A 218,255-nucleotide genomic window follows, 5' to 3' on the forward strand; every position below is an offset into this window, starting at 1 on the left:
CCTCCGGCCCCCGGCCGTCAGGCCTCCGGCCCCCGGCTTCCGGCCCCCGGCTTCCGGCCCCCGGCCGTGAGGCTCCCGGGTCCCCGGCCGTCAGGCCTCCGGCCTCTGGCTCCCGGCCGTCAGGCTTCCGGCCCCCGGCCGTCAGGCTCCCGGGTCTCCGGGTCTCCGGCCGTCCGGCCTCCAGCTTCCGGCCCCCGGCCCCCGGCCGTCAGGCTCCCGGGTCTCCGGGTCTCCGGCTTCCGGCCCCCGGCCGTCCGGCCTCCGGGTCTCCGGGCCCCCGGGATGCCTGGCCTCGCCCCGACCCGTCGCTCACCGGACCGGCAGGGTCAGGCTCAGGCCCTCCTCCCGGACCGTCCAGGTCCGGCGGCGTACCGGGCCGGCGACGGTTGCGTCGGCTCGGTAGCGGAAGTCCGTGCCCGAGACGGTCACCAGGCGTCCGCGGGCCAGCAGCGGGGCCACCTCCGCGCCCACCGACGCCGGGTGCACCTCCACCGCGGCGAACCCGGCGCCTCCCGGTGTCACCGACACCGCCTCCACCGGCTGGTCCAGGTCGATCAGCGTCACCCCGTCGACCTCCACCCGCAGCCGGGACGGCCCGGTCCGGGGCGCGGTGACCGGGGACGGGGTCCTCGGCGGGCGGGACGGCACCAGCGTGCGGACCAGGGACTGGTACGTCCGCAGCCACGGGTGCGCCGGGTCGTCGACGGGCTCCTGCGGCACCTGGAACACCGGGACCGGCGGGATGTGCAGCGCCCCCAGCACCACGCCGTCGCTGTCGTCGACCAGCAGATCCAGCCGCCGCTCGGCCCCGTACAGCACGGCGCGCGCGGCCGCCACGGTCCCCGTCGGCACCCCGAGCGAACGGGCCACCGAGAGCGCCGTGCCCACCGGCACCACCGACAGCACGCATCCGGCCAGCTCCCGCTGACGGTGCAGCAGGGACACCGCCCGTACGAGCGCCCGGTCGTCGCCGACCACCACCGGCCGGCGGGACCCCCGCCGGGCCAGGGCGCGGGCGAACTCCTCGGGCCCCTCCGGCAGACACACCTTCGTCGTCGCACCCGCACTGAGCACGTCTTTCGCGATCCGTACGGCCTCGCCGTCCGTCTGCCGGGCGACCGGGTCGATGACCACCAGCAACTGGTCGGAAGTCGCCACCTCGGTCATGCCTCGCTTCCTCGGGTAGCATCTTTGTGCAAGAGCCCCTTGCGCTATTGCGCCAGGGGCTTCGTCTATTCCGGGGCATCCGGGTCCGACGGGTTCACGGCCGACTACGGCCGTAGGTGGCCGACGTAGGCCGCCGGTGTACACAGCACAAAGCCGTGCCGCGTACGCCCCGACTCTGGACATGCCCCGCCCGGAAGGGGTGTACGCGCGTGCCCGCACTTGTGCTGCTCGGTGCTCAGTGGGGTGACGAAGGCAAGGGAAAGGCGACGGACCTGCTGGGCGGATCCGTTGATTATGTGGTGCGCTACCAGGGCGGCAACAACGCCGGCCACACGGTGGTCGTGGGCGACCAGAAGTATGCCCTTCACCTCCTCCCTTCCGGAATCCTGTCCCCGGGGTGCATCCCCGTCATCGGTAACGGTGTCGTGGTCGACCCGTCGGTCCTGCTCTCCGAGCTGAGCGGTCTGAACGAGCGCGGCGTCGACACGTCCAAGCTTCTGATCAGCGGAAACGCTCATGTCATCACTCCGTACAACGTCACCGTCGACAAGGTGACGGAACGCTTCCTCGGGAAGCGGAAGATCGGCACGACCGGCCGGGGCATCGGACCCACCTACGCGGACAAGATCAACCGCGTGGGCATCAGGGTGCAGGACCTCTACGACGAGTCGATCCTGACCCAGAAGGTCGAGGCGGCTCTCGACGTCAAGAACCAGGTCCTCACCAAGCTCTACAACCGCCGCGCGATCGCGGTGGACCAGGTGGTCGAGGAACTGCTGGGCTACGCGGACAAGCTCCTGCCGTACGTCGCCGACACCGTCCTCGTCCTCAACCAGGCGCTCGAGGACGACAAGGTGGTCCTCTTCGAGGGCGGTCAGGGCACGCTGCTGGACATCGACCACGGCACGTACCCCTTCGTCACCTCGTCGAACCCGACCGCGGGCGGCGCCTGCACCGGTGCCGGCGTGGGCCCGACGAAGATCAGCCGGGTCATCGGCATCCTCAAGGCCTACACCACCCGGGTCGGCGCAGGACCCTTCCCGACCGAGCTGTTCGACGCGGACGGTGAGGCGCTGCGGCGGATCGGCGGCGAACGCGGTGTCACCACCGGCCGCGACCGCCGCTGCGGGTGGTTCGACGCGGTCATCGCCCGCTACGCGACCCGCGTGAACGGCCTGACCGACTTCTTCCTCACCAAGCTCGACGTCCTCACCGGCTGGGAGGAGATCCCGGTCTGCGTGGCGTACGAGATCGACGGCAAGCGCGTCGAGGAACTCCCGTACTCGCAGAGCGACTTCCACCACGCGAAGCCGATCTACGAGACCCTCCCCGGCTGGTCCGAGGACATCACCAAGGCGAAGTCGTTCTCCGACCTCCCGAAGAACGCGCAGGCGTACGTGAGGGCCCTGGAGGAGATGTCGGGCGCCCCGATCTCCGCGATCGGCGTGGGTCCGGGCCGGGACGAGACGATCGAGATCAACTCGTTCGTCTAGGCCGCCGCCGCGGGGACGAACCGCCTCCGCCGGCTGCTCAGGCCGCCCGCCGAACCGCCCGTCGGTCCGCCCTTCCGGGTGTGATCGGCGGGCGGTTCCGCGTGCCGCGGGGTGCAATCGGGGTATGAGAGCGCACCGCAGGACGCTGTGCCGGGGACCGTACGGCGGCGAGGGCGAGCGGCCGGACGAGACGGACTGCGCCGACCCGGCCGTCTTCGAGATCGCCCGGTACGACAGGCCGCCGCTGCGGGTGTGCCCGGTGCATCTGGGGCCGTCCCTGCTGATGGCGGGCGCGGTGCTGTGGCCGCCGGAGATCACGCTCATCGGCCGTCCCTGACGTGCGGGACCGGCCCGCGCGGCCCGGGCCGGACACCGCCGCGCACGGTCCTCAGCTGAAGACGATCATCGATCCCTGTGCCAGGCTCCGCGTCGCCGCCGCGTGCAGTCCCAGCCAGACGTGCCGCTCACGGGCGAAGGGGCTGGGATCGTACGGCGCCGGCGCGGCCGGCTGCTCCAGTTCCGTCGGCGTGGGCGGGGGGCCCGGGGCCAGCGGCGGGTGCGCCGCGTCGATGCCGATCACCGGGGCGACCTGCTCCAGCTCCCGCAGCAGGGCCTGGGAGGAGCCCAGCGGGCCGCCGCCCGCGAGCAGGTCGTCGTCGGACAGCGGGTGCGGGAAGTCCACCGGCACATAGGCGCCCGCGTGGTCGTAGTGCCAGACCAGGTGCGACTGCTGGGCCGTCGCCTCGAACATCTCCAGGAGCTGCTCGTAGTCGCCGCCCAGGTCGTCCACCGGCGTCACCGGCAGCCCGCACACCTGGAGGAGGTAGGCGCGGCGCAGGAAGTGCAGCGCGTCGTAGTCGAAGCCGGCCACCGGGGCGACCTCGCCGGACAGGCCCGGCATGTACTGGTACACCGGCACCGGTGGCAGCCCGGCCTCGGTGAGCACCTTGTTGTACTGGGCGAGTTCCTCGGCGAACGGGTTGTCGGGCGTGTGGCACAAGACGTCGACGAGCGGTACCAGCCACAGGTCACAGGCCAAAGAGAGCTCCTCGCTCAGCGTGTAGCACGGCGGTCAGGGAAGGGAAGAGTAGTCGCTGCGGCACGGGTTCAGCTCCCCTCGTGCAGGTCCCATACCCACACCCCGCCGGTCCACCTACCGGGTCGGCCGACCAGCTTCTCCAGGGCCTGGCGCAGCTCGGTGTCGTGGGGCTGCGGGGCGAGCACGAGCACGCCCGCCTTCCAGAAGGCGAAGTCCCGGGCGGCCTGCGCTTTCCAGTTCGTGCCGATCTCCGGGACCTTGCCCGAGTAGCGGATGTCCCGCAGCAGGTTGGAGGTGTGGCGCGGGGAGGCGCCGTAGATGCCGACGCGGTCGTCGCCGTAGGGCCCGTTGAAGTAGCCGCCCGGGAGTCTGAAGCCGAGGTGCGCGGCCGTCTGCCAGTGCAGCCCCTCCGCGTTGCCCGGGTCGGGCAGCGGGACCGGGACCAGGCTCTCGCCGGGCTGGACGTACGGCTTCCACATACCGTCGGCGATGAAGGCGGGGACATCCACGCGGGGCGTCGACTTCAGCGGCGCGGGGACCAGGGGGAGCAGGGCCAGGGAGACGGCCAGCAGACCGGCGTAGACCGTGCCGACGCGGCGGATCGCCGCCAGCCGTTCGATCGCGAGGGCGAGGAGCACGCCCAGCGCGGGGGCGCAGATCATCGCGACCCGGCCCTCGATGACCGACTCGAACAGCGGCTTGTCGGAGAGGAAGGCCCAGGGGCCGGGGAAGACCGTGTCGGTCAGCGGGACGCGGACCTTCGGGCCCAGCGACAGCACGGCCGCGGCCAGGGCCGTGAACGCCAGCGCCTTGACGACGGTCCGCTCCCACAGCCGTACGACGATCGCGAAGGCGAGCAGGGCCAGCGGCCAGCCGTAGAAGGCGTTCTGCTCGGTCGGGTTGAGGGAGAGGGCGTTCGCGCGATCCGCGTCGCCCGCGAGCAGTGAGCGTTCGGCGAACGAGAGCAGGGCGAGGGGGCTGTTGCCCGCGTTGTCGCCGTGCAGGACGCTGTGGTAGCTCTGCGGGCCCGCGAACTGCCAGACCAGCGGGTAGCAGACGAGCGGCAGACAGACCGCGGCGGCGATCAGCAGGCCGCGCAGCAGCGGGCGCCAGGCCGCCTTCGCCACGTCCCGGCGCAGCACCCCGTAGGCGCAGGCGAACAGCAGCATCCCGATCGACGCGAGCAGCAGCGGCTCCTCGCCGAGGAAGATCTGGTAGGCCGCCATCAGTCCGAGGATCACCGCGTTGCGTACGACCCGGGTGCCCGCGCACAGGCGCAGGGCACGGTCGATGATCAGCGGGATCATGAACAGGATCACGAAGTTGGGGTGGGCGTTGGCGTGGCTGACCATCGGCGGGGCGAAGGCGGCCAGGGAGGCGCCGACGAAGGCCGCCGCCCGCTGCCGTACGACCCGTTTCACGATCAGCCAGTACCAGGCGGTGGCGGTGGCGGCCAGGCCCAGGGCCATGCACAGGCTGAGCGCGGCCGCGGGCCCGAGGAGCAGCGTGACCGGGGCGAAGGGCACCGACAGGCCCAGCATGACCGTGTTGGCCATGAGGTTCACGCCGTCGGGGAAGCCCTGGAGGTCGGTGAAGAGCGGATTGCGCAGATGGGAGACGTTGTCGGCGGTCACCGCGAAGAACCACTCCCACTGGTTCTGGTCCTGGAGGGAGTCCTGGAGATAGCGGTGGGCCGGGTCGAAGAAGCGGCCCGAGTACAGGGCCACGGACATGAGGAGGAAGAGGACGGCCGCGAAGGCGTCGGCGGGGCGCAGGGCGCGGGCCTTGAGGCGGCCGAGTTCGCCGAGGACCCGGGCGTAGTCCAGGGGCCGCACCTTCGAGCCGGACTGATGGGACCAGGTCACCGGGACCTCGGCGACCGGCCAGTCGGCGCGGCGGAAGTGCTGGAGGACCTCGACGTCGATGCCCCAGCCGTTGAGCCGGGAGCCGGCGAAGGCGGCTCGCCCGCTGTCGCCGTCGAACAGCTTGAAGCCGCACTGGGTGTCGCGTATCCCCGGGACCGCGACGCTGCGTATCAGGAAGTTCCCCGCCCGGCCGAGCAGTTCGCGCAGCCGGTGCTGGCGGTAGCCGATCTCCGCGCCCGGGACCGAGCGGGAGCCGACGGCCGCCGCGTTCCCCTCGCTCAGCGCCTTGTCGAGCTTCTCCAGCTCCTCGATCGGCGCCGCCAGGTCGGCGTCCGTGACCAGCACGCGCCGGCCGCGCGTGGCGGCGACACCGAGCCGCAGGGCGTGGCCCTTGCCCCGGTTGCGGGGGCTGGCGACCAGCTGGATCCGGGGGTCCCGGCGGGCGGTGACGATCTCCCGGGTGGCGTCGGTGGAGCCGTCGTCGGCGACCACGATCTCCCACTCGCCCCACCTGCCCTCGGGCTCGCCGAGATAGCGGGTGATCGCGTCGAGGGTGGGGCCGAGCCGCTGCTCCTCGTTGTAGGCGGGGACGACGACGGACAGGTCCACGACGGACAGGCCGACGGCGCTCCTCCCGGTGTTCCTCATCCGCCGGCCAGCCGTTCCATGAGGGTCAGGGAGTGCGTGTTGTACTCCTCGACCATCAGCCGGGCGGCGGGCAGATCACGCCGGGCCAGGGCGTCGACCAGTTCCGTGTGCCCGGCCCACAGCAGGCCGCGCAGGTCGGTCACGCGGCGCAGGTGCTGCACCGCGCACACCCAGGACTGCACGCGCAGCCGGTGCAGGAAGTCGACGAGGTAGGGGTTGCCGAACAAGGCGCTGAGCTCGCGCCAGAACCGCAGGTCGTATCCGATCAGCACGGTCAGGTCACCGGCGTCGGCGGCGCGCTGGGCCTCCTCGCCGCGCCGGCGCACCCCCGCGACGGCGGCGGCGACCCGTGGGTCGCCGAGGTCCTGGAAGCGTTTGTGGCCGGATTCGAGTGCGTGGAACATGCCCTCGGTGACCAGCCCGCGGGCCTCGACGATGCCCCGGAAGTCGTCGGCCGAGTACTCGTGCACCCGGAAACCGCGGTGCTGGTCGGCCTCCAGAAGGCCCTGTGCGGAGAGATCGACGAGCGCCTCGCGCACCGGGGTCGCGGAGACCCCGTACTGTTCGGCGATCTCCTTGACCGTGAACTCCTGTCCCGGCTGCAACCGCCCGGCCAGCACCTCGTCACGAAGCGCGTCCGCGATCTGCTGCCGCAGGGTGCTGCGGGTCACGGCGCCGTTGCCGCTGGGGCCGGGCATCGTCGGGGGGTCTCCCTCGTCACGTGGCAGGGGCGTGCTCGTCCGAGTCGCTCATGTACATCTACGAGCACGCCACCTTACGCGTTCGGGTTCCCGGGACGCCCGGGCGAGGCGCCTACTCCGTGTGTTCGTCGGCCACGCAGAGCGCGGCGTCCAGAGCGGCCAGTCCTTCCTTCAACTCCGCCTCGCCGGCGTTGCACGGCGGCACGAAGTGGGTGCGGTTCATGTTGATGAAGGGCCACACGCCGTGCTTCTTCGCGGCGGCGCCGAACGCGGCCATCGGCGCGTTCTGCGCACCGGCCGCGTTGTACGGCACCAGCGGCTCCCGGGTCTCCCGGTTCCTGACCAGGTCGAGCGCCCAGAACATGCCGACGCCGCGCACCTCGCCGACGCTCGGGTGGCGCCGCGCGAGCTCCCGCAGCCCCGGCTCGACGACGGACGCGCCCAGCCGCGCCGCGTTCTCGACGACGCCCTCCTCGGCCATCACGTTGATCGTCGCGACGGCGGCCGCGCAGGCCAGCGGGTGACCGGAGTACGTCAGGCCGCCGGGGTACGCCCGCTTCGCGAACGTCTCCGCGATCGCGCCGGAGATCGCGACCCCGCCGAGGGGCACGTATCCCGAGTTCACGCCCTTGGCGAAGGTCATCAGATCCGGCACCACGTCGAACAGGTCGGCCGCGAACCACTCACCGGTGCGCCCGAACCCGGCCATCACCTCGTCGAGGACGAAGACGATCCCGTACTTGTCGCAGAGCTCACGCACCCCGGCCAGGTAGCCCGGCGGCGGGACCATGATCCCGGCGGTGCCCGGAATGGTCTCCAGGATGATCGCGGCGATCGTCGACGGCCCCTCGAAGGTGATCGTCGTCTCCAGGTGCTCCAGCGCCCGGGCGCACTCCTGCTCCTCGGTCTCGGCGTAGAAGCGGGAGCGGTACAGGAACGGCGCCCAGAAGTGCACGACCCCGGCCGCGGCACCGTCGGAGGCCCAACGGCGTGGGTCGCCGGTGAGGTTGATGGCCTGCTGGGTCCCGCCGTGGTACGAGCGGTACGCCGAGAGCACCTTGGGGCGGCCGGTGTGCAGTCGCGCCATGCGCACGGCGTGTTCCACCGCGTCGGCGCCACCGTTGGTGAAGAAGATCTTGTCCAGGTCGCCGGGGGTGCGCTCGGCGATCAGCCGGGCCGCCTCCGAGCGCGCCTCGACGGCGAAGGCGGGCGCGAACGTGGACAGGGTCGCGGCCTGTTCCTGGATCGCGGCGACGACCTTCGGGTGCTGGTAGCCGATGTTGGTGAAGACGAGCCCGCTGGTCAGGTCGAGGTAGCGGTTGCCGTCGTAGTCCCAGAAGTACGACCCCTCCGCGCCGGCGACGGCGAGCGGGTCGATGAGCTCCTGCGCGGACCAGGAGTGGAAGACATGCGCGCGGTCCGCGGCCTTCACGGCGGCGCCGGCCTGGGGGTCGGTCTGAGGGGTCATGCGGGCGAGCGTAAATGTCCGCGATACGGAAGCGGTATCGGCGTCCTGTCTGCGGTCGGGGGCTTTCCGCGACAGGTTGTCCACACCGCAGGCCCGCACCGCGGGCGGGACGGCTGTTACGCAACCGTGGAGACCGCTCCGGCCGGCTCCTCCCGGGGCCGCACTATTCTCGGTGCGTTGCACACCTATGGGGGGAAGGCGGCGCAGCCATGGAGATGCTCGGACCGGGAGATCCGCCGCGGATCGGCGGGTACCGGCTGCTGGCGCGGCTCGGGTCCGGCGGCATGGGGCACGTGTATCTGGCGCGGTCCGACCGCGGGCGGACGGTCGCCGTGAAGCTGGTGCGCCGGGAGCTGGCCGAGCGGGAGGAGTTCCGGGCGCGGTTCCGGCAGGAGGTGCGGGCCGCGCGACGGGTCGGCGGGTACTGGACCGCGCCGGTGCTGGACGCGGACACCGAGGCGCCGGTGCCGTGGGTCGCCACCGGGTACGTCGCCGGGCCCAGCCTCCAGCAGGTCGTCGGGCACGACCACGGAGCCCTGCCGGAGCGGTCGGTACGGATCCTCGCCGCCGGGCTCGCCCACGCGCTCGTGGACATCCACTCCGCCGGGATCGTCCACCGCGACCTCAAGCCGTCCAACGTGCTGGTGACCCTCGACGGTCCCCGGGTCATCGACTTCGGGATCGCGCGGGCCATGGAGACGATGGCCGAGAGCGGTCTGACGAGCACCGGCTCGCTCGTCGGTTCGCCCGGTTTCATGGCGCCCGAGCAGGTGCGCGGTGACCGGGTGACGCCCGCGTGCGACGTGTTCTGCCTCGGTTCGGTGCTCGCCTACGCCGCGACCGGCACCCTGCCCTTCGGCTCCGCCGACAGCGGGGTGCACGCCCTGATGTTCCGTATCGCGCAGGAGGAGCCCGATCTGACGGGCGTGCCCGAGGGCATCGCCGACCTGGTCCGCGACTGTCTGCGCAAGGACCCGGCGGCCCGCCCGTCGCTCGGCGCGCTCCTGGCGCGGACCGGAGCGCAGGACACGGTCTCCGGCGGACGCTCCCGCGATCCCTGGCTGCCCGGCGTGCTGGTGGCCCAGCTCGGCCGGCACGCGGTACGGCTGCTGGACACGGAGAATCCGACGGGGCCGACGGGGCCGGTGGACCGGGCGGGTTCGGCGGGGCCGGAGGGTCCGGCGGATCGGGTCCGCCCGGAGGGCCGGGTGGACCGGGCAGGCCCGGCAGGGCGGGTGGGTTCAGCAGATCCCACAGGTCCGGCAGGTCCGGCAGGTCCGGTGGACCGGTCGAAGCCCGTGGAGCCGGTCGACGCGGAGGGCCCGCGGCGGGCGGTCCACGCCCAGGAGGCCGTGCCCGAGCACGCCTCCGCCGCGGACGACGTCTCCCCGTCGGACGCGGGCCCCGGACAACTGCCGACGTCCGCGGTGACACCGGCGAACCCGTCGGCACCGGCACCCGCCCACCCCTCCTACGGCCACCCCCAGCAGCACCCGCACCCGCACCCTGCCTACGGCTACCCCGGGCACGGCACGCCCACCGGTGTCCCGGCTCCGTACAACCCCTACGGCGACCCCGGTGGCACCCCGCCCTACGGCCCGCCGCCCGGCGGCTCCACCCTGCTCCACCCGTCCGGCCTCCCCGAGGAGCCGCGGCGCCCGAACGGCCGGTCCACGGTCTTCCTCGTCCTGATCGCCCTGGTCGTCGCACTGGCCGCGGGCGGCTCGGTGTACGCCCTGATGAGCGGGGCCGGCCGCCCCGGCGCGAGCCCCACCGCCCCGTCGACGGGCGGCGCGCAGACCTCGCCGGACGCCACGACCCCCGAGCCGTCCCGGCCGGAACCCTCGGGCTCCGGATCGAGCACCGCCGTGCCCGGCGACGGTGCCGTTCCGGAGGGGTACGTCGGCACCTGGGCCGCGACGATCGACGGCGCGAACACCCGCCGGCTCACCATCCGGCAGGGCGAGGTGGGCGAGGCGCTCCTCACCCTGATCGCCGACGGCCCCGCCGGGACCGGCGTCTACCACTGCGAGTTCACGGCCCGGCTCACCCGGAAGCCCGCCGCGCAGGGCCCGTTGGAGATCGGCCCGTCCACCGTGACGTCCGGTGAGCCGAGATCCTCCTGTTCCCCGGGCGGAGCCACCCGGGTGACCCTGCTGCCCGGTGGCGGTCTGGAGCGGGTGAACACGAGCACCGGAGAGCAGCTCACGTACGTCAGGCAGTGACGAAGTGGACGTCACGGCAGGACAGTTGAACGTACGGCGAACTTCGCAGGTACGGCCTGGAAGGCCCTCTCCGGCAGCCGTACGGTGACCCCACGATTCGGCTCCGGGGAGTTGCGGGGGCACCCAGGTGGAGTGGCTGAGCGCAGAGAACGTCGTCGCCTTGGGGACCGCGGTCCTCGGTATCGTCGCGTCCGGCGTCATGGTCTGGTACGAGCGCCGGGTGCCGCGCCGCAAACGGATCGGCTACCGCGTACAGATGGACAACCCGATCGGCGACGACGTCAGATCGGGGCGGGCCAGCAGACGGCTGGGACTCTTCGACGAGGCCCCCGGCATGACCGACGCCACGCTCGTCCTGCTGCGGATAGAGAACGACGGCTCGCAGAGCATCGTCGACAACGACTACACCGGACGTGAACTCCACGGCCTGACGGCGGTGTTCACCGACCGCACCATCCGGGGTGTCTCGGTCACCCAGCCGCCCGAGACCGACCACCTCATGGACCACTTCACCCCGGCGGCCGGCCTCGGCTACGAGGGCAACACCCTGCGCATCCCGCGCGTCCCGCTCAACCGCGGCGACCACTTCAAGCTGCTCGTGCTGCTCTCCGGCGGTGACGTGGGCCGTGAGATCCGGCTGAGCGGCGGCATCCGGGACGGCGAGGTGCACCCCAACCGCAGCGCGACCCCGGACGAGAAGCCGCCCCTGTTCAGCCGCGCGGCCCGGATGATCACCATCATGCTCACGCTCAGCGTGCTCACCCTCGCCGCCCTCGTCGTCACCCGCGACGACACCCCGCCGCCCATCGGCTGCGCCCACGGCACCCTGACGATCACCGGGTCGACGGCGTTCGCGCCCGTGCTGAAGGAGGTCGCGCAGAAGTACCGGCGGGACTGCGAGGGATCGACCGTAGTGGTCGACGCGCACGGCTCGACCGCGGGTGTACGGGAGCTGGCGGCGGCCGGCGCGCAGAGCAAGGGCGCGCCGCCCGTCGTGGCCCTCTCCGACGGCCCCAAGCCCAGCGACATGCCCGAGCTGCGGGAGAACCGGATCGCGGTGTCGGTCTTCGCGCTCGTCGTCAACGACAGGATCCCGCTGCGGAACCTGTCGACGCGGGACGTACGGCGCCTGTACCGCGGCCAGATCACCAACTGGCGGCAGCTCGGCGGCCCGGACCTGCCGGTGCACCTGGTCAGCCGGGACGCCAACTCGGGGACCCGGCAGGTCTTCCAGCGCCGGGTGCTGGGCCGCGGCGAGATCGCCAACTCCTCCGTCGACTGCGTCCACAAGGACGACCCGACGGCCCCGGTGATCCGCTGTGAACTGGACTCGACGGACCAGGTGCTGACGACGGTCGCCGAACTGCCGGGCGCGGTCGGCTACAGCGAGCTCACCGCGGCCGACCGCGCGCCGGGCCTGCACCATCTGGACCTGGACGCCGACCCGCCGTCCGTCGACGCGATCGAACACGGCACGAGCGCCTACCCCTACCGGGAGATCGAGTACGCCTACACCTACGGCCGGCCCCCGGCCGACTCCCTGGCGTCGAGCTTCCTGACCTATCTGTCGCGGGGCAACGGCCAGGACGTGATCCGCACCCACGGACACATCCCGTGCTGGACGCCGGAGGGGATGAAGCTCTGCGCGTAGCGCCCGTCCGGGGGCCGGGGGCGCGTACACCCGACAGGGGTCCCGGGGCCGCGGTTCACCGCGGCTCGGGCGGGCGCTGCCTCGGCATGTTCGGCCGGGAGGGGCCCGGCGGCAGCGGGAAGCGCCCGTGGCCGCCCCCGGCGTCCTGCCGGGGCACGGAGGCCACCGACGACTGGATCCCCAGTGGTGCCGACCCGGTCCGGAACTCCACCATCCAGTCGGCGGTCTCGGTGCGCACCAGCTCGGTCATGTCCTCCGAGAACCGCCGCAGCACGCCGAGGCACCGGTCGGCGGCCTCGCTCGCGGTGCCCTCGGCCGGCCCCAGCACCTCGCGCACGCTCTCCGATGCCCAGTCGAACTGGAGCAGCTGAAGCCGCCGCTGGATCGCCTGCGCCGTCGCCACGTCCCTTATCCACCCCGACGTCACCCCGAAGAACCGGTCGACGCCCACGCACGCGCCCGCCAGCAGCAGCGCCAGATATCCCCAGGGCGCCACCCCGCCGACGACCCTGGTGAAGTCCAGGAACGGCAGCGTGGCCCCCGAGACCGCCCCGACCGCCGCGCCCGTGCGCAGGGTCCACGCGCCCCGCCGCTTGCCCACCCGGTCGGCCAGGTACCAGGAGGCGGTCTCCAGCGCCCCGCGCTCCACCCACCGGTACAGCTCGTCCAGCCGCTCGGCCGGCTCCCCCCAGTCCCCGAGCGGAAACGCCCGCCCGGTCAGATCGCCCGGCCGCAGCCCGGCCGAGCCCTCGTCCCGCCCGTCCTGAGGCGGACCCTCGGGCTGCATCTCCGGCTGACCCACCCGGCACTCCCTACTGATCCCGACCGATCACGTTGCGTGACACCGTGGCACGGCGAACCGTGACATCCGATGCTGATGCGCCGCACCCCTTCCTACCGCCCAATGGGTGGCGAAGAGACAGGTTTCATCGCTTTTCCGCCCGTAAGAGGGCCTTGATCAGGTATAGGACGGACAAACGAGTCACTCGAAAGAGTGCTGGAGCGATGCCTGCCTGGACCACGTAGGCTCGTGCCAGGTGGGGAGAACCCCGCCCCGACACCGTACGAAACCAGGAGCTGATCGTGATTCCCGGTGGTGGCCAGCCCAATATGCAGCAGCTGCTCCAGCAGGCCCAGAAGATGCAGCAGGACCTGGCGCGGGCACAGGAGGAACTGGCGCAGACGGAGGTCGACGGCCAGGCGGGCGGCGGCCTGGTGCGGGCGACCGTGACGGGCTCCGGTGAACTCCGCGCCCTGAAGATCGACCCGAAGGCGGTGGACCCGGAGGACACCGAGACCCTCGCCGACCTCGTCGTCGCGGCCGTCCAGGCGGCCAACGAGAACGCGCAGACCCTCCAGCAGCAGAAGCTCGGCCCGCTGGCCCAGGGACTGGGCGGCGGCAGCGGCATCCCCGGCCTGCCGTTCTGACGTTCGTACCGGGAGAGGCGCCCACCGCCTTCCTCGAACGGGCGGCCTCCAACTACGGTACGTACTGAAAGACCCTGAAGACCCAGGAAGGGCAGTCCGTTGTACGAAGGCGTGGTCCAGGACCTCATCGACGAGCTGGGGCGGCTTCCCGGCGTCGGTCCCAAGAGCGCGCAGCGGATCGCCTTCCACATCCTCCAGGCGGAGCCGACGGACGTACGGCGGCTCGCGCACGCCCTCCTCGAAGTGAAGGCGAAGGTCCGCTTCTGCGCGACCTGCGGCAACGTGGCGCAGGAGGAGCTGTGCGGGATCTGCCGCGACCCCCGCCGGGACCCGACGGTCATCTGTGTCGTGGAGGAGCCGAAGGACGTCGTGGCCGTCGAGCGCACCCGTGAGTTCCGCGGCCGCTACCACGTCCTCGGCGGCGCGATCAGCCCGATCGACGGGGTCGGCCCGGACGACCTGCGGATACGGGAACTCCTGGCCCGCCTGGCCGACGGCACGGTCACCGAGCTGATCCTGGCCACGGACCCGAATCTCGAAGGCGAGGCGACAGCGACGTACCTCGCCCGCATGATCAAGCCCATGGGCCTGAAGGTCACCCGCCTGGCCAGCGGCCTCCCGGTGGGCGGCGACCTGGAATACGCGGACGAGGTCACGCTCGGCCGCGCCTTCGAGGGGAGACGACTCCTAGATGTCTGACGCCACGCTGCACGCGACCGAGCGGAACCCGGACGACTTCGCGGTTCAGATCGCGGACCAGATCGAGAGCTTCCTGGTGGCCGTCGGCGAGGTCGCGAAGGGCGACGAGCCCGACTCGGCCGTCCCCTTCCTTCTCCTGGAGGTCTCCCAGCTCCTGCTGGCCGGCGGTCGGCTCGGCGCGCACGAGGACATCGTCCCCGACGAGCGCTACGAGCCCGACCCGGGCCCGGAGCCGGACGTGGATGACCTCCGCGAGAACCTGGCCCGCCTCCTGGAGCCGATCGACGTCTACTCCGAGGTCTTCGACCCCTACGAGCCCCGCAAGGCGCCCGTTCCCGCCCGGATCTCCGACGACCTCGCTGACGTCATCGCCGACCTGCGCCACGGCATGGTCCACTACCGCGCCGGCCGCACCACGGAAGCCCTGTGGTGGTGGCAGTTCTCCTACTTCTCCAACTGGGGCACCACGGCCTCGGCCACCCTCAGGGCCCTGCACTCCGTCCTGGCCCACATCCGGCTGAACCAGCCCTTGGAGGAACTGGACGGCCTGGACACCGACCAGGACGTGGGCGACGAGACGCTGGAGTTCGAGGCCGGCCGGGTGATGGCGGAGGAGATCGCGGGACCCCTGGGGCTCGGCCAGACCCAGTGACGTGACGTCCGTGCGGGCCGCCTCGGGGGCGGACCGCACGGTTCCTGTTCTTCTGCGGCCCGATTCCGCGGCCCGGTACTCCCCATCCCCGGTCCTCCTGACGCCCGAGCCGGGGAGTCTGAAACCCACGTCACAGCGATCACCTGTGTGCCCCTGGTGCCAGTGGGCAGGGAGTGTTCTGGAACGGCGACCGGACATCTCACCATGCGGGACCGCAGGGGTGGAATTCGGACGCTCGATAGACTGAGCCGACCCGCAGTACACCGGCGTATGTGCGGGCAAGAAGACAAACTGAGCGAGGAGCGCACGTGGGCCTTGTCGTGCAGAAGTACGGAGGCTCCTCCGTAGCCGATGCCGAGGGCATCAAGCGCGTCGCCAAGCGAATCGTGGAAGCGAAGAAGAACGGCCACCAGGTGGTCGTCGTCGTTTCCGCGATGGGCGACACGACGGACGAGCTGATCGATCTCGCCGAACAGGTATCCCCGATGCCTGCCGGGCGTGAGTTCGACATGCTGCTGACCGCCGGAGAGCGGATCTCCATGGCACTGCTGGCCATGGCGATCAAAAACCTGGGCCACGAGGCCCAGTCGTTCACCGGCAGCCAGGCAGGCGTCATCACCGACTCGGTTCACAACAAAGCCCGGATCATCGATGTCACGCCCGGCCGGATCCGCACCGCGCTGGACGAGGGCAACATCGCCATCGTGGCCGGGTTCCAGGGCGTCAGCCAGGACAAGAAGGACATCACCACGCTGGGGCGCGGCGGGTCCGACACCACGGCCGTGGCCCTCGCCGCCGCCCTCGACGCCGAGGTCTGCGAGATCTACACCGACGTCGACGGCGTGTTCACCGCCGACCCGCGCGTGGTGAAGAAGGCGAAGAAGATCGACTGGATCTCCTTCGAGGACATGCTGGAGCTCGCCGCGTCCGGCTCCAAGGTGCTGCTCCACCGCTGCGTGGAGTACGCCCGCCGCTACAACATCCCGATCCATGTGCGCTCGTCCTTCTCGGGGCTCCAGGGCACCTGGGTCAGCAACGAGCCGAAGCAAGGGGACCAGAAGGTGGAGCAGGCCATCATCTCCGGTGTCGCGCACGACACCTCCGAGGCCAAGATCACGGTCGTCGGCGTGCCGGACAAGCCGGGCGAGGCCGCCGCGATCTTCCGGACCATCGCCGACGCCCAGGTCAACATCGACATGGTCGTGCAGAACGTGTCCGCCGCCGCCACCGGTCTGACGGACATCTCCTTCACGCTGCCGAAGACCGAGGGTCGCAAGGCCATCGACGCCCTGGAGCGCAACCGGGCGGGCATCGGCTTCGACTCGCTGCGCTACGACGACCAGATCGGCAAGATCTCCCTGGTCGGCGCGGGTATGAAGACCAACCCCGGTGTCACGGCGACCTTCTTCGAGGCGCTGTCGGACGCGGGCGTGAACATCGAGCTGATCTCGACCTCCGAGATCCGCATCTCGGTCGTCACGCGCGCCGACGACGTGCCGGAGGCCGTCCGGGCCGTGCACTCCGCCTTCGGACTGGACTCCGAGAGCGACGAGGCCGTGGTCTACGGAGGCACCGGGCGCTGATGGCCGGAACCGGACGCCCCGGACGACCGGCGCTGGCGGTCGTGGGAGCGACCGGTGCCGTCGGCACCGTCATGCTCCAGATCCTGTCCCAGCACGCGGACGTCTGGGGCGAGATCCGTCTGATCGCCTCTCCGCGCTCGGTCGGCCGCAAGCTGGCCGTGCGCGGGGAGGAGGTCGAGGTGGTGGCCCTGACGGAGGAGGCCTTCGACGGGATCGACGTCGCCATGTTCGACGTGCCCGACGAGGTCGCCGCGCACTGGGCGCCGGTCGCCGCCGCCAAGGGCGTGGTGGTCGTGGACAACTCGGCCGCCTTCCGGATGGACCCGGAGGTGCCCCTCGTCGTGCCCGAGGTCAACGCGCACCGGGCGCGGGTGCGTCCGCGCGGGATCATCGCCAACCCGAACTGCACCACCCTGTCCATGATCGTGGCGCTGGGCGCGCTGCACGCCGAGTTCGGGCTGCGCGCACTGGTCGTCTCGTCCTACCAGGCGGTGAGCGGGGCCGGGCGGGCGGGCGTCGAGACCCTGCGGCAGCAGCTGTCCCTGGTCGCCGGCACCGAACTGGGGTCCCATCCCGGTGACGTACGGCGGGCCGTCGGGGACAACACCGGGCCGTTCCCGGAGCCGGTGGCGCTGAACGTCGTGCCGTGGGTCGGGTCGCTGCGCGAGGACGGCTGGTCGTCGGAGGAGATGAAGGTGCGGGACGAGTCCCGCAAGATCCTCGGGCTGCCGGAGCTGCCCGTCGCGGTGACGTGTGTTCGGGTGCCGGTCGTCACCACGCACTCCCTCACCGTCCACGCCCGCTTCGAGGGCGAGGTCACCGTCGACCGGGCCCGCGAGATCCTCGCCACGGCGCCCGGTGTCGTCCTGTACGACAACCCGGACGCCGGTGAGTTCCCGACCCCCGCCGACGTGGTGGGCACGGACCCGACCTGGGTGGGGCGGGTGCGGCGGTCGCTGGACGACCCCACCGCGCTGGAGCTCTTCGTCTGCGGGGACAATCTGCGCAAGGGGGCCGCGCTCAACACCGCCCAGATCGCGGAGCTGGTGGCGGCCGAGTTCGCCTGAGGCCCGTGCCCGGGGCGGCCGGACGGAAAAGCGCCGGCAGTGCGCGCGCTGATTTGTAGAATCCGAAACAAAATGTGAGTCGGTCGATGGTCCGGACCACTTGAATCATCGGTCCTCCGCGGCTGAAGATTTTCTCCCCGCCCTCCGCAACCGCGCCGAGGGCGGGGAGCGTCTTTGCGGTCGCCCTTCCGGAGCGTGGGGACGCGTGTGATCCAGGCGTGGGGACGCCGTGGTGTGGGCGTGGGGACGCCCACCGTATGGGACATAGGGGAAGAGCGGGACGCATGAGGGCATTTGAGGCAACGTCAGTTGTGCTGCCTGACGCGAGAACGTCGCCGGTCGCGTCGGCCGTCACGTCCGACGCAAAAGAGACGCCCGGCACGTACAACCCTCACCGGGGGGAGCGTGTCCAACTGGCGTGGCAGAGGTACTCGATTTCACAGCGGCGACCCGTGGCACCGTGCTGCGGCCGCCCCGACGGACCCGCATGCCGGGTGGCATGCCGGTGATCGCGCCCATGCCCGCAGCGCGGCCCACCCGCATTCCGAACCAGCGTGACGCCGAGGACGCGGCGGCGGGCACCACCGTCGACCACCTCACCGAGACCTACCGGGCTCACTACCGCTCGCTGCTGGGTCTCGCGGCGCTCCTCCTCGACGACACGGCCTCCTGCGAGGACGTCGTCCAGGAGGCCTTCATCCGCGTCCACTCCGCCCGCAAGCGGGTCCGCGACCCGGAGAAGACCCTCGCCTACCTGCGTCAGACGGTCGTCAACCTCTCCCGTTCCGCGCTGCGCCGCCGCATCCTCGGCCTGAAGCTGCTCTCCAAGCCGATGCCGGACATGGCGAGCGCCGAGGAGGGGGCCTACGACCAGCTGGAGCGCGACTCCCTGATCAAGGCGATGAAGGGCCTCCAGCGCCGCCAGCGCGAGGTCCTGGTGCTGCGCTACTTCGCGGACATGACCGAGGCCCAGGTCGCCGAGTCGCTCGGGATATCGCTGGGCTCGGTGAAGGCGTACGGGTCCCGCGGCATCGCGGCCCTGCGCATCGCCATGGAGGCGACGGCGTGAGGGAAGAGTCCGCGGGTAGGGAGTCGCAGGAGCGGCACGAGCCGTTCGTCCGGCACGAGCCGACGAAGTCGCCGCACGAGCAGGAACCGAAGCAATCGCACGCTGGGAACGGAACCGTGAACCACAGCCCTGACGAAAAGAGCCCCGCCGGGCTCGACTCGGACGAGCTGGCACTGCGCAGCCTGCTGCACGAAGTCGTCCAGGAGATCGAGCCGCGCGACGGCACACTGGACCACCTGCGGCGGGCGGTACCCGCCAGGCGCGCCCGCAAGCGGCAGGCCGCCGTCGGCATGGCGGCCGCGGCCCTCTTCATCGGCACCGCCGTCCCCGCCCTGCTGCACGTCTCGCACTCCGTCGGCTCCGACGCCGACCCGTCGATCGCGGGCAACAGCTCCCAGGCGCAGGGCGGCTCCGGTTCGGGCAAGGGCCCGGACGGTGGGTCGAGCATCTCCGGCGGGGCAGGCGGCAACTCCACCGGCCCGGGCCAGGACGATCCCGAGGGTCCCGGGCGGAGCAACGACACCGGCACCGCCACCGGCGCGTCCGGCACCGCCGACCCCTCGGCCAGCATCGAGGCGACCGCCCCCACGTGCACGGCCGGCCAGCTAGGCTCCGCCACCGCGAGCGCCGACGTCCCCGACTCCGCCGGCATCGTCTACGGCACGTTCCGGGTCACCAACGTCTCCACCGTCGGCTGTGCCGTCGGCGGCGGCGGCAGCGTCACGCCCCTCGCCCAGGGCGCCGCGGACGCCACCAGGATCACGGTCGTGGAGCACGCCGCGGGCGACGCCGCGGCCGGCCTGCCCGACCCTTCCCTCTACGTCCCCCAGCTGACCATCGCACCCGGCTCCGCCTACGAGGTGAAGTTCGCCTGGGTGCCCTCCGCGACCTGTCCGACCACCGGCGGCAACGGCGGCACCGACACCGGCAGCCCCAGCCCCGACCCGAGTCCGACCGGGGCCGTGGGCTCCACCTCCTCGGGCAGCTCCACCGGCAGCGACGGCACCTCCACCCAGATGCTCGCCGAGGACGGCACGGCCGACGGCAGCGTGGTCGTCTCGCACACGCCGGAGGCGGGCTCGCCGTCGGCCGCGGTCACGGTGTCGAACGCGTGCGCGGGGACGGTCTACCGGACGGGCGTGCTGGCCGCGTCGTAGGGACGCCCACGTCCGCCGGACCGGCGTACCGGGCCGCGTCCTGAGGGCGGCGAGCCGGGCGTACCGGCCCGGGTGTCGGGCAGGGGGAGCCCGGGTTGCCGGGCGAGCCCCGGAGGGCCAGGCGGGCGGCGGTCAGACCGTCGCGTGCCGCTGCTCCTCGGTCACCAGCCCCAGCCGCGCGTCCCGCGTGAACTCCACCTCGCGGCGCAGCAGCCGGAACCACATGAAGACCACGAAGCCGGCGAACACGAACCACTCACCGGTGTAGCCGAGGTTCTGGAACGCCTTCAGGTCCAGTCCCGTGTCCGGCGCGGCGGCCGCGGGGACCGCCGTCAGCCCCGGGTCGCCGTGGTTCAGCGTGACCCACGCGTCGTACACGTCGTACGGCACGAGGTTCACCAGGGACGCCGAGCTGATCGCCGCGGTCTGTCCGGCGGGCAGGCCGCCGCGCGCGCTGACCCCGTTGTCCCCCGGGGTCTCGGACGCCTGGAGCGCGCCGGTGACGGTGACCTCGCCGGCCGGCGGCGCCGGGGCCGCCGCCGGGTCGGCGTCACCGGGCAGCCAGCCGCGTACGACGGGCAGCGCCCGGCCGCCGTCGGTGCGCAGCAGCGTCAGTACGTAGTAGCCCTCGCGGCCGTCCAGCTCGCGGCCGGGGACGAGCAGCTGCTTGCCGTACCGTCCGGTCGCGGAGACCTGGTCGCCGGACGTCGCCTTGTCCACGGGCAGCAGCTCGGCCAGCGGCCGGGCCGTCTGCGTCCGCTCGGACGCCGCCTGCCGGCCCGCGTCCTGGTGGTCGGCCATCCGGGACTCGAACCGGCTCAGCTGCCAGGACCCCATGAAGACGCAGAAGGGGATGGCCAGCAGCACGAAGACGTTGATCCCCCACCAGCGGGGCGTCAGCAGGAACCGGTACACGCCCTCAAAGGTACGGGGCGGGAACGCGGCGCCGGGCGGCGGGGCAGGACACCGGAAAAGTAAGGAAATCGGAAGTAGATCGGAAAGGGACTGCTCGAAGTCATCCACAGGGTGGGGGCCTCACCGGCGGATTGCCGTCCGGGACAGGCAGTATGGGGCCATGACTGAGAGCAACGGGTCCGCCTCGCCGGATCAGCAGGTACAGCGCGAGGAGATGCCGGACTGGGAGAAGCGCTTCCGGGCGCCACGGGTGTCGCTGCCCGACTGGGCGGAGGACGCACCGCACCGGGCCTTGTTCGTGTCCAACGCCACGGGGACGTACGAGCTGTACGCCTGGGACCGGGCGACCGGCGAGCAGCGCCAGGTCACAGATCGGCCGAACGGCACCACGGACGGCGTGCTCTCCCCGGACGGCACGTGGATCTGGTGGTTCGACGACAAGGACGGCGACGAGTTCGGCGTCTGGCGCCGCCAGCCCTTCGACGGCGGCGAGAACGAGACGGCCACGCCCGGCCTGGAGCCTTCCTACCCGGCGGGCCTGGCCCTCGGCAGAGACGGCCGTACGGCGGTCGTCGGCCGCTCCACCGACGACGAAGGTACGACGCTGCACCTCGCGCGCCTGGGCGAGGCCCCCACGGAGATCTACCGCCACCGCGAGTCGGCGGGCGTCGGCGACCTCTCGCACGACGGCTCCCTGATCGCGATCGAGCACACCGAGCACGGCGACGCCATGCACTCGGCGCTGCGCGTGCTGCGCCCCGACGGCACGGCGGTCGCGGAACTGGACGACACCGAGGGCGGCACCCGGGAGCTGGGCCTGGAGGTGCTCGGATTCGCCCCGGTCGACGGCGACACCCGCCTCCTCATCGGCCACCAGCGGCGCGGCCGCTGGGAGCCCCTGGTGTGGGACATCGCGACGGGCGAGCAGACGGACCTGGTGCTGGACCTGCCGGGCGACGTGAACGCCGAGTGGTACCCGGACGGCAGCGGGCTGCTGATCGTGCACGGCTTCGAGGCCCGCAGCGAACTGTTCCGCTACGACCTCACGACGAGCGAACTGGCGAGGATCCCCACGCCGCCCGGCACGGTGTCCGGGGCGACGGCCCGCCCGGACGGCAGCGTCGAGTACCTGTGGTCGTCGTCCGCCGAGCCGTCCGCCGTGCGTTCGACGACGGGCGGGGTGGTCCTGGACCCGCCCGGTCTGAAGTCCCCGGGCTCCGTCCCGGTGCAGGACGTGTGGGTGGAGGGCCCGGGCGGCCGTATCCACGCCCTGATCCAGAAGCCCGCGGGCGCCACCGGCCCCCTTCCCACGGTCTTCGACATCCACGGCGGCCCGACCTGGCACGACAGCGACTCCTTCGCGGCCGCCCCGGCGGCCTGGGTGGACCACGGGTACGCGGTGGTCCGGGTCAACTACCGGGGCTCGACGGGCTACGGCCGGGCGTGGACGGACGCCCTGAAGCACCGCGTCGGGCTGATCGAGCTGGAGGACATCGGCGCGGTCCGCGACTGGGCGATCGAGTCCGGGCTCGCCGACCCCGCCCGTCTGATCCTCACCGGCGGCTCCTGGGGCGGCTACCTCACCCTGCTGGGCCTCGGCGTCCAGCCGGACGCCTGGACCCTGGGCATCGCCGCGGTCCCCGTCGCCGACTACGTCACGGCCTACCACGACGAGATGGAGGCCCTGAAGGCGATGGACCGCACCCTGCTCGGCGGCACCCCGGAGGAGGTCCCGGACCGCTTCGAGGCGTCCTCCCCGCTCACCTACGTCGACCAGGTCAAGGCCCCGGTCTACATCTCGGCGGGCGTCAACGACCCGCGCTGCCCCATCCGCCAGATCGAGAACTACGTCAAGCGCCTCGAAACCCGCGCCGCGGTCCACGAGGTGTACCGCTACGACGCGGGCCACGGGTCGCTGGTCGTGGACGAACGGATCAAGCAGGTGCGACTGGAGCTGGAGTTCGCGGAGAGACACCTCGGCGGCTGACCGCTTTCGTCCCGCCGGCGCTCGCAGCCCGTCCGGCGTTCGAGGACGAGGCGGTTCGGTCCGACGGGTTCCGGGGTGAAGCCCCGGGGGACGGGAACGGGTGGGGGCGACGGGGGCGCCCCTGCCTACACCCCGCCCTGCCGGCGCGGTCGCCTTCCCAGCAGCTCCGCCATCCCGCGCCGGGTGGCCGCCAGCACCACCCGGTCCGCACCCCGCAGCACATAGGTGTCGGGCAGGTTCCACACCAGCCCCGACTCGCCCTGCCGCCCCTCGCCCGGCCCGGAACCCGAGGCTCCCGACCCCGACCCCGACCCCGAGCCCGCCCCGGACCCCGCCGCCCGCGAACCGGTCGCGTCCAGCGCGAGCACCCGCCAGGCCCCCGCCCGGAACGCCTCCGCGACCGTCCTCCCCTCCAGCTGCGGATGCGCGGCCACTTCCACCGCCGCGAACAGCAGCACCCGGCGTTCCACCGGAATCGCCCCCAGGATCTGCCGCCCCAGCATCGCCCCGGCGAACGCGGGAGCAGCCAGATGGGAGACGCTCCGGCTGCGGGTGAGGGCCTGCGGGTGCGCGGCCCGCAGGGTGCGGTACACGGCGGTCGCGAAGTCGTCGTCGTACAGCCGCAGCACCACCCGCAGATCGGGCCGCACCGCCCGCGCGTACAGGACCGCTTCGAGGTTCGTCGTGTCCGAACTCGTCACCGCGAGCAACGCGTGCGCCCGATGGATCTTGGCGGCCTCCAGGACGCCTTCCTGTGTCACGTCACCCAGCACCACCGGCACCCGCAACCGCCGGGCCGTGGCCAGTCCCCGAGCCTCCGGCCCGGCCTCCACGCACACCACGGGGATGTTCAGTTCCCGCAGCCGCGTCAGCACCCGCGTACCGATCTTGCCGAGCCCGAGGAGCACCACATGCCCGCTCATCCCGCGCGGCGGCTTCCGCAGCGACGAGGCGCTGCGGAACGTTCCCAGCGCCTCCAGCACCGCCGCCAGCAGTACCGGAAGCAGCAGCAATCCGACCAGTCCGGACAGGAGTTGGAGGACCTGCCGCTCGCTGGACGCCCCGATCGCCGGGTCGTTGATGGCGAAGAGATCCAGCAGCGTGAGGTACAGCGCGCCCAGTGGATGGATCCCGGTCGCCACCCACAGCGCCACCGCCAGCGCGAGCACACACCCCACGATCCCCGCGAGCGACCACCGCAGCCGCCGCGAGAACAGCGAGGCGAACGGCGGGACGACCCCCACCCCGCGCCCGGCCGACGCGGACGTGCCCGGCCCGGTGTACGACACCTGTTCCAGTACGACGGTCCCGCGCCCGGTGGCGGCCCGTACCGCCGCGGCGTCCGGCAGCAGCCGCGGTCCGTGCTCCCCGCTGCTCTCGGAACCGTCGGCGCCGGCCGGGTCGTTGCTCGTCGTGGACAGCAGCGCGAGGGTGGCCAGCCCCGGGTCGGCCACCTGGCCGGGTTCCGGCGGCGGCCGGTCCACCGCGTGCAGCAGCAGTCCGTCCGTCTGGACGACCTTGCTGGTGCCGACGACCGCGGAGGCGGCCAGGGCGGGCGCCGCGGTGTCGGCATCGGAGAGCACGGTCGTGGAGGCGTCGCCCGCGGCCGCCGTGACGTCGTCGGCCGTGGTCGCCAACGCAGCCGCCTGGTCGAGGAGTTCCTCGATGTGCTGGCCCAACCGCCGGTTGTACAGGCGCAGGACGAGCTTCAGACGGGGGTTGAGCCGGCGGGCGGTGAGGGCCGCGCGGATGTTGGTCTCGTCGTCGTCGTACACGAGCGCCAGCGCGGCCGCTCGTTCCACGCCCGCCTCGGCGAGCACGTGCTCGGAGGGCTCGGTGGCCTCCAACGTCCGCTCGTGTCCGGCGGGATCAGCCCCGGCCGTATGACCGCCGGCGCTCCCGCCGCCGCTCCCACTGCTGCCGCTTCCACCGCTTCCGGTGCCGTTGCCGCCGCCGTTGCCCGCGGCCTGGTTGACGGCCGCGCTCACCACCCGGTCGAGCAGCGCCGCCGACACCGCCCGGGCCCGCCCGACCACGGGCGGCCGGACCGTGCGCTCCGAGGGCGGGACGACCAGCGTGACCTGCTCGCCGTAGACTCCGCGCAGCTCGGCGGCGAGGCGGTGCGCGAGCCCGTCGTCGCCGCAGACCACCATGTGCGCGCCGACGTCCGTCGGCAGACCCTGATTCGGAACGCTTCCCACGAGGGAGAAGACTGCCTCACCGGGACACGTGGTTCCAGGGAACCGCTGAACACCGCTCCCGGCGGCCGCGTACTGAAGGGGAGGGAGAACACGGAAAGCGGAGGTGCCCGACCCGTGGCGATCACCAACACGGCCCCGGCCGGAGCCGATCACCGTGCCGACGCCGACGCCGACGCCGACGCCGACGCCGACCTCGACCCCGCGCAGCGAGAGCACGGGCGGGAGCGGGAGGGGAAGCGGGAGGACCAGCCGGGCCGCCGGTTCGACTCCCCTCTCGCCCTGACCATGCTCCTGGTCCTGCTGGTGCTGCTCCAGGGGCCGCTGCGCCGTGCGCTGTCCGCGCCGGTGATGCAGAGCTGGACCACGGTGTTCGTGGCGGTGGTCGTCCAGGCCCTGCCCTTCCTGGTCCTCGGGGTCCTGCTGTCCGCGGCCATCGCCGTCTTCGTGCCGCCCTCCTTCTTCGCCCGCGCCCTGCCGAGCCGCCCCGCGCTGGCGGTCCCGGTCGCGGGCATCGCGGGTGCGGTGCTGCCGGGCTGCGAGTGCGCGTCGGTGCCGGTGGCCGGCGCTCTGGTGCGCCGGGGCGTCACCCCGGCCGCGGCCCTGGCCTTCCTGCTGTCCGCCCCGGCCATCAACCCGATCGTGCTGACGGCGACCGCCGTGGCCTTTCCCCGCGATCCGGAGATGGTCCTGGCCCGCTTCGTCGCGAGTCTGCTGGTGGCGTGTGTGATGGGCTGGCTGTGGCAACGCCTGGGCCGAGCGGACTGGTTGCGCCTGCCGACGCACGCGCCGCACGACGGCGAGAGCAAGGGCGCGGCGTTCTGGGGCTCGGTCCGGCACGACGTGATGCACGCGGGCGGCTTCCTGGTGCTGGGCGCGATGGCGGCGGCGACCCTGAAGGCCGTGGCGCCCGCGAGCTGGCTGCGCACGGCGGCCGACAACCCGGTGCTGGCGGTCCTCGCCCTGTCGGTCCTCGCGGTCCTGCTGTCGATCTGCTCGGAGGCGGACGCGTTCGTGGCCGCGTCGCTCTCCCAGTTCTCACTGACGGCCCGCCTGGCGTTCCTGGTCGTCGGCCCGATGATCGACCTGAAGCTGTTCGCCATGCAGGCGGGCACCTTCGGCCGCGGCTTCGCCTTCCGGTTCGCCCCCGCCACGTTCGCCCTCGCGGTCACCGTGGCGGTCCTGACCGGGACGGTGCTGCTGTGAGCCGCCTCGCCCAGGCGGCGGTCCTGTTCCTGCTCGGCGCGGCCCTGCTGCACGCGGGCGTGACCGACCTCTATCTGCGGTACGTCAAGGCCGGACTCCAGCCGCTGCTGCTGGCGTCGGGAGTGGTGCTGATCGCGGCGGCGGTGGCGACGGTCTGGTACGAACGCCGGGCGGTGAGGACGGCTGGACCGGAGGATCCCGGTCACGTCCACCGCGAACCCCGCGTCTCCTGGCTCCTGGTCCTGCCCCTGCTGGCCCTCATCCTGGTCGCCCCGCCCGCCCTCGGCTCCTACAGCGCGACCCGCACCGGCACGGCCCTGCAACAGCCCCTCGCCTACCCGCCCCTGCCGGCCGCCGACCCGCTTCGGCTGAGCGTGGTCGACTACGCGGGCCGGGCGGTCTACGGTCACGGCCGTACCCTCGCCGACCGCAGGATCCAGCTCACCGGCTTCCTGGCCCTCGACCGTGACGGCACCCCCTACCTGGTCCGGATGGCTCTCAACTGCTGTGCCGCCGACGCTCAGCCGGTAAAGATCGGCCTGACCGGCCACATCCCGCCGGTCCTCCAGCCGGACACCTGGCTCCAGATCACCGGCACCTACACGCCCCGGCAGGTGAAGGACCCCGTCAACAACGGCCCGATCCCGTTCATCGAGGTCACCGCGGCGAGACCGGTCCCGGTGCCGCACGACCCGTACGACGAGTCGTGGAACACCTGACGGCCCCTCGCCCGGGAGCCGTGGGTGCGGCGCTGGCCGTGGGAGTAGTGCGATCGGCCGGAGCCGTGGGAGTGGTGCGCGGGGCCGGAGCCGTCAGCCGTCTCCGGCCGGGCGGCGGGACTCCGGCAGCAGCAGCTCGCGCTCCGGGTGCTTCTCGCCGGTGACGCTTCCCCGGATCCCGAGGTCCGCACGGGCGGCCTGGTGGAATTCGTTGATGGCCCGGAACGCGGCCCGGTGCCGCTCCCGCCACTCCGCCAGGGTCCCCGTGATCCGTCCCGTGGCCTGCCACTCGATCTCGGAGAGCACCAGGTTCAGCTCATGGCCGGCCTCGATCGCGTCGTCACCGCCCAGGAGCATGACCCGCTCGAAGGCCGACCCCCAGCGCAGCCCGGTGTCCGACAGGTCCTCGCGGAGTTCCTGCTCCGGTCGGTGCTCCTCGCGCCGGCCCTCCCTGGCCTCGTACAGCCGTACGGCCATGCGGATCCGTGCCTTCACCGAGTCCACGTACTCCCCGTACGCGTCGATCTTCTTGTCGTCCCAGCGCGTCAGCAGCTGGTGGCGGTTCCTGCCGCGCTCCATCAGGTAGTTCGTCGCGTGCGTGGACAGCGCGCCCAGCAACACGGCGCCGATGGTCAGCAGTTGCTCGCCGGTTCCCAACCCGTCCCCCGAGGCAAGTTCTGAAGATGACCTGGCGATCTTACGAGTGGCCGATGTTCAGGATGAAGGGTGACCCGCCGGCGCCCCGTACCCGGCTGCCCCTTGCGGTCGAGGTGAGCACCACCTAACTTGAACTGACGGACCGTCAGATTTCATTTGCCGGATGGGGCAGTGAGGGGTTTGGACATGGTCGGCAAGGACGGTGACACCAAGGAACTGCCCAGGGTCATCAGCGTGGACGATCACGTGATCGAGCCCGCGCACCTCTTCGAGACGTGGCTTCCGAGCCGGTACCGGGACAAGGGCCCGAAGCCCTTCACCGCCGGCATCGGCGAACTCGCCTACGTGGGCGGGAAGTACCGCTTCACCACCGATCCGGACGGCCAGCTGACCGACTGGTGGGAGTACGAGGGCGAGCTCTTCCCGTACAAGCGCATCATCGCGGCCGTGGGCTTCTCCCGGGACGAGATGACGCTCGACGGCATCACCCGGGAGCAGATGCGCCGGGGCTGCTGGGATCCGAAGGCCCGGCTGGCGGACATGGACCTCAACCACGTCGAGGCCTCGCTCTGCTTCCCGACCTTCCCGCGCTTCTGCGGCCAGACCTTCGCGGAGGCCCACGACAAGGAGGTCGGGCTGGCCTGCGTCCGCGCCTACAACGACTGGATGGTCGAGGAGTGGTGCGGTGACAGCGGCGGACGGCTGATCCCGCTGTGCCTGATCCCGCTGTGGGACGTCGATTTGGCCGTCACGGAGATCCGGCGCAACGCCGCCCGTGGCGTGCGGGCGGTGACCTTCAGCGAGATCCCGACATACCTGGGGCTCCCGTCGATCCACTCCGGCTACTGGGACCCGTTCTTCGCGGCGTGCGAGGAGACCGGGACCGTCGTCAACATGCACATCGGCTCGTCGTCGCAGATGCCGGCCGCCTCCCCGGACGCGCCCCCGGCCGTCCAGGCCTCGCTGAGCTTCAACAACGCCATGGCGTCGATGATGGACTTCCTCTTCTCCGGGGTGCTGGTGAAGTTCCCCCGGCTGAAACTCGCCTACAGCGAGGGGCAGATGGGGTGGATCCCGTACGCCCTGGAGCGGGCCGACGACGTGTGGGAGGAGCACCGGGCGTGGGGCGGGGTCAAGGACCTGATCCCGGACCCGCCCTCGACGTACTACTACCGGCAGATGTTCTGCTGCTTCTTCCGCGACAAGCACGGCATCGAGGCGATCGAGACCGTCGGCGTGGACAACGCGACCTTCGAGACGGACTACCCGCACGTCGACTCGACCTGGCCGCACACCAAGCAGGTGGCGGCGGAACACGTGGCCGGCCTGTCCGACGACGTCACCTACAAGCTGCTGCGCGGCAACGCCATCCGCATGCTGGGACTGGCCTTCGACCAGGACCGGCGCTGACCCTGCCCGTCGGTCGGTTCGGTGGGTTCCCGGGTGGGCAGGCACCAGGGGAAGTGCCACCGGTTCCCGACCGACCCGACGGGAGTGCGTATGACCGTGTCTGTCGACCCCGACCTCTGCTACGGCTCCGGCGAGTGCGCCCACCGAGCCCCGTCCGTCTTCACCTTCGAGGGCGGGTACGGCGTCGTCCGGCCGGGCCGTGAGGACACCGGGGACGACTCCCTCGTCCAGGAGGCGGCCGAGCGCTGTCCGTCCCAGGCCATCGGGATCACCCGACAGGGGCCTGGACCGCGGGCGTTACCGTAGGGCCCGAGGCGGTGGAGAGGCGGCGCGGATGAGCAGTCACATGTCAGAGGTCATGGTCACGCTCGGCCGCCGGTACGTACGGGATTTCCCCGGCTCGTTCGGCAAGGGGCAGCTCGCCGCGCGCTGGCTCAACCCGCACCTGCGGGACCATCCCCGGCGGCGCGTCGTCGAGTCGCTCTCCGGCGCGCGCTTCGCGGTCGACACCCGGGATCTGATCCAGCGCTATCTGTATCTCTTCGGGGTGTGGGAGCCGCACATGACGAGCTGGCTCCAGCGTCGGCTGAAGCCGGGGGACGGCTTCGTCGACGTCGGGGCCAACGTGGGGGTCTTCAGCGTGCTGGCCTCGCGGCTCGTCGGTGACACGGGCCGGGTGGTGGCGATCGAGGCCTCCCCGGTGTTCCATCGCATGCTGTCTCGGCAGAGCCGGCTCAACAACTGCCGCAACGTCCGCGCGGTCAACGCGGCGGTGTCGGACGGCCACAAGACCCTGACCTTCGTACTCGCCAGCTCCGCCAACATGGGCGCGAACAGCATCGTCCCCTACGACGGTCCGGCGGAGTCCACCTTCGAGATCGAGGCGCGCCCGCTGCCGGAACTGCTCGAACCGGCCGAGGTCGAGACCGCCCGGGTCATCAAGATCGACGTCGAGGGCGCGGAGGGCGGCGTCGTCCGGGGCCTGGTGCCGCTGCTGGACAGACTGCGGGCCGACGCGGAGATCACCGTCGAGGTGACTCCCGACCGCATGGCGCAGCTCGGCGACTGCGCGCAGGAACTGCTGCGGACGATGACCGACGCCGGCTTCCACGTCTACCGGCTGGCCAACGACTACGCCCCCGAGAGCTACCCCCTGGCACTGGGCGGAACGCCCGGCGTACCGGTGCGCCTGCGCGGGCCGGTCACCGTCGAGAGCGACCTGATCTTCTCGCGGGTGGACGCGGAGACGCTTCCCTGACGTCCAGTTCGGCCGACGGCAACGGGTCGGTGGGCGATGTCCAGGTCGGCCGACGGCAACGGGTCGGTGGGCGATGCCCAGTTCGGTCGGCGGCAACCGGGTCGGTCGGCGATCATCCAGGTCGGTCCGCGACCGGATACCGCCACTGGAACCGCGCCAACGCCCTGGCCCTCTCCGCCACCACGGCCATCCGGGCGTCCCGTTCGGCCGCGTCCACATGCGCCGCCTGCCCGGTCGCCTGACCCTCCCACTTCCGGTACAGCAGCCCCACCTCGGAGGAGAACCAGCCCCGGCTCACGGAGTTGAGCGCGAGCAGCAGGCCCGTGTCCTCGGACGCCGGCAGCGCCATCCAGCCGCCGAGGGCGACCAGCAGATCCCGCCGTACGCAGAGCGTCGCCGGATGGACCTGGGCGCGGAAGCCGTTCGCCTGCCAGAAGTCGAGCACCGCTCCGCGCTCGACGGGCCCGTTCTCGGGGTCGCCGGGGAAGCCGGCCGTCGAGCCGTCGGGCAGGAGGTCCAGCACGCGGGACGTCGTCCAGCCCACGGCGGGATCGGCTTCGAGGACCGCCAGGTCGCGGGCCAGGGCCCCCGCCGGGAGCCGGTCGTCGGCGTCCAGGACCTTCACGTACGCGCCGTCCGCGCGGGCCAGCGCGATCGTGCGGGCGACGCCCGGACCGCCGGGGCGGCCCTGCCCGAAGGTCACCCGCTCGTCGTCGGGGACGTACGGGCGGACCTCCTCGGTCCTGCCGTCCTCCTGGATCAGCCAGTGCCACTCCCAGCCCGCCGGCAGCCGCTGCTCGCGGAGCGACTCGTACGCCTCCGGCAGGAACCGGGCCGAGGGCGCGTGGACGGCGGTGACGATGATGACGCGCCGGTTCACGGCGGCACTCACCACCTTTCCAGGAGAGTGGTGAAGACCAGTTCCGTGCGGTCGCCGGGCAGGGTGACGTCGGAGATGTCCACGACGCGGTCGGTGATGTCGTACGACGTCTTCCGCAGCACGATCACCGATGTCCCGGGCGGCAGTTCGAGCTCGGCCGCCTCCTCGGGGGTCGGCGGCCGGGCGGTGACGCGTTCCTCGACGCGGTCCAGCTCGATGCCCACCGTGTGGAGCTGGTTCTGGGTGCCGCCCGGCCAGGGTTCCTTCGACTCGTCCAGGAGGTCGGGGTTCGCGGCGATCAGGTCGCGGACGAGGTGGGAGGTCACCAGGCTGAACGGAGCGGTCTCGGCCGCGTGCCGGGTCCGGTAGGTCCGTTCCAGGAGTTCGGTGCCCTCGGGGACGCCGAGCGCGTCCGCGAGAGCGGCCGTCGCCCCGGTCACCCGGTACCGGGCGAAGAAGACGAGGTCCTGGATCACGAGGCCGGTGTCGTGCTCCGTGGCGCCGGTCCCGGCCCGGGTGGGTTCGGGCTTGCGGGCCCGGTCCTTCTCCCACTGGTGCCGGGTGTTCTCGCGGACCGCCAGGGTGCGGGGGCGCCGGACGAAGGTGCCTCGGCCGTGCCGCCGGTCGATCAGGCCTTCCTCGTTCAGCAGCCGCAGCGCGTTCTGGATCGTCGGCACGCTGCGCCGGTACCGCTCGGCCAGCTCGCTCTCCGACGGCAGCCGGTCACCGGGCCGGCGCTCGCCCGCACGGATCGACCGGCGGATGTCGTCCGCGATCACTTCGTACGCCTTGGGCACTGGCGCTCACCGATCCGTGGTCCGTTGTCCGGCGCCGGCGTTCGTCGTCCGGCGTTCGCCATCTGGTGTCTGGTGTCTGGTGTCTGGTGTCTGGTGTCTGGTGTCTGGTGTCTCGTGTCCGGATCGCCGGGCCGGGGGCTGATGTCCGGGCTCTGGCGACCGAGCCGGGCCGATCACTCCGGCCCGGTCCCAGCCTACGACTCCTCAAGAGGTCTTGACGACTGGGCGGGGTCCACGATGACGGGTACGAAAGCGCCCGACCGCTGGCGACGGGGGATGCACCAGCGGTCGGGCTATGGCCAAGACTAACAAGGCCGTTTCTCCGGCGGGGGGCGACTGCTCAGCCGTGGCAAGGAGTTGTGAGCGGGATCACGACGGTCTCACCGGCCGCACGGAGGGTCGTAGGAGAGCCGGGGCAGGTACTCGTGCCATTTCCCCGGCGTCAGCACCCCCCGCGTGGTGGAGCAGATACGGCGGATCGCCTCGTCGGCGTCCAGGTTCCACAGCCGGACGGTGTCGGCGCCGCTCGACACCCCCAGCAGGTGGCTCCCCGGGCTGAACGACAGGAAGTTGCCCGTCTTGGCGTTGGGGCTCAGCGACTGGCCGATGGGATCGGCGTCGGACGGGTCGGTGATGTTCCACAGCCGGACCGTGTTGTCGTTGCCACCGCTCGCCAGGGTGCGGCCGTCCTCGCTGAACGTCAGCGACACGACCGCCTCGGTGTGGCCGGTGAGCGGTGAGCCCAGCCGGGTCGCGCGGCGGGAGCCGGTGATGTTCCAGAGCCGGACCGTGTTGTCGTCGCTGCCGCTGGCCAGCGTACGGCCGTCCGGGCTGTAGGCGAGCGCGTTGATGGGGCCGAGGTGTCCGCTCAGGGGCGCACCCAGCAGCGCGGCACGACGGGGTTCGGTCACGTCCCACAGCCGGATGGTGTCGTCCGCGCTGCCGCTGGCGAGCGTACGGCCGTCCGGGCTGAAGACCAGGGAGTTGACGTATCCCCTGTGGCCGGTGAGCGGCGCGCCGAGCGGGCGGGGGCGGGACGGGTCGGCGACGTTCCACAACTGGATGGTGCGGTCGTCGTAGGCGGTCGCCAGCGTGTGCCCGTCCGGGCTGAAGGCCAGCGCGGCCGCGAACCGGGTCCGCAGCGCGACGGGCGGCCCGTACGCGACGGGGCGTTTCGGATCGCCGACGTTCCACAGCTGCACCGAGCGGTCCCCGACCAGCAGCGCGAAGGTGCGGCCGTCGGGGGAGAAGGACGGTTCACGCACCTCGCCCTTCCCGGGCACGAACGGTTCGCCCAGGGGCACCGGCCGGTCGGGGTCCTTCACGTTCCACAACCGGACCCGGCCGTCGCGCGCCGCCGTGGCCAGCACCCGGCCGTCCCGGCGGAACGCGCCGAGGCGGCCGATCATGTCGGACGTCGGTATGGACCACAGCCGGACGGTGTTGTCGCCGCTTCCGGTGGCGAGGGTCCGGCCGTCGGGGCTGAAGCCCAGGGCGTACATCTCGCCGGTGCTCCCCGCGAGCTGCTCGCCGACCTGGGACGGATACGCCGGATCACTGACGTTCCACAGGCTCGCCGTGCTGTCCTGGCTGGCGGCGGCGAGCATGTTCCCGTCGGGGCTGAAGGCCACGGACCAGATGGGACCGGTGTGGCCGGTGAGCGGTGCGCCGAGGGGGGCCGCGTGGCGCGGGTCGGCCAGGTTCCACAGCCGGACGGTGTCGTCCCCGCTGCCGCTGGCGAGCGTACGGCCGTCGGGGCTGAAGGCGACGGAGTGCACCGTCGCCGTATGACCGGTCAGCGGCGAGCCGATCGGCTCGGGGTGACGCGGGTCGGCCGTGTTCCACAGCTCGATCGCGTTGTCGTCGCCACCGGCCGCCAGCGTCCGTCCGTCGGGGCTGAACGCCACGGAGCGTACGGCCGCGGTGTGGCCGCTCAACGTGCCGAGCTTCGTGGGCCGGCCGAGGTCGGAGACGTCCCACAGCCGGACCGTCCGGTCCTCGTCGGCGGCGGCCAGCGTGTGCCCGTCCGGGCTGAAGGCCAGCAGGTAGATCGTGCCGTCATGACCGTTCAGCGGCGTACCGAGCGGGCGCGGCCGAGCGGGGTCCCGTACGTCCCACAGCCGGACCGTGCCGTCGTCCCCGGCGCTGGCGAGGGTGCGGCCGTCCGGGCTGAAGACCGCGCTGCTCACCCAACTCGTATGGCCGGTCAGCGGCTTGCCCAGCTGCCGCGGTCGGGTGGGGTCCGCCACGTTCCAGAGGCGTACGGTCCGGTCGTAGCTGGCCGTGGCCAGGAGCTTGCCGTTCGGGCTGAACGAGGTGAGGTAGACGGCACCGGTGTGGCCGCGGAGCGGTGTGGCCAGCGGCGCGTTCACGATCGAGACCAGCCGGTTGGCGGTCCCCTCGTCGTCCGGTCTCAGCTGATGTGCCACCAGGTCGAGTTGGGCGGACAACGACGGGTCCGTGTACTGGACGCGGTCGGCCTCGGCGAGCACCTGCTCGAACACGGCGTCGTCCCGCTGCTGCCACGCGATCACCGCCGATCCGACGGCCAGAATCGCCAGGACGACCAGAGCCGCCACCGCGCCGCGGCTGATCAGGACCGTCCGCCTGCGCAGCCTGGCCGAAGCGGCCAGGAACTCCACCGCGTTGCGGGTGAGAAAGGTGTCGCCGGCGGATTTCGCCCAGCTGCGGGCATGCTCCAGACGGGAACCCCGGTAGAGCAGCGACGCGTCCCGGCCCGCGCCCTCCCAGGACCGGCCGTCCTCCTCCAACTGCTGACGCAGCAGATGGTCGTTGCGGTCCTCGTCGATCCAGTCGCGCAGCCGGGGCCAGGCGTGCAGCAGCGCCTCGTGGGTGATCTCCACGGTCTCCGAGTCGAGCGTCACCAGCCGGGCGCGCACCAGCGCCTCCAGCGACTCCTCCGTCTTGTCGGGGTCCGTCGACTCCTCCGCCAACTGCCGCCGCGTCCCCCGCCTGCGGGTGGCCTGGGTGTCCTCGCCCAGCCGGACCAGCCTGAGCAGGAGCAGCCGCGCGGCCGTCCGCGCCGCCGGGTCCAGCCCGGACCAGGCCCGCTCGGCGGTCGCCGCCACCGCTCCCTGGATCCCGCCCGCCGCGCGGAAACCGGCCAGCGTCAGCCGGCCCCCCTTCCGGCGCTGCCAGGTCGCGAGCAACGCGTGGGAGAGCAGCGGCAGCACTCCCGCGTCGTGCGTGCCCCGGGGGCCGTCGGCGCTCACCTCTCGGACGATCAACTCCGCGAGCCCCGGCTCGAGTTCCAGACCGACGGCCTTGGCAGGGCCGGTCACCGCCTCGCGCAGCTCCGTGGTGGTCAGCGGGCCGAGCACCATGTGCCGGTGCTGCAACGCGTCGGCCAGTTCCGGATACCTGAGGCACTGGTCGTAGAAGTCGGCGCGGATGCCCAGGACCACGAGGACGGGGGCGGCGCCACCCGACCCGGGAGGCGTGCACGCGGCGTGCAGGAGCTGGATGAAGGCGCGCCGGTCCGCCTCGTCGGAGCAGAGGGTGAAGGCTTCCTCGAACTGGTCCACGATGAGGACGGGACGGGCGGCGGAGTCCGTCTCGCGCCGCGCCCAGGCCGTGACGCTCTCCCGCACGGCGTGCGCGAAGCGGGCGGTACCGGGGGTCGCGAACCGGGCGGTACCGGGGATGTGCGCCGTGGGTGGTGCTGTGGCGGATCCCGGGGCGGTGGGTGCCGCTACGGCCGCCTGCGCGGTGGTCGGTGAGATGGCCGCTCCCGCGGCGGTGGGCGAGCCGGCCGATCCTGCGGTGGTGGCTGAGATGGCCGCTCCCGCTGCGGCGGGGACGGCGGAGACAGCGGGGACGACCTGTTCCAGCTCGGGTATCCGCCGGGTCAGCTCCGCGAGGGGATCGGCTCCCGGCACCAGCTGGAGCACCTCCCGCGGCCGGCCGCCCTCGTCGCCCAGGGCGCCCTCGCGCAGGGTGGGCACCAGACCGGCGTTCAGCAGCGAGGACTTCCCCGCACCCGAGGCGCCCACCAGCACGACCAGGCCACCCGTCCGCTCCACCGCGCGGAGCTGGGCGACCAGGGCGTGCGTACTGCGCTCCCGGCCGAAGAACCACCGGGTGTCCTGCTGTCGGTACGGCGCCAGCCCCCGGTACGGGCACACCCCACCGGGGACGGTCCCGGCCTCGGCCGCGGAACCCCCCTTGTCCTCCGCCGTGGCCGCCGGGGGATGCTCGCCGACCGGGCCGGCCACCGCGCGCTCCCACAGCCGCTGCCACTGCGCGAGGTCGTACAGTCCCGTGGACACGGGGGCGGGTCGCGCACGCCGTGCCTCGGGGATCAGGATGTGCAGCACCGCCGCGAGGGCGGCGAACTGGGCGGGTACGTTCTTGGCCCGTCGCCAGTCGCTGATCCGCTGCACGGACACCCGTACGGGCCGCCCGCGTTCGTCGATCCGCTGGAGCCGGACGACCGCGTCGGACACACTTTTCAGGGGAGGGTTACCGGCCTCCTTGTACAGCAGCGCGAGACGTTCCGCGAAGGCTGTGCGTGCCCCCGAGTCGGAACTCAAGGTCTCCACCCCTTACTTCTCCCGCACCTGGACATCCGGACCGGAAAACCCACTTTATATCTCTGACCTGCGACAAAGGCTTCGGCCCGATGCCGGAACCTCCTCGGCTCGTGCCTCGGCTGGCAGGATCATGCCGTAGCAGCGCGGTAACGGGGCGTCGCCCGGACAGCCCATCAGTTCAGCGCTCGGAGAGGCAACTCATGCACCGCTCGTTCTCGGCCAGCTTCCACCGAAGCTCCGGGACGACGGTGGCGGTACCGCCGTACGAGTCCAGCAGGATCCGCGGAGCCGGCCCCAACCGGAGTGCTCACCCCTGATCACGGATCCAGCCTCTCCCCGGTCCGCGCCGGCACGCCGAAACGGCGCGGGTCGAGGCCGCTCGCACCGCTCGGCACCGGTCCCCACGAGGGGAGGGACCGGTGCCGGACGAAGCGGTTCCGGGCGGACGAAGGAAAGTGAAGAAGGGGTCGACCTCCCGCGCGAGGCCGGCCTCTTCGGCGTGCCCGCGGGCGGCCGCGTGGGGCGCCGAGAAGGACCGGAAACAGATCAGCCACTCCACGCTGCCGCTCACAACCACCGGGAGTGGCCGGCTGATGGTCCCGGCTCGGTACCGTACCGCGCAGCGAGTGCCCTCAGGCCGTTCGCGACCATGACCTGAGGGAGACTCAGCCGGTCGGTCCGACAGCTCGGGCAGGCCGCCGTGGACGGGTCCGCACACTCCGCGACGCAGCACCGAGTCCACCGGTCCACGCTGCCGCCCACGGCGGCCCTGGGGCAAGGCCGCGCACGGACACGGTCGGCGACCGGCTGACCGGCCGGCCTCAGGCTCCCGGTCCGCTCGGCCTCTCGGTGGCGGCAGGGGCGAAATCCTCGGTGCAGTAGCGCCGTAGGAGTTCCCGCTCGGCTTCCCGGTGCGGGAACATGAAGAAGATCAGCAGCGCACCCAGGGCGATCGCGGCCAGGCCGACGGTGTACGCCCAGTCGTCGCCGTGGAGGAACGACTGGCGTGCTGCCGCGACGATCTGGTCGGCGTAGCGGGGGTGCTGCTGGGCGACCTGCCCGGCGGAGGCGAACGACTTCGTCAGCTCGCTCTGGACCTGGTCCGACACGTCCTTGCTCCTGGCGGAAGCGGCGATCGCCGCGCTGAAGGCCGAGGCATAGCCGGCGGTGAGGAGCGCGCCCATGATGGACTGCATGATGGCCCCGCCGAGGTCTCGTTGCAGGTCGGCGGTGCCTGAGGCCATGCCGGCCCGTCGTACGGGCACCGATGCGGTCAGCGAGTGGGATGAGGGCGTCCCGGCGAAGCCGGCGCCGATACCGATGAGCACGTAGGCGAAGCCGATCTGCCAGTAGCGGCTGTCCTCGCCCCAGAACATCAGCATCCAGGCGAAGGCGAGGAAGAGGAACGCGTAGCCGATCAGCAGGGTCGTGCGGGCGCCGCGTGTTTCGACCAGCTTCGCGGACCGTGGGGCCACGAGCACCATCATCACGACGAGGGGGAGGATGGCGGCGCCGGCTTCGACGGGGTTGTACTCGAGCACGTTCTGCAGGTACTGCTGGCTGATGAACGCCGATCCCATCATGGAGCCGAACACGATGACCCCGGCGCATGCGGCGACCCAGAAGGTGCGCCGGCCGGCGATGTGGAGGTCGTACAACGGGTTGGGAGCCCGGCGCTGACGCCAGAGGAAGGCTGCTCCGGCGGCCAGGGCGATCACGACGAGGCCGACGACCTGCGCGCCCTGGCCGGGGACGACGGCGAAATTGATCGCCAGCACCAGTCCCACGACCAGCAGGACGGACAGGATGCCGCCGAGGTTGTCCACCGGTTCGGCCGACTCGTTGGCGTGCGCGGGGACGAACAGCAGGGCCATGACCAGCGCGACCACGGCGAGGGGCAGGGTGACCAGGAACACCGACCCCCAGTAGAAGCGTTCGAGCAGGGCGCCCGCGATCACCGGCCCGAGCATGGAGATGCCGCCGCCCAGGGCCGACCACAGCGCGATCGACTTCGTCCGCCCCGGCCCCGCCCACAGGGCGGTGATCAGCGCCAGGGTGGTCGGGTAGGCCATGCCGGCCGAGAGTCCGCCGAGGATCCGGGCCGCCACAAGGACGTTGTCGTTCGGCGCGTACGCGGCGAGCAGGCAGGCGGGGACGGACAGAGCGATGCCGAGGAGCAGCAGCAGCTTGCGGCCGTGACGGTCGCCGATCGCGCCCAGATAGAGCACCGATGCGGCCAGGCCGAGGGAGTACCCCACGGCGATCAGGTTCAGCGTGGTCTGGGAGGAGTCGAAGGCCTTCCCGATCGCGGGCAGTGCCACGTTGGCCACCGACAGGTTCAAGTTGGCCACGGCGGCAACGATGATCAGGGACGTCAGGACGAGCGACGCCCGCGCCGGGGCCTCGGGCGGAACGTCGATGCGAGGCGCGCCGCATTTCGACATGAAACCTCCGGGGCGAAGTTGGGCTTCGCGAGAGTCTTGCCTGATCCGCCGTGCCGCACATCGCCCCATTGGGATGACACGCCCACCGGCGGGCAACATCTCCCGGACGAAACCGCGGCCCTGCGAGTGCCACGGACTGACCTGCGCCTTCCGCGGGCACGGCACCGCCAACGGTGCTGCGAGGCGTCCGGGAGCGAAGCCGGTCGACGTAGCGCGCCGCGTCGGCGTCTCAACCGGAACCGTCTCCAAGGTTCTCAACCTCTCGGACGTTGTGGCGGAGCCGACTCGGCTGATGGTGCTGCGGGCCATCACCGATCTCGGGTACGCCCGTGACGCAGCATCGGGGGATTGGCGCACGCTGGCGCCGCTCCGGCTTCGCCACCTGGCTGTTTCAACCCGCCGCCACGGGGCGGTATCCAAGGCGTGGCGGTCAGGAGGAGCGCCCGGTGCCAGTGGTCGGAGCCTGAAGCGCAAATCAGGCCCGGTGCTGATCTCTCAGCACCGGGCCTGACCTGGTGTCTGGCTGTCGGGGTGGCGGGATTTGAACCCACGACCTTTTTGACCCGTCTTGATCCGGGGCCGTCCGCCAGTGTCTGACGGCTGACTTGGAGGCCTGGTCAGCGGGCCTGTCCGACCTCGACGGATGCAAGCGGACGGCCCCGGACTGAGCGGCGATTGAGACCACCAATGAGACCAGGACCTCTCCGTCCCGAACGCGATCTGTACCTTTGTGACCTTGGCTCGGGGTTACTGACCTGCTCGTGCGCCTCCGGCGCAGTCCAGCGCGAAGCCCCAGCCTCCGACGTGTGTGCTGGGGCTTCCGCAGGTGTGGCAGAGCGAGGCGTCACAGGCTCAAGGCGCGTTGACCCCGAAGTCCTGAGTGGTGGTGTTGCTGGCACCAGGGCTCTTGATGTTGTTGTTGATGCTGATGTTGTTGAACATCGGGATGACGCCGTTGAGATTGACCGGCAAGATCGAGCCCCCGCCGCCGTTGCCACCGTTGCAGGTACCGCCGGTGACTGTCGTCGGGTCGTTGTCGGAGGCCGAGGGGCTTCCGCCGCCCGAGACGCTGGCCGTGTTCGTGAACGTGCATGCTGCGGCTGTGGTGACGTTGGTCGCAACGGTGATCGTGGGGTAGCTGGCGCCTGCCGCAAGCGCGTCGGTGCGCGTACAGGTGACGGTCTGCCCTGAAACACTGCAGTCCCAGCCGGTCCCGGACGCTCCCGTGGGCGTGACGCCGGCAGGCAGGGTGTCCGTCACGGTGACGGTGCCGGTGGTCGGCCCGGCGGTGGCGGCGTTGGACACATCGATCGTGTAGGCGCCAGTCCCGCCCTGGGTGAAGCTGCCCGTGTGGGACTTGTTGATGGAAAGGGCCGGGTCCCCAGCGGGGTTGCAGCCCTCGCCGGTGATGGTGGTCGGATCGTCCGCCTCGTCGCTGGCGCCCAAAAGGTCAAAAGTGACGGCCGTGTTCGTGACGCTGCAGGGAGCAGTGGCGGAGACGTCGACGGTCACCTCGACCGTGAAACTCCCGCTGACAGGAAGGCCGTTGTCAGCGGTGCACCTGAGATTCTGGCGGCCATCCGGGACTTGTTCAAGCACACAGCGAACATCGGTGTCCCCGGAGACCTCCCACTGCCCTTCAGCTGTTGTTAGCCCCGCCGGCAACGTGTCGCCCATGATCACCGAACCACTGGACTCGTTGCCGGTATTGGTGACCGTGATCGTGTAGACCCCCTGCCCGCCTCGGGGAAAGTCGCCCTCGTGGAACTTGGCGATGCTCAGCACCGCCTGAGCGAAAGCGGGCGTCACCCCTGCGGTGAACGGCAGCGCGACGCCTAGCCCCAGCACCATCGCGATGGCGGCCAAGCGCCGCCGCAACCCGTGCATTGTCATATCCGGCACTCCTGTCCACGACGTTCCGTCGCAAGCGGGCCCCCGGGCGAGCGCGGAAGCCGATCGTGGGCAATGTACTGACCGAAAATTCCTCATCTATCGACAAATAGGGGGTGAAATGCCAACTTCACTCGATCGCCTGCGGAGTCTCAATGCCTGCCCACGGCCAAGGATTGATTCGGGAGAGCAAGCACGTCTGACGCCCTCTGCACAAGCCATCCGGATCGACGGTGCGACGGCGCCTCTGCGCAGATACGTCCCGCGGGAATTCGGTGACGAGACTCCGAGCTTGACCTGTGGTGCGGCGTTCCAAAGGTGACGGCTGTGCGGCCGAAGGGCGACGCCGAAGGCGTCCTTTCAGCTCTTCCTTCACCGTCCTCACCGAGGACGAAGCCAGCACCGCACCCGGCTACGGCCCGATCGCCAGGCTGACCGTGCAGACCGCCGCCCACCGCCTGCCGCCCGCGACATCGACCTGCGCCTGCGGCCGGAACCTGAGCGCCCGAGGCCGAGCCGACGTGCTCGACCTCATCGCCGCCCACGAATACCACCGCACCGCGTGCCCGCGGCGCACCTCACAGGAAGGGAGGATGCCGCGTGACCAGCACTAACACGCCCGCCGGGCCCATCGACGGCGCCGCACTGCTCGACGAGGTCGAAGCGTTCCACCGCCGCTTCAACGTCTTCCCCACCGAACACGCCTACGTCGCGGTCGCTCTGTGGGACGCGCACGCCCACCTGATCGATGCGTTCGTCGGTCACTCCCCAGAGGTCCCACGAAACAAGTCAGGGCCGTTCTCCGATGAAGGAGGAACGGCCCTGACCTGGTGTTTCGGCTGTCGGGGTGGCGGGATTTGAACCCACGACCTCTTCGTCCCGAGTAAGGTCCGGGCTAGATCCGTACCTGACCTCGCTCGCGTTTGTGCAGTTCGGGCAGTTGGTATGGCTTGGTCTCAGTTAGTGCCGGGGAGGCGCCGGGAGAAGATCATCTCCCAGGTTTCTCCCAGCACCCTCGGAGCGGTCACGGGCCGGGAGCCAGCACCGGCGGGGAGGGCCGGTCACTGTCCCCGAGTCCTCACGGACGAACGCGGATGATTGTCTTCCCCTTGCGTCGCTCGGTCGGGTTGAGGGCGGCGACGGCATCGTCGAGGGTCGAGACGTCACCGATGTTCGTCCGCAGCCGTCCGTCCCGCACCCGCTGCACGATCTCACCCAGTTCGGCACGATCGGCCTCGACAACGAAGTCCACCGCCAGGCCCTCAGCGGGTCGCGCCTCGACCGGGCCGACGATGGATACCAGCGTTCCTCCAGCCTTGATCAGGGCAGCGGACCGCTTCTGAACGTCGCCACCGATGACATCGAAGACCAGATCGACGTCGCCGACGTCTTTCAGCGCGTCATTCTCAAGGTCGACGAACTCATGCGCGCCGAAGTCGAGTGCCTTCTCACGGTCGGCGGCGCGTCCGGTGCCGATGACGTAAGCGCCGGCCTCACGTGCGAGCTGGGACACCATCGTCCCGACTGCCCCGGCCGCACCATGGGCGAGGACGGTCTGGCCAGATTGAAGGCGGCCGTGCTGGAACAGCCCCTGCCACGCGGTCAGACCTGAGATTGGCAGGGACGCGCCTACTGTGAAGTCGACGTCGCCGGGTAGCGGTGCGAGGTTGCGTGCTTCGATCGCCACGTACTCCGCGAGGGTGCCGTCACGGTGCCAGTCGGCGAGGCCGAACACCCGCTGCCCGACCGACAGCCCCGTCGTGCCGTAGCCGAAGGCGGTGACCACTCCGGCCAGCTCGTGGCCGGGGATCGACGGTGTCTTGTCACGGCCGGCGCGATCGGCCCAGGTCGACGGCCACTCCATCTCGGTCGGTACGAAGCCCGACGCATGAATCTGAACGATGACGTCGTTGATCGATGCCTGCGGCTCGGGCCGCTCCACCAGCGTCATCCCGGCCGTTCCCGCAGCCTGATCCGTCACCACGATCGCTTTCATGAGAATGCCTCCTTGGTCATTTGTCTCTTTGGTGGAAACGTTGCAGGGATGGAATGCCCGTTCGACATCCCCTCGGCGGGGCTGATAGGACGCGGCCGGCCGATCTGGACAGCGTCGGCCGGACTGCTATTCGCTCGTCGTCATGTCTCCGACCTTAGGAGCAGAGCGGCCCAGGGGTATGGTCCATTTTCATGGTGAAACCTTGGGCCACTCTGGGATTCGATCTGCATGTCGAGCCGACCGGGCCGGGCCTGCGCAAGCCTGAGAAGGCGCGTACCGCCACCCCAGGGCCTCATCCTGATCAGGTCGATCTTCGCGGCCCAGGGCGCAGGACACAGATGGATGCCCTGCTCGTGTTCGCCGGCGCCAGCCCCTACTCGTCAGCGCTCGCCATGGTCGAGGATTTTTGACCTGGAGGTCCAATTGCATGTTAGGGTCGCCCGCATGACAAGGCCCAAGCAGTTCGACCCGGACGTCGCCGTGGAGCAGGCCATGGAGGTGTTCTGGCGGAAGGGTTATGCGTCCACCACACCCCAAGACCTGGTGGACGCCCTCGGGATCGGAAAAGGCAGCCTCTACAACGCCTTCGGCAGCAAACGCGGCCTATTCGAGCAGGCGCTCCGGCGCTATCGCGATCGGCAGACGAGCGTGCTGCTGCAGGCGCTCGAGGAACCCGGACCGGCGAAGGCGCGCCTGCGCAGGGCACTTGAGACCCTCGTGCGGACGGATCTGGCTGACCCCGACCGCCGCGGCTGCATGGCAGTGAACACGGCGGCGGTAGTGGCGCGGACCGATGAGGTGGCGACCGATCTCGTCCGCCGCGCCTTCGAGCGTAACGAGAGCGCCTTCCGTGCCGTGATCGAGGAGGGGCAGCGCTCGGGGGAGATCTCGCCCGAACGTGACCCCGCCGGCCTGGCCGCCATGCTGCAGAACACGGTGGTGGGGCTGCGGCTCGCGGTGCGCGTCGCCAATGATGCGGACCGGCCGGCTCGCATCATCGACGCGGTGATCGATTCCCTGTGACCGCCGGCCCCCCACTTTCGGGCTCTGACCCCTGACGTCAACCCACTGACCCCTGGCGTGCCCGCACCTGGGTTCCGTCTGCCCTTGTTTTGTACCTTGAGTTCAAGAACGGTGTTTCCGGTGCAACCTTTCCTTAATACCCGTGCCGCCTTCTGGACCGCGGGCGCCGTCGTCGCCCTCGCACTCTGGACCAGCGCGTGCCCCACCATGACCTATCCGCTCTACCAGGCCGACTGGCACGTCTCGACGACCACGGTGACCTGGATCTTCGCCGCGTATCCAATCGCGCTGATCCCCGTTCTGATCGTCTTCAGCGACCTGTCCGACCACATCGGGCGGCGGTCCGCCATGCTGCTCGGCCTGCTGGCCGAACTCGTCGGGGTGCTCCTCTTCGCATGCGCCGACGGCGTCCCCTGGCTCCTGGCCGGGCGGGCGTTCATGGGCCTCGGCGTCGGCCTGTCCCTGAGCCCCGCAAGCGTGGCCATGGTGGAGTTCAGCGCCCGGGGCAAGGAAGGACGCGCCGGATCGGTCGGCACGGCCGTCTCCTCGTCCGGTATCGCCCTGGCCATGCTGGTCGGCGGCGCCCTGACCCAGTACGCCCCCTTCCCACTGCACCTGAACTTCTTCGTCCTCGCCGCCGTGATCGCGGTCGTCGTCTGCTTCGTCGCAGGCATGCCGCACCACACCGCGAACGAGACGAGCACCCGGTGGCGTATGCGCGCGATCATCATCCCCCGGGGCAACCGCGGGGTCTTCGCCGCCGGCGCGTTCGCGTTCGCGTCGTCCTTCCTCCTCGGCGCCATCGTGCTGCCGCTCGGCGCGAAGATCGCCCACCAGCTGGCGGGTTCGACCAACGCCCTGGTCACCGGCGCGCTGCTGTCCGTGTTCGCGGCGTTCATCGCGGTCAGCGCCCTGCTGGCCCGGCGCCTGAGGCCGTGGACCCTGGTGACCGTCGGCGCAGCCGGGTCGGTTGCCGCGGTGTGGCTCTTCGTCGTCACCAGCGCCACCCACTCGATGGCGGTCTTCCTCCTCGCCTCGGCGTGCGCGGGCGCGGCCTACGCCTTCGACTTTGCCGGCGGACTGACCGTCCTCAACACCTACGCGGCGCCGCACCACCGCGCGAGCATGGTGTCCGGCGGCTACCTCGCCGGCTATCTCGCCCAAGGTGTCGGGGCGCCCGTACTCGGCTGGGTCGTCACCGCGCACGGACTGCCGACGGGTCTGCTCACCGGCGCCGCGTCCTTCAGCATCTTCTTCGGCGCGGCGCTCCTCATGGGTCTGGTAATGCTGTCGCGCACGCGGCGTCCCGGATTCCGGGTGGCTGACGGCGTCGCGGCCCGTTCAGCCCCCGCCGCGCAGCGTGCCGCGGACGGCGTCCACGAAACCGTTGACCGTAAGTGAGCATTCAGCGCTGTCGGAATCGCTCCAGGCTGGCGCCCACGACCCCGGAAAAGTCGACCTTGATGGGTTTGGCTATTTGTCCGTGGAGAGAGGCGGCATGTTGCCAGGCGGAGCCGAACGGTACCCGTGTTGCTCAACCCACCACCTTCCCCAGCTCCCATCCCGTCTGCCGTCGGTCCACACACCGTGGAGCGGGCGTGGTTCATCGCGTCCGGGTGGAGCGCGCCACTGTACGAACGACTGTGAGGATTGGTCGTGGCATCGCTCGGCGGTCTGACCCACCGAACGATTGACGCTTCGGGCTGGAGGAGCACGGGCTCGTCTTCTCCTCGGCCGTCGGCAGGCCGCTCGACGCGGCCAACGTCCGCCGTGCCTTCCGCCAGGCGCTCAAGGACGTCGACGGCATCGATGCCGGCGAGTGGACACCGCGGGAGCTCCGGCACAGCTTCGTCTCACTGCTGTCGGACCGGGGCGTCCCACTGGAGGAGATCTCCCGGCTCGTCGGGCACTCAGGGACGGCTGTGACCGAGGAGGTCTACCAGAAGCAGATCCGGCCCGTGATCCAGACCGGTGCCGTGGTCATGGACGGGATCTTTGGAGCCCAGGAACGGCGGCCGTAGACACGCGGAAAGCGATAGTCACGCAGATAGACACGCAGCCAAAAACAGGTGAGGCACCTAGGAACATTCCTAGGTGCCTCACCTGGTGTTTCGGCTGTCGGGGTGGCGGGATTTGAACCCACGACCTCTTCGTCCCGAACGCGATTAAGAGGGGACGAACCTCCGGGTGCATGTCACTGACCGGCACCTTCGGCTCTGGGTCTGTCCGTTACCGTCCAAGAGCGTCTGACGCCGGCCGTGACGTTTGGCCCCCTGTTTGGCCCCCCATGGAAGCTACGTCTTCGCTGGTCAGCCCCCGACATGGTCAGAGGAACGTCATCGGTCCCTCAACAGCTCCTCGTACGCAGCCTGTGCCCTGGCGTCAAGCTCGTCCTCGATTGACTTCACGACCTTGAGGGCTTCCTTGTCCAGCTGATGCGGATCTAGGATCTCGAAGAGCGTCCTGCCGCCAAGTGACAGGCTCAGCATCTTGTCGGGGAAGTCGCGGAGCGCCCTTCCCTGGGGTCCCTTGGCGGAGGGAGGCGTGGCGGCATCCTCATCCAGGCGAGCTTCGTTGAGGTGCTCCAGTGCGTCACGGGCGAGTTTGAGATTCTGGTTCTCCGAGGGCGCTGGTTCTCCCCGCTCCTCCGCAAGACGCCTACGCCATTGCTGCAGTTGATAGGCGGACCACACGAGCGTGTGCTCCTCAGCCCACCAGACACGGTAGTTGGCTGCGAGTTGGTGCTCGTTAGGGCTCCAGTCTTCATTGCGGTCGTAGTTGCGAGAGTCCAACACGGCCTTCTTGCGGATGGCTCGCGTGCGCTCAGCTTGCCGCATGACAGCCTCGGCCCAGACCTGCACGAAGTGCTTGGCGATCTCTTCTGCCTCGCTCGGCTCGAACGGGTTCGCATCCATGGTGGCGAGGCTAGTTGCTCAGGCCCGCTGCCCTGACGCGGTCGCTTTGATCGTCGGAGCAGCAATGACACGACCTCGGCCCCTTCAAGGTTCGACGAGAGCGCTCAACCTTCAGTGCGGTAGGACACTGGCGTCGTGTGGCATCGGACGGTAGGTTTCCTACGTAATAGCTCATGTGTTCGGTTTGTTAGCGAGCATGCATGCGCGCCCCTGGTTTACTTTCACGCACGGATTACTGGAATGAGGTACAGTCATGCGTCATGAGCGAGCAGCAGGATGCGCTTGAGGACCTTGGGTCCAGTGGTGTGCTCTCCGGCCTTACTTGGGCTGGTGTGTCGGCTTACCGGCGCACGATGGAGGACTACGACCCCGATACGGGGCATGATCAGGCGTGGATCGGAGGGACTGCTCACCGACTCCTCTGTGATCGCCTGAACCGGGTGTTCTCCACCGGCAAGCACGCCGTGGACTCGCCTCAGTCTGCTTCCGCAGGCATGGATGCCGTGGCGGCTGGCTTGCTCCCTGGCGAGCACCGCAAGATGCCAATCATTGCTCCAGGGGTGGTCACGCGGTCGGACCTCAACAAGTCGCCGGGTTGGCAGCATGGAAGGTGGCGCTTCCTCCTGACCTCGTTCGTCTATGGAGAGAGCAATCGCATCCCATGGTGGCGAAAGAGCCCCACCAAGCAGAGTGTTGCAGCCCAGCTCAAGCCCGAGGGGTTCGTTGAGTGCCGGCAGGCCACGCTCGACGAGGCGCTTGAGCCGTCACTTGCGGCCGCCGTTCAGTCGGTGCGCAAGTACGACGAGTCTGAGGTGATAACGCTCATCGTCGCCCACAGCGTTGAGCGCGAGCTTAGTATCCGAGAACTTTACCTGGGGCGCTCTCGTTTGAACCGTGGGGGAGGAGAAGCTTGGTACTGGAAGCATGATCTACTTGCTACCGACTTCGGAACTCCCGGTACGAGGCCAATTCCTGCCTCTCCCGGCCCCCGCCCCGGATCCTCCAGCGTGCAGGACGCTCCTGTTCGTCTCCGTCGCGAGGCGGGGGAGGGGAACAACAAGCAATGAAACGAGTGGATGGTCATGGAGTACTTGCGCCGCACCGAAGTGCAGGTGGGTGACGCCTCTCGCCTCTTTGACGGACGACGTTTGACGTTGGCGCGGCAGTTGGTCGGTCTTCGAAAGAACGCTCTTGCGACGAAAATCGACAAAAGCCCAACTGCCGTCGCAGCGTACGAAAACAACACGAAGCGGCCAGCTCCGGGGACGGTTGCTCAGTTGTGCCTCACACTTGGCGTAGATCCGGGTTTCTTCCTCCCTGGGCCTAATCAGCCTGCGGTCAACAATTCTGTTCCGCATTTTAGATCTCTGCGTTCTACGACACAGCTAGCGCGTGACCAGGCTTTTGCCTACGGAATGATTGCTGGGGACGTCGGTGCTGCTCTTGAGCGGCATGTCGAGTTTCCTGAACCGAACGTTCCCAGGCTGAGTGTAGATGTCGATGACGAAATGAGCGCCGTTCCCGAAGAGGCTGCCGGACTCCTGCGCAAGCACTGGGACATCGCGGATGGCCCACTTGGTCACCTGGTCCGTCTCGCGGAGAACAACGGTGTCGTGGTGGTGTTCAGCCCAGCGCAGACCGCCGATGTTGACGCTTACTCATTCGATGGCGGGTACAGGCCGACGATAGTGCTGAATCCCGCCAAGGAAGATTACTATCGTCAACGGTTTGATGTCGCTCATGAACTTGGCCACCTGGTAATGCACCTAGATGCAGAACCGGGAAGCAAAGTCGTGGAGAATCAAGCACATCGGTTCGCGGCTGAACTCCTCCTTCCAGAGGGTGAATTGCGAGACCTGCTACCCAGCAAGGCGGACTGGAGGGTTCTCGCGACCTTGAAGGAGGCCTATGGTGTGAGTCTTCAAGCTCTGCTTTATCGATCTAGAGCGCTCGGCGTCATGAGTGATGTGACTTACCGCAATGCGATCGCCTATCTGTCCTCCAAAGGATGGCGGAGGCGCGAACCTGGTGAGATGCCAGCCGTGGAACAACCGTCGCTCTATCCGAGGGCTGTCGAGATCCTATCTGACGTTGGAGTGGATGAAGTTTCCTTGGCTAAGGAAGCTAGGGTGACGCCAGGACTTTTTCGTACTGTCACGGCGAGAGTGCCGGTACGCGAGGATCTTTTCTTTGATCCTCAAGCCGTTGAGAGTCAGCCATACCTAGAGGAAGATGTAATCCCATTGTTCCGTGGAAAGGAACAGCCCGGGGTCTAAAACCCCGGGCTGACGCTTGTTCGGTCTGAACCTCACCGGGGCATAAAGCCAGGCTTTTCCTTTGCCAACGAGTGGAGGCGGTTGAGGTAGTCCTGTGCCGACGGTTCTGCGGCGTAGCGGCGCCGCATCTCGGCAGCAAGTTCCCGGCTGGTCATGATGAGCGACGGGACCGATTGCCGGTCACCTTCGAGGGCCCGCTCCCCCATGATGAGAGCTTGCTCCAAGTCGCCCTCACGCGCCGCAGTGACTCCGAGCGTGACCCGCGCTTCCGCGTTCCGCATCGGTGAGCGCTCGGTGCCGTCGAAATCCGTTCCCGCCCTCAGCACTTCGTCGGCGAGCGTGCGCGCAAGCTTGTCTTCGCCGACGAGGCGGTAGCAGTCCATCGCGTAGAAGTCGAACTTGGCGGGGTCCACCACAAAGTGGTTGTCGAGGTTCTCGGGGTACGGCATCCCTTCGAGCAACCGCCGCCCCTTGTCCAAGGCCACCTCGACTTGCCGGCGGTCCCCGATCCGAGCCCATGCCTTGGCCTCCTGTGCGGCAAGCTGCACGGCCACGCCGTGGTGCTGTGCCGCCTCGGCTCCGGCCTGCGCCGCCGCGATGACGCCGCGGTAGTCGCCGGTCGTGAGGGCGAACCATGCTCGCATCTCGTGTGCCCACCCGGCGACCTCCGCATGGTCAGCCTCGGTCGCGATTGAGAGCGCGGCCTGTCGCGTCGACTCGGCCGCGTGGCGGGCGCCCGTGTCGTACTCGACACAGCCGACCAGGAGCGCGAGCCAGCCGGACAGTGCGAGAACCTCGCGGTGCTGCGCGAGCGTGAGGCTCTTCGTGTGGAGTTCGACGACACGGCGCAGCCACTGCCGCCCCTCGATGAGAAGCTGCTCGCTCGGCATGAACGGGTACTCCGAGGCGAGTCGGTCCGCCGTAATTCGCAAGGCATCAAGCGTGGCGTTGTCGACGTCGGACCGGTTGAGACGGCTCACGATCTCCAGCGTTTCCATGCCGGACGCGGCCAAAATCTCCGTGTCCCCGTCTCGCCGGGCAGGCGCCGGGAAGAGCGCGTGCGTCACGGTGCCGAAGACGGCCGCGATGATCGGTTGGTAGAAGTCGTTCGGCATCTGGCCTGACTCCCAGCGCTTCCACTGGCGAATCATGCTTTCTTCCGCGGGCAGCTCTGTCGGAGCGTGCCCCCGCAGTGCCCTCACGGCGTCACGCTGCGACCAATCGCGGGCCGCTCGTTCGGCAGCGATGCGCTGCGCCCATGCGGGCCTGTCGTCGTTCATGCGCCCTCCTCCGAGTGCCTGCTCCGAGTCTCGCGCGTGAGGCGGGGTGACAGGGAAGGTGACAGGCGGGTGTCACCTGACATGTCCCCTCCTCCGATCTTCTGTCCCCTGGCTGTCACTTACCTCTCAACTCCCGTTCCGCGCATGCTGGTTGCAGATCAAGCACCACCCGGCACGGAGCGGCTTTCGAGCGCTTCGAGCCTGCCGCGAAGTTCCGAGACTTGGGAGGTGAGATGTTCGAGCTGACGCAGGACTTCGGGAAGGTCGACACCCGCGTTCGCTCCGCTGTCTTCGGTGGCCTCCTGCGGATCGCGGGCGTAGCTGCCGCGCGACGTGGTCAGGATGAGCCCGTCCTCGCGGAGGATCGCAAGGGCGCGCTGCACCGTCATTCCCGAGATCTTGAACCGTGTGGCCAAGTCTCGCACGGAGCCCACATGAGCCCCCGGCTTGATGTCGCCACGCAAGATCTCCTGCCGCAGGATGTCGGCCGCCTGCTCGGACTCCGGTCTGGGGTCGTCTTTCGAAATTTCAGCGCTCATCACGCCATCGAGCGTACCCACCCCTAGTACGACCTAGCACGAATCTTCGCGGCTCTCTTGCGCCGTCGTGCGTGCTAGTACATGCTGTCACGTATCAGCACGGCAAGCCCGAAAGGGCTTCGCCGGCTGTGTCTGCAAGTGCTTGACCTGCAAGACCGCACGACCAGGAGCCCCGCATCGGACGGGGGGAGGCGACCCGGCGCCTTGTCATTAACCGGAGGGCTTAGACCGAAAGGTCACGTCTCCATACGCCTACTTCGAGGCCGGACAGCTCTACCTGACACGGGAGCGCGGTCGCGATGAAGGAGACATTCCTCGACTTCCGTCGCACCTGGTGCGACGGCCGGTTGCCTCCCCTGCTCGTCTCGTACGAGCGGGGCTGAGGGGAGCCGGAACACCCATCCACTACCTCCTTGGAGGAGCCATGCGCCGGATTACGAACCCCAAGCACCCCAACGTCCACCAGGTCGGAACGGACGTCCTGTACGAGGGCGAACTGCACCGAATCACGGACGTTGGCGGCAGCTACTTCCAGCTCGTCCGCCTCCGTGACGGATACGGCAAGAACGTCAGGATCCGCGAGGTCAACGGCAAGTAGTCACTGCCCCGGTATCCCGCCGCGAGGGCGTCGGATCGAATCCGGCCCGGGGCGCTTTCCCCCGTCGCATCGCGGCGCGGGTTCTTCCGGAGCTGTCGCCGTCTCACCAAACGCCTGTGGCGCTCCGGCTTCCTGTCCCTCCCACTTCAGGAGCTGTCATGCGTACGTACATCGGTCGCCAACAGGCCATCTCTGCTGCGGACTTCGCGGAGCTGGCGCTCGGCACCCCGGTTGAGCTGTGGCTCGGGGTCGAGGGCGAGACGGACGAAGAGCGCGCGGCCCGCGAGGACGCGGCGCGCGACATCCTCGCCGACGACCCTGGCCTTCCCGATGACCTGATCCGCATCGCCGCGCAGGTCATCGAGGAGAACCCGGACCTGTTCGACGTCACGCCCCTTATTCGCCCCGCCCGGCGCCGCCGCGCGACACGCAAGGCGGTGGCGGCATGACCACCACCCCCGAGACGCCCATGTCTGGGGTGCCGCCGCTGACGAAGCCGGAGATGGGGCTTGCCGGAGTCGGTGCGCTCGCCGCGGCCGGAGTCGGCGCGCTCGGCCTCATCTCCTCCTTTGACGCCGTGTCCGCAGCCGCGCTGCGATGGGGCTTCGGCGAGCCGTGGATGCTGCCGGTCGGTATCGACGTGGCCATCCCGGTGTTCACCGTCGCCAACCTGCTGTTGATCCGGATGGACATGGCGCTGGCGTGGGTGCGGTTCGTGCCGTGGGCGCTCACCCTCATCACCTGCGGGCTGAACATCGCCGCCGGACAGGGCATGTGGGCCAAGGTCGCCCACGGCACGATGCCGCTGCTATGGGTGGTGTTCTCCGAGATCGGAGCGCACATCTACGCCGTGCGGATCGGCGCGGCCACTGGTCGGCGCATGGAGAAGATCCGGTTCTCTCGCTGGCTGCTTGCCTTCCCCTCCACCTTCGCCCTGTGGCGCCGCATGACGCTGTGGGAGGTCACCTCCTACTCCGAGGCACTGAAGCGGGAGAAGGAACGGCAGTTGGCCCGCGCGGACCTGCGCGAGCGCTACGGCCGCAAGTGGCGCTCGAAGACCCCGCGGCGCGAGCGCGTGATGCTGCGCATGGGCGAACTCGCCCCCACTACCGAGCAGGAGACACCCGCGCCGCCCCCGGTGGAAAATCCGCCGGCACGCCCGGCTGAGCCCAAGCCGCGTCCGCGTCGCCGGACGACCGCCAAAGCCAAGGGCAAGGCTCAGCGCACCTTCGAGGAGGCGCTGACCGAAGCGCGCACGGTCACCGCTGAGTGGACCGAGGCGGAACTGACCGCGGACCGTCTGCGCACCACGCTGCATGTCTCGCAGGCCAACGCCCGCAAGTTGCGGGAGCAGTTGAAGGGCGAGCGCGCCGACGGCCGTCCGCTGCACGCGGTCAACGAAAACGCCGTTACCGATTCGCGTCAGGATGACGCATCGGCTGAGGCTGCCTGATGTTCGCCAAGTGCTTCGACCCGACCGGCGCGAGGCACGGACTGCCCACCTACCCGTGGCGCTGTGCCCCCGACGGACTCGCCACCAAACGGCAGTTACGGGCCCGCGGCTTACGGCCCGGTGGGCAGTCCATCGCGGCGCAGATGATGCGCCCGCGCTACCGGCGCGGCCCACTGGTCGCCTACCTCTACCGCGTCGACCGCGCCAAGCCCGTCCGGCCGATGACGCCGGGCAAGTGGGCCGCGCTCGCCAAGGCGAACCGTGCCCGCCGCACGTGTCCCGCCTGCCGACAGGACGCCGGATACGTCATCCCCACGTCGCTCGGCATGTGCGTGCCCTGCGCCTACCCCGAGGAACAGCGCGCCGCCTGACCTGCTCATCACGATCCGGCGGGGTCCGTCCGCCCACCTCCTACAGCGACGGCCGGACCCCGCCTTTCCTCCTTGGAAGGGACTCTCAGTGAAGCACCCCGACGACGACAACGAACTGTTCAACCGACTCGAAGCGGAGATGAGCGCCGACTCCGGGGGCGAGGTAGTCGACCTCGACAAGGCGCGGTCGGCCCGTACCGAGTCGGCCGACCCGACCGCCCGACCCGACTCCGACCCGTCGGCCGACTCCGAGACCGGTCGGTCGGGTGCCGAGTCGGGCGACCCGACCGCGCGCGTGATGGTCGACCTGCCGACCCCGACGGCCACCGGTCCGGGCTACCTCGGTCGGCTGCTCGGTGCCCAGCGCCGTGCGGTCGTTCCCGTGTGGATGCGGTCGGTGGCGGAACTGCGGACTGCCACGGCGTGGGTGGCCCGTCACTACGCCCACGCCGCCGGGTATCACGCGCTGCGTGCCCCGGTCTACGCCGCCCGGCTCGCCCTGCAAGCCCCGACCGGCGCCGCCCGATTCGTGGGCGGCACGATGCGATGGGTGGCCGACCGTGAGGGCGAACCGGTCCGACTCGCCGCGGTCCGGCGTGAGGACGCCGCGGAGTACCTGAAGCTGTCGCGGCAGCGTGATGGACGGGTCCGACTGCGCACCCTCGTTGCCGTACTCGCCATGTTCGTCGGGCTCGGCTCCGCGCTCGCCATCTACGTGCTCGCCCCCGACTGGCTTCAGGCGGTGTCGGTGAGCGCGGTCGTGATGGCGCTCGGGTTCGCCGGACGCCGCGCGGATGCCCCGGTCATCCACCGCGCGGTGGAACTGCCCAAGGCGGTCAAGCTCACCAGTGACATCGTGCTGCGGGCGCTGGGTGCTCTCGGCATCCCCGCCATCAACCAGGCGCAGGCCAAGGGGCGCGACGGGTTCGAGTTCACCGCCCCGATCACCCGTGACGGCCCCGGATGGCGCGCGGAGGGCAACCTCCCGTACGGCGTCACGGTGACCGACGTCATCGAGCGTCGCGACCGGCTCGCCTCCGGCCTGCGGCGCCCGCTCGGGTGCGTGTGGCCCGAGGCGGTGCCGGATGAGCACACGGGCCACCTCGTGCTGTGGGTGGGGGATCAGGACATGTCCCGCGCCAAACAGCCCAAGTGGCCGCTTCTGAAGTCGGGTTCAGTGGACCTCTTCAAGCCGGTCGCCTACGGCACCGACCAGCGCGGACGCTGGGTCGAAGCGACGCTCATGTACATCGCGGGCGTCATCGGCGCCATCCCGCGCATGGGCAAGACCTTCCTGCTGCGCCTGCTGCTGCTCATCGCCGCGCTGGATCTACGGGCGGAGCTGCACACCTACGACATGAAGGGCACGGGCGACCTTGACCCGGTCGGCGACGCCGTCTCCCACCGCCACGCCGCGGGTGACGACGACGAGTCCATCGAGTACTGCCTGAACGACTTCCGGGCGCTGCGCGAGGAACTGCGCCGCCGCACCAAGGTGATCCGCTCGCTGCCGCGGGATGTCTGCCCGGAGTCGAAGGTGACCAGCGCTCTCGCCGACAAGCGCTCCCTGGGTCTGCACCCGATCGTGATCGGGGTGGATGAGTGCCAAGTGCTGTTCGAGCACCCCGAGCACGCCAAGGAGTTCGAGGAGATCGCAACCGATCTGGTCAAGCGCGGCCCGGCCACCGGCATCGTGCTACTGCTCGCCACCCAGCGCCCGGACGCCAAGGCGCTGCCCACTGGCATCAGCGCGAACGCGTCGGCCCGCTGGTGCCTGAAGGTCATGGGCCAGCTCGAAAACGACATGGTGCTCGGCACGTCCGCGTACAAGCGCGGGGTGCGGGCGACCATGTTCGCCTGGGGTGACAAGGGCATTCACTACTTCGTCGGTGAAGGCTCGGACGCCCGGATCGTGCGCTCCGTCTACGTCGACGGTCAGGGCGCCGACGCCATCGGCGCCCGCGCTCGCCGTCTGCGCGAGGAGGCGGGCACGCTGTCCGGTCACGCGCTCGGGGAGGCACCCGAGCCGGTCACCAGCGCGTATGACCTGCTGCGCGACATCCTCGCGGTTGTGCCGGCCGATGAGCCCAAGGTGTGGTCCGAGACCGTCGTTGCCCGGCTCGCAGAGTTGCGCGAGGAGGTCTACGACGGCTGGGACCCGGAGGGACTGGCCGCGGCCCTGAAGCCGCATGGCGTCTCCACGATCCAGGTGGGCCGCCGCGTGAAGGGCAAGGTCGTCAACCGGCGCGGCATCGACCGCTCCCACATCGTCGCTGCGATTGCGGAGCGTGACGGAAAGCGGGATGCGGGCTGAGGTTCCGGAGCCGCTAGCGCTAGCGGCATACCCCGCTAACGTTAGCGGCTCCGCTAGCGCCCCAAACCACCTCTGATCAGGCCGCTAGCGTATAGCGGCCCACCTGCGGAAACCCCTGAAACCCGCCTGGAAGGGCCCGTCATGACCCCTGTCCTGCTCGCTATCACCCTGATTCTCGACGTAACGCTGTGTTACGTCGCCGTGTGTGCTGCCTCGCCGTTCGGTAACTGCCGCAAGTGCAACGGCTGGGGCTTCGCGATGAAGACCGACCGCAAGGGCCGCATGAAGCGCGGCAAGGACTGCCGCCGCTGCAAGGCCACCGGCAAGCGCATACGCGTCGGCCGCTGGCTCTACAACCGCTGGGCCCGCATCTACCGCGCGGGCACCGACACCCCCTGACCGGAAGGCTCCCGATGATCCTGAACATCTCCGCCGTGCTGCTGTTCGGCGCCGCCTCCGCCCTTGCCGTCAAGACGAAGTCCGCCGGAGGGGGTTCGGCCATCGTGCTGTTCCTCTTCGGGTTCTTCGTCGCCGGGACCGGTGCGTACGAGCCCATCCACAACCTTGTGCAGGCGTCCGCCGACGCCCTGTCCGCCCTCGGGAACTGAAGGAGGCACGCCTGTGTCCGAGCACACCAACCTCGTACCCGGCCGTCGTGAGGCGACCGTGGAAGTCCACCGGTCCACCCCGCTCGCCCCGCTCCCGTCGGCGCCGGTCGTACCGGTGCAGCCGGGCACCATCCCGGCGGTGACGAGCATCGTCCTGCCGGACGGCCGCGTCGTCACCGGCTACTCCCGCGAACCCGCCAAGCCCGAACCGGTCGCGGCCAAGCCGCCCGTCTCACGCGCGGCATTGAACATCGCACTCGGGGGAATCGGGTTCGGCGCCGTCTGTGGCGGACTGTTCCTGCTGACCGCGTTCATCACTGCACTGACCGCGCTCATCACTCAGCTCATCACCCTCGCCGCCGTCATCTTCGGCGGCTGGGTCGCCGTGCAGGTCTTCAGCGCGAGCGGCCACAGCGGCGGCAACACCTTCAACATCCGCAAGGCCGTCTTCAAGCGCAACCACTTCCACGGCTAGCTACGCCCGAGGCGGGCGCCGTCTCACCACAAGCCTGCGCCCGCCCCGGTTCTCCTGTCCCTCCAACAGAACAAGGAGACCTTCAGCATGACCCAACGTCGTGCATTCGGCGAGGGCCATCCGGCCCATGCCACCCCATCGAGCGTGATGGGGGTGACGGCATGAACCGTCACCTCCTGTTTGCCGCCCTGGACGCCGCGGAGCGGGGATGGGCCGTCCTCCCGCTCCGTCCCGGCGACAAGCGTCCGGCCCTGCACGGTGAGGACGTGTGCCCCGGCATCGGGGACTGTGCGGGCGGTCACCGCAAGTGGGAAGAGCGCGCCACCATCGACCCCGACCGCATCCGTCGCGGGTGGGGCGACCTGCCGTTCAACGTTGGCATCGCGACCGGCCCGTCCGGGCTGGTCGTCGTTGACCTCGACATGCCCAAGCGGAAGAGTAGTGCGGACACGCCTAACGGCGTGACGACCTTCACGGCGCTCTGCGAGCGCGCCGGGCAGGCCGTGCCCACCACCCGCACGGTGCGGACCGCGAGCGGCGGGGTCCACCTGTACTTCACAGCCCCGTCTGGCGTCCGGCTCGGCAACACGGCCGGACGGCTCGGTAAGCGCATCGACACCCGCGCTTGGGGTGGCTACGTCGTCGCCTCTGGCAGCCTCACCCCCACGGGCGCCTATGCGGTCGTCAACGACATGCCGCTCGCACCCTTGCCGGAATGGCTGTGCGCCCGTCTGACGGTCCGTCAGCCTTCGCGGGCACTAACGGCTGCACCGTCGTCCGTGCGGGCGTCCAGCTATGCCGCAGCGGGCTTGAACGCGGAAATCGCGTCTGTGCGGCAGGCTCCGGAGGGCGAGCGCAACGGCACCTTGCTGCGGGCGGCGCGAGCCTTTGGGGCGGTTCATCGCGTGGGGCGACCTCCCCAGGGAGCAGGTTGAGGAGGCTCTTCAGTGGGCGGGGGAGCAGGCCGGTTTGTCGCCGCGGTCGTGTGAAGCGACCATTCGCAGCGGTCTGAACTGGTCGATTGCCCGCAACGGCCAGGGGAGGGCGGCATGAGCACCCCGCCCCGCCCTCCCCTGAAGAGCCTTCCCGCCACCCCGACGGATCCGTGCGTCGCCGCACAAGCCGCGCCCGGTCCGGCCGTGGGCGAGCCGAAAGGCGCCGCCCGCAAGGGCGTCCGAACTGCTCTTCGTCCTGACCCGCAGCAGGGCGACGGCCGGTACCCGCTCGCGTGGCTGTGCATCTGCGCACTGCGCGGCGCCGTGCCTACCGCCACCTCGAAGTGCCTGTGCGGCAGGGACCGCAGCGCCGTCGGCCACACGAAGGTGCTCGCCCTGATCGAAGACCACACGGCCCACCGCGACGCATGCCCGCTCCGCACCAACCAGGAAGGGAGGCAGGCGGCATGAGCACCAATCCGCCGGCACCCGCCATGGACGGCTCCGCACTGCTCGATGAGGTGGAAGCCTTCCACCGCCGCTTCAACATCTTCCCTCTCGAAGCCGCATACGTCGCCGTGACGCTGTGGGACGCGCACGCGCACCTGCTCGACTGCTTCGACTCCACACCGCGGCTTGCGTTCCTGTCGCCGGAGCCGGGGTCGGGCAAGTCCCGTGCGCTGGAGATCGTGGAAACCCTCGTGCCGCAACCGATGGTCGCGGTCAACGCCTCCGCCTCCGCGCTTTTCCGCGCGGTGTCCGGGATGGAGGGACGGCCCACGATCCTTTTCGATGAGATCGATACCGTCTTCGGTCCCAAGGCCGGAGAGAACGAACAGCTCCGTGGCTTCCTGAACGCTGGTCACCGCCGCTCCGGCGTCATGTGGCGCTGCGTCGGCGACGGTTCAAACCAGCAGGTACAGGAGTTCCCGTCGTTCTGCGGAGTTGCGGTCGCCGGTCTCGGCTCGCTGCCGGACACGATCCTCACGCGCTCGGTCATCGTCCGCATGCGCCGCCGCGCGCCGAACGAGCAGGTAGAGCCGTTCCGACAGCGCATCCACGAGAAGGAAGGCCACGCGCTGCGCGACCGGCTCGCCACCTGGGCACAATCCGTCCGTCACCTGGTCGACGGGGTGTTCCCGGAACTCCCTGAGGGCATCAGCGACCGGCCCGCGGACGTGTGGGAACCCCTGCTCGCCGTGGCCGACGCCGCGGGCGGCGCGTGGCCGGAGCGGGCCCGCACCGCGTGCATCGAGCTGGTGAACGCGGCCAAGACCAGCGACAAGGGCAGCATCGGTATCCGCCTGCTCACGGACCTGCGCGACTACGTGTTCAACGGCATCGACCGCCTGCCCACCGTCGCCATCCTCGACAGGCTGCACAGCCTCGAAGAGGCGCCGTGGGCGGACATGAGCGGCAAGCCGCTCGATGCCCGCGGGCTGTCGCGGATGCTGCGGGAGTACATGACCGCGGACAACACCCCCATCGCGGCCCGCAACATCAAGGCGGGCGGCAGCGTCATGAAGGGCTACTACGCGAGCGATTTGCACGACGCGTGGCAGCGCTACTGCCCACCCCCCGCTGAAAGTGCGCTACTTCCGCTACCTCCGCTACCGGGCAGCTCAGAGGCGGTTTCCGGGTAGCGGCAAGACGCTCCGCATCCGCTACCGGGAAACCCCATCCGCTACCCGCCCCGCGGCTACGAACCCGGGGCCGGTAGCGGCTCCATCCGCTACCGCTACCCCTATCCGCTACCTGGATCATGCCCCTGACCAGGGAGGTAGCGGAGGTAGCGGAAGTAGCGGACCTGACAGGAAGGGGGACCACCGCCCCCGGAACCCTGCCGAGGAGGCACCGCCGCATGACCACGGTTGTTGAACCCGCCGAACAGCTCCTCTACCGCCCCGAAGAGGTGGCCAAGGCTCTCAGGATCGGACGCTCGATGGTCTACGAGGAGATCCGCCTCGGACGCCTTCAGACCGTCCGCATCGGCCGTCGCCGACTCGTGCCGCCGGAGTACATCGCGCAGTACGTCGAACTCCTCAAGCGCGAGGCAGAGGCCACCGCCTGAACTCCCCACCACCCCAGTTCCACAGGGCCGCGCCCTTCAGGCGCGGCCCTGTCTTATGGAGGCACAACAGAAGATGAGCGAGACCCCGAAGCGCGCCCAAAGGGCTGGCCACGGCGCGGACACCATCTATTGGGACCCCGTCAAGAAGAGCTACGTCGGAGCCGTCTCCCTGGGATACGCCCCGAACGGCAAGCGCCGTCGGCCGAAGGTGTACGGCAAGACGAAGACCGAAGTCCGCAACAAGATCCGGGACCTGAAGAAGGAGGTGCAGACGGGCGTCAAAGCGCCGGCCAACTACACCGTGGCCGACGCGGTGAACGACTGGTTGGAGCGCGGGCTGAAGGGGCGCGACGAGAAGGGCACCATCGGCAAGAACCGCTCGATGGCGAACAAGCACCTGATCCCGTTCATCGGCAAGGCCAAGCTGAAGGAACTCAGCGCGGACGACGTCGACGACTGGTTGGACGACAGGGCTGAATTCCTCGCGACGCGAAGCCTGCGCGACCTTCTCGCCATCCTGCGCCGCTCCATCGCGCACGCTCAGCGCCGGGACAAGGCCGCGCGGAACGTCGCCCTACTCGTCACCGCACCAGAGGGGCGCCCCGGCCGTCCCAGCAAGGCACTCAACTTGGAACAGGCGAAAGCCGTGCTCACCGCAGCGCGCCCATCACGGCTGTACGCCTACCTCGTGCTCTCGCTCCTCAGCGGTGTGCGCACGGAAGAGGCGCGGCCCCTCACCTGGGATCACGTCTTCCTGGAGACGACGGACGGCATCCCGCCCCACGTCGCGGTGTGGCGTTCGGTGCGCAAGCACGGTGAGACCAAGACCAGGAAGAGCCGCCGGACAATCGCACTGCCGAAGCAGGTGGTCGAAGTCCTCGAAGAGCACATGCGATGGCAGAAGCAGGAGCGGGCGTCGAGAGGGATGGAGTGGAGCCCGACCGGCCGTGTCTTCACGACTCGGAGCGGCGAGCCGCTTGACGCGGCCAACGTCCGGCGCGACTTCAAGGCCATCGTGAAGAAGGCTGGGCTGAAGCCGGAGTGGACGCCGCGGGAGCTCCGGCACAGCTTCGTATCTCTGCTCTCCGATCACGGCATCCCCTTGGAGCGGATCGCGCTCTTGGTCGGTCACAGCAGCCAGGCGACCACAGAGGCGGTCTACCGCAAGCAACTCCGGCCCGTGATCACGCAGGGCGCCGAAGCGATGGATGACATCTTCGCCGAAGATCAGGAAGGGGAGGGCGCGGAGGGTCAGGAAGAGGGCGACGCGGTGGCCTGATCAAATTCGTTTGGCCCCCTGTTTGGCCCCCCGAGCATGAAAGAGGGCCATTCGCGATCATGCGAATGGCCCTCTGACCAGCGTCGGGGTGGCGGGATTTGAACCCACGACCTCTTCGTCCCGAACGAAGCGCGCTGCCAAGCTGCGCTACACCCCGATGTCGCTGCTTGTCGCGGCGACGTCGTTTACTTTAGCCCACCGGTGGCCGGAGACGAAATCCGGTTTTGCCGGGGTGGCGCCGAGGGTTGGGGCGGACGTGGTCGAGGATCACGAGGAGGACGGCCAGGGCGTAGAAGGACAGGCCCAGCAGGAGCGCGTTGGCGAGGGTGCTCTTGTAGCCGTGGTGGTCCACGTCGAGGAACGGGTAGAGGTAGCGGCCGGGCGTGCCGGGGGTGATCAGTTCGCCGCGGCCCAGGGAGAAGACCAGGTAGGCCACGGGGTAGAGGAGCCAGGCGCTGGTCTGGCGCAGGTGCAGCCGGCCGGGGGTGGTCAGGAGCAGCCAGTCCAGGAGGGCGGCGGCCGGGGTGACCGTGTGCAGGATGTGGCTCGCCAGGGCCTGCCATCGGGTGTGGACGTCGGGCGCGCTCGTCAGGGAGAACGGGGTCGCCGTGTCGGTCAGGAGCAGGTGGTGGACCAGCGCGGCGATGGTGACGTAGAGAAGGGTGGCGCCCGTCAGCGTGGCGGGGAGGGGGCGGCGGGCCAGCCAGGCCCTGCGGGCCGACAGGGTCAGGACCACGGCCAGCAGGATGTTGCTCTGGATCGCGAAGTGGCTCAGGACCCGGACCGGGGTGCCGATGATCAGGTCGATCGTCACGCCCAGGGCGGCCGTGGCGGCGATCAGCAGACGGTAGACGGCGGCCAGCGGACGGTGGGCGGGGCTCGTCACCGCTGTAGCGGGCACGTGCGACGGGAGCAGCGTGGACATGCCCGGGATCGCGGGGAGATCGGGGATGTCCCTGGGTATCGGCGCGGTCATGCCCTCACGGTAGGGAAAAGCCGCATATCAGGCGATGTGGGTGCGCCATGTGGGTGACCCGTCTCCCCGGGGGCCGTGGGCGGTCCCTGAACGGTCCGTGAGCGGCACCCATTCAGGGGTGCCGCCCGCCGGCGCCGCCCAGGCCGTTCCTGCCTAGTCCCGGCTCACCAGGGTCAGCAGGGTCGACTCCGGCGGGCACGCGAACCGTACCGGCGTGTAGCGGTTGGTACCGCAGCCCGCCGAGACGTGCAGGTAGGACGTGCGGCCCTCCGCCGTGTGCGCGGACAGGCCCTTGACCCGGTCGGTGTCCAGGTCGCAGTTGGTGACGAGGGCACCGTAGAAGGGGATGCACAGCTGGCCGCCGTGGGTGTGGCCGGCCAGGACCAGCGGGTAGCCGTCGGCCGTGTAGGAGTCCAGCACCCGCAGGTACGGGGCGTGCACCACGCCCATCGAGAAGTCCGCGGAGGCCGAGGGGCCGCCGGCCACCTGCGCGTAGCGGTCCCGCTTGATGTGCGGGTCGTCCAGGCCCGTCAGCTCGATCGAGACGCCCTCGACCTTCAGGGTGCCGCGGGTGTTCGTCAGGTTGAGCCAGCCCGCCCCGTCGAAGCCGTCGCGCAGGTCCTCCCACGGGTTGTGGATCACTCCCACGGCGGGCGCGTTGCCGTTGAGACCGTGTCGGCCGTTGGTCTTCTCCAGCAGGTAGCGGGCGGGGTTGCGCAGCTTGGGGCCGTAGTAGTCGTTCGAGCCGAAGACGTACGCGCCCGGGAGATCCAGCAGCGGACCCAGCGCGTCCAGGACCTCCGGGACGCCCTCCGGGTCGGAGAGGTTGTCGCCCGTGTTGATCACGAAGTCGGGGCGAAGGCCCGCCAGCGAGCGCAGCCAGCGCTGCTTCTTGCGCTGCCCGCTCACCATGTGGATGTCGGAGACCTGGAGCACGCGCAGGGGACGCATCCCGGCGGGGAGGACGGGGACCGTCACCCGTCGCAGACGGAAGGAACGGGCCTCGAAGCCCGCAGAGTAGACGAGTCCGGCGGCCGCGACCGCCGTGATGCCCAGGGGTACTCCGTATCGCGCGCGCATACGACCATCGTGTCAGACCGCGTCCGCGCGCCGTACCCGGCCGCCCCTTCCGGACCCCCCTTTAAATCAGCGGGCGTTCCGGCTTGCACACCTGCGACAATCGGACGCATGACCACGCTCAAGTCGAAGTTGCAGGAAGACCTCAACGCCGCGATCAGGGAGCGCGATGAGCTCCGCTCCTCGACTCTCCGGCTGACGCTCACCGCGATCACCAAGGAGGAGGTCGCGGGCAAGGAGAAGCGCGAGCTCTCCGACGACGAGGTACTCAAGGTGATCACCAAGGAGGCGAAGAAGCGCCGCGAGGCCGCGGACGCCTTCGAGCAGGGTGGTCGCGCCGAGTCGGCCGAGCGGGAGAAGGCGGAGGGCGAACTGCTCGCCACGTACCTGCCCAAGCAGCTGTCCGACGCGGAGCTGAACGAGATCGTCGCCCAGGCGGTCCAGGAGGCCAGGGCCGCCGGTGCCGAGGGGCCGCGGGCCATGGGTGCCGTCATGAAGATCGTGAACCCGAAGGTGGCCGGCCTCGCCGAGGGCGGCCGGGTGGCCGCCGTGGTCAAGCAGCTCCTGGCCGGCTGAGCGAACCGGACGCGGCTGTCCGACGGCGGCCTGACGGCGGCCCGGCTCCGGCCGCCGCGCGGACGAACGGCGCCGCGCGGACGAACGGCGCCGCGCGGACGAACGGCGCCGCGCGGACGAACGGCGCCGCGCGGACGAACGGCGCCGCGCGGACGAACGGCCCCCTCCTCCCCGTAGGGAGAAGGGGGCCGACGTTCTTCCGGGGGCCCGGACCGGGACCAGGCAAAGGCCCGGGTCAGTGCCGCCCGGGCCGCCGGCTCAGCCGCGGCCCCCGGTCCCGTTGCGGCCGCCGTTGTTCTGCCCCTGGATGAACCCGTCGGGGAGCGAGATCGACGGGTTCGGGGTGGTGCCGCCGTTCGCGCCGTTGTTCGCGCCGCCGTTCGCGCCGCCGTTCGCGCCGCCGATCGTCAGGCCGGCGATCAGACCGCCGTTGGCGTTGCCGTTGTTCCCGCCGGGGTTGCCGTTGTGGTCGCCGTCGCCGTCGCCCTTGTCCTTCTCGGGGTCCGGGATGTCGACGAGGTTGAAGGACTCGACGTTCTGGCCCGACAGGGCGCCCGTCATGGCGTCCTTCCAGATCGGGCCCGGGACCTCACCGCCGTAGACGAGCGGGCGGTAGACGCCGCCGATCGTGATGTTCTTCATCTGGACCTTCTGGGAGGCGCTGCCCACCCAGACCGCGCCCGACAGGTTCGGCGTGTAGCCGACGAACCAGGCGTTCTTGCGCTCGTCCGTCGTACCCGTCTTACCGGCGCTCTCGCGGTCGGTGAGGCCGGCCTGCTGGCCCGTACCGGAGTCGACCACGCCACGCAGCAGCGTGTTCACCGTGTCGGCCGTCTTCTCGCTCATCGCGCGCGAGCACGTCGACTTCGGGATCTCCAGCGACTTCTGCTGGTTGCCGACCTTCTGGGAGATCGACTCGATGGCGATCGGCGAGCAGTAGATGCCCCGGGAGGCGAAGGCGGCGTACGCGCTCGCCATCGTCAGCGGGGAGAGGCCCACCGCGCCGAGGGCGATGGAGGGGCTCTCGGGGAGCTTGGTGCCGTTGCCCTGCGTCACGTGCAGCGCGTCGGTCATCTTGACCACGGGGCACAGACCGATGTCGGAGATCATCTGGACGAAGTACGTGTTGACCGACTTCGCCATCGCCTCCTTCAGCTGGTACGGGCCCTTCTCCGACTCGCTCTCGTTCTCGACCTTCTCGCCCTCGCGGTTGGTCCACGGGTTGCTGCCGCAGGTCTGCACCGGGCTCGGGTAGTTCATGTCGTACGGCGACGAGTACTCCTGTGTCGCGGGCTTGCCGCCCTCCAGGGCGGCCGCCGCCACGAACGGCTTGAACGTCGAACCGGTCGGGAAGCCGTAGTTCGAACCGCCCATCACGGAGTTGACCGAGAAGTTGTACTCGGTCTCGTTCTTGCCGTAGCCGTACGGCTTCGACTGGCCCATCGCGACGATCTTGCCGCTGCCGGGCTCGATCAGGGTGGACGCCGCGGCGACCTTGTCCGACTTGTTGACGTGCTCCTTGAGCGAGGCCTGGACCGACTCCTGGGCCTGCGGCCGGAGCGTGGTGCGGATCGTCAGACCGCCCTGGTTCCAGAGCTTCGCCCGCTTCTCCTGCGTCTTGCCGAAGACCGGGTCGTTGAGGAAGACCTTCTCGACGTACTTGCAGAAGAAACTGGCGCCCCGGGCCGCGGTGATGCAGCCGTTCTTGGGCTGGCTGACCGCCAGCTTCAGCGGGGTCTCCTTGGCCTTGTCGGCCTCGGCCTGGGAGACGTCGCCGACCTCGGCCATGCGCTGGAGCACGATGTTGCGGCGCTTGGTGGCCTCGGCCTCGTCGTTCACGGGGTCGTAGCGGCTCGGGGACTGCACGATGCCGGCCAGCATCGCCGACTCCGGGAGGGTCAGGTCCTTGGCGTGCTTGGAGAAGTAGCGCTGGGCGGCCGCCTCGACGCCGTAGGCCTGCTCGCCGAAGAACGTGATGTTCAGGTAGTTCTCGAGGATCTTCTTCTTGCCGAGCTCCTCTTCCACCTGGATCGCGTACTTCAGCTCCTTGATCTTGCGGCCGAGGGTCTGCTGGGTGGCCTGCGCGACCTTCGTCGGGTCGTCGCCCGCCTCCTCGACGAAGACGTTCTTCACGTACTGCTGCGTGAGCGTGGAGGCACCCTGGGCGACACCGCTGCTCTGCACGTTCTGGTTCAGGGCGCGCAGGACGCCCTTCAGGTCGACCGCGCCGTGCTGGTAGAAGCGCGAGTCCTCGATCGCGACGATCGCCTTCTGCATGTACGGCGAGATGTTCTTGAGCTCCACCACCGTGCGGTCACGGGAGTACACCGTGGCGATCTGGCCGCCCTCGGCGTCGAGAATCGTGGTGCGCTGGCTCAGCGGCGGCGTCTTCAGGTTGGCCGGGAGCTCGTCGAAGCTCTCCACCGACCCCTTGGCGGCCAGACCCAGCGCGCCGAAGGCGGGCAGTGCGATACCGGCCAGGACGGCTCCCGCGAGCACGCTGACACCTAGGAACTTGGCGGCCTGCTGTGTTGCCGACAGGCCACCGCCCGAGCGCTTCTTTGGCATGAGGGCAGCCTACGTTCTCATTCGCCGGACACGCGTATATGCCTTGGCCTAAGCTGCTCTCAACTGTCACAGCAGTAGGGCTACGTATCAATACGTCCGGCGACCCCGAATCGTTCCGGAGGTTCCCCAACTTTTTTGGTGGGGGCGTGTCCGAATCCGCCTCCCGTGTCACCTGGCGCCCGTTGTGACTCGATAGAACTGTCCTATTTTGCCGGGATAGTCATGTATGTCGCCAGCTCACTCCCCCGGGTGATCTGCCGCTTACCCATAGTCCGTTCGGGCCATTCAAGATTGGGCCCGAAGGGGGTGTTGCGCTGTCCCCACCTTCCGTAACGTCCTCAACTGGCGGCGGTGAATATGCCGCTGCCGCCGTGGGGGAGCCTCGATTCGGGAGAGGACGGCGCCGGTATGGGCTGGGTAACCGACTGGAGTGCGCAGGCCGCCTGCCGCACTACCGATCCGGATGAACTGTTCGTGCAGGGAGCAGCGCAGAACAGGGCCAAGGCGGTGTGCACCGGATGTCCGGTACGCACTGAATGCCTGGCCGATGCGCTCGACAACCGCGTCGAGTTCGGCGTGTGGGGAGGCATGACGGAGCGGGAGCGCCGCGCACTGCTGCGCAGGCGACCCACCGTGACCTCCTGGCGCAGGCTGCTGGAGACGGCTCGTACGGAGTACGAGCGCGGTGCCGGCATCGTGTCGCTCGACGACGACGAGGTGTACGAGAACTACGCGGCGGTGGGCTGAGGTCCCCGGCGCTGAGCTGAGGGCTGCCTCGACCCAGCCGTCGGTGGGGGCCGGGTTCGACTCGGCTGTCGGCGGGCTTGCGCTCGACTCAGCCGTCGGTGGGCCCGGGCAGCTCCGGTCGGTGTGCCGCGAGCCGGTTTCCGATGTTCCGCAGTCCCGCGAGGTCGTGCACGTCGCCGGGCAGTGCGCCCACTTCGGCGACCGCCACCTCGGGGTGGAGCGCGGTGAAGCGGTCACGTGTGCGCCGCTCGCGGGAGAGCAGTTGCATACGTTCGGCGTGCAGGCGCAGCAGGCCTGCGGTGAGCTCCTCGACGCTGTGGTCGGCGGTGTGGTCAGCGCTGTGGTCGCCCCTGGGGTCGGCGCCGGTGGGCGGGTCGGTGGCCGGGGGCCCGGGCCGGGATGCGGGAGATTCTGAACTGCCGTACGTGTCGGGAGAGTTACGAAGTCCAGCTTTCCCGCCGTCCTGATCCACAATGCGGGGCTCGTCAAGATTTTCCGCGGCGGCCTCGGTGGGCTCGGCGGCGAGGTCGAGATTCTCCGCGGCGGCGAGTGCCCGTTCGGCCGACAGCCGGGCGGCTCCGCTGCCGTGGACCCGGTTGAGCACCAGGCCCGCCAGCGGCATCTTCTCGGCGGCCAGCCGCTCCACGAAGTACGCGGCCTCGCGCAGTGCGTCCCGTTCCGGGGCCGCGACCACCAGGAAGGCCGTCCCGGGCGCCTGGAGCAGCTTGTACGTCGCGTCCGCGCGCGTGCGGAAGCCGCCGAAGGTCGTGTCCATCGCGGCCACGAACGTCTGTACGTCCTTCAGCAGCTGACCGCCCAGCAGCTTGCCGAGGGTGCCGGTCATCATCGACATCCCGACGTTCAGGAACTTCATGCCCGCACGGCCGCCCAGCTTCGCCGGCGCGGTCAGCAGCCGGATCAGCCGCCCGTCCAGGAAGGACCCCAGCCGCTTCGGCGCGTCGAGGAAGTCGAGCGCCGAGCGGGACGGCGGCGTGTCGACGACGATCAGGTCCCATTCGTCCCGGGCCCGCAGCTGCCCGAGCTTCTCCATCGCCATGTACTCCTGCGTGCCCGCGAAGCCCGCCGAGAGCGACTGGTAGAAGGGGTTGTTCAGGATCGTGGCCGCCCGCTCCCGGTCCGCGTGCGCCTCGACGACCTCGTCGAAGGTGCGCTTCATGTCGAGCATCATGGCGTGCAGCTCGCCGCTCCCCTCGACGCCCTTGACCCGCCGCGGGGTGTTGTCGAGCGAGTCGATGCCCATCGACTGGGCCAGCCGACGGGCCGGGTCGATGGTGAGGACGACCACCTTGCGGCCCCGCTCGGCCGCCCGCAGGCCCAGCGCCGCCGCGGTGGTGGTCTTCCCGACCCCGCCCGAGCCGCAGCAGACGACGATGCGGGTCCCCGGGTCGTCGAGCAGCGGATCGACGTCGAGCAGGCGCGCCGGGGAGAGGCGACGCGCGGTGTCCTGCGCGGGCGTCGGGTCCGGGCTCATGACATCCCCTGCTTCCGCAGCTCGGTGGCCAGTTCGTACAGTCCCGCCAGGTCCATGCCCTCGGCGTGCAGCGGCAATTCGTGCAGCGGCAGGTCCAGCTCGCCCAGGACGGCGCGCTGCTCGTGTTCCAGGGCGTGCCGCTCGGCGTACTCCTCGGCCTGCGCGAGCAGCGGGTCCACCAGCCGTTCGGCGTTCCCGCCGCGCCGGGCGCCGCCGAGCCCGGCGCCGGACAGCGTGCGCGCCAGGGCGGTGCGCGGCACCGTCCGTACGAGTTCCAGGTCGGCCGCGTCCAACACCTCGGGCCGCACCATGTTCACGATGATCCGCCCCACCGGCAGCCTGGCGGCCCGCAGCTCCGCGATGCCGTCGGCGGTCTCCTGGACGGGCATCTCCTCCAGCAGCGTCACCAGGTGCACGGCAGTCTCCGCCGACTTCAGCACCCGCATCACGGCCTGCGCCTGATTGTGTATCGGCCCGATCCTCGCCAGGCCCGCCACCTCGTCGTTGACGTTGAGGAAGCGGGTGATGCGGCCCGTCGGGGGCGCGTCCATGACGACGTAGTCGTAGATGAACCGTCCGCTGCGGTCCTTCCTGCGCACCGCCTCGCACGCCTTACCGGTCAAAAGTACGTCTCTGAGGCCGGGCGCGATGGTGGTGGCGAAGTCGATCGCGCCGAGTTTCTTCAGCGCCCGCCCCGCGCCCCCGAGTTTGTAGAACATCTGGAGGTAGTCCAGAAGGGCCAGCTCGGGGTCGATGGCGAGGGCGAACACCTCCCCGCCCCCCGGAGCGACGGCGATCTTCCGCTCCTCGTAGGGCAGCGCCTCCGTCTCGAAGAGCTGCGCGATGCCCTGCCGGCCCTCGACCTCGACGAGAAGCGTCCGCTTCCCCTCGGTCGCGAGGGCCAGCGCGAGTGCGGCGGCGACCGTCGTCTTTCCGGTCCCGCCCTTGCCGCTGACGACCTGGAGCCTGCTCACGTCTTCGAGCGTAACCAGTCCGCGCCCGAGCCAACCGGCAGGCTGTGGACAAGAGGGGCGAGACTCGGCCACATGGCCCGGGCCCGGCGGGACGCCGGTCGGCCACTCGGCGACTGGTCGGCAGGTGGGGGGACGGCGTGACGCGCGGCGTCCCGGCCGGGCGCGGGCGGCCCTTGCCGCCGGTGGGGACGGGGTGCCGGTCGGTCCCTCGGCCCAGGTGCGGCGCGGGTCGTGGTCGGCCGTCCGTCCCACCGACCACAGCGGATACAGTCGCCCACATGACCAAGTGGGAATACGCAACCGTGCCGCTGCTCGTCCATGCCACGAAGCAGATTCTGGACACCTGGGGCGAGGACGGCTGGGAGCTCGTCCAGGTCGTGCCCGGGCCGAACAACCCCGAGCAGCTCGTGGCCTACCTGAAGCGGGAGCGGCAGGCGTGAGCGCGGTCGAGGCGAGGCTCGCCGAACTGGGCCTGACCCTGCCGGAGGTAGTGCCGCCGCTGGCCGCGTACCAGCCGGCCGTGCAGTCCGGCGTGTACGTGTACACCGCCGGCCAGCTCCCGATGGTGGAGGGCAAGCTTCCGGTCACCGGCAAGGTGGGCGCGGAGGTCACCGCGGAGGAGGCCAAGGGACTGGCCCGAACCTGCGCGCTGAACGCGCTGGCCGCCGTGAAGTCCGTCACCGGCGACCTGGACCGCATCGCGCGCGTGGTGAAGGTCGTCGGCTTCGTGGCCTCGGCGTCCGACTTCACCGGCCAGCCCGGTGTCGTCAACGGCGCCAGTGAGCTGCTGGCCGAGGTGCTCGGCGAGAAGGGCGTGCACGCGCGCAGCGCGGTCGGCGTGGCGGTGCTGCCGCTGGACGCGCCGGTGGAGGTCGAGATCCAGGTGGAGCTGACGCACGCGTAACCGCTCCCGGGAGCCCCGCCGGACGACTGCGGGACTCCGTGGGAGGCGGCTGTGGGGCATCCGCGGGAGGTCGGCGGAGGCTGGACATCCGCGGGAGATCCGTGCGAGGTCCGTGGGGCCTCCGTGGGAAGTCCGCGGCAGGTCCGCGGCAGGTCCGCGGGCTTTGCCCGGGCGTTCCCAGGGCCTACCGAGGCTCCTCGGCGGCCTTCCCCCGGGGCCCGTGATCGTGCCTCTCGAACATCCGCGCGCTACGGGATAGCCTCCGCCCATGGCGAATGGGCAGGCGAATGGGCAGTGGTTTCCCGCGGACTGGCCGGAGCGCATCCGTGCGCTCACGGAGGGCACGATCACGCCGGTGACCCCCCGGCGCGCGGCCACCGTCATGCTCCTGAAGGACACCGCCGACGGCCCCGCCGTGCACATGCTGCGCAGACGCGCCTCCATGGCCTTCGCCGGAGGCGCGTACGCGTACCCGGGCGGTGGCGTCGACGCCCGTGACGACGACCACCTCGTCCGCTGGGCGGGCCCCACGCGCGTGTGGTGGGCCGACCGGCTCGGCGTCGACGAGAAGGCGGCCCAGGCGATCGTCTGCGCGGCCGTACGGGAGACGTACGAGGAGGCAGGCGTCCTGCTCGCCGGACCGAGCCCCGAGACGGTGGTCGGCGACACCACGGGCGACGACTGGGAGACCGACCGTGCGGCCCTCGTCGCCCGCGACCTGTCCTTCGCCGAGTTCCTCGACCGCCGTGGCCTGGTCCTGCGCTCCGATCTCCTCGGCGCCTGGACCCGCTGGATCACCCCGGAGTTCGAGTCCCGCCGTTACGACACCTGGTTCTTCGTCGCCGCTCTTCCCGAGGGCCAGCGCACCCGCAACGCCTCCACGGAGGCCGACCGCACGGTGTGGATCCGGCCGCGGGAGGCGGCGGACGCGTACGACAAGGGTGAGCTGCTGATGATGCCGCCCACCGTGGCGACCCTGCGTCAGTTGCTCCCGTACCCGACCGCCGCCGCGACACTCGCTGCCGCGCCGGGTCGCGACCTGACGCCGGTGCTGGCCCGCGCGAGTCTGGAGAACGGCGACATCGTGCTCTCCTGGCCCGGCCACGACGAGTTCACCAAGCACATCCCGACCGGTGGAGCCCCCGAATGACGGACGCAGCAGCCCTTCCCGGCCAGCCGCGCGGCGGGGTCCTCTCCGGGCCGGCCACCGCGCGGTCCTTCAACGTCCTGGCGCCCAACGCCTCCGCGATGACCCTGGACGGCACGAACACCTGGATCCTCGCCGAGCCCGACTCCGAACTGGCCGTCGTGGTCGACCCGGGCCCGCTCGACGACGGTCACCTGCGCTCGGTCGTGGACACGGCCGAGAAGGCCGGCAGACGCGTCGCGCTGACCCTGCTGACGCACGGCCACCCCGACCACGCCGAGGGCGCCGCCCGCTTCGCCGAGCTGACGGGCACGAAGGTACGGGCCCTGGACCCGGCGCTGCGGCTGGGCGACGAGGGGCTGGGGTCCGGAGCCGTGATCGAGGTCGGCGGCCTGGAACTGAGGGTCGTACAGACCCCCGGCCACACCGCGGACTCCCTCTGCTTCCATCTCCCGGCCGACCGGGCCGTCCTGACCGGCGACACGATCCTGGGTCGCGGTACGACGGTGGTGGCGCACCCCGACGGCCGGCTGGGTGACTACCTGGACTCCCTGCGGCGGCTCAGGTCGCTCACGGTCGACGACGGCGTCCACACGGTGCTGCCGGGCCACGGGCCCGTCCTGGAGGACGCCCAGGGCGCCGTCGAGTTCTATCTCGCGCACCGTGCCCACCGGCTCGCCCAGGTGGAGACGGCCGTCGAGAACGGCCACCGCCGGCCGGCCGAGGTCGTCGCGCAGGTGTACGCGGACGTCGACCGGTCGCTGTGGCCGGCGGCGGAGTTGTCGGTGCGGGCGCAGCTGGAGTACCTGGAGGAGCACGGGCTCATCTAGCCGGCCGGTGCACGAGCCCACCAGTGGGGTCCGGGCCTCAGTCGGGCCTGGGCGCCTTGATGCCGTGCACGCGCGCGTACTCCTCGGCGAGCCACGGGCCGAGGTCGTCGACGTACGACCGCAGGACGTCCGGGGCGCCGGTCGGCTCGTACCCGCGCACCGCCGCGGCCCGCAGCTGCTCGGCCCGCCCGGGGTAGTAGCCGCCGAACGCCTCGGCCATCTCGCGCAGGTCGCTGGTCCAGCCGTTCCAGCGGGGCATGACGAGGGTGAAGCCGGTGCGGACCAGGTGTCGGGACATGAAGCGGACGAGGGGCCGCCGGGCCGCCTCGGTGTCCTCGGCGGTGGCGATCCGCTCCCGCCAGCGAGGCAGGAAGAGGGCCAGGTCCCCGTTCGTCTCGCGGGCGAGCAGCGGGTCGGGGCGGTAGCGCGGCAGGCGGGCGGCGAGGTCCTCGCCCAGGAGCGGGGTGCACAGGCACGCGAGGAACCAGCCGAGGTCGTGGCGCTCCAGTTCGCTCAGCACCCGCTCCCGGCCGACGAGCAGCGTGCCGCCCCCGTCGATCTGCGGAAACTCCTGGTCGAGCGTCTCGTCGAATGCTCGCGCCCGCGCCCGGTCCGCGTCGGTCGGCTCCTCGTGCAGCACGACGAGCAGATCCAGGTCGCTGCGTCCCATGCGCGCGGTGCCCCGCGGAATCGACCCGTAGAGGTACGCGCTGTGCAGCCGCGCCCCGAACACCTTCGGCAGCCGGTCCCGGGCCGCGGCGACGACGGGCCGGTAGCCGTGCGGCACGCGCGCGAGGGAGCCTTCGCGCGCGATGTAGCCCTGCGCGTCCAGCCCCGGGCGGTGAACGGTTTCGGTCATGCGTTCACTGTGCCCGGGGGATGCGGGTAGGCGCGGCTGGTTTTCGACGGGTGGGGCGACCGTCCGCCGGTGGCTGACGGTCGCCGTGCGTCAGCAGGGTCAGCGCGAACGCTTCGCCAGTCGCTCCACGTCCAGCAGGATCACCGCGCGTGCCTCCAGCCGGAGCCAGCCGCGCTGGGCGAAGTCGGCGAGCGCCTTGTTGACCGTCTCGCGCGAGGCGCCGACGAGCTGGGCCAGTTCCTCCTGCGTCAGGTCGTGGACGACGTGGATGCCTTCCTCGGACTGCACGCCGAAGCGCCGGGAGAGGTCCAGCAGGGCGCGGGCCACACGGCCCGGGACGTCCGAGAAGACCAGGTCGGACATGGCGTCGTTGGTCTTGCGCAGCCGGCGGGCGACGGCGCGCAGCAGCGCGGTGGCCACCTCGGGGCGGGCGTTCAGCCAGGGCTGGAGGTCGCCGTGGCCGAGGCCGAGCATCTTGACCTCGGTCAGCGCGGTGGCCGTCGCCGTGCGAGGGCCCGGGTCGAAGAGCGACAGCTCACCGATGAGCTCGCTGGGGCCGACCACCGCGAGCATGTTCTCGCGGCCGTCGGGGGAGGTGCGATGCAGCTTGACCTTGCCCTCGGTGACCACGTAGAGCCGGTCGCCCGGGTCGCCCTCGTGGAAGAGGGAGTCGCCGCGTGCCAGGGTCACCTCACTCATGGAGGCGCGCAGCTCCGCGGCCTGCTCGTCGTCGAGTGCCGCGAAGAGCGGGTTGCGCCGCAGAACGTCGTCCACGAGTTCTCTCCTTGTCGACCTGCTCAGGGGATCTTGCTCCCCGGTGTACCAGGGGACCGTGTTCCCCGTTTTGCCGGACGGTCCAAACAGTGTGATCTGTCACAAGGATGCCGCACACGTGTCCCGAGGTAAGCGGCAGGGGGCCAATTGGGGGCCGATCTTCGAGGTCCGAGGCGGATGTCGGTGCCGGGCTTTAGGCTGGCCGGGTGTCCAAATCGCCGGTGAGAGCACAGGCCAAGGGGGCTGGACGGGTGGTTGTACGGCGTGATTCCGCTGTGGGCGAACAGGAGTCCAGCGGCGGTGAGAAAACGGCGAAGGCGGCAAAGGCGACGAAAGCAACAAAGGCGGTAAAGACCAAAAAGGCAGTGACAGCGGATCCGGTGAAGAAGGCCGCCGTCAAGCCCGCGAAGGCCGAGTCCCACACCTCGCTCGTCCGCCGCGCCCGCCGGATCAACCGCGAGCTCGCCGAGGTCTATCCCTACGCCCACCCCGAGCTGGACTTCGAGAACCCCTTCCAACTGCTGGTCGCCACGGTCCTGTCCGCCCAGACCACGGACCTCCGGGTCAACCAGACCACGCCCGCCCTGTTCGCCAAGTACCCCACCCCCGAGGACCTGGCGGTCGCCAACCCCGAGGAGGTCGAGGAGATCCTCCGTCCCACGGGCTTCTTCCGGGCCAAGACCCGGTCGGTGATAGGCCTCTCGAAGGCACTGGCCGAGCAGTTCGGCGGCGAGGTCCCGGGCCGGCTCGAGGATCTCGTCAAGCTGCCCGGCGTTGGCCGCAAGACCGCCTTCGTCGTGCTGGGCAACGCTTTCGGGCGCCCCGGCATCACCGTGGACACGCATTTCCAGCGCCTGGTGAAGCGCTGGCAGTGGACCGACGAGAGCGAGCCGGACAAGATCGAGGCCGCCGTCGGCGCGCTCTTCCCCAAGAGCGAGTGGACGATGCTCTCGCACCACGTGATCTTCCACGGCCGCCGGATCTGCCACGCCCGCAAGCCCGCCTGCGGTGCCTGCCCCATCGCCCCGCTCTGCCCGGCGTACGGCGAGGGTGAGACGGACCCGGAGAAGGCGAAGAAGCTCCTCAAGTACGAGAAGGGCGGCTACCCGGGCCAGCGCCTGAAGCCCCCGCAGTCCTACCTGGACGCGGGCGGCAGGCCGGCCCCGCCGCTGGGGGCCGGATGAGGAGACGACGAACGGGACGGCAGGAGCGGCGAGCGGTACGGCGGGAGCGCCGGTCGGGACGGCGTGAGTGTCGGCCGGGACGCCGGGAGTGCCGAACGGGGCTGCCGACTGACGGGGAGCCGGCGTTCGGCGGGGGCGGGCGGGCGACCGCCGCCGAGCTCGTCACCCGGGGCTGCGGGCGGCCGGCGAGAGGGCGACGGGCCGACCGTGCGGGCCGGAGCGCCCGCACGGCGCGGACCGTCCGCACGGCCCGGAGCATCCGATGTATCGGAAATATCCCGAATGTTCAGAACTGTCGCAGCTGTCGGAGCGCCCGGAACGATTCGCGGGTCGTGGTGCGTTGGAGCAGGCAGGACGACGGGGGTGGCGATGACGCGGGCGAGTGATACGCAGGATGGGCCGGTGGCGCTCAGCAAGAGCGGGCTGCCGGGGTGGCTCGACCCGGTGGTGCACGCCGTCGAGACGGTCGAGCCGCTTCAGCTGAGCCGCTTCCTGCCGCCGGAGAACGGCGCGGGCCGGCAGTCCGCCGTTCTCATCCTCTTCGGCGACGGGGAGCGTGGTCCCGAACTGCTGCTGATGGAGCGGTCCAGCTCGCTGCGCTCCCATGCCGGGCAACCCTCCTTCCCCGGCGGTGCCCTGGACCCGGAGGACGGCGACCCGAAGGCCGACGGGCCGCTGCGCGCCGCCCTGCGCGAGGCCGAGGAGGAGACCGGCCTCGACCCCGGCGGTGTCCAGCTCTTCGGCGTGCTGCCCAAGCTGTACATCCCGGTCAGCGGCTTCGTCGTCACCCCGGTGCTGGGCTGGTGGCGTGAGCCGAGCCCGGTCGGGGTCGTCGACCCGAACGAGACGGCCCGGGTCTTCACGGTCCCCGTGGCGGATCTCACGGACCCCGGAAACCGCGCCACCACCGTCCACCCCAGCGGTCACCGAGGTCCGGCATTCCTGGTCGAATCGGCCCTGGTGTGGGGCTTCACGGCGGGCGTGATCGACCGCCTGCTCCACTACGCGGGCTGGGAGCGCCCCTGGGACCGCGAGAAGACAGTGCCACTCGACTGGCGGTCATGACAGGGTGTCCACCGTGCTGTGTCCATCCGGGGGACGACCCCCGGACCTACCGCGGCCGTCTGGAGTGACCCGAAAGTGTTGAGGCGAGGCCTGAAGCGGTGAACGTGCTGGACATCCTGCTGCTGGTCGCGGCCGTGTGGTTCGCGATCGTCGGCTATCGCCAGGGATTCGTCGTCGGCATCCTGTCGGTGATCGGCTTCCTGGGCGGCGGTCTCGTCGCCGTCTACGTATTGCCCGTCATCTGGGACTGGTTGACCGACAACTCGGAGGTCAGCACCACGGCCGCCGTCGTCGCGGTGGTCGTCGTCATCGTCTGCGCCTCCGTCGGGCAGGCCCTGACCACCCACCTCGGCAACAAGCTGCGGCGGTACATCACCTGGTCCCCGGCCCGCGCGCTGGACGCGACGGGCGGCGCCCTCGTCAACGTCGTCGCCATGCTGCTGGTCGCCTGGCTGATCGGCTCGGCGCTGGCCGGCACCACCCTGCCGACGCTCGGCAAGGAGGTCCGCAGCTCCAAGGTGCTCCTCGGTGTCTCCCGGGCATTGCCCGCCCAGGCCGACACCTGGTTCGCCGACTTCTCCTCGGTCCTCGCGCAGAACGGCTTCCCGCAGGTCTTCAGCCCGTTCGCGAACGAGCCGATCACCGACGTGCAGCCCCCGGATCCGGCCCTCGCGAACAGCGCGGTCGCCCTGCGCGCCCAGCGTTCCATCGTCAAGGTCACCGGCACCGCCGAGAGCTGCGGCAAGGTACTGGAGGGCACCGGCTTCGTCTTCGGCGACCGCCGTGTGATGACCAACGCCCACGTCGTCGGCGGCGTCGACGAGCCCACCGTCCAGATCGGCGGCGAGGGCAGGCGGTACGACGCCACGGTCGTCCTGTACGACTGGCAGCGCGACATCGCCGTACTCGACGTACCGGATCTCGAAGCGCCCGCCCTGAAGTTCTCGTCCGCGGACGCGGCGAGCGGGGACAGCGCGATCGTCGCGGGCTTCCCGGAGAACGGCTCGTACGACGTGCGTGCCGCGCGCGTGCGGGGGCGCATCTCGGCCAACGGGCCGGACATCTACCACCACGGCACCGTGCGCCGCGACGTCTACTCGCTCTACGCGACCGTCCGCCAGGGCAACTCCGGCGGCCCGCTGCTCACGCCCGACGGCAAGGTGTACGGCGTGGTGTTCGCGAAGTCGCTGGACGACGCCGACACGGGGTACGCGCTGACCGTCGACGAGATCCGGCAGGACATCGCCAAGGGACGGAGTGCGAACCAGCAGGTGGGCACCGACAGCTGCGCGCTGTAGGCCGGCCTGGCCCGCGCCGCGTCAGCCGCGCGGATGGCGCAGACGCACCGAGACCCAGCGGGCCCTACGGCGCAGGATGCGCGGGATCCCCACCCTGGGGTCCGCCCCCGCGAGTTGCGGGGTGCCCCTCTGGTGGGAGCTCAGACCACCGGCCGAGCGGCGGTCGCGTGCTGCGTCACTGTAGTCGTGCGTCCAGCCCATACCCCGACGTCTGCCCCTGCCCCAAGGTCGATAACCGCCTCGGAGGCGCCCAATTGGCCTATGCGCCAGGCAATTGGCTGTTCGTAGGACAGGTGTTCAGATTCCGGTACCGGGCGTGGTGGCGCGGTCACCGATCGGGTTCCGGATCCTTCAGCCAGTTGACCAGTTCGGTCGAGAAAGCGACCGGATCCTCCTCGTGCGGGAAGTGTCCGAGACCGTCGAACAGCCGCCACCGGTAGGGCGCTTCGACGTACTCACCGGAGCCCGCGGCGCTACGGGTGCGCATCACCGGGTCGAGCGAGCCGTGCAGGTGCAGGGTCGGCACGCGCACCGGCCGCTTCATACGGCGGTTGAACTGGATGCCGTCCGGCCGGGCGAGGGAGCGCACCATCCACCGGTACGGCTCGATGGCGCAGTGTGCCGTGGAGGGGATGCAGAGGGCGCGGCGGTACGTCTCCACCGCCTCGTCGTCCGGCAGGCGCGGCCCGGACCAGTCCCGGATCAGCCGGCCGACCAGGGCGCCGTCGTCGGCGGTGAGCTGCCGCTCCGGGATCCAGGGCCGCTGGAACCCCCAGACGTAGGAACTCGCCGCCGTCTGCCTGACGTCGGAGAGCATCGCGGAGCGCCAGCGCCGGGGGTGCGGCATCGAGGCGACCGCGAGGCGCCGTACGAGCTTCGGGCGCATCACGGCCGCCGTCCACGACAGATAGCCGCCGAGGCCGTGGCCGACCAGCGCGGCGTCCGGCTCGCCGAGCGAGCGGATCACACCGGTGATGTCCAGAGCGAGGTTGGCGGGGTCGTAGCCGCGCGGCGTGCGGTCGCTGCCGCCGACGCCGCGCAGGTCCATCGCGACGGCCCGGAAACCCGCGTCGGCCAGCGCGACCAGCTGGTGCCGCCAGGTCCACCAGAACTGCGGGAAGCCGTGCACGAGCATGACCAGGGGGCCGTCGCCCAGCTCCGCGATGTGGAAGCGGGCGCCGTTGGCGGCGACGTCCCGGTGCGTCACCTCGCGACCACCGGGCAGGGGCGAGCGTACGACCGAGCTGGGCTGCGCCGAGGGTGTCGCGGGGTCCGTCATGAGGTCGAGCGTGCCACAGCCTCGATGGCGGCGGGCGTCCGGTCCTCCAGCGCCGGGGTCGCCGGGCGCGGGTGCGGCTTGGCCTTCTGCAGGACGCCAGCCGTCTCCTTCATGGAGGCGGCGACCTTCTGCGGGCCCTTGCTCCGCTGCGTCTTCTTCGCGAAGACGATGCCGATCAGGGCCAGCGCGGCCGCCACGAGGACGTTCGCGGCGAAGGACAGCACGAAGCAGATCGCGAGGTTCCAGCCGCTCCAGGTCCGGATGCCGTACGCGAGGGCGAAGTTCAGCATCGGCAGCGAGAACAGCAGGAGCACGGCGGCCAGGGAGAACGCGCCACCGCTCGTCAGGCCCTTCTTGACGTCCTGCTTCAGCTGGGCCTTCGCCAGCGCGATCTCGTCGTGCACCAGCGCCGACATGTCGGTCGTCGCCGAGGCGAACAGCTGGCCGATGCTGCGTTCGGCGCCGACCGGGCTGCCGTCGGGTGCGCTCATCGCGGTCTCCCTGTGTCTGCGTGTGTCTGCGTGTTCCTGCGTGCGGTCCGCCGCTCGTACGAACGACGTCTGTGCAGAGTCTGTCCGACGTCTGTCCGACCGCGTACGGTCCCGCTCTTTTGTACCGTCCCGTCAGATCATGCCGGACCCTCGTCATCCTCGCCTGCCCCGCCCGCCACTTCGGCAAGCCCGTGCCGTGCCGCCGCCATCTCCTGGGCCATCCGGCGGTGGTCGGCGGCCTTGCGCTCGTGGATCCGGGCCATGCGCAGGTGGTACGCGGGGTCGTCCTCCTCGTAGATGTCCGGGACACCGTCGAGGTCGTCGTCGCGCTCCTCGTTCTCGCACAGCCTGCGGTACTTGGCGTTGCGCAGCTTCAGCAGCACGGTCGCCAGGGTCGCCGCGATCAGTGAGCCGGTGAGGACGGCGGCCTTGACCTCGTCCGTCAGGACGGCGTCGCCGTCGAAGGCGAGCTCGCCGATGAGCAGCGAGACGGTGAAGCCGATACCGGCGAGCGTGGCGACGGCGAACACGTCGGGCCAGGCCAGGTCGTCGCTGAGGGAGGCCCGGGTGAAGCGGGCGGTCAGCCAGGTGCCGCCGAAGATGCCGACCGCCTTGCCGACGACGAGCCCCAGGACGACACCCAGGGTCTCCGGCTTGGTGAAGACGTCCCCGAGCGCGCTTCCGGAGACCACCACACCGGCGCTGAACAGCGCGAACAGCGGCACGGCCAGTCCCGCCGACAGAGGACGCACGAAGTGCTCGACCTGCTCGCCGGGGGAGCGTGGCTCGTCCTCCCGGGTGGTGCAGCGCAGCATCAGGCCCATCGCCACGCCGGCGATGGTGGCGTGCACGCCGCTGTTGTACATCAGCCCCCAGATCACCACGGCGAGCGGGACGTACACGTACCAGCCGCGTACGCCCTTGCGCAGCAGCAGCCAGAAGACGGCGAGGCCGACGACGGCACCGCCGAGTGCGGCGAAGTCGATCCGCTCGGTGAAGAAGACCGCGATGATCAGGATCGCGAACAGGTCGTCGACGACGGCGAGGGTGAGCAGGAAGGCGCGCAGGGCGCTGGGCAGCGACGTACCGATGACCGCCAGCACGGCCAGCGCGAACGCGATGTCGGTGGCGGTGGGGACCGCCCAGCCGTCCGTGGAGCCGCCGCCGACGAGGTTCGTCAGGGTGTAGACGAGGGCGGGCACCACCATCCCGCAGAGCGCGGCGGCCACGGGCAGGGCGGCCGCCCTGGGGTCGCGCAGGTCACCGGCGACGAGCTCGCGTTTGAGCTCGATGCCGGCGACGAAGAAGAAGATCGCGAGGAGTCCGTCGGCGGCCCAGTGCGCGACGGACAGGTGCAGGCCGAGGGCCTCGGGGCCGAAGTGGAAGTGGCTGACGCTGAGGTAACTGTCGTGCAGCGCCGGGATGTTCGCCCAGATCAGCGCGGCGATCGCGGCGACGAGCAGCAGCACACCGCCGACCGTCTCGGTACGCAGGGCGTTCGCGACGAAGTTCCGCTCGGAGAGGGAAAGCCGCCCGAGGACCTTGCGGGTGTTGGTGCTGGGCGCGGCCACGGCGCGGACCTCCGGGTCGGTACGGCTTGCTGACAGCCGTCGCACGGGGTCGCCGACGGCGTTGCCGACCAGACTTCCCGGCACGCCCTTATGGCGCCAGTTTACCCGACCATTACATCGGCAAATGCCACTCTACGGACATAGGGGGCGCCCGGTGTGCTGCCGGGCGCCCCGGGAACGTCCTCAGTCCTCGCTCGGCGCCGCCGGAAGCTTCGACTGGATCAGGTCCATGACCGTGGAGTCCGTGAGCGTGGTGACATCACCCAGCTGGCGGTTCTCCGCGACGTCCCGCAGCAGCCGGCGCATGATCTTGCCCGAGCGGGTCTTCGGCAGCTCCGCCACCGGCAGGACCCGCTTCGGCTTGGCGATCGGGCCGAGGGTGGCGCCGACGTGGTTGCGCAACTCGGCGACCAGGCCCTCGTCCTCGGCGTTCGCCGTGCCGCGCAGGATGACGAAGGCGACGATGGCCTGACCGGTCGTCTCGTCCGCCGCGCCGACCACGGCCGCCTCGGCGACCGCCGGATGCGAGACGAGCGCCGACTCGACCTCGGTGGTGGAGATGTTGTGGCCGGACACGAGCATCACGTCGTCGACGCGGCCCAGCAGCCAGATGTCCCCGTCGTCGTCCTTCTTCGCACCGTCACCGGCGAAGTACTTGCCCTCGAAGCGCGACCAGTACGTGTCGAGGAACCGCTGGTCGTCACCCCAGATGGTGCGCAGCATCGACGGCCACGGCTCGGTGAGGACGAGGTAGCCGCCGCCGCCGTTCGGCACCTCCTTGGCCTCGTCGTCGACGACGGTCGCCGAGATGCCGGGCAGCGCGCGCTGCGCGGACCCCGGCTTGGTCTCCGTCACGCCCGGCAGCGGGGAGATCATCATCGCGCCGGTCTCCGTCTGCCACCAGGTGTCGACGATGGGCGTCCGGTCCGCGCCGATGTGCTTGCGGTACCAGATCCAGGCCTCGGGGTTGATGGGCTCGCCGACGGATCCGAGCACGCGCAGGCTGCTCAGGTCGAACTTCGCGGGGATGTCGTCGCCCCACTTCATGAACGTACGGATGGCGGTCGGCGCCGTGTACAGGATCGTCACCCCGTACTTCTGCACGATCTCCCAGAAGCGGCCCTGGTGCGGAGTGTCGGGCGTGCCCTCGTACATGACCTGGGTCGCGCCGTTCGCCAGCGGGCCGTAGACGATGTACGAGTGTCCGGTGACCCAGCCGACGTCGGCGGTGCACCAGTACACGTCCGTCTCCGGCTTCAGGTCGAAGACGGCGTGGTGGGTGTAGGCGGCCTGCGTGAGGTAGCCGCCGGAGGTGTGCAGGATGCCCTTCGGCTTACCCGTCGTGCCGGACGTGTAGAGGATGAACAGCGGCTGCTCGGCCTCGAACGCCTCCGGCGTGTGCTCGGCGGACTGCCGCTCGACGATCTCGTGCCACCACACGTCCAGCTCGTCGTTCCAGGCGACCTCCTGGCCGGTGCGCCGTACGACGAGCACGTGCTCCACGTTGTCCACGCGCGCGACGGCGTCGTCCACGGCCGGCTTCAGTGCGGACGGCTTGCCGCGCCGCCAGCCGCCGTCGGAGGTGATCACGACCTTGGCGTCGGCGTCCTGGATACGGGTGGCCAGCGCGTCCGCCGAGAAGCCGCCGAAGACGACCGAGTGCGCGGCGCCGATACGGGCGCAGGCCAGCATCGCGATCGCGGTCTCGGGGATCATCGGCATGTAGACGGCGACCCGGTCGCCCTTGCGGACGCCCAGCTCCAGCAGGGCGTTCGCCGCCTTGGAGACCTCGTCCTTGAGCTCGGCGTAGGTGAGGGCGCGGCTGTCGCCCGGCTCGCCCTCGAAGTGGATGGCGACCCGGTCGCCGTGTCCGGCCTCGACATGGCGGTCGACGCAGTTGTACGCGACGTTGAGCTCGCCGTCCTTGAACCACTTGGCGAACGGCGGGTTCGACCAGTCCAGCGTCTCCGTCGGCTCCTTGGCCCAGGCCAGCCGCCGGGCCTGCTCGGCCCAGAAGCCGAGCCGGTCAGCCTTGGCCTGTTCGTACGCCTCCGCGGTGACATTGGCGTGCGCGGCCAGGTCGGCGGGTGGCGCGAACCTGCGCTCTTCCTTGAGCAGGTTGGCCAGGCTTTCGTTGCTCACGACATCTCCCTTTCGAAGGGTGTCCGTTGTGTCCCAGACCACACCTCATCAGACGTGGGGGTCCGATGACAAGGGCCGCCCGGAAATTGGTTTAGACCTGTGTGGAGAGGTGCTGCGGCCGAGGTCACCCGTACCCACGGACACCGACACGGCGGAGTTCAGTCGCCGCAACGTCTTTCGGGCTTCGGGCCGGGCGGAAGGGCGCATGGGGGCGGGGTGCGAGCGGGGCGAGGACGGGAACGATGACGAAACCGATGACGGGAGCGATGACGGGAGGGAGGAGGGGAGAGGACGGGAGCGGGGACGGGAGCGGGGAGGGGGGCGAGGACGGGAGCGGGGACGGGAGCGGGGAGGGGGGCGAGGACGGACCGTGGACGGGAGCGGGGAGGGGGCGAGGACGGACCGTGGACGGGAGCGAGGAGGGGGCGAGGCTGGGCGTCGCCCGCGAGGTGCTCCGGCTCGGGCGTGGCCGCGCCCGCGGGGGTGTGCGGCCCCATGCCGACCGGGGCCGCACACCTCTTTTGGTTCACGTGCCGGGGTCAGGCGGACAGGTCCGCCGTCCCCACGTGGTCGAACACGCCGTCTCCGCCGGTCTCCGTGAGCAGATACGCCTGCGCCTCGCCCACGTGGAAGTACATCCCGTGCAGCTCCAGCGCTCCCTCCCGCAGGGCCCGGGTCACCGACTCGTGCGCGCGCAGGTGCTCCAGCTGCTGGACGACGTTGGTCAGACAGAGCTGCTCGACCGCGTCGGCGGGCCGGCGCCCGGACAGCCGGGCCGCGGGCCGGATGCCTTCGGCCATGCGCTCCAGGCTCGGCCGACCGTGTCGCAGCCAGCGCTTCAGCGGTGTTCGGGCTTCGCCCGGCTCGGCGTCGAGCAGCGCCTGCATGGCCCCGCAGCCGGAGTGCCCGCACACCGTGATGGAGCGCACCTTCAGCACGTCCACCGCGTACTCGATAGCGGCCGCCACCGAGTCGTCCCCGCCCTCCTCGCCGGGCAGCGGCACGAGGTTGCCCACGTTGCGCACCACGAAGAGGTCGCCCGGACCACTGGAGGTGATCATCGAGGTGACGAGGCGCGAGTCGGCACAGGTGAGGAAGAGCTGGGCGGGGCGCTGACCCTCGCGGGCCAGCCGGGCCAGCTCGCCCCGCACCCGGGGCGCGGTGTTGCGCTGGAACGCGCTGATGCCTCGCATCAGTTGGTGCTCGCTCGGGTCGGGCGCGGAGGAACTCGCGGGGGGTCCGTCCTGGGGGCCGTCCGAGTGTGCGTCCGGGGGTGCGTCCCGGCGTCTGTCTGGGCGTCGTTCGAGGTGTGCGCCCGGGGTTCCGTGCGGGCGCTGGTCCGGGGTTCCGTCCGGGTGTCCGCCCGGAGCTCCGTCCTGGTGTGTGCTCGGTGCTCTGTTTTGGTGTGTGCCCCGAGTTTCGTGCGCGTCTCCGCCCGGCTCCCCGGAGGGGGGTTCGCCCGGCAGGCGGCCCGATGCCCCGCCTGGATCTTCGCCGAGTGCTCCGGACGTGTGTCCGTCGGGTGACCGGGGGGACTGCGGGCTCTCGCACTGGTGGTTGCGCCAAGGGGTCCATGGGCGGCAGCGGCAGAAGGCCGACCCCTCGGTCCTGTCGGTCCTGTCGGTCCCGTCGATGTCGTCGATCCCGTCCGGCTCGTCGGTCCCGTCGAGCCCCGGGCCGGTGCGGCGGCCCGCCGGACCGGTGGGCTCGGCGATCCGGACCCCGGCGCGGCGGCCGGTCACCTCGGCGGAGCCGCCCTGCGCGGTGTGTGTCTTCTGCCAGTCCTGGAGGGACTCGAACGCCGCGTGGTCCATGAACGAACCGCTCAACTTCACGACGGCGTGGGCGCCCTGGGGTACGAGATGCAGGGCTCGGCTGAGCCGCGGCACCGCGAGGAACGTCAGCTGTCCTCGTACGTGTACGTGATGGACTCCTTCCTTCTCGTCGTGCGTGATGCGGGTGTGGGTGAGGCGGTGCAGGGCGACGGCGACGGCCACGGCGATGCCCATAGCCACGCCCTCCAGGACGCCGAGGAACACCACGCCGAGTGTGGTGACGACGTACACCAGCACTTCTCGGTGGCGGGTCACCGTGCGGATGTGGTGCAGGGACACCATCTGGATGCCGACGGCCATCACCAGGGCGGCGAGCGAGGCGAGCGGGATGAACTCCAGCACCGGGACCATCAGCAGCGCGGCGATCACTACGAGAACGCCGTGCACCATCGTGGAGTTCCGGCTCACCGCACCGGCTTGCACATTCGCCGAACTGCGCACGGCCACACCGGCGACGGGCAGCCCGCCGAGTGTGCCGGAGACGACGTTGGCGGCGCCCTGACCGAGCAGTTCCCGGTCCAGGCGGGAGCGGCCGACCTGAGCGCTCAGGCCCGGGGTCCCGGCCACCAGCTTGTCCACGGCGACCGCGCCGAGCAGCGACTGCACGCTGCACACCAGGGTGGTGGTGAGCACCGCGGCGGCCAGACCGAGGACCGGTCCCTCGGGCAGTCCGGCCAGGGCATGACTGCGCCAGGACGGCAGGTCGACCCTGGGCAGGGTCAGTTCGGTCACGGTCGCGATGGCGGTGGCCCCGGCGACGGCGACGAGCGCCGCCGGGATGCGGTGCAGCAGGCGTCCGGCCCGCCCCGGGATCCGCGGCCAGAGCAGCAGCAGGGTGAGGGTCAGCGCGCTCACGGACACGGCGGCGGGGTGCAGTCCGGCCAACTGGGCGGGCAACGCGCGCAGGTTGTCGAGGACGGAGCTCTGCGGATTGCCGCCGAGGACGATGTGCAGCTGCGCGACGGCGATGGTGAGGCCGATGCCGGCGAGCATGCCGTGCACGACGGCGGGGCTGACCGCCAGCGCGGTGCGGGCCACGCGCAGACAGCCCAGGCCGAGTTGGGCGAGCCCGGCGAGCACGGTGATGGCGCAGGTCGTACGCCATCCGTAGCGGTGGATGAGGTCGGCGGTGACGACCGTGAGTCCGGCGGCCGGGCCGCTGACCTGGAGCGGGCTGCCGCCGAGTCGGCCCGCGACCAGGCCGCCCACGGCGGCGGCGACCAGGCCGGCCTGGAGCGGTGCGCCGGTGGCGAGCGCGATTCCCAGGGACAGCGGCAGGGCGATCAGGAAGACCGCTACCGAGGCGGACAGGTCGGCGCTCGCGACGGGGAAGCGGCGGGGCCGCAACGGTGGGGGGCTGTGGGGTGGGTGGTGGCGCTTCGTCGGGGTCGAGTCGGCGGTGAGTGCCGTCGTCTCCCGGGCGAGGCCGAGGACTTGGGTGCGGGTGGGGACGCTGGCTGACATGTTCCCGTCTCCTCCGGGGCAGCGCGGTCGCGGAACGGTTGGTCCCCGTCGATGGCGGGGATCTGGTCGCGGCCGTGGGGTCACGGCGTACAGCGGCGGGATAAATCAAAGTTCGGTAAATAGACAGTAATGCAGAGTAAAGGGCTTAGGTGGACTTTACGGGCAAATGGGTTAATAAATCACCCCGGCGAGTGATGTGAGCATTTCATCGGCTTGTCGTATTAATTCTCGTTCGGCCCCGTGCGACCTTGACGGCGCTGTCGGCTCGACCCGGCACATTCCCAGAAAACGCCCTCATCGGAGTTGGACTGAGAGAAGGAAGAAGGTGGGCGGAACATGGCCGCCACCCAGAGGATCGCCGCGGGCACCGTGGTCGCCGCGGCCGTAGCCGCGTCGCTGGCAGGTTGTGGGACAGGAACCGGTTCCTCCGGCGCGAACGAAGGGGCGCCCGGCCCACAGCAGGCCCAGGGTGCCCCGGCACCGGGAAGCGTGCTCCGCCTGATCGGCGACGGCTCCACCTCGTACACCGGGGCGCAGCCGCACCTGTCGCGACCGGAGCGGCTCAAGCCCGGCCAGAAGCCCCCGCAGTTCGTGGTGTTCTCCTGGGACGGGTCCGGCGAGGACAGCCAGAAGCTGTTCTCCCACTTCCGCAAGGTCGCCAAGGAGAACCACGCGACGATGACGTACTTCCTCAGCGGCGTGTACATGCTGCCGGAGGAGAAGCGCGACCTCTACAAGCCACCGCAGCACTCGCCGGGCCGCTCCGACATCGGCTTCAACGACGAGCGGGGCATCTCCGACACCGTGAAGCAGCTGCGCCTGGCGTGGCTGGAGGGCAACGAGATCGGCACTCACTTCAACGGCCACTTCTGCGGGCCGGACGGTGGCGTCGGCGAGTGGTCCGTCGACGAGTGGAAGGACGAGATCACCCAGGCCAAACAGTTCGTCAAGAGCTGGAGGACCAACGCCGGCCTGACGAAGACGGCCCCGCTGCCCTTCGACTACGACAAGGAGCTCATCGGCGCCCGCACTCCCTGCCTGGAGGGTCAGAAGAACTTCATGCGGGCCGCCCGCGAGCTGGGCTTCCGCTACGACACCAGCGGCGTCAACAACCAGGTCTGGCCCAAGAAGAAGGAAGACCTGTGGGACCTGTCCATGCAGCTCGTGCCGTTCCCCGGCCACACCTACGAGCAGCTCACCATGGACTACAACTTCATGGTCAACCAGTCCGGCACCTCGACCCAGGGTGACCCGGACATGTACGCGTACTGGGGCGACCAGATGCGGGACGGGCTGCTCAAGGGCTTCGACCGTGCCTACAACGGCAACCGTGCGCCCCTGGTCGTCGGCAACCACTTCGAGTCCTGGAACGGCGGCACCTATATGCGGGCCCTCGACCAGGTGATCGAGAACGTCTGCAACAAGCCCGAGGTGCGCTGCGTCTCCTTCCGGCAGCTCGCCGACTGGCTGGACGCCCAGGACCCGCAGACCCTGGCCAGACTGCGCACCCTGGAGGTCGGCGAGACCCCCAAGCAGGGCTGGGCGTCCTTCCTGTCGGCCCGCCCGGCACCCGCTCCCAAGGGCGTGCCCGGGGCGCCGGCGGTCAAGCAGTAGTCCTCGCCGCCTCGTGGTCCTCGCGATACGGCGGCCGTGACGCCTACGCCGCTACGCGTGGGCGGTGACGCCTTCGCCGAGCACGAACCCGGGGTCGATCTGCGCCGCCAGGTCGACCCCGGTGCGCTCGTTGCCCCACGACTGGGCGTTCTTCAGGTGGAAGTGCACCATCTGCCGTGTGTAGCGCTCCCAGTCGCGCAGCTCGTACGTCGCGTCGGCGGCCGCGTGCAACAGGCGCAGGGCACGGCGGTTGGCGTCCTCCAGGAGGTCGAACCGGGGCGGCCGGCCCTTCTCCATCGAGCGCACCCAGTCCGAGTGCCCGACCGTCACGAGCAGGTCGTCACCGACCTCGGCGCGCAGGAAGTCGACGTCGTCCTGGTTGTGCACCTTGTTGCCGACGACCTGGAGGACGACCCCGTAGTCGCGGGCGTACTCCTTGTACTGGCGATAGACGGAGACCCCCTTCCGGGTCGGCTCGGCGACGAGGAACGTGATGTCGAAGCGGGTGAACAGGCCGGAGGCGAAGGAGTCGGAGCCCGCTGTCATGTCGACCACGACGTACTCGTCGCGGCCGTCCACCAGGTGGTTCAGGCAGAGTTCCACCGCTCCCGTCTTGGAGTGGTAGCAGGTGACCCCCAGGTCGGCGTCCGTGAAGGGGCCGGTGACCATCAAACGGACGGCGCCGCCGTCGAGTTCCACCGGCCGCGCGCAGGCGTCGTAGACCGGATTGGGGTCGCGCACCCGCAGCAGCCGTGAGCCCTCGCCGGGCGGGGTCGTCTTGATCATCGTGTCCGCGGAGGCGATGCGCGGGTTGGAGCCGCGCAGATAGTCCTTGATCAGGGACAGTTGTTCGCCCATCGCGGGCAGTTTCCCCGCTTCCGACTCGGCGAGGCCGAGCGCGGGGCCCAGGTGCTGGTTGATGTCGGCGTCGACGGCGACGACCGGCGCGCCGGCGGCCGTGAGGTGGCGGATGAGCAGGGAGGACAGTGTGGTTTTGCCACTGCCGCCCTTCCCGACGAAACCAATTTTCATGTTCACCAAGAGTAGTGGCGCCGTGGCTTTGTGTGGCATGCGGGAGTGAAGAAGACCACTCCTTCGTGGGGCGTGTGCCCGGGGTGCGTAGGGTCGTACTCATGAGTACGACAGGCGCGAACGCCGATCCGCTCGCGGCCCTGGGCTCGCTGCCCGGCGTGGCCGAGTCCGTGGAGTCCGTGCGCAAGGCCGTGGACCGGGTCTACGGGCACCGGGTCATGCGGCGCCGCAGCACCGAGATCACCTCCGAGGCGGCGCTGCGCGGTGCCCGCGGTTCCGCTGCGCTGTCCGGTGCGGACTGGGGCCTCGAGGAGGTGCGCCGGCGCACCGACTTCGGTGGCGACGGTGAGTCGCACGTCATGGGCGCGGCGCTCAGGCTGACCGCCGAGGCGGGCCAGCTGCTCTCCATCTGGCGGCAGTCACCCCTCAGGGTGCTGGCCCGGCTGCACCTGGTCGCCGCCGCGAGCCAGGGTGACGAGGTCGGGCGGCCGCGGCAGGCGGGGGAGAAGGTCGACGAGCCGCTGATCGAGCTGCCGCTGCCGAGTGCGGCGGAGGTCTCGGGCCGGCTGGAAGGGCTGTCCGAGCTGATCATCGCGGGTGGTTCCGCGCCCGCTCTGGTGACGGCCGCCGTGGTCCACGGCGAGCTCCTCGCGCTGCGCCCGTTCACCTCTCACAACGGCCTGGTCGCGCGCACCGCCGAACGCATCGTCCTGGTCGGCAGCGGCCTCGACCCCAAGTCCGTCTGCCCGGCCGAGGTCGGTCACGCGGAGCTGGGGCGGGCGACCTATCTCGCGGCCCTGGACGGCTATGCCTCGGGTACTCCGGAGGGCATGGCGGCCTGGATCGCCCACTGCGGCCGGGCCGTCGGGCTCGGGGCCCGGGAGTCGACGGCGGTGTGCGAGGCGCTTCAGCGGGGCGCCGCGTGACCTGCACGCGCGCGTGATGCGTGACCACGGGACGAGGCGTGGACGCGGGCGCGGGGCATGAAAAAAGCCCCCCCAAGGGGCTGAACAACGGGTTGAACAGGGTTGCGGCGGTACGAGTACTCGTACCGCCGCTGGCATGTCCACCGGGTTACCAAGCGTCCTCGATATATGCCCATCAGGCCGGGAACTTCGCCCGTCACCTGGTGCGGCTGGCCCGTAATCGACGGGTCGACGTCGCGTGGGTGCTCAGTGTTCATGCTGGGTCCGTGGGGCCAAATGCGTTAAAAAAGGTGATCCTCTCGGATGTCCTTGGTCTCGCGGGCCGCTAAATCCTTTGTACTGCACCCCCAGGGGAAGCGGAAGCCCTGGCTGTACTTCTTTACTTTTAGTATCAATGATGTACGAAACGGTCACCGGTGTGCCGACGAAGAGCGGGCGGCGGTGAAGGTGCAGGTCGGGCGAAGGGCGGACGCTCAGGTCAGGCGACTGCCGGGCGGCGTCAGACGACGGTCGCTCGGCGCCGGCTCGCGTACCAGACCAGTCCCGCCGTGGCCGCCGCCGCTCCTATCGCCGCGGCCGCGACGAGAACGGGGCGGGGTGGCACGGAGAGCCCGGGAATCCGCTGCTTGAGCCGTACCGGCCGGTGGAAGTCGAGGATCGGCCAGCCCTGCGCGACCGCCTCGCGACGCAGGGCGCGGTCCGGGTTCACGGCGTGCGGGTGGCCGACGGAGCGGAGCATCGGCAGGTCGGTCGCCGAGTCGCTGTAGGCGTAGCAGCGGTCGAGGGCGTACCCCTCGGACTCGGCCAGTTCCCTGATCGCCTCGGCCTTCGTCGGGCCGTAGGCGTAGTACTCGACCTCGCCGGTGAAGCAGCCGTCGTCGCCCACGACCATCCGGGTGGCCACCACGCGGTCCGCGCCGAGCAGCTCGCCGATCGGCTCGACCACCTCGGCGCCCGACGTGGACACGATCACGACGTCCCGTCCGGCGGTGTGGTGTTCCTCGATGAGGGAGGCGGCCTCGTCGTAGATGATCGGATCGATCAGGTCGTGAAGGGTCTCGGCGACGATTTCCTTCACCTGTTGGACGTTCCAGCCGCGGCAGAGCGCGGACAGGTACTCGCGCATGCGCTCCATCTGGTCGTGGTCCATCCCGCCCAGCAGGAAGACGAACTGGGCGTATGCGGTGCGCAAGGCGGCCCTGCGGTTGATCAGGCCGCCTTGGTAGAAGGACTTGCTGAAGGTGAGCGTGCTCGACTTCGCAATGACCGTCTTGTCCAGGTCAAAGAAGGCTGCTGTGCGAGGCAAGGAGTGGTTATCCACGTCTCCGAGCATAGGCGCAGCCCATTCGGCGTAAGGTTGGCGCGTGGGTTTGCCTGAGAGGGCTCTCGGGTACACCATGGAAGTCACGGATCGTTCGCGACCGTGCTAACCCGGTCCGACTCCTCCCCCCCCGAGTCGGCCGTGGAGACGACCCCCGCTCTCCCCCCCGGCGGGGGTCGTCGCATGTCCGGATGCGTTTTCCCCTCTTCTGCGCGGCCGCGGTGCCGCATCGAGGCGGCTGCGGCCGCCTCTTTCGTATGCCCTTGAGCGGTCACCGTGTGTAGTCGAGAGGCTGCTCTGCGGAAGTCGCACAGGGGTCAGTACAGGGGTCACCGGTATGGGTGAAGGCGATATTCACAACAGCTGAGTTGTCCACAGTTTTTGACCAAGATCCACACGATTTCCGGGACAGCTGCACCGTGATTCCAACGCGTCCGGCCCACGGCGAGTTCCTGGCCGGTTCCGATTGTCGGACGCATATGGCCGGTTTCCGGCGGCCGCTCATATGGCGGCCGGACAACGGGCCTTCGCACCTTTGGGAATCGCGGGGCCGCAGAGGCTGCGCGACATGCAGCGAAGGGGGATGGAAACCGTGGCCGGAACCGTCACACACGACCCGCCGCCGACCACCGGAGGGCGGCAGGGCAAACCGTTGATCGTCACCGAGGACGCGGAACTCCTCGACGACCTGCTGCGCCTGTGCGCGGCGGCCGGTGCCACGCCCGAGGTCCACCACGGGGTGCCGAAGCCGCGAGGCAGCTGGGAGGCCGCGCCGCTCGTCCTGGTCGGCGACGACGCCGCTCGGCGGGTGCGCGGGGCCACCCGCCGACGCGGAGTGGTGCTCGTCGGCCGCGACCAGGACGACTCAGGGGTGTGGCAGCGGGCCGTCGAGATCGGCGCCGACCACGTCCTGATGCTGCCCGACGGGGAACAGTGGCTGGTCGACCGCATCGCTGACGTCGCCGAGGGGGTGGGCCGGCCCGCGCTCACCGTCGGCGTGATCGGCGGCCGCGGCGGCGCCGGAGCGTCCACGCTCGCGTGCGCCCTCGCCGTCACCTCCGCGCGTGAGGGACTGCGCACCCTGCTCGTGGACGCCGATCCGCTGGGCGGCGGACTCGACGTCCTCCTCGGCGGTGAGACCGCCGAAGGGCTGCGCTGGCCCGCCTTCGCCGCCTCACGCGGGCGGGTCGGCGGCGGCGCCCTGGAAGAGTCCCTGCCACGCCTGCACGCCCTGCGGGTGCTGAGCTGGGACCGCGGCGACTGCGTCGCCATCCCGCCCCAGGCGGTACGGGCGGTGCTCGCGGCGGCCCGCCGCCGGGGCGGCACCGTCGTCGTGGACCTGCCGCGCCGCGTCGACGACGGGGTGGCCGAGGCTCTCGCCCAGATCGACCTGGGGCTTCTGGTGGTCCCCGCCGAACTGCGCGCCGTCGCCGCCGCGGGCCGGGTGGCCTCCGCCGTCGGCATGGTCCTGCGCGATCTGCGGGTGGCGGTGCGCGGGCCCTACTCACCCGGGCTGGACGACCGCGAGGTGGCACGGCTGCTCGGACTGCCCCTGGCCGGCGAGGTGCCCGCGGAGTCCGGGCTGCTGCGGCCGAACGGCGGCAAGGCACCGCCGGGAGCGGCCGCGCGCGGACCGCTCGCCCGGTTCTGCAAGGACTTCTGGGAGCGGGCCCTGGTCGAGGCGGGCACCACATGAGCACGTTCCCCGGACTCGAGCAGAAGACCGGCCCACGGCTCCTCGACGGCGTACGGCAGTGGCTGGCCGAGAGCGGCGCCGAACCGACCCCCGCGCGCGTGGCGCAGGCCCTGCGCGAACAGGGGCGGGTGCTCGGGGATGCCGAGGTCCTCGGGGCCGCCGAGCACCTGCGCTCCGAGCTGGTCGGCAGTGGGCCCCTGGAGGCGTTGCTCGCCGATCCTGCGGTGACCGACGTGCTGGTGTCGGCCCCGGACCGTGTCTGGGTGGACCGGGGCGGCGGGCTGGAGCTGACCGCCGTCTCCTTCCCGGACGCGGCGGCCGTACGGCGCCTCGCGCAGCGGCTGGCGGCGGTGGCCGGACGGCGGCTCGACGACGCGCGGCCCTGGGCCGACGCCCGGCTGCCGGACGGAACCCGGCTGCACGCGGTCCTGCCGCCGGTCGCCGTCGGCTGCACCTGCCTCGCCCTGCGGGTGGTACGCCCGCGTGCGTTCACGCTCGCCGAGTTGGTGGCGGCCGGCACGGTGCCGCCGGGCGGGGACCGGGTGCTGAGGGCGCTGCTGCGGGCCCGGCTGTCCTTCGTGATCAGCGGCGGGACCGGGAGCGGCAAGACGACCCTGCTGAGCGCGCTGCTCGGCCTCGTCGGACCCGGCGAGCGGATCGTCCTCGCGGAGGACTCGGCCGAGCTGCGGCCGGACCATCCGCACGTCGTACGCCTGGAGACGAGACCAGCCAATCAGGAGGGCGCGGGCCTCGTCACCCTCGAGGACCTGGTGCGACAGGCGCTGCGGATGCGCCCGGACCGGCTGGTCGTCGGCGAGGTGCGCGGCCCCGAAGTGGTCCATCTGCTGGCCGCTTTGAACACCGGTCACGAGGGCGGGTGCGGGACCGTCCACGCCAACGCGGCCGCCGACGTGCCGGCCCGGCTGGAAGCGCTCGGCACGGCGGCCGGGCTCGACCGTGCCGCGCTGCACAGCCAGGTCGCGGCGGCGCTGTCGGTGGTCCTGCACCTGGTGCGCGACCGGTCGGGGCAGCGCCGGATCGCCGAGGTGCACGTACTGGAACGCGACCCTTCAGGGCTGGTCAGAACCGTGCCGGCGCTGCGGTGGGGCCTGGAGGCGTTCGCCCGCGAGCAGGGGTGGGAGCGGCTGCGCGGGCTGCTGGAGGGCTCGAGAGAGGAGGACGGCTCGGGGGAGGAGGACGGCGGCTGGGGCTGTGAGGGGGCTGGTGCCGCGTGATGTGGGGGCGACTGCGGGGCGCGGGGGCGGTTGGGAGGGCGGACGGTCCGGGCGGGGGCGGTCCCGGGCGGTTCGGGGGGTGGCCGGTTCGGGCGGGAGGACGTGGCGGATGGACGAGGACAGGTGGGAGGAGTGGTGAGCGCAATGGGTGAGTTTTCGTCGGGGGAATTGGCGATGGGCGCGGCCGTGCTGTGTGCGGGAGCGGCTGCTTGGTCGATGGGCGGGTGGCGCTCGGGGGCGCGGCGGGCGCAGTTGCTGCTCGCAGGTGGCGGGGCGGTGGGCGTGGGGCCGCCGTTCTCGCGGCGGCCGCTGGCCGGTGAGCTGCGGCGGATCCGCGGGTGGTGGCGGCCCGAGTGGTGGGCGTTGCTCGCGGGCCTGGTGCTGGCGGTGCTGGGCGCTTCGGTGCTGCCGGTCGCCGCGGGGGCGGCAGGGGTGCCGGTGCTGCGCAGGCTGCGCCTGGCCGCTCGGGCGCGGCGGGGACGGGAGCGCCGGGGCGACGCGGTCATCGCGCTGTGCGGAGCGCTCGCCGCCGAGGTGCGTGCCGGGCGCCAGCCGGGCGAGGCGCTGCTGCGTGCCGCCCGGGACTCCGGCGGCCTCGGAGACGCGCAGGCGGCGGCGCTGGCGGCGGCACGGTTCGGCGGGGACGTCCCCGGGGTGCTCGCGGCGGCGGCCCGGCAACAGGGGGCCGAAGGACTGCTGGGGCTCGCGGCCTGCTGGCGGGTGGCCGTCGACCGGGGCGCGGGTCTCGCGGCCGGACTCGACCGGCTCGAAGGGGCGCTGCGTGCCGAACGGGACCAACGGGCCGATCTCCGTGCCCAGCTCGCCGGGGCTCGCTCCACCGCTGTGATGCTCGCCGGACTGCCCGTCCTGGGTCTCCTCCTCGGCGCCGCGCTGGGCGCCGACCCGTTGCGCGTGCTGCTGCACACCGGGGCGGGCCTGGGCTGTCTGCTGGTCGGCGGCCTGCTGGAGGGCGCGGGGATGTGGTGGGCGCTGCGGATCGTACGAGGGGCGGAGGAGACGTGAGCTCGGAGTCTGTCCACAGGCTGGGGGCGGCCTTGGGGGTCGTGATCACCCTCGGGGCACTGGGGTGCTGGGCGGCTGCCGTGCGGCGGGAGCGCAGGGTGCGCCGTCGGCTGGCCGGACTGTTGGCCCTGGAAGCGGCGTCGGCAGGCTCCCGCCTGGCGCTGAGCGGAGCCGCGCCATGGTGGCTGCCCCTGGTGGGAGCGGTGATCGCCGGGTGGGTCGTGGTCGGCGGTGTCACGGGTGTCATGGTCGGGTTGACCGCGGCGGTCGTGCTGTGGCGATGGCGTCTTCGGCAGGCGTCCAACGGCCGCGCGAGCGGGGTCGACCCGCAGGAGGCCGCCCGACAACTTCCGCTCGCCGCGGAACTGTTGGGTGCCTGCATCGAGGCCGGGGCCGGTCCGGTGATCGCCGCGCAGGCCGCGGGCGAGGCGCTCGGCGGACCCGTCGGGGACGCGCTGGCGCGCGGCGCGGCGGAAGTCCGGCTCGGGGGTGAACCGTGCGAGGCCTGGCGGAGGTTGGCCGCGATCCCGGGTGCCGGGTCGCTGGCAGGACTGCTGGAACGGGCCGACGTCTCCGGGCTCCCGGCGGCCGGTCCCGCGGCGCGACTCGCCGCGGACGCCCGCGCGGACCGGGCCCGCGACGCGACGGCACGTGCCAGACGGGCGGCGGTGATGGTCACCGCGCCGGTGGGGCTGTGCTTCCTGCCCGCCTTCATCGCGGTCGGAGTGCTGCCCGTGGTGATCGGACTGGCGGGCGAGGCGATGGGAGGAGGTGGTGGGTGAGGGAGCGACGGGCGTGAACGGCACGCGACGAGCAGGACCCGACAAGTGGCACGACGCGGTCAGTACAAGCGGCACGACGGGCGGTACGACGGTCAGTACAAGCGGCACGACGGGCGGTACGAGCGGCCTTACGACCGGTCGTACGGCGAGACCGACTGGGAACCGAACCTCACGGGGGTTGAGATGAACAAGGCGGTACGGGCGCGGCTGCGCGCCCTGGTGAGCGGGGTGCGCGCGGCGCGCGCGGACGCGGGGATGGTCACTTCCGAGTACGCGATGGGAATCGTCGCGGCAGTGGCCTTCGCCGTGCTCCTGTACAAGGTGGTGACGAGCGGTCAGGTCAGCGAGGAGCTCCAGGCCATCGTGAAACGAGCGCTCAGTGCGGCGATGTGAGCGGGGCGCGGACCGGGGGTTCGTGACGGCCGAGTCGGCGATGGTGCTGCCCGTGCTGGTGCTGTTCACGATGGCCCTGGTGTGGGGCCTGCTCGCGGTGGCCGCCCAGATCCGGTGTGTGGACGCGGCGCGGACGGGGGCCCGGGCCGCGGCCCGCCAGGACCCGGCCGACGCGGTCCTCGCGGTCACCCGCGCGGCGGCACCGGGCGGCGCGACGGTCACGGTCGGCCGTGAGGGCGACCAGGTGCGCGTGGTGGTCGTGGCCAGGCCTCCGGCGCTGCACGGGCTGCCCTTCGAGGTCCGGGAGGAAGCCGTGGCATCGGTCGAGGACGAGGTGGTCGACGACGAGGGCGTCGAGGACAGGAGGGTCATCGAGGACAGCAGCGTCGGGGACAGGGTGGGGGTGGGGCCGTGACCCGGGAGATCGCGGTCCGGGGGCGGGGCGGCGTCGGACCGCGCTCGGACCGCGGTTCCGCCACCGTCTGGAGCATCGGTGCGATCGCGGTGCTGTGCGTCGTGTTCGGGGTCGTGCTGGCGCTGGGGGAGGCCGTCGTGGCCCGGCACCGCGCGGCCGGGGTCGCGGACCTCGCGGCGCTCGCGGCGGCCGACCACTGGGCGGAGGGCCACGCGGCGGCGTGTGCCCGGGCGAGCCGGGTGGCGCGGGCCCAGGGAGCCCGGCTGGTGCGGTGCGCGATCGTGGGCGACACCTCGGACGTGTCGGCGGCGTCGGGGCGGGGGCCGTTCGCGGCGGAGGTCAGGGCGCGGGCGGGCCCTCCGGTCCCGGTCCCGCGGATTCCCCCTCCGCCCCTCCCCGGGACTCCCGCTCCGACTGCCGCTCCGTCGGCTGATGAGCCGGCTGCTCCCCAGGCTGATCCGTCAGTCGCTCTGCCGGCTGCTCCCCAGGCTGATCAGTCAGGTGCTCCGCCGGCCGCTCCTGCTGCGGAGCCCCCCGCAGCAGGACCGTGAGCAGTCGCACGGCACCCCGTTTGTGCAGGGGATCGTTGCCGTTGCCGCATTTGGGGGACTGGATGCAGGAGGGGCAGCCCGCGTCGCACTCGCAGGAGGCGATGGCCTGACGGGTGGCGGTGAGCCACGCCTCGGCGGTGTGGAAGGCGCGCTCCGCGAAGCCCGCACCCCCGGGGTGGCCGTCGTAGACGAAGACCGTCGGCAGGAGGGTGTCGGGGTGCAGCGGCACGGACACGCCGCCGATGTCCCAGCGGTCGCAGGTCGCGAAGAGGGGCAGCATGCCGATCGACGCGTGCTCGGCGGCGTGCAGGGCGCCGCCGAGGATCTCCGGGTTGATGCGGGCCTCGTCGAGCTGGTCCTCGGTGACCGTCCACCACACGGCGCGGGTGCGGAGCGTCCGGGGAGGGAGGTCGAGTTTCGTCTCGCCCAGCACCTCACCGGTGATGACACGTCGGCGCAGGAAGGAGACCACTTGGTTGGTGACCTCGACGGAGCCGTAGCAGAGGCGGCCGTCGCCCCAGGGGATCTCGACGTCCGTCTCCAGGACGGAGATCGAGGTCGTGTCGCGGGCGACCGTCGAGTACGGCGGGCTGGCCTCCTCGACCAGCGCGACCGAGTCCTCCAGGTCGAGGGAGCGGACGAGATACGTACGGCCCTGGTGGAGGTGGACCGCGCCCTCGTGGACGGTGGTGTGGGAGGCGCTCTCGTCGACCGTGCCCAACAGCCGTCCCGTGCCCTCCTCGACGATCTGCACCGGCCGGCCGCCCTCGCCGCGGATGTCGGTCAGGTCTGCGGCCCGCTCCCGGCGCGTCCAGTGCCAGGCCTTCGTCCGGCGGCGCAGCAGTTTCGCGGCCTCCAGCTGCGGCAGCAGTTCCGCGGCGGCCGGTCCGAAGAGGGCCAGGTCCTCCTCGACCAGGGGCAGTTCCGCGGCGGCCGCGCACAGGTGCGGGGCGAGGACGTACGGGTTGTCGGGGTCCAGGACCGTCGATTCCACCGGTTGGTCGAACAGGGCCTCCGGATGATGGACGAGGAACGTGTCCAGCGGGTCGTCACGGGCCACCAGGACGGCCAGGGCTCCGCGGCCGGAGCGTCCGGCCCGGCCCGCCTGCTGCCACAGGGACGCGCGGGTGCCCGGGTAGCCGGCGATCAGCACGGCGTCGAGGCCGGACACGTCCACGCCGAGTTCGAGCGCGGTCGTGGCGGCGAGGCCGAGGAGTTCGCCGGAGTGCAGGGCGCGCTCCAGGGCGCGGCGCTCCTCGGGGAGGTAGCCGCCCCGGTAGGCCGCGACACGCCGGGCCAGTGACCGGTCGACCTCGGCGAGGCGCTCCTGCGCGATGACGGCGATGAGTTCGGCGCCGCGCCGGGAGCGTACGAAGGCGACCGTGCGCACGCCCTGCACGGCGAGGTCGGTGAGCAGGTCGGCCGTCTCGGCGGTGGCGGTGCGGCGGACCGGAGCGCCCTTCTCGCCGTGCATCTCCGTGAGCGGCGGCTCCCAGAGGGCGAACACCAGTTCACCGCGCGGGGAGGCGTCGTCGGCGACCTCGACCACCGGGAGGCCGGTCAGGCGGCGGGCGGCCACCGACGGCTCGGCGGCGGTCGCGGAGGCCAGCAGGAAGACCGGGGACGCCCCGTAGCGGGCGCAGAGGCGGCGCAGGCGGCGCAGTACCTGGGCGACGTGGGAGCCGAAGACACCGCGGTAGGTGTGGCACTCGTCGATGACGACGTACTTCAGCGACTTCAGGAAGGAGGACCAGCGGGGGTGGGACGGAAGTATCCCGCGGTGGAGCATGTCCGGGTTGGTGAGGACGTAGTTGGCGTACTGGCGGATCCACTCCCGTTCCTCGAACGGAGTGTCGCCGTCGTAGACGGCCGGGCGTATCGCATTGCCCAGCGGTTGTGAAAGTTCCTTCACCGAGCGGCACTGATCGGCCGCCAGGGCTTTCGTGGGGGCCAGGTAGAGGGCGGTGGCCCCCCGGCCGTTCGGGGCCTCGGAGCCGTCCAGGAGGGCGGACAGGACCGGGACGAGGTACGCCAGGGACTTGCCGGAGGCCGTGCCGGTGGCGACGACGACCGAATCGCCGTCCAGGGCGTGCTCGGCGGCCCGTGCCTGGTGGGCCCAGGGGTGCTCGATACCCGCGCTCTGGACGGCGGCGATGACTTCGGAGCGAATCCGGTGAGGCCAGACGGCATGGCGACCCGCACGCGGGGGCAAGTGCTCCGTATGAGTGATGCGCGAAGCCCGGCTCGGCCCCGAGGCGAGCCGGTCGAGGACCGTGCTCGGCGCGGGGCGGGATTCGGTGCCCGCCGGGGATCGGTCGGGTCGGAGATTCTTGGCCATCGGCACCGAGTGTGTCACTGGCGTGACGGACAATGGAGCCAAGGCGTCGTGCACGCCTGCCGGTAAGTGATTGAATGCCATCGCGGCTGGCGAACCGTCCTGGGGCTCCGCCGAGGTGTCCCATGGGGCGACCGCTCGATAGCAAGGTGCTGGAGGATCCGTGGACCTGTCCCTGTCGACCCGTACCGTCGGCGATCGTACGGTCGTCGAGGTCGGTGGCGAAATCGACGTATATACCGCGCCCAAGTTGCGCGAACAGCTGGTCGAGCTGGTGAACGACGGGAATTTCCACCTCGTCGTGGACATGGAGGGCGTGGACTTCCTCGACTCCACCGGGCTCGGCGTGCTGGTCGGCGGCCTGAAGCGGGTGCGTGCCCACGAGGGCTCGCTGCGCCTGGTCTGCAACCAGGAGCGCATTCTGAAGATCTTCCGCATCACCGGTCTCACCAAGGTGTTCCCGATCCACACCTCGGTCGAGGAAGCGGTGGCGGCCACCGACTGATCGCCGACCCGGGTCCTGGGCCCGGACGGCAGAGTCGAACACCAGGGGGACCGGGCTTCGGCCCGGCCCCCCGACCGCACGCCCGTAGTTCCGAGGGGGATGCATGGCCACCGTTGAACTCCGCTTCAGCGCGCTGCCCGAGCACGTCAGGACCGCCCGACTGGTGGCGGCAGCGGTGGCGCGCAGGGCCGGAGTGGACGAGGCCGTTCTCGACGAGGTCAGGCTCGCTGTGGGTGAGGCCTGTTCCCGTGCAGTCGGACTGCACCAGAGCGCCGGCATCACGGCACCCGTGCAGGTGGTGCTGACCGAGGAGGAGAAGCAGTTCTCCATCGAGGTCGGGGACGAGGCGCGGCACGCGCCCCGGGCCGGCACGGCCAGCGCCATGGCCGAGGATCCGGACCTCGAGGCCGAAGAGGACGAGATGGGTCTCGCCGTCATCAGCGGGCTCGTCGACGACGTGGAGGTCACCGCGGGGGCGGACGGCGGGCGTATCCGCATGACCTGGCCGACCACCCCGCCCGCCGCCGTGCCAGTCTGACACACCCTCCTCGTACCACCCGTCTGTCACTCAAGGGCCCTGCTGAGCAGGGCCCTTTGTGCGTGCGTCACCCGGATGCAGGAATTCGTGAAGAAATTCACGATCAATCGCGCGATAATTCGATCAAGCGCCGATGGTGGCGTCAATGCTTTTAGGGCGTTACCTCTTTTGGGCGAGCCTGCGTGACCTCGATCATTTGCTGGAGAGCAAGTCACGGCTAATTCCGCTTACCGCGCCCTGTTTCGATCAGGTTCCGGTACCTAGAATCCGTCCACATCTTGAGCTCAGCCCAAGCGTCAAGGAGGACGAATGGCGGGGCTTTCTACCCCTCAGCAGTTCGATCACCCCACAACCTTCGCAGCCGCAGTGCTGACCGACGACAACCGCATCCTCGTGATGGTCATCGGCCTCGTGGCGCTGGCCGCGCTCGTGGTCGCGGGCATCCTGGTGCGCCAGGTGCTCGCCGCGGGCGAGGGCACCGACAGCATGAAGAAGATCGCGGCGGCGGTCCAGGAAGGTGCCAACGCCTACCTGGCCCGGCAACTGCGCACGCTCGGCGTATTCGCCGTGGTCGTGTTCTTCCTGCTCCTGCTGCTGCCCGCGGACGACTGGAATCAGCGGGCCGGCCGGTCGATCTTCTTTCTGATCGGCGCAGGCTTCTCGGCGGCCACCGGCTATATCGGCATGTGGCTCGCCGTACGCAGCAATGTCCGCGTCGCCGCGGCGGCTCGGGAAGCGACCCCGGCGGAGGGCGAGCCGGAAAAGGATCTCACCGCCGTCTCTCACAGAGCAATGAAGATCGCTTTCCGCACGGGCGGCGTCGTCGGCATGTTCACGGTGGGGCTCGGTCTGCTCGGTGCCTCCTGCGTGGTGCTGGTGTACGCGGCCGACGCGCCGAAGGTGCTCGAGGGATTCGGCCTCGGGGCCGCCCTGATCGCCATGTTCATGCGGGTCGGCGGCGGCATCTTCACGAAGGCCGCCGACGTCGGTGCCGACCTGGTCGGCAAGGTGGAGAAGGGCATTCCGGAGGACGACCCGCGCAACGCCGCGACCATCGCCGACAACGTGGGCGACAACGTCGGCGACTGCGCGGGCATGGCGGCCGACCTCTTCGAGTCGTACGCCGTGACCCTGGTCGCCGCGCTGATCCTCGGCAAGGCGGCCTTCGGTGACTCCGGCCTCGCCTTCCCGCTGCTGGTGCCCGCGATCGGTGTCGTCACCGCGATGATCGGCATCTTCGCCGTGGCCCCGCGCCGTACCGACCGCAGCGGCATGTCCGCGATCAACCGGGGCTTCTTCATCTCCGCGGTGATCTCGCTCCTGCTGGTCGCGCTGGCGGTCTTCGTCTATCTGCCCTCGTCGTACGCCGGTCTCGACGGCGTCACCGACGCGGCGATCAAGGGCAAGGACGGCGATCCGCGCATCCTCGCCCTGGTCGCGGTGGCGATCGGCATCGTGCTCGCCGCCGTCATCCAGCAGTTGACCGGCTACTTCACCGAGACCACCCGCCGTCCGGTCCGGGACATCGGCAAGAGCTCGCTGACCGGCCCGGCCACCGTCGTCCTCGCCGGCATCTCCGTCGGCCTGGAGTCGGCCGTCTACACCGCCCTGCTGATCGGCCTCGGCGTGTACGGGGCGTTCCTGCTCGGCGGTACGTCGATCATGCTGGCGCTGTTCGCGGTGGCGCTGGCCGGCACCGGACTGCTCACCACGGTCGGCGTGATCGTCGCGATGGACACCTTCGGACCGGTCTCCGACAACGCCCAGGGCATCGCCGAGATGTCCGGTGACGTCCAGGGCGCGGGCGCGCAGGTGCTCACCAACCTGGACGCGGTCGGCAACACCACCAAGGCCATCACCAAGGGCATCGCCATCGCCACCGCGGTCCTGGCGGCCTCGGCACTGTTCGGGTCGTACCGCGACGCGATCACCACCGGAGCGCAGGAAGTGGGCGAGAAACTCACCGGGGCCGGCGCGCCGATGAGCCTGATGATGGACATCTCGCAGCCCAACAACCTCGTCGGCCTCATCGCGGGCGCGGCGGTCGTCTTCCTCTTCTCGGGGCTGGCGATCAACGCGGTGTCGCGGTCGGCCGGGGCCGTGGTCTACGAGGTGCGGCGACAGTTCCGTGAGAAGCCGGGGATCATGGACTACACCGAGACCCCGGAGTACGGCAAGGTCGTCGACATCTGCACCAAGGACGCCCTGCGCGAACTCGCCACGCCCGGACTGCTGGCCGTGATGGCGCCGATCTTCATCGGCTTCACGCTCGGCATCGGGCCGCTCGGGGCGTTTCTCGCGGGCGCGATCGGGGCGGGGACGCTGATGGCGGTGTTCCTCGCCAACTCCGGTGGCGCCTGGGACAACGCCAAGAAGCTCGTGGAGGACGGCCACCACGGCGGCAAGGGCAGCGAGGCCCACGCGGCCACGGTGATCGGCGACACGGTCGGCGACCCCTTCAAAGACACCGCCGGTCCCGCGATCAACCCGCTGCTCAAGGTGATGAACCTGGTGGCACTGCTGATCGCGCCGGCCGTCATCAAGTTCTCCTACGGCGACGACAGGAGCATCGGGGTGAGAATCATGATCGCGATTCTCTCGCTCCTGGTCATCGTGGTCTCGGTGTACATCTCCAAGCGGCGCGGGATCGCCGTGGGTGACGAAGACAACGCCGAACGGGCCTCCAAGTCGGCCGATCCTGCGGTGGTTTCGTAGGCGGTCCCGACGAGGCCCAGTTCACAGGGCGGGTGGCGGCGCGCATCGACGCGTCGTCGCCCGCCCTGTGCGCGTTCGCGCCCCTGCTCGTGAGCCTTCTCTCACTTGGTGCAAATGGCTTCAATAGCTGAGTCAAGGGACATTCGTCGCGTGTCTGTCGCCTGCGCGACGTGTATGTTCCGGGGCCGAGAGCCATGGAAGGGACCGAACCGGTGAACAAGAAGCTCGCGGCCGCGCTGTCCGGCGGTGCGGTACTGGCGATGGCGCTGTCGGGATGCGGCAGTGACGGCGGCGGCCCCAGCGAGAAGCTGAGCGCCTGGGCCAAGCAGGTCTGCGACGCCGTACAGCCGCAGGCCAAGAAGATCGAGGCCGCCAACGCCGCCATCCAGAAGCAGACTTCGGACAGCAGTGCGCCGGAGGACGTCCAGAAGACCGACTCCCAGGCCTTCCAGGACATGTCGGACGCCTACAAGGCGATCGGCGACGCCGTCGACAAGGCGGGCGCGCCGGACACCGGTGACGCCAAGAACGACGAGAAGAAGCAGCAGGACGCGGTCAAGGAGCTCGACGGCATCGCCGCGTCGTACGCCTCCCTGAAGAAGCAGGTCGACGCGCTCGACACGAAGAACCAGGCCAAGTTCGCGGACGGCCTCAAGGATGTCGCCACCGAACTCGACAAGCTGAGCAAGAGCGGGAACGGCGCCCTGAAGACCCTGGAGGAGGGGGACGTCGGCAAGGCCATGGGCGAGCAGGCGAGCTGCAAGGCGGCGGCCTCCTCGGCGCCGGCCACGACGGGCTGACCCCCGGCCGCCGCACCCACGTACGACCCCGGAAGCCCCCGTACGCGCGCGTGCGGGGGCTTTCGCGCGTGTCCCGCGGTGCCGATGCGTGTGCGCCTGCCGCCGCGGTGCGGGGGCTGCCTCGGTGCGGGGCACGAGTGGGCGGGGGCGGGGGCTAGGGCGCGTGGATGTACGGGTGCGTGGCCGGACGCGATCGCGATGTCGGTCCGAGCGGACACAATGGGGGTGTGAGCGATTCCCCCCTCAGCCCCCTGCCCTCGGCCGACCGCCGCGACGTCACCGCCCGGCTGCGCGACGCCCTGCTCGGCGCCTCCTTCACCGCCGACGGACTGCTCGAACTGCTCGGCGCCGCCGCGTACGCGGCGCTGGCGCGCAGCGAGACCGTCCCCGCGCTCCGGGCGACCCGCGGGGACACGCCGCTGGAGATGCTCGTCAGGCTGTTCCTGCTGCAACAACCCGTGCCGCACGCCCGCGTGGCGGGCTTCCTGCCCGTCGACGCGTGCCTGGAGAACGGCTGGCTGACGCGCGCCGGGGACGAGGTCGCCGCGACCGTGGACGTACGGCCGTACGGCGGACCCGACGGCGAGGACTGGTTCATCGTGTCCGACCTGGGGTGCGCCGTCGGCGGCGCGGGTGGCATCGGCAGCCGGGACGAGGGTGTCGTGCTCGGCGTCGGCGGTGCCTCCACGACCCTCGCCGGGATCACCGTCCGGACGCCCGTCGCCGCCGCGCTCGACCTCGGCACCGGCTCCGGCATCCAGGCGCTGCACGCCTCCCGGCACGCCACACGTGTGACGGCGACCGACCTCAACCCGCGCGCGCTGCACATCACCGCCCTCACGCTCGCGCTGTCCGGAGCACCGGCCGCCGACCTGCGCGAGGGCTCGCTGTTCGAGCCGGTCCGAGAGGACGAGACGTACGACCTGATCGTGTCGAACCCGCCGTTCGTGATCTCGCCCGGCGCCCGGCTGACGTACCGCGACGGCGGGATGGGCGGGGACGATCTGTGCCGCACGCTCGTTCAGCAGTCGGGACAGCGGCTGAACGAAGGCGGTTTCGCGCAGTTCCTCGCCAACTGGCAGCACGTGGAGGGGGAGGACTGGCAGGACCGGCTGCGGTCATGGGTGCCGCGCGGGTGCGACGCCTGGATCGTGCAGCGCGAGGTGCAGGACGTCACGCAGTACGCCGAGCTGTGGCTCAGGGACGCGGGCGACCACCGGGGCGACACGGCCGAGTACCAGGCGCGCTACGACGCGTGGCTGGACGAGTTCGAGGCACGCAAGGTGAAGGCGGTCGGCTTCGGGTGGATCACCCTGCGCAGGACGGCGGCCGCCGAGCCCTCCGTCACCGTGGAGGAGTGGCCGCACCCCGTCGAACAGCCGCTCGGTGACACGGTCCGGGCGCACTTCGACCGGCTCGACTACCTGCGGGTGCACGACGACGTGGCCCTGCTCGCCGGTCACTTCAGGCTCGCCGCCGAGATCGTCCAGGAGCAGGTCGGGCTGCCCGGCGCCGAGGACCCGGAGCACGTGGTGCTGCGTCAGCACCGCGGCATGCGCCGGGCCACCAAGGTGGACACGGTCGGTGCGGGCTTCGCGGGCGTGTGCGACGGCTCGCTGAGCGCGGGCCGCATTCTCGACGCCATCGCGCAACTTGTCGGCGAGGATCCGGTGTTGCTGCGCGACCGTACGCCGGCGCAGATCCGCCTGTTGGTGGAGCAGGGGTTCCTCGAACCGGCCCGGTGACCCGGCGCGCGGCCCGCCCGTGCGACACGCCTGGGGCGTGAGCGCACCCCTGGGACACGCGTGTCCGCTCTGGCGGGATTGATCCGGTAAAGGCCTCCTGTCAGTGGCAGGTGCGAAGCTACCTTCGAGGGACAGGTCCACGCGTTCTCGGGGGAGGCGCGCTGTCCCGGGGGAGGCGTGATGGCGGGGGAGACGCCGGAGCAGGGCGAAGGCAGGGTCATCAACGGTCGGTATCGGCTGTCGCGGGCGCTCGGCGCGGGCGGCATGGGCCGCGTCTGGCGTGCGTACGACGAGGAGTTGGCCTGCGACGTCGCGATGAAGGAGATCGCGTTTCCGGATGTGCCGATGGACGCGACCGAGCCCGCGCAGCGCATCGCCCGGGCCCGCAGCGAGGCCCGGCACGCGGCGCGGCTGCGCGGCCATCCGCACGTGGCGACGGTGCACGACGTGGTGGTGCACGAGGGGCTGCCGTGGATCGTCATGGAGTACGTGCCGGACGCGGTAGACCTCCAGGCGGTCGTGCGCGGTTCGGGGCCGCTGCCGCCCGCGCAGGTGGCCCGCGTCGGGCTCGCCGTCCTCGACGCGCTCACCGCCGGGCACCGCATCGGGATCCTGCACCGCGACGTGAAACCGGCCAACATCCTTCTGGCGCCCGACGCGTCGGGCGACGCCTACGCGCGCGTGCTGCTCACCGACTACGGCATCGCCCTGCAGCCCGAGTCCCGTGAGCCCCGGCTGACCTCCACCGCCGGCATCCTCGGCACGCCCGGCTACCTCGCCCCCGAGCGGGCCCGCGGCGAGCCGCCCACGCCGGCCGCCGACCTGTTCTCCCTGGGCGCCACGCTGTACGCCGCCGTCGAGGGTCGCGGCCCCTTCGACCGCCACGGCGAGTACGCGACCCTGACTGCCCTGCTCGGCGAGGAGCCGGCCCCGGCGACGCGGGCCGGTGAACTGGCCCCCGTGCTCCAGGGGTTGCTGGTCAAGGACCCGGTGCGCCGGTCCGCGCCGGAGGCGGTCGCCCGCGGACTGGAGCGGGTGGTGCGGAGCGCCGAAGCCGTGGCGGGGCCGGGCCGGCCGGCGGGGCCCGTGCAGGCCGGGTTCGGTCCGCCGCCGTCGGGTTTCGGCCCGGCGCCGGGTACGCCGCACACGCCGGGTGTCGCGCAGACTCCCGGCACGCCTTCGACCCCGGCCGCCCCTCCCACACCGCACACCCCGCCCGGCGGTCCCGGACTGCCTGTGGCGGGCGGCCCGTTCACCCCGTCAAGCAGCGGTCCGGCCGGCGGCGGTCCGGCCACGCCCGGCGGGACGCCCGGCCGGGCCGCGTACGACGCCTGGCCGCCGCCGGCCGCGCGGCACGCCGCCGACCCCGGCAATCCGTACGCGCACGGCGGCTCCGCGAGCGGTTCCCCGTACGGGAACGGGCCGTACGCGGGAGGCGGCGGTCCGGCGCCGTACGCAAGCGGCGGCACGCCACCGTCGTACGGCGGTGGTGGCACGCCACCCCCCTATGCGGGCAACGGCACGCCGACCTACGCGGGAGGCGCCGGTCCCGCGGCCTTCGGTGCCGGCGGCCACGGCACCCCCGGCGGGCCGCCTCCCGGCGGCATGAACGCGGGTCCGCCGTCGTCCGCGGGGAAGCGGCGGGCGGCCGTCGTCGCGCTGGTGGTGGCTGTCGTCCTCGTCGTCGCGGGAGGCGCCTGGGCGGCCGTCTCGCTGATCGGCGGCGACGGGGACGGCGGCGAGGGCAGTGCCGCGACGAAGAAGTCGCCCACGGCGAGCGCGTCGCAGGGGTCGCCGTCGCCGACCGGGCCCGTGTATCCGTACGGGGACGTGGTCGGGCTCACCGAGCCGTTGGAGACCGGTGACTGCGTCAAGGCGGTGTGGTCGGGGACGCCGTTCGAGTCGCTGCCCAACCTGGGCGTGGTGGACTGCGCCGACGACTGGCCGGACGGTCAGGTCGTCGCGGTCGACACGGCGACCGACTACGCCGACGCCGGCGCACAGGGCGCCAAGCGGTGCGAGAACCAGAGCCGCGCGGTCGTCGCCGCGCTGCCGGACGCGGGCGGCTACGCCGTCGTACCGACGAAGGCGGGCTTCGCCGCGGCCGAGAGCGGTACGGCATGTCTCGTCCTCGGCCGCCATGCGGCGATAGGCGGCGAGGTGGGCCGTTTCCGCGACGCGGGCACGGATCTGTGGATCGGTCAGATGAGCGTGGACGACTGCTGGATCTACGAGGACCTGGACGACGGATACAAGTCACTGCTCACCGACTGCGCCAAAGCGCACACGGATCAGGTGATCGGAAGCGTTCAGGCGCCCGCCGGGATGAGCTACAAGAAGGCCGTCGACAACGCGACCAAGCTCTGCGGCAACAAGTTCGAATCGACCTGGGCGCCGGGGACGACGCGCAGGGTGTTCGGCTGGATCACCAGTGAGGACGACTGGACCGCCGGGTTCGACAAGGTCGTGTGCACGGTGGGCCGTGCCGACAACGCGAAGACGACCGGAAAGATACCCTTGCCCGGTTCGGTCTGAGGCCGCCGGGGTCCCGGCGCGTCGGCCCGGCGTTCACCCGGGGTTCGCCTGCGCGCCGCCCGCGCGTGCCAGCCTGCGGGGGTCGACCCGTCGCGGACGGCAGAAAAGGGGCGCGGCAAGCCATGGAGAGCGGACCGGCGATCTTCACCGGAGCGGTGTTCGCCCTGTTCGGAACCGCGTTGCTGGTGTGGACCGCGACCCGTGTCAGGCGTCGCGAACCTGTCGCCCTCGGTGTGAACCCGGTCGCATCGGCGGCCCTCGCGAGCGTCGTGGGAGTGGTCGCGCTGATCCTCGCCGCATGGTGTCTCGCCCGCGCCTGATACCTGCCCCGGCACCTTCCCGCCAGTAACTGAGAAGTCACACTCCGGATGGGCCCGTGAGGGCTGGTCGACAGTCCGGGCGGCAGGAATGGCGGTAGTCGGGTTACCGTTCGAGTGGCCGTTGCGGGCTTTTCCCGTTTGACACGGGGGCGGGATGTACCGTCACACTCCGCAGCGTCACCATGACCCGACCCCGGGACGAAGGCCTGGGGAGGCCCCAGCGTCGACCGGAGAGAAGAGCGAAGTTGTCCCCGACCAGCGACACCGCACACGGCGGCCGCCGACTCGTCATCGTCGAGTCGCCTGCCAAGGCGAAGACGATCAAGGGCTATCTCGGCCCCGGCTACGTCGTCGAAGCGAGCGTCGGGCACATCCGCGACCTCCCCAACGGCGCCGCGGAGGTGCCCGAGAAGTACACCGGCGAGGTCCGTCGCCTCGGAGTGGACGTCGAACACGACTTCCAGCCGATCTATGTGGTCAACGCTGACAAGAAGGCCCAGGTCAAGAAGCTCAAGGACCTGCTGAAGGACTCCGACGAGCTCTTCCTCGCCACCGATGAGGACCGCGAGGGCGAGGCCATCGCGTGGCACCTCCTCGAGGTCCTCAAGCCCAAGGTCCCGGTCCACCGGATGGTCTTCCACGAGATCACCAAGGACGCGATCCGGGCGGCCGTGGCCAACCCCCGCGACCTCAACCAGCGCATGGTCGACGCCCAGGAGACCCGCCGCATCCTCGACCGCCTCTACGGCTACGAGGTGTCGCCGGTCCTGTGGAAGAAGGTCATGCCGCGCCTGTCGGCCGGCCGGGTCCAGTCCGTCGCCACCCGACTCGTCGTGGAGCGGGAACGCGAGCGCATCGCTTTCCGTTCCGCTGAGTACTGGGACCTGACGGGAACCTTCGCGACCGGCCGCGCGGGAGATTCGTCCGACCCGTCGTCGCTGGTCGCCCGCCTCCAGAGCGTCGACGGCAAGCGGGTCGCGCAGGGCCGCGACTTCGACTCCGTGGGCCGGCTCAAGGGCGCGAACATCCTGCACCTCGACGAGGCGAACGCCCGCGCCCTGGCCGCCGCCCTGGAGAACACCCGGTTCGCCGTCCGGTCCGTCGAGTCCAAGCCGTATCGCCGTTCGCCGTACGCCCCGTTCCGTACGACGACGCTCCAGCAGGAGGCGAGCCGCAAGCTCGGCTTCGGCGCCAAGGCCACGATGCAGGTCGCGCAGAAGCTGTACGAGAACGGCTACATCACGTACATGCGTACGGACTCCACCACGCTGAGCGACACGGCGGTCACCGCCGCCCGCGCCCAGGTCACGCAGTTGTACGGAGCCGACTACCTGCCGGCCCAGCCGCGCACGTACGCCGGGAAGGTCAAGAACGCGCAGGAGGCGCACGAGGCGATCCGCCCTTCGGGTGATCGTTTCCGCACGCCCGCCGAGACCGGTCTGACCGGCGACCAGTTCAAGCTCTACGAGCTGATCTGGAAGCGGACCGTCGCCTCTCAGATGAAGGACGCGGTCGGTAACTCCGTCACCGTGAAGATCGCCGGCGCGGCCGCCGACGGCCGGGACGTCGAGTTCAGCGCGTCCGGCAAGACGATCACCTTCCACGGCTTCCTGAAGGCGTACGTCGAGGGCGCCGACGACCCGAACGCCGAGCTCGACGACCGCGAGCGCCGCCTGCCGCAGGTCGGCGAGGGCGACGCGCTCACGGCCGAGGAGATCACGGTCGACGGGCACGCCACCAAGCCCCCGGCCCGCTACACCGAGGCCAGCCTGGTCAAGGAGCTCGAAGAGCGCGAGATCGGCCGCCCGTCGACGTACGCGTCGATCATCGGCACGATCCTCGACCGTGGCTACGTCTTCAAGAAGGGCACGGCACTCGTGCCGTCGTTCCTCTCCTTCGCCGTGGTCAACCTGCTGGAGAAGCACTTCGGGCGGCTCGTCGACTACGACTTCACCGCCAAGATGGAGGACGACCTCGACCGCATCGCGCGCGGTGAGGCGCAGGCCGTGCCGTGGCTGAAGCGGTTCTACTTCGGCGAGGGCGAGGCGACCGGTGCCGCCGAGGCCGGCAACGGCGACGGGGACCACCTCGGTGGCCTCAAGGAGCTGGTGACCGACCTGGGCGCGATCGACGCGCGCGAGGTGTCGTCGTTCCCCGTGGGCAACGACATCGTGCTGCGGGTCGGCCGCTACGGTCCGTACGTCGAGCGCGGCGAGAAGGACTCCGAGAACCACCAGCGCGCCGACGTGCCCGAGGACCTGGCCCCGGACGAGCTCTCCGTCGAGCTCGCGGAGGAGCTGCTCGCCAAGCCGAGCGGCGACTTCGAGCTGGGCGCCGACCCGGAGTCCGGCCACCAGATCATCGCCAGGGACGGCCGCTACGGCCCGTACGTCACCGAGGTGCTTCCCGAAGGCACCCCGAAGACCGGCAAGAACGCGGTCAAGCCGCGTACGGCCTCCCTCTTCAAGTCGATGTCGCTGGACACGGTGACCCTGCAGGACGCGCTCAAGCTGATGTCGCTCCCCCGCGTCGTCGGCACGGACGCGGAGGGCGTGGAGATCACCGCGCAGAACGGCCGCTACGGCCCGTACCTGAAGAAGGGCACGGACTCGCGCTCGCTCCAGGCCGAGGACCAGCTCTTCACGATCACGCTGGAGGAGGCGCAGGCGATCTACGCCCAGCCCAAGCAGCGTGGCCGTGCGGCCGCCAAGCCGCCGCTGAAGGAACTGGGCGTGGACCCGGTCAGCGAGCAGCCGGTCGTCGTCAAGGACGGTCGCTTCGGGCCGTACGTCACCGACGGGGAGACCAACGCGACCCTGCGCTCCGGCGACAGCGTCGAGGAGATCACCCCGGAGCGCGGCTTCGAACTGCTCGCCGAGAAGCGGGCCAAGGGGCCCGCCAAGAAGACGGCGAAGAAGGCGCCCGCCAAGAAGGCTCCCGCCAAGAAGGCGGCCGCGACGAAGACGGCGGCCAAGAAGACCACGGCGGCCAAGAAGACGACCGCCGCGAAGAAGACGACCGCCAAGACGACCGCCGCGAAGAAGACGACGGCCGCCAAGGCGACGGCTTCGAAGACGGCCGCGGAGGACTGAGCGAGGCGGAGAGCGGCTGAGGGCCGCCGAGGGTCGCCGAGAGCGGCCTCGCTTCCTTCACCGCAGGTGCGCGAAACGCACGCCCCGGCATCACTTTGGTGTCGGGGCGTGCGTACGTCCGGGCGCGCGCCCCAGGCTGTCGGTGGCTGCCGATAGGCTGAAAGCATGACGCGAGCCGAGCAGCCAACGGCCAACCACCCGGCCCCGGACGACGCCCTGGTGGCGGACTCCCGCGAGCGCGCCGTCCGCGCCCTGCTGCGCCAGCCGCAGCTCAAGCGGCTGTGGAGCGCCCAACTCGTGGGAGGCGTGGGCGACATCCTCGCCCTCCTGGTGCTGGTCGTCCTGGCCCTTCAGACCGCCGTCGCCGAGGGATCGTTCGGCGGCGGCTACCGGGGCGTGGCCTTCGCGGTGGCGGCCGTCTTCGGGGTGCGCATCCTGGCGACGCTGCTCTTCGGAGCCGTCCTCCTCGGTCCGCTCACCTCGCTGACCTCGCAGGAGGGCCCGCTCGACCGCCGCTGGACGATGGTCGGCGCCGACGGCCTGCGGGCCGCGCTGCTGCTCGTGGCGCCGCTGTGGATCGACTGGACACCCGACGACGCACTCGCGCTCCTCCTGGTCACCGTGTTCGTGACCGGGGTCGCCGAGCGCTTCTGGACGGTGTGCCGCGAGAGCGCGGCACCCGCCCTGCTGCCCGCCCCGCCCCTGGAGGGCGCGACGGTACGGCCGCTGCCGGACCACATGGACGCCCTGCGCCGCCTGTCGCTGCGTACGAGCTTCGTCGCGATCCCCCTCGCGGCCGCCGCGCTGGCCGCCGCGGCCCTGGTCAACAACTTGCTGGGGGCCGGTATCGCCTGGTTCGCGCAGCACCAGGCGGCCCTCGGCTCGTATGTCGCCGCGGGGCTGTTCGCCGCGTCCCTGTCCGTGGTGACCTTCCTCGAGCTGCCCGACGTGCGCACTCCGCGCGCGCGGTCGCCGCTGGAGGGCCTGCGCCGGCCCAGGACCGCAGCGGGCCTCGACACCGGCCGTACGGGCGCGATCCCGCTGCTGCTGCTCGCCTGCGCCGCCGTCGCCGCGGCGGTCGCCGCCGCCGTCTCCGTGTCGGTGCTGCACGCCAAGGACCTGGGCGGCGGCCCCGTGCTGTACGGGCTGCTGGTGCTCGCGCTGACCGGCGGGGTCGTGGTGGGCATCCGTACCGCTCCGGCCGTCCTGCCGACGCTCTCCCGGCGCCGCCTGCTGTCGCTGGCGATCGCCTTCACCGGTGTGGCGCTGCTGGCCGCCGGGCTCGTCCCGGACGTCACCAGCGTGCTGCTGATCGTCGCGCTGGCCGGCGTGGGCGCGGGCGTGGCCGCCAACACCGGGCACACCCTCCTCGACCAGGAGGCCGAGGACCACCGGCGGGCGCGGACGACCGAGCACCTGCACGCGGTCGTACGGGTCTTCGTGGCGCTCGGCGCGCTGCTCGCCCCGCTGGTCGCCGCCCTCATCGGGCCGCACCGGCTGGAGAACGGCAAGTTCGTGTTCGCGCACGGCGGCGCCGCCTTCACCCTGATGCTGGTCGGCGCGCTGCTGCTGCCGGTGGCCGCGCTGGTGCTCGCCAAGGTCGACGACCGCTCCGGCGTCCCGCTGCGGCACGACCTGCGGGACGCGCTGCTCGGCGGCGACGACCCGGTGCAGACACCCGCGACCGGCGGTTTCTTCATCGCGCTGGAGGGCGGCGACGGCGCCGGCAAGTCCACCCAGGCCGAGGCGCTCGCCGACTGGGTCCGGGCCAAGGGGCACGAGGTCGTGCTCACGCGCGAGCCGGGGGCCACGCCCGTGGGCAAGCGGCTGCGGTCGATCCTGCTGGACGTGTCGTCGGCCGGGCTGTCGCACCGCGCGGAGGCGCTGCTGTACGCGGCGGACCGTGCCGAGCATGTCGACACCGTCGTACGGCCCGCGCTGGAGCGTGGCGCGGTGGTGATCTCGGACCGCTACATCGACTCGTCGGTGGCGTACCAGGGGGCGGGCCGTGACCTGTCCCCGACCGAGATCGCGCGGATCTCGCGCTGGGCGACGAACGGGCTGGTGCCGCATCTGACGGTCCTGCTGGACGTGTCTCCGGAGGCGGCCCGCGAGCGGTTCACGGAGGCGCCGGACCGGCTGGAGTCGGAGCCGGCCGAGTTCCACGCGCGCGTGCGGTCAGGGTTCCTGGCGCTGGCCGCCGCCGACCCCGGGCGCTACCTGGTCGTCGACGCCGGGCAGGAGCCCGAGGCGGTGACCACGGTCGTACGGCATCGGCTCGACCAGATGCTGCCGCTGTCCGAGGCCGAGGTGAAGGCCGCCGAGGAGGCCCGCAAGGCCGCCGCGGAGGAGGCCGCCCGTAAGGCCGAGGAGGAGGCCGCCCGCAAGGCCGAGGAGGAACGCCTCGAGCGCGAGCGCCAGGAGCAGCTCGCGCGGCTGCGCGCCGAGGAGGAGGAGCGCAAGCGGCACGAGCTGGAGGAGGCGCAGCGACGCGAGGCCGAACGACAGGCGGAGGAGGCCCGGCTGCGGGCCGAGGAAGCGCGCCGGCGGGCCGAGGAGGAGCGGGTGCGGCTCCTCGCCGAGGAGAAGGTCCGGGCCGAGGAGGAGACGCGGCGCAGGGCCGAGGAGGAGCGGCGGCGCAAGCAGGCCGAGGAGGAGGCCAGGCTGCACGCCGAGGCCGAGGAACGGCGCCTGGAGAAGCAGCGCAAGGCCGAGGAGGCCCTGATGCGGGCCGAGCAGGCACGCCGGGCCGCCGAGCAGGCCGCGGCCGCCGCGCAGGCCGGACCGCAGCCGGCGTCGCCGTCGGCGGCCGCCTTGACGCCGGAGGCGGCGACCGTGCCGACACCGGTGGTGTCGCCGTCGCCGAAGAACGCGTCGGGCGGGGCGGACGAGACGGCGGTGCTGCCGCGGGTCGCCGACGGGGCCCAGGACAGGGGCAGTGACAGTGCCCGGGAGCGCGACGGGGACGATCCGCGGTCTGCGGGTGCGCGGTGGTCCGCTGACTCTGACGACCAGCGGTCTGCCGGCGATCAGCGGTCTTCCGGTGTCCGGTCCGCCGCCGGGTCCGACTCGGAGGTGACGGCCGAGCTGCCGCAGCCGTCGGCGCCGTCCGGCGCGGCCGACGAGACGACCGTGCTGCCGTCTGTCGCCTCCCGTGCCGCGGACGAGACCGCGGTACTGCCGCCCGTCGTGCCCGGCGCGGCGGACGAGACGGCCGTGCTGCCGCCCGTGCGCGACGAGGACCCCGCGGACCGCGTGCCGTCCGGATATTTCCGCGACGAGCCGGCGACGCCGCGGGGGACGGACCGCTCCGACGACCGCACGCGGGAGCTGCCGCAGGTCGACGAGGAAGGCGCGCCGCGCAGGCGGCCCCGGTCCGACTGGGCCGAGGAGACACCGTTGGACGACCTGCCGACGCTGGCGGACGAGCTGCTCGGGTCGCGTGAGGACGAGGACGAGGGGTACGGCGAGGAGCGCGGCCGCAGGCGCGGCCGGGGCCGCTGAGCCCGGCCGCCCGGGGCGCTTCGGCGGCGACCGTGCCGCCCCGGCGAGCCGTGCCGTCGCGAGGCGGCGCGGCGGTCGCCCCCTCGGCGGTCGTCTCCACGTGGTCGGTGGCCGCGTTGTCAGTGGCTCCGCGCACAATGGATCCCGCACCTCGAAACGTGACGAAAGGGTGGCGTGACCCATGACCGTGTGGGACGACCTCGTCGGGCAGGAGAAGGTCAGTGAGCAGCTGGCCGCCGCTGCCCGGGACGCCGACGCCCTCGTCACGGCGGTCGCCACCGCCGCGCCGCTGCCCGAGGCGTCCAAGATGACGCACGCGTGGCTGTTCACCGGGCCGCCCGGAGCGGGGCGGACGCAGACGGCGCACGCCTTCGCCGCCGCGTTGCAGTGCGTCAGTCCGGACCGGGCGCTCGGCGGAGTCCCCGGCTGCGGGTTCTGCGACGGATGTCACACCGCGCTCATCGGCACCCATGCCGATGTCAGCACGGTCGCCGCGGTGGGCGCGGAGATCCTCGTGAAGGACATGCGGGACACGGTCCGCAAGTCGTTCACGTCACCGGCGAACGGCCGCTGGCAGGTGATCCTCGTCGAGGACGCCGAGCGGTTGAACGAGAAGTCGGGCAACGCAGTCCTCAAAGCCGTGGAGGAGCCGGCTCCCCGCACGGTCTGGCTGCTGTGCGCACCTTCGCTGGAAGACGTCCTGCCGACCATCCGCTCCCGCTGTCGCCACCTGAACCTGCGGACGCCCTCCGTCGACGCCGTCGCCGACATGCTCGTACGCCGTGAGGGCATCGAGCCCGGCATCGCCGCCGCCGCCGCCCGCGCCACGCAGGGGCACGTCGACCGGGCCCGGCGCCTGGCCTCCGATCCGGCCGCGCGCGAGCGCCGGGCCGCGGTGCTGAAGCTGCCGCTGCGGGTCGAGGACATCGGTGGCTGCCTCAGGGCCGCCCAGGAACTCGTCGACGCGGCCGCCGAGGACGCCAAGCAGCTCGCCGAGGAGGTCGACGGCAAGGAGACGGAGGAGCTGAAGACAGCGCTGGGCGCGGTCCAGGGCGGCCGGCTGCCGCGCGGCACCGCGGGCGTCATGAAGGATCTGGAGGACATGCAGAAGCGCCGCCGGACACGGACACAGCGGGACAGCCTCGACCTCGCGCTCACCGACCTCACCGGCTTCTACCGCGACGTCCTGGCCCTCCAGCTCGGCTCCCGCATCGCCCTCGCCAACGTGGACGCGGAGGACAGCCTGGAGCGCCTGGCCCACGGCAGCAGCCCGGAGGCCACGCTGCGCCGGATCGAGGCGATCGGCGCCTGCCGCGACGCCCTCGACCGGAACGTGTCCCCGCTGCTGGCGGTGGAGGCGATGACGATGGCCCTGAGAGCGGGCTGAGCGGGCTGAGCGGGCTGAGCGCGCTGAGCGGCGGACCACGGCGAGGCGGCGCGACAGGCGCCCGATGACCGACCTCCGCTGATCGGCTCCCGGAGACCGGCGACACCTGACCGGTGACGGGCGACCCGCGACCGGTGACGGTGACCGGCGGCGGGTGACCGGCGGCCGGCGACGTAAATCACCCATCACCGCAGGTTGACGGCATAACTCGTACGAGCCACATCGCGCACGCAGCGCATCCGCACCGTCGCACAGGGTTAGGCTCGCTTGATGCACATCAGGCGCGCCCTCCGTCCGACCGGCCGAAACCCACAGCACCGCACCGCAGCCACCGGCACCGTCACGATCCGTACCGCCGGCACCCTGCTCACCGCCGCGGCCCTGCTCGTCTCCGCGTGCTCCGCAGGGGGCGCGACGAGTTCCGGGACCGCGGCGGCGCAGGCGGCGCTGGCCGCACTGCCCCGTGCCACTCCGTCCGCGCTCAAGTCGTACTACGAGCAGAAGCTGAGCTGGCGCACCTGCGGCGTCCCCGGCTTCGAGTGCGCCACGATGAAGGCGCCGCTCGACTACGACCGGCCCGGCGCCGGCGACGTACGGCTGGCCGTCGCCCGCAAGAAGGCCACGGGGCCGGGCAAGCCGCTGGGCTCCCTGCTGGTGAACCCGGGCGGACCGGGCGGTTCGGCGGTCGGCTACCTCCAGCAGTACGCCGGTATCGGCTACCCGGCCGAGGTCCGCGCCCGCTACGACATGGTCGCCGTCGACCCGCGCGGGGTGGCCCGCAGTGAGCCCGTCAAATGCCTCGACGGACGGCAGATGGACGCGTACGCGAAGACGGACGTCACGCCCGACGACCAGCGGGAGGTCGACGGACTCGTCGACACGTACAAGAAGTTCGCGGAGGGCTGCGGCCGGGACTCCCCGAACCTGCTCCGCCATGTCTCCACCGTCGAGGCGGCCCGGGACATGGACATCCTGCGGGCGGTGCTGGGCGATCAGAAGCTGAATTATGTGGGGGCCTCGTACGGGACGCTGCTCGGGGCGACGTACGCGGGCCTGTACCCGGAGCGGGTGGGCCGGTTCGTCCTGGACGGCGCGCTGGACCCGACGCTGTCCGCCCGGCGCACGAACCTCGACCAGACGGCGGGCTTCGAGACGGCGTTCCAGTCGTTCGCGAAGGACTGCGTACGGCACAGCGACTGCCCGCTGGGCGACCGGAACACGAAGCCCGAGCAGGTCGGCGACAACCTCAAGGCGTTCTTCCGGAAGCTCGACGCCCACCCCATCCCCACCGGCGACGCGGACGGCCGCAAGCTCGGCGAGGCCCTCGGTACCACCGGCGTGATCGCCGCGATGTACGACGAGGGGGCTTGGCCGCAGCTGCGCGAGGCGCTGAACTCGGCGATGAAGAAGAACGACGGCGCGGGCCTGCTCGCCCTCTCCGACAGCTACTACGAGCGGGACGCCGACGGAAGCTACACGAACCTGATGTTCGCCAACGCGGCGGTGAACTGCCTGGACCTTCCGGCGTCGTTCTCCTCCCCGGACCAGGTGAAGGAATCCCTCCCCGCCTTCGAGAAGGCCTCCCCGGTCTTCGGCGAGAGCTTCGCCTGGTCCTCGCTGAACTGCGCGTACTGGCCGGTGAAGGCCACGGGCGAGCCGCACCGCATCCAGGCGCAGGGCGCGGCCCCGATCGTCGTGGTCGGCACGACCCGCGACCCGGCGACGCCGTACCGCTGGGCCCAGTCCTTGGCAAGCCAGCTCTCCTCGGCGCGCCTGCTCACCTACGAGGGCGACGGCCACACCGCCTACGGCCGCGGCAGCACCTGCATCGACTCCGCCATCAACACCTACCTCCTCCGCGGCACCCCTCCGGCCGAGGGAAAGCGCTGCTCATAGCGCAGGTCACCGGCCCCGGAGACCCTGCTCCGGGGCCGGTACGAAGCACCCCTCGAAACTGTGTAGACTTACCGACGTTGCTGATCGCACCATGGTGCGGACAGCGCGCCGCCTTAGCTCAGATGGCCAGAGCAACGCACTCGTAATGCGTAGGTCTCGGGTTCGAATCCCGAAGGCGGCTCTGCCGAAGCCTCAGGACTCACTCGCCGTGACCTGGGGCTTTTGCTTTTTCGCGACCGGCCAGGGCGCGGCAAGGTGACCGCGCCCTGTTCTTCTTCACCTTGGCCCGGGTTTCCGCCCTTTGAGCGGCGTCCTTTCACCGGGGCACCGGCCGAGCGGAGCTCGGTGGGGCGTGCCCCGGTCGACGCGTCGGTCAGAAGATGCCCTTGTACGCCTGCCACCCTGTGGCGATCCTCACACGGGGCCCCAACGACCCCTTGCCGTTGCCGGGGTTGCGCCAGACGTTGCCCGAGGTGTCGCGGGCGACGATGTCCGCCTTGCCGTCGCCGGTGATGTCGCCCGCACCGACGATGACGTTGTACGACCCGCCCCAGCCGGCGACGAGCTTCACCCGGGACTTGAAGCCGCCGGAACCGTTGCCGTCGTACCGCCACAGGGTGTTGGACTTGTCGAGGGCCAGGAGGTCGCCACGGCCGTCGCCGTTGAAGTCGCCGACACCCACGATCTTCTTGTAGGCCGACCAGTTCGTCGCGATCCGTACCCGCGACGACAGCTTCCCCGCGCTCGTCCCCTGGTAGAGGAACACCTCGCCGGTGGATGTCTTGCGGGTGATCAGGTCGGGGCGGCCGTCGCCCGTGATGTCACCCGGCGAGGTGAGGACGTCGTACTGGTTCCAGCCGGTGCCCAGCGAGGTGTGCGGGGTGCCGGTGGAGAAGGGCTGGCCGCGCATGGTCCGGTACGCCCGCAGTTCGCCGTTGCCGAATCGGACGAGGATGTCGTTGCGGCGGTCGTCGTTGAGGTCGCCGAACGGGATCAGGGTCGCCGAGGAGGGCCAGCCCGAGGCCGACATGGACCCGTTGACCGCGCCAGATCCGTTCCCCGGCCGGTAGCTGACGACCCCGGACGACGACAGGGTCAGGAGGTCGCCGATGCCGTCCGGCGCCCACGCGCCGCTGTGGGTGAAGTCGTGTCTCTGGGCGGCCCCGTCGGTCACCAGCACCGTCTGCGACACGGTCAGCGCGGCACCGGAGCCGTCGGCGGGCGGGGCCGTGAGCTTGAAGGTGTATGTGCCGTTGGGCACGAGCGCGCCCGCGTTGTCACGCGTGTCCCACCGCACGGTGACCGTGCCGTCCACGGCGCCGCCGTCGAGCGTGCGGACCACGGCGCCGGTGGCCTTCCGGGTGAGGGTGGCCGTCCACGAGGTGGCGGGCTTGGACAGCAGGCCGTGCCACTGCCACCACGGGTTGCGTGCCGAGGTGCTGTCCGAGGCGTTGTCGGTCACCTCGGACTCGATGGCGCCGAGCGCCTGGGTGGCGACGCCGGTGGGCACCAGATGGATCCGGTGGTCGGCGTCCACGTAGGCTGCGGGCCCGCCGAACTTGTCCACGGTCCAGGTCACCCCGCGCAGACTGGAGGCGCCTGCCGCGAGGTCGCCGATCTTCCGGGTGGTCGGGGTGCCGTCGCCGAAGGCGGTGAGCAGGAGCGCGCCGGCCGCGGTGTCGTGCCGGACGATGTAGCCGTCGCCGAGGAGGGCAAGCCCGGACGGGACGGCGATGTTCTTCTTCGCCGTACGGTCCCAGACGCCGGCTGTGGCGGTGGGGCCGCAGGACCAGTAGATCCAGCGGCCGACCGCCTGGAGTTCCTTGGGTGCGCACGGGGCGCCGGTGCTCACGGTGGCGGTGGTCCTGCCGGTCTTCAGGTCCCGCGCGGTGACGGTGCCTGTGGTGCTACCCGGCGTCCACAGCTCGGTTCCCCACACGGAGGCGGCCGTGACGGAACGGGTCACGATGGGCTGGAGGTCGGTGTACACGCCGAGATCGCCGACATACTGCCGGGCGGGAGAGGTGCCGTTGACGACCGCGTAACGGCCGGTGACGTCCAGGATGCTGCCGGCGGCCGAGGGCAGGTAGAAGAAGCCGGCCGGGTCGGCCGAGTCGATGGACCTGACGTACGAGCCGACGGGGTCGGAGCCGGCGGTGAACGTGACCGCACGGCCGTCGCCGGTGGTGTACGGGCCCGTAGCCCAGCCGTCCCAGCCGCGCCAGGTCGGCGCCCCCGTCGTGCCGTCGGCCGAGACGCGCCGGGTGTAGTAGGCGCCCATGAAGCTGGCGTCGGCCTCGTCGGTGACCAGGGTGCCGTTCTGCAGGGAAAGCCGTTCGATTCTGGCGGCCACCGATGGGACGGCCGTCACCTCGGTCAGCGTCGGCGCGTCCGCCCCCGTGTCGGTGACCTTGCGCACCGTCCAGTGCGCGGAGTCGGTTCCGCCCACGGTCAGCAGCCCGCCGTCCGAGGTCGCCGTGACCGAGGTGTTCGCGTGGCGGAGAAGAGTGAGCGCGTCACCGCCCGCGAGAGGGACGGCCGTCAGGGGCTCGCCGGACACGTCGGCCATGTTGTGGGGTGACGACGGCACGGAACGGGCGACCACCAGCCAGCGGCCGGCGATGCCCAGGTACGGGGTGCCCTCGGTGCCGGGCAGGGTCACCCTCGTCTCGGCGGCGGACAGGTCGGCGCGGTCCAGGACGTGCGCCGTGCTGCCGGAGGCGTACCAGACCAGGCGGTCGTCGCTCAGGACGACCGAAGCCGGGGCGGTGGGCACCGTGACGTCGCCGGTGACCTTCGCGGCGGTCAGGTCCACCAGTGCCAGGTGGCGGGCGCCTGCCAGGGCGTAGCCGAGGACGGCGGTGCGGCTGTCGCCGCCCAGGACGGTGAAGTTGGCGGTGATGTCCGTCGGCCAGCCGTCGACGAGTGCGCCGTCGTCCGGTGCGCCGGCGCCGTACAGCCGCAGCACGCGGTTGCCGTCCAGGTCCTGTGCCTGGGTGAGCACATGGGAGCCGAAGGTGGCCGAGTACACGCCGTGCGTGATGGCGACGTCCGTGGTGGTGCCGGTGGCCATGTCCCTGAGGACGACCTTCTTGGTGGGCGAGACGACGTCGGCCACGACGTCGGACGACGAGCCGAGGTACGCGGGGAGGTCGAGCCGGGCGAGGTTGCCCAGTTCGGTCGTCGCACCGGTGTCGTACGACGTCCACAGGTATCCGGAACGGCCCTCCTGAGCATGCAGATAGCCGCTCGGGCCGGAGGTGTGGACACGGTCCGCGCGCGGGAGGTAGCGGTCCGACTGGAAGGTCTTCTCCGCCGCGAGGGCGGTGTGCGTGTCCGCGGTGTCCGCGACGGCCGGGACGGAGAGCCGGCCGGGACCGACGGTCACGGCGAGCAGGGCCGACGCGGCGGCGAGACCACGGCTGGTGACGATCGAGCGGCGGGCCAACGCGGGCCTCCTGAGCGACGGCGAGGCGCGGCGGGACAGCGGTGGCCGAAGCGCGCGTCGGCGGATACCGCGAAGAATCTCCAGCCCCCCGGCTGTCCCCCCGTGCAAGACGCCCTGAGGGTAACAACGGCCTCGAGAACAACAGGCGTACTGCTGATCACTTCCGCGTAACGGCGAGCGGGCCCGGGCGGAAGGCCTCCAGCCACTGGTGGCCCCTGGCGGGAGTTTTGGAACAGTACGGTAACTGGCGTATATGCAAAGCTTTTTGAACGTTTCCTTCCCTTGGGCCGTCGGTCTCGTGCTGTCGTTGGCGGCCTGCGGCGGGGTCGGCGCGCCCGAGGCGTCGGGCAGTACGGATCCCTCGGCGTCCTCGGCGTCCTCGGCATCCTCCTCGGGTCCCCGGCCCGCGCCGGCCGCCGACAAGGGACCGGAGTGCGACGGTGGCAAGGATGCCGAGGGCGTGCACCTTCTGCGGGGCGGCGTCACGGCGCTGCCGGACGGCGGGATGTCGGCCTACGCGGAGGCGGCCGCCGACGGGCGGCACCGCACGGCCGTGCTGTCCGCCGACGAGGGCAGGCGGACCGTGGCGGCGGGGCAGCGGGTCACCCTGAACGGGCACTCCTACACGGTCGCCCGGATCTGTACCTATCGCGTGGTCCTCACCACACCGGACCTCAGCGGCACGAACCAGGGGGCGCACATGGCCACGTGGCCGACGACGCAGGACGGTCACTGGCGGCTGCGCCGGCACGTGCCCGACAACGGGCCCGCGTTGGGGGCCGTCGTGACCGACGTCCAGGACGGTCCGGCACGGGCCTCGATCAGCGTGACGGCCCCGGGTCAGGGACAACTCGCCTTCTACGACGACGTACGCAAGGGTGCCACCGTCGAGGTCGCGGGCCGTCTGTGGAACGTCGAGTCCATCGACGCGGGCCGCATGAACGTCGACATGGACTCGCCGGACTTCAGGGCGGGCCACGTGGACCTTCGGGAACTCGCGGACCCCTGAGCCGGGTCCGGGTGGGTCCGGGCGGCGAAACGTCGGCCCTGCCCGGGAGCGGTGTGCTGACGAACCCGTGCGTGTGGTCGAGGGGGAGGAGTGGGCCCGGGTCAAGTTCCCCTGGCATAAGGAAAATCGCCGCAAACGGGACGCAAAGTGAAGGGGAGTCGGGGGAACCGTCGGACCTGAGGCAACATCTTGGTGAACGACAGGCGTCGTCGTGGGCCGGATGGGGTGAGGGATGTCGGTGGAGCCGAGAATCGCCGTCGCGGTGGTGACCATGGGGAACCGGCCCGCCGAAGTCGACGCCCTGCTGGAGTCAGTGGCCAAGCAGGACCTCGCGCCCACCCGCATCGTGATCGTCGGCAACGGCTCCCCGCTGCCCGAGTTCGGCCGCCGGCTGTCGCTGCCCGGTGAGGTCACCGTCGTGGAGGAGGACGAGAACCTCGGCTGCCCGGGCGGCCGCAATGTCGCCCTCGCCCGGCTGCGGGAGTTCGGGGACGTCGACGTCGTGGTCGAACTCGACGACGACGGGCTGCTGGTCGACTCCGACGTGCTGCGCCGCGTACGGGACCTGTACGCGGCCGACCCGCGCCTGGGCATCGTCGGCTTCCGCATCGCCGACGAGCACGGTGAGACGCAGCGTCGGCATGTGCCGCGGGCCGGGGCCGCCGACCCGATGCGGGGCGGGTACGTGACCGGGTTCCTCGGGGGCGGGCACGCCCTGAGCATGGCGATGCTGGCGGAGACCGGCGACTGGCCCGCCGCGTTCTTCTTCGCGCACGAGGAGACCGACCTGGCCTGGCGGGCCGGCGACGCCGGATGGAAGATCCTCTACGCGCCCGAGCTCCTGCTCCAGCACCCGAAGACCTCGCCCGCCCGGCACGCCGTCTACTACCGGGTGACGGCGCGCAACCGGGTGTGGCTGGTCCGGCGGCGGCTGCCGCTGCCGCTCATCCCCGTTCACCTCGGGGTGTGGATCGTCGTCACGCTGTTGCGGACCCGGTCGCTCGGCGGGCTGCGGGCCTGGTTCGGCGGCTTCGTGGAGGGTCTGCGCGAGCCGGCCGGGGAACGCCGGCCCATGCGCTGGCGGACGGTGTGGCGACTGACGCGACTGGGGCGGCCGCCGGTCATCTGAGGGTCCGCGGCTGCCGTCGGCCGGTTGAGGACCTGGGCCGCGGTGGCTGTGCGGGGGCCGCGGACGAGGGTGCGGATGGGGCCGCGCACGAAGGCGCGGACGGGGGTGCGGACGAGGGCCTCGGTCGTTCACCTCCGACGACCGAGGCCCCGTACGCTCCCGGACCCGGCCGCGGCGGCGACACTCCCCCGAGTTGCGCGTCATGACGCGCGCACCGTCGAGGCCAGATCCGACGTAAAGATCACATCAGGCCCGGCCAACAGATCGCTAACATGTGGCCAACGGTCTTCTCCGCTGCCGCTGCTCGACTGGCCTGAACTCGCCGTGCGGCTGTGCGATGCCGCCGGTGCCTCGGCGGATTCCGCCGGATTCCGGCGGGGGGGCCGTCAGGGACAGGGTGGCGAGAATCCACCGTGAAGAGACGAGAATCCGCCAATCGTGGCAGGGCTTCGTCGGAGAGCGCGGTCGGGCGGGGCGCGCGGGAAGGCAGTGGGCGGCGTGATGCGGTGCGCGCTGCGGTTCGGACTGTTGGGGCCGCCGGTTCTGTACGACGCCGGGGAGCACGCGGCCGACCGGTTCGCCGGAGACGGATTCGCCGCCGACGCCCGCGCCGGAGTGCGTACCGTCGGCAGTCCCAAGGTGCGGTCCCTGCTGGCCGCGCTGCTGCTGGAAGGCGGCCGAGTCGTCCCGGTCGAGTCGCTCAAGGACATCTTGTGGGGTGGCGCGCCGCCCGCCTCCGCCCAGGCCTCGCTGCACAATCACGTGACCCGACTGCGCCGGCTGCTCGACACCCCGGAGCGGCTGCGCGCGGTGCCGCCCGGCTATCTGCTGCGCGTCGAGCAGGGTGAGTTGGACGTCCACGTGTTCGAGCGGCACGTCGCGGCGGCGCGCGGCGCGCATGCCGCGCGCGACTGGGAACGGGCACTGCGCGAGTGCGGGTCCGCGCTCACGCTGTGGCGGGGTACGCCGTTGAGCGGACTGCCGTCCGAAGTGGGCGGGTACGCGTTCGTCCAGCGGCTCCAGGAAGCCCGGCTACTGCTGCTGGACTGGCGCTACGACGCCGAGCTCGCCCTGGGCGGCAACCGACTCTGCTCCCTCGTACCGGAGTTGGCCGCGCTGTCCGCCGAGCATCCGCTGCGCGAGTCGTACCACCGCCAGCTGATGCTGGCCCTGCACCGCACCGGCCGACAGGCCGAGGCCCTCGCCGTCCACCGTGACCTGCGCACCCGCCTCGTCGAGGAACTCGGTGTCGAACCGGGACCAGGCGTGCGCGAGGCGCATGTGGAGGTGCTGCGGGGAGTGCCGGGGGTGGGTGAACGGGAAGGCGGTCTCGGTTCTCCCGACTTCGGCGATCGGGCGGTGGCGGCGTCGTCCGGCGGTCCCGGAGACGGGGTCGGCACCGGCTTCTACGCCGACTCCGGCCCAGGGGTCGGCTCCGGCTCCGGCTCCGGCTTCGACCCCGGCGCCGGTCATCGGGTGGCCTCCGCCGCCCCGCCCTTCACCCCGGCGGCGAGCACCCCCGCCGCAGCGGTCCTCCACATCCCCCGTCCCGCGCAACTGCCGCCCGCACCGGCGCACTTCACCGGCCGCTCCGACGTCCTGCACGCCTTGCGCCGAACCCTGGTCGCCCACTCTCCCGACGGCGACGGCGACGGCGACGGCGACGGCGACGGCAACGGCAACGGCGAAGGCAACGGCGACCGGGAACGGGACGGCGACCGGGACCGTGACGGCACCCGTCCCGGTCCCGTCCCCCTCGCCGTCGTCAGCGGTATGGCCGGTGTCGGGAAGAGCGCCCTCGCGCTGCATGTCGCACACGGGCTGAGGGAACGTTTCCCCGACGGCCAGCTGTACATCAATTTGCACGGCGCCACCCCGGGCATGACCCCCCTCACCGCCGCCCAGGCCCTCGCCGCCCTGCTGCGCGACCTCGGTGCCGAACTCCGCCGCATCCCCGAACACCCGGACGCGGCGGCCGCGTTGCTCCGCTCCCTCCTCGCCCCGACGCGCACGCTGATGGTGCTGGACGACGCCGCGCACGCCGCGCAGATACGGCCGCTGCTGCCGGCCGGCACCGGCTGCGCGGTCATCGTCACCAGCCGTTCTCCGCTGACCGCCCTCGACGGCGCCCACCGCTTTCCGCTCACACCGCTCTCGGACGAGGACAGCGCGGCGCTGCTGCGCGCGGTGTCGGGCCGCGACGGTCTCGCCCCCGCCCATCCCCTCGTCGAGCTCACCGGCAGGCTCCCGCTCGCTCTGCGCGTCGTCGCCGCCCGCCTCGCCGCGCGCCGTGCACTCACCCCCGACGTGCTCGCCGGTCAACTGGCCGCCACCGGACGGCTGCACCACCTGGAGTACGACGATCTGAGCGTCCGCCGCTCCCTCGCCGTCGCCCATGACGCGCTGGCCGCCTCGGACCGCGAGGCCGACCGGGACGCGGCCCTCGCGCTGCGCCGCATCGGCGCGCTCGATCTGCCCACGTACGGCGCACCCCTGCTGGCCCGGCTCACCGGCACCGACGAGCGCCGCGCCGAGGCCGCCCTCGACCGGCTCGTGGATGTGGCCCTGCTGGAGGAGACGGCATACGGCCGCTACGCCCCCCACGACCTGGTCCGCGACTACGCCCGCGAACTCGCCGACACGGAGACCGGACACGGCCCCGGGCACGGCCCCGGGCACGGCCCCGGGCACGGCCCCGAGCACGGTCCCGGACACGGCCCCGGGCGCCGGAACGGCCACACAAGGGGTCTCGGGAACGGTCATGGGAACGACCGTGGATCCGCCGCCACCATCCTCACGACCGCCCTCCGCTGGTACGCCGCCGTCGCCGAGCGCGTCCTCACCGCGATCGTGGAGCCCGGCCACGACCAGGACGACCGCCGTCGGCCGACCGCGTCCCAGCCTCCCGGACACCCGGCGCACACCGTTCCACCCTTCGGCAGTCCCGAAGAGGCCTTCGCCTGGGGCGACCTGGAGCTGGCGAACATCGTCACGCTGGTCCGCCGCCACACGCAGGACACGGCGGAGGACGCGGGGGAGGGCACGGTGGAGTTCGTGGGGGAGAACACGGAGGAAACGGAGGAAACGGAGGAAACGGAGGACGCGGAGGACTCCCGCCGCGCCGCCGACGCCCATCTCTCCACCCTCCTCCGTCTCTTCCTTCCCTACGTCCAGCGCAGCGGCCGTCTCGCCGAGATGGAGGTGCTCGGGCGGGCCGCGCTCGCCGTGGCCCGGCGGCTCGGGGACGCGGCGGCCGAGGCCTACGCACTGGGCGATCTCGCCGCCCTGCACTTTCTGACCGGCCGCCAGAAGGAGGCCCTCGCACTCAACGACGGCGCGCTGACGATCTGGCGTCGGCTGGAGCGGCTCTGCCGGACCCGGCGCTGTCTCAACAACCGGGGACTGCTGCTCGAAGGGCTCGGCCGCTACGAGGAGTCCGGTGCGGCGCTGTCGCAGAGCCTGGAGTACTCGCGGCAGCTGAACGACCCCCACGGCGAGGCCGTCACCCACAGCCACCTCGGCAACCTGTACGAGCACACCGACCCGCGAGCCGCGATCGAGCAGCACCGGCGCTCCCTCGCCCTCGGGAACGAGATCGGCGCCGTCATCGTGCAGTACTCCGCGCACTGCAACATCGGCTACGCCCATCTGACCCTCGGCGAGCCCACCGCCGCGCTGCCGTACTTCGAGGAGAGCCGGCGCATCCTCGGCGGCCACGGCGACTGGCACGGTGAGTCCCAGACCCGGCTCGGTCTGGTGCGCACCCTGCGGCTGCTGGGCCGCACCGATCAGGCCGCCCGGGAGTGCGCCGAGTTGCTGCGCCGCGCGGACGCCCGCGCCGACCGCTACACCGGCGGACTCGCCCGGCACCAGCACGGACTCCTGCTGCACGAGCGGGGCCGCGTCGAGGCGGCGTACGAGGAGTGGCGGGCGGCGCTCGCGGCGCTGGACGGGACGGACGAGAAGACGGTCGTCGCGGAACTCACCGAACTGCTTGCCGCACCCCGCTGATCACGCCACCGCTCACTTCGCGTCCGCGTAGCACTGCACCACCGCCGTCGTGAACGGAAACCGCACCGGCGTCTCGCCGAAGGTCAGCCGCCCCGCCAGGTCCGACGCCTCCCGGATCGCCGCGACGACCGTGTCCGCCTCCTCCGCCGGGCAGTGCACGATCACCTCGTCGTGCTGGAAGAAGACCAGCTCGGCCGCCAGACCCGCGCAGGTCCGCCGCAGCGCGGCGAGCAGCAGCAGGGTCCAGTCCGCCGCACTGCCCTGGACGACGAAGTTGCGGGCGAAGCGGCCACGGGCGCGGGCGTCGGTGGAGGCGTAACCGGGCATCCAGCCCTGCTCCACGGGCTGCCCGGCCGGATCCTCCTGGGGCATCCCCGCCTCGTCCGCTCCGTCGTCGCCCGCCCCGGCCGCCGGCGGACAGGTGCGCCCCAGCCAGGTCCGCACCAGCCGCCCCTCCTCCCCGGCCCGCGCCGCGTCGTCGACGTACGCCACCGCCTTGGGGAAGCGGCGTCTGAGGGCGGCGAGGTTCTTCAGGCCGTCGCCGGAGGTCTGGCCGTAGACCGCGCCGAGCACGGCCAGCTTGGCCTGGGCGCGGTCGCCGGAGAAGGCGCGGTCGGAGACCGCCTGATACAGGTCGCTCTCCCGGCCGGCCACCTCCATCAGTCCGGGGTCACGGGAGATGGCGGCGAGCACCCGTGGCTCCATCTGGTCGGCGTCGGCGACGACCAGCCGCCAGCCGGGTTCGGCCACCACGGCACGCCGGATGACCTTGGGGATCTGCAAGGCGCCCCCGCCGTTGGTCACCCAGCGGCCGGTGACCGTCCCGCCCGCGAGGAACTCCGGCCGGAACCGCCCGTCCCGCACCCAGTCCTGGAGCCAGGACCAGCCGTGCGCGACCCAGATCCGGTACAGCTTCTTGTACTCGACCAGCGGCTTCACCGCGGGGTGGTCGAGGGACTCGATCTCCCAGCGGCGGGTCGATCTGACCTTGATCCCGGCCTGGGCGAAGGCCTTGATCACATCGGCGGGCAGGTCGGGCCGCACCCGGCGGCCGAACGCGGCCGACACCTCGTCCGCCAGCTCGGCGAGGCGCCGGGGCTCACCCCCGCCGGTGTAGCGGTCACCGAGCAGTTCGTGGAGCACTTCCCGGTGCACGTCCGCGCTCCACGGCAGTCCCGCGCGGTTCATCTCGGCGGCCACCAGCATCCCCGCCGACTCGGCGGCCGTCAGCAGCCGCAGCCGGTCGGGGCGGGCGGACCGGTCGTGCCGCCGCTGCTGCTCGGCGTAGACCTCGACGAGGTCCGTCAGCGGCAGGCGGGTGCTCTGCGGTTCGAACAGCGGGGACTGCGCGCCTGGTTCGGCGGACCGCTGGGGCGGATCCGGCGGTACCGGGCCGCCGTGCAGGCGGGCCAGGGCGGCGGCCGCCGACCGGGGTTCGCCGGAGCGGCCCTCGTGGCCGAGGAGGAGCGTCTCCGCGTCCTCGATGTCGTAGCACCGCTCCACTCGCACCCCCGTGGCGAGCAGCCGCGGATAGACCTCGGCGGTGGAGCGCCACACCCAGCGGGTGACGTCCGGTCGGCGGCGCACGGCCTCGGCGAGGTCCGGTTCCCGCAGCACCGGCCCGGCGGGCAGCCCGTCCGGACCGAGGGGGGCGATCTCCGCGCCACCGTCCTCGGCCGGAGCGAGCGCCCAGCGGTCGGCCATGTCGAGAGTGTGGCAGGAGGGTCTGACAACGCCCCTGAGCTGCGACTTCCCGGCCCTGTGCCGACCGCCGCAGCGCCTGCTCCGGCCGGTCCTGTTCCTGCTTCACCGCTGTCCGGTGCCGTTGCCTACTCCTGCCCTTCCGCCTGGTCTTCCGTCCGGCTCTCGCCTTGCTTCCGGGTCCGCAGCACCTTCTCCAGGGCCTCCGCCACGAACTCCTCGGACCGCGCCTTGTCGATGCCGAGGCCGCTCAGTAGGCCCTCGCCGTTCTCGAACTCCAGCAGCGCGAGCAGGATGTGCTCGGTGCCGATGTAGTTGTGGCCGAGGCGGAGGGCCTCGCGGAAGGTGAGTTCCAGGACCTTCTTGGCTGCCGGGCCGTACGGGACCAGCTCGGGCGCCTCCTCGGCGGCCGGCGGGAGCGCGGCGGTCGCGGCCTCGCGGACCGCCTCCAGGGAGACGCCCTGCGCGGTGACGGCGATCGCGGCGAGCCCCTCGGGCTCGGCGAGCAGACCCAGGACGAGGTGTTCCGGGAGCCCCTCGGAGGCGCCCGCGGCCTTGGCCGCGTTGTGGGAGGCCATGACCACGTTGCGGGCGCGCGGGGTGTAGCGGCTGAAGCCCTGGCTGGGGTCGAGGTCCGCCGACTCCTTCGGCACGAACCGCTTCTGCGCCGCCTGCCGGGTGACGCCCATGCTCTTGCCGATGTCCGTCCAGGAGGCTCCTGAGCGGCGGGCCTGGTCCACGAAGTGGCCGATCAGATGGTCGGCGACCTCGCCCAGGTGCTCGCCGGCGAGCACCGCGTCCTGGAGCTGTTCGAGCGGCTCCACGTGGACCTTCTTGATCGCGGAGATCAGGTCGTCGAGACGTACGGATGACGTGATGGTCGGTTGCGTCGACATGTGTCAACCGTAGGTTGACACCCTGCATGCGTCAACCCTTGGTTGACAGTCGTGTGGTTCTCACACCTCGTGGCACGATCGACGGGTGAGCAGTACGACCAGCACCGTCGGGCGCGCCTTCGAGGCCGCTCTCTACGACGGCACCGACGCCTCCCTCGACACCGGCGCCTCGCTTCTCGCGTCCGACCCGGCGGCCGACACCGAACTCGACGCCCGGGGAAGGGAGTTCGTGGCGTCGGCCTGGCGGCGCGGCTGGCAGCCCGCCGACGTCGTACGCCTGGTGCGGCGCGACCTGGACGACGTGCACGTACGCCTCATATCGGTGTTGGTCCGCGCGCAGGCGCCCGACGACGGGCCGCGCGGCCCCCGTTGGGCGGCACAGCTCGACGAGCTCGCCGCCGCCGAAGCGCCACCCCGCGCCGACCGCTTCTCGCATGCCAGCGCCGTCCTGGAGCTGTACCGGCTGCTCCTGCGGCTGCCCACGCTGGAGCCCCTGGCGGAGCCCGCGCCACGACAGCCCGGCGTCGGCTCCGACACCCGCATGTTCGGCCGGATCCGTGCGCTGCTCGCCAAGGCGGAGGCGACCGGGTTCCCGGAGGAGGCGGAGGCGTTGAGCGCCAAGGCGCAGGAGCTCATGGCCCGGCACAGCGTCGACGAGGCACTGCTCGCCGCCCGCGCCCCGGCCCCCGACGCCCCCGGCGCCTGCCGGATCGGGGTCGAGGCGCCGTACGAGCAGGCCAAGGCGGTGCTGCTGGACGCGGTGGCGGGCGCGAACCACTGCCGGTCCGTGTGGAACGAACCTTTCGGCTTCTCCACGGTCGTCGGCTTCGAGGCCGACCTGGAGGCGGTCGAGCTCCTCTACACCTCGCTGCTCGTGCAGGCCACGACGGCGATGACCAGGGCGGAGGCGGCCCAGCGTGCGGGCGGCCGCAAGCGGACCAAGACCTTCCGGCAGTCGTTCCTCGCGGCCTACGCCCACCGCATCGGCAGTCGCCTGGCGGCAGCGGCGGAGACCCAGGTGAGCGACGACCTGCTGCCCGTCCTCGCCTCCCGCGCGGTCGCGGTCACCGCCGCGACGGACCGGATGTTCCCGGCGACGACCACCACCCGCCTGCGCGGGGTGAGCGACGAAGCGGGCTGGACGGAAGGCGCCGAGGCGGCGGACCGGGCCCAGGTGCGGTCCCGCCCCCGGCTGCCCTGAACCCCCGCCCGGTCGCCCGGCCGCCCGGCCTGTCCCCTCGCCGGCCGTCGGCCGCATGCCTGCCCAGCCGCCCGCCCGCCGTCCACGAGCCGTCAGCCGTCAGCGGCCGTCAGGCTCCCGCCCGGCGCCCGGCGTCCGGCGCCCGGCGCCCGGCGTCCGGCGCCCGGCGCTCACGCCCGCCCGACGCCCGCGGCCGTCAGTCGCCCGCCTGCTGGAAGGCGCTCACCGAGGCGTCCGGCTGGTCCGTGCCGTTCTTCAGCGCGACATCGCCGTACGACCAGTCGAAGTCGTGGGTCGCGTCGGCGCCGGGCAGGGCGAACTTCACGGCCTTGACGGAGAGGCTCTTGGTGCCGCCCGCCGCACCGCGCACGTAGGTGAGGGTGAAGGTGGCGGTCGCGTCCTTGGCGAGGGTCAGCTTCTGCGCCTGCGCGGCCTCGTCCCGCGCCACGGCGGAGGAGGTGGCGCCGGCCTGGAGGGTGAGGGCCGGGAATCCGTCCAAGGTGCACTCGGAGCCGGTGTTGGTGATCGTGACGGAGACGTTGCCGCTGTCCCCGGCGGCCGGGGCGGCGTTGACCGGTCCGACCTCCACGCCGACCGCGCCGATCTTGCAGGCGCCGCCGCTGCCGGTGGTCTTCTCGTCGTTGGTGTCACCGCCGCCGCTGTCGCACGCGGTGAGGAGGAGGGCCGCGGCGAGGGCGGTGACGGTGATCGGCATGGCGCGCATGAGGGGTCCCCTGAGGTTGTGACGGTGCTCATGGATCATCACGCATGAACCGGCCGTCCCGTTGCGCGCCCCCCGGGTGTCAGGACCCGAGACTCGCCGTGGGCAGCCCGGAAGGCAGCTGGCCGCCCTCGGACCTGGTGTAAGTCTCCTTGCCCAGATCACCCTCCCAGGTGACCTTCAGCGTTCCCTTGTTGACGGACTCGACCATGCCGGTCGCCCGGTCCTTGCTGCCGTCCGTGCACTTGAGGTGGATCATCTGCATCCCGGCCTCCTCGCCCGCCGTGCCGCTGCACACGGCGCCGTTCGTGACGAAGAGTCCCGCCTGCTTGCCGGTGATCACCAGCGCCACGGCGTGGCCGTCGGTCGTGGCGAGCCAGCTGCCCTCCAGGTCGGCGCCCGACGTGGAGGCTCCACCCGTACCGCCGCCGGAGTCCGCGGTGGCGGTCGCGGTCGAAGCGGGGCTCGTCGAGGAGTCGTCCGTGGAACCGCCGCCGTCGCCGCTGCACGCGCTGAGCGCGAGGACACCCGCCAGCCCCGCGCCGGCGGCCGTGAGCCGCACCCATCGGCGCGAGATCCTGCGTGCCGTGCCGCGCGAAGGTCGCACGAAGGTCGCCGTAGTCACTGGAAGCTCCCAAGCAAGTAGCCGGCCGGCCCACGGACCGAGGGACCGCAGCAAGCTACCAGCACGGGTCTTGGCGACCGCCTCCCGTACCACCGCCGGTCTACGTACAGCCGACGTACGCGGACCACCCCATCCGACGTATGCGGACCACCCCATCCATATGAGAGGTTCCGGTCCGACCGCTCGAACAGTGTCCGTGACCTGCTCGACCGCACGCCCGCCGATGGGCTGACCCGGGCGCCGCACCGATTTCGAGGCCCGGTCCCGCACCCGGTGAGGACTCCCCGGTCATCCGCGTGAACGAGTACTTCCGGCCTCCGACCCGTCAGGCCTGCGTCGAGGGGTTCCGGTTCCGGTGTCGTAGGAGCGGAACATCCGGCCTACGCCAGAGAGCGGATGCTGTCCGTCCGCCCGGCCGACCCTGCTCCGCCATCCTGCCTATCGGACGATCATGTGGACGGTGGAACACAAGGGGCCCGCCGCGCGTCTGTTCCTAATGCACGCGCGAATGCCCCGCGCGCCGCGGGGCACATGCTGGAACGGTGTCGGTAAAGGGGTCGTCAAAGCTGTAATCGCGGGACCACCGCGCGTGCACGTGCATCTGCCCATGCATCTGCACATGAACAGAGCTATGATCCGGGTCAGTTGACCACTGCATCAATGGCCACACCAGCCAAGTGCACCACCTGGGAGCGACCTGTGGACCACGACGTTGACGGGGGGTACGACGTGTACAACGGAATGGCGGCCACACAGTTGCGCGGGGTGGCCTGGCAGAAGAGCCGGCACAGCAACTCGCAGGGATCCTGTGTGGAGTTCGCCCGGCTGCCGGGCGGTGAGGTGGCGGTACGCAACTCGCGTTTTCCCGACGGTCCCGCGCTCGTCTACACGCGGGCCGAGATCGAGGCGATGCTGCTGGGCATCAAGGACGGCGAGTTCGACCATCTGATCGTGGGCTGAGCACCGGCCGACGGTCGGAGGACCGCCGGCTGATCACCGGCTGAGGGCGGGAGCGCCCCCGGGCGATCGTCGGAGGGCTCACCGCTCACGTCCGGCGGGGAACGCCGACGGGGAACGCAGGCGAGGACGATTGCTGTTCGACATTCCGTAACGCGCGTAGAACCGCGGCGCGAGGATGCGCCGCGGTTCGTCATGCGGTGGGGGGCGGCAGATGGAACAGCGCCCAGACCACCTTTCCGTTGAGCGTGCCCGCCAGAGGGTGCCAGCCCCAGCTGTCGCTGAAGGAGTCGACCAGGAACAGGCCGCGCCCCGACTCCGCGGAGAAGTCGTCCGTCTCGCGCGCCACGGGGCTGTCGTGGCTGGGGTCGCGCACCGCGCACACCAGTCGCTCGGTCCAGCACATCAGATGCAGCCGCACGGGCGGCTGCTGCTCCGGTACGCGCGGGCTGCCGTGCGGCAGCGCGTGGCGCAGGGCGTTGGTGACGAGTTCGGAGACGACCAGACAGACGTCGTCGAAGCGCTCCTCCATGTCCCACTGGTCGAGCGTCTTGCGCGTGAACCGCCTGGCCTCGCGCACCGCTTCGTACCGGGCGGGCAGGGCGCAGGAGGCGGCACTGGACACGGCCGCGGGATCCAGCGGCGGAAGGCCCTGCCGTAACGGCTCGAGCATGGTCGATCCATTCGTCCCCATGCGAGGCACTCCCGGGAATTCGCGGTCGTTGCGATGCAGCGGTGGCGCGGGACCATGGTTTCTGATGCGCACAGCAGATGCAAGGGCAGATGCACGTGCACGTGACCGAATTGGACCCGCCCGTACCGCTTCTTGGCCATTTTTTCCGCCATCTTCATGCCCCCCTCTTGCTGCCCGTTCACGCTCTCCTTGCTTCTTCTTGTGCACATCCTTTGGCTTCTTTCCATCTCTGTAATCGGACGAGTACTGCTCGGAGTGTTTTAGTGGCAGACTTCGGCCCCTGAAGACGTTGGGGAGGCTGGCGAACGTGAGCGCGGGAGAGCCAGGATCGGTGGTGCGGCGCATGCTGCTCGGCTCGCAACTCAGGCGACTGCGCGAGACGCGCGGGATCACCCGCGAGGCCGCGGGGTACTCCATCCGTGCTTCCGAGTCGAAGATCAGCCGGATGGAGCTGGGCCGGGTGAGCTTCAAGACCAGGGATGTCGAGGACCTGCTGACGCTGTACGGCATCACCGACGAGGCGGAGCGCGACTCGCTCGTCGCCCTGGCCCGCGAGGCCAACGTCGCCGGCTGGTGGCACAGTTACTCGGACGTCCTGCCCAGCTGGTTCCCCACCTACGTGGGCCTGGAGGGCGCCGCGTCCGCGATCCGCGCCTACGAGGTGCAGTTCGTGCACGGCCTGCTCCAGACCGAGGCGTACGCCCGCGCGGTCGTGCAGCGCGGTATGAAGGGCGCGAGCGAGGCCGACATCGAACGGCGTGTGACGCTGCGCCTGGAGCGGCAGAAGTACCTCGTCTCCGAGAACGCGCCCGACGTCCACATCGTCCTGGACGAGGCCGCCCTGCGCCGCCCCTACGGCGACCGCGAGGTGATGCGCGAGCAGCTCCAGCACCTCATCGAGATCTCCGAGCGTCCCAACGTACGGCTCCAGATCATGCCGTTCAGCCTCGGCGGGCACTCCGGTGAGTCAGGCGCCTTCACGGTCCTCAGCTTCCCGGAGTCCGACCTGTCGGACGTGGTCTACCTGGAGCAGCTGACCAGCGCGCTGTATCTGGACAAGCGCGAGGACGTCGCCCAGTACGAGCACGCGCTGAAGGAACTCCAGCAGGACAGCCCCGGCCCGGACGAGAGCCGCGATCTGCTGCGGGGACTTTTGCAGCTGTCGTAGGGATAACCCTCGATATCGCCGCAAGGGCCTTGCGCATCCGCCTCAGGCCACCCCAACTCGCGTGATCCGCCCGTACGATGACGTGTGATCAGACCAACAGTCGAACGGGGGTCGACCGGGTGTCTGGCTCGACTGCTTCGGCGGCAAGGGGATTGAGGGATCACATGTCGTCCTGCTTCACCGAACTGGCCCTGCAGTACATCGACGGCGAGTGGCGTCCGGGCACCGGCTCCTGGGACATCATCGACTTCAATCCGTACGACGGCGAGAAGCTGGCCTCGATCACGATAGCCACCGTCGACGAGGTCGATCAGGCCTATCGCGCGGCCGCGCGGGCCCAGAGAGCGTGGGCCGACGTAAACCCGTACGCCCGTCGTGACGTCTTCGACCGGGCGCTGCGGCTGGTCGAGGAGCGCGAGCGGGAGATCACCGAGGCGATCATCGCCGAGCTCGGCGGCACGCATGTGAAGGCCCGCTTCGAGATCCACCTCGCCAAGGAGTTCCTGCGCGAGGCGGCCCAGCTGGCGCTGCGCTCCGAGGGCCGGCTGCTGCCCTCGCCGGTCGACGGCAAGGAGAACCGCCTCTACCGCGTCCCGGTCGGCGTCGTGGGCGTCATCAGCCCCTTCAACTTCCCCTTCCTGCTGTCCATCAAGCCCATCGCCGCCGCGCTCGCCCTCGGCAACGCCGTCGTCCTCAAGCCGCACCAGGACACCCCCATCGTCGGCGGCACACTGCTCGCGAAGATCTTCGAGGACGCGGGCCTGCCGGGCGGTCTGCTCAACGTCGTCCTCACGGACATCGCCGAGATCGGCGACGCGTTCATCGAGCACCCGGTGCCGAAGGTCATCTCCTTCACGGGGTCCGACAAGGTCGGCCGGCACATCGCCACCGTCTGCGCCGCCCAGCTCAAGCGCTCGGTCCTCGAACTGGGCGGGAACAGCGCCCTGGTGGTCCTCGACGACGCCGACATCGACTACGCGGTCGACGCGGCCGTCTTCAGCCGGTACGTCGACCAGGGCCAGGTCTGCATGGCCGCGAACCGGGTACTGGTGGACCGCTCGGTCGCGGACGAGTTCACGAAGAAGTTCGTCGCCAAGGTGCGCACCCTGAAGACCGGCGATCCCCGTGACCCCCGGACGGTCATCGGGCCGGTCATCAACTCCCTCCAGGCGAACGCGATCTCGGCCGCCGTCGACCAGGCCGTCGCCGAGGGCGCCACGGTCCTCGTGCGGGGTGCGACGACCGACAACCTGGTGGAGCCCTCCGTCCTCACGGACGTGCCCGCCGACTCCTCCCTCCTGCACAAGGAGATCTTCGGGCCCGTCGCCCTCCTCGTCCCCTTCGACGGCGAGGAGGAGGCGATCCGCGTCGTCAACGACACGCCCTACGGTCTGAGCGGCGCCGTCCACACGGCGGACGTGGAGCGGGGGGTCGCCTTCGCCAAGCGGGTCGACACCGGCATGTTCCACGTGAACGACGGCACCATCCACGACGAGCCGCTCGTCCCCTTCGGCGGCGAGAAGCACTCCGGGATCGGCCGGCTGAACGGCGAGACCACGCTCGACGCCTTCACCACGCTGAAGTGGATCTCGGTCCAGCACGGCCGGAGCTCGTTCCCGTTCTGAGCCGGGCCATAACCTGGGCCCCATGTCAGCGATCCGTCTCCTCGTGCTGGGTGCCGTCCGTCAGCACGGGCGGGCCCACGGCTACCAGGTGCGCAACGACCTGGAGTACTGGGGCGCGCACGAGTGGTCCAACGCCAAGCCCGGCTCGGTCTACCACGCCCTCAAGCAGATGGCGAAGCAGGGACTGCTGCACGCGCACGAGGTGGCGCCGTCCACGGCGGGCGGCCCGCCGCGCACCGAGTACGAGATCACCGGCAGGGGCACCGAGGAGTACCTCAGGCTGCTCCGGGAGTCCCTGACGTCCTACGACCAGAAGATGGACGTCCAGTCGGCGGCCATCGGCTTCCTCGTGGACCTGCCGAGGGACGAGGCGGTGGCGCTGCTGAAGGAGCGGATCCGGCGGATCGAGGCCTGGCGGGCCGAGGTCACCGGGCACTACCTCCCCGAGGAGGGTCCCGGGCAGCTCGGCCACATCGGCGAGATCATGAACCTCTGGGTCCACACCGCCGACTCGGACGCGGCCTGGACCCGGGGGCTCGTCGCCCGGCTGGAGGCGGGCGCGTACACCTTCGTCGGTGAGGGCGAGCCGTTCGTCGGCGTCCTGGCCGAGGGTCAGGAGAACCCGTACGCGACGGGGGAGCGGCATCCGGGGGACGCGCACTGAGCGCACGCGTTCACGCAGGCGCGCGTGCACGCGCGCGGGTCCCCGTGGCGCCACCACGCACGGCTCCTCGTGGCGCCACCGCGCACGCGTCCCTGTGTTCCCGCGTCCCCGTGTATCCGTCACGCGCCGGCGTCCCCGTGGCCGGGACGCCGGAACGGCGATGACCCGCACGGATGCGCCTCGCGGGCCGGACGGGACTTTCGAAACACGCCCTAGTGGTGGAACCCCGTCGCCGCCTGCTTGTCCCGGGTCAGCGGGTGCGGCTGGCAGCGCAGTTCCGGCAGGAGGCGGCTCAGATCCTCCAGGAACAGTTCGGCCAGGTCGGACGAGAAACCGTTGCGGCAGACGATCCGGATCACCGACAGGTCCTCACGGTTCGGCGGGAAGGTGTAGGCGGGCACCAGCCAGCCGTGCTCGCGCAGCCGCCGGGAGACGTCGAAGACGTCGTACGCCGTGACGTCGTCGGCCGTCGTGAAGGCGAACACCGGCAGCTCGTCGCCCCGGGTGAGCAGCCGGAAGTCGCCCAGCTCGGCCACGCGCGCGGCGAGGCCCGTGGCCACGTCCCGGGTGCTCTGCTGCACGGCCCGGTAGCCGTCGCGGCCCAGCCGCAGGAACGTGTAGTACTGCGCGACGACCTGGGCGCCGGGCCGGGAGAAGTTGAGGGCGAAGGTCGGCATGTCGCCGCCCAGGTAGTTGACGCGGAAGACGAGTTCCTCCGGGAGGGCCTCCTTGTCGCGCCACAGCGCCCAGCCGACACCCGGGTACACCAGTCCGTACTTGTGCCCCGAGGTGTTGATCGAGGCCACGCGCGGGAGCCGGAAGTCCCACACCAGGTCCTCGTCGACGAAGGGCGCGACCATCCCGCCGGACGCGCCGTCGACGTGCACCGGGATGTCGAGGCCGGTGCGCTCCTGGAGGGCGTCCAGGGCCGCGCAGATCTCCGCGATGGGCTCGTAGGAGCCGTCGAAGGTGGAGCCGAGGATGCCGACGACCCCGATGGTGTTCTCGTCGCACAGCTCGGCGGCGGCCTGCGCGTCGAGGTGGTAGCGGTCACCCTCCATCGGGACGAGCCGCGCCTCGACCTCCCAGAAGTTGCAGAACTTCTCCCAGCAGACCTGGACGTTGACGCCCATGACGAGGTTCGGGCGGGCGCCCGGATACCGGTCGGCGTTGCGCTGCGTCCAGCGCCGCTTGAGCGCCATACCGGCGAGCATGCACGCCTCGCTCGACCCGGTCGTCGAACAGCCGACGGCCGCCGACGGATCGGGTGCGTGCCACAGGGCGGCGAGCATCGCCACGCAGCGCCGCTCCAGTTCGGCGGTGCGCGGGTACTCGTCCTTGTCGATCATGTTCTTGTCCCGGCACTCGGCCATCAGCACGCCGGCCTGCGGTTCCATCCACGTGGTGACGAACGTGGCGAGATTCAGCCGGGAGTTGCCGTCCAGCATCAGCTCGTCGTGCACGACTTGGTACGCCGTCGTCGGCGACAGGGGCGAATCCGGGAGCCGGTGCCGGGGCGGCGCCTCGGTCATGTCGGCGACCGGGTTCGCCTCCCCGAAGAACGGGTTCACGGACACGGTGCGTTCGTCGTGCTTCGCAGGGCCTTTGTGGAGCGCCATCGGGTTTCTCCTCGGAGGGGATCGGTGGACGGATCAGCGGACCGGGGTTCCGTCGTCATGGAGTTGCATTTGCGGCCGTCCCGTCACCAGCAGCCAGGCGGCGAGCGAGGCGATGCAGAGCAGGGTGAGGACGACCGGTGAGGCCACCAGGACCGCGGCGGTGAAGAGGCTCACCCAGCCCTGCCGGGTGATCGCCAGGAGCATGCCCAGCACACCCGACGCCACGCCCAGCGCCGGCGGCACCGCGGGCACCAGGGCGTGGGCGCACAGGCCGAGCGCGGTGCCGACGAAGACGGCCGGGAAGATGCGCCCGCCCCGGAAGCCGCAGGACGCGGCGACGAGCAGCGCGGCCAGCTTCACCACCGTCATGGCGGCGAACTGTCCCGGCGACCAGCCCTCGGGATCGCTCGCCAGTTCCCCGATCTCGTCCAGCCCCTTGAACAGCGTCAGATGGCCGCCCAGGGCGCCCAGTGCCCCGAGGACGACACCGCCGGCCGGAAGCATCAGCATCGGGTGCCGCAGCCGACGGAAGGCGCCGTGGACGTAGGGGAAGGCGTAGACGGCGCACATGCCGAGCAGCGCGGCCACCGAGGCGATCACGACGGCCGCCAGGACGTCGCCCGCGCCGGGCCGGCCGAGCGGGGGCAGATGGAGGTCGAAGGTCGGGTGGGCCACCAGGGTGGTCGTGATGGCGCCGGCCGCGCCCGCGAGCAGCGGCGCGAAGAGCTTGTCCCAGAGCAGCCCCCGCGCCGGGTGCCCGGCGAACGCCTCGGAGATGACCAGCGCCGCCGCCACCGGGGTGCCGAACAGCGCGCCGAGCGTCGCCGCCTCCGCCAGCAGCCCCCACAGCTCTCCGGGCTGCCGTGGCAGGGCCAGGTGGCCCAGCCATACGGCCAGGCCGATGTTCACGGCGATGATCGGGTTCTCCGGGCCGAGGCTCGGCCCGCCGGCCAGCATCAGCGCGGCAGCCAGCAGCAGGCCCGGCAGCACCACGGGCGGGAGCGTGGGGGCGTCCAGCCCGGTGGTGGCCGGGTCGGGCCCGGCGTGCCCCGGCACCTTCCACACCACCAGCCCGACCGCGATGCCGGTCGCGGTGAGGACGACGAACGTCCACAGCACGGAGTACCGGCCGATCCCCAGGGCGTCCGGCAGGTTGTTCCACAGCACGTGCTGGAGCTTCTCGGCCGCGGCGCTCACACCGACGAACAGCAGGCTCGACCCCACGCCCACGACGAGAGCGGGCAGGATCAGCGGCAGCAGCGCGCGTGCGGGTGTCGCCGGGGCGACGGGTTCCTGCTGCGCGGTGTCCTGGGCCACGCGCTCACCATAAGCGGACATAACGGGCCAACATCCCGAAGGTCGGGGCTTGCACCTCACGTGGCGTGAGGGCTCAGCGTGGAGTGCGTACCGAGAAGGGAGCGGAAGTGAGCTACTCCGTGGGACAGGTCGCCGGATTCGCCGGAGTCACGGTGCGCACGCTGCACCACTACGACGACATCGGTCTGCTCGCCCCGGGCGGGCGCAGCCACGCGGGCCACCGGCGCTACAGCGACGCCGACCTCGACCGGCTGCAACAGATCCTGTTCTACCGAGAGCTCGGCTTCCCGCTCGAAGAGGTCGCCGCCCTGCTCGACGACCCGGCCGCGGACCCGCGCGCGCACCTGCGCCGCCAGCACGAACTGCTGACCGCCCGGATCGGGAAGCTCCAGCAGATGGCCGCGGCCGTCGAACACGCCATGGAGGCACGCAAGATGGGCATCAACCTCACACCCGAGGAGCGGTTCGAGGTCTTCGGCGACAAGGATCCCGAGCAGTACGCCGAGGAGGCGGAGCAGCGCTGGGGCGGCACAGAGGCGTACGCCGAGTCGCAGCGCCGGGCCGCCCGCTACACGAAGGACGACTGGCGGCGCATCCAGGACGAGACGAAGTCCTGGGGCGAGCGCTACGGCGCCCTGATGGCCGCCGGTGAGCCGTCCACCGGTGAGCCGGCCATGGACATGGCCGAGGAGCACCGGCAGCACATCAGCACCTGGTTCTACGCGTGCCCGTACGACATGCACCAGGGCCTCGCCGAGATGTACGTGGCCGACGAGCGCTTCAAGGCGTTCTACGACTCCATCCGGCCGGGTCTCGCCGAGCACCTCAGGGACGCGATCGTCGCCAACGCGGCGCGGCGGACTTCCTGACCGGGGCGATACCGGGGGTGCGGCCGTCCACAGCTTTGCCCCAGCGGGGGCACAGTGCATCCTGGGGTCAGCCCTGGGAACCTGCTCCTGTGGCGTTGCGTTGATAGCTTTGGGCGGTCGCACCGCCGCGCCGACCGCCCTCCCCCGTCCTCAGGAGCCCGGAACCCGTGACTACCCTCGCCCTCGGCCCCGAGTGGTTTACCCCGGACTATCTGATCTCGACCTTCGGGCTGATCGGCATCCTGGTCATCGTCTTCGCCGAGTCGGGTCTGTTCGCCTTCCTGCCGGGCGACTCGTTGCTGTTCACGGCGGGTCTGCTGGTGGCCGACGGCAAGTGGATCCACCAACCCCTGTGGCTGGTGTGCACGCTGATCGTGGCCGCCGCGGTCCTCGGTGACCAGGTCGGCTTCCTGATCGGCAAGTTCTTCGGACCGAAGCTCTTCAGCCGCCCCGACTCCAAGCTCTTCAAGCAGGAGAACCTGGACAAGGCCAACGAGTTCGTCGAGAACTACGGCCCCAAGGCCATCGTGCTCGCTCGCTTCGTGCCGATCGTGCGCACGTTCGCCCCGATCATCGCGGGCGCCGGCCGGATGAAGTACCGCACGTTCATCACGTACAACGTGATCGGCGGCGTCCTGTGGGGCACCGGCGTGACGGTGGCGGGCTACTTCCTCGGCCAGATCGACGTCATCAAGAACAACGTCGAGGCCATCCTCGTCCTGATCGTCCTGATCTCCGTGATCCCGGTGATCATCGAGGTGCTGAAGGCCCGCAGGGAGCGGCGCGCCGCCCCGCCCGCCGCGCAGCCCCAGCAGGGGGTGTACCCGCAGCAGCCCTTCCAGCAGCAGCCCCCCGCCATGGACGACGCGACGACCCAGCTGCGCCGCATCCCGCCGGCGGAGCAGCCCCAGAACCAGAACCAGAGCCAGCACTACAACCAGGACCAGCACTACAACCAGAACCAGCACTACAACCAGGGCACGGACCAGGGCTACGACCAGGGGTACGACAACCAGTACTACGGCCAGGAGTACGGCCAGCCCCAGCAGCCGTACGCGCAGCAGTACCCGCAGGGGCAGGGGCAGGGGCAGGGCTACGGCCGGCAGCCGCACGGCTCGCAGCAGGACTACCAGCAGGGCGGGCAGTACCCCTACAACCAGGGCTGAGCCGCACCGGGGCCGGGAACAGGGCGCGGGGCCCGACGCCCAGAGGCCATGGGCCCCGAGGCTCGGAAGCCATGGGCCCGACGCTCAGAAGCCTCGCGTCCGCTTGGCGGCCCGCCGTCCCCCGGTGGCGCCGCCCGGCACCCGCAGGAACAGCCGCGAGATCTCCGACCCGAGGTTGACCCCGATGGCGATGGCCATGGCGAGCGCCGCGGCCTTCGTGAGCGAGACCAGCCCCTTGTCGACCTCGTTCTGCGCGATCGACAGCAGCCCGAAGTAGGTGGCGGAACCGGGCAGCAGGGGCCCGATCGCCGCGGTGGTGTACGGCAGAGCCGACGCGAACCGGTAGCGGGACAGCAGCTGCCCGAACAGACCCACCAGGCCGGCCGCCACGGCCGTGGAGGCGACGGGCGAGATCCCGCCGGGGTAGTGCATCGCGCCGTACACCGACCAGGCGACGCCCCCGTTCAGGGTCACCGCCAGCACGGTGGATCGTTCCTGTTGGAGCAGTACCGCGAAGGTCAGCGACAACAGCATGGACGCGGCGATCTGGATCAGCGGCCGCTCGGAGATGCTCAGCGCCGCGTCCGGATTGAGCTGGGCGCCCAGCTTCACGCCGAAGTACAGCACCACGAGCACGCCCACGACGATGCCGACGAAGAGGTACAGGACCTCCAGCAGCCGCGCCGCCGCCGTGATGTAGAAGCCGGTCAGGCCGTCCTGGACCCCGGCTACCAGCGCCCGCCCGGGCAGCAGCGCGAACAGCCCACCGGTGATCACCGCGGACGCCTTCACGTCGACGCTCGCCAGCGTCAGCGCGACCCCCATCGCGGCCGGCGGCATCGCGGCGACCGTGAACTGGTAGAACTCCGGCAGCCCGCGCCCGGCGCACAGCCACGCCAGCCGGTCGCCGAGCATCGCGCCGATCGCCGCGGCGACGAAGACCAGCAGGTCACCGCCGACGAGCACGGAGGCCGCGCCCGCGAGCAGCCCGCTGGCCGAGGTCAGCACCCAGGTGGGGTACGGGTGCCGGTTGCGGCGGATCTCCGCGAGCCGCCGGTAGGCGTCCTCCAGCGAGAAGCTGTTCTCCGGGTCGCTCAGGTCGTCCACGAGCCGGAAGACGGCCGCCAGCCGGGTGTAGTCCGTGCCGCGGCGCCGCACCGTCCGCGAGGCCGTCAGCGGGTCGTCCACCAGGGACGGCTGGTACGAGATCGACAGCAGGGTGAAGGTGACGGTCGGCTCGCAGCGGTCGAGCCCGTAGGAACGGCAGACCGCGAACATCGCCGCCTCCACGTCCTCGGCGCCCTCGCCGCCCGCCAGCAGCAGCTCCCCGATACGCAGGGTGAGGTCGAGCACGCGCGGTACGGCGGGCGCGACCTCCTCGGCCTTCTGCGCCACCTCCAGGGCCGGCCGCTCGGCCACCGGCATGCGCAGCATCGTGCGCATCCGGTCCTGCCACGGGACGTCCTTGGTCAGGTTGACCCGCGGCACGCCCCCGGGCGGTGTGAAGGCGGGCGGGGCCTGCCGGGCGCTGTAGGTCCGCGGCGTGCTGAACGCCGACCCCTCGGACTCCCCGGCGGCCGACTGGGCCACGTCGAGGCCGTCGGGGACGGCGAACTCCGACGTGGCCTCCGGCTCCGTGCCGCCCTTGGCGACGGCCAGACCCTTCGGAATCGCGAACTCGGACGTGATCTCGGAGTCGTATGCGCTCCTCGCCTCGTCCGACTGCGGTTTGCGGTCCTCCGCTTCCGTCACTGACGCAACGCTCCCTGAACGACGCCTTCCTCAGACCTCAGTATGCGCACAGACACGCCAACGGGCCGCACGCGTGCGCGTACGGCCCGTTGAACGGCGGCGGACTCAGTGGCCGCCCTGGTCCTTGAAGCGCTTGTAGGACCGCTCGATCTCGGCCTCCGCTTCGGTACGGCCGACCCAGTCGGCGCCCTCGACGGACTTGCCGGGCTCCAGGTCCTTGTAGACCTCGAAGAAGTGCTGGATCTCCAGGCGGTCGAACTCCGACACGTGGTGGATGTCGCGCAGGTGCTCCACCCGCGGGTCCGACGCCGGCACGCACAGCAGCTTGTCGTCGCCGCCGGCCTCGTCGGTCATCCGGAACATGCCGATGGCCCGGCACTTGATGAGGCAGCCGGGGAAGGTCGGCTCCTCCAGGATGACCAGCGCGTCCAGCGGGTCACCGTCCTCGCCGAGGGTGTTCTCGACAAAGCCGTAGTCGGCCGGGTAACTGGTCGAGGTGAAGAGTCGACGGTCCAGTCGGATCCGACCGGTCTCGTGGTCCACCTCGTACTTGTTCCGCGAACCCTTCGGGATCTCGATCGTGACGTCGAACTCCACCGGTGACTCCTCCATGATCAACACATAGTTCTGGTGATTAAGTGTCCCTCACGCAGGTGTGTGATCGCGAAAGGGGCTGGTGGTCGTGCCAGAGCTGAGGCCTTGGCAGGCCGCGAGACCGCATGTGGTGCGGATCGCGGGCGCCGTACGACCGCGTCTGGTACGGGCCGCGACGGCCGTGAGGCCGCGGGTCGCACGCCTGGCACAGGCCGTGAGACCGCGGGTCGCACGGACACTGAGGCCGAAGACCTGGCAGTACACCGCGGGCGCCGCCACGGCCGGGCTGGCACTGGCCGCCGGCGTGGTGACCGCCACCGGTCCCTGGGACTCCACCGGTCAGCGTACGGCCGAGCGGGACTGGGCCGCCGCTCGGGAGAGCACGGGTGGCGCAGATCACGGCCGTGGATCCGGCACGTCCGACACCGAGGCCGGGGTGCCGCGGCCCGCGCCCAGCGCCCTGTCCGTGCTGACCGGCGTCGGCGGCGGCGCGAACACCGTGAAGTCGGCACCGGGCGGAAAGTCCGTCGCCGACGTCCTGGACCCGCTGCTCGAGGACGCGGCGCTCGGCGCCCGGCACACGGCCGTCGTCGTCGACATGGGCACCGGCAAGCGCCTCTACGGCACCGGAGCCGACGACGCGCTCACCCCGGCCTCCACGACGAAGATCGCCACCGCCGTCGCCGCGCTCTCCGCGATGGGCGCCGACCACCGCTTCACCACCCGCGTCGCCTTCGAACCCGACACGAAGGAACTCGTCCTCGTCGGCGGCGGCGATCCGACCCTGACCGCCCGCAAGGATGCGCAGGGCTGGGCGAGCCTGCGCGAGCTCGCCGCCGACACGGCCGCGGCCCTGAAGAAGCGGGGCCTGGCCAAGGTGACGCTGTCGTACGACACCACCCTCTTCGCCGGTTCCGCGCTGCATCCCATCGGTGTCAACGACAACATCGCCCGCGTCAGCGCCCTGGTGGCCGACGAGGGCCGTACGGACGACTCGACGAGCGGTCCGGCGCCCCGGGTGGCCGACCCGGCGGCCGACGCGACCCGCCGGTTCGGCGAGTTCCTGAAGTCCGCCGGCATCACGACGACTCCGCCCGGCCCCTCCAAGGCGACCAGCCGCGCCGCGACCCTCGCCACCGTCTCCTCGCCCCCGCTGTCCACGATGGTCGAGCGGATGCTGACCAACAGCGACAACGACATCGCCGAGGCACTCGCCCGCCAGACCGCCGTCGCGACCGGCGCCCGCGCCGACTTCGCCGGCGGCGGCAAGGCGATCCTCGCCCAACTGAAGAAGCTCGCCCTGCCTGTCAGCGGCGCCGGCTTCAAGGACGGCAGCGGCCTGAACCGCGAGGACCGGCTGACGGCGGACCTGCTGACCGCCCTCCTGGTCGAGGCCGGCGACCCCACCCACCCCGAACTCCGCCCGGTCCTGACCGGCCTGCCCGTCGCCGGTTTCACGGGCACCCTGACCGACCGCTACACGCAGGGCGCGGCCGGCGTCGTACGCGCCAAGACCGGCACCCTGACCGGCGTCAACACCCTGGCCGGCACGGTCGTCGACCAGGACGGCCGACTACTGGCCTTCGCCTTCCTGACGGCCGACACGACCGATCCGACGGCGGCCCAGTCGGCGCTGGACCGAACGGCGACGGCCCTGGCCGAGTGCGGCTGCGGCTGAGCCGTACCCGTGGCGGCGCCCCCGTTCGGACGGGCGCCGCCCGTTGCCCCCGTTCCGCGGCCTGCCCCAAGTGGGACAGCTCACGTACCGTTGAGCCATGACGAGCATCGGTGGTGCCGAGATGGTCGACTGGAATCTCGCGGTCGCGACCGCGACCCGGCTCGTACGGCCGGGCCCCGAGGTGAGCCGCGACGAGGCCAGGGCCGTCGTCGCGGAACTGCGCCGGTACGCCAAGGCCTCGGAGGAACACGTCCGGGGCTTCACTCGTATGGGCACGGAAGACATCCACGACACCCCTGTACTCGTCGTCGACCGCCCCGGCTGGGTCCGGGCGAACGTCGCCGGGTTCCGGGAGGTCCTCAAGCCCCTGCTCGAGAAGATGCAGGAACGGCGTGGCAACACCCCCGGCGGCGCGGTCCTCGGCGCGGTCGGCGGCAAGGTGACCGGCGTCGAACTGGGCATGCTGCTGTCGTTCCTGGCCTCGCGCGTCCTCGGCCAGTACGAGACGTTCGCCCCGGCCACCCGCGAGCTCCCGGCCGCCCGGAACGGCGGCGGCCGCCTGCTGCTCGTCGCGCCGAACATCGTGCACGTGGAGCGCGAACTCGACGTGCAGCCGCACGACTTCCGCCTCTGGGTGTGCCTGCACGAGGAGACGCACCGCACCCAGTTCTCCGCGGTGCCCTGGCTGCGCGACCACCTCGAGGGCGAAATCCAGTCGTTCCTGGCGGAGACCGACGTCGACCCGTCGACGTTCCTGGAGCGCATCCGGGAAGCCGCCCAGTCGCTGGCCGGCGGCCGGCCCGAGGGCGAGGAGGACGACGGCGGACGCTCCCTGGTCGAGCTGGTGCAGAGCCCGGCCCAGCGGGAGATCCTCGCCCGCCTCACCGCCGTGATGTCTCTGCTGGAGGGGCACGCCGACTTCGTGATGGACGGGGTCGGACCGGCCGTCGTCCCGAGCGTCGCGGAGATCCGCGAGAAGTTCCAGCAGCGCCGCGCCAAGGGCGCCTCGCGGCTGGACACCACGCTGCGCAAGCTGCTCGGCCTGGACGCCAAACTCCGGCAGTACCGCGACGGCGAGCGCTTCGTGCGGGCCGTCGTCGACGAGGTCGGCATGGACGGGTTCAACCGTGTGTGGACTTCCCCGAACACCCTCCCGACCAAGGCGGAGATCGCCAAACCGGCGGACTGGGTCGCACGGGTGCACCGCAAGGCCGAGTCGTGAACCGTACGAAAAAGTCGTGAAACGAATCCGGCCGACGGCAGGCGAACGCCCCTCCAATCACCCGTCCGAGGGACCGTGAGCCATGGGTAGGCGTGCAATGCTCGGGGAACGGCCTGGTTCTGTCACCATCTACACACTCTGAGTGACCGAACCTCGGGCTCACCCCCGAAAACTTCATGAAGGGAACCGGACATGGGTCCCCATCCTGCGGTCGCGGCGATACGCCTGGCGGTCCGCCGCGTCCTCCACGACATCCTCATCGAGATCGAACACAACAGAACCACCAGAACGGCCGGCACCACCGGCACGATCGGCGTCTCCGGCTCCGTCGGCCAGGCCTCCGGCCCCCGGTACTCCGACCAGGTACCGGCCCAGAGCACCGACCGCACGCCGCACGAGCGCCCGGCTCCGCCCCTCGTGCTCGTGGCGTGCTCCGGCGGCGCCGACTCCATGGCGCTCGCCTCCGCCCTCGCCTTCGAGGCCCCCAAGCTCGGCATCCGCGCCGGCGGCGTCACCGTCGACCACGGACTGCAGTCCGGCTCCGACCTGCGAGCCGACGAAGTCGTCGTGCGCCTGCGCGAACTCGGCCTGGATCCCGTCGAGTCGGTCGCCGTGACCGTCGGCCGCGAAGGCGGCCCGGAAGCCGCCGCCCGCGACGCCCGCTACGCCGCCCTCGACGCCGCCGCCGACCGCCACGGCGCCGCCGCGATCCTGCTCGGGCACACCCGCGACGACCAGGCCGAGACCGTCCTGCTGGGCCTCGCCCGCGGCTCCGGGATCCGCTCGCTGTCCGGCATGGCCGCGGTCTCGGGGGCCGACGGCCGCTACCGCCGCCCCTTCCTCCAGGTCGACCGCCAGACCGCCCGCAAGGCCTGCATGGTCCAGTCGCTGCCCGTCTGGGACGACCCGCACAACGCCGACCCGGCCTACACCCGCTCCCGGCTGCGCCACGAAGGCCTGCCCGCCCTGGAGAAGGCCCTCGGCAAAGGAGTCGTCGAGGCACTCGCCCGCACGGCCCAGCTCTCCCGTGACGACGCCGACGCCCTCGACGCCTGGGCCAGTCAGGCAGAGGCCTCCGTACGCGACGCGACGGGCCTGCTGGAGTGCGCCAAGCTCTACGCGCTGCCGCCCGCGGTGCGCCGCAGGATCCTGCGGCGCGCCGCCATCGAGGCGGGCGCCCCGGCCGGTTCGCTGTTCGCCCGCCACATCGAGGAAGTCGACCGGCTGATCACCGGCTGGCGCGGTCAGGGGGCCATCAACCTCCCGGGCCGAGTCGTCGCCCAGCGGCAGGGTGGCAGACTGGTGATTCGGCAAGGCTGAATCTCCCTCCTCGGGGAGACGGCCGGTCTTCCCTCCGGGGCGGGGCCGGGCAGCCGGTGGGACGACCGACCGAAAGTGATGCGGGTGGACGCGAACGACATGGGTGCCGACCTCAAAGAGGTACTCATCACCAAGGAAGAGATCGACGCGAAGCTGGCCGACCTGGCCGCGCGGATCGACGCGGAGTACGCGGGCAAGGACCTGCTGATCGTCGGTGTCCTCAAGGGCGCGGTGATGGTCATGGCCGACCTCGCACGGGCGCTGTCCACCCCCGTCACCATGGACTGGATGGCGGTGTCCTCGTACGGCGCGGGCACCCAGTCCTCCGGCGTCGTGCGGATCCTCAAGGACCTCGACACCGACATCAAGGGCAAGCACGTCCTGATCGTCGAGGACATCATCGACTCCGGCCTGACCCTGTCGTGGCTGATCTCCAACCTCGGTTCCCGGGAGCCGGCGACCCTGCGGGTGTGCACGCTGCTGCGCAAGCCGGACGCCGCCAAGGTCGCCATCGACGTGGAGTGGGTCGGCTTCGACATCCCCAACGAGTTCGTGGTGGGCTACGGCCTCGACTACGCCGAGAAGTACCGCAACCTCCCGTTCGTGGGTACTCTCGCGCCGCACGTCTACGGCGGCTGACCCGGACGGGCCAAGACCTGTAGGACGATCGGGAACCCCAGCGGCCCCCGCGCCGTTGGAGCATGCAGACGGATCGCCAGCCGTCCCGTGCGGCTTCGGTCCACAATGCTGGGGTACCGTCAGAAGAACTGTCTTATCAAACTCACTATGGCAGGAGGGACGGGGCGACACCGCTCCGTATGGATGGACGTGAAGCGATACTTCCGTGGGCCGGTCATGTGGATCGTGCTGGCCGTCCTTGCCGTGGTCGTGTTGATGCAGGTCGTCGGCTCGTCCGGCGGCTACAAGACGGTGGACACCGGCCAGGTCGTTCAGGCGATCAACGACAACAAGGTCGAGTCGGCCAAGATCACCACCGGTGACGAGCAGACCATCAAGGTCACGCTCAAGGACGGCGTAAAGGTCGACGACAGCTCGAAGATCCAGGCGAGCTATATCGGCGACCAGGGCGTGACCATCGCCAACACGCTGCAGACCAAGTTCCAGGACAAGCAGATCCCCGACGGTTACACCGTCGCGCCGACCAAGCAGAACGCGTTCGTCGGCATCCTGCTCTCCCTGCTCCCCTTCGTACTCATCGTCGTCGTGTTCCTGTTCCTGATGAATCAGATGCAGGGCGGCGGCTCCCGGGTCATGAACTTCGGCAAGTCCAAGGCGAAGCTCATCACCAAGGACACCCCGAAGACGACGTTCTCGGACGTCGCGGGTTCGGACGAGGCCGTCGAGGAGCTCCAGGAGATCAAGGAGTTCCTCCAGGAACCGGCGAAGTTCCAGGCGGTCGGCGCCAAGATCCCGAAGGGCGTACTCCTGTACGGCCCTCCCGGTACCGGCAAGACCCTGCTCGCGCGTGCCGTGGCGGGCGAGGCGGGCGTGCCCTTCTACTCGATCTCCGGTTCCGACTTCGTCGAGATGTTCGTCGGTGTCGGTGCCTCCCGAGTGCGTGACCTGTTCGAGCAGGCCAAGGCGAACGCCCCGGCGATCGTCTTCGTCGACGAGATCGACGCGGTCGGCCGCCACCGCGGCGCCGGCCTCGGTGGTGGTCACGACGAGCGCGAGCAGACCCTGAACCAGCTGCTCGTCGAGATGGACGGCTTCGACGTGAAGGGTGGCGTCATCCTGATCGCCGCCACGAACCGCCCGGACATCCTCGACCCGGCTCTGCTGCGTCCCGGCCGCTTCGACCGCCAGATCGCGGTCGACCGCCCCGACATGCTGGGCCGCCTGGAGATCCTCAAGGTCCACCAGAAGGGCAAGCCGGTCGCGCCCGACGTCGACCTGTCCGCCGTCGCCCGCCGCACCCCCGGTTTCACGGGTGCCGATCTCTCCAACGTCCTGAACGAGGCCGCGCTGCTCACGGCCCGCAGCGACCGGAAGCTGATCGACAACGTGATGCTGGACGAGGCGATCGACCGTGTGGTCGCGGGCCCGCAGAAGCGGACCCGGATCATGTCGGACAAGGAGAAGAAGATCACCGCGTACCACGAGGGCGGTCACGCCCTGGTCGCGGCGGCTTCGCCGAACTCCGACCCGGTCCACAAGATCACGATCCTGTCCCGGGGCCGTGCCCTCGGCTACACGATGGTGCTCCCGGACGAGGACAAGTACTCGACCACGCGCAACGAGATGCTCGACCAGCTGGCTTACATGCTGGGCGGCCGCGCGGCCGAGGAACTGGTCTTCCACGACCCGACCACGGGTGCCGCGAACGACATCGAGAAGGCCACGACCACCGCCCGCGCGATGGTCACGCAGTACGGCATGACCGAGCGGCTCGGCGCGATCAAGTTCGGCGGCGACAACACCGAGCCCTTCCTCGGACGTGAGATGGGTCACCAGCGCGACTACTCGGAAGAGGTCGCCGCGCTGGTGGACGAGGAAGTCAAGAAGCTCATCGAGAACGCGCACAACGAGGCCTGGGAGATCCTGGTCGAGAACCGCGACGTCCTCGACAACCTGGTGCTCCAGCTGCTGGAGAGGGAGACGCTCGGCAAGGAGGAGATCGCCGAGATCTTCGCCACGATCGTCAAGCGGCCGCCGCGGCCCGCCTGGACGGGCTCCTCCCGTCGTACGCCGTCCACCCGTCCGCCGGTGCTCTCCCCCAAGGAGCTGGCACTGACGAACGGCGCGAACGGCGCCACGCCGGCCATCAGCACCGCGAAGTCGACGACGGCGGAGTCCGCCCCGGCGACGGAACCGGCCACGGAGGACCGCCCGGAGAGCTGACGCTCTCGGCCCGGTGAGCGCACCTGGCCCGGAATGGATGCCGCGGCCCCCAGGTTTAGCCTGGGGGTCGCGGCATTTCGCTTGCCCGCAGCTGAGATGCGTGAGCCGCACGCACGACAGGCACAGGAACGAGGCTTCAGATGACCGACCCCGTGACGCTGGACGGCGAGGGCTCCATCGGCGAGTTCGACGAGAAACGCGCCGAGAACGCTGTGCGCGAGCTCCTGATCGCGGTCGGCGAGGACCCGGACCGGGAGGGCCTCAGGGAGACGCCGGCGCGGGTGGCACGGGCGTACAGGGAGATTTTCGCGGGGTTGTGGCAGCAGCCCGAGGACGTGCTGACGACGACGTTCGATCTGGGCCACGACGAGATGGTGCTGGTGAAGGACATCGAGGTGTACTCGACCTGTGAGCACCACCTGGTGCCGTTCCGGGGTGTCGCGCACGTCGGCTACATTCCGGCCACCTCCGGCAAGATCACCGGCCTGTCGAAGCTGGCCCGGCTCGTCGACGTCTACGCACGCCGTCCGCAGGTGCAGGAACGGCTCACCACGCAGATCGCGGACTCCCTGATGGAGATACTGGAACCGCGTGGCGTGATCGTCGTCGTGGAGTGCGAGCACATGTGCATGTCGATGCGCGGCATCCGCAAGCCCGGCGCCAAGACCCTCACCTCGGCGGTGCGCGGTCAGCTGCGGGACGCCGCGACGCGGAACGAGGCCATGAGCCTCATCATGGCGCGCTGACGCCCGAGAGCGTCAGCAGGCGGCCCGACCACCCGAGGGCGTCAAGCCGCCTACCAGACCGTTTCCGGACCGCTCTCAGGCTGTGGTGGCCGCGCCGTTGTCATGCTCGTCGTCGTCCGGGAGCCGGCAGACGCGCTCCAGGAAGAGGGCCGCCGCTATGACGGCGATGCCGGCCAGGACCGAGAAGCCCGCGTAGATGGCCTGGTCGCGGCGGGCGGGGATGTCGAGGGACTCCAGGAGGAAAACGCCGGCGCCGCCGTACATGCCCGCGACGAGGGCGGCCACCAGGGCGCTGGCCTGGCCGAAGACCACCGCTCGGGCCGCCATGAGCGGGTCGACGCCCTTGGCGTCGGGGCGGCGCTCGCGCTGGGCCTTGAGGCGGGCGCGGATCGACAGCGCCGTGGCGAGCAGGATCACGGCGATCACGGCGAGGACGATGGGGGCGGCCAGGGGGACGCTGGGGAGTGTCCCCACCGCGTTCCACAGGCGGGCGCCCGCCCACGAGAGCACTCCGGCGACGACGAACACGCCTGCCAGCACCCTGATGCGAAGCTCTCTCACGGTGTTCCTTCAGCTCCCCCGGAGTACGGTCGTGGACGGCCCGCCGCGGCGGGCCGTCCCTGTGGTCGTCTTGACCTTAACGACTACTCGGGCAGCCGGAGTTCCAGGTCCTTGCGCGGCGCGACTCCGTCACCGGTGACGAAGTCGAGGAGGTCGACGACCGGGCCGTGGCCGGGCAGCTGGGCCTCGGGGTCGACGTCGTGCCAGGGGACGAGGACGAAGGCGCGTTCGTGGGCGCGCGGGTGGGGGAGGGTGAGCTGCGGGTCGTCGGAGACCACGCCCGCGTAGGCGACGATGTCGACGTCGAGGGTGCGCGGGCCCCATCGCTCGTCCCGCACGCGGTTGAAAGCCTCCTCGATCGCGTGGGCGCGCTCCAGGAGCGAGGACGGGGGGAGCGTGGTCTTCAGCACGACGACCGCGTTGAAGTACGACGGCTGGCTGCCGGGCTCGACGCCCCACGGCTCCGTCTCGTACACGGGCGATACGCCCTTGACGCGCACGCCGGGGGTGTCCTCCAGGGCGTCGATGGCGCCCTGGAGGGTCTCCAGCCGGTTGCCGAGGTTCGAGCCGAGGGAGATCACGGCCCGCTGCGGGTTGTGGAGGGTGGTGTCGGCGGCGTCGACCTTCTCGACGACGGAGGCGGGTACCGGCTGTACGGTCGGGTCGCTGTGACCCTCGGTGAAGAAAGCGGTCATACTCGGCTCCGGGTGATGGTGACGGTCACATCGTCGAAGGGGACGGTGATCGGTGCGTCCGGTTTGTGGACGCAGACCTCCACCTCCTCGACCCCCTCGTGCTTCAGGCAGGTCTGGGCGATGCGCTCGGCGAGCGTCTCGATGAGGTTGACGGGCTCGCCCTGGACGACGGCCACGACCTCCTCCGCCACGATGCCGTAGTGCGCGGTCTTCGCCAGGTCGTCGTCGGCCGCGGCCGGGCGGGTGTCCAGCCCGAGGACGAGGTCCACGATGAAGGTCTGGCCCTCCTCGCGCTCCTTGGGGAACACCCCGTGGTGCCCGCGGGCCTTGAGGCCGCGCAGCGCGACACGATCCACGCGAATCACTCCTGCAATCGTCGGTAGCGGCCGGGTCGTACCGCGTGCGGGCGGCACACCGGCCGCGAACGAATCTACCTGCGAGCACTGACAGTGCCGGGCCACACAGGCGGCGACCCGGCCGGGTCCCGAAGGTTCACCGGGCGTTTCCCCCGGGAAACCCATTGACTCACGACCTGGTAGCCGCCCCTACCCACGGTCCGTGATTCCAACCACTTCCTGCTCCGGGCGGCCCTGCCACCCCACTCAGGAGGGTGTGCCGGGGGGGTCCTCCTCCTCTTCCTCGTCGGTCTCGGCGAGCACCGGCGAGGCGTGGTGCGACCAGAGTTTCCAGCCGGCGGACGTGCGGCGGAACACGTTCGTGGCGACGACCAGCTGGCCGACGAGCGGGCCCAGCTCCTCGCTGCCCTCGGGGGCCGGCCCGCCGCTCAGGATGTTCTCGGTGCAGTTCACCAGGGCGGTGTCGCCGGTCACGGAGACATGCACGTCGGTGAGGATGAACTGGATGTACTCGGTGTTCGCCATGATCAGCGCGTACGACCTGAGGACCTCGCCCCGGCCGGTGAGCACCGGCCAGCCCGGGTGCACGCAGGAGATCACTCCGGCGTCGGCCGGGTCGTGGTACTCCTCGTCGACGCCCAGGTCGGCGGGGGTGAGCCAGAGCGAGGTCAGCTCTTCGAAGTCACCGTGTTCCAGCGCCTCGTAGAAGGCGGTGTTGGCGGCCTCGACCTGCTCGACGTCGGTGTGGGGGGCGCTCACCGGGCTCCCTCGGCGGTGTCGGCGCCCGGCGCGTGCTTCGCCGTACGCGCCCCTTCCATGGCGTCCGCTTCGCGCGCCCCTTCCACGGCGCGCGCGACGCGCACCGCGTCTGCCGTCGCGCGCACCTCGTGCACGCGTACCGCCCACGCGCCTGCCTGGGCCGCGAGCGCGGAGACGGCGGCCGTGGCCGCGTCGCGCTCGCGCGCGGGCGGCGGCGCACCCTCCGGTCCCGCCAGTACGTGCCCGAGGAACCGTTTGCGGGAGGCGGCGACGAGCAGGGGGTGGCCGAGAGCGTGCAGCCGGTCGAGGTGGGAGAGCAGGGTCAGGTCGTGCTCGGCCTCCTTGGAGAAGCCGAGGCCGGGGTCGACGACGATGCGGTCGGGGGCGACGCCGCCCGCCAGAACGGCGTCCACGCGCGCGCGGAGCTCGTCGACGACCTCGGTGACGACGTCGTCGTACGTGCCGCGGACGGTGTGGCCCTGGAGGAAGCCGCGCCAGTGCATGACGACGAAGGGGGCGCCCGCCTCGGCCACGACGCCGATCATCGCGGGGTCGGCGAGGCCGCCGCTGACGTCGTTGACCAGGGCGGCGCCGGCCGCGAGGGACTGCTCGGCGACGGAGGCGCGCATGGTGTCGACGGAGACGACGACGCCTTCGGAGGCGAGTGCGCGGACGACGGGGACGACCCGCCTGAGCTCCTCCGCCTCGTCGACGCGGGTGGCGCCGGGGCGGGTCGACTCACCGCCGACGTCGACCAGGTCCGCGCCCTCGGCGACCAGACCGAGCCCGTGTTTGACGGCGGCCGTGGTGTCGAACCAGCGGCCGCCGTCGGAGAAGGAATCGGGGGTCACGTTCACGACTCCCATGACCGCGCAGCGATCCCATTCGGGTAGGCCCGCCACGCGCCCGCGTCCGCTCTGCTTGCTCATACGTTCAGCGTAGGCCTACGAAGAGGCCGTTGGACCGGGCAGGTCCACGGCCCGAGGGGAAGCCTCCGGGCTTGAGGGGGGGCAGGGCTTCCACCCGGACCTGTCCAGGTGACCGGCTCGCGCGGTCATGCCGCGCGGACGTCTCTTTCCGCGAGCCCGTGCGCGCACGGGCGGGGCGCGGCCGCGCGGCGGCGCAGGAAGCGCGGCAGCGGGAGGGCCAGGTTCACGAAGCCCTCGGCCTGCATGGCGGCGAAGCCGATGCGGGGCAGGTCGGCCGAGGCGCGGTAGACGACGAAGCGCGGTTCCCAGCGGGGCTGGAACTTGGCGTTGAACTTGTACAGGGACTCGATCTGGAACCAGCGGGAGAGGAAGACCAGCAGCCCGCGCCAGGCGCGCAGCACCGGGCCCGCGCCGATCTTCTCGCCGCGGGCCAGCGCCGAGCGGAACATCGCGAAGTTGAGTGACACGCGCGCGATGCCGAACTTCGGTGCCGCCTGGAGCGCGGCGACGATGAGGAGTTCGTTCATACCCGGGTCGGCCGAGCGGTCGCGGCGCATGAGGTCCAGCGACACGCCGTCCGTGCCCCAGGGCACGAAGTGCAGGACGGCCTTCAGGTCGCCGTGCGGCCCCGGTTCGGCTTCGGCCTTGTGGGCGGTGGCGATGAGGCAGTCGCCGTCGGAGGCGTCGCCGATGCGGCCGAGCGCCATGGAGAAGCCGCGTTCGGTGTCGGTCCCGCGCCAGTCCTCGGCGGCCAGCCGCAGCCGCTCCAGCTCGGCCTCGCCGAGGTCACGTACGCGCCGTACCCGGGTCTCGTAACCGGCGCGCTCGATGCGCTTGACCATCTGGCGCACGTTGCGCATCGCGCGGCCGGCCAGGGAGAAATCCGCGACGTCCACCACCGCCTCGTCGCCCAGCTCGAGGGCGTCGAGGCCGGTCTCACGGGTCCACACCTCGCCGCCCGTCTCCGAACAGCCCATGACGGCCGGGGTCCAGGAGTGCGCCCTGGCCTCGTCCATGAACCGCTCGATGGCTCCGGGCCAGGCCTCGACGTCGCCGATGGGGTCGCCGCTGGCGAGCATCACGCCGGAGACGACGCGGTACGTCACCGCGGCCTTGCCGCTGGGCGAGAAGACGACGGCCTTGTCGCGGCGGAGCGCGAAGTGACCGAGGGAGTCGCGGCCGCCGTGCTTGGCCAGCAGGGCGCGCAGCCGGGCCTCGTCCTCCTCGGTGAGACGGGCGGCCGGGTGCTCGGGGCGGAAGGCGAAGTAGATCGTGGTGACGGCGGTGAGCAGGCCGAGGGCGCCGAGCGAGAAGGCGACCGTCCAGGTGGTGCTGCCCTGGTAGTCGACCGGTCCCTCGAAGCCGAAGAGGCCGTACAGGACGTGTGCCAGGCGATCGGCCAGGCTCGGGTCGCCGATCAGGCGGTTCGGGTGGACGCTGACGATGACCAGTCCGAGGACGAGGGAACCGGCGCCCATGAGCACGAAGTTGGCGAGCGCGCGCCACCGGCTGCGCGGATCGGGCAGGGCGTCGAACTGGTCGCGATGGCGCAGCAGGGGCGCGAGCAGCGCGAGCGAGATCAGTGCCCCGACCACGGAGTGGCGGTAGGTGAACTGCGAGACCGCGCCCGCCGGCAGCAGGGCCACCGCGGCCCGCCAGGCCCGGCGCTTGCCGCGCTTGAGGCCGTGGGCGAGCAGCAGCAACAGCATGCCGCTGCTGAGCGAGAGCGCGGCCGCGAAGGGCCCGAACGAGCCGGGCAGCACCTCGGCCACGGTGTGCATACGGCTGTGCCGGAACCGCGGGAAGACCCCCGAGGCGACGTCCATGAGCCCCACCAGGGCACAGGCTCTGCCGATGAGGACGGGTACGGACTCCGGGCGCGGTCCTCGCAGGACCTGGCGCACCCGGCTTGATCGGTTCGGAACCCCGCCCGACATTTCCCCATCTTCCCTGACAGACATCGCATCCCGTAGTTCTGCGAGAGACCTTGAATCCGGTGCCGTTTTTTCGGGCATCCGGCGACATTGCGCCCTCTAGGACGGTGTCTAGGGGGGAGAGGTTCATTCCCGCCGACAAAGCTGCTTCAAAGGCCAAGGAAAGTCCGGGACAAGGCTTCGCGAAAGATCGCGGGGAAGCGCGGGAGACCGGGCGGAAAGTGCAGGCAAAAACCCTGATGGGGCTCACTAGCGACAAGATGCTGGTGCTGGCGATCGTGTGCGCCGTACTGCTGTTCGCCGGCACGGTCTGGCTGTGGCCACGGCTGGCCCGGCGCAGTTGGCGGGCCGTCAGCGGACGGGTGGCCCTGCTGCTCGCCACCCAGGTGACGTTGTTCGTCTGTGTGGCGCTCGCGGCCAACCAGGCTTTCGGGTTCTACGCCAGCTGGGCGGACCTGTTCGGGCGGGAGACCGAGCAGGGGGTCGTCGTCGACCACACGGCCGGCGGAGGTTCGGGCGGTCCGCTGGAGGTGGTCGACACCCGGCGGGTGACGTCGGGGGGCAGCTCCCTGCCGCAGGTCGGCGGGCAGATCCAGAAGGTCTCCGTGGTCGGCCGTACGACCCGCGTCGCCACGCCCGCCTACGTGTACCTGCCACCGGAGTACTTCCAGGCCGCGTACCGCACGCGCACGTTCCCGGCCGCGGTCGTACTCACCGGGTATCCGGGCACCGCCGAGGCGCTGGTGGACAAGCTGAACTATCCGCGCACGGCCAGGCAGCTCGCCAAGGACGGCCGTATGCAGCCGCTGATCCTGGTGATGCTGCGGCCGACGGTGGCACCGCCGCGGGACACGGAGTGCGTGGACGTCCCGGGCGGCCCGCAGACCGAGTCGTTCTTCGCCAAGGACCTGCCCGACGCCGTACTGGCCCACTACCGGGTGGGTAAGAAGCCGGGCAGTTGGGGCATCATCGGCGATTCCACCGGCGGCTACTGCGCTCTGAAGCTGGCTCTGCATCATCCCGGTGTGTACGCGGCGGGCGCGGGTCTGTCGCCGTACTACAAGGCGCCTGTCGACCCGACCACCGGTGACCTCTTCCACGGCGACGAGGAACTGCGCCACCGGGCCGACCTGATGTGGTACCTCAAACACAGCCCCGCGCCCGACACCTCACTGCTCGTCACCAGCAGCAAGGTGGGCGAGGCCAACTACCGATCCACGCTGAAGTTCATCGAGCGGGTGAGGGCCACGAATCGGACGCGGATCTCGTCGATCATCCTCGAAAGCGGCGGGCACAACTTCAACACCTGGCGGCGGGAGATCCCGCCGACGCTTCAGTGGATCAGTGGTCGGCTGAGCGACCGCTGAAAAGGCCTCGGTACGGTTGCGATTTTTACGGGCCAGGGCACCACTGTTCGCCTACGCGCGGTAAGTTTCTGGCCATGCCACGTGGACGTCACCGCCATTCCCCGCCCTTGCACAGGCTGTTGCCGCCTTCGGTGATCGCCGGCGTCTCCGTTGTCTGCGCGCTCGCCCCCTGGGTGTTCACGCAGGCGACGGTGCTCCGCGTTCTGGCCGCGGCGGCCGCCGTGACGGCTGTCCTGGGCGCGGTCGTCATGCGCCGCTGGGACAGCCAGGCGGGCAAGCAGGTCGCCGACCTCACGCGCGCGCGGGTGAGCGACGACTGGCGGCACGAGGAACGGGTCGCCGAACTGGAGACCGACCTCGAGGAGTCCCGCGAGCTGCGCGTCAAGCTGGAGCAGCGGCTGCGGGCGAAGCGCGCGGAGCTGGCGGGGCTGCGCAACGAGCACGCGGCGCTGCTGCGGCGGTACGCCACGGCGGAGACCGAGCGCGCGACCGCGCTGGAAGGCCGCCGGCTGCTGGAGATAGAGACCACGGCTCCGGCCCGTGCCCTGCCGCCCGCGCCGGTGCCGCCGACCGAGGAGGAGACCGAGGCTGTGGCTGCCCCGGCCGGGACCGGGACGGGCACCGAGGTCGACACCTGGTCCGGGGCCGAGGACGCCGAGTACGCCGAGTACGGCGAGTACGGCGAGTACGCCGAGTACGCCGAGTACGCCGAGGACGCCGAGGACGCCGAGGACGCCGAGGACGCCGAGAACATGGAGACGGCGGAGAGCGCGGAGGCGGCCGAGGACCCGGCCGAGGACGCGGAGACCTCCGGCGAGGACCCGGCGGCGGCTTCGACCGTCTTCTCCCCTGAGGGCTCCAAGCTGTTCCTGCGCGCGAAGGCGGCGCTGACCCGGTTCGACGGCGAGGCCGTCACGGAGACCTCGTCCAAGCTGTCCAAGCTGTCCAAGCTGTCCAAGTCGTCCGAGTCGTCCGAGTCGGCTGAGCCGTCCCGTTTCGCCGGTTCGGCCGCCGACGGTGGCGCCACCGAGGTGGAGGCCGCGCAGGAGGACGAGGCGCAGGGGAAGCCCGAGGCGGTCGACGGGCATCAGCGCGCGGCCGCCGAACCCATGGCCGACGCGGAGGACCGGCCCACCGCGCGGAGCGCCACCACCGGTGCGGCGACCCCGGCGGGCACCGCCACCCGTGGGCGGACGGTCACTTCGACGGGCACTGCCGCCCAGGGGGCGACGCCCGCCCGGGCGCGTTCCGCCGATGCGGCGGAGGCGGGCGCCCCGACGGACGCCGCCACCCGCGTGCGGACGGCCGCCCCGGCACGGAACGAGCCCCTGGCGCGGAACGACGCTTCGGCGCGGACCGCGGCTTCGGCCGACACGGCCGCCCCGGCACGGACCGCGCCCCAGGCGGAGCCGGCCGCTTCGACGATGATCGCCGTCCAGGCGAAGCCTCTCGCCCAGGCCGCCATGGCGGGCCCGGCGGAGACCGCCACCGCGTCGGAGGCGGTCGCCCGGGCGCGGGCCGTCACCCCGGTGGAGACCGCCACCCCTGCCGAGACCGACGCCCCCGCGGCAGCCCCGGCACCCGGCGAGCCGGCCGCCCCGGTGCGGACCGGTGCCCCCGTGCAGCGGCCCTCAGGGCACTTCACCGTGCCGACCGCGGTGGCCGTCGTACCGGCTGCCGCGCCCGTGCGGCGGCCGACGGCGGAGGGCGGGTTCGACTTCTTCGGTATGGAGAAGCCGTCCGAGTCCACCGCCCTGGAGGCCGTGCAGAACGAGGACCTCGCCGATGTCGTCGGTCAGGAGGCGCTCGCCCTGCACAAGGCCGAGGCGGAGGCGGAGTTCAAGCCGGTGGACCCGCAGGCGCGTGGCGTCGGCCAGGTCATCGACCTGACGGCGCACGACGAGACGGAGCAGATCGACCTTCAGGGGCTGCGCAGCGCGGCGTCCTGACGTCGCTCAGGTCATCCACCGGTCCGGCCGAGCGTCACGGCGTCCCGTACGTGACCGCTCGGCCTGGCCGCGCAGCAGCTCCGCGGCCTCGTCCGCGTCCCGCAGCCGGGCCGCCACCGACTTGTTCGCGCCCGTGTCCACGTGCACGTCGGCGACCCGCCACAGCCGCTGCCACGGCCCCTGCGTCAGCCGTACGCTCTGCACCTTGGCGTGCGGCACCAGCGCCAGGCTGCGTCGCAGCAGCCCGCGCCGGGTGGCGAACACCGCGTCGGTGACGACGAGCCCGTGCCCGCGCCACCACACCGGCAGGCACCGGCCCGCCCGGCGCGGCGGCCGGGACAGCGCCGTGGCCGGCGGCACGGTCACCCCGGGCAGCACGCGCGCGACGATCGCCTCGGCGAGCTCCCGCGGAGCGACCGGCACCAGCACGGAGTTGGCCGACCCCGCCACGTCCAGCTCCACCCGCACCCAGTCGCGCCGCCGCCACAGCAGCGGCTGCACGAGCCGTACGGTCTGCACGCGTCCCGGCGGCACCGTCTCGTGGGTGCGGTCCAGCAGCCCGTGGTCGATCCGCAGCCCGTCCGGCGAATCGCCCACCGTCCAGTCGTACTCCCCGACGAACCGGCCGACGCTGCTGGCGCCCGCCGCGCCGAGCAGCGGCACACCGGTGGCGAGGACCGTCCACACGCTGTGGGTGGCGAGCCACAGCACCGGCGGTACGACGAGTGCGGCGGCCAGCGAGCCCCAGGTCGCACCGGTCAGCAGCAGTGAGACGGCGAGGTCGCCCGCGGGCAGGCGCAGCAGTTGCCTGGACGGTGCCTCGCCGACCTCGTGGGCCGTCTCGGGCGCGAAGCCGGCCGCCCGGGCGAGCAGTTCGGCCCGCAGCGCCCGCGCGTCGTCCTCGCCCAGGAAGGCGAGTTCGTCCTTCTTGTCCGTGCCGACGACGTCGATCCTGAGCTTGGCGACGCCCCCCACGCGCGCGAGGAGCGGCCGGCTGACGTCGACGGCCTGAATGCGTTCCAGCCGGATGTGCGCGGTGCGCCGGAACAACAGGCCGGTCCGTATGCGCAGTTCGGACTCGGTCACCGAGAAGTGGGTGAACCACCAGGTGAGGAAGCCGTAGAGGGCGGCGGCCGGGACGAACACGGCGAGGGCGAGCAGCAGGGTCGTGGTGGTCAGCCGGGTCAGCTGTTCCTGGGCCTGGTTGGGGTCGTGCACCGCCCATCCGACGATCACCGCGACGGGCGCCCAGGCCCGTCTGAACGGCGTGACGGGATGCAGCCGCCGCTCGGTGACGGGCCGGTCCTCGCGTACGTCCCGGTCGACGTCCGGCGCGGTCACAGCCCCGCCGATCGGGCCTCGCCGAGCTCGGTGAGCCGGTCGCGCAGCCGTTCCGCCTCGGCCGGGTCGAGGCCGGGGATGGTCGCGTCGGTCGCGGCGGCCGCCGTGTGCAGCTGCACACTGGCCAGCCCGAAGTGCCGCTCGACGGGCCCGGAGGTGACCTCGACCAGCTGCATCCGCCCGTACGGCACGACGGTCTCCTCGCGCCACAGCACGCCCCTGCTGATGAGCAGGTCGTCGGCGCGCTCGGCGTAGCGCCAGGAACGCCAGTTGCGGCCGAGCATCACCCAGCCCCACGCGATCAGCGCCAGCGGCAGCAGCGCGAAGGCGGCCCAGGCGGGCCCCGCGAGCAGGCCGAGCAGCAGTCCGGTGGCGAGGGTCGTCAGTCCCAGCCACACCACCAGCAGCAGCCGTCGCATCCGCAGCAGCCCGGGCGGCAGTCCCGTCCACCCCGGCCGGCTCTCCGTCGCCCCGGTGTTTTCCCGGCTCCCCGTTTCCATGAGGCCAGCGTACGTAGGAGAGACTGTGTCCATGACTCCTACGACGGAGACCACGGTCGGGATCGGCGGTGCCGCGGAGAGCACCGACATGGTGCTGAACATCGGGCCCCAGCATCCCTCCACGCACGGCGTGCTGCGGCTGCGGCTCGTGCTCGACGGCGAGCGCATCGTCAGCGCCGAACCGGTGATCGGCTACATGCACCGCGGCGCCGAGAAGCTCTTCGAGGCGCGCGACTACCGCCAGATCATCATGCTCGCCAACCGCCACGACTGGCTGTCGGCCTTCTCGAACGAGCTCGGCGTGGTCCTCGCGGTGGAGCGCATGCTCGGCATGGAGGTCCCGCAGCGCGCGGTGTGGACGCGCACGCTCCTCGCGGAGCTGAACCGGGTGCTGAACCACCTGATGTTCCTGGGCTCGTATCCGCTGGAACTGGGCGGCATCACCCCGGTCTTCTACGCGTTCCGGGAGCGAGAGGTCCTCCAGAACGTCATGGAGGAGGTCTCCGGCGGGCGCATGCACTACATGTTCAACCGCGTCGGCGGCCTGAAGGAGGACCTGCCGGCCGGCTGGGCCGCACGCGCGCGTGCCGCCGTCTCCGCGGTGCGCTCGCGGATGGGCGTCTTCGACGACCTGGTGCTCGGCAACGAGATCTTCCGGGGGCGTACGCGGGGCGTGGGTGCCCTCACTCCGGAGGCCGTGCACGCGTACGGCGTGAGCGGACCGATCGCGCGCGCCTCGGGCGTCGACTTCGACCTGCGCCGGGACGAGCCCTACCTCGCCTACGGGGAGCTCCAGGACACCCTGAGGGTGGTCACCCGGCGGGAGGGCGACTGCCTGGCCCGCTTCGAGTGCCTCCTGGAGCAGACGCACAACGCGCTGGAGCTCGCCGACGCCTGCCTCGACCGGCTCGCCGACCTGCCGCCCGGGCCGGTCAACCAGCGGCTGCCGAAGGTCCTGAAGGCGCCCGAGGGACACACGTACGCCTGGACCGAGAACCCGCTCGGCATCAACGGCTACTACCTGGTCAGCAAGGGCGAGAAGACCCCGTACCGGCTGAAGCTGCGCTCCGCCTCGTACAACAACATCCAGGCGCTGGCCGTGCTGCTGCCGGGCACGCTGGTGGCGGACATGGTGGCGATCCTCGGGTCACTGTTCTTCGTCGTCGGGGACATCGACAAGTAGCTCGCCGGAGGGGCCCAGCGGGTCCGCGACGCCCACCGGCTGGAGCAGCCAGCCGAAGTCGCCGAGCCCTCCGGACGCGGTCAGCTCGGCGGCCTCCCCGGCGCTCGCGAGGGCGCGTACATAGGCCGAGGGGTCGGTGGAGGCGAGCGCGAGCGGGGGGCGTGCGCCGGTGAGACCCAGGGCGCTCAACGCCTCGCGTTGCGGCAGCGTGCGTGCGCCGGGGAGGGCGCACGCGTCCAGCGCGACATGTGCCGTGAGATCACAGGACCCGTCCGGTACGGGCGCTGTCGCGCGCCCCTCCCGGAAGCCGGCGAGCGTCCCGAACGGGGGGCGCGTGTCGGCGGTGTGCGCGTAGTCCACGGCCACCGCGAGCCCGCGCTCGACGTGGGAGACGGCGGTCGCCCACGCGGTGTCCCGGGGGAGCCCGATCTCCGCGCGCGGCCCCTCCACGTCCGGCAGCGGCCACCAGCGCGCGAGCCACCGCGCCGCGGCGCCCCCGACCGGCTCCCCGAGCCGCTCGACGCCGTCCCGCCGGACCAGGACCAGCCGCGGTACGCCCGCCGCGTCCACCTCGACGACGTCCACGGGCACGTTGTCCAGCCACTCGTTGGCGAACAGCAGCCCGGTGACGTGCCGCGGCGGCTCGGGCAGCCACTCGATCCGCGGATCGAGGCCGTGCGGGCGGTCGGCGATCTCGACGGCGTACGCACGCGTGCGTACGGCCACCTCGGCGGGCAGCGCGCCGAGCACCCCGCGGGCCAGTTCGCCCCGTCCGGCGGCCATGTCGACGAAGTCGAGCGGGGCGGGCCGGCCCAGGGCCACGTCCACCCGGCACAGCAGCCGGGCCACCGCCCCGGCGAACAGCGGCGACGCGTGCACCGACGTACGGAAGTGCCCGGCGGGGCCCTCCGGGCGCCGGTAGAAGCCGTCCGGCCCGTACAGGGCGTCCTCGGTCGCCGCCCGCCAGCCACGCCACTCGCCGTCCGGACCGTCGGCTCCCGCCATGCCCGTGGTGCCTGTCGTTTCCGCCTCCATCCGGTCAGACTAGGCGCACTGGTGATCAGGGCCTCCACCTTGCGGAGTACATGCGACGGGTACGGATCGGTCCTCCGGTTGACCCCTGCACGCATCTTGCTTCCCTACGCTGGGTCACGTGCAGCGCCTCTATGACTTCCTCCGCAGACACCCGACCTGGGTCGACGGCTTCTGGGCCGTCGTCCTGTTCGGGATCTCGGTCGCGAGCGAAGTCACCCGCCAGGAGTCCGCGGGCACCGACTCGCAGGCCGCGATCATCCCGGTGACGCTCCTGCTGGGCCTGGTGGTCGCGCTGCGCCGCCGCATGCCGGAGAGGATGCTGCTGCTGACCGCCGCCCTCGGGGTGGCGCAGCTGGTGCTGGACGTCGAGACGACGCCCGCCGACTTCGCCATGCTGGTGATCGTCTACACGGTCGCCGCGACCGGCGCGCGCTGGGCGTCCTGGCTCGCGCTGGCCATGGGTCTGGTCGCGGCCTCCCTGGCGCAGTTGCGCTGGCCGAACGGGGAGACGAGCGCCGCGGGGAACGTCGCGATAGTGGTCTTCCAGACCGTGCCGTTCGCCCTCGCCTGGGTGCTCGGCGACTCGATCCGCACCCGCCGCGCCTACTTCGCGCAGCTGGAGGAGCGCGCGGCGCGCCTGGAGACGGAGCGCGAGGCGCAGGCGAAGGTCGCGGTCGCCGCCGAGCGCGCCCGGATCGCGCGCGAGCTGCACGACGTGGTCGCGCACAACGTGTCCGTGATGGTGGTGCAGGCCGACGGCGCCGCCTACGTCCTCGACGCGGCGCCCGACCAGGCGAAGAAGGCCCTGGAGACGATCTCCTCCACCGGCCGCCAGGCCCTCGCCGAGATGCGCCGCCTACTGGGCGTGCTGCGGACGGGCGAGCACAAGGAGGTCGGGGAGTACGTGCCGCAGCCCGACGTCCAGCAGATCGAGGACCTCGTCGAGCAGTGCCGGACCTCGGGCCTGCCCGTCGACTTCAAGGTCGAGGGCACTCCGCGCCCGCTGCCCAGCGGCGTCGAGCTCACCGCGTACCGCATCGTGCAGGAGGCGCTCACCAACACCCGCAAGCACGGCGGGCCGAACGCGGGCGCGAGCGTGCGGCTGGTCTACTTCGACGACGGCCTCGGTCTGCTCGTCGAGGACGACGGCAAGGGCGCTCCGCACGAGCTGTACGAGGAGGGCGGTGCGGACGGCCGGGGCCATGGTCTGATCGGCATGCGCGAGCGTGTGGGCATGGTCGGCGGAACCCTCGACGCGGGCCCGCGTCCGGGCGGAGGATTCCGTATCAGCGCCCTGCTCCCGCTCAAACCGGCCCATTGACGCCGACGCACGTCCCTCATTGACACCTGTCACGGCACCTGTCACGCCGCCCCACGAACCACGAAACGGAAGAGGCCCCATGACGATCCGCGTGATGCTCGTCGACGACCAGGTGCTGCTGCGCACCGGGTTCCGGATGGTGCTCGCCGCCCAGCCGGACATGGAGGTCGTCGCGGAGGCGGGCGACGGTGTCGAGGCCCTCCAGGTGCTGCGCTCCACCGCTGTCGACGTCGTCCTGATGGACGTCCGGATGCCGAAGCTCGACGGTGTGGAGACCACCCGCCGGATCTGCTCGGAGCCCGAGCCGCCGAAGGTGCTGATCCTGACCACGTTCGACCTCGACGAGTACGCGTTCTCGGGGCTGAAGGCGGGCGCGTCCGGGTTCATGCTCAAGGACGTGCCGCCCGCCGAGCTGCTCACCGCGATCCGCTCGGTGCACAGCGGCGACGCCGTGGTCGCGCCCTCCACCACGCGCCGCCTCCTCGACCGCTTCGCGCCGATGCTGCCCGCCACCGGCAAGGAGCCCCAGTACAAGGAGCTGGAGCGGCTCACCGACCGGGAGCGCGAGGTGATGGTGCTGGTCGCCCAGGGGCTGTCCAACGGCGAGATCGCGGCCCGGCTGGTGCTGTCCGAGGCGACCGTCAAGACCCACGTGGGCCGCATCCTGACGAAGCTGGGGCTGCGGGACCGGGTGCAGGTGGTGGTCCTGGCGTACGAGACGGGGCTGGTGCGGGCCGGCGGCGGACGGGGCTGAACCAACCCGGCGGACCTCGGGAGCGGGCTCCGGGAGCGGGCTCCGGGAGCAGGCTCCGGAGAGTGTCGGACCACGGGGAGCGGATCGCGGGGCGGGTCGCGGGGCGTGGGTCGCGGACGCGCGCACCACAGGGCGCGGATCGTGGGTGTGCGCCCGCCCCCGGGCGTGGATCACAGGGAATCGTGACCTGGGCGCAACCGGCGGCCACTAGGGTCTGCGCATGCTCCTGTGGATCAACGGCCCCTTCGGGGGCGGCAAGACACAGACCGCACACGAGATCCGGCGCCGGCTCCCCGGCAGCGTGATCTGCGACCCCGAGCACGCCGGTTTCGGCCTGCGCCGGATGCTGCCGCCCGAACTGCGCGGCGATTTCCAGGACCTGGTCTCCTGGCGGCAGGGTGTCGTGGAGATCCTCGACCGGGCCCTCACCGAACAGGACGGTGTGGTGATCGTCCCGATGACGGTCACCGACTCCGGCCACTTCGCGCAGACCGTGGGCCGGCTCCGCGAACTAGGCCACGACGTGCGCCACTTCACGCTGCTCGCCCAGCGCGAGACCGTGCTGCGACGGCTGCGGGAGCGTGGAATCGGGCGCCTGCTCTCCTACGTCACCGGGAAGAACGCGGCGCCGCGCGGGGAGAGCTGGGCCGTGCGGCAGCTCGACCACTGCCTGGAGCGGCTGAGCGAACCGGAGTTCGCCGAGCACCTGTGGACCGACCACTCGACCGTGCCGAAGACGGCGGACCGCATAGCCGTCCTGGCCGGACTGACGCTGCGCCCCAACACCGAGGGCGCGCTGCGCACCCGGCTGCGGCAGGCACGGGTGGGGATCCGGCACATCCGGTTCGACTGACCGCCCGCCGCCGCGACGGTCCGAGGTCCCCTGCGGCTTCGCGACGGTCCGAGGTCCCCTGCGGCTTCGCGACGGTCCGAGGTCCCCGCCGACTTCCGCGAGGTCCGAGGTCGCTGCCGTCCCGCCGCGGCTGTCCGAGGTCCCTCCGGTCGCCGCGGCTATCTGAGGATCCCCTCCAGGAAGTCGCTGCCCAGCCGTGCCACCACGGAGACGTCCAGCTGGTGCAGGACGTACCGGCCGCGCCGGCGGGTGGTGACCAGGCCGGCCTTCTTGAGCACCCCGAGGTGGCGGGATATCTCGGGCGCCGTCATGCCGTGCGCCTGGGCCAGCTCGCTGGTGGTGTACTCGCTGCGGGCCAGATGGCGGCACAGGCGCATCCGGACGGGGTGGGACAGGGCGGTCATCCGCAGGGCGAGCTGTTCGACCGACGGGGGCGAGGCCAGTTCGGGCGATCCGACCGGGTAGTGCAGGAGCGGCTGCCAGCTGTAGCGGAACAGCACGTTCAGATGCGGCAGGCCGAGGCTGGTCGGCACCAGCAGGAGGCCGCCGCCCGCCGTGGCGGTGCGGCCCTGGATCAGCTTGTCCACGACGATCCGACCGGCGGTCTCGTCCACCGTCACGACAGGGGAGACCGCGGTCAGCGCCTCGGCCAGCCCCTTGTGCCGCAGCAGCTCCGTCTTGCGCCGGGCGTCCGCCGTCAGCTGGTGGCGCAGCCGGGACCAGGTCTCCTCGAAGAACGCCGCGTCGCAGTCCTCCAGGAAGCGCCGCAGCCACGCCCGGACACCGGGCGGGTCGTCGAGCAGCCGCCGGGCGAACCGCACCTGCTGCGGTCCGCGGGTGGCGGCGACCTCCAGCGCGCGGCGGCGGACGACGGGGTCGGACAGGATGTCCGGCGCCTTGGTGTCATACGTCAGTGGGCAGGTGAACTCCAGGGCCGCGTCCACGAACTGCTCGTCCGTCAGCTTGTCCAGGAGGTCCAGGTCCTCGGCGAGGGTGGCGCCCGGGAACGTGCTGCCGCCCGGGATGCCCGCGCACGGCAGGAACACGTCCGAGAACGTCGTACGCCACAGGAAGTCGGCCTCGCACATCCGGTCGGCCAGGTGCGAGTCGAGCCGGCTGGTCACGCTCGTCACCCAGCCCTGGAGACCCGGGTGGTGCCCCGGCTCGGCCAGCGCGTGCAGCGCCATGCCGAGCTCGGCCAGGGGAGAGGGCACGACGGCGATCCTCTCCGGCCGCAGCCCCGCGATGTCGATGCTCACGCTCATGCCCCCATGGTGCACCCCACCACCGACAACGCCGTCGACGCCGGCTGTCCGCTAGCCGCTGACGCCGTCGTGCACCCTGCGCAGCCGGGCCACGAACTCCGCGACGGCCGCCTTCACGTCCCGCGCCGTCCAGTCCAGGCCGGCGGCGCGCACGGCGACCTCGGTGAAGGCCAGCCCCGGTCCGCCGGACTGCCAGCCGGTGGCGAAGAGCAGCGTCCCCGTCTCCTCGCCCTGGAGCACCGCCGCTTCGGCGAGCACGTCCGGCCCGTACGGCAGCCACACCTGGAAATCGTGGGTGTGCGGCTCCTCGGGGTGCACGCGGGCCCACGGCACGCCCGCCTCGGCGAACCCCTCCCGCAGCGCGGCGGCCACCACGCGCGCGTGACGCACGTAGTCGGGCAGCCGGGGCAGCTCGCGGTCGAGGCCGGCGAGGGCCGACAGCACGGTGGGGAACTGCTGGAACACCATGCCGCCGTACCGGTGCCGCCAGACCTTCGCCTCCTCCACCAGGGTCGCGGGCCCGGCCAGGGCCGCGCCGCCGAAGGCGTCCAGGGACTTGTAGAACGACACGTAGACGCTGTCCGCGAGGCCGGCGATCTCCGCCAGGGGGCGGCCGAAGTGGACGGTGGACTCCCACAGGCGCGCGCCGTCGATGTGTACCACCGCGTCCCGCTCGCGCGCCGCCTCCACCACCTCGGTGAGCTCCGCCCAGGAGGGCAGGACGAAACCGGCGTCCCTGAGGGGAAGTTCCAGCATCAGGGTCCCGAAGGGCTCCGGGAAGTCGCGCACCTCGTCGGCCGTCGGCAGCCGGGGCTCGCTCGTCACCCGGACCGGGCGCAGGCCGCTGACCTGGCTGAACGCCTGCCGCTCATGTACCTCGGGGTGTGCCAGCGCGTGCAGCGCGACCCTGGGGTCGCCGGTGCGGCCCGCCCAGCAGCGCAGGGCCACCTGCTGGGCCATCGTGCCCGTCGGGAAGAACGCGGCGGCCTCCGTGCCCAGCAGCGCGGCGACGCGTTCCTCCAGGTGCGCCACGATCCGGTTGCCGTAGACGTCCGCCGGTTCGTCGAGGTCGTAGACCTGGGGTGCCGTTTCGTGCAGGTGTGCGAGCCGTTCGCGGAGGGTGCCCCGGAAGCCCGCCCGGGACAGGAGGCGCCGGGCGTTCCGGTGGGCGACGGAACGCCGTTCCTGCATCTGCTCCTGGGGGTCCTGGGGGTCCTGGGGCGTCGGCGTCTCTTGGGCCGCCCGTGCCGCCTGCGCCGTCTGGGGCACTGACGCCTCCGTGCTCCCCGCGTTCTCCGCGCGCCCCGCGTTCTCCGCGCGCCCCGCGTCCTCCGTGCTCCCCGCGTCCTCCGCGCGCCCCGCGTTCTCCGCGCGCCCCGCGTCCTCCGCGCCCCGCTCCACCGTGTCGTCCATGCCACGGATCATGCCGTGCGCCGATCGGGGAGGGCACGCGGATTCACCGGATGCGGGGGCGCCCGGAAACCCACAGCCTGTGGACGACCGGACGCCCCCGGGACCGATAGCGTTAACATGACGAGAAATCGTCCGGTACCCAGAGCGGACTGGAACGGGAAGGCCACGGTCGCGTGAGTACAGTCCAACAGCCAGATCCCAGGGACCGCCCCGCGCGGCTCACCGTCGGTGTGGTCGGCGCCGGTCGCGTGGGCCCCGCCCTGGCCGCGTCCCTCGAACTCGCCGGACACCGCCCGGTGGCCGTCTCCGGGGTCTCCGACGCCTCCAGGAGGCGGGCCGCGCTGCTGCTGCCCGACGTGCCGGTCGTCCCGCCCGCCGAAGTGCTCCGGCGCGCCGACCTGGTGCTGCTGACCGTCCCCGACGACACCCTGCCCGACCTGGTGACCGGCCTCGCCGAGACCGGCGCCGTACGGCCGGGTCAGCTCCTCGTGCACACCTCCGGACGGTACGGCGCGAGGGTGCTGGACCCCGCCCTGCGCGCGGGCGCCCTGCCGCTGGCCCTGCACCCCGCGATGACCTTCACCGGCACCGCCGTGGACGTGCAGCGCCTGGCCGGCTGCTCCTTCGGCGTCACCGCCCCCGAAGAGCTGCGACTGGCCGCCGAGGCACTCGTCATCGAGATGGGCGGCGAGCCGGAGTGGATCGCCGAGGAGAACCGGCCGCTCTACCACGCGGCCCTCGCCCTGGGCGCCAACCACCTGGTCACGCTGGTCGCCCAGTCCATGGAGCTGCTGCGCACGGCCGGCGTCGAGGCACCCGACCGGATGCTCGGCCCGCTGCTCGGCGCCGCCCTCGACAACGCCCTGCGCTCCGGCGACGCGGCGCTCACCGGCCCCGTCGCGCGCGGGGACGCGGGCACGGTCGCCGCGCACATCGGCCAGCTTCGCGAGCACGCCCCGCAGACCGTCGCCGGCTATCTGGCGATGGCCCGCGCGACCGCCGACCGGGCGCTCGCCCACGGACTGCTGAAGCCGGAACTCGCCGAGGACCTGCTCGGGGTACTCGCCGACGGGACGGACCGGACCGACGGGACCAACGGCACCGAAGGAGCCGCCGGATGACCACCACCCTGCTGCGTACCGCCGGCGAACTGCACGCACGCACGCGTGAGGGCCGCCGGGCCGTGGTGATGACCATGGGTGCCCTGCACGAGGGACACGCCACCCTGATCCGTACCGCGCGGGCGATCGCCGGTCCGGACGGCGAGGTCGTGGTCACGGTCTTCGTCAACCCGCTCCAGTTCGGCGCGGGCGAGGACCTCGACCGCTATCCGCGCACCCTGGAGGCCGACCTCAAGATCGCCGAGCAGGCGGGCGCCGACGTCGTGTTCGCCCCGTCCGTGGACGAGGTCTACCCGGGCGGCCGGCCCGAGGTCCGGATCAGCGCGGGCCCCATGGGCGGACGCCTGGAGGGCGCCACGCGCCCCGGCCACTTCGACGGCATGCTCACCGTCGTCGGCAAGCTGCTGCACCTCACCCGGCCCGACGCGGCCCTGTTCGGGCAGAAGGACGCCCAGCAGCTCGCCCTGGTCCGGCGGATGGTGCGGGACCTGAACTTCGGCATCGAGATCGTCGGCGTACCGACCGTGCGGGAGGACGACGGCCTGGCCCTGTCCAGCCGCAACCGCTACCTCTCGCCCCGGGAGCGGAGCACCGCCCTGGCCCTGTCCCAGGCACTGTTCGCGGGCTGCGACCGGCACGCGGCCCAGGAGGCGCTGCGCGCGCGGGCGCGTGAGGTGCCCGCCACGCACGCGCGTGCCGAGGCCCTCAGCGCCATAGGCGAGTCCCGCGCGGCAGCCGACACGCACGCCGTCGCCAAGGCCGTGCCGGGTTCCGCGGCGGCCGTCCGCGCCGCCGCGCGCCTGGTGCTCGACGAGGCCGTCCGGCTCGACCCGCCGCTCGAACTGGACTACCTCGCGCTCGTCGACCCGTCCGACTTCACCGAGATCGAGGACGACTTCACCGGTGAGGCCGTCCTCGCCGTCGCCGCCCGGGTCGGTACGACCCGGCTGATCGACAACCTTCCTCTCACCTTCGGAGCCGCCTCGTGACCAGCACAGGCATACGACTGCACGCGCCCGCGCCCGGGTGGTCCATCTCCGCGGACGTGGTGGTCGTCGGCTCCGGCGTGGCCGGACTGACCGCGGCCCTGCGCTGCGAGGCCGCCGGCCTGACGACGGTCGTCGTCACCAAGGCCAGCCTCGACGACGGCTCCACCCGCTGGGCCCAGGGCGGCATCGCCGCGGCCCTCGGCGAGGGCGACACCCCGGAACAGCACCTGGACGACACGCTGGTCGCGGGCGCGGGCCTGTGCGACGAGGAGGCCGTGCGGATCCTCGTCACCGAGGGCCCCGACGCCGTACGGCGGCTGATCGAGACCGGCGCCCACTTCGACGAGTCCTCCGAGGGCGGGCTGGAACTCACCCGGGAGGGTGGCCACCACCGCCGCCGCATCGCGCACGCGGGCGGCGACGCGACCGGCGCCGAGATCTCCCGGGCGCTCGTCGAGGCGGTGCACGCGCGTGGGCTGCGGGCGATCGAAAACGCGCTCGTCCTGGACCTGCTGACGGACGCCGAGGGCCGCACCGCGGGCGTCACCCTGCACGTGATGGGTGAGGGCCAGCACGACGGCGTGGGCGCGGTGCACGCCCCCGCCGTGGTCCTCGCGACCGGCGGCATGGGCCAGGTGTTCTCCGCGACCACCAACCCGCCCGTGTCGACCGGCGACGGCGTGGCGCTCGCCCTGCGCGCGGGCGCGGAGGTCTCCGACCTGGAGTTCGTGCAGTTCCACCCCACGGTGCTGTTCCTGGGCGCCGACGCCGAGGGGCAGCAGCCGCTGGTCTCCGAGGCGGTGCGCGGCGAGGGCGCCCACCTGGTCGACGCCGACGGCGTGCGCTTCATGGTCGGGCAGCACGAGCTGGCCGAGCTGGCGCCCCGGGACATCGTCGCCAAGGGCATCATGCGCCGCATGCAGGAGCAGGACGCCGAGCACATGTTCCTCGACGCCCGGCACTTCGGCGCCGACATGTGGGAGCACCGCTTCCCGACGATCCTCGCCGCCTGCCGTGCCCACGGCATCGACCCGGTGCACGAGCCCATCCCGATCGCCCCGGCGGCCCACTACGCCTCCGGCGGTGTGCGCACCGACTCCCAGGGCCGTACGACGGTGCCCGGCCTGTACGCGTGCGGCGAGGTCGCCTGCACCGGCGTGCACGGCGCCAACCGGCTCGCCTCCAACTCGCTGCTGGAGGGTCTCGTCTACGCCGAGCGGATCGTCGCCGACATCACGGCGAGCCGGACGGCGGACGGCCTGCACGCGCGTGTGCCCGCGCCGGTGGCGCAGCCCGAGAAGCCGGCGCACCCGCTGCTCGCCCCCGAGGCCCGGTTCGCGATCCAGCGGATCATGACCGGTGGCGCCGGCGTCCTGCGTTCCGCGGACTCCCTCGCCGGGGCCGCCGAACAACTCCAGCGGCTGCACGCCGAGGCCCGCGGCGCCCTCGACGAGAACGGCAAGACCGCGGAGCCCGGCGTCGACACCTGGGAGGCCACCAACCTCCTGTGCGTGGCCCGTGTCCTGGTCGCCGCCGCCCGGCAGCGCGAGGAGACCCGCGGCTGCCACTGGCGCGAGGACCACGCCGACCGCGACGACGCCGCCTGGCGGCGCCACATCGTCGTACGGCTGAATCCGGACCGCACGCTGGCCGTGCACACCACGGACACCGCAGACTTCCCCCCGACCCTCTCCCCGGTTCTCGGCTTCGCCCGGGCAGGGGGGACCTCCCCGCACCGTCCCCAGGAGCAGTGACAGCAGTGAGCACCCCCGACCTTCCCCTCGCCTCGTCCGGCGGCTGCGGCGACGACTGTGCCTGTGGCGCGGACACCGGCGAGGAATACCTGGAGTGCGGGCTCGACCCCGCGCTCGCCCAGCTCCTGACCGACGCGGGACTCGACCCCGTGGAGGTGGAGGACATCGCCAACCTCGCCATCCAGGAGGACCTCGACCACGGCGTGGACGTGACGACGGTCGCGACCATCCCCGAGGAGGCCGTGGCCACCGCCGACTTCACCGCGCGCGAGGCGGGCGTCGTGGCGGGCCTGCGGGTCGCCGAGGCGGTGATCTCGGTCGTCTGCACGGACGAGTTCGAGGTCGAGCGGCATGTGGAGGACGGCGACCGGGTGGAGGCCGGGCAGAAGCTGCTGTCGGTCACCACGCGCACGCGTGACCTGCTGACCGCCGAGCGCAGCGCGCTCAATCTGCTGTGCCGACTGTCAGGTGTCGCGACCGCCACGCGCGCGTGGGCGGACGCCCTGGAGGGCACGAAGACCAAGGTCCGCGACACCCGCAAGACGACGCCGGGCCTGCGCTCCCTGGAGAAGTTCGCGGTGCGCTGCGGCGGCGGTGTGAACCACCGCATGTCGCTGTCCGACGCGGCCCTCGTCAAGGACAACCACGTGGTCGCCGCGGGCGGTGTCGCCCAGGCCTTCGAGGCCGTACGGGAGGCGTTCCCGGACGTGCCGATCGAGGTCGAGGTCGACACCCTGCACCAGCTGCGCGAGGTCGTGGACGCGGGTGCCGACCTGATCCTGCTGGACAACTTCACGCCAGGGGAGTGCGCGGAGGCGGTCGGCATCGTCCACGGGCGCGCGCTGCTCGAGGCGTCGGGCCGACTGACCCTGGACAACGCCAAGGCCTACGCCGACACGGGTGTCGACTTCCTGGCCGTCGGGGCGCTGACCCACTCCTCGCCGATCCTGGACATCGGCCTGGATCTGCGAGCGGCGGAGTAGGGAGCGGGAACCGGTCATGCTGCTGACGATCGACGTAGGCAACACGCACACCGTGCTCGGCCTGTTCGACGGCGAGGACATCGTCGAGCACTGGCGGATCTCGACGGACGCGCGCCGTACCGCGGACGAGCTCGCGGTGCTCCTCCAGGGGCTGATGGGCATGCACCCCCTGCTCGGGGAGGAGCTGGGGGACGGCATCGACGGGATCGCGATCTGCGCGACGGTGCCGTCCGTGCTGCACGAGCTGCGCGAGGTCACCCGCCGGTACTACGGCGACGTGCCCGCGGTGCTCGTGGAGCCCGGGGTGAAGACGGGCGTACCGATCCTCACCGACAACCCCAAGGAGGTCGGCGCCGACCGCATCATCAACTCGGTGGCGGCCGTCGAGCTGTACGGCGGGCCGGCGATCGTCGTCGACTTCGGAACGGCGACGACGTTCGACGCGGTCAGCGCGCGCGGGGAGTACGTGGGCGGTGTCATCGCGCCCGGCATCGAGATCTCGGTGGAGGCGCTGGGCGTCAGGGGCGCACAGCTGCGGAAGATCGAGGTCGCCCGGCCGAGGAGCGTCATCGGCAAGAACACGGTCGAGGCGATGCAGGCCGGGATCGTGTACGGCTTCGCCGGGCAGGTGGACGGGGTCGTGAGCCGGATGGCACGGGAGCTGGCGGACGACCCGGACGAGGTGACCGTGATCGCCACGGGCGGTCTGGCGCCGATGGTGCTGGGCGAGGCCTCGGTGATCGACGAACACGAGCCGTGGCTGACACTGATCGGCCTGCGCCTGGTCTACGAGCGCAACGTGTCCCGCATCTGAGACGGAGCAGGGCTCGACCCGCCACCCGGGGAGCCACCCGGGTGGCGCCCCGCGACGCGCCCGTCCGTTATGACGGATTTGTCTGATTAGCGCGTACCGTCACTCCATGCCCACGCCATACGGATCCCGCGGCGGCATGGCGTTCGGTGCGGAGGAGCTGCGTGTGCTCCGCCGCGCCCTCGCCCTCGCCCTGAACCCCGCCCCCGCCTCGGCCGAGGACGTCCAGGACTGTCTTCGCGTCGCCGAGTCCCTAGACGAGGCGATGCGCGAGGGCGCCCGGTTGCGTGCCTTCCTGGTGGCCGATCTCGCCCGGTACCGCGCCGCCCTCCCCGGCACCACCGCCGGATACCTCACGCTCCTGGAGGAGGCGCTGGGCGCCGGGTACCGTCCCGACCCGGACGACCTCGCCGCACTCCGGGCGCTGCGGGGGAATCCGGTCGCGGCGGTCCTCCTGGACCGCTGCCGGACCCTCGCGGAGCAGGACGTGCGCACCCGGCTCGCCCGGGGTGCCGCCAGGAGGTCCGCCGCGGCCTCCCAGGAGCCCTCGGGAGCGTCGAGGTACGTCCAGTCCACCGCGACCGTCCCGGCCTCGCGCGCCCGCCTCCTGGCGCTTCCCGGGGGCCGCTGCGGCGGCTCCGTCGGCGGCTTCCTGCGCGGTGCCGCCGACGATCCTGCCGACAAGCCCCGAAGGGAGCCCGCGGTGAAGCCGGCCCCCGCCGCCCCCAAACCCGCCCCCGACGGGCCCACGCCGGCCAGGCGCCCCATTCCCACCCCGGGCGAGGTCTTCCCGCGGCGCAAACCGTCCCAGCCGCCCGCGAACCCGTCCCAACGGCTGGCAGCGGGCTGATCGGGTCACGGGACGGGGCCGGCGCCCACCCGCCCCCGTCCCGCCGTCCCGGCGTGGCTACTCTGGGTCCATGGACTATGTCTCCGCGCTCGTGCCCCCGGTCGTCATGGCCGTGTTCTTCATCGGCGTGATCAGGGTGATCGTGAAGACCCAGAGCGGCGCCGCCAAGGCCAAGGAGGACGCGGCCGTCGACGCCGCCCTCGCGCGCGCGGAGGCCGCCCGTCAGGCCACCCCCGCGAAGTCCGAGGCCTGAGCCCGGCGCGCGGCCCCTCCCGGCCGCCGCGCGCCTGCCCGCCTCCCCGCGCCTCGCGGCGCCCCCTGCTCCGCGCCCTCCGCGCGCCTCTCGGTGGCGTACGACGCATGCCCCGCGCACCTCGGGTGCGGACCGGCATTTTCCGCGTCGTGCGCCCTTTTTGTTCCTGTTTGTTGCTGAAAGCGCACGTCCGGCACGCGATTACCGAGATCTACCACTATTGTTCTGAACTGTGCCTCGCCCATTGGGAGAACTCGAAGACGCGGTCATGACGCGGGTGTGGAAGTGGAACCGCCCGGTCACGGTTCGAGAAGTCCTGGAAGACCTTCAGCAGGAACGGTCCATCGCGTACACCACGGTGATGACCGTTTTGGACAATCTCCATCAGAAGGGCTGGGTACGCCGCGAAGCCGAAGGCCGGGCCTATCGATATGAAGCGGTCTCCACGCGTCCCGCCTACGCCGCGGCGCTGATGAACGAGGCCTGGGGGCAGAGCGACAACCCCGCGGCCGCTCTCGTCGCCTTCTTCGGCATGATGAGCGACGAACAGCGGCAGGCCCTGCGGGACGCCGTACGCATCGTCCAGGTACCGGAAACACCCGAACCCGCCCCGGCCCCCGATACCGCCGCCGATACGGCCGCGCCGGATACGTCGGAGGAGAACCCCGGCTCGGCGACGGAGGCCGACGGACGATAGCGTCCGCACATGTCGGAGAGCCCCGAAGTCACCGCTAAAGCCATCACCGTCCGGCGGGCCCGGACCAGCGATGTCCCGGCCGTGCGCCGACTCCTTGACGCGTACGTCCGTGACGGCATCCTCCTCGACAAAGCGATGGTGACGCTTTACGAGGACATCCAGGAGTTCTGGGTCGCCGAACGGGACGACAACGCCGAGGTGGTCGGCTGCGGCGCGCTGCACGTGATGTGGGAAGACCTCGCGGAAGTCCGCACTCTCGCGGTGAAGCCCGGGCTGAAGGGCGCGGGCGTCGGCCATCAGTTGCTGCGGAAGTTGCTGCACACCGCGCGCTGGCTCGGTGTTCGCCGGGTTTTCTGTCTGACCTTCGAAGTGGACTTCTTCGTCAAGCACGGCTTCGTGGAGATCGGTGAGACGCCGGTCGACACCGATGTGTACGGCGAACTCCTGCGCTCCTATGACGAGGGCGTGGCGGAGTTCCTCGGTCTCGAACGAGTGAAACCGAACACCTTGGGCAACAGCCGGATGCTTCTGCATCTGTGATCGCTGGGCATCGCGAGGTTCGGCAAGACATATTCCACCGGCGGACAAGACGATGACTTGCACCTGCTAGCACCGACTAGCACCGGACAAGCGCCGGACTAGCACCGGACAAGCCACGGACAAGCGCCGTACAACCGAGCGGGCCCTGCCCGGGTTCCCTATGTCCGAAACGCGCATGTTTCCGGTACCGGGCCGGTCCTTCGGTCTCTGTCGGGGGTTTGTGTTTTTCCCGCAAAAGCGGTTTGCTTTCCGACGTAGTGCAGTACTGCATATAACAAGGGGCGGCGAAACGGCGGACGCCGCAGACCCCCGGCCCTCACGTTTTCGATGAAAGGAAATCCGGTGGCACAGAAGGTTCAGGTCCTTCTTGTCGACGACCTCGACGGCGGCGAGGCGGACGAGACTGTGACGTTCGCGCTGGACGGCAAGACGTACGAGATCGATCTCACGACTGTCAATGCGGACAAGCTGCGCAGCCTTCTCGACCCCTATGTGAAGGGTGGCCGGCGTACCGGTGGCCGTGCCGCGGGTGGGCGTGGAAAGGCGCGCGCCGCCACCGGCGGCAGCCAGGACACCGCGCAGATCCGTGCCTGGGCGAAGGAGAACGGTTTCGAGGTCAACGACCGCGGCCGCGTTCCCGCGACCATTCGTGAGGCCTACGAGAAGGCCAACGGCTGAGCGCACGCGCGCCGCAGCCTGACCCGATGGCACTGTGTGGCCACCGTGTCCACGAGTCGTGCGAGATCGGGGGCGCCCCCAACGCCCCCCATGGCCGCGCCCCCCACGGCCGACAGCGTCGGCAGCGAGGTCTCGACCTCGCACCCCGGCACGGGGGGCCGCAACCACACGGCGGCCCCCTGAAGAGGTGGGCAGGGGCCCGGTGGGAACGGCCGGGCGGCAACCGGTCCTGGGCCTGGCCCGTGGCCCGGTCCGGGCATCAGCGGGGCCTGCATGCGCCCGCCCGCGCCGAGCGCCACCAGATCCAGCGCCAGCGCGCCCCATTCCAGCCAGTCCAGGAGCCCCGGCAGTTCGTCCGCGGCGCCCGCGGCCACGAGCAGCCGCATCCGGTCGCCCCGCAGCGCCACCGGAGAGTCCGGCGCCAGCCGCCGCAGTGCCCCGAAACCCGCCTCGGCCGGTACGTCCAGGACGTCGAAGCGCAGCCCGGTGACCAGGTGCACCGGCTCTCCGGGCACCGTCTTCCAGCCCAGTTCGTTCTCGTACCAGTGCCGCGTCCGGTCTCCCGGGGTCAGCGGCCGACGGGGAAGCGGGAGCGCGGTGACTGAGCCAACCATGCCAAGTGCAACCGTCCGAAACCCTCGCGAGTTACGCTGGGTGTTCGTGCGATTGCTCAGCGTGTCGAAAAGGGGAGCGTGTGGGGGTGCGGGGAGGCGCAAGGTTGTTCGCCCGTAGCGGAGGGAATCGGTGCGCGCGGCATGGAGTGTCCGTCCCAGCGGGTAAGACATCCCTAGTGGGAGGGGGCGACACGCAGGAAAAGCCGTCTTGCGTTCGCCATCGGCGTACTGCTGGTGCGGGTATCTGCCTGGCCTGCGGGAACATCGTCTCGCACCATCGGGTTGGAGCATATGTCGGCGTTCGGGGTCAGGAGGCCAAGGACGGTGTCGGCAGTTGGAATGAGCGGTCCCCGCTTGCGGGACTAAGCTGCGGAAGGACAGGGAGGGGAAGTTCCCCCCACTGCCTGACCGCTCTGAGGAGCGATTAACGATGTTCGAGAGGTTCACCGACCGCGCGCGGCGGGTTGTCGTCCTGGCTCAGGAAGAAGCCCGGATGCTCAACCACAACTACATCGGCACCGAGCACATCCTCCTGGGCCTGATCCACGAGGGTGAGGGTGTCGCCGCCAAGGCCCTTGAGAGCCTCGGGATTTCGCTCGAGGCGGTCCGCCAGCAGGTGGAGGAGATCATCGGGCAGGGTCAGCAGGCCCCGTCCGGACACATCCCCTTCACCCCCCGTGCCAAGAAGGTCCTGGAGCTGTCGCTCCGCGAGGCCCTTCAGCTGGGCCACAACTACATCGGCACGGAGCACATCCTGCTCGGCCTGATCCGTGAGGGCGAGGGCGTCGCCGCCCAGGTCCTGGTCAAGCTGGGCGCAGATCTGAACCGAGTGCGGCAGCAGGTGATCCAGCTGCTCTCCGGTTACCAGGGCAAGGAGACCGCCACCGCCGGCGGCCCTGCGGAGGGCACCCCCTCGACGTCCCTGGTCCTCGACCAGTTCGGCCGGAACCTCACCCAGGCCGCTCGTGAGTCCAAGCTCGACCCGGTCATCGGGCGCGAGAAGGAGATCGAGCGGGTCATGCAGGTGCTGTCCCGCCGCACCAAGAACAACCCGGTCCTGATCGGTGAGCCCGGCGTCGGCAAGACCGCCGTCGTCGAGGGCCTCGCGCAGGCCATCGTCAAGGGCGAGGTGCCCGAGACCCTCAAGGACAAGCACCTCTACACCCTGGACCTCGGTGCGCTGGTCGCCGGCTCCCGCTACCGCGGTGACTTCGAGGAGCGCCTGAAGAAGGTGCTCAAGGAGATCCGCACCCGCGGCGACATCATCCTGTTCATCGACGAGCTGCACACGCTGGTCGGTGCGGGTGCCGCCGAGGGCGCCATCGACGCCGCTTCCATCCTGAAGCCGATGCTGGCCCGTGGTGAGCTCCAGACCATCGGTGCGACGACGCTGGACGAGTACCGCAAGCACCTGGAGAAGGACGCGGCCCTCGAGCGCCGCTTCCAGCCCATCCAGGTCGCGGAGCCGTCCCTGCCGCACACCATCGAGATCCTCAAGGGTCTGCGCGACCGCTACGAGGCGCACCACCGCGTGTCCATCACGGACGAGGCGCTGGTCCAGGCCGCCACCCTGGCCGACCGGTACATCTCGGACCGCTTCCTGCCGGACAAGGCGATCGACCTGATCGACGAGGCCGGTTCCCGGATGCGTATCCGCCGGATGACCGCGCCGCCGGACCTCCGCGAGTTCGACGAGAAGATCGCCGGTGTCCGCCGGGACAAGGAGTCCGCGATCGACTCGCAGGACTTCGAGAAGGCCGCCTCCCTGCGCGACAAGGAGAAGCAGCTCCTCGCCGCGAAGGCCAAGCGGGAGAAGGAGTGGAAGGCCGGCGACATGGACGTCGTCGCCGAGGTCGACGGCGAGCTGATCGCCGAGGTCCTCGCGACCGCCACCGGCATCCCGGTCTTCAAGCTGACCGAGGAGGAGTCCTCGCGTCTGCTGCGCATGGAGGACGAGCTCCACAAGCGGGTCATCGGCCAGATCGACGCCGTCAAGGCGCTGTCGAAGGCGATCCGCCGTACGCGTGCCGGTCTGAAGGACCCGAAGCGCCCCGGTGGCTCGTTCATCTTCGCCGGCCCGTCCGGTGTCGGTAAGACCGAGCTGTCCAAGGCGCTCGCGGAGTTCCTCTTCGGTGACGAGGACGCGCTGATCTCCCTCGACATGTCGGAGTTCAGCGAGAAGCACACGGTCTCGCGTCTCTTCGGCTCGCCCCCCGGCTACGTGGGCTACGAGGAGGGCGGCCAGCTGACCGAGAAGGTCCGCCGCAAGCCGTTCTCCGTCGTCCTCTTCGACGAGGTCGAGAAGGCCCACCCGGACATCTTCAACTCGTTGCTGCAGATCCTGGAGGACGGTCGTCTGACCGACTCCCAGGGCCGGGTCGTGGACTTCAAGAACACGGTCATCATCATGACGACCAACCTCGGCACCCGGGACATCTCCAAGGGCTTCAACCTGGGCTTCGCGGCCTCGGGTGACACGAAGACCAACTACGAGCGCATGAAGAACAAGGTCTCGGACGAGCTCAAGCAGCACTTCCGGCCCGAGTTCCTCAACCGCGTCGACGACGTGGTCGTCTTCCCGCAGCTGACCCAGGCGGACATCCTGCGGATCGTCGACCTGATGGTCGGCAAGGTGGACGAGCGCCTGAAGGACCGGGACATGGGCATCGAGCTCTCCCAGTCCGCCAAGGAGCTGCTGTCGAAGAAGGGCTACGACCCCGTGCTGGGTGCCCGGCCGCTGCGCCGCACCATCCAGCGCGAGATCGAGGACACCCTCTCGGAGAAGATCCTCTTCGGCGAGCTGCGTCCCGGCCACATCGTGGTCGTGGACACCGAGGGCGAGGGCGACGCCAAGACCTTCACCTTCCGGGGTGAGGAGAAGTCGGCGCTGCCGGACGTCCCGCCGATCGAGCAGGCGGCCGGCGGTGCCGGGCCGAACCTGAGCAAGGACGCGTAAGCCGCAGGGCGACGCCAGAAGGGGCCGGTGCGAAAGCACCGGCCCCTTCGTCATGCCCGGATGTGGTTACGACAGCTGACCGTCGTAGTCCGGCAGCTTGTACGTCTGCTCGGCGTGGCCGCCCGACAGGTCGGTGGCGCTGTTGCCGATGTTCGCGATGATCGTGTAGCCCTTGGACTCGATGTCGACGCGCTGGGCGGTCTTGTACGTGGCGACGTTCTTGAAGAGGTCGAACAGGCCGCGCACGTAGAGACCGGAGACGTCGTAGCCGTCGTGCTCCAGGTTGTACTCGGTGGGCAGGGAGATGATGCCCGGCCGCGCGGTGACGAAGAACAGGGAGACGCCGTGCTCCTGGGCGTACTTGGCGACCGACAGGACCGGCTTGTTGGCCGGCTGCGGGAAGCTGAAGCCGAAGTCGGTCTCCAGCGTGGTGTTGTCGATGTCGAAGACGATCGCCTGCTTCTCGCCCGGCTTGGTGGCGGCGATGCGCTGCTTCAGGTAGGGCAGGGCCTGGTCCATCACGGACCGGCAATCCTGCTGCCAGGTCGCGTAGTCGACGTCCGCGGCGGCGGACGCGGTGCTGGTCGACGTCGCGGCCTCGGCGGGGGCGGCCATGGCGACGAGTGCGGCCGCCGCGACGGCGGTCGCGGAGATGCGGCGAGTCCAGGGGCCTCGTCTGTTCATCGGTGGGGGTCCTCTCACATCCGTACGCTGCCGTGTCGTGAGCATGATCGTGCGTGAGGGTGGCGCGAGGGGAACCGTAGGGTTACCGGACGGTAGGTGTACAGAGAGGTGCGTCACAACACGCCGTATATTTAGGCGACTTGGGGGTCGGCGGGCAGTGTCGCGAGGAGGCCGTCCGGCGGGGCCGTCACCTCGGGGGCGAGGACGACGTGATCTCGCGCAGGCCGGGGAAGAGCGCCTGCGGTGAGTACGGCACGGCGGGACACGGAGCCTCACCCCGCGCGAGCCGACGGCGAGCCCGGCCCAGGGGGGCTCGCGACGAACGGCTTCCCGCCGATCGGTGTGATCGCGTGCGACGCCAACCGGATACCGACGGCGGCCGGTTCATGTCGCTCCCCTGGGGTTCGTGGACCGGTACGGGTCGGCGTAGCCCGCGTCACATTCCCAAGTCTCCCGATCCTTGGGGCCGGTGACATGGCGCACAGGCGATACATCCGGTACTACCCGGGATAGTGGAAACGTCAAAAAAGGCAAAAAGGACATTGCGTACTGAACCTCTGGGATTCGACCCCCGTTCGGCGGGCTTCTGCGGTGAATGGGCGTTGTGTCAAGAAGTGCACGATTTGGCGGTTACGTACTACCTTCTGTCGTAGATCGCCGGTTTGAGTGCTCATGGGCTCCCGGGTTACCAAGAGATGCCCCACCCGGCAGCCGTCTGTGCGCCGGGTGGTTCTACTGTCCCCGGCCCCATGAGGTTTCGATGTTCCAGCGAGTCACGTCCCGTTCCTCCCGTACGCCCCTGCTCCGCAACCGCGCCGCCGTGCTGGCCGCCGGTCTGGGGACGACGGTCGTACTGGGGGCCGGGGTCGCGGCTGCCGCCACACCGGCCGTCGCCGCCCCCGCCGCCGCCCCGGCCGCCAAGACCGTCGCATCGGCTGCCTCGTGGGTCCACCCGGTCCAGCGGTACACGCTGTCCGCCACCTTCAACCAGGCCGGCGGCATGTGGGCGCACAAGCACTCCGGCCAGGACTTCGCGGTGCCGATGGGGACCAACGTCGTCGCCGCGAACGGCGGAACGGTCGTCAAGACCGGCGGCAACGGCGCCGGTGACGGCCCCGCCTACGGCAACGCCATCGTCATCCGGCACAGCAACGGCATGTACTCGCAGTACGCCCACCTGTCGCGCATCGACGTGCGAGTCGGTCAGATCGTCCGGGCCGGCCAGCACATCGCCCTGTCCGGCAACACCGGCAACTCCAGTGGCCCGCACCTGCACTTCGAGATCCGGAGCACCCCGAACTACGGCTCGGCGGTCAACCCGGTCGCGTACCTGCGGGGCAAGGGCGTGGCGGTCTGAGTCCGACCGCTCCCGGTCACGAGCCCTGGTGGGCTCGCGTCACCTGATCGACGGCGACCTCGAGGACAGCCTTGCGCTTGTCCTCGGGGTCGCCTTCGAGATCCTGCATCACGAACATGCCGGCGTGCAGCGTGAAGATGGCGCTGAGGCAGCGGACCTGGTCGACCAGTGGGGCGTCCGGGTCGATGATGATGTCGCGCAGGCCGCGCATGCGGTCCTTGAAGGTGTCGCCGATCTGCAGTTCCCGTACCGTCGCCTGGTTCTCCTGCATGAAGCGGAACAGCGGTGACGCGTCGGAGAGGGCCTGGTGGTAGCGCCGGACGATCTCCTGCTTGGTCTCCAGCGTGTGCGGCTGCCCCTTGCCCCACTCGATGAGCTCCTCGATGGGTCTCGTCAGGTCCTCGAAGATGCTGACCAGGATCTCTTCCTTGGTCTTGAAGTGGTAGTAGAGGGCGGCCTTGGTGACGTCCAGTCCCTCGGCGATCTCGCGCAACGAGGTCTTCTCGTAGCCCTGCTCGGCGAAGAGTTCGAGCGCGACGTCCTGGATGCGCTGGCGGGTGTTGCCGCGGCGCTGCTGCTTGGTGCCGTCCATGATGCCGCCCATCCTCGTACTCCTCGCGCTCCCAGGAAACTTACTTGACGACCGGCTAGTTCCAGGTCTATTTTCCCCAGTGTAGTCAACTAGCCGGTCGGCAAGTAAGTAGCAGACTGGGGGAGCGGGAACGATGGCGGACACACAGACAGTCGACACGGTCGGCATGGACGGCGAGAAACAGCCCAAGAGCGTGCGGGTGGTCCTGCTCGCGCTGATGATCACGATGATGCTCGCGATGCTCGACAACATGATCGTGGGCACGGCGATGCCGACGATCGTGGGCGAGCTCGGCGGACTCGAACACCTTTCCTGGGTCGTGACGGCGTACACCCTCGCCACTGCGGCCTCCACCCCGATCTGGGGCAAGGTCGGCGACATGTACGGCCGCAAGGGCTCCTTCATGTCGTCGATCGTGATCTTCCTGGTCGGCTCCGCGATGAGCGGCATGGCCCAGAACATGGGCGAACTGATCGGTTTCCGGGCTGTTCAGGGCCTCGGCGCCGGCGGTCTGATGGTCGGTGTCATGGCGATCATCGGCGATCTGATCCCGCCCCGGGAGCGCGGCAAGTACCAGGGCATGATGGCCGGCATCATGGCGCTGGCCATGATCGGCGGACCGCTGGTCGGCGGCACCATCACCGACAACTGGGGCTGGCGCTGGTCCTTCTACATCAACCTGCCGCTCGGCGTGGTCGCGCTCACCGCGATCAGTGTCGTCCTGCACCTGCCGAAGAAGCGGTCCAAGACGCGCATCGACTACCTGGGCGCCACGCTGCTGACCGTCGGCATCACCTCCATCGTCCTCGTCACCACCTGGGGCGGTACGGAGTACGCCTGGACGTCCGCGCGGATCATGGAGCTCATCGGGATCGGTGTCGGCTCGCTGATCGGCTTCGTGTTCTGGCAGACGAAGGCCACCGAGCCGATCGTGCCGCTGCACATCTTCCGCAGCCTCAACTTCACGCTGATGTCGGTCATCGGCTTCATCACCGGCTTCGCGATGTTCGGTGCCACGCTCTTCCTGCCGCTGTATCAGCAGGCGGTGCAGGGCGCGTCCGCGACCAACTCCGGTCTGCTGCTCCTGCCGCTGCTGGGCGCCATGCTCGTGACCTCGATGGTCGCCGGGCGGGTCACCACCAACACCGGCCGATACAAGATCTTCCCCGTCGCCGGCGGTGTGCTGATGACGGTCGGCCTGTATCTGCTGTCCACGATGGACACGGACACCACCCGGTTCATCTCCGGCGTCTACATGGCCGTCCTCGGTCTGGGCATGGGCTGCCTGATGCAGATCACCATGCTGGTGGCGCAGAACAGCGTGGAGATGAAGGACATGGGCGTCGCGTCCTCCTCCACCACTCTGTTCCGTACGCTCGGTTCGTCGTTCGGCGTCGCGATCATGGGCGCGCTGTTCAACCACCGGGTGCAGGACGTCATGGCCGAGAAGGCCGGCGCGCTGGGCTCGAAGGTCACCGAGCAGTCCGCGCAGCTGGACGCGGCCAGCCTGGCCAAGCTTCCGGCGGCGGCCCGTGAGGCCTACCAGCACGCGGTGTCGGCCGGCACGCACTCGGCGTTCGTGCTGGGTGCCGCGGTGGCCGTGATCGTGATGGTGGCGTCGGTGTTCGTGAAGGAGGTCCCGCTCAAGGGCGCGGGGCCGAAGCCGGACGGTGCCACGGACGAGACGGCGCCGACGGCGCCGCTGGCCGAGGCCATCTGATCCGAGCACGCCCCGAAGGCCCCCGGCGGGTGTCCGCCCCGGGGGCCTTCGGCTGTTCCGGCCGGGGTGGCCTGCGGCGGATGCTCCGGGGTCGAGCCGATGCCCGGTGGCCGGGATGCGCCCGGGACCGGGCTGACCTGGCCCGGTGGCCGGGACGCGCCCCGGGACCGAGCTGATCCCCGGTGGCCGGGACGCGCCCCGGGACCGAGCTGATCCCCGGTGGCCGGGATGCGCCCGGGACCGGGCTGACCTCCAGGGACCGGGCTGACCTCCAGGGATCGAGCCGACCACCAAAGGGCCGGGACGCGCTCCGGGATCGAGCTGATCCCCGGTGGCCGGGATGGTCCCGAGTCCGGGCTGACCTCCAGGGGGGTGAGCCGACCTTCCCGGGATCGAGCCGATCACCTCGGGATCGAGCCGACCTTCCCGGGATCGAGCCGACCACCCCGGGATCGAGCCGACCTTCCCCGGATCGAGCCGACCTCCCGGGCCGATCCGACCTCCAAAGGGACCGGGACGCGCCCCGGGACCGAGCTGATCCCCGGTGGCCGGGATGCGCCCGAGTCCGGGCTGACCTCCAGGGGGGCGAGCCGACCTTCCCGGGATCGAGCCGACCACCCCGGGATCGAGCCGACCTCCCGGGCCGAGGCGACCTCCAAAGGGACCGGGACGCGCCCCGGGACCGAGCTGATCCCCGGTGGCCGGGATGCGCCCGAGTCCGGGCTGACCTCCAGGGGGCGAGCCGACCTTCCCGGGATCGAGCCGACCCCCAAGGGACCGGGACGCGCCCCGGGGCCCAGCCGACCCCCAGGGGCGAGATCTGGCCGCCCTACTGTCCCGGCAGCATCGGGTAGCTCCCCGTGTTGGTCGGGGCGTGTTCCGGCAGCCACAGCACCGCGACCGCCCCCTCGGCCGGGACGTGCGCCGGTGCTCCGGCCGGGCGGACGTTGCGGAAGGTCAGGCGGGCGCCCAGCACCCGGGCCTGGCCGGCCGCGATCGTCAGGCCCAGGCCGTGGCCGCGCCCCGAGCGGTCGCTGCTGCCGGTACGGAACCGGCTCGGGCCCTCGGCGAGCAGGTTCTCGGGGAAGCCGGGGCCGTGGTCGCGGACCCGGATGACCCGGCCCTCGACGGTGACCTGGATCGGCGGCTTGCCGTGCCGGGCGGCGTTGGCCAGCAGGTTGAACAGCACGCGCTCCAGGCGCCGCGGGTCGGTGGTCACCTCCGACTCGTGCACCACCCGCACCTCGACCGTGGGGTCCTTCGCCGCCACCCGCCGAGTCACGAACTCGCCCAGGATGATGTCCTGCAACTCGGCCCGCTCGGAGGCGCCGTCCAGCCGGGCCACCTCCAGCACGTCCTCGACGAGCGTGCGCATCGCCTTCGCCCGGTCCAGTACGAGCTCCGTCGGGCGGCCGGGCGGCAGCAGCTCGGCCGCCGTCAGCAGCCCGGTGACCGGGGTGCGCAGCTCGTGCGCGATGTCGGCGGTGACCCGGCGCTCCGCCTCGATCCGCTGCTGGAGCGCGTCCGCCATCGCGTCCACCGCCCGCGCGAGGTCGTCCGTCTCGTCCCGGACGACCCCGCCGATGGCCTCCCGCACCCGTACCTCGGTCTCGCCCTTGGCGACCCGGTTCGCCGCGGCGGCCGCCTTGCGCAGCCGGCGCGACAGCTGGCCGCCGATGAGCACGCCGAGCGCGCTCCCGCCGAGGACCACCGCGATCGAGCCGATCACCAGAGCCTGGTCGAGGTCCTTGATGATGTCGGTGCTGCGGTCGGTGAACCCCGTGTGCAGCGACAGCACATGCCCGCCCTTGACCGGCACGGCCGCCCAGATGTCCGGAACCCCGCCCGCCCGGTCGGACACGAAGGTCGCCCGGCGCCCCTCGGCGACCTTCTCCCGCAGTTCCGGCGGCAGATCCGCGTCGTCGATCTTGATGTTGGGGAAGTTCAGCCGCCCCGACACCTCGTAGTTGCGCTCGGCGATCAGCACGCGCTCGTCCGCGAGGTCGCGCGCGTTGTCCAGCATCGAGACCCGGGCCGCGTTGTGGACGACCAGGCTGAGCGCGATCGCCACCAGCGCGCCGACCAGCGCGATGGCCGCGCTCAGCTTCCACCGCAGCCCGGTGCGTATGCCCGAGCGCTCCACGTCCGCCGGGAACAGGCGGCTGATGATCCCCCGCATGCCGGCCCCGCTCAGGCCTTCAGCTTGTAGCCGAAGCCGCGGACCGTCTCGATGCGGTCCTGGCCGATCTTCGTACGCAGTCGCTGCACATGGACGTCGACCACGCGGGTGTCCCCGCCCCAGCCGTAGTCCCACACGCGCTCCAGGAGCTTGTCCCGGGAGAGCACGGTGCCGGGCGCGGAGGAGAACTCCAGGAGCAGCCGCATCTCGGTCGGGGTCAGGCCCACCGGCCGACCGGCGCGCCGCACCTCCATGCCCTCCGTGTCGATCTCCAGCTCGCCGAAGGTCAGCATCCCGCCGGTGGCGGCGGAGGCCGCCTCGTCCGCGCGGTCGGCGCCGCCGGCGTGGCCGAAGCGGCGCAGCACCGCGCGGATGCGGGCGACCAGGACGGCCCCGTCGAACGGCTTGGTCACGTAGTCGTCGGCCCCCGCTTCCAGGCCCAGGACGACGTCGATGGAGTCGGCGCGCGCCGACAGCATGATCACCGGGACGGTGGACTCGTCGCGGATGCGCCGGCACAGGCTGACGCCGTCCAGGCCGGGCACCATGACGTCCAGCAGCGCGATGTCGGGGCGGTTCGCCCGGAACGCCTCCAGGCCCGACAGTCCGTCGGGCATCGCGGTGACCACGAAGCCGTCCCGCTCCAGGGCGAGCTGTGTGGCCTCGCGGATGACGTCGTCGTCCTCGACGAACAGCACGTGGGTCTGGTCTGCCATCCCGGTGTTCTCAGTCCTTCCGGGTGTCCTGGTGGTGGGGGGTCAGTTGCTCTCGGGCGCCGGGGTCGGCTCCGCGCCGACCGCGTTGCTGTAGTCGTTGTGGGTGCGGTACTCCTCGGTGAACCGGCCCGCGGCCCAGCGATAGGTGATCACGTTCTCGCCGGACGGACTCGACACCGGGTCGCCCTTCTCGTACACCTGCTTGGTCACCACCAGGTCGCCGCGGTCTATCTCCGCGTATACCGGAGGCTCCTCGGCCTTGAACACGTTCGTGTAGCGGCCGCCCCGCTCGCGGTACACGTACGCGCCCACACCGACCGCGTCACCGCAGGTCAGCACGTTGACGACGACATCGCTCGCCGATCCGCCGGTCAGCTCGCCGTAAGACACGTCCACCGGGTACTCGTCGCCGACGCACGGCTTGAGCTCCCGCTTGACCTCCGCGGAGACCCGCGGGTCGTCCTTGACGAGCCGGACCGCGTCCACCTGGTCCCTCGTGACCGAGGGCGAGGCCGCGGGGGACGGCGCGGATCCCGCCACCGCGTCGGCATGGGCCGGGCCCTCGTCCCGGGCGCCGGTGCCGCCGGTGGCGCAGGCGGCGGCGAAAAACCCGAGGGCGGCGAGCACGGACATCGCCGTGATCACCGCCTGGAAGGTCCCGCGGGCCGCTGTGGGCCCGGCGCCGGTCAGGCCGCGCAACGCTCCTGCTCCTCACGCTCCAGCGCGCGTGCGTCCAGATCGCGGCTCTCCAGCTCCTCGCGGAGCCGGGCGAGCGCCCGGTGCAGCGTGCTCTTGACCGTTCCGGCCGACATGCCCAGGGCAGCGGCCGTTTCCTCCGTGGACATCTGCTCCCAGTGTCGCAGCACGACAACACTGCGCTGCTTCGGGGCGAGCACCTTCATGGCGTCCATCAGCAGGGCGCGGTCCGCGTGCTGCTCGGTGGAGTCGTCGACACAGGCGTCCGGCAGCTGCTCGGTGGGCACCTCTTCGAGCTTGCGCGCCCGCCACCACTCGGTCCGCGTGTTGATCATGACCCGTCGCAGGTAGGCGTCCGCGAGTCGCTTGTCGGCGATACCGTCCCAGCGGCCGTACGTCCGTGCCAGCGCCGTCTGGAGCAGGTCCTGGGCGTCGACCGGGTCCGGCACCAGCCGACGTGCGCTGCGCAGCAGCGCGTCCTGTCGGGTGCGGACGTACTCCTCGAATTCGAGCACCTCGCCCTGCGCCATGATCAACCGCCTCCGTTCCCCGTTTTTCTCCGGCCCGTGTCCGTCGTCCCCGTGGTTCCGCCGGGCACGCAAATGAAGCTACGGAGGTGTTGTCACGGGGCTGTCCGAAGCAGCCTGCGGAGAGCGCTCGGCTGTCCGTCGGTTGTGTAACGGAAGTAGGTCCGGGGTAAAGCGGCGGGGTGACTGGTGCTGGTATGGGGCGATTTGGGCTTTGCGGGGGCGAGGTGCGGGCTGGGGGTCGGCTGTGGAGGAGTCCCGTCCGCTGTGATGTGACGATGCGTCAGGTCACAGCGGCAGCCGGTACCGGGCGCCCGGCAGCGGCTCCACCAGACCGTCCGCCACGAGCCCGTCCAGGGCCCGCGCGCGCTGCACCGGCTCGTGCCACACGCGGTCGAGCGCGGCCTGCGGGACGGGCGTGTGGGCTTCCCTGAGCACGGCGAGCAGCTTGCCGCGGACCTGTCGGTCCGTGCCCGCGTAGGTCTGGCCGCGGCGCGGCGGTCCCTCGTGCTCCGGCTTGTCCGCCAGTCGCCAGGCGCACTGCGCGGCGATCGGGCAGCGGTGGCAGGACTCGTTCTTCGCCGTGCACACCAGCGCGCCGAGCTCCATCGAGGCGGCGGCCCAGCGTGCGGCGGTGCGCTCCTCCTCGGGCAGCAGGGCGCGGGCCAGTCTGCGTTCGGCGGCGGTGGTGGCGTTGGGCGGGTACCGGACGCCGGCGACCGCGCGTGCGAAAACCCGGCGGACGTTGGTGTCCAGCACGGCGTGCCGCTGGCCGTACGCGAACGAGGCCACGGCGGCGGCCGTGTACTCGCCGATCCCGGGCAGGGCGAGGAGCTGGGCGTGATCGGACGGTACGTCGCCGCCGTGCCGTTCCGTTATGGCGACCGCGGCGCCGTGCAACCGCAGGGCGCGGCGCGGATAGCCGAGCCGGCCCCAGGCGCGCACGGCTTCGCCGGGAGCCTCCGCGGCGAGGTCCGCGGGGCGTGGCCAGCGGGACATCCACTGCTCGTAGACCGGCAGGACGCGGTTCACGGGTGTCTGCTGGAGCATGAACTCGCTCACCATCACGCCCCAGGGGCCGGCCTCGGGGTGCCGCCAGGGGAGGTCGCGGGCGTGTTCGTCGAACCAGGTGATGACGGGGGTGTGCAGATGCTTCCCGTCGGGCGAGCGGTCGGGGGAGCCGGGGGCCGGGACGGTGTGCGGGGGTTTCGTGGGCGCAGTCATGGCATTTCCGATCCTGCCATGGGTCGACCGGACGTGGTTCGAGGCTGGCCCGGGAGGGGGGTCGTCCCGTCATCGGGTTGACCGGAGCCCAAAACGGACAAGGAACCGACGTTTCCGGGATGATGATCCGGAAAAGTTGAGTACGGGCGGCGGGTGGGGCAGGCGGAGGCAGCGATCTCTCGTACAGTTTGCGCCGTGGGATCTCTGCGCAATCCGGTCGGGCCACTTCCCTCCACCATCTACTGGCGACGGAGGGCCGTACTGCTGTCTGTGGTCGCCCTGTTGGCGCTGCTGATCGCGTGGGTCGTCAGCTCGGGCGGTGGGGGCGGCGACAACGGCGCCGACGGGTCCAACGGCAAGAATCCCGCCTCCTCGATCACCCCGGGACCGTCCGGATCCGGGCCCGCGATCAGCCAAGCCCCGGGCGGGCGCGACGAGTCGGGCGGCGGGGACTCCAGCGGCTCGGGGACGGGTTCCGGATCGAGCTCGGGCTCCGGGGCGGACTCCGGGTCGGGCTCCGGGGGAGACGACTCCGGCGCGTCGGGCGGTACGGGCGGCGGTGACACCTCGGGGTCCGGCGACGGTTCGGGCGACGGTTCCGGCGGCGGGGGCGGTACGGGCACCCTGCCCGCCGGTTCCACGCTGCCCAACTGCACGGCCAGCGTGGTCACGTTGACGCTGAGCAGCGTCCAGAACCGCTACTCGCCCGACGAGACGCCCGCCTTCCGGCTGACCGCGAGGAACTCCTCCGCCAACGACTGCAAGGTCGATCTCGGGCCGAGGAACGCGGTGTTGACGATCACTCAGACCGGCAGCAGCGGCGCGTACTGGGTGTCGGACGACTGCCCCAAGGTCTCCGGGAGGCAGCTGTACCGGGTGCCGGCGGGCAGCAGCGCCACGTACACCGTGAAGTGGGACCGCAAGCCGAGCGTCCCCGAGTGCGCGACGCCTCCGGCGGGGTCGGCGGCGACGGGCACGTATCTGGTGGAGGCGAAGGCGCCGGGGTTCGCGAAGAAGCAGACGTCGTTCGTACTGTCCGCGGACTAGAGGCTGACCCGCGGACGCGCTGCCCGCGGACTGAGGACTGAGGACTGTCCGGCCGGCGCGCTGTCCGCGGGCTTCGGGCTGTCCGGTCGTTACGTTTGTCCGCGCGCTTGGGGCTGTCCGGTCGTCGCCTTCTCCGCCGTCCTGGGGCTGTCCGGTCGTTAGGTTGTCCGCGGGCCTGGGACTGTCCGGTCGTTACGTTGTCCGCGGGCCTGGGGCTGTCCGGTCGCCTGAGCCGCGGAGGAGCGGCGGTGACTGATCGGCGCGGGTGTGTCCGGCGGCCGGGCGGAGGACCGGGCCGACGTGACGGGAGTCTCCGCGCGCGTGCGACGTCGGGAGCGGGGCGGTCGGCGGGTGACGGAGAGCGACCGGTGGACGGGCGTGTCGGCCTCCGCGGGTGCGGCCGGGCGGGCCTGGCGCCTGTTCGGAGGTCCCGGCTCTCCCGGGTTCCGAGGCCCGAGTCCCGGTCCCGGCTCTCCCGGGTTCCGAGGCCCGAGTCCCGGTCCCGGCTCTCCCGGGTTCCGAAGCCAGAGTCCCGGTCCCGGGACCGTGGTTCCCGGTTCAAGGTCCACGGTTTCGGTTCGTGGCCCGGTGGGGGGCACCTGATCGGCGGCGCGGACCGGTGTGCCGGACCGCGCGTCCGCCGCGTGATCCGCCGGGCGGGGCCCGGTCTTCCCGGCGGAGCGACCCGGCGGGGTGAGGCCCCCGCGGATTACCCGGCGGCTGAGGCCCGACCCCGGCGGCCCTGCCCGAGCGCCTGCGCGGCTGACGTGTCGCGCGGGTGCCGGTGAGCATCCGTGGTGTGCCGGAGAAGACCGAGGTCGCTCAGACGTACCGTTCCAGGATCGACGACTCCGCCAGGCGGGACAGGCCTTCCCGGACGCTGCGGGCCCTCGCCTCGCCGACGCCGTCGACCGTCTGGAGGTCGTCCACGCTGGCGGCGAGCAGCTTCTGCAAGCCGCCGAAGTGCTCCACCAGGCGGTCGATGATGGCGCCCGGCAGGCGCGGGACCTTGGCCAGCAGCCGGAAGCCGCGGGGGGACACCGCCGAGTCGAGGGCCTCGGGGGAGCCGGTGTAGCCCAGCGCCCTCGCCACCGTGGACAGTTCGAGCAGCTCGGCGTGGCTGAGGGCGTCGAGTTCGGCGAGCGCCTCGTCGACCGTGCGGGAACGCTTGGCGGTGGGCTCCGGGACATAGTCCCGGACGACCAGTTCGCGCTCGGGTTCCACGCCCGCGATCAACTCGTCGAGCTGAAGGGCGAGAAGGCGGCCGTCCGTGCCCAGTTCGACCACGTATTCGGCGATTTCGGTGGCGATGCGGCGCACCATCTCCAGCCGCTGGGAGACCGCCGAGACGTCCCGGACGGTGACCAGGTCCTCGATCTCCAGCGCTGACAACGTTCCCGCGACCTCGTCGAGGCGGAGCTTGTAGCGCTCCAGGGTCGCCAGTGCCTGGTTGGCGCGGGACAGGATCGCCGCCGAGTCCTCCAGGACGCGGCGCTGGCCGTCGACGTAGAGGGCGATCAGTCGCATGGACTGGGAGACCGAGACCACCGGGAAGCCGACCTGTTTGGAGACCCGGTCCGCCGTGCGGTGACGGGTGCCCGTCTCCTCCGTGGGGATCGTGGGATCCGGCAGGAGCTGCACGCCCGCGCGCAGGATCTTCGACAGGTCCGAGGACAGGACGATGCCGCCGTCCAGCTTGCACAGCTCACGCAGACGCGTGGCGGTGAACTCGACATCCAGGACGAATCCACCCGTGCACATCGACTCGACGGTCTTGTCGGACCCGAGCACGATGAGTCCGCCGGTGTTGCCGCGCAGAACCCGCTCAAGGCCGTCACGCAGGGCCGTACCGGGAGCCACGGCGCTCAGCGAGGCGCGCATCAGGCCATCGGTACCGGAACTCCCACCGGACTTTCCGGGAGCTGCTACCCGGTCGTTGGCTGCCACTGCACTCCTCCGGTCGCAGGTTCTGGGGCGCTCCCGTTTCGCGCACTCTTTTCGTACGGACGGGCGAGACCAGGGCAAAGTCTACCGGCGGTCCTCCTCCTCCCGTGGGGCCTCTCGGCGACGCGAGCGCGGGAGGACCCGCAGCGCGTCCCCTATGTCGGCGACTTCCAGGACCTTCATGCCGGCAGGGATCTTGCCGGGGTCGCCCGGCACGAGCGCGTGCGTGAAGCCCAGACGGTGGGCTTCGGAGAGCCGGCGCTGGACGCCCGTGACCCGTCTGACCTCGCCCGCGAGGCCGACTTCGCCGATCGCGACGAGGTTCTTCGGCAGCGGGGTGTCGCTCGCGGCCGACGCGAGGGCGAGCGCGATGGCCAGGTCCGCGGCGGGCTCCGAGAGCTTCACCCCGCCCACCGTCGCGGAGTAGATGTCCCGCTTGCCGAGGGCGCTGATCCGGCCGCGCTGCTCCAGGACCGCGAGCATCATCGAGACACGGGAGGTCTCCAGGCCGGAGGTGGTGCGGCGCGGGGAGGGGATCTGCGAGTCGACGGTGAGGGCCTGGACCTCGGCCACCAGCGGGCGGCGGCCCTCCAGGGTGACCGTGAGGCAGGTGCCGGGCACCGGTTCGTCGCGACGGGTCAGGAAGAGTCCGCTCGGGTCGGTGAGGCCGATGATGCCCTCGTCGTGCAGCTCGAAGCAGCCGACCTCGTCCGTGGCGCCGTAGCGGTTCTTGACGCCGCGCACCAGGCGCAGGCGCGCGTGCCGGTCGCCCTCGAAGTGGAGCACGACGTCCACCAGGTGCTCCAGCAGGCGTGGACCCGCGATCGCGCCGTCCTTGGTGACATGGCCCACCAGGAGGGTGGACATCCCGCGTTCCTTGGAGGCCCGGATCAGGGCCCCCGCCACCTCGCGCACCTGGGCCATGCCGCCGGGCGCGCCGTCGATCTCCGGGGAGGCCACCGTCTGCACGGAGTCGAGGATCAGCAGCGACGGCTTCACCGCGTCCAGATGGCCGAGCACGGCGGAGAGGTCGGTCTCGGCGGCGAGGTACAGGTGGTCGTCGATGGCCTTGATGCGGTCGGCGCGCAGCCGGACCTGGCTCGCCGACTCCTCGCCCGTGATGTAGAGCGTGCGGTGCTCGTCGCTCGCCGACTTCGCCGCGACGTCGAGGAGCAGGGTCGACTTGCCCACACCGGGCTCGCCCGCGAGGAGCACGACCGCGCCGGGCACGAGTCCGCCGCCGAGGACCCGGTCCAGCTCGGGCACCCCGGTGGTCCGGGCGGTGGCCTGGCGGCTGTCGACCTGCCCGATGGGCACCGCGGAGGTGGTGACACGGCCCGGTGCCGTGGTGCGGACCGCGGGTGCGCCGTACTCCTCGACCGTCCCCCAGGCCTGGCACTCGGAGCAGCGGCCGAGCCATTTGGCCGTCTGCCAGCCGCACTCCGTGCAGCGGAAGGACGGGCGGTCCTTGGTGGTCTTCGTACGGGCAGCCATGACGAAACCGTAGCCGTACGCACTGACAACACGGCCACGGCCACCCCGCCGTCGTCCCGCGGTCCCCGCGCACCCGCCGGAACCGGCCACGCCCTGTCACGAACGAGCCATGGGACGGCCCTCTGCTGTCCCCTATTGAGGGATCGTTTCACCCGTCCGGATTAAAAGTGCTCAAGGGGACGGAAGGGACCTGCTCGCGCCGCCTACGGTCGCACGGGTGACGAGCAGCAGTCCGGACACCACGACCCGCACCACCGGCGCACACCGGGCGCATCCGCAGGCGCGCGGCCGCGCCGCAACGCGCACCCCGGCCCAGCGGCCGCCCGCGTGCTACGAGCCGTACCTGGACGGCCTGTTCACGTACTGCCTGTCCGTGCTCTGCGACCACGACAGCGCGACCGCCGCCCTGGGCGACGTCCTCGTGCTCGCGGAGCGGCGCGGGCAGCGCGTCCCGGAGGCCGACGGGGACCGCAGGGCCTGGCTGTACGCACTGGCCCGCTGGGCGTGTCTGCGCAAGCTGGCCGAGGCCAAGCAGAAACGTCAGAGCACGCACGCGGCGGGCCGCCACGGCCCTCGGCACACCGCGCAGCCCACGGTGCCGCCCGGCGCGCAGCCCGTCCCCGACGAGGTCCAGGAGCGGCGGCGGCGCGAACTCGCCCTGCTGGCCTGGCCGGAGGCCGCCGGCACCACCCCCGACCAGCGCGAGGCGCTGGAACTCGCGGTGCGCCACCACCTCGCCGCCCACGAGGTCGCCGCCGTCCTCGGCCTGGACCTCGCCGCCGCCCGCGAACTGCTCGCCTCCGCCGCCTGCGAGGTCGAGCGCACCCGCGCGGCCCTCGCCGTCGTCGAGACCGGCGGCTGCCCCGGCGTCTCCCACCTCACCGGCGACCAGCGGCTCGTCCTGAGCGCGACCCTGCGCCGCGAACTGGTCCGCCATGTCGACGACTGCCCGCTCTGCCGCCGCGCCGCCGAGCGGGCCGTCCCCGGCCGCTGGCCCGGGGTCATGATCACGCCTGCCGAGCTGCCCGTCCTGGAGGCCCCCCGTGCGGCCCTGACCACGGCGATGGCACACGTGCCGCGCACGCGGGGCGCCGCCGCGCCGCGCTTCGACCGGCGCGGCTTCCCGATGGACCCCAAGGACCGTGCGGCCCGCCGGGACCGGCTGCGCGCGCGTGCCGTCACGACGACCGTCGTCGCCACCGTCGTCGCAGCTCCCGTGCTCGCGCTGTGGGCCGCCTACCGTGGCACCCCGACCGGGGAGGGCACCGACGGCCGCTCCGCGAGCGCCAGCGAGGCTCGGGGCCCCGGCAGCCTGGACGGCGAGTCGGCAGACGGCTACGAGAACGCGGGCAACGCCCGCACCAGACCCGGCGCCCGCGCGGCCGACGGCACCGAGCCGGACGTCTCCGTGGAGGTCATCAGCGTCGCCGGGGCCGGCGACAAGGACGCCGCCCACCTCGACGTGACGGCGGGCACCAGCGGCGACACCACACTGATCACCCTCACCGCGACCGGCGACTCACCGGTCCGCTGGTCCGCCACGACCGGAGCGGCCTGGCTCTACCTCAGCCGCTCCTCGGGCACGCTCGCCCCCGGCGCATCCTTGACGATCAAGGTGTACGTCGACCAGCTGCGCGAGCCGTCCGGGCACTGGAACGCACGCGTGGCGATCGCCCCGGCCGGCGCCGTCGTCTCGATCGAGGGCTACGGCACCGCACCCGTGCCCTCCGACCCCGGCAGCCCCGGCGACCCGCCCTCGACCGCCGACCCGGACCCGACGCCGACGACCTCGGGCCCCTCCGACCCGACGCCCGGCGACCCGCCCTCGACCGCCGACCCGGACCCGACGCCCACCGGCTCCGCCTCCTCCGGCCCGGGGAACTCGTCCCCACCGCCCGACGACGGCGAGGACCCGAGTCCGTCGAGCTCGTAGACGCGGGGTCGGGCACACTCGTAGCCGCGGATCCCGCCGCGGACCCGGACGCTGATCCTGCGGCTGTCGGACCCCAAGCTCCTCAGGCCACCGGTTCCTCAGGCCACCGGTTCCTCAGGCCACCGGTTCCTCAGGCCACCCGTTCCTCAGGCCACCGGTTCCTCAGGCCACCCGTTCCTGCGGTGCTCAGGCCCCCGCTCTCAGCCCTGTAGACCCTGTGCCTCGGCCCTGTAAGCCCTCAGACCACCGGGTCCGCGGGATGCGGGGCCAGCAGCGGCAGCTGCGAGGCGAGCCGCTCCTCGCACAGCTCGACCAGGCGGTCGTAGCCGGCCTTGCCCATCAGCTCGATCAGCTCGGGCCGGTAGGAGACGTACACCGGGTCGCCCGCGCCGTGCGCCGAGGTCGCCGACGTGCACCACCAGTGCAGGTCGTGGCCGCCCGGACCCCAGCCCCGGCGGTCGTACTCACCGATCGACACCTGGAGCACGCGCGTGTCGTCGGGCCGGTCGATCCAGTCGTACGTGCGCCGCACCGGCAGTTGCCAGCAGACGTCCGGCTTCGTCTCCAGCGGCTCGCGGCCCTCCTTCAAGGCGAGGAGGTGCAGCGAGCAGCCCGCGCCGGCGGCGAAGCCGGGCCGGTTCTGGAAGATGCACGAGCCCTGGTAGGGGCGGGTCTGCCGGGAGCCCTCGTCGTCCTCGGAGACCCAGCCGGTCTTGGTGCCCACGGCGTGGTTCTGCCAGATCTCCGGAGTGAGCCTGGCCACGTGCCCGGCGACCCGCTTCTCGTCGTCCTCGTCGGAGAAGTGCGCGCCCAGCGTGCAGCACCCGTCGTCCGCGCGGCCGGCCTGGATGCCCTGGCAGCCGCTGCCGAAGATGCAGTTCCAGCGCGAGGTCAGCCAGGTCAGATCGCACCGGAAGACCTGCTCGTCGTCCGCCGGATCCGGGAACTCCACCCACGCGCGCGCGAAGTCCAGCCCCTTCTCGTCGCTCATCGCGGGGGCCTGCTTCGACCTGGGCGCCTTCGCCTGCGAAGAACCCTTGGTGGATTTGGCCGACTTCTCGTCCTTCGCCTTTTTCGTCTTTGGCACCCGTCCAGGGTAAGTCGCTCGGGGGTACGTCCGGGACCGCACCGAGACCGGAGCACAGCGTGCCTGGCAGTAGCGTTTCCCGTATGAGACTCGGTGTCCTCGACGTGGGATCGAACACGGTGCATCTGCTGGTGGTGGACGCGCACCGCGGCGCACACCCGCTGCCCGCGCACTCGCACAAGGCGGAACTGCGCCTCGCCCAACTCCTGGACGCGGACGGAGCCATCGGCCCGGACGGGGTCGACAAACTGATCTCCGTCGTCCGGGACGCGCTCCAGGCCGCCGAGGACAAGGGCGTCGAGGACCTGCTGCCGTTCGCGACCTCCGCCGTGCGCGAGGCCAGCAACGCCGACGACGTCCTCGCGCGCGTGCAGACCGAGACGGGCGTCGAGCTGCGGGTGCTCACCGGGGCCGAGGAGGCCAGACTCACCTTCCTCGCCGCCCGCCGCTGGTACGGCTGGTCGGCCGGGAGGCTGCTGGTCCTGGACATCGGCGGCGGCTCCCTGGAGATCGCCTACGGCATGGACGAGGAGCCGGACGCGGCGGTCTCGCTGCCCCTCGGCGCCGGCCGCCTCACCGCCGGCTGGCTGCCCGGGGACCCGCCCGCCCCCGAGGCGATAAGGTCGCTGCGCCGCCACGTCCGGGCCCAGATCGCCCGCACGGTGGGGGAGTTCAGCCGTCTCGGATCCCCCGACCACGTCGTCGCCACGTCCAAGACCTTCAAGCAGCTGGCCCGTATCGCGGGCGCAGCCCGCTCCGCCGAGGGCCTGTACGCCCAGCGTGAGCTCAAGCGGGAGTCCCTGGAGGCCTGGGTGCCCCGGCTGGCCGGGATGACGGCCGCCCAGCGTGCCGAGCTGCCCGGTGTCTCGGAGAACCGCTCGGGCCAGCTGCTGGCGGGCGCGCTGGTCGCCGAGGGAGCCATGGACCTGTTCGGCGTCGACGCGCTGGAGGTCTGCCCCTGGGCGCTGCGGGAGGGCGTGATCCTGCGCAGGCTGGACCACATGGGGTCGGCGTGACGGCCTGACGGCCTGATGTCCTGAGGCGCCGGCCTGCGGGTCCGAGGCCGGGGCGCCGGGCGGGAGCGGGCAGTGGGTGGCCATGGGGGCCGCACGAGGCACATCTGCTCACGCGCCCTCCCGTACGCCTGCCTGCCCGTACGTCCGTTCGGCCGTACGCCTGCCTGCCCGTAGGCCCGTAGGCCCGTACGCCCGTACGCCTGCCTGCCCGTAGGCCCGTAGGCCCGTAGGCCCGTACGCCCGTTCGGCCGTACGCCTGCCTGCCCGTACGCCCGCTCGCGCGCCGAGCCGAACGTATGGCCGGGTGCCGCGCCTGCCCGTCGACCCGCTCCCCGGCGCGAAGCAAGGCCCCGTACGCTGTCCTTCGTGGCAGAACCAGTCGTGCGCATCCCGGATGCGAAGGTCGCCCTGTCGACGGCTTCCGTGTATCCGGAGTCGACGGCTACGGCCTTCGAGATCGCCGCGCGCCTCGGCTACGACGGCGTCGAGGTCATGGTCTGGAACGACCCGGTCAGCCAGGACATCGAGGCGCTGCGCCGGCTCAGCGACTACCACCGCATCCCGATTCTCGCCGTGCACGCTCCGTGCCTGCTCATCACCCAGCGGGTGTGGTCCACCGACCCCTGGATCAAACTCCAGCGCGCGCGTGCGGCCGCCGAGAAGCTCGGCGCGAGCACGGTCGTCGTCCACCCGCCGTTCCGCTGGCAGCGGCAGTACGCGCGCGATTTCGTCGCCGGGATCTGGCGGATGGCGAACGAGACGGATGTGCGGTTCGCCGTGGAGAACATGTATCCGTGGCGCTACCGCGACCGCGAGATGCTCGCGTACGCCCCCGACTGGGACGTCACCAAGGACGACTACCGCCACTTCACGATCGATCTCAGCCACACCGCCACCGCCCGCACCGACGCGGTCCAGATGATCGACCGCATGGGCGACCGTCTCGGGCACGTCCATCTGGCCGACGGCACCGGCTCCGGGAAGGACGAGCACCTGGTCCCCGGCCGTGGCGGCCAGCCCTGTGCCGAGCTGCTGGAGCGGCTCGCCCGGATCGGCTTCGACGGGCACGTCGTCATCGAGGTCAACACCCGCCGGGCCATGTCCAGCGCCGAACGCGAGGCCGACCTGGCGGAGGCGCTCGCCTTCACCCGTCTGCACCTGGCGTCCGCGGCGAAGGTGCCCCGCAGGTGACCGGCGCCACGGCCCGCAGGCGTGGCCGGCCCCCTCGCGCGGAGTCCGCCGACACCCGCGAGCGGATCCTGGCCGCCGCCCGGGAGGAGTTCTCCGAGCGCGGCTACGAGAAGACGTCCGTGCGCGGTATCGCGAAGGCGGCCGGTGTGGACCCGGCGCTGGTGCACCACTACTTCGGCACCAAGGAACAGGTCTTCGAGGCCGCGATCGAGGTCGCCTTCGCCCCCGCGCTGAACGCGCCGACGGCACTGACCGACAGCCCGTCCGACGAGGTCGGCGAACGCCTCACCCGCTTCATCTTCGGCGTCTGGGAGAGCCCCGCCACCCGGGTGCCCCTGCTGGCGATCCTGCGTTCCGCGGTCAACAACGACACCGCGGCCGCGGTCTTCCGCCGTCTCGTCGCCTCCCAACTGCTGCGCCGCATCGCCGCCCAGGTCGACCTGCCGGACGCGGAACTGCGCGCCGAACTCGCGGCCGCCCAGCTCGTGGGCTGCGCGATGCTGCGGTACGTGATCAAGGTGGAGCCGATGGCGTCGGCGGACCTGGAGCAGATCATCGCGCGCGTGGCGCCGGTCGTGCAGGGACACCTCACCGGCCCCTGACCTGCACTCCCGCCACGTCGGCACCACCCCAGGCACCTCGGGCCCCCGGACGCGCCTGGTCCCTGACATCCCGTACCGGGTGAGACATGCGTCCCGCATTCCGGACACCCTGTCCCGACCCCTGGATGACCGGCGTACGCTCGTTAGCAGTCAGAAGTCTCTGATCGCAGTCTCTGAAGGAGCGAGCGCGATGCCCGAGCTGAGGTCCCGCACAGTCACCCACGGCCGCAACATGGCGGGCGCCCGCGCCCTTATGCGCGCCTCCGGTGTACCCGGTGCGGACATCGGCCGTAAGCCGATCATCGCCGTCGCCAACAGCTTCACGGAGTTCGTCCCGGGCCACACGCACCTCCAGCCGGTCGGCCGGATCGTCAGCGAGGCCATCAGGGAGGCCGGTGGCATCGCGCGCGAGTTCAACACGATCGCCGTCGACGACGGCATCGCGATGGGCCACGGCGGCATGCTGTACTCCCTGCCCTCCCGCGACCTGATCGCGGACAGCGTGGAGTACATGGTCGAGGCGCACTGCGCCGACGCCGTGATCTGCATCTCCAACTGCGACAAGATCACGCCCGGCATGCTGATGGCGGCCCTGCGCCTGAACATCCCCGCGGTCTTCGTCTCCGGCGGCCCGATGGAGTCCGGCCGCGCCACCCTCGTCGACGGCACGGTCCGCACGCTCGACCTGGTCGACGCGATCTCCGACGCCGTCAACGACAAGATCTCGGACGAGGACATCCTCCGTATCGAGGAGAACGCCTGTCCGACCTGCGGCAGCTGTTCCGGCATGTTCACCGCCAACTCGATGAACTGCCTGACCGAGGCGATCGGCCTGTCCCTGCCCGGCAACGGCTCGGTCCTGGCCACCCACACGGCCCGCAAGGGGCTGTACGAGGACGCGGCCCGCGCGGTGGTCGACATCACGCGCCGCTACTACGACCAGGACGACGAGTCGGTCCTGCCGCGCAACATCGCGACGCACGCGGCGTTCGAGAACGCCATGGCCCTCGACATCGCCATGGGCGGCTCCACCAACACGATCCTGCACCTGCTGGCCGCCGCCCAGGAGGCGGGCGTCCCGTTCGGCCTGGACGAGATCAACGACGTCTCGCGCCGCGTGCCCTGCCTCGCCAAGGTCGCCCCGAACGTCGCCAAGGACCGCACGTACTACATGGAGGACGTGCACCGGGCCGGCGGTATCCCGGCCCTCCTCGGCGAGCTGCACCGCGCCGGTCTGCTCAACGAGGACGTCCACTCCGTCCACAGCCCGTCCCTCTCGGACTGGCTGAAGACGTGGGACGTGCGCGCGGGCTCCCCGTCCCCCGAGGCGATCGAACTGTGGCACGCGGCCCCCGGCTGCGTCCGCTCCGCCGAGGCCTTCTCCCAGTCCGAGCGCTGGGAGGCCCTCGACGAGGACGCGGAGAACGGCTGCATCCGCTCCGCCGAGCACGCGTACTCCAAGGACGGCGGCCTGGCGGTCCTCAAGGGCAACCTGGCGGTCGACGGCTGCGTGGTGAAGACGGCCGGCGTCGACGAGTCGATCTGGACCTTCGAGGGCCCCGCGGTGGTCTGCGAGTCCCAGGAGGAGGCCGTCGAGAAGATCCTCAACAAACAGGTGAGGGACGGCGACGTCGTCGTCATCCGTTACGAGGGTCCCAAGGGCGGCCCCGGCATGCAGGAGATGCTCTACCCGACCTCCTTCCTCAAGGGCCGCGGCCTGGGCAAGACCTGCGCACTGATCACGGACGGCCGCTTCTCCGGCGGCACCTCCGGCCTGTCCATCGGCCACGCCTCCCCGGAGGCCGCGTCCGGCGGCACGATCGCCCTCGTCGAGGACGGCGACCGCATCCGCATCGACATCCCGAACCGCACCATCGACCTGCTCGTCGACGACGCGGAGCTGGCCCGGCGCGAGCAGGCGCTCGGTGGGGTGTTCGCGCCGAAGCAGCGGGAGCGGAAGGTGTCGGCGGCGCTGCGCGCGTACGCGGCGATGGCGACCAGCGCGGACAAGGGCGCCGTGCGCGATGTGAGCAAGCTGGGCTGAGGTCCTGTGGAGGGGGCCGTCTTTTCGGGGACGGCCCCCTCCACATGTCACCAGGCCGAGGGCTGCCGGGCGTCCACGGCGAAGACGGTGCCGTCGGGGGCGGTGGCGTAGACGTGCCGACCGTCGACGACCGGCTCGGGGAGCGCGGCGACGACCTGACCGGAGTTCGCGTCCAGCCGCGGCGGAGTCTGCCCGAGAAGCTTGCCGCTGCGGAGGTCGGCGGCGAGGAGACGTCCGTCGGGGGTGGTGATGTACACGTGCCGGCCGTCGGAGACCGGCGTGGAGCCCCGGATCACTCCCGTCTCCAGGCTCCACAACTGCCGCCGCGCGTCCATGTCCACGACCACCAGTGATCCGCCGGTGCTCATGAGGTGGACGAGGTTCCCGCGCGCGGTGGCGTGGACCTGTTCGAGCGGGACGGTGAGCGTCACCCGTCGCGTCGCGCCGGTGGCGGGGGTGTAGCGGACCACGGACGTCGTGTGCCCGTACACCGCGTCGACGGAGAGGAAGGAGACGGACCCGTCGCCCGCGCCGACGACCCTCAGCGAGCCCTTCAGCTCCGCCTCCCAACGCACGTGACCCGTGCCCGGGTCCACCGCCGTGACCCGTGTGCCCGCTCCGTCGTCGGACGGGCTCGCCGTGTAGGCCAGCGGGTCATCGGTGAACGTGGCGAAGTACGGCACGCTCTGGCCCGGTATCCGGCGGTTCCACTTCGTGGTGCCCGAAGCGCTGTCCACGCCCGAGACCTTCCCGTCGGCACCGGTGACCAGGAGCATGTCCCCCGCTCGCGTCAGCCCGCTGTACGCGGGGAGGTCCCGCTGCCAGGCCGCCCGACCCGAGGCGGGATCGAGCGCCTCGAGACGTCGGCCCTTGTCCAGTGACGGCTGCACGCGTCCACCCGACACCACCGGCGGTCCGCTCCTGGGCGTCCGAGCGACGGTGTGCCGCCACAACAGGTGTCCGTCGGACGGATCGAGGGCGAAGACCACGCCCGGCTGCGCGCAGACCAACCTTCCTGCCCCGTACGAACAATGGGGTGTGCTCGCTCCGGACACGGGTGTCGCCCCCCACGCGCCGAAGTCCGCGGACGGCGTCCGTGCAGCACTCCTGGGCGCCCCGCCTTCCCCGGCGGCGAGTTGGGCCGCGACCAGCGCGCCGACCACGGCGAGGCCGAGCGCCCCGGCCCGCAGAGCCGTCGGCCTGCTCAGCCGTCCGATGCGGCGCCGTTCCGGCTCTTCGACGCGGGGCTCCGGCTTGGACGCACCACCGGGCCGCTGCGCCGGTATGAAGGCCTGCGTGTCGTACGAGGCCGCCACCGACCGCAGCTCCCGCATGAGTTCGTCCGGCGTGGGCCGGTCCTCGGGCTCCTTGGCGAGACAGCGCAGCACGAGTGGCGCGAGATCCTCCGGCACGTCGGTCAGGTCGGGCTCGTCATGGACCACCTGGTAGGCGACGACGTACGGACTGTCGGAGTCGAACGGCCCGCGCCCCGTCGCCGCGTGCACCATCACGGATCCGAGCGCGAAGACGTCCGCGGCGGGACCCACCTCCCGCGGCCGGCGGAACTGCTCGGGCGCCATGAACGGCGGCGTCCCGATCAACTTCCCGGTCTCGGTGCGCAGTTCGCTGTCCTTTGGCCGGGAGATGCCGAAGTCGATGACCTTCGGACCGTCCTCGGCGAGCAGCACGTTGCTCGGTTTCAGGTCCCGGTGCACCACGCCGACCCGGTGGATGTCGCGCAGCGCCTCGGCCAGTCCGGCCATCAGCCGGCGCAACTGCGCCGGGTCCATGGCTCCATTCCGCTTCACCTGGTCGGAGAGGGTCGGCCCGGGGATGAACAGGGTGGCCATCCAGGGCCGTCCGGCCTCTGGATCGGCGTCGACGACGGACGCCGTGAAGGCGCCGCTCACCTGCCGCGCCGCAGCCACCTCCTGCCGGAAACGCCCTCTGAACTCGGGATCCCGGGCGAACTCGGCATGGACGACCTTCACCGCGAGCTTCATCCCGGAGGCGCTGCGGGCCAGGTGCACGACACCCATGCCGCCGGAGCCCAGACGTGATTCAAGTTGGTAGTGACCGGCGTACTCGGGAAGTTCCGCTTCCGCGCCCGCTCCGATGTTCTGCTGTGGCGCCATGGAACCACCCCCGTGCTGATCGTCGGCGCGCGCGACGCACGGAGCCTAGTCGATGACTCGTACGGGACAGAGGTGGCTCGCTGGCTTCTGTGTGCGAGTTGCGTACGTATGTTTCGTGGCGTGATTCAGGGGAATCAACGGGATCCCATGGCAGTCATGGGGTGCAACGGGGGAGGGTTTCCATGTCTGTTGAGCGTGTCGAAGAGGCAGCGGGCGTAGCCGGGACAGCGGCCGCCACCGCCGGGTTGACGTACTACTCGATCGCGCCGGGCGTCCGTCTCAATGTCCGCAGCGGTCCCGGGACCGGCTACACCGTCGTCCGGGTCCTGGCCGAGGGCGCCAAGGTCCCGATCTTCTGCCAGACGCCGGGATCGACGGTCGCGGGTCCGTACGGCACCAGCAACATCTGGGACAACGTCGACGACGGCGAGTACGTCTCGGACTCGTACGTGCACACGGGCAGCGACGGCTACATCCGGCCGCGCTGCTCCTGAGATCGCCACCATCACCCAGGGGGTACCGATGACATCCCGCAGACGCAGATCCGTTCTTGTGGCGGGTACCGCCGCCGGTGCCCTCCTCATGGTGGTGGGCTCCGCCACGGTGGCCAGCGCGGATCTGCGCTATTACACGACCTCCGACGTCCGCCTCAACGTCCGCAGCGGACCCGGCACGAGCTACAACATCACCCGCACTCTGCCCGGCTCGTCCAAGGTCGTCATCTACTGCCAGATGCCGGGCACGACCGTCACGGGCACGTACGGCACGACGAACATCTGGGACAACATCAGCAACGGCGAGTTCGTCTCGGACGCCTACGTCAACACGGGCAGCGACGGCTACGTCGCCTCACGCTGCGCCTGATCCCCTCAAGGAGCCCGCGGTCCCCCCAGCGATAATCAAAGGGTGAGCGACAAGACCGACACCCCATCCAGCCCCGCGGGCTCCCCGGGGGACCCGGGCGGCGCCCCCCGCCCCGAGCCCCTCCGTCTCTTCGGCACGACCTGGGTGAACCACGACAACGGCTACCCGGCCCGCCGCGTCGGCGTGGCCGTCGGCTCGCTCGCCGCGGCCGTCGTCTCCTGTCTGGTCCTGCGCTTCGCCTACCAGGGCCTGCGGATCGCCGACATCGGCAGCTTCGTGACGCTCCTCGTCATCGTCATGTTCGCGATCTGCAGCGCGCTGGCCTTCGGCCACACCTGGGAGGCGTTCCGCAAGCGCCCCGACCCCGAGCGGCAGGCGTCCCTGCGCGGTCTGCTGGCCATCGGCTTCGTCGGCTCGCTGCTCGCCTACTTCTTCCGCTCCCTGACCGAGGCCCCGGGAGAGAAGCTCCACCGCGAGGGGTACGAGGCGGCCCGGCAGCGGTTCGAGCAGCGCACGACCCGCCGCACCGGCAACCCGTCGAAGAAGCGCCGCCGCTCCTAGGGCCTGTCGTTCGGATCAGCCCGGTGTCGCGGGGTGTGGCAGGCGCGTCCGCGGCGTTGTCGTCGGTTGCCGACGCTCCGTGTCGACGCCCTCCTCCGCCCTGCGGCCGCCCCGCGCCACACCCCGCTCGGGCGGCCGATCAGCTCCGTCGGCCACGACCGACCCGATCCGAACGTAGGGCCCCAGCCCCCGTCGGATCCCTCACGCTGTCGGCAAAAGCGGGTGTATCCCGCAAGCATCGGCGTCAGCATGGCGGTATGACGCTCTCCTCGCATGCCGGCCGGGCCCACTCCTTCAACGCCGCCGCGGCCCAGTACGCGGCGAACCGTCCCGCCTACCCGCCCGCCCTCTTCGACGCGGTCGAGGACCTCGCGGGCCGCCCGCTGAACGGCGCCCGCGTCGCGGACATAGGCGCCGGCACCGGCATCGCGACCGGCCTGCTGCACGCCCGCGGCGCCGACGTGATCGCCGTCGAACCCGGTGAGGGCATGGCGGCCCAGCTCCGCCGCAGCCTCCCCGAGGTCCCTCTCGTCCGCGGCAACGGCAACGCCCTTCCCCTCGCGACCGCCTCCGTCGACTTCCTCACCTACGCCCAGGCCTGGCACTGGACCGACCCCACGTACGCGATCCCGGAGGCCCTGCGCGTGCTGCGTCCGGGCGGCGCGCTGGCGCTGTGGTGGAACACGGACCCGCACGACGTCGGGTGGATCACCGACCAGGCACAGCGCATCGGGCGCCACTTCGGCGGCGAGTACGACAACAAGCAGGGTTCGTCCGGCTATCGGACGGCATGCGTCTTCGAGGGCGCGCCGGCCGTCCCGGACCATGCGCGGCGCGTGCTCCGCTGGAGCCGCACGGTCCCGCTCGACACGCACCTCGCCAACATCGGCAGCCACTCGATCTTCCTGGTGCGTGGCGAGGCGACGACGAACGCCTTCCTCGCCCGTGAGCGCGAGCACCTCCTGAAGATCTTCCCGACCGGCCTGGTCGAGGAGGTCTACGACGTCCTGCTGATCGTCGCGACCCCCTGACGCCCCTGCCGCGCGGCGGCCCATCCCTCCAGGGCCGCCGCGCAGGCATGGTCCAGGTGCCGCAGCCCGCCCAGCTCCAGCCGGATCTCCCGGTCCCGCGGCAGCGCGTCCAACGCGTCCAGCAGCTTCGGCAGCCGCAGGAATGTCGCATGCCCCAGCACTCGTACGACGATCCCCGCCTCCCCGCGGTCCTCGGTCTCCACGTGCACATGGCTGATCTCCCACGCTGTCTTCGCCACGGCCAGCGCCAGCCCGACCAGCACCCCCTCGAACAGGTTCCCGGCGACGATCGCGACCGCGGTCACCCCGAGCACCACCACCTCCCCGCGGTGCCCGCGCCACAGCGCCCGCACCTCGCGCACCGGCACGAGCTTGCACCCGGCGTGCACCAGCAGCCCGGCCGGCGCCGCCACCGGGATCACCCCGAGCACCCCGGGCAGCACGGCGGTGAACAGCAGCAGCCACACCCCGTGCAGCACCCGCGACGCCTTGGTGCGCGCCCCGGCGTGCACGTTCGCCGCGCTGCGCACGATCACCGCCGTCATCGGCAGTGCCCCCAGCACCCCGCACAGGGTGTTCCCCGCGCCCTGCGCCATCAGCTCCCGGTCGTAGTCCGTGCGCGGTCCGGTGTGCAGCCGGTCCACCGCCGCCGCGCTGAACAACGACTCCGCGGACGCGATCAGCGCGAAGGCCACGACGGTCCCGATCACCCCCACTTCCGTCAGCCGCCCGACATCCGCCGCCTCGGGCAGCCGTACGACATCCAGCAGCCCGCGCACCTCGACCCGCCGCACGTCCAGGTCGAACACCGCCGTCAGCGCCGCCGCCGACGCCACCGCGACCAGCGGCGCGGGCACCAGCCGCGCACCCCGCCGCCAGCGCGGCCAGAGCAGCAGTACGGCAATGGTGGCACCGCCCACCGACAACGCCACCGGGTCCATCCGGCCGGGCAGCGACACCAGCCCGGCGAGCTTCGCGAGCCCGCCCGCCGGAGCGGCCACGTCCCCGAGGGCGTAGACCTGCCCGGCGACCAGCACCAGACCGATGCCGGCCAGCATCCCCTGGACGACGGCGACGGACACGGCCCGGAACCACCGCCCGAGCCGCAGCGCGCCCAACCCGAGCTGCACCAGCCCGGCCGCGCACACCAACACCCCGAGCGCTTCCAGGCCGTAGGCCTGGACAGCCTCGTACACGAGCACGGTCAGCCCCGCCGCGGGTCCGCTCACCTGGAGGCTGCTGCCGGGCAGCACCCCGGTGACCAGCCCGCCGACGATGCCGGTGACCAGGCCCAGTTCGGCGGGCACGCCGGAGGCCATGGCGACGCCCACACAGAGCGGCAGGGCGACGAGGAACACGACGAGGGAAGCGAACAGATCGGCCTTGCGTACGCCACGGCGCATGACAGCAGCACCTCCGGTCGACAGCGGGAGATGCGTGGGCGCCGAGCCGGGGGAGGGCTCGGCGAACTGAAATCCATTGTCGGTAGCGGGAGTTGACCCGGGGGCCGATTCATGTGTGCACCCGGTGAACACGGAGGCGGATGAACCGGAGGGTCCGCGTCCAATCCCACCGCCGCGCGCCTGCGCCGCCGTGTGCACCCACTTGACGGCGCCTCTGCTGCCGAGGATTATTCATCGCATGATGAATTACATGCCGGAGCCGCCGGAAACCGGCACCGGAGCCGATGCCGGCACCAGCGCCGGGACCGCCGACCCGCCTGCGATCCACGCCGAAGCCCTCACTGTCGTCCGCGGCCCCCGAACCGTCCTGCGCGGAATCGACTTCACCGTCCCGCGCGGCCAGATCACCGGCCTCCTCGGCCCCTCCGGCTGCGGCAAGTCGACCCTCATGCGCGCGATCGTCGGCACCCAGGCCAAGGTCACCGGCACCCTGGACGTCCTCGGCCGCCCCGCCGGCCACCCCGCCCTGCGCACCCGCATCGGCTACTTCACCCAAGCCCCCTCCGTCTACGACGACCTGACGGTCCGCCAGAACCTCGACTACTTCGCCGCGATCCTCGACCCGGGTCTCCCCAACGCTCGAACGCGCTCGCGCGGAGGCACCCCCGTCGCCGCCGACCGTCGCCGTGCCGACGTCACCCGGGCCATCGCCGACGTCGACCTCACCAGCCACGCCGACTCCCTCGCCGGCAATCTCTCCGGCGGCCAGCGCAACCGCGTCTCCCTCGCGGTCGCCCTCCTCGGCGCCCCCGAACTCCTGGTCCTGGACGAGCCGACCGTCGGCCTCGACCCCGTCCTGCGCCGAGACCTGTGGAACCTCTTCCACCACATCGCCGAATCCCGCGGCGCGACCCTCCTCGTCTCCTCCCACGTCATGGACGAGGCCGAGCGCTGCCACCGCCTCCTCCTCATGCGCGCCGGCGAGATCCTCGCCGACGACAGCCCCGACGCCCTCCGCGCCCGCACCGGCTCCGAAACGGTCGAGGCGGCCTTCCTGCACCTGGTGGACGAGGCCGTCGCGGCCGGCCACGCGAAGGAGACAGCCCGATGAGCGCCACAGCCCCGGCTCCCGCCGCCGCCCTCAACATCTCCCGCACCACGGCCACCGCGGCCCGCGTCCTGCGCCAGCTCCGCCACGACCCGCGCACCATCGCGCTGCTGATCCTGATCCCCTGCCTGATGCTGGTCCTGCTGCGTTACGTCTTCGACGGCAGCCCGCGCACCTTCGACAACATCGGCGCCTCCCTCCTCGGGATCTTCCCGCTGATCACGATGTTCCTCGTCACCTCCATCGCCACCCTGCGCGAACGCACCTCGGGCACCCTCGAACGCCTCCTCGCCATGCCCCTCGGCAAGGGCGACCTGATCGCCGGTTACGCCCTCGCCTTCGGCATCCTCGCGATCATCCAGTCGGCCCTGGCCACGGGTCTGGCGGTCTGGTTCCTGGGCCTCGACGTCGTCGGCTCGCCCTGGCTGCTGCTCCTGGTGGCCCTGCTCGACGCGCTCCTGGGCACCGCGCTCGGCCTCTTCGTCTCGGCCTTCGCGGCCTCGGAGTTCCAGGCCGTCCAGTTCATGCCCGCGGTGCTCTTCCCGCAGCTCCTGCTCTGCGGACTCTTCACACCCCGCGACAACATGCACCCGGTCCTGAAGGGCGTCTCCGACGTCCTCCCCATGTCCTACGCGGTCGACGGCATGAACGAAGTCCTGAAGCACACCGACATGACAGCCACCTTCGTCCGGGACGTGCTGATCGTGGCGGGCTGCGCACTGCTGGTACTGGGCCTCGGAGCGGCCACCCTGCGCCGCCGAACCGCCTGACCCGCCCGACTCCGCGGAGTCGATCCGCCCCACTCCGCGACGTCACTCCGCAGCGCCGGCCGGGGCCCTTGCGCCCGTCCGGCGCTCACGGACGAACAGGGCCGCGCCACGTCCGCCCACCGGACACCTCACCCGGGCCGAAGCCCCCCGGTGCGAGGATGAACACGGACGACGCACCCCTCGGAGGCAGCCCAGCCATGACCCAGAACGTCGCAGTCCTCGGCACCGGCAAGATCGGCGAAGCCCTGCTCAGCGGAATGATCCGCGGCGGCTGGGCCCCGTCGGACCTTCTGGTCACCGCCCGCCGCCCGGAACGAGCCGAGGAACTCCGAAGCCGCTACGGAGTCACCCCGGTCACCAACGCCGAGGCCGCCAAGACCGCCGACACCCTGATCCTCACGGTCAAACCGCAGGACATGGGAGCCCTCCTCGACGAACTCGCCCCCCACGTGCCCGCCGACCGCCTGATCATCAGCGGCGCCGCCGGCATCACCACCGCTTTCGTCGAGGAACGCCTCACCACCGGCACCCCGGTCGTCCGCGTCATGACGAACACCCCCGCCCTCGTCGACGAGGCGATGTCCGTCATCTCCGCCGGCAGCCACGCCACCGCCGCCCATGTCGCCCACGCCGAGGAGATCTTCGGCGCCGTCGGCAAGACCCTCCGCGTCCCCGAGTCCCAGCAGGACGCCTGCACCGCCCTCTCCGGCTCGGGCCCGGCCTACTTCTTCTACCTGGTCGAAGCCATGACCGACGCCGGCATCCTGCTCGGCCTGCCCCGCGACAAAGCCCTCGACCTGATCGTCCAGTCCGCGATCGGCGCCGCGACCATGCTCCGCGACAGCGGCGAACACCCCGTCAGGCTCCGCGAGAACGTCACCTCCCCCGCTGGCACCACCATCAGCGCCATCCGCGAACTCGAGAAGCACGGCGTACGAGCCGCCCTCATCGCCGCCCTCGAAGCCGCCCGCGACCGCAGCCGCGAACTGGCCTCCGGCAACAACTGACCCACGCCGTTTCCACCCCGCCGCCCCCGTCGCCGGGGGCGGCGTCGCAGCTCACCCCACCGCGCCCAGGACCTCCTGCGTGGTCACCACCCGCGCGAACCCGCCACCGTGCAGCGACACGGCCGACGTCTGCGCGAGCTCCTCCGCAGCACGCCGCCAGCCGAACGGGCCTTCGAGGTCGAAGGTGTACGTCGCGTCATACGCGACCACCACCTCATAACCGAGGTTCCCGCCCATCCGCGCCGTCGTCTCCACACACATGTTGGTCTGGATCCCGGCCACGACGACCTGCGAGATCCCCGCCGCCCTCAGCCACGCGTCCAGATCGGGCGTCCCCAGGAACGCCGAGTTCACCGTCTTCGTGAGCAGCAGCTCCGCCCCGGCCTCCTTCCCGCGCCGCCGCTCCACGTACTCCTTGAATTCGTTCCCCTCGTATCCCGGCCGCAGCGGCGACCGAGGGTTCGACGAGTCGTGCCGTACGAAGACGACGGGTCGTCCGGTCTCCTGCCAGGCGTCGATGAGCGACGCGATGTTGTCGTCGGCCCCGGGATTGTTCCGCTGCCCCCAGAAGCCCAGCTCCTCGAAGCCCTTCTGTACGTCGACGACCACCAACGCTGCGTTCTCTGCGATCTCCATGTCCACGATCCTGCCGCCGGGAGCACGACCGCCCCAGCGGGGCAAAAGACAGCGATCGATGATTTACTGCCACTCGTGGACAGCTCCCAGGGCCCGGCGGACCGCAAGAAGGACCGCTGGAACGAGCACGCGAACGACCGCCCGTACCGCGTGGCCCTGGTCGCCTTCCCGGGCGTCCGCGCCTTCGACGTCTCGGTCATCACCGAGGTGTGGGGCACCGACCGCACCGACCGCGGCGCCCCCGCCTTCGACCTGCGCCGAGTCGCCCCCGACACCACCCCCGTCCCGATGCGCGGCGGCCTCACGCTCCTCCCCGACCGCACCCTCAGCTGGCTGGACCAGGCCGACCTGATCGTGGTCCCCGGCCTCGACGACCACCTCACCCCCGCACCCGCCCCCGTCCTCGACGCCCTCCGCCGCGCCCACGCCCGCGGCACCACCCTCGCCGCGCTGTGCGGCGGCGCCTTCACCCTCGCCCAGTCAGGTCTTCTCGACGGGCGGCGCGCCATCACCCACTGGAACCTGATCGACCACCTCCGCACCCACCACCCCCACGTCAGCGTCGTCCCCGACGCCCTCTTCATCGAGGACGACAACATCTGGACCGCCGCCGGTACCGCGGCCGGCATCGACCTCTGCCTGCATCTGGTCCGCACCGCGCACGGTGCCGAAGCGGCCGCCACCATCGCCCGCTCGATGGTCACCGCCCCCTTCCGAACCGGCACACAGGCACAGTTCATCGAGCACCCCACCCCGCACACGTACCGCGACGCCGACAGCCTCGCCGCCGTCCGCGAACACGCCCTGCGCCACCTCGACCAGCCGCTCACGGTCGCCGACCTGGCCGCCCGCGCCGGCATGTCCGCGCGCTCCTTCGCCCGCCACTTCACCGCGGAGACCGGCACCACCCCCTTGCGCTGGCTCCTCGACCAGCGCGTCGCAGCGGCTCAGAAGCTCCTCGAACGCACCGACCTCCCCATGCCAGAGGTCGCCCGCCGCGCGGGCTTCGGCAGCGAGGTCACGACGCGCCAGCACTTCGCCTCGCGCCTCGCCACCAGCCCGCGCGCCTACCGAGCCGCGTTCACCACCGTCTGCGAGACCGGTGGCAACAACCCGATCGCGCGATAGGCGGTATCCACGACCGGCCGGGCCATCGCCCGCGCCCGCGCCGCACCATCCCGCAGCACCCCCTCCACGTACGTGGGATCCGCGCACAACTCCTTGTGCCTGGCCTGTACGGGCCTGAGCAGCTCGACCACTGCCTCCGCGGTGTCCTTCTTCAAGGCGCCGTACGACTCATATACACCGCCCAAGGCCTCGGGGTTCCCACCCGTACAGGCGGCGAGGATCTCCAGCAGGTTCGCCACGCCCGGCCGCTCCGCCCGGTCGTACCCGACATGCCGACCGCTGTCGGTCACCGCCCGCATCACCTTCTTGCGCACCACGTCCGGCTCGTCCAGCAGGTAGACGATCCCCGGCCCGGCGTCATCGCTCTTTCCCATCTTCGACGTCGGCTCCTGAAGATTCATGACCCGAGCCGCCACCGGCGGATGCGTCGCCCGCGGCACCACGAACGCCTGCCCGTACCGCTGGTTGAACCGCACGGCCAGATCCCGAGTCAGCTCCACGTGCTGCGCCTGGTCGTCCCCCACCGGCACCTCATCGGTCCCGTAGGCGAGGATGTCCGCCGCCATCAGCACCGGATACGTCAGCAGCGACAGCCGCACACTCCCGCCGCGCTCCCGCTCACGCGCGGCCTTCTCCTTGTACTGGATCATCCGCCGCATCTCGCCGTCGGTGGCCACGCACTCCAGCACGTACGACAGCCGTGCGTGCTCGTCCACATGGCTCTGTACGAAGACGGTGCACAGCCGGGGATCCAGCCCCGCCGCAAGCAGCAACGTCGCGGCCTGCCGACTCAGTCGGCGCACCCGGCCCGGATCGTGCTCGACGGTCAGCGCGTGCAGGTCGACGATGCAGAACAACGAGTCCGCCCGGTGCTGGTCGACCGCGGCCCACTGCCGCATGGCCCCCAGGTAGTTGCCCAGCGTCAGATGCCCGGTCGGCTTGACCCCGCTGAAAACCCGCTTCATCTCTCGTCCTCCTGATCGAGACCGCCGCACCCGGCCGGCCGACCCTCTGGAGGGAGAAACGAGAACGGCCGCCGAAGCGGCGGCCGTTTGAGTACATACGTGTGTACGGCCGCCGTCAGGCGGCCCACCACAGCTGGGTGCACGTACGCGTAGTCACGTCAGCCAGCCTACGCACCATGGGGCCCGCGCGGGGGTGGGTTGACACACCCCGATCGGGTGCGTAATGTTCTCCGAGTTGTCCGACGTGAGCGCCGACCCCGGTCGGTCCCCGGACAGCCATTTCGCAGGTACCAACCAACACTCGACGATCAGTCGGCATGTCTGCCCGTCTGCGTTGTTTCATTGGCATGCGTATTAGCGAAATGAGGAATCCGCGTTCGAAAGGACACGGCCCCCCGATTAGCTCGGGAGCCGGGAATCCGCTAAAGTCTCACTCGTCGGAACGGCCCAGCGGCCGGGAAGGCAAGCCCCTTCTGACTGGGAGTCAGGCCCGAAAGGATCTGATAGAGTCGGAACCGCCGGAAAGGGAAACGCGGAAGCGGGAACCTGGAAAGCACCGAGGAAATC

The 218,255-nt window shown here is 71.2% G+C and carries 181 protein-coding genes, 2 tRNA genes and 5 pseudogenes; 117 read left to right on the top strand and 71 right to left on the bottom strand.

All coding sequences use genetic code 11. The features are described from left to right. Positions 1-309: 309 nt before the first annotated feature. Positions 310-1,167 (bottom strand): diacylglycerol kinase family protein, encoded by an 858-nt coding sequence (locus ACFV0T_RS07675; protein WP_385775552.1) that lies wholly within the window; start codon positions 1,165-1,167, stop codon positions 310-312. A 209-nt stretch (positions 1,168-1,376) separates the two neighbouring features. On the opposite strand from ACFV0T_RS07675, the gene ACFV0T_RS07680 reads away from it, so the two are divergent. After that, complete coding sequence (locus ACFV0T_RS07680; RefSeq protein ID WP_385775554.1) at positions 1,377-2,660, top strand: adenylosuccinate synthase; 1,284 nt, start codon at positions 1,377-1,379, stop codon at positions 2,658-2,660. A 124-nt stretch (positions 2,661-2,784) separates the two neighbouring features. Then, positions 2,785-2,997 carry a hypothetical protein gene (locus ACFV0T_RS07685; protein WP_385775556.1) on the top strand — a complete coding sequence of 71 codons (213 nt, stop codon included), beginning with the start codon at positions 2,785-2,787 and terminating at the stop codon, positions 2,995-2,997. A gap of 51 nt (positions 2,998-3,048) precedes the next feature. Here ACFV0T_RS07685 and ACFV0T_RS07690 read toward each other — a convergent pair whose 3' ends face one another. The 4 genes from ACFV0T_RS07690 to ACFV0T_RS07705 form a co-directional block, all read right to left on the bottom strand. Further along, positions 3,049-3,699, bottom strand: coding sequence for a hypothetical protein (locus ACFV0T_RS07690; RefSeq protein WP_385775558.1), 651 nt, complete (start codon positions 3,697-3,699; stop codon positions 3,049-3,051). Positions 3,700-3,767: 68 nt separating this feature from the next. After that, positions 3,768-6,212, bottom strand: coding sequence for a dolichyl-phosphate beta-glucosyltransferase (locus ACFV0T_RS07695; RefSeq protein ID WP_385775560.1), 2,445 nt, complete (start codon positions 6,210-6,212; stop codon positions 3,768-3,770). Further along, positions 6,209-6,910 carry a GntR family transcriptional regulator gene (locus ACFV0T_RS07700; protein WP_385775562.1) on the bottom strand — a complete coding sequence of 234 codons (702 nt, stop codon included), beginning with the start codon at positions 6,908-6,910 and terminating at the stop codon, positions 6,209-6,211. Before ACFV0T_RS07700 ends, ACFV0T_RS07695 begins: the two co-directional genes overlap by 4 nt. Positions 6,911-7,025: 115 nt before the next feature. Continuing rightward, positions 7,026-8,381, bottom strand: a complete 1,356-nt coding sequence (locus tag ACFV0T_RS07705) for an aspartate aminotransferase family protein (RefSeq protein WP_385775564.1) — start codon at positions 8,379-8,381, stop codon at positions 7,026-7,028. A 209-nt stretch (positions 8,382-8,590) separates the two neighbouring features. Here ACFV0T_RS07705 and ACFV0T_RS07710 point away from each other — a divergent pair, with 209 nt between their 5' ends. Beyond that, positions 8,591-10,606: a protein kinase gene (locus ACFV0T_RS07710; RefSeq protein WP_385775566.1), complete on the top strand. Its 2,016-nt coding sequence runs from the start codon at positions 8,591-8,593 to the stop codon at positions 10,604-10,606. A gap of 127 nt (positions 10,607-10,733) precedes the next feature. After that, positions 10,734-12,257 carry a substrate-binding domain-containing protein gene (locus tag ACFV0T_RS07715; protein WP_385775567.1) on the top strand — a complete coding sequence of 508 codons (1,524 nt, stop codon included), beginning with the start codon at positions 10,734-10,736 and terminating at the stop codon, positions 12,255-12,257. Between the two features lie 55 nt (positions 12,258-12,312). Here the strand turns inward: ACFV0T_RS07715 and ACFV0T_RS07720 are convergent, their stop codons facing one another. Further along, positions 12,313-13,059 carry an SLATT domain-containing protein gene (locus tag ACFV0T_RS07720; RefSeq protein WP_385775568.1) on the bottom strand — a complete coding sequence of 249 codons (747 nt, stop codon included), beginning with the start codon at positions 13,057-13,059 and terminating at the stop codon, positions 12,313-12,315. Between the two features lie 281 nt (positions 13,060-13,340). Between ACFV0T_RS07720 and ACFV0T_RS07725 the strand changes: the two genes are divergently transcribed. The 7 genes from ACFV0T_RS07725 (at position 13,341) to ACFV0T_RS07755 (ending at position 19,912) form a co-directional block, all read left to right on the top strand. Continuing rightward, positions 13,341-13,685, top strand: coding sequence for a YbaB/EbfC family nucleoid-associated protein (locus ACFV0T_RS07725; RefSeq protein WP_385775570.1), 345 nt, complete (start codon positions 13,341-13,343; stop codon positions 13,683-13,685). Between the two features lie 99 nt (positions 13,686-13,784). Continuing rightward, positions 13,785-14,384, top strand: a complete 600-nt coding sequence (gene recR / locus ACFV0T_RS07730) for a recombination mediator RecR (RefSeq protein ID WP_385775573.1) — start codon at positions 13,785-13,787, stop codon at positions 14,382-14,384. Further along, the gene (locus tag ACFV0T_RS07735) at positions 14,377-15,036 is read left to right on the top strand and encodes a DUF5063 domain-containing protein (RefSeq protein ID WP_385775575.1); all 660 of its coding nucleotides are present in this window, start codon (positions 14,377-14,379) and stop codon (positions 15,034-15,036) included. The genes recR and ACFV0T_RS07735 overlap by 8 nt, the downstream gene beginning before the upstream one ends. Before the next feature lie 308 nt (positions 15,037-15,344). Further along, entirely contained in the window at positions 15,345-16,619 is a 1,275-nt protein-coding gene (locus tag ACFV0T_RS07740; RefSeq protein ID WP_385775577.1) for an aspartate kinase, read from the top strand. Beyond that, positions 16,619-17,686, top strand: coding sequence for an aspartate-semialdehyde dehydrogenase (locus ACFV0T_RS07745; RefSeq protein WP_385775579.1), 1,068 nt, complete (start codon positions 16,619-16,621; stop codon positions 17,684-17,686). Before ACFV0T_RS07740 ends, ACFV0T_RS07745 begins: the two co-directional genes overlap by 1 nt. A 418-nt stretch (positions 17,687-18,104) precedes the next feature. Next, positions 18,105-18,755 (top strand): SigE family RNA polymerase sigma factor, encoded by a 651-nt coding sequence (locus ACFV0T_RS07750; RefSeq protein ID WP_385775582.1) that lies wholly within the window; start codon positions 18,105-18,107, stop codon positions 18,753-18,755. 116 nt (positions 18,756-18,871) lie between these two features. Then, positions 18,872-19,912 (top strand): hypothetical protein, encoded by a 1,041-nt coding sequence (locus ACFV0T_RS07755; RefSeq protein ID WP_385775585.1) that lies wholly within the window; start codon positions 18,872-18,874, stop codon positions 19,910-19,912. A gap of 132 nt (positions 19,913-20,044) precedes the next feature. On the opposite strand, the gene ACFV0T_RS07760 is transcribed toward ACFV0T_RS07755, so the two are convergent. Further along, positions 20,045-20,827: an SURF1 family protein gene (locus ACFV0T_RS07760; RefSeq protein WP_385775588.1), complete on the bottom strand. Its 783-nt coding sequence runs from the start codon at positions 20,825-20,827 to the stop codon at positions 20,045-20,047. 160 nt (positions 20,828-20,987) lie between these two features. Here ACFV0T_RS07760 and ACFV0T_RS07765 point away from each other — a divergent pair, with 160 nt between their 5' ends. Then, entirely contained in the window at positions 20,988-22,814 is a 1,827-nt protein-coding gene (locus tag ACFV0T_RS07765) for a prolyl oligopeptidase family serine peptidase (RefSeq protein ID WP_385775591.1), read from the top strand. 125 nt (positions 22,815-22,939) lie between these two features. Here the strand turns inward: ACFV0T_RS07765 and ACFV0T_RS07770 are convergent, their stop codons facing one another. Next, positions 22,940-24,967 (bottom strand): NAD-binding protein, encoded by a 2,028-nt coding sequence (locus tag ACFV0T_RS07770; protein WP_385775914.1) that lies wholly within the window; start codon positions 24,965-24,967, stop codon positions 22,940-22,942. Between the two features lie 162 nt (positions 24,968-25,129). On the opposite strand from ACFV0T_RS07770, the gene ACFV0T_RS07775 reads away from it, so the two are divergent. Both ACFV0T_RS07775 and ACFV0T_RS07780 read left to right on the top strand, forming a co-directional pair. Then, positions 25,130-26,218, top strand: a complete 1,089-nt coding sequence (locus tag ACFV0T_RS07775; protein WP_385775594.1) for a permease — start codon at positions 25,130-25,132, stop codon at positions 26,216-26,218. Then, on the top strand, positions 26,215-26,937 hold the full coding sequence (locus ACFV0T_RS07780) for a TIGR03943 family putative permease subunit (protein ID WP_385775597.1): 723 nt from the start codon (positions 26,215-26,217) through the stop codon (positions 26,935-26,937). Before ACFV0T_RS07775 ends, ACFV0T_RS07780 begins: the two co-directional genes overlap by 4 nt. Before the next feature lie 93 nt (positions 26,938-27,030). On the opposite strand, the gene ACFV0T_RS07785 is transcribed toward ACFV0T_RS07780, so the two are convergent. Beyond that, positions 27,031-27,594 (bottom strand): hypothetical protein, encoded by a 564-nt coding sequence (locus ACFV0T_RS07785; protein WP_385775600.1) that lies wholly within the window; start codon positions 27,592-27,594, stop codon positions 27,031-27,033. Positions 27,595-27,780: 186 nt separating this feature from the next. Here ACFV0T_RS07785 and ACFV0T_RS07790 point away from each other — a divergent pair, with 186 nt between their 5' ends. From ACFV0T_RS07790 to ACFV0T_RS07800, 3 genes are all read left to right on the top strand, one after another. Continuing rightward, positions 27,781-29,004 carry an amidohydrolase family protein gene (locus ACFV0T_RS07790; RefSeq protein WP_385775603.1) on the top strand — a complete coding sequence of 408 codons (1,224 nt, stop codon included), beginning with the start codon at positions 27,781-27,783 and terminating at the stop codon, positions 29,002-29,004. A 90-nt stretch (positions 29,005-29,094) separates the two neighbouring features. Beyond that, positions 29,095-29,310, top strand: a complete 216-nt coding sequence (locus ACFV0T_RS07795) for a ferredoxin (RefSeq protein ID WP_385775605.1) — start codon at positions 29,095-29,097, stop codon at positions 29,308-29,310. Positions 29,311-29,350: 40 nt separating this feature from the next. Then, a complete protein-coding gene (locus tag ACFV0T_RS07800) occupies positions 29,351-30,262 on the top strand; it encodes an FkbM family methyltransferase (protein WP_385775608.1) in 912 nt (303 codons plus the stop codon). Positions 30,263-30,374: 112 nt separating this feature from the next. Here ACFV0T_RS07800 and ACFV0T_RS07805 read toward each other — a convergent pair whose 3' ends face one another. From ACFV0T_RS07805 to ACFV0T_RS07820, 4 genes are all read right to left on the bottom strand, one after another. Then, positions 30,375-31,142 (bottom strand): glycosyltransferase family 2 protein, encoded by a 768-nt coding sequence (locus ACFV0T_RS07805; RefSeq protein ID WP_385775611.1) that lies wholly within the window; start codon positions 31,140-31,142, stop codon positions 30,375-30,377. A gap of 8 nt (positions 31,143-31,150) precedes the next feature. Continuing rightward, positions 31,151-31,939: a GntR family transcriptional regulator gene (locus ACFV0T_RS07810; RefSeq protein ID WP_385775614.1), complete on the bottom strand. Its 789-nt coding sequence runs from the start codon at positions 31,937-31,939 to the stop codon at positions 31,151-31,153. A 380-nt stretch (positions 31,940-32,319) separates the two neighbouring features. Further along, on the bottom strand, positions 32,320-36,501 hold the full coding sequence (locus ACFV0T_RS07815; RefSeq protein WP_385775617.1) for an AAA family ATPase: 4,182 nt from the start codon (positions 36,499-36,501) through the stop codon (positions 32,320-32,322). Positions 36,502-37,313: 812 nt separating this feature from the next. Next, positions 37,314-38,936: an MFS transporter gene (locus ACFV0T_RS07820; protein ID WP_385775620.1), complete on the bottom strand. Its 1,623-nt coding sequence runs from the start codon at positions 38,934-38,936 to the stop codon at positions 37,314-37,316. A 73-nt stretch (positions 38,937-39,009) separates the two neighbouring features. Here ACFV0T_RS07820 and ACFV0T_RS07825 point away from each other — a divergent pair, with 73 nt between their 5' ends. Then, complete coding sequence (locus tag ACFV0T_RS07825; RefSeq protein ID WP_385775623.1) at positions 39,010-39,447, top strand: LacI family DNA-binding transcriptional regulator; 438 nt, start codon at positions 39,010-39,012, stop codon at positions 39,445-39,447. 341 nt (positions 39,448-39,788) lie between these two features. Here the strand turns inward: ACFV0T_RS07825 and ACFV0T_RS07830 are convergent, their stop codons facing one another. After that, positions 39,789-40,829: a hypothetical protein gene (locus ACFV0T_RS07830; protein WP_385775626.1), complete on the bottom strand. Its 1,041-nt coding sequence runs from the start codon at positions 40,827-40,829 to the stop codon at positions 39,789-39,791. Between the two features lie 597 nt (positions 40,830-41,426). Between ACFV0T_RS07830 and ACFV0T_RS07835 the strand changes: the two are divergent. Then, a pseudogene (locus ACFV0T_RS07835) lies at positions 41,427-41,582 on the top strand (DNA primase); the annotation flags it as partial. A gap of 322 nt (positions 41,583-41,904) precedes the next feature. Here the strand turns inward: ACFV0T_RS07835 and ACFV0T_RS07840 are convergent. After that, a complete protein-coding gene (locus ACFV0T_RS07840) occupies positions 41,905-42,822 on the bottom strand; it encodes an NADP-dependent oxidoreductase (RefSeq protein WP_385775629.1) in 918 nt (305 codons plus the stop codon). Positions 42,823-43,013: 191 nt separating this feature from the next. On the opposite strand from ACFV0T_RS07840, the gene ACFV0T_RS07845 reads away from it, so the two are divergent. The 4 genes and pseudogenes from ACFV0T_RS07845 to ACFV0T_RS07860 form a co-directional block, all read left to right on the top strand. After that, positions 43,014-43,232: a hypothetical protein gene (locus ACFV0T_RS07845; RefSeq protein ID WP_385775632.1), complete on the top strand. Its 219-nt coding sequence runs from the start codon at positions 43,014-43,016 to the stop codon at positions 43,230-43,232. A gap of 34 nt (positions 43,233-43,266) precedes the next feature. Further along, positions 43,267-43,845, top strand: coding sequence for a TetR/AcrR family transcriptional regulator (locus ACFV0T_RS07850; RefSeq protein WP_385775635.1), 579 nt, complete (start codon positions 43,267-43,269; stop codon positions 43,843-43,845). Between the two features lie 120 nt (positions 43,846-43,965). After that, on the top strand, positions 43,966-45,246 hold the full coding sequence (locus tag ACFV0T_RS07855) for an MFS transporter (protein WP_385775638.1): 1,281 nt from the start codon (positions 43,966-43,968) through the stop codon (positions 45,244-45,246). Positions 45,247-45,551: 305 nt separating this feature from the next. After that, positions 45,552-45,866 (top strand): annotated as a pseudogene (locus ACFV0T_RS07860) (tyrosine-type recombinase/integrase); the annotation flags it as partial. 315 nt (positions 45,867-46,181) lie between these two features. Here ACFV0T_RS07860 and ACFV0T_RS07865 read toward each other — a convergent pair. Continuing rightward, the gene (locus tag ACFV0T_RS07865; RefSeq protein ID WP_385775641.1) at positions 46,182-46,760 is read right to left on the bottom strand and encodes a hypothetical protein; all 579 of its coding nucleotides are present in this window, start codon (positions 46,758-46,760) and stop codon (positions 46,182-46,184) included. 260 nt (positions 46,761-47,020) lie between these two features. On the opposite strand from ACFV0T_RS07865, the gene ACFV0T_RS07870 reads away from it, so the two are divergent. Beyond that, positions 47,021-47,827 (top strand): hypothetical protein, encoded by an 807-nt coding sequence (locus ACFV0T_RS07870; protein ID WP_385775644.1) that lies wholly within the window; start codon positions 47,021-47,023, stop codon positions 47,825-47,827. A 15-nt stretch (positions 47,828-47,842) separates the two neighbouring features. Next, positions 47,843-49,036, top strand: coding sequence for a helix-turn-helix domain-containing protein (locus tag ACFV0T_RS07875; protein ID WP_385775646.1), 1,194 nt, complete (start codon positions 47,843-47,845; stop codon positions 49,034-49,036). Between the two features lie 32 nt (positions 49,037-49,068). Here ACFV0T_RS07875 and ACFV0T_RS07880 read toward each other — a convergent pair whose 3' ends face one another. Then, on the bottom strand, positions 49,069-50,316 hold the full coding sequence (locus ACFV0T_RS07880; RefSeq protein ID WP_385775648.1) for an XRE family transcriptional regulator: 1,248 nt from the start codon (positions 50,314-50,316) through the stop codon (positions 49,069-49,071). 158 nt (positions 50,317-50,474) lie between these two features. Next, entirely contained in the window at positions 50,475-50,855 is a 381-nt protein-coding gene (locus tag ACFV0T_RS07885; RefSeq protein WP_385775916.1) for a GntR family transcriptional regulator, read from the bottom strand. Between the two features lie 424 nt (positions 50,856-51,279). Between ACFV0T_RS07885 and ACFV0T_RS07890 the strand changes: the two genes are divergently transcribed. The 13 genes and pseudogenes from ACFV0T_RS07890 to xerC all read left to right on the top strand — a co-directional run bounded on the left by ACFV0T_RS07890 (position 51,280) and on the right by xerC (position 60,959). Further along, entirely contained in the window at positions 51,280-51,453 is a 174-nt protein-coding gene (locus ACFV0T_RS07890) for a hypothetical protein (RefSeq protein WP_385775650.1), read from the top strand. Positions 51,454-51,611: 158 nt separating this feature from the next. After that, positions 51,612-51,902: a hypothetical protein gene (locus tag ACFV0T_RS07895; RefSeq protein ID WP_385775652.1), complete on the top strand. Its 291-nt coding sequence runs from the start codon at positions 51,612-51,614 to the stop codon at positions 51,900-51,902. After that, complete coding sequence (locus ACFV0T_RS07900; protein WP_385775654.1) at positions 51,899-52,906, top strand: DUF2637 domain-containing protein; 1,008 nt, start codon at positions 51,899-51,901, stop codon at positions 52,904-52,906. Before ACFV0T_RS07895 ends, ACFV0T_RS07900 begins: the two co-directional genes overlap by 4 nt. Beyond that, positions 52,906-53,277 (top strand): RRQRL motif-containing zinc-binding protein, encoded by a 372-nt coding sequence (locus tag ACFV0T_RS07905; RefSeq protein ID WP_385775656.1) that lies wholly within the window; start codon positions 52,906-52,908, stop codon positions 53,275-53,277. The genes ACFV0T_RS07900 and ACFV0T_RS07905 overlap by 1 nt, the downstream gene beginning before the upstream one ends. A gap of 88 nt (positions 53,278-53,365) precedes the next feature. Then, positions 53,366-55,591 carry a cell division protein FtsK gene (locus tag ACFV0T_RS07910; RefSeq protein WP_385775658.1) on the top strand — a complete coding sequence of 742 codons (2,226 nt, stop codon included), beginning with the start codon at positions 53,366-53,368 and terminating at the stop codon, positions 55,589-55,591. Between the two features lie 141 nt (positions 55,592-55,732). Next, positions 55,733-55,990, top strand: a complete 258-nt coding sequence (locus ACFV0T_RS07915; protein ID WP_028809111.1) for a hypothetical protein — start codon at positions 55,733-55,735, stop codon at positions 55,988-55,990. A 14-nt stretch (positions 55,991-56,004) separates the two neighbouring features. After that, entirely contained in the window at positions 56,005-56,199 is a 195-nt protein-coding gene (locus ACFV0T_RS07920; RefSeq protein ID WP_020134511.1) for a hypothetical protein, read from the top strand. Between the two features lie 13 nt (positions 56,200-56,212). Then, positions 56,213-56,674 carry a hypothetical protein gene (locus tag ACFV0T_RS07925; protein ID WP_385775661.1) on the top strand — a complete coding sequence of 154 codons (462 nt, stop codon included), beginning with the start codon at positions 56,213-56,215 and terminating at the stop codon, positions 56,672-56,674. Between the two features lie 161 nt (positions 56,675-56,835). Further along, positions 56,836-57,727: pseudogene (locus ACFV0T_RS07930) on the top strand (bifunctional DNA primase/polymerase). Next, positions 57,724-58,080 carry a hypothetical protein gene (locus ACFV0T_RS07935; protein WP_385775663.1) on the top strand — a complete coding sequence of 119 codons (357 nt, stop codon included), beginning with the start codon at positions 57,724-57,726 and terminating at the stop codon, positions 58,078-58,080. The pseudogene ACFV0T_RS07930 and the gene ACFV0T_RS07935 overlap by 4 nt, the downstream one beginning before the upstream one ends. Then, positions 58,077-59,252, top strand: a complete 1,176-nt coding sequence (locus tag ACFV0T_RS07940) for a DUF3631 domain-containing protein (protein ID WP_385775665.1) — start codon at positions 58,077-58,079, stop codon at positions 59,250-59,252. The genes ACFV0T_RS07935 and ACFV0T_RS07940 overlap by 4 nt, the downstream gene beginning before the upstream one ends. A gap of 218 nt (positions 59,253-59,470) precedes the next feature. After that, a complete protein-coding gene (locus ACFV0T_RS07945; RefSeq protein ID WP_385775667.1) occupies positions 59,471-59,680 on the top strand; it encodes a helix-turn-helix domain-containing protein in 210 nt (69 codons plus the stop codon). A 73-nt stretch (positions 59,681-59,753) separates the two neighbouring features. After that, positions 59,754-60,959, top strand: coding sequence for a tyrosine recombinase XerC (xerC, locus tag ACFV0T_RS07950; RefSeq protein WP_385775670.1), 1,206 nt, complete (start codon positions 59,754-59,756; stop codon positions 60,957-60,959). Positions 60,960-61,042: 83 nt separating this feature from the next. On the opposite strand, the gene ACFV0T_RS07955 is transcribed toward xerC, so the two are convergent. From ACFV0T_RS07955 to ACFV0T_RS07965, 3 genes are all read right to left on the bottom strand, one after another. Then, positions 61,043-61,116 (bottom strand) — tRNA-Pro (locus ACFV0T_RS07955). Positions 61,117-61,149: 33 nt separating this feature from the next. Continuing rightward, positions 61,150-61,935: a Pr6Pr family membrane protein gene (locus ACFV0T_RS07960; protein WP_385775672.1), complete on the bottom strand. Its 786-nt coding sequence runs from the start codon at positions 61,933-61,935 to the stop codon at positions 61,150-61,152. Between the two features lie 153 nt (positions 61,936-62,088). Next, complete coding sequence (locus ACFV0T_RS07965; protein WP_385775674.1) at positions 62,089-63,015, bottom strand: metallophosphoesterase; 927 nt, start codon at positions 63,013-63,015, stop codon at positions 62,089-62,091. Positions 63,016-63,123: 108 nt separating this feature from the next. On the opposite strand from ACFV0T_RS07965, the gene ACFV0T_RS07970 reads away from it, so the two are divergent. Then, entirely contained in the window at positions 63,124-63,588 is a 465-nt protein-coding gene (locus ACFV0T_RS07970) for a GatB/YqeY domain-containing protein (RefSeq protein ID WP_385775676.1), read from the top strand. A gap of 258 nt (positions 63,589-63,846) precedes the next feature. On the opposite strand, the gene ACFV0T_RS07975 is transcribed toward ACFV0T_RS07970, so the two are convergent. After that, complete coding sequence (locus ACFV0T_RS07975) at positions 63,847-66,156, bottom strand: transglycosylase domain-containing protein (RefSeq protein WP_385775678.1); 2,310 nt, start codon at positions 66,154-66,156, stop codon at positions 63,847-63,849. A 408-nt stretch (positions 66,157-66,564) separates the two neighbouring features. Between ACFV0T_RS07975 and wblA the strand changes: the two genes are divergently transcribed. Beyond that, positions 66,565-66,903 (top strand): transcriptional regulator WblA, encoded by a 339-nt coding sequence (gene wblA / locus ACFV0T_RS07980; protein WP_385775918.1) that lies wholly within the window; start codon positions 66,565-66,567, stop codon positions 66,901-66,903. Positions 66,904-66,991: 88 nt separating this feature from the next. On the opposite strand, the gene ACFV0T_RS07985 is transcribed toward wblA, so the two are convergent. Together ACFV0T_RS07985 and ACFV0T_RS07990 are read right to left on the bottom strand one after the other, a co-directional pair. Continuing rightward, positions 66,992-68,395 (bottom strand): ArsA family ATPase, encoded by a 1,404-nt coding sequence (locus ACFV0T_RS07985; RefSeq protein ID WP_385775680.1) that lies wholly within the window; start codon positions 68,393-68,395, stop codon positions 66,992-66,994. Beyond that, positions 68,392-69,369: an ArsA-related P-loop ATPase gene (locus ACFV0T_RS07990; RefSeq protein ID WP_385775683.1), complete on the bottom strand. Its 978-nt coding sequence runs from the start codon at positions 69,367-69,369 to the stop codon at positions 68,392-68,394. Before ACFV0T_RS07990 ends, ACFV0T_RS07985 begins: the two co-directional genes overlap by 4 nt. 278 nt (positions 69,370-69,647) lie before the next feature. Between ACFV0T_RS07990 and ACFV0T_RS07995 the strand changes: the two genes are divergently transcribed. The 4 genes from ACFV0T_RS07995 to ACFV0T_RS08010 all read left to right on the top strand — a co-directional run bounded on the left by ACFV0T_RS07995 (position 69,648) and on the right by ACFV0T_RS08010 (position 72,250). After that, positions 69,648-69,809 (top strand): DUF4177 domain-containing protein, encoded by a 162-nt coding sequence (locus ACFV0T_RS07995; protein WP_010986011.1) that lies wholly within the window; start codon positions 69,648-69,650, stop codon positions 69,807-69,809. Continuing rightward, positions 69,806-70,273: a RidA family protein gene (locus ACFV0T_RS08000; RefSeq protein ID WP_385775686.1), complete on the top strand. Its 468-nt coding sequence runs from the start codon at positions 69,806-69,808 to the stop codon at positions 70,271-70,273. Before ACFV0T_RS07995 ends, ACFV0T_RS08000 begins: the two co-directional genes overlap by 4 nt. Before the next feature lie 268 nt (positions 70,274-70,541). Next, positions 70,542-71,423, top strand: coding sequence for an NUDIX hydrolase (locus ACFV0T_RS08005; RefSeq protein ID WP_385775688.1), 882 nt, complete (start codon positions 70,542-70,544; stop codon positions 71,421-71,423). Then, positions 71,420-72,250, top strand: a complete 831-nt coding sequence (locus ACFV0T_RS08010) for an MBL fold metallo-hydrolase (RefSeq protein ID WP_385775690.1) — start codon at positions 71,420-71,422, stop codon at positions 72,248-72,250. Before ACFV0T_RS08005 ends, ACFV0T_RS08010 begins: the two co-directional genes overlap by 4 nt. A 37-nt stretch (positions 72,251-72,287) precedes the next feature. On the opposite strand, the gene ACFV0T_RS08015 is transcribed toward ACFV0T_RS08010, so the two are convergent. After that, positions 72,288-73,109, bottom strand: a complete 822-nt coding sequence (locus ACFV0T_RS08015; protein ID WP_385775693.1) for a nucleotidyltransferase domain-containing protein — start codon at positions 73,107-73,109, stop codon at positions 72,288-72,290. Between the two features lie 99 nt (positions 73,110-73,208). Then, positions 73,209-73,883 (bottom strand): Crp/Fnr family transcriptional regulator, encoded by a 675-nt coding sequence (locus ACFV0T_RS08020; RefSeq protein ID WP_351138581.1) that lies wholly within the window; start codon positions 73,881-73,883, stop codon positions 73,209-73,211. A gap of 275 nt (positions 73,884-74,158) precedes the next feature. Between ACFV0T_RS08020 and nth the strand changes: the two genes are divergently transcribed. From nth to ACFV0T_RS08035, 3 genes are all read left to right on the top strand, one after another. Then, a complete protein-coding gene (gene nth, locus ACFV0T_RS08025) occupies positions 74,159-75,067 on the top strand; it encodes an endonuclease III (RefSeq protein WP_385775695.1) in 909 nt (302 codons plus the stop codon). A 369-nt stretch (positions 75,068-75,436) separates the two neighbouring features. After that, positions 75,437-76,132 (top strand): NUDIX hydrolase, encoded by a 696-nt coding sequence (locus ACFV0T_RS08030; RefSeq protein ID WP_385775697.1) that lies wholly within the window; start codon positions 75,437-75,439, stop codon positions 76,130-76,132. 98 nt (positions 76,133-76,230) lie between these two features. Further along, entirely contained in the window at positions 76,231-77,430 is a 1,200-nt protein-coding gene (locus ACFV0T_RS08035) for a MarP family serine protease (protein WP_385775699.1), read from the top strand. A 21-nt stretch (positions 77,431-77,451) separates the two neighbouring features. Here the strand turns inward: ACFV0T_RS08035 and ACFV0T_RS08040 are convergent, their stop codons facing one another. The 6 genes from ACFV0T_RS08040 to ACFV0T_RS08065 all read right to left on the bottom strand — a co-directional run bounded on the left by ACFV0T_RS08040 (position 77,452) and on the right by ACFV0T_RS08065 (position 86,212). Continuing rightward, positions 77,452-77,631, bottom strand: coding sequence for a hypothetical protein (locus ACFV0T_RS08040; RefSeq protein WP_385775701.1), 180 nt, complete (start codon positions 77,629-77,631; stop codon positions 77,452-77,454). A 127-nt stretch (positions 77,632-77,758) separates the two neighbouring features. Continuing rightward, on the bottom strand, positions 77,759-78,709 hold the full coding sequence (locus ACFV0T_RS08045) for an alpha/beta fold hydrolase (protein WP_385775703.1): 951 nt from the start codon (positions 78,707-78,709) through the stop codon (positions 77,759-77,761). Continuing rightward, positions 78,706-79,200 (bottom strand): phage holin family protein, encoded by a 495-nt coding sequence (locus ACFV0T_RS08050; RefSeq protein WP_385775705.1) that lies wholly within the window; start codon positions 79,198-79,200, stop codon positions 78,706-78,708. Before ACFV0T_RS08050 ends, ACFV0T_RS08045 begins: the two co-directional genes overlap by 4 nt. 137 nt (positions 79,201-79,337) lie before the next feature. Next, positions 79,338-80,771, bottom strand: a complete 1,434-nt coding sequence (nhaA, locus tag ACFV0T_RS08055) for a Na+/H+ antiporter NhaA (protein ID WP_385775920.1) — start codon at positions 80,769-80,771, stop codon at positions 79,338-79,340. A gap of 183 nt (positions 80,772-80,954) precedes the next feature. After that, complete coding sequence (acs, locus tag ACFV0T_RS08060; protein ID WP_385775708.1) at positions 80,955-82,913, bottom strand: acetate--CoA ligase; 1,959 nt, start codon at positions 82,911-82,913, stop codon at positions 80,955-80,957. Positions 82,914-83,452: 539 nt separating this feature from the next. Further along, positions 83,453-86,212, bottom strand: coding sequence for a SulP family inorganic anion transporter (locus ACFV0T_RS08065; protein WP_385775710.1), 2,760 nt, complete (start codon positions 86,210-86,212; stop codon positions 83,453-83,455). A 336-nt stretch (positions 86,213-86,548) separates the two neighbouring features. On the opposite strand from ACFV0T_RS08065, the gene ACFV0T_RS08070 reads away from it, so the two are divergent. After that, a complete protein-coding gene (locus tag ACFV0T_RS08070) occupies positions 86,549-87,826 on the top strand; it encodes a hypothetical protein (protein WP_385775712.1) in 1,278 nt (425 codons plus the stop codon). 51 nt (positions 87,827-87,877) lie between these two features. Here the strand turns inward: ACFV0T_RS08070 and ACFV0T_RS08075 are convergent, their stop codons facing one another. Next, positions 87,878-88,858 (bottom strand): ATP-binding protein, encoded by a 981-nt coding sequence (locus tag ACFV0T_RS08075; protein ID WP_385775714.1) that lies wholly within the window; start codon positions 88,856-88,858, stop codon positions 87,878-87,880. 101 nt (positions 88,859-88,959) lie between these two features. On the opposite strand from ACFV0T_RS08075, the gene ACFV0T_RS08080 reads away from it, so the two are divergent. Continuing rightward, complete coding sequence (locus ACFV0T_RS08080) at positions 88,960-89,784, top strand: oxidoreductase (RefSeq protein WP_385775716.1); 825 nt, start codon at positions 88,960-88,962, stop codon at positions 89,782-89,784. Positions 89,785-90,283: 499 nt separating this feature from the next. On the opposite strand, the gene ACFV0T_RS08085 is transcribed toward ACFV0T_RS08080, so the two are convergent. Then, the gene (locus ACFV0T_RS08085) at positions 90,284-91,117 is read right to left on the bottom strand and encodes an HAD family hydrolase (RefSeq protein WP_385775718.1); all 834 of its coding nucleotides are present in this window, start codon (positions 91,115-91,117) and stop codon (positions 90,284-90,286) included. Positions 91,118-91,688: 571 nt separating this feature from the next. On the opposite strand from ACFV0T_RS08085, the gene ssd reads away from it, so the two are divergent. From ssd to ACFV0T_RS08120, 7 genes and pseudogenes are all read left to right on the top strand, one after another. Beyond that, positions 91,689-92,801 (top strand): septum site-determining protein Ssd, encoded by a 1,113-nt coding sequence (gene ssd / locus ACFV0T_RS08090; protein ID WP_385775922.1) that lies wholly within the window; start codon positions 91,689-91,691, stop codon positions 92,799-92,801. Continuing rightward, the gene (locus ACFV0T_RS08095) at positions 92,798-94,036 is read left to right on the top strand and encodes a TadA family conjugal transfer-associated ATPase (protein WP_385775720.1); all 1,239 of its coding nucleotides are present in this window, start codon (positions 92,798-92,800) and stop codon (positions 94,034-94,036) included. The genes ssd and ACFV0T_RS08095 overlap by 4 nt, the downstream gene beginning before the upstream one ends. 144 nt (positions 94,037-94,180) lie before the next feature. After that, positions 94,181-95,059 (top strand): type II secretion system F family protein, encoded by an 879-nt coding sequence (locus ACFV0T_RS08100; RefSeq protein ID WP_385775722.1) that lies wholly within the window; start codon positions 94,181-94,183, stop codon positions 95,057-95,059. Continuing rightward, on the top strand, positions 95,056-95,841 hold the full coding sequence (locus ACFV0T_RS08105; protein WP_385775725.1) for a type II secretion system F family protein: 786 nt from the start codon (positions 95,056-95,058) through the stop codon (positions 95,839-95,841). The genes ACFV0T_RS08100 and ACFV0T_RS08105 overlap by 4 nt, the downstream gene beginning before the upstream one ends. A 183-nt stretch (positions 95,842-96,024) precedes the next feature. Then, positions 96,025-96,234 carry a DUF4244 domain-containing protein gene (locus ACFV0T_RS08110; protein ID WP_385775924.1) on the top strand — a complete coding sequence of 70 codons (210 nt, stop codon included), beginning with the start codon at positions 96,025-96,027 and terminating at the stop codon, positions 96,232-96,234. Beyond that, positions 96,221-96,649 carry a TadE family type IV pilus minor pilin gene (locus tag ACFV0T_RS08115; protein WP_385775727.1) on the top strand — a complete coding sequence of 143 codons (429 nt, stop codon included), beginning with the start codon at positions 96,221-96,223 and terminating at the stop codon, positions 96,647-96,649. Before ACFV0T_RS08110 ends, ACFV0T_RS08115 begins: the two co-directional genes overlap by 14 nt. Then, positions 96,646-96,948, top strand: a pseudogene (locus ACFV0T_RS08120) (Rv3654c family TadE-like protein); the annotation flags it as partial. The gene ACFV0T_RS08115 and the pseudogene ACFV0T_RS08120, both read left to right, overlap by 4 nt. 40 nt (positions 96,949-96,988) lie before the next feature. On the opposite strand, the gene ACFV0T_RS08125 reads toward ACFV0T_RS08120, so the two are convergent. After that, on the bottom strand, positions 96,989-99,619 hold the full coding sequence (locus ACFV0T_RS08125) for a DEAD/DEAH box helicase (protein WP_385775729.1): 2,631 nt from the start codon (positions 99,617-99,619) through the stop codon (positions 96,989-96,991). A 79-nt stretch (positions 99,620-99,698) separates the two neighbouring features. On the opposite strand from ACFV0T_RS08125, the gene bldG reads away from it, so the two are divergent. The 12 genes from bldG (at position 99,699) to ACFV0T_RS08185 (ending at position 118,753) form a co-directional block, all read left to right on the top strand. After that, positions 99,699-100,040, top strand: a complete 342-nt coding sequence (bldG, locus tag ACFV0T_RS08130; RefSeq protein WP_010986038.1) for an anti-sigma factor antagonist BldG — start codon at positions 99,699-99,701, stop codon at positions 100,038-100,040. Positions 100,041-100,143: 103 nt separating this feature from the next. Beyond that, entirely contained in the window at positions 100,144-100,578 is a 435-nt protein-coding gene (locus tag ACFV0T_RS08135; protein ID WP_385775731.1) for an ATP-binding protein, read from the top strand. Between the two features lie 309 nt (positions 100,579-100,887). Beyond that, positions 100,888-103,293, top strand: coding sequence for a sodium-translocating pyrophosphatase (locus ACFV0T_RS08140; protein ID WP_385775733.1), 2,406 nt, complete (start codon positions 100,888-100,890; stop codon positions 103,291-103,293). A gap of 194 nt (positions 103,294-103,487) precedes the next feature. Further along, positions 103,488-104,093 (top strand): small secreted protein, encoded by a 606-nt coding sequence (locus ACFV0T_RS08145; protein WP_385775735.1) that lies wholly within the window; start codon positions 103,488-103,490, stop codon positions 104,091-104,093. Between the two features lie 227 nt (positions 104,094-104,320). Further along, positions 104,321-105,838, top strand: coding sequence for a methyltransferase (locus ACFV0T_RS08150; protein ID WP_385775737.1), 1,518 nt, complete (start codon positions 104,321-104,323; stop codon positions 105,836-105,838). Positions 105,839-106,018: 180 nt separating this feature from the next. Further along, positions 106,019-108,373, top strand: a complete 2,355-nt coding sequence (locus ACFV0T_RS08155) for a protein kinase (RefSeq protein ID WP_385775739.1) — start codon at positions 106,019-106,021, stop codon at positions 108,371-108,373. 122 nt (positions 108,374-108,495) lie between these two features. Beyond that, entirely contained in the window at positions 108,496-108,693 is a 198-nt protein-coding gene (locus tag ACFV0T_RS08160) for a hypothetical protein (RefSeq protein WP_385775741.1), read from the top strand. Between the two features lie 245 nt (positions 108,694-108,938). After that, positions 108,939-111,785 (top strand): type I DNA topoisomerase, encoded by a 2,847-nt coding sequence (gene topA / locus ACFV0T_RS08165; RefSeq protein ID WP_385775742.1) that lies wholly within the window; start codon positions 108,939-108,941, stop codon positions 111,783-111,785. 165 nt (positions 111,786-111,950) lie between these two features. Then, positions 111,951-115,289 carry a dTMP kinase gene (gene tmk / locus ACFV0T_RS08170; RefSeq protein ID WP_385775744.1) on the top strand — a complete coding sequence of 1,113 codons (3,339 nt, stop codon included), beginning with the start codon at positions 111,951-111,953 and terminating at the stop codon, positions 115,287-115,289. Positions 115,290-115,470: 181 nt separating this feature from the next. Beyond that, a complete protein-coding gene (locus tag ACFV0T_RS08175) occupies positions 115,471-116,676 on the top strand; it encodes a DNA polymerase III subunit delta' (RefSeq protein WP_385775746.1) in 1,206 nt (401 codons plus the stop codon). Between the two features lie 270 nt (positions 116,677-116,946). Then, positions 116,947-118,572 (top strand): alpha/beta hydrolase, encoded by a 1,626-nt coding sequence (locus tag ACFV0T_RS08180; RefSeq protein WP_385775748.1) that lies wholly within the window; start codon positions 116,947-116,949, stop codon positions 118,570-118,572. A 107-nt stretch (positions 118,573-118,679) separates the two neighbouring features. Then, positions 118,680-118,753, top strand: a tRNA-Thr gene (locus tag ACFV0T_RS08185). A 192-nt stretch (positions 118,754-118,945) separates the two neighbouring features. Here the strand turns inward: ACFV0T_RS08185 and ACFV0T_RS08190 are convergent. Continuing rightward, positions 118,946-122,020, bottom strand: a complete 3,075-nt coding sequence (locus tag ACFV0T_RS08190; RefSeq protein ID WP_385775750.1) for an FG-GAP-like repeat-containing protein — start codon at positions 122,018-122,020, stop codon at positions 118,946-118,948. A gap of 265 nt (positions 122,021-122,285) precedes the next feature. On the opposite strand from ACFV0T_RS08190, the gene ACFV0T_RS08195 reads away from it, so the two are divergent. The 3 genes from ACFV0T_RS08195 (at position 122,286) to ACFV0T_RS08205 (ending at position 128,169) form a co-directional block, all read left to right on the top strand. Continuing rightward, the gene (locus tag ACFV0T_RS08195; RefSeq protein ID WP_385775752.1) at positions 122,286-123,029 is read left to right on the top strand and encodes a hypothetical protein; all 744 of its coding nucleotides are present in this window, start codon (positions 122,286-122,288) and stop codon (positions 123,027-123,029) included. Between the two features lie 232 nt (positions 123,030-123,261). Then, the gene (locus ACFV0T_RS08200) at positions 123,262-124,158 is read left to right on the top strand and encodes a glycosyltransferase family 2 protein (protein ID WP_385775754.1); all 897 of its coding nucleotides are present in this window, start codon (positions 123,262-123,264) and stop codon (positions 124,156-124,158) included. Between the two features lie 501 nt (positions 124,159-124,659). Beyond that, positions 124,660-128,169: a BTAD domain-containing putative transcriptional regulator gene (locus tag ACFV0T_RS08205; RefSeq protein ID WP_385775926.1), complete on the top strand. Its 3,510-nt coding sequence runs from the start codon at positions 124,660-124,662 to the stop codon at positions 128,167-128,169. Between the two features lie 12 nt (positions 128,170-128,181). Here the strand turns inward: ACFV0T_RS08205 and ACFV0T_RS08210 are convergent, their stop codons facing one another. After that, complete coding sequence (locus ACFV0T_RS08210) at positions 128,182-129,873, bottom strand: bifunctional 3'-5' exonuclease/DNA polymerase (protein ID WP_385775756.1); 1,692 nt, start codon at positions 129,871-129,873, stop codon at positions 128,182-128,184. Between the two features lie 125 nt (positions 129,874-129,998). Then, positions 129,999-130,766 (bottom strand): Clp protease N-terminal domain-containing protein, encoded by a 768-nt coding sequence (locus ACFV0T_RS08215; RefSeq protein ID WP_385775759.1) that lies wholly within the window; start codon positions 130,764-130,766, stop codon positions 129,999-130,001. A gap of 85 nt (positions 130,767-130,851) precedes the next feature. Here ACFV0T_RS08215 and ACFV0T_RS08220 point away from each other — a divergent pair, with 85 nt between their 5' ends. After that, positions 130,852-131,967: a DUF2786 domain-containing protein gene (locus tag ACFV0T_RS08220; protein WP_385775761.1), complete on the top strand. Its 1,116-nt coding sequence runs from the start codon at positions 130,852-130,854 to the stop codon at positions 131,965-131,967. A gap of 196 nt (positions 131,968-132,163) precedes the next feature. On the opposite strand, the gene ACFV0T_RS08225 is transcribed toward ACFV0T_RS08220, so the two are convergent. Further along, entirely contained in the window at positions 132,164-132,691 is a 528-nt protein-coding gene (locus ACFV0T_RS08225; protein WP_385775763.1) for a DUF4232 domain-containing protein, read from the bottom strand. 79 nt (positions 132,692-132,770) lie between these two features. Further along, complete coding sequence (locus tag ACFV0T_RS08230; protein ID WP_385775765.1) at positions 132,771-133,313, bottom strand: hypothetical protein; 543 nt, start codon at positions 133,311-133,313, stop codon at positions 132,771-132,773. Between the two features lie 699 nt (positions 133,314-134,012). On the opposite strand from ACFV0T_RS08230, the gene ACFV0T_RS08235 reads away from it, so the two are divergent. Next, positions 134,013-134,273 carry a DUF397 domain-containing protein gene (locus ACFV0T_RS08235; protein WP_385775767.1) on the top strand — a complete coding sequence of 87 codons (261 nt, stop codon included), beginning with the start codon at positions 134,013-134,015 and terminating at the stop codon, positions 134,271-134,273. A gap of 190 nt (positions 134,274-134,463) precedes the next feature. Here the strand turns inward: ACFV0T_RS08235 and ACFV0T_RS08240 are convergent, their stop codons facing one another. Continuing rightward, positions 134,464-134,943 carry an ATP-binding protein gene (locus ACFV0T_RS08240; RefSeq protein WP_385775770.1) on the bottom strand — a complete coding sequence of 160 codons (480 nt, stop codon included), beginning with the start codon at positions 134,941-134,943 and terminating at the stop codon, positions 134,464-134,466. Between the two features lie 364 nt (positions 134,944-135,307). Between ACFV0T_RS08240 and ACFV0T_RS08245 the strand changes: the two genes are divergently transcribed. The 3 genes from ACFV0T_RS08245 (at position 135,308) to ACFV0T_RS08255 (ending at position 138,421) form a co-directional block, all read left to right on the top strand. Next, a complete protein-coding gene (locus ACFV0T_RS08245) occupies positions 135,308-136,132 on the top strand; it encodes a helix-turn-helix domain-containing protein (RefSeq protein ID WP_385775928.1) in 825 nt (274 codons plus the stop codon). Positions 136,133-136,296: 164 nt separating this feature from the next. Further along, positions 136,297-137,757 carry an aldehyde dehydrogenase family protein gene (locus tag ACFV0T_RS08250; protein ID WP_385775773.1) on the top strand — a complete coding sequence of 487 codons (1,461 nt, stop codon included), beginning with the start codon at positions 136,297-136,299 and terminating at the stop codon, positions 137,755-137,757. 22 nt (positions 137,758-137,779) lie between these two features. Continuing rightward, positions 137,780-138,421, top strand: a complete 642-nt coding sequence (locus ACFV0T_RS08255; RefSeq protein WP_385775775.1) for a PadR family transcriptional regulator — start codon at positions 137,780-137,782, stop codon at positions 138,419-138,421. A 212-nt stretch (positions 138,422-138,633) separates the two neighbouring features. Here the strand turns inward: ACFV0T_RS08255 and ACFV0T_RS08260 are convergent, their stop codons facing one another. Further along, entirely contained in the window at positions 138,634-140,040 is a 1,407-nt protein-coding gene (locus ACFV0T_RS08260; protein ID WP_385775777.1) for a glutamate decarboxylase, read from the bottom strand. A gap of 33 nt (positions 140,041-140,073) precedes the next feature. After that, on the bottom strand, positions 140,074-141,357 hold the full coding sequence (locus tag ACFV0T_RS08265; RefSeq protein ID WP_385775779.1) for an ion channel protein: 1,284 nt from the start codon (positions 141,355-141,357) through the stop codon (positions 140,074-140,076). Positions 141,358-141,464: 107 nt separating this feature from the next. Between ACFV0T_RS08265 and ACFV0T_RS08270 the strand changes: the two genes are divergently transcribed. Continuing rightward, positions 141,465-142,226, top strand: coding sequence for a MerR family transcriptional regulator (locus ACFV0T_RS08270; protein WP_385775781.1), 762 nt, complete (start codon positions 141,465-141,467; stop codon positions 142,224-142,226). A gap of 167 nt (positions 142,227-142,393) precedes the next feature. After that, on the top strand, positions 142,394-143,392 hold the full coding sequence (locus tag ACFV0T_RS08275; RefSeq protein WP_385775782.1) for a VTT domain-containing protein: 999 nt from the start codon (positions 142,394-142,396) through the stop codon (positions 143,390-143,392). 84 nt (positions 143,393-143,476) lie between these two features. Here ACFV0T_RS08275 and ACFV0T_RS08280 read toward each other — a convergent pair whose 3' ends face one another. Continuing rightward, positions 143,477-145,144, bottom strand: coding sequence for a threonine/serine exporter ThrE family protein (locus ACFV0T_RS08280; RefSeq protein WP_385775784.1), 1,668 nt, complete (start codon positions 145,142-145,144; stop codon positions 143,477-143,479). 105 nt (positions 145,145-145,249) lie between these two features. Then, positions 145,250-145,741 (bottom strand): inorganic diphosphatase, encoded by a 492-nt coding sequence (locus ACFV0T_RS08285; RefSeq protein WP_351615513.1) that lies wholly within the window; start codon positions 145,739-145,741, stop codon positions 145,250-145,252. Between the two features lie 79 nt (positions 145,742-145,820). On the opposite strand from ACFV0T_RS08285, the gene dacB reads away from it, so the two are divergent. The 6 genes from dacB to folE all read left to right on the top strand — a co-directional run bounded on the left by dacB (position 145,821) and on the right by folE (position 153,566). After that, entirely contained in the window at positions 145,821-147,416 is a 1,596-nt protein-coding gene (gene dacB / locus ACFV0T_RS08290) for a D-alanyl-D-alanine carboxypeptidase/D-alanyl-D-alanine-endopeptidase (RefSeq protein WP_385775787.1), read from the top strand. Positions 147,417-147,513: 97 nt separating this feature from the next. Further along, entirely contained in the window at positions 147,514-148,638 is a 1,125-nt protein-coding gene (locus ACFV0T_RS08295) for a zinc-dependent metalloprotease (RefSeq protein ID WP_385775790.1), read from the top strand. 192 nt (positions 148,639-148,830) lie between these two features. After that, the gene (gene tilS, locus ACFV0T_RS08300) at positions 148,831-149,958 is read left to right on the top strand and encodes a tRNA lysidine(34) synthetase TilS (protein WP_385775792.1); all 1,128 of its coding nucleotides are present in this window, start codon (positions 148,831-148,833) and stop codon (positions 149,956-149,958) included. A gap of 78 nt (positions 149,959-150,036) precedes the next feature. Next, positions 150,037-150,597, top strand: a complete 561-nt coding sequence (gene hpt / locus ACFV0T_RS08305; RefSeq protein WP_385775794.1) for a hypoxanthine phosphoribosyltransferase — start codon at positions 150,037-150,039, stop codon at positions 150,595-150,597. Between the two features lie 183 nt (positions 150,598-150,780). Further along, a complete protein-coding gene (gene ftsH, locus ACFV0T_RS08310; RefSeq protein WP_385775796.1) occupies positions 150,781-152,820 on the top strand; it encodes an ATP-dependent zinc metalloprotease FtsH in 2,040 nt (679 codons plus the stop codon). 140 nt (positions 152,821-152,960) lie between these two features. Next, positions 152,961-153,566, top strand: a complete 606-nt coding sequence (gene folE, locus ACFV0T_RS08315; RefSeq protein WP_385775798.1) for a GTP cyclohydrolase I FolE — start codon at positions 152,961-152,963, stop codon at positions 153,564-153,566. A gap of 75 nt (positions 153,567-153,641) precedes the next feature. Here the strand turns inward: folE and ACFV0T_RS08320 are convergent, their stop codons facing one another. The 6 genes from ACFV0T_RS08320 to ACFV0T_RS08345 form a co-directional block, all read right to left on the bottom strand. Then, positions 153,642-154,127: a DUF3180 domain-containing protein gene (locus ACFV0T_RS08320; protein WP_385775800.1), complete on the bottom strand. Its 486-nt coding sequence runs from the start codon at positions 154,125-154,127 to the stop codon at positions 153,642-153,644. Between the two features lie 83 nt (positions 154,128-154,210). Next, positions 154,211-154,822 carry a 2-amino-4-hydroxy-6-hydroxymethyldihydropteridine diphosphokinase gene (folK, locus tag ACFV0T_RS08325; protein ID WP_385775802.1) on the bottom strand — a complete coding sequence of 204 codons (612 nt, stop codon included), beginning with the start codon at positions 154,820-154,822 and terminating at the stop codon, positions 154,211-154,213. Continuing rightward, positions 154,819-155,178 (bottom strand): dihydroneopterin aldolase, encoded by a 360-nt coding sequence (gene folB / locus ACFV0T_RS08330; protein WP_385775804.1) that lies wholly within the window; start codon positions 155,176-155,178, stop codon positions 154,819-154,821. The genes folK and folB overlap by 4 nt, the downstream gene beginning before the upstream one ends. Before the next feature lie 246 nt (positions 155,179-155,424). Further along, positions 155,425-155,937, bottom strand: coding sequence for a nuclear transport factor 2 family protein (locus tag ACFV0T_RS08335; RefSeq protein WP_385775806.1), 513 nt, complete (start codon positions 155,935-155,937; stop codon positions 155,425-155,427). Beyond that, entirely contained in the window at positions 155,934-156,866 is a 933-nt protein-coding gene (gene folP / locus ACFV0T_RS08340) for a dihydropteroate synthase (RefSeq protein WP_385775808.1), read from the bottom strand. The genes ACFV0T_RS08335 and folP overlap by 4 nt, the downstream gene beginning before the upstream one ends. 125 nt (positions 156,867-156,991) lie before the next feature. Further along, positions 156,992-158,803 carry a phosphatidylglycerol lysyltransferase domain-containing protein gene (locus ACFV0T_RS08345; RefSeq protein ID WP_385775810.1) on the bottom strand — a complete coding sequence of 604 codons (1,812 nt, stop codon included), beginning with the start codon at positions 158,801-158,803 and terminating at the stop codon, positions 156,992-156,994. A gap of 236 nt (positions 158,804-159,039) precedes the next feature. On the opposite strand from ACFV0T_RS08345, the gene ACFV0T_RS08350 reads away from it, so the two are divergent. Further along, positions 159,040-160,167: an alpha/beta hydrolase gene (locus tag ACFV0T_RS08350; protein ID WP_385775812.1), complete on the top strand. Its 1,128-nt coding sequence runs from the start codon at positions 159,040-159,042 to the stop codon at positions 160,165-160,167. A 74-nt stretch (positions 160,168-160,241) separates the two neighbouring features. Further along, positions 160,242-160,787: pseudogene (locus ACFV0T_RS08355) on the top strand (hypothetical protein); the annotation flags it as partial. 1,335 nt (positions 160,788-162,122) lie between these two features. Here the strand turns inward: ACFV0T_RS08355 and ACFV0T_RS08360 are convergent. Continuing rightward, positions 162,123-163,457: a PH domain-containing protein gene (locus ACFV0T_RS08360; RefSeq protein ID WP_385775815.1), complete on the bottom strand. Its 1,335-nt coding sequence runs from the start codon at positions 163,455-163,457 to the stop codon at positions 162,123-162,125. After that, entirely contained in the window at positions 163,454-163,957 is a 504-nt protein-coding gene (locus ACFV0T_RS08365; protein ID WP_385775817.1) for a PH domain-containing protein, read from the bottom strand. Before ACFV0T_RS08365 ends, ACFV0T_RS08360 begins: the two co-directional genes overlap by 4 nt. Before the next feature lie 31 nt (positions 163,958-163,988). Here ACFV0T_RS08365 and ACFV0T_RS08370 point away from each other — a divergent pair, with 31 nt between their 5' ends. Beyond that, complete coding sequence (locus ACFV0T_RS08370) at positions 163,989-165,140, top strand: NADH-quinone oxidoreductase subunit D (protein WP_385775820.1); 1,152 nt, start codon at positions 163,989-163,991, stop codon at positions 165,138-165,140. Here ACFV0T_RS08370 and ACFV0T_RS08375 read toward each other — a convergent pair. Further along, positions 165,105-166,175, bottom strand: a complete 1,071-nt coding sequence (locus ACFV0T_RS08375) for an SAM-dependent methyltransferase (protein ID WP_385775823.1) — start codon at positions 166,173-166,175, stop codon at positions 165,105-165,107. The two genes, ACFV0T_RS08370 and ACFV0T_RS08375, sit on opposite strands and share 36 nt — an antisense overlap. Before the next feature lie 118 nt (positions 166,176-166,293). Here ACFV0T_RS08375 and ACFV0T_RS08380 point away from each other — a divergent pair, with 118 nt between their 5' ends. The 3 genes from ACFV0T_RS08380 (at position 166,294) to ACFV0T_RS08390 (ending at position 169,103) form a co-directional block, all read left to right on the top strand. Next, positions 166,294-167,496 carry a histidine kinase gene (locus ACFV0T_RS08380; RefSeq protein WP_385775825.1) on the top strand — a complete coding sequence of 401 codons (1,203 nt, stop codon included), beginning with the start codon at positions 166,294-166,296 and terminating at the stop codon, positions 167,494-167,496. 79 nt (positions 167,497-167,575) lie between these two features. Beyond that, entirely contained in the window at positions 167,576-168,250 is a 675-nt protein-coding gene (locus ACFV0T_RS08385) for a response regulator (RefSeq protein ID WP_385775827.1), read from the top strand. A gap of 220 nt (positions 168,251-168,470) precedes the next feature. Further along, positions 168,471-169,103, top strand: coding sequence for an AAA family ATPase (locus ACFV0T_RS08390; RefSeq protein WP_385775829.1), 633 nt, complete (start codon positions 168,471-168,473; stop codon positions 169,101-169,103). Between the two features lie 158 nt (positions 169,104-169,261). On the opposite strand, the gene ACFV0T_RS08395 is transcribed toward ACFV0T_RS08390, so the two are convergent. Then, positions 169,262-170,368 carry a DUF5937 family protein gene (locus ACFV0T_RS08395; RefSeq protein WP_385775831.1) on the bottom strand — a complete coding sequence of 369 codons (1,107 nt, stop codon included), beginning with the start codon at positions 170,366-170,368 and terminating at the stop codon, positions 169,262-169,264. Between the two features lie 51 nt (positions 170,369-170,419). After that, positions 170,420-171,559, bottom strand: a complete 1,140-nt coding sequence (locus ACFV0T_RS08400; protein ID WP_385775930.1) for a threonine aldolase family protein — start codon at positions 171,557-171,559, stop codon at positions 170,420-170,422. A gap of 395 nt (positions 171,560-171,954) precedes the next feature. Here ACFV0T_RS08400 and ACFV0T_RS08405 point away from each other — a divergent pair, with 395 nt between their 5' ends. The 10 genes from ACFV0T_RS08405 to ACFV0T_RS08450 all read left to right on the top strand — a co-directional run bounded on the left by ACFV0T_RS08405 (position 171,955) and on the right by ACFV0T_RS08450 (position 180,457). After that, positions 171,955-172,902, top strand: coding sequence for a Rossmann-like and DUF2520 domain-containing protein (locus tag ACFV0T_RS08405; protein WP_385775833.1), 948 nt, complete (start codon positions 171,955-171,957; stop codon positions 172,900-172,902). Then, positions 172,899-173,891 carry a pantoate--beta-alanine ligase gene (panC, locus tag ACFV0T_RS08410; protein ID WP_385775835.1) on the top strand — a complete coding sequence of 331 codons (993 nt, stop codon included), beginning with the start codon at positions 172,899-172,901 and terminating at the stop codon, positions 173,889-173,891. The genes ACFV0T_RS08405 and panC overlap by 4 nt, the downstream gene beginning before the upstream one ends. Beyond that, positions 173,888-175,645: an L-aspartate oxidase gene (locus tag ACFV0T_RS08415; RefSeq protein ID WP_385775837.1), complete on the top strand. Its 1,758-nt coding sequence runs from the start codon at positions 173,888-173,890 to the stop codon at positions 175,643-175,645. The genes panC and ACFV0T_RS08415 overlap by 4 nt, the downstream gene beginning before the upstream one ends. 5 nt (positions 175,646-175,650) lie before the next feature. Then, on the top strand, positions 175,651-176,628 hold the full coding sequence (gene nadC, locus ACFV0T_RS08420) for a carboxylating nicotinate-nucleotide diphosphorylase (protein WP_385775839.1): 978 nt from the start codon (positions 175,651-175,653) through the stop codon (positions 176,626-176,628). Positions 176,629-176,644: 16 nt separating this feature from the next. Then, complete coding sequence (locus tag ACFV0T_RS08425; protein ID WP_385775841.1) at positions 176,645-177,442, top strand: type III pantothenate kinase; 798 nt, start codon at positions 176,645-176,647, stop codon at positions 177,440-177,442. A gap of 136 nt (positions 177,443-177,578) precedes the next feature. Then, positions 177,579-178,289: a hypothetical protein gene (locus ACFV0T_RS08430; protein ID WP_385775932.1), complete on the top strand. Its 711-nt coding sequence runs from the start codon at positions 177,579-177,581 to the stop codon at positions 178,287-178,289. Positions 178,290-178,359: 70 nt separating this feature from the next. Next, entirely contained in the window at positions 178,360-178,542 is a 183-nt protein-coding gene (locus tag ACFV0T_RS08435; RefSeq protein WP_385775843.1) for a hypothetical protein, read from the top strand. A gap of 232 nt (positions 178,543-178,774) precedes the next feature. After that, positions 178,775-179,239, top strand: a complete 465-nt coding sequence (locus ACFV0T_RS08440; protein WP_385775845.1) for a BlaI/MecI/CopY family transcriptional regulator — start codon at positions 178,775-178,777, stop codon at positions 179,237-179,239. 9 nt (positions 179,240-179,248) lie between these two features. Beyond that, positions 179,249-179,779: an amino-acid N-acetyltransferase gene (locus tag ACFV0T_RS08445; protein WP_385775847.1), complete on the top strand. Its 531-nt coding sequence runs from the start codon at positions 179,249-179,251 to the stop codon at positions 179,777-179,779. A gap of 342 nt (positions 179,780-180,121) precedes the next feature. Continuing rightward, positions 180,122-180,457, top strand: a complete 336-nt coding sequence (locus ACFV0T_RS08450; RefSeq protein WP_385775849.1) for an Lsr2 family protein — start codon at positions 180,122-180,124, stop codon at positions 180,455-180,457. On the opposite strand, the gene ACFV0T_RS08455 is transcribed toward ACFV0T_RS08450, so the two are convergent. Next, positions 180,436-181,071 (bottom strand): SCO3374 family protein, encoded by a 636-nt coding sequence (locus ACFV0T_RS08455; RefSeq protein ID WP_385775851.1) that lies wholly within the window; start codon positions 181,069-181,071, stop codon positions 180,436-180,438. The genes ACFV0T_RS08450 and ACFV0T_RS08455 overlap by 22 nt on opposite strands. A 430-nt stretch (positions 181,072-181,501) precedes the next feature. Between ACFV0T_RS08455 and ACFV0T_RS08460 the strand changes: the two genes are divergently transcribed. Next, complete coding sequence (locus ACFV0T_RS08460; RefSeq protein ID WP_385775853.1) at positions 181,502-184,027, top strand: ATP-dependent Clp protease ATP-binding subunit; 2,526 nt, start codon at positions 181,502-181,504, stop codon at positions 184,025-184,027. A gap of 66 nt (positions 184,028-184,093) precedes the next feature. On the opposite strand, the gene ACFV0T_RS08465 is transcribed toward ACFV0T_RS08460, so the two are convergent. Beyond that, complete coding sequence (locus ACFV0T_RS08465; protein WP_385775855.1) at positions 184,094-184,711, bottom strand: HAD family acid phosphatase; 618 nt, start codon at positions 184,709-184,711, stop codon at positions 184,094-184,096. Positions 184,712-185,471: 760 nt separating this feature from the next. On the opposite strand from ACFV0T_RS08465, the gene ACFV0T_RS08470 reads away from it, so the two are divergent. Further along, entirely contained in the window at positions 185,472-186,068 is a 597-nt protein-coding gene (locus ACFV0T_RS08470; protein ID WP_385775857.1) for a M23 family metallopeptidase, read from the top strand. Between the two features lie 16 nt (positions 186,069-186,084). Here the strand turns inward: ACFV0T_RS08470 and ACFV0T_RS08475 are convergent, their stop codons facing one another. Beyond that, positions 186,085-186,672: a TetR/AcrR family transcriptional regulator gene (locus tag ACFV0T_RS08475; protein ID WP_385775859.1), complete on the bottom strand. Its 588-nt coding sequence runs from the start codon at positions 186,670-186,672 to the stop codon at positions 186,085-186,087. Between the two features lie 121 nt (positions 186,673-186,793). Between ACFV0T_RS08475 and ACFV0T_RS08480 the strand changes: the two genes are divergently transcribed. Beyond that, entirely contained in the window at positions 186,794-188,380 is a 1,587-nt protein-coding gene (locus ACFV0T_RS08480; protein ID WP_385775861.1) for an MDR family MFS transporter, read from the top strand. 829 nt (positions 188,381-189,209) lie between these two features. On the opposite strand, the gene cseC is transcribed toward ACFV0T_RS08480, so the two are convergent. From cseC to ACFV0T_RS08505, 5 genes are all read right to left on the bottom strand, one after another. Continuing rightward, the gene (gene cseC / locus ACFV0T_RS08485; protein WP_385775863.1) at positions 189,210-190,559 is read right to left on the bottom strand and encodes a two-component system sensor histidine kinase CseC; all 1,350 of its coding nucleotides are present in this window, start codon (positions 190,557-190,559) and stop codon (positions 189,210-189,212) included. 11 nt (positions 190,560-190,570) lie between these two features. Next, complete coding sequence (gene cseB, locus ACFV0T_RS08490) at positions 190,571-191,275, bottom strand: two-component system response regulator CseB (RefSeq protein ID WP_385775865.1); 705 nt, start codon at positions 191,273-191,275, stop codon at positions 190,571-190,573. A gap of 42 nt (positions 191,276-191,317) precedes the next feature. Beyond that, positions 191,318-191,974 carry a hypothetical protein gene (locus ACFV0T_RS08495; protein ID WP_385775867.1) on the bottom strand — a complete coding sequence of 219 codons (657 nt, stop codon included), beginning with the start codon at positions 191,972-191,974 and terminating at the stop codon, positions 191,318-191,320. Continuing rightward, on the bottom strand, positions 191,962-192,501 hold the full coding sequence (locus ACFV0T_RS08500) for a SigE family RNA polymerase sigma factor (RefSeq protein WP_385775869.1): 540 nt from the start codon (positions 192,499-192,501) through the stop codon (positions 191,962-191,964). The genes ACFV0T_RS08495 and ACFV0T_RS08500 overlap by 13 nt, the downstream gene beginning before the upstream one ends. Positions 192,502-192,786: 285 nt before the next feature. Next, positions 192,787-193,722 carry an A/G-specific adenine glycosylase gene (locus ACFV0T_RS08505; protein ID WP_385775871.1) on the bottom strand — a complete coding sequence of 312 codons (936 nt, stop codon included), beginning with the start codon at positions 193,720-193,722 and terminating at the stop codon, positions 192,787-192,789. Between the two features lie 195 nt (positions 193,723-193,917). On the opposite strand from ACFV0T_RS08505, the gene ACFV0T_RS08510 reads away from it, so the two are divergent. After that, positions 193,918-194,769 carry a hypothetical protein gene (locus ACFV0T_RS08510; RefSeq protein ID WP_385775873.1) on the top strand — a complete coding sequence of 284 codons (852 nt, stop codon included), beginning with the start codon at positions 193,918-193,920 and terminating at the stop codon, positions 194,767-194,769. 822 nt (positions 194,770-195,591) lie between these two features. Here ACFV0T_RS08510 and disA read toward each other — a convergent pair. Further along, on the bottom strand, positions 195,592-196,716 hold the full coding sequence (disA, locus tag ACFV0T_RS08515; protein WP_385775875.1) for a DNA integrity scanning diadenylate cyclase DisA: 1,125 nt from the start codon (positions 196,714-196,716) through the stop codon (positions 195,592-195,594). Positions 196,717-196,797: 81 nt separating this feature from the next. Beyond that, positions 196,798-198,207: a DNA repair protein RadA gene (gene radA / locus ACFV0T_RS08520; RefSeq protein WP_385775877.1), complete on the bottom strand. Its 1,410-nt coding sequence runs from the start codon at positions 198,205-198,207 to the stop codon at positions 196,798-196,800. A gap of 217 nt (positions 198,208-198,424) precedes the next feature. Here radA and ACFV0T_RS08525 point away from each other — a divergent pair, with 217 nt between their 5' ends. Beyond that, on the top strand, positions 198,425-200,140 hold the full coding sequence (locus tag ACFV0T_RS08525; RefSeq protein WP_385775879.1) for a hypothetical protein: 1,716 nt from the start codon (positions 198,425-198,427) through the stop codon (positions 200,138-200,140). Between the two features lie 238 nt (positions 200,141-200,378). Here the strand turns inward: ACFV0T_RS08525 and ACFV0T_RS08530 are convergent, their stop codons facing one another. After that, positions 200,379-201,227, bottom strand: a complete 849-nt coding sequence (locus ACFV0T_RS08530; protein WP_385775881.1) for a hypothetical protein — start codon at positions 201,225-201,227, stop codon at positions 200,379-200,381. An 83-nt stretch (positions 201,228-201,310) separates the two neighbouring features. On the opposite strand from ACFV0T_RS08530, the gene ACFV0T_RS08535 reads away from it, so the two are divergent. The 4 genes from ACFV0T_RS08535 (at position 201,311) to ilvD (ending at position 206,080) form a co-directional block, all read left to right on the top strand. Beyond that, positions 201,311-202,243, top strand: coding sequence for a Ppx/GppA family phosphatase (locus ACFV0T_RS08535; protein ID WP_385775883.1), 933 nt, complete (start codon positions 201,311-201,313; stop codon positions 202,241-202,243). Positions 202,244-202,609: 366 nt separating this feature from the next. After that, on the top strand, positions 202,610-203,434 hold the full coding sequence (locus ACFV0T_RS08540) for a sugar phosphate isomerase/epimerase family protein (protein ID WP_385775885.1): 825 nt from the start codon (positions 202,610-202,612) through the stop codon (positions 203,432-203,434). Then, positions 203,431-204,036 carry a TetR family transcriptional regulator gene (locus ACFV0T_RS08545; RefSeq protein WP_385775887.1) on the top strand — a complete coding sequence of 202 codons (606 nt, stop codon included), beginning with the start codon at positions 203,431-203,433 and terminating at the stop codon, positions 204,034-204,036. Before ACFV0T_RS08540 ends, ACFV0T_RS08545 begins: the two co-directional genes overlap by 4 nt. Before the next feature lie 190 nt (positions 204,037-204,226). Continuing rightward, positions 204,227-206,080: a dihydroxy-acid dehydratase gene (ilvD, locus tag ACFV0T_RS08550; protein WP_385775889.1), complete on the top strand. Its 1,854-nt coding sequence runs from the start codon at positions 204,227-204,229 to the stop codon at positions 206,078-206,080. A gap of 47 nt (positions 206,081-206,127) precedes the next feature. Here the strand turns inward: ilvD and ACFV0T_RS08555 are convergent, their stop codons facing one another. Beyond that, the gene (locus tag ACFV0T_RS08555; RefSeq protein WP_385775891.1) at positions 206,128-208,215 is read right to left on the bottom strand and encodes a serine/threonine-protein kinase; all 2,088 of its coding nucleotides are present in this window, start codon (positions 208,213-208,215) and stop codon (positions 206,128-206,130) included. 182 nt (positions 208,216-208,397) lie between these two features. Between ACFV0T_RS08555 and ACFV0T_RS08560 the strand changes: the two genes are divergently transcribed. From ACFV0T_RS08560 to ACFV0T_RS08575, 4 genes are all read left to right on the top strand, one after another. Continuing rightward, positions 208,398-208,709 (top strand): SH3 domain-containing protein, encoded by a 312-nt coding sequence (locus ACFV0T_RS08560; RefSeq protein WP_385775893.1) that lies wholly within the window; start codon positions 208,398-208,400, stop codon positions 208,707-208,709. A 28-nt stretch (positions 208,710-208,737) separates the two neighbouring features. Next, complete coding sequence (locus ACFV0T_RS08565) at positions 208,738-209,079, top strand: hypothetical protein (protein ID WP_385775895.1); 342 nt, start codon at positions 208,738-208,740, stop codon at positions 209,077-209,079. A 42-nt stretch (positions 209,080-209,121) separates the two neighbouring features. Further along, positions 209,122-209,640, top strand: coding sequence for an EamA/RhaT family transporter (locus tag ACFV0T_RS08570; protein ID WP_385775898.1), 519 nt, complete (start codon positions 209,122-209,124; stop codon positions 209,638-209,640). A gap of 257 nt (positions 209,641-209,897) precedes the next feature. Next, positions 209,898-210,671, top strand: coding sequence for a class I SAM-dependent methyltransferase (locus ACFV0T_RS08575; protein WP_385775900.1), 774 nt, complete (start codon positions 209,898-209,900; stop codon positions 210,669-210,671). Here the strand turns inward: ACFV0T_RS08575 and ACFV0T_RS08580 are convergent. Further along, a complete protein-coding gene (locus ACFV0T_RS08580; protein WP_385775902.1) occupies positions 210,638-212,074 on the bottom strand; it encodes a SulP family inorganic anion transporter in 1,437 nt (478 codons plus the stop codon). The genes ACFV0T_RS08575 and ACFV0T_RS08580 overlap by 34 nt on opposite strands. A 238-nt stretch (positions 212,075-212,312) precedes the next feature. Between ACFV0T_RS08580 and ACFV0T_RS08585 the strand changes: the two genes are divergently transcribed. The 3 genes from ACFV0T_RS08585 to proC all read left to right on the top strand — a co-directional run bounded on the left by ACFV0T_RS08585 (position 212,313) and on the right by proC (position 214,959). Beyond that, positions 212,313-213,185, top strand: a complete 873-nt coding sequence (locus tag ACFV0T_RS08585) for an ABC transporter ATP-binding protein (RefSeq protein ID WP_385775904.1) — start codon at positions 212,313-212,315, stop codon at positions 213,183-213,185. Beyond that, entirely contained in the window at positions 213,182-213,952 is a 771-nt protein-coding gene (locus ACFV0T_RS08590; protein WP_385775906.1) for an ABC transporter permease, read from the top strand. Before ACFV0T_RS08585 ends, ACFV0T_RS08590 begins: the two co-directional genes overlap by 4 nt. Positions 213,953-214,149: 197 nt before the next feature. Beyond that, the gene (gene proC, locus ACFV0T_RS08595) at positions 214,150-214,959 is read left to right on the top strand and encodes a pyrroline-5-carboxylate reductase (RefSeq protein WP_385775908.1); all 810 of its coding nucleotides are present in this window, start codon (positions 214,150-214,152) and stop codon (positions 214,957-214,959) included. 51 nt (positions 214,960-215,010) lie between these two features. On the opposite strand, the gene ACFV0T_RS08600 is transcribed toward proC, so the two are convergent. Then, on the bottom strand, positions 215,011-215,595 hold the full coding sequence (locus ACFV0T_RS08600; RefSeq protein ID WP_385775910.1) for a cysteine hydrolase family protein: 585 nt from the start codon (positions 215,593-215,595) through the stop codon (positions 215,011-215,013). Between the two features lie 150 nt (positions 215,596-215,745). Between ACFV0T_RS08600 and ACFV0T_RS08605 the strand changes: the two genes are divergently transcribed. Then, entirely contained in the window at positions 215,746-216,723 is a 978-nt protein-coding gene (locus tag ACFV0T_RS08605; protein ID WP_385775934.1) for a GlxA family transcriptional regulator, read from the top strand. Here the strand turns inward: ACFV0T_RS08605 and trpS are convergent. Beyond that, positions 216,663-217,688, bottom strand: coding sequence for a tryptophan--tRNA ligase (trpS, locus tag ACFV0T_RS08610; RefSeq protein ID WP_385775912.1), 1,026 nt, complete (start codon positions 217,686-217,688; stop codon positions 216,663-216,665). The two genes, ACFV0T_RS08605 and trpS, sit on opposite strands and share 61 nt — an antisense overlap. Positions 217,689-218,255: the final 567 nt, after the last annotated feature.

Source organism: Streptomyces sp. NPDC059582, from assembly GCF_042735715.1.
Classification (GTDB): domain Bacteria; phylum Actinomycetota; class Actinomycetes; order Streptomycetales; family Streptomycetaceae; genus Streptomyces.

Excerpts from the sequence above, each read along its gene's own strand:
- ACFV0T_RS07675 (WP_385775552.1), bottom strand. The coding sequence starts at position 1,167 with ATGACCGAGGTGGCGACTTCCGACCAGTTGCTGGTGGTCATCGACCCG.
- ACFV0T_RS07685 (WP_385775556.1), top strand. The coding sequence starts at position 2,785 with ATGAGAGCGCACCGCAGGACGCTGTGCCGGGGACCGTACGGCGGCGAG.
- ACFV0T_RS07695 (WP_385775560.1), bottom strand. The coding sequence starts at position 6,212 with ATGAGGAACACCGGGAGGAGCGCCGTCGGCCTGTCCGTCGTGGACCTG.
- ACFV0T_RS07700 (WP_385775562.1), bottom strand. The coding sequence starts at position 6,910 with ATGCCCGGCCCCAGCGGCAACGGCGCCGTGACCCGCAGCACCCTGCGG.
- ACFV0T_RS07705 (WP_385775564.1), bottom strand. The coding sequence starts at position 8,381 with ATGACCCCTCAGACCGACCCCCAGGCCGGCGCCGCCGTGAAGGCCGCG.
- ACFV0T_RS07710 (WP_385775566.1), top strand. The coding sequence starts at position 8,591 with ATGGAGATGCTCGGACCGGGAGATCCGCCGCGGATCGGCGGGTACCGG.
- ACFV0T_RS07735 (WP_385775575.1), top strand. The coding sequence starts at position 14,377 with ATGTCTGACGCCACGCTGCACGCGACCGAGCGGAACCCGGACGACTTC.
- ACFV0T_RS07745 (WP_385775579.1), top strand. The coding sequence starts at position 16,619 with ATGGCCGGAACCGGACGCCCCGGACGACCGGCGCTGGCGGTCGTGGGA.
- ACFV0T_RS07765 (WP_385775591.1), top strand. The coding sequence starts at position 20,988 with ATGACTGAGAGCAACGGGTCCGCCTCGCCGGATCAGCAGGTACAGCGC.
- ACFV0T_RS07770 (WP_385775914.1), bottom strand. The coding sequence starts at position 24,967 with ATGGTGGTCTGCGGCGACGACGGGCTCGCGCACCGCCTCGCCGCCGAG.
- ACFV0T_RS07790 (WP_385775603.1), top strand. The coding sequence starts at position 27,781 with ATGGTCGGCAAGGACGGTGACACCAAGGAACTGCCCAGGGTCATCAGC.
- ACFV0T_RS07795 (WP_385775605.1), top strand. The coding sequence starts at position 29,095 with ATGACCGTGTCTGTCGACCCCGACCTCTGCTACGGCTCCGGCGAGTGC.
- ACFV0T_RS07800 (WP_385775608.1), top strand. The coding sequence starts at position 29,351 with ATGTCAGAGGTCATGGTCACGCTCGGCCGCCGGTACGTACGGGATTTC.
- ACFV0T_RS07820 (WP_385775620.1), bottom strand. The coding sequence starts at position 38,936 with ATGTCGAAATGCGGCGCGCCTCGCATCGACGTTCCGCCCGAGGCCCCG.
- ACFV0T_RS07825 (WP_385775623.1), top strand. The coding sequence starts at position 39,010 with ATGACACGCCCACCGGCGGGCAACATCTCCCGGACGAAACCGCGGCCC.
- ACFV0T_RS07830 (WP_385775626.1), bottom strand. The coding sequence starts at position 40,829 with ATGACAATGCACGGGTTGCGGCGGCGCTTGGCCGCCATCGCGATGGTG.
- ACFV0T_RS07840 (WP_385775629.1), bottom strand. The coding sequence starts at position 42,822 with ATGAAAGCGATCGTGGTGACGGATCAGGCTGCGGGAACGGCCGGGATG.
- ACFV0T_RS07845 (WP_385775632.1), top strand. The coding sequence starts at position 43,014 with ATGGTGAAACCTTGGGCCACTCTGGGATTCGATCTGCATGTCGAGCCG.
- ACFV0T_RS07850 (WP_385775635.1), top strand. The coding sequence starts at position 43,267 with ATGACAAGGCCCAAGCAGTTCGACCCGGACGTCGCCGTGGAGCAGGCC.
- ACFV0T_RS07865 (WP_385775641.1), bottom strand. The coding sequence starts at position 46,760 with ATGGATGCGAACCCGTTCGAGCCGAGCGAGGCAGAAGAGATCGCCAAG.
- ACFV0T_RS07870 (WP_385775644.1), top strand. The coding sequence starts at position 47,021 with ATGAGCGAGCAGCAGGATGCGCTTGAGGACCTTGGGTCCAGTGGTGTG.
- ACFV0T_RS07875 (WP_385775646.1), top strand. The coding sequence starts at position 47,843 with ATGGAGTACTTGCGCCGCACCGAAGTGCAGGTGGGTGACGCCTCTCGC.
- ACFV0T_RS07880 (WP_385775648.1), bottom strand. The coding sequence starts at position 50,316 with ATGAACGACGACAGGCCCGCATGGGCGCAGCGCATCGCTGCCGAACGA.
- ACFV0T_RS07885 (WP_385775916.1), bottom strand. The coding sequence starts at position 50,855 with ATGAGCGCTGAAATTTCGAAAGACGACCCCAGACCGGAGTCCGAGCAG.
- ACFV0T_RS07890 (WP_385775650.1), top strand. The coding sequence starts at position 51,280 with ATGCGCCGGATTACGAACCCCAAGCACCCCAACGTCCACCAGGTCGGA.
- ACFV0T_RS07895 (WP_385775652.1), top strand. The coding sequence starts at position 51,612 with ATGCGTACGTACATCGGTCGCCAACAGGCCATCTCTGCTGCGGACTTC.
- ACFV0T_RS07900 (WP_385775654.1), top strand. The coding sequence starts at position 51,899 with ATGACCACCACCCCCGAGACGCCCATGTCTGGGGTGCCGCCGCTGACG.
- ACFV0T_RS07905 (WP_385775656.1), top strand. The coding sequence starts at position 52,906 with ATGTTCGCCAAGTGCTTCGACCCGACCGGCGCGAGGCACGGACTGCCC.
- ACFV0T_RS07915 (WP_028809111.1), top strand. The coding sequence starts at position 55,733 with ATGACCCCTGTCCTGCTCGCTATCACCCTGATTCTCGACGTAACGCTG.
- ACFV0T_RS07920 (WP_020134511.1), top strand. The coding sequence starts at position 56,005 with ATGATCCTGAACATCTCCGCCGTGCTGCTGTTCGGCGCCGCCTCCGCC.
- ACFV0T_RS07935 (WP_385775663.1), top strand. The coding sequence starts at position 57,724 with ATGAGCACCCCGCCCCGCCCTCCCCTGAAGAGCCTTCCCGCCACCCCG.
- ACFV0T_RS07940 (WP_385775665.1), top strand. The coding sequence starts at position 58,077 with ATGAGCACCAATCCGCCGGCACCCGCCATGGACGGCTCCGCACTGCTC.
- ACFV0T_RS07945 (WP_385775667.1), top strand. The coding sequence starts at position 59,471 with ATGACCACGGTTGTTGAACCCGCCGAACAGCTCCTCTACCGCCCCGAA.
- xerC (WP_385775670.1), top strand. The coding sequence starts at position 59,754 with ATGAGCGAGACCCCGAAGCGCGCCCAAAGGGCTGGCCACGGCGCGGAC.
- ACFV0T_RS07960 (WP_385775672.1), bottom strand. The coding sequence starts at position 61,935 with ATGACCGCGCCGATACCCAGGGACATCCCCGATCTCCCCGCGATCCCG.
- ACFV0T_RS07965 (WP_385775674.1), bottom strand. The coding sequence starts at position 63,015 with ATGCGCGCGCGATACGGAGTACCCCTGGGCATCACGGCGGTCGCGGCC.
- ACFV0T_RS07970 (WP_385775676.1), top strand. The coding sequence starts at position 63,124 with ATGACCACGCTCAAGTCGAAGTTGCAGGAAGACCTCAACGCCGCGATC.
- ACFV0T_RS07975 (WP_385775678.1), bottom strand. The coding sequence starts at position 66,156 with ATGCCAAAGAAGCGCTCGGGCGGTGGCCTGTCGGCAACACAGCAGGCC.
- wblA (WP_385775918.1), top strand. The coding sequence starts at position 66,565 with ATGGGCTGGGTAACCGACTGGAGTGCGCAGGCCGCCTGCCGCACTACC.
- ACFV0T_RS07985 (WP_385775680.1), bottom strand. The coding sequence starts at position 68,395 with ATGAGCCCGGACCCGACGCCCGCGCAGGACACCGCGCGTCGCCTCTCC.
- ACFV0T_RS07995 (WP_010986011.1), top strand. The coding sequence starts at position 69,648 with ATGACCAAGTGGGAATACGCAACCGTGCCGCTGCTCGTCCATGCCACG.
- ACFV0T_RS08005 (WP_385775688.1), top strand. The coding sequence starts at position 70,542 with ATGGCGAATGGGCAGGCGAATGGGCAGTGGTTTCCCGCGGACTGGCCG.
- ACFV0T_RS08010 (WP_385775690.1), top strand. The coding sequence starts at position 71,420 with ATGACGGACGCAGCAGCCCTTCCCGGCCAGCCGCGCGGCGGGGTCCTC.
- ACFV0T_RS08015 (WP_385775693.1), bottom strand. The coding sequence starts at position 73,109 with ATGACCGAAACCGTTCACCGCCCGGGGCTGGACGCGCAGGGCTACATC.
- ACFV0T_RS08030 (WP_385775697.1), top strand. The coding sequence starts at position 75,437 with ATGACGCGGGCGAGTGATACGCAGGATGGGCCGGTGGCGCTCAGCAAG.
- ACFV0T_RS08040 (WP_385775701.1), bottom strand. The coding sequence starts at position 77,631 with ATGGGCTGGACGCACGACTACAGTGACGCAGCACGCGACCGCCGCTCG.
- ACFV0T_RS08045 (WP_385775703.1), bottom strand. The coding sequence starts at position 78,709 with ATGACGGACCCCGCGACACCCTCGGCGCAGCCCAGCTCGGTCGTACGC.
- ACFV0T_RS08050 (WP_385775705.1), bottom strand. The coding sequence starts at position 79,200 with ATGAGCGCACCCGACGGCAGCCCGGTCGGCGCCGAACGCAGCATCGGC.
- ACFV0T_RS08065 (WP_385775710.1), bottom strand. The coding sequence starts at position 86,212 with ATGTCAGCCAGCGTCCCCACCCGCACCCAAGTCCTCGGCCTCGCCCGG.
- ACFV0T_RS08070 (WP_385775712.1), top strand. The coding sequence starts at position 86,549 with ATGGCCGCCACCCAGAGGATCGCCGCGGGCACCGTGGTCGCCGCGGCC.
- ACFV0T_RS08075 (WP_385775714.1), bottom strand. The coding sequence starts at position 88,858 with ATGAAAATTGGTTTCGTCGGGAAGGGCGGCAGTGGCAAAACCACACTG.
- ACFV0T_RS08080 (WP_385775716.1), top strand. The coding sequence starts at position 88,960 with ATGAGTACGACAGGCGCGAACGCCGATCCGCTCGCGGCCCTGGGCTCG.
- ACFV0T_RS08085 (WP_385775718.1), bottom strand. The coding sequence starts at position 91,117 with ATGCTCGGAGACGTGGATAACCACTCCTTGCCTCGCACAGCAGCCTTC.
- ssd (WP_385775922.1), top strand. The coding sequence starts at position 91,689 with ATGGAAACCGTGGCCGGAACCGTCACACACGACCCGCCGCCGACCACC.
- ACFV0T_RS08095 (WP_385775720.1), top strand. The coding sequence starts at position 92,798 with ATGAGCACGTTCCCCGGACTCGAGCAGAAGACCGGCCCACGGCTCCTC.
- ACFV0T_RS08100 (WP_385775722.1), top strand. The coding sequence starts at position 94,181 with ATGGGTGAGTTTTCGTCGGGGGAATTGGCGATGGGCGCGGCCGTGCTG.
- ACFV0T_RS08110 (WP_385775924.1), top strand. The coding sequence starts at position 96,025 with ATGAACAAGGCGGTACGGGCGCGGCTGCGCGCCCTGGTGAGCGGGGTG.
- ACFV0T_RS08125 (WP_385775729.1), bottom strand. The coding sequence starts at position 99,619 with ATGGCATTCAATCACTTACCGGCAGGCGTGCACGACGCCTTGGCTCCA.
- ACFV0T_RS08135 (WP_385775731.1), top strand. The coding sequence starts at position 100,144 with ATGGCCACCGTTGAACTCCGCTTCAGCGCGCTGCCCGAGCACGTCAGG.
- ACFV0T_RS08140 (WP_385775733.1), top strand. The coding sequence starts at position 100,888 with ATGGCGGGGCTTTCTACCCCTCAGCAGTTCGATCACCCCACAACCTTC.
- ACFV0T_RS08145 (WP_385775735.1), top strand. The coding sequence starts at position 103,488 with ATGGAAGGGACCGAACCGGTGAACAAGAAGCTCGCGGCCGCGCTGTCC.
- ACFV0T_RS08155 (WP_385775739.1), top strand. The coding sequence starts at position 106,019 with ATGGCGGGGGAGACGCCGGAGCAGGGCGAAGGCAGGGTCATCAACGGT.
- ACFV0T_RS08160 (WP_385775741.1), top strand. The coding sequence starts at position 108,496 with ATGGAGAGCGGACCGGCGATCTTCACCGGAGCGGTGTTCGCCCTGTTC.
- tmk (WP_385775744.1), top strand. The coding sequence starts at position 111,951 with ATGACGCGAGCCGAGCAGCCAACGGCCAACCACCCGGCCCCGGACGAC.
- ACFV0T_RS08175 (WP_385775746.1), top strand. The coding sequence starts at position 115,471 with ATGACCGTGTGGGACGACCTCGTCGGGCAGGAGAAGGTCAGTGAGCAG.
- ACFV0T_RS08180 (WP_385775748.1), top strand. The coding sequence starts at position 116,947 with ATGCACATCAGGCGCGCCCTCCGTCCGACCGGCCGAAACCCACAGCAC.
- ACFV0T_RS08200 (WP_385775754.1), top strand. The coding sequence starts at position 123,262 with ATGTCGGTGGAGCCGAGAATCGCCGTCGCGGTGGTGACCATGGGGAAC.
- ACFV0T_RS08205 (WP_385775926.1), top strand. The coding sequence starts at position 124,660 with ATGCGGTGCGCGCTGCGGTTCGGACTGTTGGGGCCGCCGGTTCTGTAC.
- ACFV0T_RS08210 (WP_385775756.1), bottom strand. The coding sequence starts at position 129,873 with ATGGCCGACCGCTGGGCGCTCGCTCCGGCCGAGGACGGTGGCGCGGAG.
- ACFV0T_RS08215 (WP_385775759.1), bottom strand. The coding sequence starts at position 130,766 with ATGTCGACGCAACCGACCATCACGTCATCCGTACGTCTCGACGACCTG.
- ACFV0T_RS08225 (WP_385775763.1), bottom strand. The coding sequence starts at position 132,691 with ATGCGCGCCATGCCGATCACCGTCACCGCCCTCGCCGCGGCCCTCCTC.
- ACFV0T_RS08240 (WP_385775770.1), bottom strand. The coding sequence starts at position 134,943 with ATGCTCGAGCCGTTACGGCAGGGCCTTCCGCCGCTGGATCCCGCGGCC.
- ACFV0T_RS08245 (WP_385775928.1), top strand. The coding sequence starts at position 135,308 with ATGCTGCTCGGCTCGCAACTCAGGCGACTGCGCGAGACGCGCGGGATC.
- ACFV0T_RS08250 (WP_385775773.1), top strand. The coding sequence starts at position 136,297 with ATGTCGTCCTGCTTCACCGAACTGGCCCTGCAGTACATCGACGGCGAG.
- ACFV0T_RS08255 (WP_385775775.1), top strand. The coding sequence starts at position 137,780 with ATGTCAGCGATCCGTCTCCTCGTGCTGGGTGCCGTCCGTCAGCACGGG.
- ACFV0T_RS08260 (WP_385775777.1), bottom strand. The coding sequence starts at position 140,040 with ATGGCGCTCCACAAAGGCCCTGCGAAGCACGACGAACGCACCGTGTCC.
- ACFV0T_RS08295 (WP_385775790.1), top strand. The coding sequence starts at position 147,514 with ATGACGAGCATCGGTGGTGCCGAGATGGTCGACTGGAATCTCGCGGTC.
- tilS (WP_385775792.1), top strand. The coding sequence starts at position 148,831 with ATGGGTCCCCATCCTGCGGTCGCGGCGATACGCCTGGCGGTCCGCCGC.
- hpt (WP_385775794.1), top strand. The coding sequence starts at position 150,037 with ATGCGGGTGGACGCGAACGACATGGGTGCCGACCTCAAAGAGGTACTC.
- ftsH (WP_385775796.1), top strand. The coding sequence starts at position 150,781 with ATGGACGTGAAGCGATACTTCCGTGGGCCGGTCATGTGGATCGTGCTG.
- folE (WP_385775798.1), top strand. The coding sequence starts at position 152,961 with ATGACCGACCCCGTGACGCTGGACGGCGAGGGCTCCATCGGCGAGTTC.
- folK (WP_385775802.1), bottom strand. The coding sequence starts at position 154,822 with ATGACCGCTTTCTTCACCGAGGGTCACAGCGACCCGACCGTACAGCCG.
- folP (WP_385775808.1), bottom strand. The coding sequence starts at position 156,866 with ATGAGCAAGCAGAGCGGACGCGGGCGCGTGGCGGGCCTACCCGAATGG.
- ACFV0T_RS08345 (WP_385775810.1), bottom strand. The coding sequence starts at position 158,803 with ATGTCGGGCGGGGTTCCGAACCGATCAAGCCGGGTGCGCCAGGTCCTG.
- ACFV0T_RS08350 (WP_385775812.1), top strand. The coding sequence starts at position 159,040 with ATGGGGCTCACTAGCGACAAGATGCTGGTGCTGGCGATCGTGTGCGCC.
- ACFV0T_RS08365 (WP_385775817.1), bottom strand. The coding sequence starts at position 163,957 with ATGGAAACGGGGAGCCGGGAAAACACCGGGGCGACGGAGAGCCGGCCG.
- ACFV0T_RS08370 (WP_385775820.1), top strand. The coding sequence starts at position 163,989 with ATGACTCCTACGACGGAGACCACGGTCGGGATCGGCGGTGCCGCGGAG.
- ACFV0T_RS08375 (WP_385775823.1), bottom strand. The coding sequence starts at position 166,175 with ATGGAGGCGGAAACGACAGGCACCACGGGCATGGCGGGAGCCGACGGT.
- ACFV0T_RS08385 (WP_385775827.1), top strand. The coding sequence starts at position 167,576 with ATGACGATCCGCGTGATGCTCGTCGACGACCAGGTGCTGCTGCGCACC.
- ACFV0T_RS08390 (WP_385775829.1), top strand. The coding sequence starts at position 168,471 with ATGCTCCTGTGGATCAACGGCCCCTTCGGGGGCGGCAAGACACAGACC.
- ACFV0T_RS08395 (WP_385775831.1), bottom strand. The coding sequence starts at position 170,368 with ATGAGCGTGAGCATCGACATCGCGGGGCTGCGGCCGGAGAGGATCGCC.
- ACFV0T_RS08400 (WP_385775930.1), bottom strand. The coding sequence starts at position 171,559 with ATGCAGGAACGGCGTTCCGTCGCCCACCGGAACGCCCGGCGCCTCCTG.
- panC (WP_385775835.1), top strand. The coding sequence starts at position 172,899 with ATGACCACCACCCTGCTGCGTACCGCCGGCGAACTGCACGCACGCACG.
- ACFV0T_RS08425 (WP_385775841.1), top strand. The coding sequence starts at position 176,645 with ATGCTGCTGACGATCGACGTAGGCAACACGCACACCGTGCTCGGCCTG.
- ACFV0T_RS08430 (WP_385775932.1), top strand. The coding sequence starts at position 177,579 with ATGGCGTTCGGTGCGGAGGAGCTGCGTGTGCTCCGCCGCGCCCTCGCC.
- ACFV0T_RS08435 (WP_385775843.1), top strand. The coding sequence starts at position 178,360 with ATGGACTATGTCTCCGCGCTCGTGCCCCCGGTCGTCATGGCCGTGTTC.
- ACFV0T_RS08445 (WP_385775847.1), top strand. The coding sequence starts at position 179,249 with ATGTCGGAGAGCCCCGAAGTCACCGCTAAAGCCATCACCGTCCGGCGG.
- ACFV0T_RS08455 (WP_385775851.1), bottom strand. The coding sequence starts at position 181,071 with ATGGTTGGCTCAGTCACCGCGCTCCCGCTTCCCCGTCGGCCGCTGACC.
- ACFV0T_RS08460 (WP_385775853.1), top strand. The coding sequence starts at position 181,502 with ATGTTCGAGAGGTTCACCGACCGCGCGCGGCGGGTTGTCGTCCTGGCT.
- ACFV0T_RS08465 (WP_385775855.1), bottom strand. The coding sequence starts at position 184,711 with ATGAACAGACGAGGCCCCTGGACTCGCCGCATCTCCGCGACCGCCGTC.
- ACFV0T_RS08470 (WP_385775857.1), top strand. The coding sequence starts at position 185,472 with ATGTTCCAGCGAGTCACGTCCCGTTCCTCCCGTACGCCCCTGCTCCGC.
- ACFV0T_RS08475 (WP_385775859.1), bottom strand. The coding sequence starts at position 186,672 with ATGGGCGGCATCATGGACGGCACCAAGCAGCAGCGCCGCGGCAACACC.
- ACFV0T_RS08480 (WP_385775861.1), top strand. The coding sequence starts at position 186,794 with ATGGCGGACACACAGACAGTCGACACGGTCGGCATGGACGGCGAGAAA.
- cseC (WP_385775863.1), bottom strand. The coding sequence starts at position 190,559 with ATGCGGGGGATCATCAGCCGCCTGTTCCCGGCGGACGTGGAGCGCTCG.
- cseB (WP_385775865.1), bottom strand. The coding sequence starts at position 191,275 with ATGGCAGACCAGACCCACGTGCTGTTCGTCGAGGACGACGACGTCATC.
- ACFV0T_RS08500 (WP_385775869.1), bottom strand. The coding sequence starts at position 192,501 with ATGGCGCAGGGCGAGGTGCTCGAATTCGAGGAGTACGTCCGCACCCGA.
- ACFV0T_RS08505 (WP_385775871.1), bottom strand. The coding sequence starts at position 193,722 with ATGACTGCGCCCACGAAACCCCCGCACACCGTCCCGGCCCCCGGCTCC.
- radA (WP_385775877.1), bottom strand. The coding sequence starts at position 198,207 with ATGGCTGCCCGTACGAAGACCACCAAGGACCGCCCGTCCTTCCGCTGC.
- ACFV0T_RS08535 (WP_385775883.1), top strand. The coding sequence starts at position 201,311 with ATGAGACTCGGTGTCCTCGACGTGGGATCGAACACGGTGCATCTGCTG.
- ilvD (WP_385775889.1), top strand. The coding sequence starts at position 204,227 with ATGCCCGAGCTGAGGTCCCGCACAGTCACCCACGGCCGCAACATGGCG.
- ACFV0T_RS08555 (WP_385775891.1), bottom strand. The coding sequence starts at position 208,215 with ATGGCGCCACAGCAGAACATCGGAGCGGGCGCGGAAGCGGAACTTCCC.
- ACFV0T_RS08560 (WP_385775893.1), top strand. The coding sequence starts at position 208,398 with ATGTCTGTTGAGCGTGTCGAAGAGGCAGCGGGCGTAGCCGGGACAGCG.
- ACFV0T_RS08565 (WP_385775895.1), top strand. The coding sequence starts at position 208,738 with ATGACATCCCGCAGACGCAGATCCGTTCTTGTGGCGGGTACCGCCGCC.
- ACFV0T_RS08575 (WP_385775900.1), top strand. The coding sequence starts at position 209,898 with ATGACGCTCTCCTCGCATGCCGGCCGGGCCCACTCCTTCAACGCCGCC.
- ACFV0T_RS08580 (WP_385775902.1), bottom strand. The coding sequence starts at position 212,074 with ATGCGCCGTGGCGTACGCAAGGCCGATCTGTTCGCTTCCCTCGTCGTG.
- ACFV0T_RS08585 (WP_385775904.1), top strand. The coding sequence starts at position 212,313 with ATGATGAATTACATGCCGGAGCCGCCGGAAACCGGCACCGGAGCCGAT.
- ACFV0T_RS08590 (WP_385775906.1), top strand. The coding sequence starts at position 213,182 with ATGAGCGCCACAGCCCCGGCTCCCGCCGCCGCCCTCAACATCTCCCGC.
- proC (WP_385775908.1), top strand. The coding sequence starts at position 214,150 with ATGACCCAGAACGTCGCAGTCCTCGGCACCGGCAAGATCGGCGAAGCC.
- ACFV0T_RS08600 (WP_385775910.1), bottom strand. The coding sequence starts at position 215,595 with ATGGAGATCGCAGAGAACGCAGCGTTGGTGGTCGTCGACGTACAGAAG.
- trpS (WP_385775912.1), bottom strand. The coding sequence starts at position 217,688 with ATGAAGCGGGTTTTCAGCGGGGTCAAGCCGACCGGGCATCTGACGCTG.